At 69.2% G+C, this 219,373-nt stretch carries 213 protein-coding genes, 2 tRNA genes, 1 other RNA gene and 2 pseudogenes (2 of these 218 running past the window's edge); 116 read left to right on the top strand and 102 right to left on the bottom strand.

Annotation, left to right across the window (positions count from 1 at the left end):
* A protein-coding gene (locus tag ABAZ39_RS02610) for a hypothetical protein (RefSeq protein WP_038526449.1) crosses the window boundary here: on the bottom strand, positions 1–518 show its 5' portion. It extends 43 nt beyond the left edge of the window; the window shows 518 of its 561 coding nt (coding positions 1–518); it begins with the start codon at positions 516–518; its stop codon lies off the left edge, out of view.
* Positions 519–750: 232 nt separating this feature from the next.
* Between ABAZ39_RS02610 and ABAZ39_RS02605 the strand changes: the two genes are divergently transcribed.
* Entirely contained in the window at positions 751–1,200 is a 450-nt protein-coding gene (locus ABAZ39_RS02605) for a YccF domain-containing protein (RefSeq protein WP_038526447.1), read from the top strand.
* Here ABAZ39_RS02605 and ABAZ39_RS02600 read toward each other — a convergent pair.
* The gene (locus tag ABAZ39_RS02600) at positions 1,194–2,351 is read right to left on the bottom strand and encodes a DUF3095 family protein (RefSeq protein WP_051657762.1); all 1,158 of its coding nucleotides are present in this window, start codon (positions 2,349–2,351) and stop codon (positions 1,194–1,196) included. The genes ABAZ39_RS02605 and ABAZ39_RS02600 overlap by 7 nt on opposite strands.
* A 178-nt stretch (positions 2,352–2,529) precedes the next feature.
* Here ABAZ39_RS02600 and ABAZ39_RS36025 point away from each other — a divergent pair, with 178 nt between their 5' ends.
* Entirely contained in the window at positions 2,530–3,804 is a 1,275-nt protein-coding gene (locus tag ABAZ39_RS36025; protein WP_038526444.1) for a hypothetical protein, read from the top strand.
* 60 nt (positions 3,805–3,864) lie between these two features.
* Here ABAZ39_RS36025 and ABAZ39_RS02590 read toward each other — a convergent pair whose 3' ends face one another.
* Positions 3,865–4,305: a CBS domain-containing protein gene (locus ABAZ39_RS02590; RefSeq protein ID WP_038526440.1), complete on the bottom strand. Its 441-nt coding sequence runs from the start codon at positions 4,303–4,305 to the stop codon at positions 3,865–3,867.
* Between the two features lie 455 nt (positions 4,306–4,760).
* Between ABAZ39_RS02590 and ABAZ39_RS02585 the strand changes: the two genes are divergently transcribed.
* A complete protein-coding gene (locus ABAZ39_RS02585) occupies positions 4,761–5,099 on the top strand; it encodes a hypothetical protein (RefSeq protein WP_247874613.1) in 339 nt (112 codons plus the stop codon).
* Positions 5,100–5,196: 97 nt separating this feature from the next.
* Here ABAZ39_RS02585 and ABAZ39_RS02580 read toward each other — a convergent pair whose 3' ends face one another.
* From ABAZ39_RS02580 to ABAZ39_RS02565, 4 genes are all read right to left on the bottom strand, one after another.
* Positions 5,197–6,405 carry an acetate/propionate family kinase gene (locus ABAZ39_RS02580; protein WP_038526434.1) on the bottom strand — a complete coding sequence of 403 codons (1,209 nt, stop codon included), beginning with the start codon at positions 6,403–6,405 and terminating at the stop codon, positions 5,197–5,199.
* Between the two features lie 14 nt (positions 6,406–6,419).
* Complete coding sequence (locus ABAZ39_RS02575; protein WP_081863017.1) at positions 6,420–7,817, bottom strand: bifunctional enoyl-CoA hydratase/phosphate acetyltransferase; 1,398 nt, start codon at positions 7,815–7,817, stop codon at positions 6,420–6,422.
* Between the two features lie 656 nt (positions 7,818–8,473).
* Positions 8,474–10,714, bottom strand: coding sequence for a CHASE domain-containing sensor histidine kinase (locus ABAZ39_RS02570; protein WP_051657761.1), 2,241 nt, complete (start codon positions 10,712–10,714; stop codon positions 8,474–8,476).
* A gap of 244 nt (positions 10,715–10,958) precedes the next feature.
* Positions 10,959–12,410, bottom strand: a complete 1,452-nt coding sequence (locus ABAZ39_RS02565; RefSeq protein WP_247881612.1) for a hybrid sensor histidine kinase/response regulator — start codon at positions 12,408–12,410, stop codon at positions 10,959–10,961.
* A gap of 453 nt (positions 12,411–12,863) precedes the next feature.
* Here ABAZ39_RS02565 and ABAZ39_RS32785 point away from each other — a divergent pair, with 453 nt between their 5' ends.
* From ABAZ39_RS32785 to ABAZ39_RS35385, 3 genes are all read left to right on the top strand, one after another.
* A complete protein-coding gene (locus ABAZ39_RS32785; RefSeq protein WP_247881611.1) occupies positions 12,864–13,997 on the top strand; it encodes a sensor histidine kinase in 1,134 nt (377 codons plus the stop codon).
* A 120-nt stretch (positions 13,998–14,117) separates the two neighbouring features.
* On the top strand, positions 14,118–14,600 hold the full coding sequence (locus tag ABAZ39_RS02555) for an MmcB family DNA repair protein (protein ID WP_038526426.1): 483 nt from the start codon (positions 14,118–14,120) through the stop codon (positions 14,598–14,600).
* 84 nt (positions 14,601–14,684) lie between these two features.
* Complete coding sequence (locus ABAZ39_RS35385) at positions 14,685–16,598, top strand: response regulator (RefSeq protein WP_144243450.1); 1,914 nt, start codon at positions 14,685–14,687, stop codon at positions 16,596–16,598.
* Here the strand turns inward: ABAZ39_RS35385 and ABAZ39_RS02545 are convergent.
* A complete protein-coding gene (locus ABAZ39_RS02545) occupies positions 16,595–17,158 on the bottom strand; it encodes a GNAT family N-acetyltransferase (protein ID WP_038530555.1) in 564 nt (187 codons plus the stop codon). The two genes, ABAZ39_RS35385 and ABAZ39_RS02545, sit on opposite strands and share 4 nt — an antisense overlap.
* A 127-nt stretch (positions 17,159–17,285) precedes the next feature.
* On the opposite strand from ABAZ39_RS02545, the gene ABAZ39_RS02540 reads away from it, so the two are divergent.
* The 3 genes from ABAZ39_RS02540 to ABAZ39_RS02530 all read left to right on the top strand — a co-directional run bounded on the left by ABAZ39_RS02540 (position 17,286) and on the right by ABAZ39_RS02530 (position 21,662).
* On the top strand, positions 17,286–19,409 hold the full coding sequence (locus tag ABAZ39_RS02540) for a 4Fe-4S binding protein (protein ID WP_247874615.1): 2,124 nt from the start codon (positions 17,286–17,288) through the stop codon (positions 19,407–19,409).
* Between the two features lie 198 nt (positions 19,410–19,607).
* On the top strand, positions 19,608–20,633 hold the full coding sequence (moaA, locus tag ABAZ39_RS02535) for a GTP 3',8-cyclase MoaA (RefSeq protein ID WP_038526423.1): 1,026 nt from the start codon (positions 19,608–19,610) through the stop codon (positions 20,631–20,633).
* A 174-nt stretch (positions 20,634–20,807) separates the two neighbouring features.
* Positions 20,808–21,662: an NAD kinase gene (locus ABAZ39_RS02530; RefSeq protein ID WP_081862859.1), complete on the top strand. Its 855-nt coding sequence runs from the start codon at positions 20,808–20,810 to the stop codon at positions 21,660–21,662.
* 30 nt (positions 21,663–21,692) lie between these two features.
* Here ABAZ39_RS02530 and ABAZ39_RS02525 read toward each other — a convergent pair whose 3' ends face one another.
* Positions 21,693–22,559, bottom strand: coding sequence for an N-formylglutamate amidohydrolase (locus ABAZ39_RS02525; protein ID WP_038526419.1), 867 nt, complete (start codon positions 22,557–22,559; stop codon positions 21,693–21,695).
* A gap of 256 nt (positions 22,560–22,815) precedes the next feature.
* Here ABAZ39_RS02525 and ABAZ39_RS02520 point away from each other — a divergent pair, with 256 nt between their 5' ends.
* Both ABAZ39_RS02520 and ABAZ39_RS02515 read left to right on the top strand, forming a co-directional pair.
* Positions 22,816–23,766 (top strand): M14 family metallopeptidase, encoded by a 951-nt coding sequence (locus ABAZ39_RS02520; protein WP_038530549.1) that lies wholly within the window; start codon positions 22,816–22,818, stop codon positions 23,764–23,766.
* 19 nt (positions 23,767–23,785) lie between these two features.
* Complete coding sequence (locus ABAZ39_RS02515; protein WP_038526417.1) at positions 23,786–24,847, top strand: AbrB family transcriptional regulator; 1,062 nt, start codon at positions 23,786–23,788, stop codon at positions 24,845–24,847.
* Between the two features lie 320 nt (positions 24,848–25,167).
* On the opposite strand, the gene ABAZ39_RS02505 is transcribed toward ABAZ39_RS02515, so the two are convergent.
* Positions 25,168–25,701, bottom strand: coding sequence for a CreA family protein (locus tag ABAZ39_RS02505; RefSeq protein ID WP_038526412.1), 534 nt, complete (start codon positions 25,699–25,701; stop codon positions 25,168–25,170).
* Positions 25,702–25,828: 127 nt separating this feature from the next.
* On the opposite strand from ABAZ39_RS02505, the gene ABAZ39_RS02500 reads away from it, so the two are divergent.
* From ABAZ39_RS02500 to ABAZ39_RS02490, 3 genes are all read left to right on the top strand, one after another.
* Entirely contained in the window at positions 25,829–26,941 is a 1,113-nt protein-coding gene (locus ABAZ39_RS02500; protein WP_038526409.1) for an AI-2E family transporter, read from the top strand.
* 69 nt (positions 26,942–27,010) lie between these two features.
* Positions 27,011–28,048, top strand: a complete 1,038-nt coding sequence (locus ABAZ39_RS02495) for an SPFH domain-containing protein (RefSeq protein ID WP_038526406.1) — start codon at positions 27,011–27,013, stop codon at positions 28,046–28,048.
* A 31-nt stretch (positions 28,049–28,079) separates the two neighbouring features.
* On the top strand, positions 28,080–28,508 hold the full coding sequence (locus ABAZ39_RS02490; protein WP_038526403.1) for an NfeD family protein: 429 nt from the start codon (positions 28,080–28,082) through the stop codon (positions 28,506–28,508).
* Between the two features lie 363 nt (positions 28,509–28,871).
* Here the strand turns inward: ABAZ39_RS02490 and ABAZ39_RS02485 are convergent, their stop codons facing one another.
* Complete coding sequence (locus ABAZ39_RS02485; protein WP_038526400.1) at positions 28,872–29,288, bottom strand: HRDC domain-containing protein; 417 nt, start codon at positions 29,286–29,288, stop codon at positions 28,872–28,874.
* A gap of 202 nt (positions 29,289–29,490) precedes the next feature.
* Between ABAZ39_RS02485 and ABAZ39_RS02480 the strand changes: the two genes are divergently transcribed.
* From ABAZ39_RS02480 to ABAZ39_RS02465, 4 genes are all read left to right on the top strand, one after another.
* Entirely contained in the window at positions 29,491–30,477 is a 987-nt protein-coding gene (locus tag ABAZ39_RS02480; RefSeq protein WP_144243449.1) for a hypothetical protein, read from the top strand.
* A gap of 145 nt (positions 30,478–30,622) precedes the next feature.
* Positions 30,623–30,940: an STAS domain-containing protein gene (locus ABAZ39_RS02475; protein WP_236778167.1), complete on the top strand. Its 318-nt coding sequence runs from the start codon at positions 30,623–30,625 to the stop codon at positions 30,938–30,940.
* Positions 30,941–30,959: 19 nt separating this feature from the next.
* A complete protein-coding gene (locus ABAZ39_RS02470; RefSeq protein WP_038526395.1) occupies positions 30,960–32,213 on the top strand; it encodes a PP2C family protein-serine/threonine phosphatase in 1,254 nt (417 codons plus the stop codon).
* A gap of 93 nt (positions 32,214–32,306) precedes the next feature.
* A complete protein-coding gene (locus ABAZ39_RS02465; protein WP_038526393.1) occupies positions 32,307–32,519 on the top strand; it encodes a hypothetical protein in 213 nt (70 codons plus the stop codon).
* Between the two features lie 58 nt (positions 32,520–32,577).
* Here ABAZ39_RS02465 and ABAZ39_RS02460 read toward each other — a convergent pair whose 3' ends face one another.
* Positions 32,578–33,048, bottom strand: a complete 471-nt coding sequence (locus ABAZ39_RS02460) for a ferritin-like domain-containing protein (RefSeq protein ID WP_035675565.1) — start codon at positions 33,046–33,048, stop codon at positions 32,578–32,580.
* A 646-nt stretch (positions 33,049–33,694) separates the two neighbouring features.
* On the opposite strand from ABAZ39_RS02460, the gene ABAZ39_RS02455 reads away from it, so the two are divergent.
* From ABAZ39_RS02455 to ABAZ39_RS02430, 6 genes are all read left to right on the top strand, one after another.
* Positions 33,695–35,434 (top strand): ABC transporter permease, encoded by a 1,740-nt coding sequence (locus ABAZ39_RS02455; protein ID WP_443983709.1) that lies wholly within the window; start codon positions 33,695–33,697, stop codon positions 35,432–35,434.
* 13 nt (positions 35,435–35,447) lie between these two features.
* Entirely contained in the window at positions 35,448–36,812 is a 1,365-nt protein-coding gene (locus tag ABAZ39_RS02450; RefSeq protein WP_443983708.1) for an ABC transporter ATP-binding protein, read from the top strand.
* Between the two features lie 88 nt (positions 36,813–36,900).
* The gene (gene hrpB, locus ABAZ39_RS02445; RefSeq protein ID WP_038526387.1) at positions 36,901–39,441 is read left to right on the top strand and encodes an ATP-dependent helicase HrpB; all 2,541 of its coding nucleotides are present in this window, start codon (positions 36,901–36,903) and stop codon (positions 39,439–39,441) included.
* Positions 39,442–39,458: 17 nt separating this feature from the next.
* Positions 39,459–39,986: an SLOG cluster 4 domain-containing protein gene (locus ABAZ39_RS02440; protein ID WP_038526384.1), complete on the top strand. Its 528-nt coding sequence runs from the start codon at positions 39,459–39,461 to the stop codon at positions 39,984–39,986.
* Between the two features lie 43 nt (positions 39,987–40,029).
* A complete protein-coding gene (locus ABAZ39_RS02435) occupies positions 40,030–41,265 on the top strand; it encodes an adenylate/guanylate cyclase domain-containing protein (protein WP_038530544.1) in 1,236 nt (411 codons plus the stop codon).
* Positions 41,266–41,343: 78 nt separating this feature from the next.
* Positions 41,344–42,825: a DUF2142 domain-containing protein gene (locus ABAZ39_RS02430; protein WP_038526381.1), complete on the top strand. Its 1,482-nt coding sequence runs from the start codon at positions 41,344–41,346 to the stop codon at positions 42,823–42,825.
* Between the two features lie 25 nt (positions 42,826–42,850).
* Here ABAZ39_RS02430 and ABAZ39_RS02425 read toward each other — a convergent pair whose 3' ends face one another.
* The 3 genes from ABAZ39_RS02425 to ABAZ39_RS02415 form a co-directional block, all read right to left on the bottom strand.
* The gene (locus ABAZ39_RS02425; protein WP_038526379.1) at positions 42,851–44,407 is read right to left on the bottom strand and encodes a SpoVR family protein; all 1,557 of its coding nucleotides are present in this window, start codon (positions 44,405–44,407) and stop codon (positions 42,851–42,853) included.
* A gap of 162 nt (positions 44,408–44,569) precedes the next feature.
* The gene (locus tag ABAZ39_RS02420; protein ID WP_035682340.1) at positions 44,570–45,862 is read right to left on the bottom strand and encodes a YeaH/YhbH family protein; all 1,293 of its coding nucleotides are present in this window, start codon (positions 45,860–45,862) and stop codon (positions 44,570–44,572) included.
* A 50-nt stretch (positions 45,863–45,912) separates the two neighbouring features.
* Positions 45,913–47,859 (bottom strand): PrkA family serine protein kinase, encoded by a 1,947-nt coding sequence (locus ABAZ39_RS02415; RefSeq protein WP_038526373.1) that lies wholly within the window; start codon positions 47,857–47,859, stop codon positions 45,913–45,915.
* Between the two features lie 553 nt (positions 47,860–48,412).
* Here ABAZ39_RS02415 and ABAZ39_RS35380 point away from each other — a divergent pair.
* The gene (locus ABAZ39_RS35380) at positions 48,413–48,643 is read left to right on the top strand and encodes a hypothetical protein (protein ID WP_137103416.1); all 231 of its coding nucleotides are present in this window, start codon (positions 48,413–48,415) and stop codon (positions 48,641–48,643) included.
* 34 nt (positions 48,644–48,677) lie between these two features.
* On the opposite strand, the gene ABAZ39_RS02410 is transcribed toward ABAZ39_RS35380, so the two are convergent.
* Positions 48,678–49,067: a response regulator gene (locus ABAZ39_RS02410; RefSeq protein ID WP_038526370.1), complete on the bottom strand. Its 390-nt coding sequence runs from the start codon at positions 49,065–49,067 to the stop codon at positions 48,678–48,680.
* Positions 49,068–49,260: 193 nt separating this feature from the next.
* Between ABAZ39_RS02410 and ABAZ39_RS02405 the strand changes: the two genes are divergently transcribed.
* Positions 49,261–50,109 (top strand): DUF4743 domain-containing protein, encoded by an 849-nt coding sequence (locus tag ABAZ39_RS02405; RefSeq protein ID WP_038526366.1) that lies wholly within the window; start codon positions 49,261–49,263, stop codon positions 50,107–50,109.
* 30 nt (positions 50,110–50,139) lie between these two features.
* Here the strand turns inward: ABAZ39_RS02405 and ABAZ39_RS02400 are convergent, their stop codons facing one another.
* From ABAZ39_RS02400 to ABAZ39_RS36465, 3 genes are all read right to left on the bottom strand, one after another.
* On the bottom strand, positions 50,140–51,699 hold the full coding sequence (locus ABAZ39_RS02400; protein WP_051657757.1) for a hybrid sensor histidine kinase/response regulator: 1,560 nt from the start codon (positions 51,697–51,699) through the stop codon (positions 50,140–50,142).
* Positions 51,700–51,867: 168 nt separating this feature from the next.
* Positions 51,868–52,719: a tRNA glutamyl-Q(34) synthetase GluQRS gene (gene gluQRS / locus ABAZ39_RS02395; protein ID WP_038526364.1), complete on the bottom strand. Its 852-nt coding sequence runs from the start codon at positions 52,717–52,719 to the stop codon at positions 51,868–51,870.
* 75 nt (positions 52,720–52,794) lie between these two features.
* A complete protein-coding gene (locus ABAZ39_RS36465) occupies positions 52,795–52,962 on the bottom strand; it encodes a hypothetical protein (protein ID WP_014241314.1) in 168 nt (55 codons plus the stop codon).
* 332 nt (positions 52,963–53,294) lie between these two features.
* Between ABAZ39_RS36465 and ABAZ39_RS02390 the strand changes: the two genes are divergently transcribed.
* Together ABAZ39_RS02390 and ABAZ39_RS33835 are read left to right on the top strand one after the other, a co-directional pair.
* On the top strand, positions 53,295–53,858 hold the full coding sequence (locus tag ABAZ39_RS02390) for an HNH endonuclease (protein ID WP_038526361.1): 564 nt from the start codon (positions 53,295–53,297) through the stop codon (positions 53,856–53,858).
* Between the two features lie 41 nt (positions 53,859–53,899).
* Positions 53,900–54,052, top strand: coding sequence for a DUF1289 domain-containing protein (locus tag ABAZ39_RS33835; RefSeq protein ID WP_079285116.1), 153 nt, complete (start codon positions 53,900–53,902; stop codon positions 54,050–54,052).
* 39 nt (positions 54,053–54,091) lie between these two features.
* Here the strand turns inward: ABAZ39_RS33835 and ABAZ39_RS02385 are convergent, their stop codons facing one another.
* Positions 54,092–54,706 (bottom strand): demethoxyubiquinone hydroxylase family protein, encoded by a 615-nt coding sequence (locus tag ABAZ39_RS02385; protein ID WP_144243448.1) that lies wholly within the window; start codon positions 54,704–54,706, stop codon positions 54,092–54,094.
* Positions 54,703–55,230, bottom strand: coding sequence for a disulfide bond formation protein B (locus ABAZ39_RS02380; RefSeq protein ID WP_081862857.1), 528 nt, complete (start codon positions 55,228–55,230; stop codon positions 54,703–54,705). The genes ABAZ39_RS02385 and ABAZ39_RS02380 overlap by 4 nt, the downstream gene beginning before the upstream one ends.
* 137 nt (positions 55,231–55,367) lie before the next feature.
* Here ABAZ39_RS02380 and ABAZ39_RS02375 point away from each other — a divergent pair.
* The 3 genes from ABAZ39_RS02375 (at position 55,368) to ABAZ39_RS02365 (ending at position 56,552) form a co-directional block, all read left to right on the top strand.
* A tRNA-Leu gene (locus ABAZ39_RS02375) sits at positions 55,368–55,454 on the top strand.
* Positions 55,455–55,616: 162 nt separating this feature from the next.
* Positions 55,617–56,012 (top strand): (R)-mandelonitrile lyase, encoded by a 396-nt coding sequence (locus ABAZ39_RS02370; RefSeq protein WP_038526358.1) that lies wholly within the window; start codon positions 55,617–55,619, stop codon positions 56,010–56,012.
* A gap of 147 nt (positions 56,013–56,159) precedes the next feature.
* Positions 56,160–56,552, top strand: a complete 393-nt coding sequence (locus tag ABAZ39_RS02365; protein WP_038526356.1) for a c-type cytochrome — start codon at positions 56,160–56,162, stop codon at positions 56,550–56,552.
* Between the two features lie 15 nt (positions 56,553–56,567).
* Here the strand turns inward: ABAZ39_RS02365 and ABAZ39_RS02360 are convergent, their stop codons facing one another.
* Entirely contained in the window at positions 56,568–57,155 is a 588-nt protein-coding gene (locus tag ABAZ39_RS02360; RefSeq protein WP_051657756.1) for a PQQ-dependent catabolism-associated CXXCW motif protein, read from the bottom strand.
* Between the two features lie 412 nt (positions 57,156–57,567).
* On the opposite strand from ABAZ39_RS02360, the gene ABAZ39_RS02355 reads away from it, so the two are divergent.
* From ABAZ39_RS02355 to ABAZ39_RS02340, 4 genes are all read left to right on the top strand, one after another.
* The gene (locus ABAZ39_RS02355; protein ID WP_200885625.1) at positions 57,568–58,554 is read left to right on the top strand and encodes an ABC transporter substrate-binding protein; all 987 of its coding nucleotides are present in this window, start codon (positions 57,568–57,570) and stop codon (positions 58,552–58,554) included.
* Positions 58,554–59,312 carry an ABC transporter permease gene (locus ABAZ39_RS02350; protein ID WP_038526353.1) on the top strand — a complete coding sequence of 253 codons (759 nt, stop codon included), beginning with the start codon at positions 58,554–58,556 and terminating at the stop codon, positions 59,310–59,312. Before ABAZ39_RS02355 ends, ABAZ39_RS02350 begins: the two co-directional genes overlap by 1 nt.
* A complete protein-coding gene (locus ABAZ39_RS02345; RefSeq protein WP_081862856.1) occupies positions 59,203–60,012 on the top strand; it encodes an ABC transporter ATP-binding protein in 810 nt (269 codons plus the stop codon). Before ABAZ39_RS02350 ends, ABAZ39_RS02345 begins: the two co-directional genes overlap by 110 nt.
* 90 nt (positions 60,013–60,102) lie before the next feature.
* Positions 60,103–60,537: a hypothetical protein gene (locus ABAZ39_RS02340; RefSeq protein ID WP_038526350.1), complete on the top strand. Its 435-nt coding sequence runs from the start codon at positions 60,103–60,105 to the stop codon at positions 60,535–60,537.
* Between the two features lie 20 nt (positions 60,538–60,557).
* Here the strand turns inward: ABAZ39_RS02340 and ABAZ39_RS02335 are convergent, their stop codons facing one another.
* From ABAZ39_RS02335 to pedF, 6 genes are all read right to left on the bottom strand, one after another.
* A complete protein-coding gene (locus ABAZ39_RS02335; protein ID WP_014241328.1) occupies positions 60,558–61,223 on the bottom strand; it encodes a response regulator in 666 nt (221 codons plus the stop codon).
* A gap of 226 nt (positions 61,224–61,449) precedes the next feature.
* Positions 61,450–63,201: a methanol/ethanol family PQQ-dependent dehydrogenase gene (locus ABAZ39_RS02330; protein WP_038526346.1), complete on the bottom strand. Its 1,752-nt coding sequence runs from the start codon at positions 63,199–63,201 to the stop codon at positions 61,450–61,452.
* Positions 63,202–63,473: 272 nt separating this feature from the next.
* Positions 63,474–64,406, bottom strand: a complete 933-nt coding sequence (locus ABAZ39_RS02325) for a quinoprotein relay system zinc metallohydrolase 1 (protein WP_038526343.1) — start codon at positions 64,404–64,406, stop codon at positions 63,474–63,476.
* A complete protein-coding gene (locus ABAZ39_RS02320) occupies positions 64,403–65,203 on the bottom strand; it encodes a quinoprotein dehydrogenase-associated SoxYZ-like carrier (RefSeq protein ID WP_038526340.1) in 801 nt (266 codons plus the stop codon). The genes ABAZ39_RS02325 and ABAZ39_RS02320 overlap by 4 nt, the downstream gene beginning before the upstream one ends.
* Positions 65,204–65,364: 161 nt before the next feature.
* Positions 65,365–66,225 carry a substrate-binding periplasmic protein gene (locus tag ABAZ39_RS02315; RefSeq protein WP_038526337.1) on the bottom strand — a complete coding sequence of 287 codons (861 nt, stop codon included), beginning with the start codon at positions 66,223–66,225 and terminating at the stop codon, positions 65,365–65,367.
* Positions 66,222–66,665, bottom strand: coding sequence for a cytochrome c-550 PedF (pedF, locus tag ABAZ39_RS02310; protein WP_038526334.1), 444 nt, complete (start codon positions 66,663–66,665; stop codon positions 66,222–66,224). Before pedF ends, ABAZ39_RS02315 begins: the two co-directional genes overlap by 4 nt.
* A 264-nt stretch (positions 66,666–66,929) precedes the next feature.
* Here pedF and pedA1 point away from each other — a divergent pair, with 264 nt between their 5' ends.
* From pedA1 to pedC, 4 genes are read left to right on the top strand one after another with little or no spacing between them, the layout of a single operon-like run.
* On the top strand, positions 66,930–68,102 hold the full coding sequence (gene pedA1 / locus ABAZ39_RS02305; protein ID WP_081862855.1) for a lanthanide ABC transporter ABC transporter substrate-binding protein PedA1: 1,173 nt from the start codon (positions 66,930–66,932) through the stop codon (positions 68,100–68,102).
* Between the two features lie 39 nt (positions 68,103–68,141).
* On the top strand, positions 68,142–69,110 hold the full coding sequence (locus ABAZ39_RS02300) for a YVTN family beta-propeller repeat protein (RefSeq protein ID WP_038526328.1): 969 nt from the start codon (positions 68,142–68,144) through the stop codon (positions 69,108–69,110).
* Positions 69,111–69,130: 20 nt separating this feature from the next.
* Positions 69,131–69,871 carry a lanthanide ABC transporter ATP-binding protein PedB/LutE gene (pedB, locus tag ABAZ39_RS02295; protein ID WP_038526325.1) on the top strand — a complete coding sequence of 247 codons (741 nt, stop codon included), beginning with the start codon at positions 69,131–69,133 and terminating at the stop codon, positions 69,869–69,871.
* The gene (gene pedC / locus ABAZ39_RS02290) at positions 69,868–70,692 is read left to right on the top strand and encodes a lanthanide ABC transporter permease protein PedC (RefSeq protein ID WP_038526322.1); all 825 of its coding nucleotides are present in this window, start codon (positions 69,868–69,870) and stop codon (positions 70,690–70,692) included. The genes pedB and pedC overlap by 4 nt, the downstream gene beginning before the upstream one ends.
* 13 nt (positions 70,693–70,705) lie before the next feature.
* On the opposite strand, the gene ABAZ39_RS02285 is transcribed toward pedC, so the two are convergent.
* Positions 70,706–72,370, bottom strand: a complete 1,665-nt coding sequence (locus ABAZ39_RS02285) for an NAD+ synthase (RefSeq protein WP_038526319.1) — start codon at positions 72,368–72,370, stop codon at positions 70,706–70,708.
* Positions 72,371–72,516: 146 nt separating this feature from the next.
* On the opposite strand from ABAZ39_RS02285, the gene ABAZ39_RS02280 reads away from it, so the two are divergent.
* The 3 genes from ABAZ39_RS02280 to ABAZ39_RS02270 all read left to right on the top strand — a co-directional run bounded on the left by ABAZ39_RS02280 (position 72,517) and on the right by ABAZ39_RS02270 (position 75,777).
* The gene (locus ABAZ39_RS02280) at positions 72,517–74,085 is read left to right on the top strand and encodes an FAD-dependent oxidoreductase (protein ID WP_038526316.1); all 1,569 of its coding nucleotides are present in this window, start codon (positions 72,517–72,519) and stop codon (positions 74,083–74,085) included.
* Positions 74,086–74,212: 127 nt separating this feature from the next.
* Positions 74,213–75,208 (top strand): hypothetical protein, encoded by a 996-nt coding sequence (locus ABAZ39_RS02275; protein WP_038526313.1) that lies wholly within the window; start codon positions 74,213–74,215, stop codon positions 75,206–75,208.
* Between the two features lie 134 nt (positions 75,209–75,342).
* The gene (locus tag ABAZ39_RS02270) at positions 75,343–75,777 is read left to right on the top strand and encodes a nuclear transport factor 2 family protein (RefSeq protein WP_038526310.1); all 435 of its coding nucleotides are present in this window, start codon (positions 75,343–75,345) and stop codon (positions 75,775–75,777) included.
* A gap of 27 nt (positions 75,778–75,804) precedes the next feature.
* Here ABAZ39_RS02270 and ABAZ39_RS02265 read toward each other — a convergent pair whose 3' ends face one another.
* The 3 genes from ABAZ39_RS02265 to ABAZ39_RS02255 all read right to left on the bottom strand — a co-directional run bounded on the left by ABAZ39_RS02265 (position 75,805) and on the right by ABAZ39_RS02255 (position 79,982).
* Entirely contained in the window at positions 75,805–76,959 is a 1,155-nt protein-coding gene (locus ABAZ39_RS02265) for a serine hydrolase domain-containing protein (RefSeq protein WP_247881610.1), read from the bottom strand.
* Between the two features lie 180 nt (positions 76,960–77,139).
* On the bottom strand, positions 77,140–78,831 hold the full coding sequence (locus ABAZ39_RS02260) for a glycosyltransferase family 39 protein (protein ID WP_051657755.1): 1,692 nt from the start codon (positions 78,829–78,831) through the stop codon (positions 77,140–77,142).
* Complete coding sequence (locus tag ABAZ39_RS02255; protein WP_038526304.1) at positions 78,828–79,982, bottom strand: glycosyltransferase family 2 protein; 1,155 nt, start codon at positions 79,980–79,982, stop codon at positions 78,828–78,830. The genes ABAZ39_RS02260 and ABAZ39_RS02255 overlap by 4 nt, the downstream gene beginning before the upstream one ends.
* Before the next feature lie 402 nt (positions 79,983–80,384).
* Between ABAZ39_RS02255 and ABAZ39_RS02250 the strand changes: the two genes are divergently transcribed.
* The 5 genes from ABAZ39_RS02250 (at position 80,385) to ABAZ39_RS02230 (ending at position 85,884) form a co-directional block, all read left to right on the top strand.
* Positions 80,385–82,394, top strand: a complete 2,010-nt coding sequence (locus tag ABAZ39_RS02250; protein WP_038526301.1) for a methyl-accepting chemotaxis protein — start codon at positions 80,385–80,387, stop codon at positions 82,392–82,394.
* 118 nt (positions 82,395–82,512) lie between these two features.
* On the top strand, positions 82,513–83,163 hold the full coding sequence (locus ABAZ39_RS02245; RefSeq protein ID WP_038526299.1) for an elongation factor P hydroxylase: 651 nt from the start codon (positions 82,513–82,515) through the stop codon (positions 83,161–83,163).
* A 51-nt stretch (positions 83,164–83,214) separates the two neighbouring features.
* On the top strand, positions 83,215–84,381 hold the full coding sequence (locus ABAZ39_RS02240; protein WP_038526296.1) for an ABC transporter substrate-binding protein: 1,167 nt from the start codon (positions 83,215–83,217) through the stop codon (positions 84,379–84,381).
* A gap of 22 nt (positions 84,382–84,403) precedes the next feature.
* The gene (locus ABAZ39_RS02235; RefSeq protein WP_038526293.1) at positions 84,404–85,318 is read left to right on the top strand and encodes a branched-chain amino acid ABC transporter permease; all 915 of its coding nucleotides are present in this window, start codon (positions 84,404–84,406) and stop codon (positions 85,316–85,318) included.
* Between the two features lie 20 nt (positions 85,319–85,338).
* Entirely contained in the window at positions 85,339–85,884 is a 546-nt protein-coding gene (locus ABAZ39_RS02230; RefSeq protein ID WP_038526290.1) for a 6-pyruvoyl trahydropterin synthase family protein, read from the top strand.
* 26 nt (positions 85,885–85,910) lie between these two features.
* On the opposite strand, the gene ABAZ39_RS02225 is transcribed toward ABAZ39_RS02230, so the two are convergent.
* Complete coding sequence (locus tag ABAZ39_RS02225; RefSeq protein ID WP_038526287.1) at positions 85,911–86,606, bottom strand: 7-carboxy-7-deazaguanine synthase QueE; 696 nt, start codon at positions 86,604–86,606, stop codon at positions 85,911–85,913.
* On the bottom strand, positions 86,606–87,304 hold the full coding sequence (gene queC, locus ABAZ39_RS02220) for a 7-cyano-7-deazaguanine synthase QueC (RefSeq protein ID WP_038526284.1): 699 nt from the start codon (positions 87,302–87,304) through the stop codon (positions 86,606–86,608). Before queC ends, ABAZ39_RS02225 begins: the two co-directional genes overlap by 1 nt.
* A 227-nt stretch (positions 87,305–87,531) precedes the next feature.
* On the opposite strand from queC, the gene ABAZ39_RS02215 reads away from it, so the two are divergent.
* From ABAZ39_RS02215 to ABAZ39_RS02190, 6 genes are all read left to right on the top strand, one after another.
* Positions 87,532–88,929 carry a hypothetical protein gene (locus ABAZ39_RS02215; RefSeq protein ID WP_051657754.1) on the top strand — a complete coding sequence of 466 codons (1,398 nt, stop codon included), beginning with the start codon at positions 87,532–87,534 and terminating at the stop codon, positions 88,927–88,929.
* A 258-nt stretch (positions 88,930–89,187) separates the two neighbouring features.
* Positions 89,188–90,513, top strand: a complete 1,326-nt coding sequence (locus tag ABAZ39_RS02210; RefSeq protein WP_247881609.1) for a nucleotidyl cyclase domain-containing protein — start codon at positions 89,188–89,190, stop codon at positions 90,511–90,513.
* 145 nt (positions 90,514–90,658) lie between these two features.
* Positions 90,659–91,678 (top strand): branched-chain amino acid ABC transporter permease, encoded by a 1,020-nt coding sequence (locus tag ABAZ39_RS02205; protein ID WP_051657752.1) that lies wholly within the window; start codon positions 90,659–90,661, stop codon positions 91,676–91,678.
* Positions 91,675–92,433: an ABC transporter ATP-binding protein gene (locus tag ABAZ39_RS02200; RefSeq protein WP_038526281.1), complete on the top strand. Its 759-nt coding sequence runs from the start codon at positions 91,675–91,677 to the stop codon at positions 92,431–92,433. Before ABAZ39_RS02205 ends, ABAZ39_RS02200 begins: the two co-directional genes overlap by 4 nt.
* Complete coding sequence (locus ABAZ39_RS02195) at positions 92,433–93,134, top strand: ABC transporter ATP-binding protein (RefSeq protein ID WP_038526278.1); 702 nt, start codon at positions 92,433–92,435, stop codon at positions 93,132–93,134. The genes ABAZ39_RS02200 and ABAZ39_RS02195 overlap by 1 nt, the downstream gene beginning before the upstream one ends.
* Complete coding sequence (locus ABAZ39_RS02190; RefSeq protein ID WP_144243447.1) at positions 93,124–93,966, top strand: alpha/beta hydrolase; 843 nt, start codon at positions 93,124–93,126, stop codon at positions 93,964–93,966. Before ABAZ39_RS02195 ends, ABAZ39_RS02190 begins: the two co-directional genes overlap by 11 nt.
* 63 nt (positions 93,967–94,029) lie before the next feature.
* Here the strand turns inward: ABAZ39_RS02190 and ABAZ39_RS02185 are convergent.
* Positions 94,030–94,119, bottom strand: a tRNA-Ser gene (locus ABAZ39_RS02185).
* 209 nt (positions 94,120–94,328) lie between these two features.
* Here ABAZ39_RS02185 and rplU point away from each other — a divergent pair.
* The 6 genes from rplU to ABAZ39_RS02155 all read left to right on the top strand — a co-directional run bounded on the left by rplU (position 94,329) and on the right by ABAZ39_RS02155 (position 98,776).
* Complete coding sequence (gene rplU, locus ABAZ39_RS02180; protein WP_014239459.1) at positions 94,329–94,646, top strand: 50S ribosomal protein L21; 318 nt, start codon at positions 94,329–94,331, stop codon at positions 94,644–94,646.
* A 33-nt stretch (positions 94,647–94,679) separates the two neighbouring features.
* Positions 94,680–94,958, top strand: a complete 279-nt coding sequence (gene rpmA, locus ABAZ39_RS02175) for a 50S ribosomal protein L27 (protein WP_038526273.1) — start codon at positions 94,680–94,682, stop codon at positions 94,956–94,958.
* Positions 94,959–95,104: 146 nt separating this feature from the next.
* A complete protein-coding gene (obgE, locus tag ABAZ39_RS02170; RefSeq protein ID WP_014239457.1) occupies positions 95,105–96,334 on the top strand; it encodes a GTPase ObgE in 1,230 nt (409 codons plus the stop codon).
* The gene (gene proB, locus ABAZ39_RS02165; protein ID WP_247881608.1) at positions 96,267–97,475 is read left to right on the top strand and encodes a glutamate 5-kinase; all 1,209 of its coding nucleotides are present in this window, start codon (positions 96,267–96,269) and stop codon (positions 97,473–97,475) included. Before obgE ends, proB begins: the two co-directional genes overlap by 68 nt.
* Positions 97,472–98,155, top strand: a complete 684-nt coding sequence (locus tag ABAZ39_RS02160; RefSeq protein WP_051657751.1) for an HAD family hydrolase — start codon at positions 97,472–97,474, stop codon at positions 98,153–98,155. Before proB ends, ABAZ39_RS02160 begins: the two co-directional genes overlap by 4 nt.
* Positions 98,156–98,206: 51 nt before the next feature.
* Positions 98,207–98,776, top strand: a complete 570-nt coding sequence (locus tag ABAZ39_RS02155; RefSeq protein WP_144243446.1) for a hypothetical protein — start codon at positions 98,207–98,209, stop codon at positions 98,774–98,776.
* 17 nt (positions 98,777–98,793) lie between these two features.
* Here the strand turns inward: ABAZ39_RS02155 and ABAZ39_RS02150 are convergent, their stop codons facing one another.
* From ABAZ39_RS02150 to ABAZ39_RS02140, 3 genes are all read right to left on the bottom strand, one after another.
* Positions 98,794–100,167, bottom strand: coding sequence for a lysozyme family protein (locus ABAZ39_RS02150; protein ID WP_038526268.1), 1,374 nt, complete (start codon positions 100,165–100,167; stop codon positions 98,794–98,796).
* A 168-nt stretch (positions 100,168–100,335) separates the two neighbouring features.
* Positions 100,336–101,079, bottom strand: coding sequence for a sulfite exporter TauE/SafE family protein (locus ABAZ39_RS02145; protein ID WP_038526266.1), 744 nt, complete (start codon positions 101,077–101,079; stop codon positions 100,336–100,338).
* Between the two features lie 108 nt (positions 101,080–101,187).
* Entirely contained in the window at positions 101,188–102,054 is an 867-nt protein-coding gene (locus tag ABAZ39_RS02140) for a c-type cytochrome (protein ID WP_038526263.1), read from the bottom strand.
* Positions 102,055–102,249: 195 nt separating this feature from the next.
* Between ABAZ39_RS02140 and ABAZ39_RS02135 the strand changes: the two genes are divergently transcribed.
* The 9 genes from ABAZ39_RS02135 to ABAZ39_RS02095 all read left to right on the top strand — a co-directional run bounded on the left by ABAZ39_RS02135 (position 102,250) and on the right by ABAZ39_RS02095 (position 111,541).
* Entirely contained in the window at positions 102,250–103,530 is a 1,281-nt protein-coding gene (locus tag ABAZ39_RS02135) for a glutamate-5-semialdehyde dehydrogenase (RefSeq protein ID WP_038526260.1), read from the top strand.
* A 117-nt stretch (positions 103,531–103,647) separates the two neighbouring features.
* Positions 103,648–104,265 carry a nicotinate-nucleotide adenylyltransferase gene (locus tag ABAZ39_RS02130; RefSeq protein WP_038526258.1) on the top strand — a complete coding sequence of 206 codons (618 nt, stop codon included), beginning with the start codon at positions 103,648–103,650 and terminating at the stop codon, positions 104,263–104,265.
* Entirely contained in the window at positions 104,262–104,702 is a 441-nt protein-coding gene (gene rsfS, locus ABAZ39_RS02125; protein WP_014239450.1) for a ribosome silencing factor, read from the top strand. Before ABAZ39_RS02130 ends, rsfS begins: the two co-directional genes overlap by 4 nt.
* Before the next feature lie 41 nt (positions 104,703–104,743).
* Positions 104,744–105,202, top strand: a complete 459-nt coding sequence (rlmH, locus tag ABAZ39_RS02120; RefSeq protein ID WP_014239449.1) for a 23S rRNA (pseudouridine(1915)-N(3))-methyltransferase RlmH — start codon at positions 104,744–104,746, stop codon at positions 105,200–105,202.
* A gap of 137 nt (positions 105,203–105,339) precedes the next feature.
* Positions 105,340–106,905: a 2,3-bisphosphoglycerate-independent phosphoglycerate mutase gene (gene gpmI, locus ABAZ39_RS02115; protein WP_038526255.1), complete on the top strand. Its 1,566-nt coding sequence runs from the start codon at positions 105,340–105,342 to the stop codon at positions 106,903–106,905.
* A 13-nt stretch (positions 106,906–106,918) separates the two neighbouring features.
* Positions 106,919–108,358, top strand: a complete 1,440-nt coding sequence (locus ABAZ39_RS02110) for a murein hydrolase activator EnvC family protein (protein ID WP_081862853.1) — start codon at positions 106,919–106,921, stop codon at positions 108,356–108,358.
* A complete protein-coding gene (locus tag ABAZ39_RS02105) occupies positions 108,359–109,771 on the top strand; it encodes a S41 family peptidase (protein WP_038526251.1) in 1,413 nt (470 codons plus the stop codon). It abuts the gene before it with no gap.
* A gap of 16 nt (positions 109,772–109,787) precedes the next feature.
* Positions 109,788–111,038: a divergent polysaccharide deacetylase family protein gene (locus ABAZ39_RS02100; RefSeq protein WP_038526249.1), complete on the top strand. Its 1,251-nt coding sequence runs from the start codon at positions 109,788–109,790 to the stop codon at positions 111,036–111,038.
* Between the two features lie 5 nt (positions 111,039–111,043).
* A complete protein-coding gene (locus tag ABAZ39_RS02095) occupies positions 111,044–111,541 on the top strand; it encodes an RNA pyrophosphohydrolase (protein WP_038526246.1) in 498 nt (165 codons plus the stop codon).
* Between the two features lie 19 nt (positions 111,542–111,560).
* Here the strand turns inward: ABAZ39_RS02095 and ABAZ39_RS02090 are convergent, their stop codons facing one another.
* From ABAZ39_RS02090 to ABAZ39_RS02065, 6 genes are all read right to left on the bottom strand, one after another.
* Positions 111,561–112,379, bottom strand: a complete 819-nt coding sequence (locus tag ABAZ39_RS02090) for an acyl-ACP desaturase (protein WP_038526243.1) — start codon at positions 112,377–112,379, stop codon at positions 111,561–111,563.
* A 200-nt stretch (positions 112,380–112,579) separates the two neighbouring features.
* Positions 112,580–112,993: a F0F1 ATP synthase subunit epsilon gene (locus ABAZ39_RS02085; RefSeq protein WP_014239442.1), complete on the bottom strand. Its 414-nt coding sequence runs from the start codon at positions 112,991–112,993 to the stop codon at positions 112,580–112,582.
* A 90-nt stretch (positions 112,994–113,083) separates the two neighbouring features.
* Positions 113,084–114,523 (bottom strand): F0F1 ATP synthase subunit beta, encoded by a 1,440-nt coding sequence (gene atpD / locus ABAZ39_RS02080; RefSeq protein ID WP_014239441.1) that lies wholly within the window; start codon positions 114,521–114,523, stop codon positions 113,084–113,086.
* A gap of 69 nt (positions 114,524–114,592) precedes the next feature.
* Complete coding sequence (locus tag ABAZ39_RS02075; RefSeq protein ID WP_038526240.1) at positions 114,593–115,483, bottom strand: F0F1 ATP synthase subunit gamma; 891 nt, start codon at positions 115,481–115,483, stop codon at positions 114,593–114,595.
* A 72-nt stretch (positions 115,484–115,555) separates the two neighbouring features.
* Positions 115,556–117,085, bottom strand: a complete 1,530-nt coding sequence (atpA, locus tag ABAZ39_RS02070; protein WP_035671446.1) for a F0F1 ATP synthase subunit alpha — start codon at positions 117,083–117,085, stop codon at positions 115,556–115,558.
* Positions 117,085–117,654: a F0F1 ATP synthase subunit delta gene (locus tag ABAZ39_RS02065; RefSeq protein WP_038526237.1), complete on the bottom strand. Its 570-nt coding sequence runs from the start codon at positions 117,652–117,654 to the stop codon at positions 117,085–117,087. Before ABAZ39_RS02065 ends, atpA begins: the two co-directional genes overlap by 1 nt.
* 425 nt (positions 117,655–118,079) lie before the next feature.
* Between ABAZ39_RS02065 and ABAZ39_RS02060 the strand changes: the two genes are divergently transcribed.
* Positions 118,080–118,403, top strand: coding sequence for a hypothetical protein (locus ABAZ39_RS02060; RefSeq protein WP_035671444.1), 324 nt, complete (start codon positions 118,080–118,082; stop codon positions 118,401–118,403).
* A gap of 74 nt (positions 118,404–118,477) precedes the next feature.
* Here ABAZ39_RS02060 and ABAZ39_RS02055 read toward each other — a convergent pair whose 3' ends face one another.
* A complete protein-coding gene (locus tag ABAZ39_RS02055) occupies positions 118,478–118,981 on the bottom strand; it encodes a cache domain-containing protein (RefSeq protein ID WP_038526233.1) in 504 nt (167 codons plus the stop codon).
* Between the two features lie 159 nt (positions 118,982–119,140).
* The gene (locus tag ABAZ39_RS02050; protein WP_081862852.1) at positions 119,141–121,399 is read right to left on the bottom strand and encodes a primosomal protein N'; all 2,259 of its coding nucleotides are present in this window, start codon (positions 121,397–121,399) and stop codon (positions 119,141–119,143) included.
* Between the two features lie 88 nt (positions 121,400–121,487).
* Here ABAZ39_RS02050 and fsa point away from each other — a divergent pair, with 88 nt between their 5' ends.
* The 3 genes from fsa to ABAZ39_RS02035 are packed head-to-tail and all read left to right on the top strand — an operon-like array spanning position 121,488 to position 123,841.
* Positions 121,488–122,144 carry a fructose-6-phosphate aldolase gene (fsa, locus tag ABAZ39_RS02045; RefSeq protein WP_014239434.1) on the top strand — a complete coding sequence of 219 codons (657 nt, stop codon included), beginning with the start codon at positions 121,488–121,490 and terminating at the stop codon, positions 122,142–122,144.
* Positions 122,145–122,154: 10 nt separating this feature from the next.
* On the top strand, positions 122,155–122,868 hold the full coding sequence (locus ABAZ39_RS02040) for a DUF484 family protein (protein WP_038526230.1): 714 nt from the start codon (positions 122,155–122,157) through the stop codon (positions 122,866–122,868).
* Positions 122,869–122,881: 13 nt separating this feature from the next.
* Positions 122,882–123,841, top strand: coding sequence for a tyrosine recombinase XerC (locus ABAZ39_RS02035; RefSeq protein ID WP_038526227.1), 960 nt, complete (start codon positions 122,882–122,884; stop codon positions 123,839–123,841).
* A 79-nt stretch (positions 123,842–123,920) separates the two neighbouring features.
* Here ABAZ39_RS02035 and lpdA read toward each other — a convergent pair whose 3' ends face one another.
* From lpdA to ABAZ39_RS02020, 3 genes are all read right to left on the bottom strand, one after another.
* Positions 123,921–125,321 (bottom strand): dihydrolipoyl dehydrogenase, encoded by a 1,401-nt coding sequence (gene lpdA, locus ABAZ39_RS02030; protein ID WP_038526224.1) that lies wholly within the window; start codon positions 125,319–125,321, stop codon positions 123,921–123,923.
* 207 nt (positions 125,322–125,528) lie between these two features.
* On the bottom strand, positions 125,529–126,173 hold the full coding sequence (locus ABAZ39_RS02025; RefSeq protein ID WP_038526222.1) for a hypothetical protein: 645 nt from the start codon (positions 126,171–126,173) through the stop codon (positions 125,529–125,531).
* Between the two features lie 84 nt (positions 126,174–126,257).
* Positions 126,258–127,139, bottom strand: a complete 882-nt coding sequence (locus ABAZ39_RS02020) for an alpha/beta fold hydrolase (protein WP_038526219.1) — start codon at positions 127,137–127,139, stop codon at positions 126,258–126,260.
* A gap of 124 nt (positions 127,140–127,263) precedes the next feature.
* Here ABAZ39_RS02020 and ABAZ39_RS02015 point away from each other — a divergent pair, with 124 nt between their 5' ends.
* On the top strand, positions 127,264–127,422 hold the full coding sequence (locus tag ABAZ39_RS02015; RefSeq protein ID WP_038526216.1) for an entericidin A/B family lipoprotein: 159 nt from the start codon (positions 127,264–127,266) through the stop codon (positions 127,420–127,422).
* A gap of 67 nt (positions 127,423–127,489) precedes the next feature.
* Here ABAZ39_RS02015 and rfaE1 read toward each other — a convergent pair whose 3' ends face one another.
* Positions 127,490–128,935 (bottom strand): D-glycero-beta-D-manno-heptose-7-phosphate kinase, encoded by a 1,446-nt coding sequence (gene rfaE1, locus ABAZ39_RS02010; protein WP_038526213.1) that lies wholly within the window; start codon positions 128,933–128,935, stop codon positions 127,490–127,492.
* Between the two features lie 82 nt (positions 128,936–129,017).
* Positions 129,018–129,350: a hypothetical protein gene (locus ABAZ39_RS02005; RefSeq protein ID WP_038526210.1), complete on the bottom strand. Its 333-nt coding sequence runs from the start codon at positions 129,348–129,350 to the stop codon at positions 129,018–129,020.
* A gap of 157 nt (positions 129,351–129,507) precedes the next feature.
* On the opposite strand from ABAZ39_RS02005, the gene ABAZ39_RS02000 reads away from it, so the two are divergent.
* The 3 genes from ABAZ39_RS02000 to ABAZ39_RS01990 all read left to right on the top strand — a co-directional run bounded on the left by ABAZ39_RS02000 (position 129,508) and on the right by ABAZ39_RS01990 (position 132,090).
* The gene (locus tag ABAZ39_RS02000) at positions 129,508–130,977 is read left to right on the top strand and encodes a sensor histidine kinase (RefSeq protein WP_038526207.1); all 1,470 of its coding nucleotides are present in this window, start codon (positions 129,508–129,510) and stop codon (positions 130,975–130,977) included.
* A gap of 150 nt (positions 130,978–131,127) precedes the next feature.
* Positions 131,128–131,292, top strand: a complete 165-nt coding sequence (locus ABAZ39_RS36020) for a hypothetical protein (protein ID WP_160174793.1) — start codon at positions 131,128–131,130, stop codon at positions 131,290–131,292.
* A gap of 33 nt (positions 131,293–131,325) precedes the next feature.
* On the top strand, positions 131,326–132,090 hold the full coding sequence (locus ABAZ39_RS01990; RefSeq protein WP_038526201.1) for a methyltransferase domain-containing protein: 765 nt from the start codon (positions 131,326–131,328) through the stop codon (positions 132,088–132,090).
* 22 nt (positions 132,091–132,112) lie between these two features.
* Here the strand turns inward: ABAZ39_RS01990 and ABAZ39_RS01985 are convergent, their stop codons facing one another.
* Positions 132,113–132,634, bottom strand: coding sequence for a DUF4405 domain-containing protein (locus tag ABAZ39_RS01985; protein WP_038526198.1), 522 nt, complete (start codon positions 132,632–132,634; stop codon positions 132,113–132,115).
* 204 nt (positions 132,635–132,838) lie between these two features.
* On the opposite strand from ABAZ39_RS01985, the gene ABAZ39_RS01980 reads away from it, so the two are divergent.
* Positions 132,839–134,227, top strand: a complete 1,389-nt coding sequence (locus ABAZ39_RS01980) for a sensor histidine kinase (protein ID WP_038526195.1) — start codon at positions 132,839–132,841, stop codon at positions 134,225–134,227.
* A 1-nt stretch (position 134,228) separates the two neighbouring features.
* On the opposite strand, the gene ABAZ39_RS01975 is transcribed toward ABAZ39_RS01980, so the two are convergent.
* The 3 genes from ABAZ39_RS01975 to ABAZ39_RS01965 form a co-directional block, all read right to left on the bottom strand.
* A complete protein-coding gene (locus ABAZ39_RS01975) occupies positions 134,229–134,852 on the bottom strand; it encodes a nucleotide-binding protein (protein ID WP_014239415.1) in 624 nt (207 codons plus the stop codon).
* An 11-nt stretch (positions 134,853–134,863) separates the two neighbouring features.
* Complete coding sequence (locus ABAZ39_RS01970; RefSeq protein ID WP_038526192.1) at positions 134,864–136,471, bottom strand: CYTH and CHAD domain-containing protein; 1,608 nt, start codon at positions 136,469–136,471, stop codon at positions 134,864–134,866.
* A gap of 95 nt (positions 136,472–136,566) precedes the next feature.
* Complete coding sequence (locus ABAZ39_RS01965) at positions 136,567–137,661, bottom strand: class I SAM-dependent methyltransferase (RefSeq protein ID WP_038526189.1); 1,095 nt, start codon at positions 137,659–137,661, stop codon at positions 136,567–136,569.
* Between the two features lie 149 nt (positions 137,662–137,810).
* Here ABAZ39_RS01965 and ABAZ39_RS01960 point away from each other — a divergent pair, with 149 nt between their 5' ends.
* Positions 137,811–139,004, top strand: coding sequence for a phosphoglycerate kinase (locus ABAZ39_RS01960; RefSeq protein ID WP_038526186.1), 1,194 nt, complete (start codon positions 137,811–137,813; stop codon positions 139,002–139,004).
* Positions 139,005–139,143: 139 nt separating this feature from the next.
* Here ABAZ39_RS01960 and recR read toward each other — a convergent pair whose 3' ends face one another.
* From recR to ABAZ39_RS01940, 5 genes are all read right to left on the bottom strand, one after another.
* Positions 139,144–139,737, bottom strand: a complete 594-nt coding sequence (gene recR, locus ABAZ39_RS01955; RefSeq protein WP_014239410.1) for a recombination mediator RecR — start codon at positions 139,735–139,737, stop codon at positions 139,144–139,146.
* A 78-nt stretch (positions 139,738–139,815) separates the two neighbouring features.
* Complete coding sequence (locus ABAZ39_RS01950; protein WP_014239409.1) at positions 139,816–140,139, bottom strand: YbaB/EbfC family nucleoid-associated protein; 324 nt, start codon at positions 140,137–140,139, stop codon at positions 139,816–139,818.
* Between the two features lie 3 nt (positions 140,140–140,142).
* Positions 140,143–141,981 (bottom strand): DNA polymerase III subunit gamma/tau, encoded by a 1,839-nt coding sequence (locus tag ABAZ39_RS01945; RefSeq protein ID WP_247881607.1) that lies wholly within the window; start codon positions 141,979–141,981, stop codon positions 140,143–140,145.
* Positions 141,982–142,104: 123 nt separating this feature from the next.
* An RNA gene (gene ffs, locus ABAZ39_RS33670) (signal recognition particle sRNA small type) lies at positions 142,105–142,202 on the bottom strand.
* A gap of 134 nt (positions 142,203–142,336) precedes the next feature.
* On the bottom strand, positions 142,337–142,876 hold the full coding sequence (locus ABAZ39_RS01940; protein ID WP_014239407.1) for a c-type cytochrome: 540 nt from the start codon (positions 142,874–142,876) through the stop codon (positions 142,337–142,339).
* Between the two features lie 250 nt (positions 142,877–143,126).
* Here ABAZ39_RS01940 and ABAZ39_RS01935 point away from each other — a divergent pair, with 250 nt between their 5' ends.
* Together ABAZ39_RS01935 and ABAZ39_RS01930 are read left to right on the top strand one after the other, a co-directional pair.
* Positions 143,127–143,915, top strand: coding sequence for a 3-deoxy-manno-octulosonate cytidylyltransferase (locus tag ABAZ39_RS01935; RefSeq protein ID WP_051658053.1), 789 nt, complete (start codon positions 143,127–143,129; stop codon positions 143,913–143,915).
* Positions 143,916–143,929: 14 nt separating this feature from the next.
* Positions 143,930–144,814, top strand: coding sequence for a prephenate dehydratase (locus ABAZ39_RS01930; protein ID WP_038526181.1), 885 nt, complete (start codon positions 143,930–143,932; stop codon positions 144,812–144,814).
* A gap of 165 nt (positions 144,815–144,979) precedes the next feature.
* Here ABAZ39_RS01930 and nudC read toward each other — a convergent pair whose 3' ends face one another.
* On the bottom strand, positions 144,980–145,921 hold the full coding sequence (nudC, locus tag ABAZ39_RS01925) for an NAD(+) diphosphatase (protein ID WP_038526178.1): 942 nt from the start codon (positions 145,919–145,921) through the stop codon (positions 144,980–144,982).
* Between the two features lie 142 nt (positions 145,922–146,063).
* Here nudC and hisN point away from each other — a divergent pair, with 142 nt between their 5' ends.
* Together hisN and ABAZ39_RS01915 are read left to right on the top strand one after the other, a co-directional pair.
* Positions 146,064–146,846 (top strand): histidinol-phosphatase, encoded by a 783-nt coding sequence (gene hisN, locus ABAZ39_RS01920; RefSeq protein ID WP_038526175.1) that lies wholly within the window; start codon positions 146,064–146,066, stop codon positions 146,844–146,846.
* A gap of 17 nt (positions 146,847–146,863) precedes the next feature.
* Positions 146,864–147,400, top strand: coding sequence for a hypothetical protein (locus ABAZ39_RS01915; RefSeq protein ID WP_038526172.1), 537 nt, complete (start codon positions 146,864–146,866; stop codon positions 147,398–147,400).
* 245 nt (positions 147,401–147,645) lie between these two features.
* On the opposite strand, the gene aqpZ is transcribed toward ABAZ39_RS01915, so the two are convergent.
* Positions 147,646–148,386: an aquaporin Z gene (gene aqpZ, locus ABAZ39_RS01910; RefSeq protein WP_014239399.1), complete on the bottom strand. Its 741-nt coding sequence runs from the start codon at positions 148,384–148,386 to the stop codon at positions 147,646–147,648.
* Positions 148,387–148,601: 215 nt separating this feature from the next.
* On the opposite strand from aqpZ, the gene ABAZ39_RS01905 reads away from it, so the two are divergent.
* The 5 genes from ABAZ39_RS01905 to ABAZ39_RS01885 all read left to right on the top strand — a co-directional run bounded on the left by ABAZ39_RS01905 (position 148,602) and on the right by ABAZ39_RS01885 (position 156,506).
* Positions 148,602–150,401, top strand: coding sequence for an extracellular solute-binding protein (locus tag ABAZ39_RS01905; RefSeq protein WP_247881606.1), 1,800 nt, complete (start codon positions 148,602–148,604; stop codon positions 150,399–150,401).
* Between the two features lie 93 nt (positions 150,402–150,494).
* Positions 150,495–152,381, top strand: coding sequence for an extracellular solute-binding protein (locus ABAZ39_RS01900; RefSeq protein ID WP_038526166.1), 1,887 nt, complete (start codon positions 150,495–150,497; stop codon positions 152,379–152,381).
* Between the two features lie 29 nt (positions 152,382–152,410).
* Positions 152,411–153,520: a microcin C ABC transporter permease YejB gene (locus tag ABAZ39_RS01895; protein WP_038526163.1), complete on the top strand. Its 1,110-nt coding sequence runs from the start codon at positions 152,411–152,413 to the stop codon at positions 153,518–153,520.
* Between the two features lie 186 nt (positions 153,521–153,706).
* Positions 153,707–154,819 (top strand): ABC transporter permease, encoded by a 1,113-nt coding sequence (locus tag ABAZ39_RS01890; protein WP_038526161.1) that lies wholly within the window; start codon positions 153,707–153,709, stop codon positions 154,817–154,819.
* Positions 154,820–154,868: 49 nt separating this feature from the next.
* A complete protein-coding gene (locus ABAZ39_RS01885) occupies positions 154,869–156,506 on the top strand; it encodes an ABC transporter ATP-binding protein (protein ID WP_038530505.1) in 1,638 nt (545 codons plus the stop codon).
* A 212-nt stretch (positions 156,507–156,718) separates the two neighbouring features.
* Here ABAZ39_RS01885 and ABAZ39_RS01880 read toward each other — a convergent pair whose 3' ends face one another.
* On the bottom strand, positions 156,719–157,357 hold the full coding sequence (locus ABAZ39_RS01880) for a pseudouridine synthase (RefSeq protein WP_038530502.1): 639 nt from the start codon (positions 157,355–157,357) through the stop codon (positions 156,719–156,721).
* Between the two features lie 55 nt (positions 157,358–157,412).
* On the opposite strand from ABAZ39_RS01880, the gene ABAZ39_RS01875 reads away from it, so the two are divergent.
* The gene (locus ABAZ39_RS01875; protein ID WP_038526158.1) at positions 157,413–158,339 is read left to right on the top strand and encodes a 2-hydroxyacid dehydrogenase; all 927 of its coding nucleotides are present in this window, start codon (positions 157,413–157,415) and stop codon (positions 158,337–158,339) included.
* A gap of 12 nt (positions 158,340–158,351) precedes the next feature.
* Here the strand turns inward: ABAZ39_RS01875 and ABAZ39_RS01870 are convergent, their stop codons facing one another.
* The 6 genes and pseudogenes from ABAZ39_RS01870 to ABAZ39_RS37635 all read right to left on the bottom strand — a co-directional run.
* Positions 158,352–158,792, bottom strand: a complete 441-nt coding sequence (locus ABAZ39_RS01870; RefSeq protein WP_038526155.1) for a MarR family transcriptional regulator — start codon at positions 158,790–158,792, stop codon at positions 158,352–158,354.
* 261 nt (positions 158,793–159,053) lie between these two features.
* A complete protein-coding gene (locus tag ABAZ39_RS35375) occupies positions 159,054–159,233 on the bottom strand; it encodes a type II toxin-antitoxin system RelE/ParE family toxin (RefSeq protein ID WP_144243445.1) in 180 nt (59 codons plus the stop codon).
* Positions 159,230–159,484 (bottom strand): CopG family ribbon-helix-helix protein, encoded by a 255-nt coding sequence (locus ABAZ39_RS36015; protein WP_038526152.1) that lies wholly within the window; start codon positions 159,482–159,484, stop codon positions 159,230–159,232. The genes ABAZ39_RS35375 and ABAZ39_RS36015 overlap by 4 nt, the downstream gene beginning before the upstream one ends.
* A 328-nt stretch (positions 159,485–159,812) precedes the next feature.
* The gene (fliG, locus tag ABAZ39_RS01860; protein ID WP_014239388.1) at positions 159,813–160,835 is read right to left on the bottom strand and encodes a flagellar motor switch protein FliG; all 1,023 of its coding nucleotides are present in this window, start codon (positions 160,833–160,835) and stop codon (positions 159,813–159,815) included.
* Between the two features lie 143 nt (positions 160,836–160,978).
* Positions 160,979–162,232: a leucyl aminopeptidase family protein gene (locus ABAZ39_RS01855; RefSeq protein WP_372684153.1), complete on the bottom strand. Its 1,254-nt coding sequence runs from the start codon at positions 162,230–162,232 to the stop codon at positions 160,979–160,981.
* A 49-nt stretch (positions 162,233–162,281) separates the two neighbouring features.
* Positions 162,282–162,344, bottom strand: a pseudogene (locus tag ABAZ39_RS37635) (hypothetical protein); the annotation flags it as partial.
* Positions 162,345–162,534: 190 nt separating this feature from the next.
* On the opposite strand from ABAZ39_RS37635, the gene ABAZ39_RS01850 reads away from it, so the two are divergent.
* A complete protein-coding gene (locus ABAZ39_RS01850) occupies positions 162,535–163,194 on the top strand; it encodes a glutathione S-transferase family protein (protein ID WP_038526151.1) in 660 nt (219 codons plus the stop codon).
* A 13-nt stretch (positions 163,195–163,207) separates the two neighbouring features.
* Here ABAZ39_RS01850 and ABAZ39_RS01845 read toward each other — a convergent pair whose 3' ends face one another.
* The 3 genes from ABAZ39_RS01845 to ABAZ39_RS01835 all read right to left on the bottom strand — a co-directional run bounded on the left by ABAZ39_RS01845 (position 163,208) and on the right by ABAZ39_RS01835 (position 165,623).
* The gene (locus ABAZ39_RS01845) at positions 163,208–164,314 is read right to left on the bottom strand and encodes a TAXI family TRAP transporter solute-binding subunit (protein WP_014239385.1); all 1,107 of its coding nucleotides are present in this window, start codon (positions 164,312–164,314) and stop codon (positions 163,208–163,210) included.
* 118 nt (positions 164,315–164,432) lie between these two features.
* Positions 164,433–164,996: a HupE/UreJ family protein gene (locus tag ABAZ39_RS01840; protein WP_014239383.1), complete on the bottom strand. Its 564-nt coding sequence runs from the start codon at positions 164,994–164,996 to the stop codon at positions 164,433–164,435.
* Between the two features lie 105 nt (positions 164,997–165,101).
* The gene (locus tag ABAZ39_RS01835; protein WP_038526149.1) at positions 165,102–165,623 is read right to left on the bottom strand and encodes a hypothetical protein; all 522 of its coding nucleotides are present in this window, start codon (positions 165,621–165,623) and stop codon (positions 165,102–165,104) included.
* A 167-nt stretch (positions 165,624–165,790) separates the two neighbouring features.
* Between ABAZ39_RS01835 and ABAZ39_RS01830 the strand changes: the two genes are divergently transcribed.
* Positions 165,791–167,320, top strand: a complete 1,530-nt coding sequence (locus ABAZ39_RS01830; RefSeq protein WP_038526146.1) for a Y-family DNA polymerase — start codon at positions 165,791–165,793, stop codon at positions 167,318–167,320.
* 10 nt (positions 167,321–167,330) lie between these two features.
* The gene (locus ABAZ39_RS01825) at positions 167,331–170,504 is read left to right on the top strand and encodes an error-prone DNA polymerase (protein WP_038526143.1); all 3,174 of its coding nucleotides are present in this window, start codon (positions 167,331–167,333) and stop codon (positions 170,502–170,504) included.
* Positions 170,505–170,525: 21 nt separating this feature from the next.
* Here ABAZ39_RS01825 and ABAZ39_RS01820 read toward each other — a convergent pair whose 3' ends face one another.
* Together ABAZ39_RS01820 and ABAZ39_RS01815 are read right to left on the bottom strand one after the other, a co-directional pair.
* Positions 170,526–171,104 carry a tyrosine phosphatase family protein gene (locus ABAZ39_RS01820; RefSeq protein ID WP_038526139.1) on the bottom strand — a complete coding sequence of 193 codons (579 nt, stop codon included), beginning with the start codon at positions 171,102–171,104 and terminating at the stop codon, positions 170,526–170,528.
* 296 nt (positions 171,105–171,400) lie between these two features.
* Positions 171,401–172,054 carry a DTW domain-containing protein gene (locus tag ABAZ39_RS01815; protein ID WP_247881605.1) on the bottom strand — a complete coding sequence of 218 codons (654 nt, stop codon included), beginning with the start codon at positions 172,052–172,054 and terminating at the stop codon, positions 171,401–171,403.
* A gap of 326 nt (positions 172,055–172,380) precedes the next feature.
* On the opposite strand from ABAZ39_RS01815, the gene ABAZ39_RS36010 reads away from it, so the two are divergent.
* Entirely contained in the window at positions 172,381–172,551 is a 171-nt protein-coding gene (locus tag ABAZ39_RS36010; protein WP_014239377.1) for a hypothetical protein, read from the top strand.
* A gap of 86 nt (positions 172,552–172,637) precedes the next feature.
* Here ABAZ39_RS36010 and ABAZ39_RS01810 read toward each other — a convergent pair whose 3' ends face one another.
* The 3 genes from ABAZ39_RS01810 to ABAZ39_RS33825 form a co-directional block, all read right to left on the bottom strand.
* The gene (locus ABAZ39_RS01810; RefSeq protein ID WP_051657747.1) at positions 172,638–173,447 is read right to left on the bottom strand and encodes an ImuA family protein; all 810 of its coding nucleotides are present in this window, start codon (positions 173,445–173,447) and stop codon (positions 172,638–172,640) included.
* Between the two features lie 137 nt (positions 173,448–173,584).
* Positions 173,585–174,661 (bottom strand): Tim44 domain-containing protein, encoded by a 1,077-nt coding sequence (locus tag ABAZ39_RS01805; RefSeq protein ID WP_038526134.1) that lies wholly within the window; start codon positions 174,659–174,661, stop codon positions 173,585–173,587.
* Between the two features lie 138 nt (positions 174,662–174,799).
* Positions 174,800–175,036: a hypothetical protein gene (locus ABAZ39_RS33825; protein ID WP_081862849.1), complete on the bottom strand. Its 237-nt coding sequence runs from the start codon at positions 175,034–175,036 to the stop codon at positions 174,800–174,802.
* On the opposite strand from ABAZ39_RS33825, the gene ABAZ39_RS35370 reads away from it, so the two are divergent.
* The 5 genes from ABAZ39_RS35370 to ABAZ39_RS01785 all read left to right on the top strand — a co-directional run bounded on the left by ABAZ39_RS35370 (position 175,029) and on the right by ABAZ39_RS01785 (position 178,685).
* Positions 175,029–175,343: a hypothetical protein gene (locus tag ABAZ39_RS35370; RefSeq protein ID WP_144243444.1), complete on the top strand. Its 315-nt coding sequence runs from the start codon at positions 175,029–175,031 to the stop codon at positions 175,341–175,343. The two genes, ABAZ39_RS33825 and ABAZ39_RS35370, sit on opposite strands and share 8 nt — an antisense overlap.
* A gap of 176 nt (positions 175,344–175,519) precedes the next feature.
* Positions 175,520–175,945, top strand: coding sequence for a DUF4112 domain-containing protein (locus ABAZ39_RS01800; RefSeq protein WP_051657746.1), 426 nt, complete (start codon positions 175,520–175,522; stop codon positions 175,943–175,945).
* A gap of 81 nt (positions 175,946–176,026) precedes the next feature.
* Positions 176,027–177,433 carry an oxygen-independent coproporphyrinogen III oxidase gene (hemN, locus tag ABAZ39_RS01795; RefSeq protein WP_198129045.1) on the top strand — a complete coding sequence of 469 codons (1,407 nt, stop codon included), beginning with the start codon at positions 176,027–176,029 and terminating at the stop codon, positions 177,431–177,433.
* 158 nt (positions 177,434–177,591) lie between these two features.
* Positions 177,592–178,212 (top strand): glutathione S-transferase family protein, encoded by a 621-nt coding sequence (locus ABAZ39_RS01790; protein ID WP_038526131.1) that lies wholly within the window; start codon positions 177,592–177,594, stop codon positions 178,210–178,212.
* Between the two features lie 8 nt (positions 178,213–178,220).
* On the top strand, positions 178,221–178,685 hold the full coding sequence (locus tag ABAZ39_RS01785) for a protease complex subunit PrcB family protein (RefSeq protein WP_038526128.1): 465 nt from the start codon (positions 178,221–178,223) through the stop codon (positions 178,683–178,685).
* 100 nt (positions 178,686–178,785) lie between these two features.
* On the opposite strand, the gene ABAZ39_RS01780 is transcribed toward ABAZ39_RS01785, so the two are convergent.
* The 3 genes from ABAZ39_RS01780 to ABAZ39_RS01770 form a co-directional block, all read right to left on the bottom strand.
* On the bottom strand, positions 178,786–179,694 hold the full coding sequence (locus ABAZ39_RS01780) for an ABC transporter permease (protein WP_038526125.1): 909 nt from the start codon (positions 179,692–179,694) through the stop codon (positions 178,786–178,788).
* Positions 179,691–180,656, bottom strand: a complete 966-nt coding sequence (locus ABAZ39_RS01775; RefSeq protein ID WP_038526122.1) for an ABC transporter permease — start codon at positions 180,654–180,656, stop codon at positions 179,691–179,693. Before ABAZ39_RS01775 ends, ABAZ39_RS01780 begins: the two co-directional genes overlap by 4 nt.
* 144 nt (positions 180,657–180,800) lie before the next feature.
* Positions 180,801–182,462 carry a peptide ABC transporter substrate-binding protein gene (locus ABAZ39_RS01770; RefSeq protein ID WP_308217001.1) on the bottom strand — a complete coding sequence of 554 codons (1,662 nt, stop codon included), beginning with the start codon at positions 182,460–182,462 and terminating at the stop codon, positions 180,801–180,803.
* Positions 182,463–182,655: 193 nt separating this feature from the next.
* Here ABAZ39_RS01770 and ABAZ39_RS01765 point away from each other — a divergent pair, with 193 nt between their 5' ends.
* The gene (locus tag ABAZ39_RS01765; RefSeq protein ID WP_038526117.1) at positions 182,656–183,435 is read left to right on the top strand and encodes an enoyl-CoA hydratase-related protein; all 780 of its coding nucleotides are present in this window, start codon (positions 182,656–182,658) and stop codon (positions 183,433–183,435) included.
* 114 nt (positions 183,436–183,549) lie between these two features.
* Positions 183,550–184,989, top strand: a complete 1,440-nt coding sequence (locus tag ABAZ39_RS01760) for a DHA2 family efflux MFS transporter permease subunit (protein WP_038530491.1) — start codon at positions 183,550–183,552, stop codon at positions 184,987–184,989.
* Between the two features lie 27 nt (positions 184,990–185,016).
* Here the strand turns inward: ABAZ39_RS01760 and ABAZ39_RS01755 are convergent, their stop codons facing one another.
* A complete protein-coding gene (locus tag ABAZ39_RS01755; RefSeq protein ID WP_014239362.1) occupies positions 185,017–185,262 on the bottom strand; it encodes a hypothetical protein in 246 nt (81 codons plus the stop codon).
* Positions 185,263–185,672: 410 nt separating this feature from the next.
* Between ABAZ39_RS01755 and ABAZ39_RS01750 the strand changes: the two genes are divergently transcribed.
* Positions 185,673–186,563: a LysR family transcriptional regulator gene (locus tag ABAZ39_RS01750; protein ID WP_035675533.1), complete on the top strand. Its 891-nt coding sequence runs from the start codon at positions 185,673–185,675 to the stop codon at positions 186,561–186,563.
* Between the two features lie 482 nt (positions 186,564–187,045).
* Here ABAZ39_RS01750 and ABAZ39_RS01745 read toward each other — a convergent pair whose 3' ends face one another.
* The 4 genes from ABAZ39_RS01745 to ABAZ39_RS01725 form a co-directional block, all read right to left on the bottom strand.
* Positions 187,046–187,381 (bottom strand): hypothetical protein, encoded by a 336-nt coding sequence (locus ABAZ39_RS01745; protein ID WP_038526114.1) that lies wholly within the window; start codon positions 187,379–187,381, stop codon positions 187,046–187,048.
* A 155-nt stretch (positions 187,382–187,536) separates the two neighbouring features.
* On the bottom strand, positions 187,537–188,091 hold the full coding sequence (locus ABAZ39_RS01740; RefSeq protein ID WP_247881604.1) for an outer membrane lipoprotein: 555 nt from the start codon (positions 188,089–188,091) through the stop codon (positions 187,537–187,539).
* 176 nt (positions 188,092–188,267) lie between these two features.
* Positions 188,268–188,675 (bottom strand): hypothetical protein, encoded by a 408-nt coding sequence (locus ABAZ39_RS01735; protein ID WP_051657744.1) that lies wholly within the window; start codon positions 188,673–188,675, stop codon positions 188,268–188,270.
* 136 nt (positions 188,676–188,811) lie between these two features.
* Positions 188,812–189,651, bottom strand: coding sequence for a universal stress protein (locus ABAZ39_RS01725; protein WP_038526106.1), 840 nt, complete (start codon positions 189,649–189,651; stop codon positions 188,812–188,814).
* Positions 189,652–190,109: 458 nt separating this feature from the next.
* Here ABAZ39_RS01725 and ABAZ39_RS01720 point away from each other — a divergent pair, with 458 nt between their 5' ends.
* Positions 190,110–191,858: a putative bifunctional diguanylate cyclase/phosphodiesterase gene (locus ABAZ39_RS01720; RefSeq protein WP_038526104.1), complete on the top strand. Its 1,749-nt coding sequence runs from the start codon at positions 190,110–190,112 to the stop codon at positions 191,856–191,858.
* Positions 191,859–191,908: 50 nt separating this feature from the next.
* On the opposite strand, the gene ABAZ39_RS01715 is transcribed toward ABAZ39_RS01720, so the two are convergent.
* The gene (locus ABAZ39_RS01715) at positions 191,909–192,544 is read right to left on the bottom strand and encodes a glutathione S-transferase family protein (RefSeq protein ID WP_038526101.1); all 636 of its coding nucleotides are present in this window, start codon (positions 192,542–192,544) and stop codon (positions 191,909–191,911) included.
* A gap of 208 nt (positions 192,545–192,752) precedes the next feature.
* On the opposite strand from ABAZ39_RS01715, the gene ABAZ39_RS01710 reads away from it, so the two are divergent.
* Positions 192,753–194,168, top strand: coding sequence for an aspartate aminotransferase family protein (locus tag ABAZ39_RS01710; RefSeq protein WP_038526098.1), 1,416 nt, complete (start codon positions 192,753–192,755; stop codon positions 194,166–194,168).
* 185 nt (positions 194,169–194,353) lie between these two features.
* On the opposite strand, the gene ABAZ39_RS01705 is transcribed toward ABAZ39_RS01710, so the two are convergent.
* Positions 194,354–194,767, bottom strand: a complete 414-nt coding sequence (locus tag ABAZ39_RS01705) for a hypothetical protein (RefSeq protein ID WP_038526095.1) — start codon at positions 194,765–194,767, stop codon at positions 194,354–194,356.
* Positions 194,768–195,223: 456 nt separating this feature from the next.
* Between ABAZ39_RS01705 and hemA the strand changes: the two genes are divergently transcribed.
* From hemA to ABAZ39_RS01690, 3 genes are all read left to right on the top strand, one after another.
* The gene (hemA, locus tag ABAZ39_RS01700; protein ID WP_038526093.1) at positions 195,224–196,438 is read left to right on the top strand and encodes a 5-aminolevulinate synthase; all 1,215 of its coding nucleotides are present in this window, start codon (positions 195,224–195,226) and stop codon (positions 196,436–196,438) included.
* A 192-nt stretch (positions 196,439–196,630) separates the two neighbouring features.
* Entirely contained in the window at positions 196,631–197,176 is a 546-nt protein-coding gene (locus tag ABAZ39_RS01695) for a transcriptional regulator (RefSeq protein ID WP_038526089.1), read from the top strand.
* 111 nt (positions 197,177–197,287) lie between these two features.
* On the top strand, positions 197,288–198,064 hold the full coding sequence (locus ABAZ39_RS01690; protein WP_038526086.1) for a response regulator: 777 nt from the start codon (positions 197,288–197,290) through the stop codon (positions 198,062–198,064).
* Between the two features lie 93 nt (positions 198,065–198,157).
* Here the strand turns inward: ABAZ39_RS01690 and ABAZ39_RS01685 are convergent, their stop codons facing one another.
* A complete protein-coding gene (locus ABAZ39_RS01685; RefSeq protein WP_014239345.1) occupies positions 198,158–198,895 on the bottom strand; it encodes an SDR family NAD(P)-dependent oxidoreductase in 738 nt (245 codons plus the stop codon).
* A gap of 142 nt (positions 198,896–199,037) precedes the next feature.
* On the opposite strand from ABAZ39_RS01685, the gene ABAZ39_RS01680 reads away from it, so the two are divergent.
* Positions 199,038–200,213: a ChaN family lipoprotein gene (locus ABAZ39_RS01680; RefSeq protein WP_051657743.1), complete on the top strand. Its 1,176-nt coding sequence runs from the start codon at positions 199,038–199,040 to the stop codon at positions 200,211–200,213.
* A gap of 20 nt (positions 200,214–200,233) precedes the next feature.
* Here the strand turns inward: ABAZ39_RS01680 and ABAZ39_RS01675 are convergent, their stop codons facing one another.
* On the bottom strand, positions 200,234–200,815 hold the full coding sequence (locus ABAZ39_RS01675; RefSeq protein ID WP_038526083.1) for an NUDIX hydrolase: 582 nt from the start codon (positions 200,813–200,815) through the stop codon (positions 200,234–200,236).
* Positions 200,816–200,979: 164 nt separating this feature from the next.
* On the opposite strand from ABAZ39_RS01675, the gene ABAZ39_RS01670 reads away from it, so the two are divergent.
* The 7 genes from ABAZ39_RS01670 (at position 200,980) to ABAZ39_RS01640 (ending at position 206,990) form a co-directional block, all read left to right on the top strand.
* Complete coding sequence (locus ABAZ39_RS01670) at positions 200,980–202,470, top strand: DNA recombination protein RmuC (protein WP_038526081.1); 1,491 nt, start codon at positions 200,980–200,982, stop codon at positions 202,468–202,470.
* Positions 202,471–202,671: 201 nt separating this feature from the next.
* The gene (locus ABAZ39_RS01665) at positions 202,672–202,881 is read left to right on the top strand and encodes a cold-shock protein (protein ID WP_014239340.1); all 210 of its coding nucleotides are present in this window, start codon (positions 202,672–202,674) and stop codon (positions 202,879–202,881) included.
* A gap of 108 nt (positions 202,882–202,989) precedes the next feature.
* Positions 202,990–203,220 carry a hypothetical protein gene (locus ABAZ39_RS01660; RefSeq protein WP_014239339.1) on the top strand — a complete coding sequence of 77 codons (231 nt, stop codon included), beginning with the start codon at positions 202,990–202,992 and terminating at the stop codon, positions 203,218–203,220.
* A 126-nt stretch (positions 203,221–203,346) separates the two neighbouring features.
* Positions 203,347–203,853 carry a peptide deformylase gene (gene def, locus ABAZ39_RS01655; protein ID WP_038526078.1) on the top strand — a complete coding sequence of 169 codons (507 nt, stop codon included), beginning with the start codon at positions 203,347–203,349 and terminating at the stop codon, positions 203,851–203,853.
* 24 nt (positions 203,854–203,877) lie between these two features.
* Positions 203,878–204,855: a methionyl-tRNA formyltransferase gene (fmt, locus tag ABAZ39_RS01650; protein WP_038526075.1), complete on the top strand. Its 978-nt coding sequence runs from the start codon at positions 203,878–203,880 to the stop codon at positions 204,853–204,855.
* On the top strand, positions 204,837–205,574 hold the full coding sequence (truA, locus tag ABAZ39_RS01645) for a tRNA pseudouridine(38-40) synthase TruA (RefSeq protein WP_038526072.1): 738 nt from the start codon (positions 204,837–204,839) through the stop codon (positions 205,572–205,574). The genes fmt and truA overlap by 19 nt, the downstream gene beginning before the upstream one ends.
* A gap of 84 nt (positions 205,575–205,658) precedes the next feature.
* Positions 205,659–206,990 carry a branched-chain amino acid ABC transporter permease gene (locus tag ABAZ39_RS01640; RefSeq protein WP_051657742.1) on the top strand — a complete coding sequence of 444 codons (1,332 nt, stop codon included), beginning with the start codon at positions 205,659–205,661 and terminating at the stop codon, positions 206,988–206,990.
* Between the two features lie 22 nt (positions 206,991–207,012).
* On the opposite strand, the gene ABAZ39_RS01635 is transcribed toward ABAZ39_RS01640, so the two are convergent.
* The 5 genes and pseudogenes from ABAZ39_RS01635 to leuC form a co-directional block, all read right to left on the bottom strand.
* Positions 207,013–207,453, bottom strand: a complete 441-nt coding sequence (locus ABAZ39_RS01635; RefSeq protein WP_038526069.1) for an EVE domain-containing protein — start codon at positions 207,451–207,453, stop codon at positions 207,013–207,015.
* Positions 207,454–207,461: 8 nt separating this feature from the next.
* The gene (locus ABAZ39_RS01630) at positions 207,462–207,839 is read right to left on the bottom strand and encodes a VOC family protein (protein ID WP_038526066.1); all 378 of its coding nucleotides are present in this window, start codon (positions 207,837–207,839) and stop codon (positions 207,462–207,464) included.
* A gap of 105 nt (positions 207,840–207,944) precedes the next feature.
* Entirely contained in the window at positions 207,945–208,424 is a 480-nt protein-coding gene (locus tag ABAZ39_RS01625; protein WP_247874856.1) for a helix-turn-helix transcriptional regulator, read from the bottom strand.
* A gap of 45 nt (positions 208,425–208,469) precedes the next feature.
* Positions 208,470–208,607 (bottom strand): annotated as a pseudogene (locus ABAZ39_RS37360) (helix-turn-helix domain-containing protein); the annotation flags it as partial.
* Positions 208,608–208,716: 109 nt separating this feature from the next.
* Complete coding sequence (leuC, locus tag ABAZ39_RS01620) at positions 208,717–210,120, bottom strand: 3-isopropylmalate dehydratase large subunit (RefSeq protein ID WP_038526060.1); 1,404 nt, start codon at positions 210,118–210,120, stop codon at positions 208,717–208,719.
* A gap of 248 nt (positions 210,121–210,368) precedes the next feature.
* On the opposite strand from leuC, the gene ABAZ39_RS01615 reads away from it, so the two are divergent.
* A complete protein-coding gene (locus tag ABAZ39_RS01615) occupies positions 210,369–210,566 on the top strand; it encodes a hypothetical protein (protein WP_014239330.1) in 198 nt (65 codons plus the stop codon).
* Positions 210,567–210,661: 95 nt separating this feature from the next.
* Entirely contained in the window at positions 210,662–211,591 is a 930-nt protein-coding gene (locus tag ABAZ39_RS01610) for a DMT family transporter (protein ID WP_051657741.1), read from the top strand.
* 206 nt (positions 211,592–211,797) lie between these two features.
* Here the strand turns inward: ABAZ39_RS01610 and rplS are convergent, their stop codons facing one another.
* The 5 genes from rplS to ffh form a co-directional block, all read right to left on the bottom strand.
* Positions 211,798–212,193 (bottom strand): 50S ribosomal protein L19, encoded by a 396-nt coding sequence (rplS, locus tag ABAZ39_RS01605; protein WP_014239328.1) that lies wholly within the window; start codon positions 212,191–212,193, stop codon positions 211,798–211,800.
* A gap of 40 nt (positions 212,194–212,233) precedes the next feature.
* Positions 212,234–213,034 (bottom strand): tRNA (guanosine(37)-N1)-methyltransferase TrmD, encoded by an 801-nt coding sequence (gene trmD / locus ABAZ39_RS01600; RefSeq protein WP_014239327.1) that lies wholly within the window; start codon positions 213,032–213,034, stop codon positions 212,234–212,236.
* Positions 213,031–213,627, bottom strand: a complete 597-nt coding sequence (gene rimM / locus ABAZ39_RS01595) for a ribosome maturation factor RimM (RefSeq protein WP_038526055.1) — start codon at positions 213,625–213,627, stop codon at positions 213,031–213,033. Before rimM ends, trmD begins: the two co-directional genes overlap by 4 nt.
* 110 nt (positions 213,628–213,737) lie before the next feature.
* On the bottom strand, positions 213,738–214,091 hold the full coding sequence (gene rpsP, locus ABAZ39_RS01590; RefSeq protein WP_014239325.1) for a 30S ribosomal protein S16: 354 nt from the start codon (positions 214,089–214,091) through the stop codon (positions 213,738–213,740).
* A gap of 82 nt (positions 214,092–214,173) precedes the next feature.
* Entirely contained in the window at positions 214,174–215,541 is a 1,368-nt protein-coding gene (gene ffh / locus ABAZ39_RS01585) for a signal recognition particle protein (protein WP_038526052.1), read from the bottom strand.
* Between the two features lie 394 nt (positions 215,542–215,935).
* Between ffh and ABAZ39_RS01580 the strand changes: the two genes are divergently transcribed.
* Complete coding sequence (locus ABAZ39_RS01580; protein ID WP_038526049.1) at positions 215,936–217,300, top strand: pentapeptide repeat-containing protein; 1,365 nt, start codon at positions 215,936–215,938, stop codon at positions 217,298–217,300.
* A 43-nt stretch (positions 217,301–217,343) separates the two neighbouring features.
* Here the strand turns inward: ABAZ39_RS01580 and ABAZ39_RS01575 are convergent, their stop codons facing one another.
* From ABAZ39_RS01575 to ABAZ39_RS01565, 3 genes are all read right to left on the bottom strand, one after another.
* On the bottom strand, positions 217,344–218,039 hold the full coding sequence (locus tag ABAZ39_RS01575) for a hypothetical protein (protein ID WP_038526046.1): 696 nt from the start codon (positions 218,037–218,039) through the stop codon (positions 217,344–217,346).
* 133 nt (positions 218,040–218,172) lie between these two features.
* Positions 218,173–218,814 carry a hypothetical protein gene (locus ABAZ39_RS01570; RefSeq protein WP_038526043.1) on the bottom strand — a complete coding sequence of 214 codons (642 nt, stop codon included), beginning with the start codon at positions 218,812–218,814 and terminating at the stop codon, positions 218,173–218,175.
* 26 nt (positions 218,815–218,840) lie between these two features.
* Positions 218,841–219,373 carry the final stretch of a DUF2336 domain-containing protein gene (locus tag ABAZ39_RS01565; RefSeq protein WP_038526041.1) on the bottom strand. It continues 811 nt past the right edge of the window, so the window shows 533 of its 1,344 coding nt (coding positions 812–1,344); its start codon lies beyond the right edge, outside the window; it ends in the stop codon at positions 218,841–218,843.

The raw sequence follows: 219,373 nt of genomic DNA, 5'->3' as shown, positions 1-219,373 counted from the left end.
TCGTCGCGCGGCTCGGACGGGCGGTGCAGCTCGCGCATCAGATCCCGCCAGTCCGGCGACCCGCCAAGCTGCTGGATCAACTGCGTGGAGAAGGCGAACACGGCCATCTCGAGCGGCCCGTTGTCCTCGGCATGGGCGTTGACGGTCAGGCAGGATTCCGCGGCGCTGACGAAGATGGCCGATGCGATGGCCACCCCCGGCCCCGGTTCGGGCAACGGCACCGGCGCCGGGGCGGACCCGGTGGTGCGCAGGGCCGACAGGTTCTCCACCAGCAGGCGGGTGCGGATGGCGGTGTCGATCGCCGCCCCCATGGTGTAGCCGGCCTCCGACTCCGCGGCGGAGCGCAGCAGGCGCAACCCCGCGATCACCCCGTGGGCGACGTCGGCGGTGCCGGCGCGCTTGGCCGCCGCCGCGATGGCGGTGCCAAGGATGGCGGTGACCACCGGCGCCATGCTTTCGGCGTCGTCGCCCATGACGGCGGCGTCGGTGGACTCTTCGTGGTTCTGGACCTCGTTCATGCGGCCTCCGATCCGGTGATACCCTGGATGGCGTGCGGCGCGGACCCCGGTTCCCTGCGGAACCGCTTTTTGCTCAAAGGCCCCTCGTTCGATCTGTGGCCTTTCCGGAGGGCATTCAAGCCACCGGAAGCCGGGAGGGGATGAATCTTTCGATGCGCCACTTTCGCCGATCCCTCCTCTGGGCGAAGCCGCCCGCCATCCCCACATGTGCGGGCAAAAGGAGAAACACCCGATGCCCTTCCTCAGCCTTCTTCTCAACATCCTGTGGGTGGTGACCGGCGGCATCTGGATGGCCGCGGGATGGCTCCTCGCGGCCGTCCTGATGGTCCTCACCATCGTCGGCATTCCGTGGGCGCGATCCGCCTTCACGATTGCCTGGTACACTCTGTTGCCCTTTGGACAAACCGCCGTCCGCCGGGATGAGTTCCGTGGCCGCGAGGACATCGGCACCGGCCTGCTCGGCACGCTGGGCAACATCCTGTGGTTCGCGCTGGCCGGTTGGTGGCTGGCGCTCGGCCATCTGGTGGCCGCGGTCGGCCTCGCCATCACCATCATCGGCCTGCCCTTCGCCTGGGCGCATCTGAAGCTCGCCCTGCTGGCCCTGTGGCCGGTCGGCACCGAGATCGTGACGGTGGACGAGGCGGAATCCCGCCGCCGCCTGCTCGGCCGTGGGGCCTACTGAGCGGACGGCTCCCGCTCGGCCATCCGCTTCAGCATGACCGAGGCCCGCCAGAAGCCGAGGTCCGCTCCATCCACGAAATGGACGTGCCGGTCGGCGGCGAGGTCGCCGACCAGGCAGGTTACCGTGGAGGCCGCCGCCCGCGCCGTGCCGTAGCGGATGCGCCCGGCCGCCGCGTGGCCGGCCAGCATGGTCTCGATGGCGGCGGCCTCCGTCTCCGTCACGTCGAGGACGAGGCGTGGCCCGCCGGCCGATTTGCGGAAGTCCGACCGCTCGGCCATGCCGCGGCGGTAGCGGTCCGGATCGAAGCCGGCCACCCGCCAGCCGCCGCCCAGAATCGCGGCGAGCAGTGCGGATTTCCCGAGAAGCGACAGGACGCAGGCCAGCCTCCGCCCGCGCGGGCGCGTGCGCGCCTCCAGCCACAGCGACCGCCAGGAAGGCGGCCAGCGCACAGCCAGCCGTTCCCCCATGCCGAGCGGCGCCGCCGTGGCGGTCGGCACGATCCGCTCGATGTCGGCCTGGACCCGGGCCAGCACCGACAGCCCCGGACCGCCACCGGGCAATGGATCGACGATTACGCACAGGATCACGCCGCGTCCGCTGTTGACCGGGTTCCAGCGGCAGGACACGCCCTCCAGCCCGGTCAGCGGGCCGGGCCGCGGCTCCAGCCGCCAGCGCGGATCGGCCTTCACCCAGGCGTCCGCCGCAGTGACCCCGCTCCCCAGGAACAGACCGAAAGCGTCGCCGTTGCCGAAATCCTGCAAGGCGACCAGCACCTCCAACCCCTCGTCGAGAAGCGCCCGCACCGGCACGAGGCCGACCCGCAGAGGCACGTCCATCTCCGTCGCCGCCCAATGGGCGAGCGCCGCCAGCGCCTGCTCGGCCGCCGTGCGGCGGCCCGGCGGAACCGCGGCGATGGCGCCGTCCCCGCCGAACTGGCAGGCGGCGGGCTGCTCCGGTTCCCGCACCGCCTCGGACAGGACGGCGACCACCGCGGCGGCGACGAAATTCACGTCACGGTGACGCCCCTCCCCGGCCAGACGGGTGCTCGCCACCACGTCGGCGACGGCCAGCGACCAGTCGCCGTCCAGCGCCGCGTAATGGGCGGGATCGGCGGCTTCGGCGGTGAAATCGTGGATGGACGGCAGAAACATCGCCTTCCTCGCGCCAGGAGGTTCCGGAGACGGACCACTCCAGTCTACGCCCCGGCCCGCGCCCTGTGAATCACCCCCGTGAAGCGTTCCCCGAACCCATCCGCAATGGACCCATCCCGGATTGTCGGTCCAGTTCGTCCGGCCCATCGTTCCGCCGTCCAATCCGGGGAGGAACGCCATGGGATTCGCAAGCGACTGGAAATCCGCCAAGACGGCTTTTGAAACCGCCACCGGCAAGAAGAAGCCGAGCGCCAAGTTCATGGGCGTCTTCCACAAGTCCGGGCTGGAGGACGTGACCAAGGCACTCGACACCGCCCTCGGCAAGAACGACGCCAAGGCTCTGGAGAAGGCGCTGCTCGACTATGTGAAGAGCGCCACCGCCTATCAGACGACGCTGGAGAAGTCGGCCAAGGCCGAGGGCGTCGCGACCATCGCGGCGGAGCTGAAGAAGCTCGGGCAGTCGCTGGACGACATCGGGCGCCGCGCCGGCGTGGCCGTCAACGAGCGCATCGCCGAGATGCGCGAGGACGCCGAGGCGGAAAAGGCCAAGGAGGCCGAGGAGCAGGGCAAGGCCGCCCGCGCCATCGCCGACAAGGTCGCGGTGCAGATCGACGGGCTGCTGAAGGCCACCAACGCCGACATCAAGCTGCTCGATCAGGCCGCCGCCAACGCCGACCTCGCGCTGCGCAACGTGCTGGAGGCGCAGGGGGCCGGCAACGCCAAGGAGGCGAAGGCCCAAGCCGCCGCGGTCCAGGCCGCCGCCAAGACGGTGGACGCCCAGGCCAAGAAGGTCGCCGCGACCGCCGCCCAGGCCGCCAAGCTGTTCTCGCAGGGCAAGGCGGCCGTCGCGAAGATGAAGCTCGACCCCAAGCAGTATGGGGGACGCGACCCGGCCCAGGGGGCCTTCGACCGCGCCGACGCCATCGTCATGAAGCTGGACCAGCTGAAGGACGACACCGCCGAGGCCGCCACCGAGGCCGCCGGGATCGTCAAGGAGGCCGCCCAGGCGCTGAAGGGCGCCCTGGACCTGCGCGCCACCTATCTGGCGAGCTGCCGCAAGCTGGCCAAACGGGCGCAGGACGCCGACTCCTTCTACGACAACATCGCCCGCGACGTCGGCGGGCAGGCCGACCGCGCACAGCAGGAGCAGATGGTCGCCGAAGAGGCGGAGGACGACAAGCGGGCGGCCTCGCTCAAGACGGCCACCTTCTACATCACCCAGGTGCGCCAGCAGGCCGCCCAGGCGAAGAAGGAGATCCTCGCCGCCGCCAACGAGATCACCGGCACCCGCAAGTCCTTCCCGGCCATGGTTTCCGACAAGGACCCCGACTTCGGCCCGCTGCTCGCCGAGGCGAAGGTGTCCCTGGACGGGCTGAAGGAATCGCACGCCGCCCTGACCAAGGCCGAGACCAAGATCGACAAGGTCGAGACCGCTCTCAAGAAGCTGGGGTAAGAGGCGAGACCGCCGAAGCCCTCCGCGCAGCCCGGAGTGCGCGGGGGGCTTCGGGCGCGTTCACATCATGACCTCGGTCAGGCTGTCCATCATCTCGCGCTCGTGCTCGATCAGCATCAGCTCCTCGCCCATGAAGTCGCGCATGGACACGACGCCGACGACGCGGCCGTCGCGGACGACCGGCAGGTGGCGCAGGCCATGGTCGGCCATCCGGCGCAACGCCTCGCCCACCGTGATGTCGTGGGCCGCGGTGATCGGGCACGGGGTCATCACCTCCGACAGCCGGGTCTGATCCGGGTCCAGCCCGTCGGCCACCACGCGGTCGGTCAGGTCGCGCTCGGTGAAGATGCCTTCGATCTGTTCGTCGATGGAGGCGGTGACCACGACGGACGCCACATGGGCGGCCTTCATCTGCCGCGCGGCATCCCGCACCGAGGCCCCCGCCGGCAGGCTGACCACGCGGCGGCGGTTCAAAAGATCTCCGATGTTGCGATGCATCATGGCTTTCCTCCTCCAAGTGCGGATGTTTTGGAAGGCTACGGCGGCTGTTTTCTTTGGTCTGACCGCCGCGCCCGCGCCCAGTCGTCGGCTCGCGCCTCCTTTCGCTGTTCATTTGCGGATGCGAAAAGAATGCCGCACCTGCGAAGTGCCGAAACGGGCGAAATCTGTCCACAGACCTATTTATCAAGTGTTGAAAAAGGTAATCACTTTCTCACCACTTGACGAGCAAAGCCACCGCAAAACAACGTCATGGTTGCCATGACGGTGCAACATGCGACAAAACCACTCACCATTGCCCGACGGCGGTGGTTCTGGCATGGAAAATCAGAGCATTTTCGCTGGCGGATCAAGCTTAACCATTATTAAAGGAAATAGGTCCGAAACTCCGGACAATTGCAGTTCTGTCACGATGTCGTCTGGAAAGGGCCTGGGCCGCCATGTCGTGGTTGTCGAAATTGAGCGGACGAGGCAAATCCACCGCGGCTTCCGCGTCCAACGCCAAGGAACGCCCCGCCGATCCCCCGACCATCCGGATCGACAGCCACGAATATGTGCCGGAGGAGTTCGTCCTCGGGTCTTTCCGCATCCGCCCCTATGACGGCGATTTGATCGCCAAGCAGCAGTTCGACTTCCGCATCCTCTTCCGGCTCGGCGAGGAAAGCTTGGATTTCGCCTGCCGGGGCGTCGTCGTGAAGATGGACGAGCAGGTCGGCCTCGTCGCCCGCTTCCACCAGCCGCCACCGGTTCACACGCGCAAGTTGATCGAGTATCTGAAGCTCTGGAAAGGTCTGTAAACGCGGACCGCTCTCCCCCGCAAAAGGAAGGCCCGCCGTCACGACGGCGGGCCTTCTTCATTCAGCCTTCATGCGGCGGCACCGGACGGACCGCCGGTCAAGCGGTCTCCAGCGCCTTGCGGCTGTGCAGGGCGATCATCTGCTCCTCGTCGGTCGGGATGACGTAGACGGGGATGCGGCTGGTGGGGGCGGAGATCAGCGGGCCGTTGGCCTCGTTGGCCGCCGGGTCGATGACCACGCCCAGCCAAGCCAGCTTGTCGCCCACCCGCGCCCGCACCGGGGCGGAGCGTTCGCCGATGCCGGCCGTGAAGACCAGCGCGTCGATGCCGCCCATGGACGCGGCAAGCGCGCCGGTCTCCTTGGCGATGCGGAAGCAGAACAGCTCCACCGCCTCCCCGGCATGCGGGTCCTCGCTGTCCAGCAGGGCGCGCATGTCGTTGGACAGGCCCGACACGCCGAGCAGGCCGGACTTGTTGTAGAGCAGCTTCTCGATGGCGTCGGCGCCCATGCCCTTCTGGCGCATCAGGTAGATCAGCACGCCGGGGTCGATGTTGCCGCAACGGGTGCCCATGGGCAGCCCGTCCAGCGCCGTGAAGCCCATGGTGCTGTCCACGCTGCGCCCGGCGTGGATGGCGCACATGCTGGCGCCGCTGCCGAGATGGGCGACCACCACCCGGCCATCCGCCAATTCCGGAGCCAGCTCCGGCAGGCGGCGGGCGATGTACTCGTAGGACAGGCCGTGGAAGCCGTAGCGGCGCACGCCTTCGTCGGTCAGTTCGCGCGGAATGGCGAACATCTGCGCCTGCCAGGGCTGGCCGCGGTGGAAGGCGGTGTCGAAGCAGGCGACCTGCGGCAGCTCCGGATGGGCCTCGGCCAGCGCGCGGATGGCGGCGAGGTTGTGCGGCTGGTGCAGCGGGGCCAGCGGGATGAAGCTCTCAAGCTCCTCCATCACCGCCGGGGTCAGCAGCACCGGGGCGGCGTGGCGGGTGCCGCCATGGACGACGCGGTGGCCGGCGGCCAGCAGCTTCGCCCCGTCCAGCCGCCCTTCGATCCACTCCAACAGGAAGGCCAGCAGGGCGGTGCGGTCGGACGGCTCGCCCGCCGTCCAGACCCGCTCGGCCAGCGGACACTTGGCGGCGTCCTTGGCCTCGAATTTCGGCTCGGTGCCGATCCCGGAGATCTGGCCGTTGATCGTCACCCGCAGCCCCCCCGCCCCGCTTTCCCGGAAGACCGAGAATTTCAGGCTGGAGGAACCGGCGTTGATGACCAGGATGGCGTTGCCGCCACCCGCGTTCTGGCTGGTCATGACGGTCGCCCCTCTCACTCGGCCGCAGCGGCGGCGCCACGGCGGCGGGCGGCGGCGGCCAGGACGGCCACGGCGCAGGACGCCAGACGGGTGCGGACGTTGTCGGCGCGGCTGGTCAGGATGATCGGCACGCGCGCGCCGAGCACGATGCCGGCGGCGTCGGAGTTCGCCAGGAAGGACAGCTGCTTGGCCAGCATGTTGCCGGCCTCCAGGTCCGGAACCAGCAGGATGTCGGCCTGACCGGCGACCTCGGACACGATGCCCTTGGTGCGGGCGGCCTCCAGGCTGATGGCGTTGTCAAAGGCCAGCGGGCCGTCGAGGATGCCGCCCTTGATCTGGCCGCGGTCGGCCATCTTGCAGAGTGCGGCGGCCTCCAGCGTCGAGGCGATCTTCGGGTTCACCGTCTCGACCGCCGACAGGATGGCGACGCGCGGCGTCTCGACGCCCAGCACCTTGGCGAGGTCGATGGCGTTCTGGACGATGTCGACCTTGTCTTCCAGCGTCGGGTAGATGTTGATCGCCGCGTCGGTGATCAGCAGCGTGCGCGGGTAGGTCGGCACGTTCATCACGAAGACGTGGCTGAGCCGCCGGCCGGTGCGCAGGCCGGTCTCCTTGCGGACGACCTCGGCCATCAGCTCGTCGGTGTGCAGGCTGCCCTTCATCACCGCCTCGCACTCGCCGGAGCGGGCCAGCCGGACGCCGGTCTCGGCCGACGCGTGGGAATGCGCCACGTCGACGATGCGGTAGCGGCTGATGTCCAGCCCATGGGCCTCGGCGACCGACTTGATCTTGGAGGCCGGGCCGATCAGCACCGGGTCGATCAGGTTGGCCTCGGCGGCCTCGACCGCGCCCTTCAGCGAGCTTTCGTCGCAGGGATGGACGACGGCGGTCGGCACCGGGGGCAGCGTTTCCGTCTTGCCCAGCAGCTCGTCATGGCCGTCGTGGCGGATGACCTGGACCTGCGGCAGTTCGTGCGCGGCGCGGCGGACCTTGCGGGTCGGCGCGATCACCTCGGCGAGGCCGGAGACGACCTCCTTGCCGTCCTGGTTGCGGGCGACGCAATCGAAGACGACGATGTTCTTCTCGGCGTGCTTCTCCTTGGCGGTGACCGTCACGGTGATGACGTCGCCCAGGCCCACCGGGCGCTTGAAGCGCAGGTCCTGGCCCATGTAGATCGTCCCCGGACCCGGCAGCAGCGTGCCCAGGACGGCCGAGATCAGCGAGCCCGACCACATGCCATGGCCGATCACCTTGTGGAACTGGCTGTCCGCCGCATACTCCTCGTCGAGGTGCGCGGGGTTGATGTCGCCGGACACCGTGGCGAACAGCTCGATGTCGGACATGGTCAGACGCCGCGACAGGCTCGCCTGCTGGCCGATCTGGATTTCCTCGAAGGTGACGTTCTCGATCATGGCTGAGCCGTTCTTGCCGAAGTCGGGGGTGGCGGGCGCAATAACACGGTCCATTGGAGAAGCTCCTCAATCGGATAGCGGCTCGGAATCGCATGATCCCCGGGCCGAATCCTCCCGGCCTGCGGATCGCCCTGTCGTCCGCGGCCTTTTTGTTGGACCCCTGGATCGGTTGGCCCGGGAAGGGCCGCCCGCCAGGGGCCGGTTCGGGGTGCCCTGAATAACGCGGCACCGTGAAAGAGATGTGACAGGGTGGCGCATTTCGCGGTTCCGTTGCGGTGCAACAATGTCGCACCCCCCGTCGCCGCGTCGGCACCGCCGCCCCACCGCATCCCACGCCGACCGTCTTCGACGACCGGCGGAAATGTCGTTCCGTCACGGTCTTACGACGGCCCAAGGTCTCACCCCATGACCTATGTCAAGCGGTTGGAAGACGGACATTGTTTACTTCCCGGCACCACAAACCGCTCGCGCAGCATTGTATCACTGAGCAGGCGCAGCATGGCAAGACCTTGCGTGCGGAGACGCAGGATTGACGGATCGTTGGGTTTTTCGTGAAAAGGCGAAGAAGGCACCCGACCATCCCTGCCGATTTTGCGGCGCACAGGCCCGCTGCGCGCATGGCAAAGCGGCGGCAAAGCCGGCTCCGCCGGACCGGCTCAGGCGCTGGCCACCGATGTGGTGGGTTCCTCGGGCAACGGATGGTGACGGTCGCCGACCATCAGCACGGCAATAGAGAAGACCGTGCCCTTGCCCACGCGCGATCGCACATCGACCTGATGACCGAGGATCTGCGCGGTGCGCCGGACGATCGACAGACCCAGCCCCAGCCCGCGCCCGCTGTCCCGCTGGTCGGTGCCGCAGCGGTAGAAATCGTCGAAGATCAGCTTGAGCTGGTCGGCGGGGATGCCCGGCCCGGTGTCCCACACCTCGACCAGCGCGTGGCCGTCGCGGTGCCGGCAGCCCAGCAGGATCGCCCCGGTCCCGGCGTAGCGCAGCGCGTTGACCAGCAGGTTGCGCACCATGCGCTCCAGCAGCACCGGATCGCTGAGCACATAGGCGGAGGTCGGGACCATCCGCAGGACCATGCCCCTGCTGGCCGCCTGCTCGGCGAACTCGCGGTTCAGCCGGTCGGCGATGTCCTGGAACGGGAAGACGGTGGGGCGCGGCTTGACGTTGCCGGCCTCCAGCGCGGAGGTGTCGAGCAGCGTGTTGAGCAGCGTGTTGCCGGCGGCGATCGCCTCCCCCAGCTTGTCGGCCACCTCAAGCTGCTTGGCGTCGGACAGGCGGGCGGAGAGGATGTGGTGGAACAGGCTCATCGCCTGGAAGGGCTGGCGCAAATCGTGGCTGGCCGCGGCGAGGAAGCGCGATTTGGCCCGGTTGGCCCGCTCCGCCTCGTCATGGGCCTCGGCCAGCGCTTCGCGGATGCGCACCCCGTCGGAGATGTCGATGGCGGCGCAGATCACGCCCGACACCGCTCCGGCTTCGTCCCGCAGCGGCTCGACGATCAGGTCGAACACCTGCTCGGGACCGGGCGCCGCCCCGATGCGGACCTCCTGCCGGGCGCCGGTGCCGGTGTCCAGAACGGCCCGCTTCACCGCGTCCAGCCGCGCCGCGTCGTCCGGGGCGTGGATGTCGGCGTTGGTCCGCCCGATGAAGGTTTCCGCGGCCCGCCCGGTCTGCGGGTTGTACATCCACATGTAGCGCAGGTTGCGGTCCAGACTGAAGACGGCGACCCGCGAATGGCGCAGCGCCATGCGGAAGCGCTCCTCGCTTTCGCGCAGCGCGCGGGCCATGGCGGCGCGGGCGCGGGCCTCGGTCACCAGGAAACGCTTGGCCTGCGCCTCGCGCCGGGTGTAGCCGGCCAGCGCGCCGGTCAGCAGAAGTCCCATCACCAGGACGATCCAGGCCGGATAATCCGCTGGCGCCAGCTCCGGTTCGGGCGGAATCGCCAGCACCAGCGTCCAGCGACGCCCACCGATCACCAGATCGCGTTCGAGCACCGTTTCGCCGTCCTTGCGGATGTCGCGGAAGGACACGCCCTCCCGGCTCGCCGACGGGGCGTCGAGGTCGCGGGACGCCAGGATGCGTCCGCCATCCTCCGCCGGCCCGTCGAGCAGATGCACGGCCCCGTGCAGACCATTCACACGGTTGCCCGCCTCCTCCAGCAGGCGGGCGATGCCGAAGACCGAGGCGACGTAACCGGCGATCTCGGCGCAGCGGTCGGCCCCGTCCATTTCGTCCACGGAGTAGCGGTAAACGGGAAGATACAGGCCGATGCTGCGACCAGTTTCCCCCTGATGGCGCGGCGGCAGGGCCTCCGTCGCCGTCAGGTCGCCGGATGCGCAGGCCCGCACCAGCACCTCCGCCCGGTTGGGCAGGGAAAGAATGTTGATCCCCTGCCCGAAGGCACCGCTCCGCTCCGGCTCCATCAACGTGTTGACGAACAGATCCCCATGGGAAGCCGCCAGGGCCGGGCCGCGGATGCCGTCGCCCGTCTCGTCCGCATCCCGGACGGCAAAGTCCCGGCGGCCGGCGGCGCGCATTTCCGCTTCCAGCGCGGGAACCTCAGCCGACGGAATGCGGCTCACCCAGGTAACCGACCATAAGCCGGAATAGAGCGGCATGATCGGCCGGACCGCGGCCGCGAATCCGTCGCGGTTGGCCGGACGGGGGTCCGAAAAGGCCGAGCGCAGCGTGCGCAGCAGCAGCGTGTGGCTTCCGATCCGCTCCGTCAGGGCGTCATGGAACTGAGCGAACTGCCGCTCGTGATGCGTGCGTTCGTCCTCCCGGTTGGCGGCGCGCATCTGGAAAAAGGCGCCGAAGGTCAGCGTCAGGCCCGCGGCGACCAGCACCGGAACCGCAAACGAGACCCGCCTCCTTCTATCCAGCAGCGCCATGCCACCCGTTCCCAACGGCGTTTTCACCAAAATCGTCGGATCGTTCGACTATAGCAAGCAGGACTGCGAGTCGATAATGGAAAAGCCCTTATCCTCCCAAATGGATAGTTGGTTTCAACGAGGACATGAGGCCCGCCGACTATTGATTGTCACTTGCAGCGGGATTGCGCTCACATTTCGATGTCAATTCTGCAATACAAGGCGCAGGGCAACGTTCCGCCTTTGAGAGCGACCCGAAACCTTCTCAGGACTTCAGCCGCTCGCGACCGAGAAGCCGCGCCACCGCCCCCCGCAGGGCCATCGGCGCCACCGGCTTGTGCAGCAGCGGATAGCCCGACAGCCGCGCCTCGCGCAGGCGCATCGGATCGGTGTCGCCGGTGAGGATCAACCCGGGCAGCGTGGCGTCGAGCGCCTTGCCGATCTGGCGGATGGCGACGATCCCGTTCATCGCCCCCTTCAGCCGCAGGTCGGAGATGACGAGGTCGGGCGGCTGCGGGTCCGGGCCCAGCCGCTCCAGCGCGGCGTCCACCGAATCCGCGGCGACCACCGCGCAGCCCCATTGGCCGAGCAGCGCGCCCAGCGCCTCCAGCACCATCGGGTCGTCCTCGATGACCAGCACGCGGGCGCGGCTGACGTCCGCGCCGGGAGCGGGGCCCGCATCGCCGGGGCCGGGCTCCACGGCGGGAGGCGACTCGTCCGCACCATCCGCCGCCTGCGGCACCAGCACCGCCAGCATCGTGCCGTGGCCCGGCGCCGAGTCGACCTCCAGCCGGTGCCCCAGCCGCCGCGCCAGCCCGCAGGCCAGCCGCAGGCCGAGGTCGATCACCGATGGATCGCCCGACCCGTCCGGACGCTGGAACTCCTGCCGCAGGGCGAGCAGTTGATCGGGCAGCAGCCCGCGACCGGTGGACCACAGCTCGATCCGCAGATCCGCCCCCTGACGGCGGCAGCCGAGCACGACCCGCCCCCGCTCGGTGTGGCGCAGGGTGCTGGCGACGAACCCCTGGAGGATGCGCTCCAGAAGCGAGGCGTCGGTGGCGACCCGCACCGAGCAGGGCAGCACCGAGAAGCGCAGCCCCCGCCCGTCGAAGCGCGGGGCCGCGTCCAGCGCGATCCGCGTCAGGATACCGTTGACCGCGGGCGTGCCGATGTCCGGCTGCACCAGACCGGCTTCCAGCCGCACGAGGTCGAAATGCCCGTCCACCATCCCGCGCAGCGACTGCACCGCGTTGCCCATGGCGTTCAGCAGGTCGCGCGCCGCCGGGTCGTTGAGGGCGCCGGACCGGACCGTTGCGCTCTTCCCGCCGCCCGTGGCCCCGTCGAGCCGCCCTTCCAGAGCCCCCAGCAACAGCGACAGGGCGGCCAGCGGCTGGCGCAGGTCGTGGCTGGCCGCGGCGAACAGGCGCCCCGACAGGTCGCCACCCGCCGCGGGTCCGCCGTCCACGGCGCCCTCTCCGGCGGTGCGGCGGACGAACCCGCCCCCGCTGAGCGGCCAGTCCGTGACGGTGTGACCGGGCGGCAGGCCGCGGAACAGCGGGGCCAGCGCTTCCGGCAAGGCACCCTGGACCAGAAGGCGCCCGGCATCGGCCAGCGCCTCCGCCGCCTCGTTCCAGGCGGTCAGCCGGTCGTCGGCGTCGAAGACCAGGACCGCGCCATGCCGTCCCACGCCAAACGGATAAGCTCCTTCGCTCGTCACGGGCGGCGTCTCCCACTGCGTGCACGCGATTTTCCGGCGACCGGAAGCGGTCGCCTGCGAACAGGCTACGAAAGCGGCGTCGCGGATCAAGCCCACCGTTCGTCCGACCCCCGACAGGACTATTCGGCATGCACCCGCATGGCAACCGCGAGGCCGCTGGCCACGCAAACAATTTCACGCACTTTTATATAAAAGTCAAGAAAAGGCCCTGAGCAACCCCAGAGCGCCGTAGTAACGACAGGAGTTGTCGCAATTTGTCGGTTGCATGTTCCTCAAAATTTTTCGATCATGCGACCAATGGATGCCGTGACCGAAACCCCTTTCCGCGACCGACAACCGGAGGCGGCAACGCCGGCTGGCGCAGACCCTGTTGCGCTTTTGAATGGTCACATTTCGGTCGGACATGGCTCCACCGGCCATGCACCGGCTGGCGACGCCCTGGTCGGCGCGGCGATGGCTGTGCTGGCCGACGGCGTCGGCGTGCTGGCTGCGATCATGGACGGCTCGGATATCAGGGGCACGGGCACCATCACCGATTTCGAGTGGCTGACGGCCAACCGCGCGGCGGAACGGCTGTTCGGGCATCCCCTGGCCGGGCGCCGTCTCCGCGCCGACGATCTTCAGGATGGCGACGGTGCCGGCCTGTTCGCCTGTCTGGCCGACTGCCTGATGGAGAAGCAGACGGTGCGCCGCCTGATGGTCGCCCCCGGCGGCGCGCGCTGGCGGATCGCCGCCACCCCGTTCGACATGCCTTCTCCTGGCGCCGGCCTCGCGGCGCCAACCGTCTGCGTATCCTTGGTGGAACTCGGCCCCGAGGTTCCCACCGTGCCGGAATCGGACCGCGCCCATCGGGCCAAGGCGGAATTCCTGGCGCACATGAGCCATGAGCTGCGCACCCCGCTGAACGCGGTTCTCGGCTTCTCCGAAGTGCTTCTGGCGGAGACCTTCGGCCCGCTCGGCTCCCCCCGATACCGCAGCTACGCCGCGGACATCCACGCCAGTGGCACGCATCTTCTTTCGCTGATCGACGGCATCCTCGACCTGTCACAGAGCGAGACCACGCGAACGGAAATGCAGGAGGAGGCCATCAACGTGGCCGACGCCGCCCGTCAGGCGCTGGCCCAGGTGGGCGACAAGGCGGCGGCCCGCGGCGTGGACATCGGCGAGGACCTGTCCGGCGACCTTCCCCTGCTCTACGGCGACGCCCGGGCGCTTCAGCGGATGCTGACCAACCTGCTGTCGAACGCGGTGAAGTTCACCCCGTCGGGCGGACAGGTGATGCTGTCGGCCAGCCCCATGCCGGACGGTGGAATCGGGCTGATGGTGGCCGACACCGGCGCCGGCATCGCCGAGGACGAGATGGCCCGCGTCCTGGAGCCTTTCGGCAGCGCCGACATGACCGTGCCCCGCGGCCCCACCGGGACGGGCATCGGCCTGCCCGTGGTCAAGCGGCTGATGGAGATGCACGGCGGACGGCTCGACCTGTACAGCGAACCCGGCGCCGGCACGACCGCCATCCTGATGTTCCCGCCGCGGCGCAGCCTGCCCCATGCCGCCTCCCATGGGATCCCTCACGGCGTGGCCTGAGCCGGCGCCCGCCCCTCTCGCCATACCCCTTTCTCGCGGCCCGGATTCGGCAAAAGTCCCTTGGCAAAGGTGCGAAGCCGGGTCATTGTGCCGCTTTGTTCCTGAACCGTTCCGTTTCAAATGGTCGATATCCTGTTGCACGGCGACGAGCCGCCGATGCCGGCGAGCGGCGCCGTTTCGATCTTCCGCGGGGTGCGCCGGGCGCTGGCCGCCCGCGGCTTCGTCAGCATGGCGGAGTTCCGGCTGGCCAGCGGGCGCCGCGCCGACGTCCTGGCGATGGACGGCGCCGGCACCGTCGTCATCGTGGAAGTGAAAAGCTGCGTGGCCGACTTCCGCTCCGACCAGAAATGGCCGGAATACCGGGATTGGTGCGATGCCTTCTACTTCGCGGTGGACGACGCCTTCCCCGCGGAACTGATCCCCGACGATTGCGGCCTGATGGTCGCCGACGCCTACGGCGCGGAGATCCTGCGCGAGGCGCCGGAGCACCGGCTGGCCCCGGCGCGGCGCAAGGCGCTGACCCTGCGGGCCGCGCTCACCGGGGCCGGGCGCCTGCACCGGATCGAGGACCCGTCCTGGACGCAGGACACATCGCCAGTGTGATCGAAGCCCTGTGATCGAAGCTCCATGGCAAAGCCTCGCCAAGCCGGTGTAATGTGCGCCACGAACGGGAACGGGCGGGCGGACATGCACGCAGAGGACGCCGGGCCAGCCGCCGCGGCGCAGACGCACCATCGGGACCGCGGCCCGCTGATGGGCGCCTTCAGGATCGGGGCCCCGTGGATTGGCGCGCTCGCCGTGGCCGCGCTGCTGGCCGGCGCCGGTGCCGGCGGCTCCGTTTGGCTCGCCCTGGCCGAGATGGACGCCCGCGCCCGCGGTCAGGCCGCCCGCAGCCTGGATGAAGCGCTCGGCCTCATGCGCGTCGCGGAGCTGGCCGCCGGGCTGTCCTCCAGCGCGGCCGAGCTGGAATCGGCGGGCACCGCCCAGCGCCGGCTGGCCGCCCACAACGCGTTGCGCCAGAGGACTCAGCAGCTCGGCGCCACGCTGGACGCCCTGCCGCCGGAATGGCACGCCGAGCTGCGGTTCGCCGCCTTGGCCATCCGCGCGGAGGCGGACGAGCTGAATGCCACGGTGGAGCGCCGTCTGACCGTCCAGGACCGCTTTCAGGATCTCACCGGGCAGGTGGCGGCGCGCAGCGAGGCTCTGGCGGCGGCGCTCGCCACGGCGCGCACGCCACCGCCGGACAGCGCCACGCTGCGCCGGATCGACGACTCGCGGCAGGCGGTGGCCCTCCGCCTCCTCGCCAGCGCGACGGCGGCGCCCTCGGCCACCACGGCCCTGAGCGATTTCCGCAAGGCCGCCGGGGCGCTGTTCGACGCCCTGAACGACCTGCCGATCGACGCCGCGAGCCCGCGCCGCGCCGACGCCGCGCGCCAGCTCGTCGCGCTGGGTATGGACGATCAGAACGTCTTCGACCTGCGGCAGGAGCAGGAGGCGCTGGCCGCCAAGGCGGCGGGGATCGCCGCGCTGCTGCGCGGCACCGCCATGGACCTCGCCCAACGGGCCGGGCGCGGCGCGTTGGCCCTGCGCGACGGGTTGCGGGATGGGGACACATCCATCCACCCGACGGGGGCGGAGCTGTCCGCCGCCGCACCGGCCGGGGTCGGGCTGGTCACCGGGTTGGCGGTCCTCGCGGTCGGTCTGGGCGTTGCGCGGACCCGGGTTCCACGGGCCGCCCAGCCTAATTTAGCTTATCCCAATTTAGCCCAGCCCGATCCAATACCGTCCAATTCGGCCGGGGCGGAGCGAACCGGCGCACCGCGCGAAACGCCCTCGCTGCGCGTCCTTCTGGCGGAGGACGAGCCGGTCAGCCAGCAGGCCGCGGCCATGCTGCTGCGCCGCGCCGGCCACGCGGTGACGGTGGTGGGCGACGGGCGGGCCGCCCTGGCGGCTGTGGAGCGGGAGCGCCACGACCTCGTCCTGATGGACGTGCAGATGCCGGGCATGGACGGGGTCGAGGCGACCCGCCGCATCCGCGCCCTTCCCGACGGCGCCGGAACCACGGCGGCCGGGCTGCGCATCGTTGCGCTGACCGCCTCCGCCCTTCCCGGAACGGAGGAGCTGTGCCGTGCGGCGGGGGCCGACGCCGTCCTGGAAAAGCCGCTCCGCCTGCCCGCGCTGGCCGCCCTGCTGGAGCGCCTGTCCACCGGCGCCGGCGCCGCTTCGGCTATTGCGGACCCGGAACCCAGCCCTCCCGTGTTCGAGCCCGTGTTCGATGAGGACGCCATCCGCCAGATGCGCGAGCATCTGCCGGCGGAACGGGTGACCACCCTGGTGACCAACACCCTCGTCACGCTGCGCGGCTACCACGCCGCCCTGGAGCAGGCCTGGAGCGCCGGGGACCGGGCGACCGCCGCGGCCATGGCCCACAAGATCGCCGGGGTGGCCGGCATTTACGGCTGCATGGCGCTGCGGCGCGCGGCGCAGGCGCTAGAACGCGCCCTGGACACCGGCGACGGCGATCCCGACGCCCTGTGCCGTGCGCTGGACGCCGCGGTTCCTCCGGCGCTCGCCGCCTTGGACCGGTGGAGCGGCGGCTAACGCACCGCCACCGGCTGGCTCGGCCCCTTGCCATGCGGAATGTCCGACCGCCCCGCCCCCAGGTCCTTCTGCATCATGACCACGTCCAGCCAGCGCCCGAACTTCAACCCCACGGCCTCGACGACGCCGCAGGTGCCGAAGCCCAGCGCGGCGTGCAGCCCGATGGACCCGGCGTTCTCCGACCCGCCGACCAGCGCCACCATCTGGCGGTAGCCCTGCGCCACGCAGCGGTCGATCAGCGCCTGGAGCAGCAGACGCCCGAGGCCCTGGCCGCGCGCCTCCTCGGCGATGTAGACGGAATCCTGGATGGTGAAGCGGTAGGCGGAGCGGACGTGGTAGGCGCTGCCGTAGGCGTAACCCAGGACTACGCCGTCGCGCTCGGCGACCAGCCAGGGCAGCCCCGCGCCGGTGATGGCGCGGAAGCGCCCTTCCAACTCCGCCACATCGGGCGGCTCCTCCTCGAAAGTGCCGACGCCGTGCCGGACATGATGCTCGTAAATCCGCTGGAAGGCGGCAACGTCCTCGATGCGGGCGTCGCGGACGGTGGGGGTTCTGGTCATGGCCGGATGAATCCGAAGGAGGGGCAGGTCCACCATCCTGCCGCACGCATTTTGCTGTCGCAACCGTGCCACCCAGCCGATATGTACAGAACTGGAACGCGCTGTGTGCAACAGGGCTTTTTAGAGCATGTCTTTTCAGGGCAAGGGGTTGGAAGCGATGAAGATCAACGGCCGGACGGTGCTCGTCTGCGATTGCGCCCACAGCATGGCGCTCGACGGCAAGGCGTTGGCCAGGGCCTGCGGGGCCGCGGCGGGGGCGGAGGGCGACCTGTCCGTCGCCACCCAGCTCTGCCGCACCCAGCTCGACCGGTTCGAGGCGCGCGTGGCGGAGGGCGCTCCCTTGCTCGTCGCCTGCACCCAGGAGGCCCCGCTGTTCGCGGAGATTGCCGCCCAGGACAATCCTAACGCCGACAACCCCGACGCCGCCCTGGCCTTCACCAACATCCGCGAGCGCGCCGGCTGGTCGGAGGAGGGCGCGCTGGCCGGGCCGAAGATCGCCGCGCTGCTGGCCGAAGCGGCCATGGACATCCCGCCAACCGGCACGATCACCCTGGCGTCGGAAGGCACCGCGCTGGTCTACGGCACCGACGAGCGCGCCATCGAGGTGGCCCGGCAGCTGTCCGGCAGCCTGGACGTCACCGTTCTGTTGAAGTCGCCGAAGGACGTCGCCCCGCCCCGCGTCATGGACGTGCCGGTCTTCAAGGGCACCATCCGCGCCGCCAAGGGCTGGCTCGGCAACTTCGAGATCGTGGTCGACGACTACGCCCCGGCCCTTCCGGCCTCGCGCGCCGTGCTGGGCTTCGAACAGCCGCGGCACGGCGCCGCCTCGCGCTGCGACGTCATCGTGGACCTGACCGGCGGGGCGCCATTGTTCCCGGCGCACGGCAAGCGCGACGGCTATCTGCGCCCCGACCCGGACAGCCCCGCCGCCGTCGCCAAGGCGGTGTTCGAGGCCGCCGACCTGATCGGCGAGTTCGAGAAGCCGCGCTACATCGACTTCAAGGCCGACCTCTGCGCCCATTCGCGCAGCCGCAAGACCGGCTGCACCCGCTGCCTGGAGGTCTGCCCGACCGGCGCCATCACGCCGAACGGCGACCATGTGGCGATCGACCCGCACATCTGCGCCGGCTGCGGTTCCTGCGCCTCGGTCTGCCCGACAGGGGCGAGCACCTACGCCCTGCCGCCGCTTCAGACGGTTTACGAGCGGCTGCGCACGCTGCTGTCCTCTTACGCCAAGGCGGGCGGGACGGAGCCGGTGCTGCTCGTCCACGACCCGCGGCACGGCGACGAGATGATCTCGCTGATCGCGCGCCACGGGCGCGGCCTGCCGGCGCGTGTGCTGCCCTTCGCGGTGAACGAGGTGACGCAGCTCGGCTTCGACGTGTTCGCGGCGGCGCTGGCCTATGGCGCGGCGCGGGTGCGCGTTCTGGTCGGGCCGGGCAACGCCGGCGAGACGGCGGGGCTGGCCAGCCAGATCGGCCTCGCCGAGACGGCGATGTCGGGTCTGGGCTACGGCTCGGGCCGGGTCTCGATCATCGACGCCCAGGACCCCGACGCGGTGGCCGCCGAGCTGTGGGACCTGCCGCGCCAGGGCGCGCCCGCACCCGGCACCTTCCTGCCGATGGGCGGCAAGCGCACCGTCACCATGCTGGCGCTGCGCCACCTGCACAAGGTCGCGCCGGAACCGGTGGAGGTCCTGCCGCTGCCGCCGGGCGCGCCCTTCGGGCGGGTGCAGGTGATGACGGAGGGCTGCACGCTCTGCCTGTCTTGCGTCGGCGCCTGCCCGACCGGGGCGCTGCTCGACAACGCCGACAAGCCGATGCTGTCCTTCTCGCAGGACGCCTGCGTGCAGTGCGGCCTGTGCAAGACGACCTGTCCGGAGAAGGTCATCGCGCTGGTCCCGGAGATCGATTTCCGCGACAGCGCCCGCGGCGCCAAGGTGCTGAAGGAGGAGGAGCCCTTCTGCTGCGTCAAGTGTGGCAAGCCCTTCGCCACCAAGTCCTCCATCGACAAGATCGTGGCGGTGCTGGCCGGGCGGCACGCCATGTTCGCCACGCCGGAGGCCGCCGAGCGCATGCGCATGTGCGGCGACTGTCGCGTCGTGGACCAGTTCGAGCGGGGCGACTCGCCCTTCGCGCTGGGCGCGCCGCGCACACCCCGCACGACCGAGGACTATCTGCGCGAGCGGGAGCTGGCCCAGAACGCCCAGAACGGCAAGGGCGGCGGCCCGGATGGCGGCAGCGTCCACTGACGGGCCGGACGCCTCACGAAGCGCCTCACCGGGACTTGATCCCCGTCAAGCTCCGGCGATGCGCTTCGTGGTCTCCTGCGCCTGAAATTCCAGGTGGCGAAAAAGCCGCAAGGCAAACCTATATATCAGAACCGGATTCAGCGTCATAATCGCGATCCGGACCGCATGACACGGACCCCCCTGGGGAGAAGCCTGACGATGACGACCGTTCCGCCGACCGCCGCCGCCCCGCTCGTCGATCCGTTCGGGCGCACCGTCAGCTATCTGCGCGTGTCCGTCACCGACCGCTGCGACCTCCGCTGCGTCTACTGCATGGCGGAGGACATGAGCTTCCTACCCAAGGCGGAGGTGCTGACGCTGGAGGAGATCGACCGCATCTGCTCCGCCTTCGTCAAGCTGGGAACCCGCAAGCTGCGCCTGACCGGCGGCGAGCCGCTGGTCCGCAAGGGCATCCACGAGCTGATCCACAGCCTGGGCCGCCATGTGAAGGCCGGCGACCTGGACGAGCTGACGCTGACCACCAACGGCAACATGCTGTTCAAGTACGCCGGGGATCTGGCGGAGGCCGGGGTGCGCCGGATCAACGTGTCGCTGGACACGCTCGACCCCCACAAGTTCCAGGCGATCACCCGCTGGGGCCGGCTGGACAAGGTTCTGGGCGGGCTCCAGGCCGCCAAGGAGGCGGGTCTCCAGGTCAAGATCAACACGGTCGCGCTGAAGGGCGTGAACGACGACGAGTTCCATCGGCTGGTCGGCTGGTGCGGCGAGCAGGGCTTCGACCTGACCTTCATCGAGGTCATGCCGATGGGCGAGATCGGCGACGAGGCGCGGCTCGACCAGTATCTGCCGCTCAGCCTCGTGCGGGCGGAGCTGGCCAAGCGCTGGACGCTGGACGAGATCGACTACCGCACCGGCGGCCCGGCCCGCTATGTGCGGGTGGCCGAAACCGGCGGGCGCATCGGCTTCATCACGCCGCTGACCCACAATTTCTGCGAAAGCTGCAACCGCGTCCGGCTGACCTGCACTGGCACCCTCTACATGTGCTTGGGCCAGGAGGACGCCGCCGACCTGCGCACCCCGCTGCGCCTCAGCGACGACGATGGGCTTCTGGTCCAGACGGTGCGCGACGCCATCGCCCGCAAGCCCAAGGGCCACGACTTCATCATCGACCGCCGCCACCAAGGCCCGGCGGTCCCCCGCCACATGAGCGTGACCGGCGGATGATCCCCCTTCCGCCGAACGCCCTCGCCCCTCTGGGGAGAGGGAGGGGACCCACGCCGCAGGCGTGGGGAGGGTGAGGGGGTTGCGCGTGGTGGTGCGTCCGGAAGAAGTGCATCTCCTCCCCTCGACCGAAGCGGCCTTCTGCAACCGGGCATCCTGCGCTATGGTCCCCGAGCCATGACCGAAACCGCCGCCAAGCTGCCCGCCGATCCGACCCTGGACCCGCTGGCGCCCGATCCCTCGGCCCGCAAGCCCGCCGATCTCCGCATCGCCTTCTGCGCGGCGAACACGGAAGAGGCGATGCGGGCGCGCACCCGGCTGGTCCACCGCTACGGCAACGCGCCGCTGGAGGACGCCGACGTCGTCGTGGCGCTGGGCGGCGATGGTTTCCTGCTGGAGACGCTGCACCGCGCGCTGAAGCGCGACGGGCAGAACCCGCCGCCGGTCTACGGCATGAACCGGGGATCGGTCGGCTTCCTGCTGAACGTCTTCCGCGAGGACGAACTGGCCGAACGGCTGGCCAGCGCCCAGAGCGTCAAGCTGCACCCCTTGCGCATGAGGGCTACCCGCTGCAACGGCGAGCAGATCGAAGCGCTGGGCATCAACGAGGTGTCGATGCTGCGCGAGACGCGACAGGCCTCGAAGCTGCGCATCACCGTGGACGGCGTCGTCCGCCTGCCGGAGCTGATCTGCGACGGCGTGCTGGTCGCCACCCCCGCCGGCAGCACCGCCTACAACCTGTCGGCCCACGGCCCGATCATCCCGCTGGGCGCCGGGGTGCTGGCGCTGACTCCCATCAGCTCCTTCCGGCCGCGGCGCTGGCGCGGCGCGCTGCTGCCTCACAGCTCCAAGATCACCGTGGACATCCTTGAGGAGGTCAAGCGCCCGGTCAGCGCCGTGGCCGATTCGACCGAGGTGCGCGAGGTCATCCGCGTCGATGTGGAAGAAGCGCGCGACGTCGCGCTGACCCTGCTGTTCGATCCGGAGCTGAATTTCGAGGAGCGGATCCTGAAGGAGCAGTTCTCCCCGTAACACCCCTGCTCCGCCTCTTTGGCCCGGCCGTTATTCGGCGGCGCGGCGCGCGGTGCCGGCCTGCGCATGGGCGCAGATGCGGCGGGTCAAGGTGGTCAGGTCGGCCTGGAGCCGGGCGAAGCCCTCGTTCCGCTCCAGCGTCTCCTCGTTCATGTAGAGCCGGCGGTTGATCTCGAGCTGCAGGGAATGGCGGCCCCGCGCCGGGTTGGAATGGCGGGACACCAGTTCCACCCCCTTGAAGGGATGGTTCCGCGTGACCTTGTAGCCGAGCCCGGTCAGCACCCGCTCGACCAGTGCCGTGAAGCCCGGCTCGCAGGTGGTGCCGTCGCGGTCGCCCAGCACGAAATCCATGCCCAGCTTGTGCGCCGCCCCCGGCCCGACCGCGGAGGGCATGGAATGGCAGTCGACGTGCCAGACGGCGCCGAACCGATCGGCCAGATCGTCCATCACGCTGGCGACCTGGAAATGATAGGGCCGGTAGTAGCGGTCGATGCGCTCCGCCACCTCGGCCACCGACAGCCGCCCGTCGTAGAGCGGCATCCCCGGGCGGCACAGCGTGCGGATCAGCCCCATGCCGGCGGCGCTCTTCTCCGTCGGGCGCAGCGGTTCGGGCCAGCGCCCGTCGAGAAGCGCCGGGTCGATGTCGTCGATGGCCCGGTTCGCGTCGATGTAGGTGCGCGGGAAGAGGGCGCAGAGCAGAGTCGCGCCATGCTCCGGCGCGTGGGCGAACAGCTCGTCCACATGGGTGTCCTCGGCCTGCCGCAGGGTGGACAGCGGACAGACGAAGGCGAAGTCGCGCGGGTAGACGGTGCCGCTGTGCGGTGAATCGAAGAACACCGGCAGGCGCGGGACGATCGGATCGTTGCGGACGAGCACGTCCTCGATCACGAAACTCATGGCTGACCCCGGTGTACCAACGGCTCCGACGCGCCAGGGTGCCTGCCCGGATGGCATAGCAGGGCGCTGCGGCGGATGGATTCGGGTATAGACGATGGCCGGGTGCCCGTCGACCAAAAACCGTCATACACCGGTAAGGCAAAGGACATGATTGGCCAGGGAAATGGCGGGACTGGCGCGCCGCCGGACTCTCCGCCATACTGACCGTTCGGCGAAAGCGCCCGGCACCGGCCAGACCCGCAAAGGCGAGATCCGCTTGACCGAATCCCTGCCACCGATCGAATTGACGCCGCCGGACATCGGCCCCTACCGTCGTGGAAACACCGGCATCGACCATGTCACGACGCTGGAGTCCGGGCGCCCCGGCCCGCACGCCGTCATTGTCTCGCTGATCCACGGCAACGAGATCAGTGGCGCGGTGGCGATGGACCGGCTGTTCCGGATGGGCGTCCGGCCCACCCGCGGGCGGCTGACCCTGGTCTTCGCCAACACCGCCGCCTATCAGAACTTCGATGCCGAACGTCCCTACGCCTCCCGCTTCGTCGACGAGGACATGAACCGCGTCTGGTCGCCGGAGGTGCTGGACGGCCCGCGTGACAGCGCGGAGCTGCGCCGCGCCCGGCAACTCCGTCCGGTGTTCGACGCCGCGGACGTCATCCTCGACCTGCATTCCATGACGGCGGACACCCCGCCCCTGACGCTGTGTGGACGGACGGACCGCGCCCGCACGCTGGCCCGCCGGCTCGGCTACCCGGCCTGGATCGTTGCCGACGAGGGGCACGCGGCGGGGCGGCGAGTGATCGACTACGCGGATTTCGCCGAAGCGGACGGGCGGCGCACCGCCATCCTGGTCGAATGCGGCCAGCACTGGCGGGATGAGACGGCGCTGGTCGCCCTGGAAAGCGCCATGCGCTTCCTGCTCGCCCAGGAGATGATCGACCCGTCGCTGGCCGATCGCCACATCCGCCGCCACCCCGATCCGCTGCGCACCGTCAAGGTGACCGAGGCGGTGACCGCGGAAACCGACGAATTCTACTTCGACCAGCCCTATGTGGGGATGGAGATCATTCCCCGCGCCGGAACGGTTCTGGGCCATGACGGCAGCCGCCCGATCGTGACGCCTTACGACGACTGCGTGCTGATCATGCCGGCGCGGCGCCCCAAATCCGGGCAGACCGCCGTCCGGCTGGGGCGGATCGTTCCTTGAACCGGACACAACGAACGGCATGACCATCGGACCGGGGCTCCGGCCCTTCGCGCTCGCCCTCGCGCTGGGGACAGCGGGGGGCGCGCTGTTCAGCTACTTCCACCTGCCGCTGGCCTGGATGATCGGCGCCATGACCGCCACCACGGTCGCCGCCATGGCCGGTGTCGCGCTGCATGTGCCGAAGCCGCTGCGCAACGCCATGATCATGATCCTCGGCGTGATGCTGGGCAGCGGCTTCACCCCGGACATCCTGGGGCGGCTCGGCGAATGGAGCCTGTCGCTGAGCGCGCTGGCCGTCTATCTGGTGCTGGCGACCACGCTGGGCGTGCAGTACCTGCGCCGCGCGGCCCGGCTGGACCCGCCCACATCCTTCTTCACCGCCACGCCCGGCGGGTTGAACGAGATGGTGATGGTCGGCACCCAGATGGGCGGCGACAGCCGGACCATGGCGCTGTCCCACGCGCTGCGGGTGATGCTGGTGGTGCTGGTCATCCCCTTCGCCTTCCAGGCGCTGGGGCTGTACGACCCGGCGCGGCGCGGCACGCTCGGCCCACCCCTGCTGTCGCTCGCCCCGCTGGACGTGGCGCTGCTGTCCGCCTGCGCGCTGGGCTACCCCCTGGCGAAGCTGCTGCGCATCCCCGCCGCCCAGATCGTCGGACCGATGCTGCTGTCCGCCGCGATCCACCTCGCCGGCCTGACCGAGGGCAAGCCGCCGGGCGTGCTGGTTGCCGCGGCCCAGGTGGTGATCGGGGCGTCGCTGGGCTGCCGCTTCACCGGTCTGAACATCCGCCGCATCGGACGCGACGGGCTGACCGCACTGGGCCTCACCGGGCTGATGCTGCTGGTCACCACGGCGGCGGCCTGGATGGTGGACGAAGCGACGGGGCTGGGGCTGGCCGCGCTGATCCTCGCCTTCGCGCCGGGCGGGCTGGCCGAGATGACGCTGGTCGCGCTGGCGCTGAACATCGACGTGGCGCTGGTCGCCACCCACCACATGGTGCGCATCATCCTGATCGTGACACTGGCGCCCGGTGTCTACCTGCTGTGGCGCAAGTGGCGGTCCCGCTGCGGCAAGACCTGACGAATCGCCACGGGTTCGACCAGCCAATCAGTCGCACACGCATGCGTGGAGTTTCCGTTGCGCCCATCCCGCGCCCCGTGCGAGGTGGAGGCGCGGACGGGTGGTGGAGCGCCACCACCCCGCCGCTCAACAAGGAGGCTCGGAGGATGAAGGAAATCCTCGGTCTCCTGATCCTGCTGCTCCAGATCGTCAAGGCAATCCTTGATCTTCTGAACCGGCAGTGATCGGGCCGGGAGGCGGGGGATTAGGGCCCCTGCCTCCCAAGCCTGATGATGGCTCCGCACCCGCCCGATTGCAAGCCATCCGATCATTTCCCCCGATCACTTCACAGGGGGTTTGCCCTTTTCCCACTGGGGGTTCGTGTCGATCAGCGGCACGCTGGAGATGGCCATCTTCGCCGAGGCATCCTTCACCTGCCGGCTGTAGACGACGTAGATCAGCGTGTCGTTCACCCGGTCGTAGATGCGGCGGATGGCGATGGACTTGAAGACCAGACTCTTGCGCTCGGAAAAGACCTCCTCACCCTTCTGCGACAGCTCGATGTCGCCGATCACCAGCGGCCCGGTGCGCCGGCAGGCGATGGAGGCGTTGGACGGGTCCTCGAACCAGTTCCCCTTGGTCAACCGGTCGAGCACGCTGCGGTCGAAATCCACCAGATGGCAGGTGATGCCCTTCACCTTCGGGTCCTCGATCGCCTGCACCTGAAGCCCGTTGCCGGTCCAGTCGTTGGAGAAGCGCCCGACGATGGCATCCTCGGCCAAAGCAGCGGTGGAGGCGGCCATCGGTGGCAGCACGGATAGCGCCAGGACCATCAGGCCGCGGCGGATGTTTATCGAAGGGAACGGGCTGCGCATCTCGTGGAACTCCGGTCATCGCGAAGCGGGGCCGCGTGGGCGCGGTCCTGGAATACCCCTAAATCGGGCGGGGGTCCGGCGCCGTCAAGCGCCCCCCGACCCGCTACTCCCGGAGTGCCTGCCCCCGATGAGCGACCGCACGATCGACCCGCCCCTGAGCCCGCCGCCGGAGCCGGTGACCGAGCCCCTGCCCCCGGCCCGGAACCCCCGCGACCCGGTGCGGGTGGCGGTGGTGGGGCTGTTCGTCATCGCGCTGCTGTTCACGCTCTATTTCGGGCGCGACGTGCTGCTGCCGATCATGCTGGCGCTGATCCTCAGCCTTCTGCTGCGCCCCTGCGTGCGCGGCCTCTACCGGCTCGGCCTGCCGGAGGCGCTGGGTGCGGCGGTGGTGGTGATCGTGGTGTTCGGCGCCGGGCTGGGGGCCATCTTCACGCTGGCGACCCCGGCCACCGAATGGGTCAACCGGATGCCCCGCGTGGTCCATGAGCTGGAGTTCAAGCTGGGCGATATCCGCGAGGGGATCGACCGTGCCCGCGAGGCCTCCCGCCAGATCGAGCAGATGGCCTCCGACCGTAACGGTGCGGCGCGGGAAGTGGTGGTGCGCGGCCCGTCGCTGGCCGAGCAGGTGCTGCATCAGGCGGAGGCGGTGATCGCCAACGTGGTGATCCTCCAAGTGCTGCTCTATTTCTTCCTGGCCCGCGGCCGGCAGAGCCTGGAGGCGCTGATCGGCACGATGCGCGACGTGGACGACCGCGTGCATTACGCCATGGTCGCCGCCACGGTGCAGCAGAACATCGCCGCCTATCTGGCGACCATCACGGTCATCAACATCGGGCTCGGCCTCGCGACGACGCTGGCGATGTGGCTGTGGGGGGTGCCCAACGCGGCGCTGTGGGGGACGCTGGCCGGGCTCATCAACTATGTCCCCTTCATCGGGCCGGCGGTGATGACGGCGGTGCTGTTCCTGGTCTCGGCGCTCACCTTCGACGGGGGGCTGCACATCTTCGGCCCGCCGCTGACCTTCGTGGCGCTGACGATGATGGAGGGCAACTTCCTGACCCCGATGATCGTCGGGCGGCGGCTGGCGCTGAACCCCATCGCGGTGTTCGTGTCCATCCTGTTCTGGGGCTGGATGTGGGGCATCCCCGGCGCGCTGCTGGCGGTGCCGATCCTGGCCATCCTGAAGATCCTGTTCGACGCGCACGAGCCGCTGAAGCCCATCGGCGCCCTGCTGGGCTGACGTTCCGGCCGCTGAAGCTCTGGCCGGGGCGGCCCTGCCGTGGCATGGTCCGAGAGAGGAAACGACCGGATGGGAGGTGGGGTGATGGTGGTCAGCGGCCTGACACTCTTCGTCATCGCGCTTCTGATCTTCGCGCTGGCGCTGGTTCTGCTGGGCGTGCGGACCGTGCCCCAGGGCCAGGAATGGACGGTGGAGCGGTTCGGCCGCTACACCCGCACGCTCCAGCCCGGCCTGCATCTGCTGCTGCCGCTGATCGACCGCATCGGGCGCAAGCAGAGCATGATGGAAACGGTGCTCGACGTGCCCTCGCAGGAGGTCATCACCCGCGACAACGCCATGGTCACGGCGGACGGCGTCGTCTTCTTCCAGGTGATCGACGCCGCCAAAGCCTCCTACGAGGTCAACAACCTGGAGCTGGCGATCCTCAACCTGACCATGACCAACACCCGCACGGTGATGGGCTCGATGGACCTGGACGAACTGCTGTCCCAGCGCGACCAGATCAACGCCCGCCTGCTCGGCGTGGTGGACGAAGCGACCAGCCCCTGGGGGGTCAAGGTGACGCGCATCGAGATCCGCGACATCCAGCCGCCGCGCGACCTCGTGGACAGCATGGCCCGCCAGATGAAGGCGGAGCGCGACCGCCGCGCCTCCATCCTGGAAGCGGAGGGCCAGCGCCAAGCGGCCATTCTGCGGGCGGAGGGCGCCAAGCAGGCCGCCATCCTCCAGGCCGAGGGCCGGCGCGAGGCCGCCTTCCGCGACGCCGAGGCGCGCGAGCGCTCCGCCCAGGCCGAAGCCGAGGCCACCCGGCTGGTCTCCGACGCCATCGCCGGGGGCAACGTCCAGGCCATCAACTACTTCGTCGCCCAGCGCTATGTGGACGCCCTGACCGCGGTGGCCGCCGCCCCGAACCAGAAGGTGCTGTTCATGCCGCTGGAGGCCGCCAACGTGATCGGCGCCATCGGCGGCATTGCGGAGATCGCCCGCGAAGCCTTCCCGAACCGCCCCCCGAATCCGCCGGCCGCCGCCCCGCCGCCGCAGCAGCGCGGCCCCTGGAATCGTGGCGAGCCGAACAGGCGCGATGCGCCGGTGCCGCCGGAGTCGTAGGATTGGGCGAAACCCCGAAAGCGGACCCGCGATGATCGAATTCTGGCACTGGTGGGTTCTGGCCGTGCTGCTGGGCGCGCTGGAAACGGTGGCGCCGGGAGCGGCCTTCCTCTGGCTGGGTGGCGCCGCCGCGTTGGTCGGCTTCGTGCTTCTGGCCTGGCCGTCCCTGCCGTGGGAGCATCAGGGGCTTCTGTTCGCCCTGCTCGCCATCGCCGCGCTGGTGGGAACCCGCTTCCTGTCCCGCGCGTCAGCGCATACGACGCACACGCCGCATCTGAACCGCCGGACGGCGCAATACATCGGGACGCTGCACACGCTGGACGGCCCCATCGTCAACGGGCGGGGCCGGGCGCAGATCGGCGACGGGCTTTGGACCGTCGAGGGGCCCGACCTCCCCGCCGGAACCCGTGTCCGCATCGTCGGCGCCGAGGGCACTCTGCTGAAGGTGGAGAAGGCCTAGGCGCCAGCCGAAGCGGCGCGTCGGGGCTTGGGCCAGATCATGTTGGATTTGTTCGGCGTGGCGCTCCAGACGCCGCGCCAGGGCGTCCAAGCTGCCGTCGCCGGTGGCCGCCGCGCGCTCCGCCGCCTGTCGGCTGAAGGCCTCCAGTTCCCGCGCCATCGCGCGGTAATCGGGAGCGCCGCCTCTCGATCCGGAAGTGCCGTCCATGGCCCCGCCATGCTGCATTGCCACAAATTACGAGGGTATGCTGGCACAGCGTGGACGCGTCTGGAATCGGGCTTACGGCGGGTCCGGCTTCTCTTTCGGCACAGCGGAATCGGCCGCCCGGCCCTTCAGCCTATGCTTTTCCGCAGAGCGGATTCGTCAGTCGATCAGCTCGTCCAGGGTCGCCCGGACGACCTGCACGATCTCCCCGCCATAGTGGCTGACATCCAAGTCACGCGCGCCGACGATGATGGACAGTTCGCGCTCCGTCGTGGGGGCGAAGCGGGCGATTTCCGGCACCAGTTCGTCTGCCAGGATGGCGTCGCGCGACACCCCTTCCCCGGCCGCCTTGCGGTCCCGCCAACCGGTGAGGGCGGCGTTGATCGCAGCCTCGATCTGGAGGGATTCCTCCTTGCGCTTCAGGTCCTTGTAAAGGACGAGGACACGCCAGCCGCCATCGGCGTAGGCGGTGTCGATGCGCTGCACCTCGACCGTGCGCAGGAAGGAGGAGAGGTGCCCCTGGGCCTCGTCCGCGCTCGCGTCGGGGATCGTGAAGGTGCGGATTTCGGTGCTCATCCTGTGCCTCGATGCGTGCCTCGCCTTTCGCGCGAGACTACACGAAAGCGCCCGTATCCGGCTACTCCGGCACGATCCGGACGGATGCCCCCTTCGTCATAGGAAAACATGGCGGCATACGGGACCCTGCTCCCTCCCGGACTGTTTGTGTCATCGGACACCGCGCGTCGCCGGGCGCAACGCTGGGAGGAGCAGAGGGACCATGACCGGGCCTGTTGAACCGCAAAGAAACCGGACGGACCAAACCGGCCCGCAAGCGAAGCCGCGGCGGTTGTGGATCACCCTTCTGGCGGTGATCCCCGCCCTGTTCGCGGCCGGGACGGCGGGGGCCTTCTGGACCGGCTACAGCCTCCACGACCGGCCCTTCGCCTGGTACAACAGCAACCGCATCGCCGCGACGGCGGAGCGGGCGGCGCGGAACCTGTCCCCGACCGTGGTGGTGGCGCTCGGCGACTCGGCGCTGCGCCACGCCACCCTGGACGAACCCGGCATGGCCGCGCTGGCGGCGAAGCACGGGATGGAAAGCCTGCATTTCCTGCGCATCGTTCATGACCACGCCCGGATCGAGGACTTCGAACCGCTGCTGGGCGACGTGCTGAAGCTCAAGCCGGCTCTGGTCCTTCTGGACGTGGACCTGCTGTTCGCCGAACGCGGCGACTTCGCCGGCCTGCGCCGCTACGGCTCGCACCTGACCGAGGTGGCGATGCTCGGTCGCTCCTACCTGCCCGACCAGAGCGCCCTGCAATACGCCAAGCCGTGCCACGCCGTCGGCCCGCAGGGCTGGACCGCCACCGCCGCCAGCCGTTGGGTTGAGGCCCGCGACGCCGCCGTCCAGATGAACGAGGGCTCGCCCGCTTTCGAACGGGTGCGCCGCTTCGCCGATCAGGCGCGTGCCGCCGGCGTCGGGATCGCCCTGTTGCTTCCACCCCGCCCGGCGGCGGTGGAGGAAAGGCTGTACGGCGCGGGCAACGGCTACCGGCCGGCCGCGCTCGACCGGCTGAGCGGGCAAGCCGACCTGCCGCTCTGGCGTTTCCCCGACTCGGCGCTTCCCAAGCCGGCCAAGGCGTCGGCCTTCTGCCGCAACGGCATGCTGGGGCCTGAGGGCCGCGATGCCTATTCGGCATGGCTCGTCGGCGGAATCGCCGAACGTCTGTCGCATCCACGGGTGGAGGAGGCCGCGCTGCAATGAAGTCCGCCCATTTCAGCCGGATAACGCCGCGCTGACACGGCAGCGTCATCAAAGTGCAATTCCCGAGGCCCTAGAATGCGCCCGCATCCTCGCCGGTCCGACCGACGGGGGATTGCGCCTCTCTTCGGCCACGGGTGAACCACAGATGAGCGCCGCCATGGATTTCTCCGTCCGCGAGGCCCCGGCCAGCACCGAAATCGTGCTGAGCGGGCGCATGACCTTTGCCGACCACGACACCTTCCGCGACGTCATCGCCACCTTCGAACGGCCGGCGGGGCACCGGGTGGTCTTCGACCTGTCGCGGCTCGACTTCGTCGACTCCTCCGGCCTCGGCATGTTCATCATCGCCCGCGACACCGCGCAGCGGCGCAATCTGGACTTCGCGATCCGCGGCGCCCGCGACGAGGTGCGGCGCCTGATCACGATCGCCAAGTTCCACACCATGTTCAACATCGCCGACTGACGCGGCGGGAACGGACGCGATGGGGCACGCCCGCACCATGACGGTACCGCCCGGCACGGACGACGCCGCTCCGCCGCGCCCCGCCCGCCCCGGCGCGTCGGTCTACGGGATGGAACTGGGCATCCCGCTCGGCGGCTGCCGGGTGCTGATCGCCGACGACAGCGCCTTCAACCGCCGGACGTTGACCCGCTTCCTGCAATGGGCCGGCATCACCCAGGTCGCCTTCGCCTCCTCCGCGGACGAGGTGATGGAGCGGCTGGAGAGCTTCGCGCCCGACCTGCTGCTGCTCGACGCGGCCATGCCGCGGATGGACGGCATCGGCGTCTGCCGCAGCCTGCGCGGCGACCCGCGCTGGCGCGACCTGCCGATCCTCATGCAGAGCGCGCTGCACTCCGACCAGATGAGGACGGTCTGCTTCAGCGCCGGGGCGACCGACCTGATCGCCAAGCCGATCAACCCCGGCGAGTGCATCGCCCGCGTGCGCTATCACCTGGAGCGCCGGTCCATGGTGCAGGAGCTGCGCGCCTTCCACGAGCGGGTGGAGCGCGACCTGCGGCAAGCCCGCGCCATGCAGCTCGCCCTGGTCCCGGAGCCGGCGGAGTTGGCCACCCTCGCCGAGCGGAACGGGCTGACGGTGGATTCGGTCTTCCGCGCGTCGGACGAGATCGGCGGCGACTTCTGGACGGCCTTCGCGTTCGACGGGACCCGCGTCGGGATCTTCGCCGCCGACCTGTCGGGCCACGGCATCGCCGCGGCGATCAACGCCTTCCGCCTGCACACGCTGCTCACCCGCACCCCGCCGGAGGAGTTGCGCGACCCCGCCGGCCTGCTGCGCCAACTGAACGGGCGGCTGTGCGAGATCCTGCCACTGGGCCAGTTCGCCACCGCCTTCTACGGGGTGATCGACCGCGCCGACGACACGCTGCTCTACGCCGCCGCCGCGTCGCCCAGCCCCCTCCTGGCGACCAACTTCGGCGTCCAGCCGCTGGACGCGTCCGGCCCGCTCCTCGGCGCCTTCCCGGACTCGGCCTACACGAACCGGCGCGTTCCACTGCGGCGCGGCGACAGCCTGTTCCTCTATTCCGACGGGCTGAGCGAAGCCCGGAACGCCGAGGGCGCCATGCTGGGCGAGGACGGCCTGCTCCGTCTGGCCGAGCGCGCGGCGGCGGACGCCCCCGAGCGCCCCCTGCCCGCCCTGATGGCCCACCACGCCGCACTTCATGGCGAACGGTTGAACGACGACGTGACCGCGCTCTGGATCACCCGCCGCTGACGCGCTGCAGCAATTTATCCATTGGCCCCATACCCTTATTCGAGTTATGGATATTGCTGCGTCGGGCGACGTGTAACAGGAGACGGAACGGATATGGCTTCGATCATGATCAAGAAGGCCGGCGAGGGCCTGATTTCCCAGGCTCACCGCAACGCCGACGTTGGCCCGACCAGCGGCAGCTCGGTCGTGTACGAGATTCTCAACGTGCCGGCGGGCGTGTCGGTGGACGACATCATCGCCGCCTTCAAGACCTTCAAGCCGGCGGACAAGAAGTACGAGTACGACTACGCCGACCTGTCCAAGTAAGGCGCTCGTTCGCCCTTCCCGCGGTTCCCGCAAGGGCGGAAACCGCGGGAAACGGCCTTTACCCCTTCTTGGGGAAGCGCTCGATCCAGCGCTCCAGTTCCGCCACATGCTCCGCCTCCTCCGAGGCGAACTCCTCGGCCATCATGCGGACCTCCGGGTCCGTGGTGGAGGCCGCCACGTCGGCGTAGAAGGCGTGCCCGCGCTTTTCGCTGTCGAGCGCCAGCTCCAGCGCGTACTCCACCGTCATCAGATAATGCGAGCCTTCCATGGAGGCCGCTTCCGGGCTCTCGTCGTCCGGCCACTGGAAGTCCTCGGGGGCGAGCACCGGCACGTCGCGGAAGGCGGAGCGCTTGCGGGCGTCCGCCAGATGCAGGCGCGAGAACTCGGCCATCTTGGCGAAGAAGGCCGCGACGTCCGCGTTGCCGTAGGTCTTCATGGCCTCCGACAGGTCGGCGAAACGGTTGGCGGCGTCCTCCTCCAGCGCGCAGGCGTGGGCGAGGAACAGGGCGGGGTCGTGAATGTTGGCCATAGGGTCCCGAGATCGTTAAGTCACAAATGGATTGTGGTTATTTGAACCATAACGCCTTGTTGCGAAAGGTTCTCGGATCGCTGGCCGGTTGCGGGCTTCTGCGACACTTTGACACGCCCTCGACGATCTGCATCCGGAGGCGCAGCCCTCGCTCCGACGGCGAAGGGCGGGCAACATGAAACCTCTGCAATGATCGCCAAGAAACGCCGCCGCGCGCTTGACCGGCTTCAATTCCAGGAATAGATCAGCACCAACGTCACCGCATGATTGGCGGGCGTCCGGACGCGCGGTCCGGTCCCGCGCCGAGAAAGCAAGAGATGGACAGCCACAGTCGTCGACCCCGACCAATCTTCGGTACTCTGCCGATCCTGGGCTGACCTTTTCGCAGGTTCGCCACGGCCGGCCGCGATGCCGACAGCCGCACAGGTGAACCATGGTGACGTCTTCCATCACCATTCCGATGCCGTTCCGCGCGCCTTTACCGCCGCCAGCGCCGGGCTGACCGCCATCCTCCCCCTTTGACGCCCGCCAGACGCCGCACGGCGTCGGGTGCCTGCACACGCCGATTGCGCATGCCCAACGCGACCGGACTCCGATCCGGCCGCAGGATGGAGGGGCCATGGTCTGGACCCAGACAAGCGTTTCCGTGAAAACGGCGACCGCCACGCCCAACCGCTGGGACCTCGTAGCCCTGCCGCTGGTCGTCGGCCTGCTCGCCCTGGCCGCCGTCGGCGGTCACCAGATGGCGGCACCGCTGGCGAGCCTCGACGCGCCGGCCGTCTCGCTCGACCCCTGGAACCTGCCGGACTATGCGCTGCGCTCGACGCTGCGCATGCTGGCGGCGATGGCGGCCTCGCTGCTCTTCACCTTCACCTACGCCACGCTGGCGGCGAAGAGCCACCGGGCCGGCATGGTGCTGATCCCGGTGCTGGACGTGCTCCAATCGGTGCCGGTGCTCGGCTACATTTCCTTCACCGTGGTCTTCTTCCTGTCGCTGTTCCCTGGCAGCGTGCTGGGCGCCGAATGCGCGGCGATCTTCGCCATCTTCACCAGCCAGGCCTGGAACATGACCTTCAGCGTCTACCAGTCGCTGCGCTCGGTGCCGCGCGACCTGGACGAGGCGGCGACCAGCTTCCGCTTCTCCGGCTGGCAGCGCTTCTGGCGGTTGGAGGCACCCTTCGCCATGCCGGGGCTGGTCTGGAACATGATGATGTCGATGTCCGGCGGCTGGTTCTTCGTCGTCGCGTCGGAGGCGATCACCGTCGGCGACCACACCGTCACGCTGCCCGGCATTGGCTCCTATTTGGCCGAGGCCATCGCGCAGAAGGACCTCGGCGCCGTCGGCTGGGCGGTGCTGGCGATGCTGGCGGTCATCCTGCTCTACGACCAGTTCCTGTTCCGCCCGCTGGTCGCCTGGGCCGACAAGTTCCGCTTCGAGCAGACCGGCGCGCAGGAGGCGCCCGAGTCCTGGGTGCTTCGGCTGTTCCAGCGCACCCGCGTCTGCCGCTCGCTGCTGGCGCCGGTCGAATCTCTGCTTGGCCGGGTAGGGTGGCTGCGCCTGTCACCCCTCTCCGCCCTGACTGACGCCCTGCCTCCGGCGCTGCGCCGCCGGGTCGCCGGCCCGCCCTCCCCCGCGCTCGAACGCACGCTCGACCGGGTGTGGTACGCGGTCGTCGCGGTGGCGGCGCTCGCCCTGGGCTGGACCATGTTGCGGTTCATCACCAGCGGCGCCGGCTGGGGCGACGTCGGGACCGTGCTGCTGCTCGGGGCGGCGACGCTGCTGCGCGTCATGGTGCTGATCGCCATCGCCTCGCTCGTCTGGGTGCCGCTCGGCGTGCTGATCGGGCTGCGCCCGCGCCTCGCCGAGGCGGTGCAGCCGCTGGCGCAGTTCCTGGCCGCCTTTCCGGCCAACCTGCTGTTCCCGGTCGCCGTCGTCACCATCCTGCGCTTCGACCTGAACCCGGACGTCTGGCTCAGCCCGCTGATGATCCTGGGCACGCAGTGGTACATCCTGTTCAACGTCGTCGCCGGGACCGCCGCCTTCCCCAGCGACCTCAAGGAGGCGGCCTCCAGCTTCCGCATCCGCGGCTGGCAGTGGTGGCGCGACGTCATGCTGCCCGGCGTCTTCCCCTACTACCTGACCGGCGCCGTGACCGCGGCGGGAGGCTCGTGGAACGCCAGCATCGTCGCCGAGGCGGTGCGCTGGGGCGACGCCGAGGTCACCGCGCACGGGCTGGGCAGCTACATCGCCCAGGCAACCGCCGCCGGGGACTACCCGCGCATCGTGCTCGGCATCGCCGTGATGTCCCTGTTCGTCACCCTGCTCAACCGGCTGCTCTGGCGTCCGCTCTACGGCTACGCCGAACGCCGCCTGCGCCTTGCCTGACAGAGGCCGTACCATGATGACGCAGACCATGATGACGCAAATCACGATGACCCAGCCCACGGCGACGCAAACCACCGCCCTCTTCGAACTCCACGGCGTCCGGCAGGCCTACCGCAAGCCGTCCGGCCAGCAGTATGTCGTGCTCGACGGTGTGGACCTGACGCTGCGCGACGGCGAGATCGTCGGGCTGCTCGGCCGCTCCGGCTCGGGCAAGTCCACGCTGCTGCGCATCGTCGCCGGGCTGGCCCAGCCGACCTCCGGGCAAGTCCTGCACCACGGCGCGCCGGTGGCCGGGCCGACCGACGGGGTGGCGATGGTGTTCCAGTCCTTCGCGCTGTTCCCCTGGCTGACCGTCGAGGAGAATGTGCTGGCCGGGCTGAAGGCGCTGCGCGTTCCCGCGAACGAGGCGGCGGCGCGCGCCGAGGAGGCCATCGACCTGATCGGCCTGTCGGGCTTCGAGAGCGCCTATCCCAAGGAGCTGTCCGGCGGGATGCGCCAGCGCGTCGGCTTCGCCCGCGCGCTGGTGGTTCATCCGGAAATCCTGCTGATGGACGAGCCTTTCTCGGCGCTCGACGTGCTGACAGCGGAGACGCTGCGCACCGACCTGCTCGACCTGTGGATGGAGCGCAAGCTGCCGACCCGGTCGATCCTGATGGTCACCCACAACATCGAGGAGGCGGTGCTGATGTGCGACCGCATCCTCGTCTTTGCCTCCAACCCGGGCCGCGTCGCGGCGGAGATCCGGGTGGACATCCCGCACCCGCGCAACCGGCTGGCCCCGGACTTCCGCGATCTGGTCGACGACATCTACGGCCGGATGACCGCGCGCAAGCCGCTGAGCGCCCCGGCGGCGGCACCGGGGACAACGGCCGGGCGCCCGCGGCCGGTCTATGCCGAGCCGCTCCAGCACGTCTCGACGAACCTGCTGTCCGGCCTGATGGAGACGCTGGCCGCCCCGCCCTACCAGGGCAAGGCGGACCTGCCGCACCTCGCGGCGGCGCTGCGGCACGAGATCGACGACCTCTTCCCCATCGCCGAGACGCTCCAGATGCTCGGATTCGCCGAGGTGGCGGAGGGCGACATCCGGCTGACCGAACCGGGCCACCTGTTCGCCGAGGCCGGGATGGACGACCGCAAGGCGCTGTTCGCCGAGCATCTGGTCCATTTCGTGCCGCTCGCCGCGCACATCGACGCCGCCCTGGCGGAGCGCCCCGACCACCGCGTTCCCTACGCCCCGTTCGCCCGCGAGCTGGAAGCCTTCATGAGCGAGGACTACGCCGAGGAGACACTGAACGCCGTCACCGGCTGGGCCCGCTACGCCGAGCTGTTCACCCACGACACCGAGGCCGGGGTCTTCTGCCGGGAGGAGACCGAATAGCCGCCAACGCCCGGCGGAAGGCTTGACCGGGGCGCCCGCCGCTGCCAGGAACACGGGCGGCGCCCCTCTCCACCGGTTCACAGAACTCATGAGCATCCCGCCCCTTCCCATCGATCCCGTGCTTCCCGAGCTGCTGGCCGCGCTGGACGGACGCGGCGTGGCGGTGCTCCAGGCGCCGCCGGGGGCGGGCAAGACCACCCGCGTGCCGCTGGCCCTGCTCGACCGGCCCTGGCTGGCCGGGCGCAAGGTGATCGTGCTGGAGCCGCGGCGCTTGGCCGCCCGCGCCGCCGCCCGCCGCATGGCCGCGATGCTGGGGGAAAGCGTCGGCGAGACGGTCGGCTACCGCGTGCGGCTGGACACCAAAGTTGGGCCGAAGACCCGGATCGAGGTGGTGACCGACGGCCTGTTCCTGCGCCAGCTGCAGGAGGATCCCGAACTGCCGACGGTGGGCGCCGTGCTGTTCGACGAGTTCCACGAGCGCGGCATCGACAGCGATCTGGCGCTGGCCCTGGTGCAGGAGGCGCGCGGCGCGCTGCGCGACGACCTGCGGCTGGTGGTGATGTCGGCGACGCTGGACGGCGCGCCCGTCGCCGCCCTGTTGGGCGACGCCCCGATGGTGACCAGCGAGGGCCGCGCCTTCCCGGTGGAGACCCGCCACCTCGACGCCCCCGGCACCAACACCCGTATTGAAGACGCCGTGGCCGCCGCCGTCCGCCGCGCCCTGCGCGAGGAGAGCGGCAACGCGCTGGTCTTCCTGCCCGGCGCCGGGGAGATCCGGCGGGTGCAGAGCCTTCTGGAGAGCGGGGACCTCGGCCCCGGCACGGTGATCGCCCCGCTCTACGGCGACCTGACGGCGGACGCCCAGGACCGCGCCATCGCCCCCAGCCCGCCGGGCACGCGCAAGATCGTGCTCGCCACCCCCATCGCCGAGACCAGCCTGACCATCGAGGGCATCCGCATCGTCGTGGACGGCGGGCTGATGCGCGTCCCCCGCTTCGACCCGCGCAGCGGCATGACGCGGCTGGTCACCGCCAAGGTCTCCCAGGCGTCGGCGGAGCAGCGGCGGGGCCGCGCCGGCCGGCTGGAGCCCGGCGTCTGCTACCGCCTTTGGCCGGAGCCGTCGCACAAGGCGCTGGCCCCCTTCACCCCGCCCGAGATCATGGACGCCGATCTCGCCCCGCTGGCGTTGGAGCTGGCGGTGTGGGGAGTCGCCGACCCGGCGTCGCTGGCGTGGCTCGACCCGCCGCCCGCCGCCGCCATGGCCCAGGCGCGGGAGCTGCTGCGCGAGCTGGGGGCGCTGGACGCCGGCGGCGGCATCACCGCCCACGGCCGCCGCATGGCCGGCTTCGGCGTGCATCCTCGGCTGGCCCACATGATGCTGAAGGGCAAGGCGATGGGGCTGGGCGCGCTCGCTTGCGAGGTCGCCGCCCTGCTCGGCGAGCGCGACATTGTCCGCGCCCAGCCGGGCTTCCGCGACGCCGATCTGCGGCTGCGCGTGGAGTTGCTGCGCGGGCTCGACGATGAGGGCCGGGTGCGCGGCGCCGGGCGTGGCCTGACCGTGGAGCGCGGCGGCGCCCAGCAGGCGTTGAAGCAGGCCCGGAACTGGAAGCGGCAGTTGGGCGTGAAGGGCAATGGTGGCGACCTGGGCGCCACCGGCCTGCTGGTCGCCCTGGCCTACCCCGACCGCATCGGCCAGCGCCGTCCCGGCGGAAACACAGGTGGAGCCGCCGCCCAGTACCGGCTGTCCAACGGGCGCGGCGCCTATTTCCAGGACGCCGAGCCGCTGAGCGCCGAGGACTGGCTGGCCGTTGCCGACCTGGACGGGGCCGCCCGCGAATCGCGCATCTTCCTGGCCGCCCCGCTCACCCTGGCCGAGCTGGAGGAGGCCTTCGCCGAGCACATCCGCAGCGAGACCCTAGTCGCCTGGGACGGGCGTGAGCAGACGGTGCTGGCACGCCGCCGCCGCATGCTGTTCGCCCTGGCGCTGGAGGACAAGCGCCTGCCCAACCCGCCCGCCGAGGCCATCGCCGCCGCCATGCTGGAGGGCATCCGGGAGATGGGGCTGACCGCCCTGCCCTGGACCGACGAGTTGCGCAAGTGGCAGACGCGCGTCCTGTTCCTGCGCCGCCGGGAGGGCGAGGAGTGGCCGGACGTCTCCGACGCCGCCCTGCTGGAGACGATGAAGGACTGGCTAGCGCCCTTCCTGAACGGCGCCGCGCGCCGCGCGCATCTCGACCGGGTGGAGCTGGGCAACGCGCTGCGTGGGTTGCTGCCCTGGGCGATGCAGCAGCGGCTGGACAAGGAGGCGCCGACCCATGTCGAGGTGCCCAGCGGTTCCCGCATCCCCATCGATTACAGCGGGGACGAGCCGGTGCTGGCCGTCCGGCTGCAGGAGATGTTCGGGCTGGCCGAGACGCCGCGCATCGCCGGCGGCCGGGTGCCGCTGCTGCTGCATCTGCTGTCCCCGGCCCGCCGCCCGGTGCAGGTGACCCGCGACCTCGCCAGCTTCTGGGCCAACGCCTACAAGGCGGTGAAGGCCGACCTCAAAGGGCAGTATCCCAAGCATTATTGGCCCGACAACCCGCTGGAGGCCGAACCCACGGCGCGGGCGAAACCACGCGGACGGTAACAGGGAGGCGGAAGAGCATGGCGATCATCGGGGTGATGGGGTCGGGGCAGGAGGAATGGGCGGACTACGCGGAGCCGCTCGGCGCGTGGATCGCCGAGGCCGGGCACGACCTGCTGACCGGCGGCGGCGGCGGGGTGATGCGGTCGGCCGCGCGGGCCTTCCACGGCACGCCGGGGCGCCGGGGCCGCTCCATCGGCATCCTGCCGTCCGAGCCCGACCCGGTCCGCGGCCATGCGCCCCTGCCCGGCTACCCCAACCCCTACATCGACCTGCCCATCCTGACGCCCTTCGCGCGCAAGCCGGCCGGCGCGCCGCCGACGGAGCTGAGCCGCAACCACATCAACATCCTGACCAGCGACGTGATCGTCGTCCTGCCGGGCCGCCACGGGACGCTCGACGAGGTCCGGCTGGCCCTGCGCTTCGGAAAGCCGATGATCGGTTTCGGACCGGAGCTTGACTTTCGGGCCATGCCCGCCGAATTGCGGACAACCGGCGACTTCGGAACGGTCACGGCCTTCATCGCGGACGCCCTGTCCCGCCGCTGACCCTCCGTTCCCGAAGGGCGCCACCTGTGGCAGGATGGCGGGCATGGATGCGCAAGGGATTCTCGACCTCAGCCGCTGGATCGCGGAGGCCGGGCTGCGGGGGGTGCCGGAGACGGACCTCATCGGCGGCTTCTGCGAACGGCTGGTCGCGGCGGGCGTGCCGCTGACCCGGACGGTGGTCGGGGCGGACACGCTGCACCCGACCATCGCCGGCCATGTCGTCACCTGGGACAGCAGCGGGCGCAACGCCGCCGAGGTGCGCCGGACCGAGTATGGCGGCGACGGCAGCGATCCCGACATCGACGAGAAATGGCTGCGCAGCCCCTTCCACCGGCTCTACACCTCCGGCGAGACGATGCTGCGCCTGCGGCTGACCGACGGCACGGAGGGCGGCGAGTTCCCGATCGTCGACGAGCTCCGGGCGCAGGGCGCCACCGACTACATGGCCATCGTCAACCGCCTGGGCCCCCGCGCCGCCATCGGCGAGCTGGACTGTATCTTCTCCTCCTGGGTGTCGCACCATCCCGACGGCTTCAGCGACGCCCAGCGCGACGCCCTGCTCACCCTCACCGGCAGTCTGGCGCTGGCGCTGCGCGGCCACGCCATGGCGCACATCGCCAACACGCTGGCCGAGACCTATCTGGGACGGGACGCCGGCCACCGGGTGCTGCGCGGCCACATCCGCCGCGGTGTCGCGGAGGAGCTGGACGCCGTGCTGTGGTTCAGCGACCTCCAGGGCTTCACCCGCATCACCGACACCGCGGCCCCGGAAACCATCCTGCCGCTGCTAAACGACTACGCGGAACTGGTGGTGACGGCCATCCACCGGCACCGCGGGCAGGTGCTGAAATTCATCGGTGACGGCATCCTGGCGGTCTTCGACCGTTCCAGCGCCGAGGACGCCTGCCGCGCCGCCCTCGACGCGGCGGAGGAAGCGCGGGAGCGCTGCAAGGAGCTGAACGCCCGCCGCTCCGCCGCCGGGCTGCCGGTGACGCGCTTCTATCTGGGGCTGCACCAGGGAAAGGTGTTCTACGGCAACATCGGCGGGGTGGACCGGCTGGACTTCACCGTGGTCGGCCCGGCGGTGAACGAGGCCAGCCGCATCGCCGCCATGTGCCGGTCGCTCGACCAGGACATCCTGCTGTCCTCCGCCTTCACCGAGTCCGCTCCGGAATGCCGGGAGCGGCTGATCTCGGTCGGGCGTTACCTACTGCGCGGGGTGGGGCGCCCGCAGGAGCTGTACACGCTGGACCCGGAGGCGGGGCAAGCGAACCGTTGAGCGTCAGACCCATCTTGAAGACCACGGGTCAGCTGTATATCCGTTCCGGGTTGTCGGTTCGCCCGGAAAGCCCACGCCATGAGTCTCGTCCACCGCGCCGGTCGGCACGTCGTGCCGCTGTTCGTCGGCCTCGCCCTGCTGTTCGGCGGCCTTCTCATCCTGACCGTGCCGCCCTTCGGTGGATCGGACGAGCTGTATCATTGGTTTCGCATCCAGCAGATCGCCGACGGGACGCTGCTGGCCGAGCGGCGCGGCGACAACGATTGGGGAGGGCCGGTCGACGCCGCTGCGGTCGCGTTCGACCTCGCCCTGTTCGGGGAAATCGCCATCGACAAGACTCCCCTGTCCGCCGCCGAAGTCGCCCGGCTGGCGGCGGAACTGGACCGGCAACCGGCCGCGACGGTCGATCTCGGCTTTGCCAGCACCGCCAGCTTTCCTCCGCTGGCCTATGCCCCGTCGAGCGCCGGGCTTTGGCTGGCTCGGGCACTCGGCGGCGATCCGCTCGCTCAGTTCCTGGCGGCCCGCGCGGGGAATCTGCTGGCTTACGGAATGACCATGGGCGCGGTGATTGGGCTGCTTCCCGCCGGGCGCCTCGCCCTGACCGCGCTGGCCCTGTCGCCGGTCGCGCTTCACCAAGCGGCGTCGCTGAGCGCGGATCCGCTCAATTTGACCATTCCGCTCCTGCTCGCCGCCGCGCTGTGGTCGACACGGCGCGCGGCCGGCCCGATCTCCATTGGCAGGAGGACGGGAATCGCCGTTCTGTGCATGGCTCTGGCTGGCCTGAAGCCGTTGTCCCCCATTTTTGCGCTGCTTCTGATCCTGCTGCCGGGCGACCACATGGGCGGAGCCCGGAACAAGGCGCTTTACGGTGGGCTTCTGGCGGCCGTGACGGTCGCTCTCAGCATCGCTTGGCAAGCGGCCCATCCCTTCCAGCCCGGCCTGTTCTGGGGGATCAGCACGGATCGTCCCACGGCGGTGCTCGCCGCCCTTGCCGCGGCTCCGGCGCACGCGCTCGGCGTGGCCTGGAGCAGCCTCGCCTCGCTGTCCGTCATCCTGCCGATGGACGGGTATTTCCGGATCGGTGGCCACGCGGCCCCCTACGTTTTCCCGCCGGGCCTGTCGCTGCCGCCAATGACGGTCGCCGATGCCGAAACGGCCATGGCCGGCGGACGGGCGTTGGTCCTGTTGATTCCGGCCCTCTCCGTCTGGAGCGCTCTCGTCATCCTGGCCGCCCTCGACGGGCGCGAGGCTCCCGACCGGCGCGGGGCCGGGGTGCTGGGGACGGTCGCCCTGCTGTTCAGCGCCCTGCTGTTCGCCGCCTTCTGGCTGGCTTACACGCCGATCGCCTCGCCGATGATCCTGGGATTGCAGGGACGCTACTTCCTGCTGCCGGCAGCCCTGGCGTTGATGGCCGTGTCCATCGCCTCACGCCCGCGAGCCGGATGGGCGGTCACGCTTCGCGGAGCGCTGTTCGGCGCTCTGCTGGCCGCGAACGCGGCGGTGATCCTCTGGTCGGCGGCCTATTACCACACGCTGTGGGATTGGACGGCGCTCCTCTAGGCGCACCGTCCAATCCTTTCCACCCTCACCCCCCGATGCCGCTCGGCGCGGTGACGGCGTGCTCCTTCAGGATGGCGTCGGACAGGGCCGACACCTCGACGAGCTGGACCTCGTAGCCCCACAGGTTGGCGATGTGGCGCAGCACCGCCTTGGCGTCGCTCTCGTCCAGCAGCACGCCGTTGGTCACGCGGTGGTGCAGGATCAGCTTGCGGTCGCCGGCCAGATCGACGTCGACGATCTGGATGTCCGGCTCCAGGAAGCCCAGGTCGTACTGCCGCGCCAGCAGCTTGCGGATGCCGCGGTAGCCGCGCTCGTTGTGGATGTTCTCGACCAGCAGATAGGGGTCCTCCGCGTCGTCGCGCACGCTGAACATCTTGAATTTCCGCATCAGGTGCGGGCTGAGATACTGGAGCACGAAGCTCTCGTCGCGGAAGTTGGCCCAGGCGTCGCGCAGCGCGCCCATGCCGTCGCCCCGCCCGGCGAGGTCGGGGAACCAGTAGCGGTCCTCGTCCGTCGGGGTCTCGGCGATGCGCTGGATGTCCTGCATCATCGCGAAGCCGAGCGCGTAGGGGTTGATGCCCGAGAAGCGCTGGTCGTCGAACTCCGGCTGGAACACCACCGAGGTGTGCGAATGCAGGAATTCCAGCATCGCGCCTTCGCTGATCATCCCCCGCCGGTGCATCTCGTTCAGGATGGTGTAGTGGGTGTAGGTCGCACACCCCTCGTTCATCAGCTTGGTCTGCTTCTGCGGGTAGAAATACTGCGCCATGTGGCGGACGATGCGAAGAATCTCGCGCTGCCAATGCTCGAGCCGCGGCGCCTTCTTCTCCAGGAAATAGAGCAGGTTTTCTTCGGGCAGGCCGAGCAGCTTCTTGCGCTCCGACACCGACTTGGACGGGCGGTTGCCGCCGATGGCGACCTTCGGCACGGTGCGCCACAGGTCGTTGAAGGTCTGCTCCTGGTACTCCTGCCGCTCCCGCTCGCGCTTCTGCTCCAGCCGCAGGTCGAGGCTGCGCTTCTTCGGGTACTTGTGCACGCCCTGGTTCATCAGCGCGTGGGCGGCGTCGAGCACCCGCTCCACCGCGTGGTGGCCGTAACGGTCCTCGCACTGGGCGATGTAGGACTTGGCGAATTCCAGATAGTCGAGGATGCCCTCGGCGTCCGTCCACTGCTGGAAGAGCTGGTTGTTCTTGAAGAAGTGGTTGTGGCCGAAGGCGGCGTGGGCGATCACCAGCGTCTGCATCGTCATGGTGTTCTCTTCCATGATGTAGCTGATGCAGGGGCTGGAGTTGATGACGATCTCGTAGGCGAGGCCGCGGTAGCCCTTGCGGTAGAGCATCTCGTCGCGAGCGAAATGCTTGCCGAAGGACCAGTGCTTGTACATCAGCGGCATGCCGATGGACGAATAGGCGTCGAGCATCTGCTCGGCGGTGATGACCTCGATCTGGTTGGGATAGACGTTGAGGCCCATGTCCTTCAGGGCGATGTCCTCGATGGCGTCGTAGACGCGCTTGATCTGGTCGTAATCCCAGTCCGCCCCGTCGTAGAGCAGGCTGTCGGGCTTGTCGATCACAGCGCTCATGCCTCACATCCTCTCAAACTCTGCGGGGTGTTGGCCCCGATTCTTGGTGCGGCGTCTCGGTGGCGGGCATTGCCCCCTCCCTAGCCCTCCCCCGCTACGCGGTGGAGGGAACCGGCCCCCTCTCCCGCGCCAGCGGGGGAGGGTTGGGGAGGGGGCCGGAAATCAGGCTCCCGCCTTTTCGCGGGCAAACAAATCGCGGAAGACCGGGAAAATCTCCCGACGGGAGCGGACGCGGCGCATGGCGATCGGCAAATCCGGCCCCTGGACCGTCTTGTAGGTCCGCCACAGCTCCGTCTCGCGGCCCAGCGCCGACAGGCCCATGTTGTGCTCCGCCGCCACCTCGATGTAGGCGAAGTACTGGCACAGCGGCAGGATACCGTCCCGCAGCAGACCCGCCGACCGCGCGTTGTCCGACGACATGTTGTCGCCGTCCGACGCCTGGGCGGCGTAGATGTTCCACTCGTTCTCCGGATAGCGCTCCTTGACGATGCGCTGCATCTCCTCCAGCGCCGTGGACACCACGGTGCCGCCGGTCTCGGTGGAGTAGAAGAACGTGTCCTCATCCACCTCCTTGGCCTCGTGGGTGTGGCGGATGAAGACGATGTCCACCGAGCGGTAGCGCCGCTTCAGGAACAGGAACAGCAGCATGAAGAAGCGCTTGGCGAGATCCTTCATGTGCTCGGTCATCGAGCCGGAGACGTCCATCAGGCAGAACATAACCGCCTGCGCGATGGGCTTCGGCACCGTCTCGAACCGGTTGTAGCGGACGTCGATCGGGTCGATGAAGGGGATGCGCTTGGAGCGGAGATAGTGCCGCTCCAATTGATCGCGCATCTCCCGCAGCTTCTCAGGATCCTCGCCGCGGTCCTCCGCTTCGCGCAGAAGAGCCTCAAGCTCCAGCATGTCCGCCGGCTTGGGGCGCTTCAGCGCGATGCGCCGGCTGAGGCTGTTGCGCATGGTGCGGACGAGGTTCAGGTTGGCCGGCGAACCGGTCACCGAATAGCCCGCCCGCGTCAGCGAGTGGGACTCCGTCTGCTTGACCTTCTGCTTGACGAGATCGGGAAGCTCCAGGTCCTCCAGGAAGATGTCCAGGAACTCCTCGCGGGACAGGACGAAGCGGAAATCGTCGTCGCCCTCCCCGTCCGGACTGCCTTCGTTGCCGCCGCGACCGCCGCCGCTCTCGGGCCGCGCGATGGTGTCTCCCTCCACATACTCCTTGTTGCCCGGCACGACGTAGTCGCGCACGCCGCCGGCGCCGGAGCGGTGGAAGGAGGGCTCCCGCACGCCGCCGGTCGAGATGGTCACCTTCTCGCCGTTTTCGATGTCCTGGATGCCACGCTTGCCGGAGGCATCCCGCACCGCCTTCACCACCTGCTCCTTGGCACGGCGCAGGAAACGCTGGCGGTTGGCCAGGCTCTTGCCTTGCGGATTCAGGCGACGGTCGATGATGTTCATCAAGGGGGAGCCCCTCCTACCCGTTCACGCTCGTGTGGCGAAGCGGGCCGTCAGCCGGCCTGCTTCACGCGCATGTACCACTCGACCAACCGGCGGACCTGCCGCTCGGTGTAGCCGCGCGACATCATGCGCGACACGAACTCGTTGTGCTTCTTCTCGGTCTCGCCGTCCTTCTTGGACCCGAAGCTGATGACCGGAAGCAGATCCTCCACCTGGGAGAACATGCGTTTCTCGATCACCTCACGGATTTTCTCGTAGGACGTCCAGGAGGGGTTGCGCCCGGCGTTCGCCGCCCGCGCGCGCAGCGCGAACTTGACGACCTCGTTGCGGAAGTCCTTCGGGTTGGCGATCCCGGCAGGCTTCTCGATCTTGGTCAGCTCCTGGTTCAGAAGCTCGCGGTTCATCAGCTGGCCGGTGTCCGGGTCCTTGAAGTCCTGGTCCTCGATCCACGCGTCGGCGTAATCCACATAGCGGTCGAACAGGTTCTGCCCGTAGTCGCTGTAGGATTCCAGATACGCCTTCTGGATCTCGTTCCCGATGAACTCCGCGTAGCGCGGCGCCATCTCGGCCTTGATGAACTCGATGTATTTCTTCTCGGTGTCGTCGGGGAACTGCTCCCGCTTGATCGACTGCTCCAGGATGTACATCAGGTGGACGGGATCGGCCGAGATCTCGTTGGAGTCGTAGTTGAAGGTCGCGGCCAGCACCTTGAAGGCGAAGCGGGTGGAGATGCCGTCCATGCCCTCGTCCACGCCCGCCTGGTCGCGGTATTCCTGCATGGACTTGGCCTTGGGGTCGGTCTCCTTCATGCTCTCGCCGTCATAGACGCGCATCTTGGAGTAGAGGCTGGAGTTCGGATGGTCGCGCATGCGCGACAGCACCGAGAACTTCGCCAGCATCTCCAGCGTCGACGGCGCGCAGGGCGCGGTCGCGAGATCGGAGCCCTTGACCAGCTTGTCGTAGATCCGCTGCTCCTCCTGCACGCGCAGGCAGTAGGGGACCTTGATGACACAGATGCGGTCGATGAAGGCTTCGTTGTTCTTGTTGTTCTTGAAGGACTGCCACTCCGCCTCGTTCGAGTGGGCGAGGATGATGCCCTGGAACGGGATGGCGCCGATGTTCTCCGAGCCGACGTAGTTGCCCTCCTGGGTCGCCGTCAGCAGCGGGTGGAGCATCTTGATGGGGGCCTTGAACATCTCGACGAATTCGAGCAGGCCCTGGCTGGCCCGGTTCAGGCCGCCGGAGAAGCTGTAGGCGTCGGGATCGTTCTGGCTGTAGACCTCCAGCTTGCGGATGTCGACCTTGCCGACCAGCGAGGAGATGTCCTGGTTGTTCTCGTCGCCCGGCTCCGTCTTGGTGACGCAGATCTGGCGCAGCTTGCTGGGATGCAGCTTGACGACGCGGAAGCGGGAGATGTCGCCGCCGAACTCGTCCAGCCGCTTCACCGCCCACGGGCTCATCAGCCCGGTCAGGCGGCGGCGCGGGATGCCGTAGCGGTCCTCCAGCAGGTCGCCCATCTCGTCCGGGTTGAAGAGGCCGAGCGGGCTTTCGAAGACCGGGCTGACCTCCTTGCCGGCCTTCAGGACATAGACCGGGCATTTCTCCATCAGCGACTTCAGCCGCTCGGCCAGCGACGACTTGCCGCCGCCCACCGGGCCCAGCAGGTAGAGGATCTGCTTGCGCTCCTCCAGACCCTGCGCGGCGTGGCGGAAGAAGCCGACGATCCGCTCGATCGTCTCCTCCATGCCGTAGAAGTCGGCGAAGGCCGGATAGATCTTGATCGTCCGGTTCATGAAGATTCGGCCAAGGCGCGGGTCCTTGGCGGTGTCGACGATTTCCGGTTCGCCGATGGCGGCGAGGATGCGCTCCGGCGCGGAGGCATACATCATCGGGTCGTCGCGGCATTCCTGGAGGTATTCCGTGAGGCTCATCTCGACCTCACGGCGCCCCTCGTAGGACTGTGTGTAGCGCGTGAACAGTTCGTCGGCCGGGAACATTCCGCTCTCCGTGTCTCTTAGTCCGATGCGTCGGGGCTGCCGCCGGGGGACCCGGGCGGCGGGGGCGGCACCTGCCGCAGGTGCGAACTCTGGGGCGTCACGGACACAACGGTCCCGCGGCACCCCCGCTCACCGTCGAAAGCCAGACCTTTTATCCAGTTGCCCTTCAAATGAAGCGCCCCCTTCGGAGTGCTAAACTCGAATGCTTCAAAACTGAATGTAATGCTCGACCTAGAGCTTTCCAGGAGGAAAGCCTTGATAGCCTGAAAAGACGGGCGGTCGGACACACCGGTCGTCAGTAATAGACCACGCGGCCGGGTTGTCCGGGAGAACCGGCGTGCAAGCACCGGCGGAAAAGACGGCAAAAGCAACGAAGTTCGATGGGGTTGAAACTTCCAGCCGGCTTCCGGAACGCGGCCCGGATGCCGTTCGTCGGGGACTCGCTGGACTTCGCCGATCACCCATCGACCTCCAGTGCATCCACGCGCCTTAACCCACTAAGGCGCTACGGTTAACGTTAAGTGTGCCGTCTATTTCTTAACAACACACTTCCATGCCTGTGACCACCGCCGTGCCTCCGGATATTAACGCATGGGCGATCGGCGCGGTCCACACCTTCCAAAGAAGGATGGTGAGCCTCATCACAGCAGATCAACAAGGCAGAATTTGGGTGAGCCGCCTTTGCCGTTGCGGCGCACAATCTCAAGTGAATCCGGAAGCCGGCTGGAATCAAGCACTTGGCCGCGTTTTTGCAGTCCTGCCACAGGTCGGGGAAAAAGTGTGACCGGCGCGGGCGCCCCCGGCCGGCCCGAGGCCCCTCAACCGAGCTTGGCGCCCAGCGTTTCCTTGAGCGACGCCGGGGTGGCCGGCTTGACGATGAAGGTGTCGGCGCCGAAGGCCGCGGCTTCGTCCATCCGGCTCTGGTCGGCGCGGTTCGTCATGAAGACCACCGGCAGCGCACGGTGGCGGGCGTCGGGGCTGGTCCGCAGCGCCTTCAGGAAACCCAGCCCGTCCATCGGCTGCATCTCCACGTCGCAGACGACCAGATCGGGGTCGTGCGCCTGCACGGCGGCCAGCCCGGCCTCGCCGTCGGCGGCCTGAAGGACGGAGCGGAAGCCCAGCGTGGCCAGCATCTTCGCCAGCACCATGCGGGTGAAGCTCTCGTCTTCGATCACCAGAACCGAAAAATCCCCGAACGCCGCCGGCATCGACCTGTCCCCCGAGTCCGATAGGCCGTGTGTGTACGCCGCAAGCCTGTCCTTTGCAACGGGCTGGCATCGCCCCCGTCCGGCATCGCCCCCCGGTTGGCGTCGCCCCGAATAACGACGGAACGGCCGGCGCGGAGCCGGTTCACGGAAGAACGGTTGCACGGCGGGGGGCGCTGCGGCTACACGGAGTCGCATGAGCTTCCTCGACCACATCCGCGCGTGCAACGCGCACGACCTGTCCGGCTTCCGTCCGTTCGAGCTGGAGGGGCATCGTCTCGGCTGGGTCCGCCACGCGCTGGCCGAGCAGCTTCCCGGCGTCGATCCGGGCTTCGTCGTCACCGCCGACCGGGTGACGCTGGCCCCGGAGGTCCGCGACTTCGAGGCGCGGTCCTCCGTGCTGGCGCACGCCGCCCAGTTCCTCGTCGAGACGGAAGCGGTTTCCGCCCTGCGCGGCGAGTTCTACCCGGTCACGCCCGCCTGGGGAGCCGAGCCGCTGATGCGCATCGACCGAGCGGTGGTGGCGCAGTTCGGCACCCCCGCCTACGGGCTGCACGTCAACGGTTTCGTCCGCCAGCCAGACGGCGGCCTGTCGCTGTGGATCGGGCGCCGCGCCCGCGACCGCGAGGTGGCGCCGGGCAAGCTGGACAACATGATCGCCGGCGGCCAGCCGATCGGCCTGACGCTGGCGGAGAACCTCGTCAAGGAGGCGCAGGAGGAGGCGGGGATCGACGCCGCCCTGGCGTCCCGCGCCGTCCCCGTCGGGGCCGTCACCTACCGCATGGAGACGGAGGCCGGGCTGAAGCAGGACACGCTGTTCCTCTACGACCTGGAACTCGACACGGATTTCGTCCCGCAAAACACCGACGGCGAGGTCGAGCGGTTCGAGCTGTGGCCGCTGGACCGCGTCGCGGAGTCGGTGCGCACGACGAAGGACTGGAAGTTCAACGTGAATCTCGTCGTCATCGACTTCATGGTCCGTCACGGCTGGCTGACGCCGGATGAGCCGGACTATCTGGAGATCGTGAAGGGCCTGCGACGGTAGACGTCGCGGCGGCGGCGGCCATTTCGCCGGTCATTCCGCCGCGGCGCGCCCCCGCGCCTCCTCCAGGTGGGACGACAGCTCCGACAGGGTGACGGGCTTGTGCAGGACGGTGAAGCCGCTGCGCCGGGCCTCGCGGATGCGGTCGGGGCTGGTGTCGCCGGTCAGCAGGATCGCCGGGATGATGTCGCCGGCGAAGGCGTGGATGTCGCGGATGGCGTCCACCCCCGTCCGGCCGTAACGCAGGCGGTAATCGGCGATGATGACGTCGGGAAGCCGCTCCGCCCCGTCGAGCTGGCGCAACGCCTCCTCCCCCGATGCGGCGGCCAGCACATCCCATCCCCACTGCTCCAGCACCAGCCGCAGGCTTTGCAGGATCAGCTCCTCGTCGTCGATGATCAGGGCCAGCGCGCCGGGACGGTCCAGGGACGGCATGGCGCGTTCCGTCCCGTTGGGATTCCAGGAAGCGTGCAAGGGAACCTCCACCGTAAAGCATGTGCCCCGCCCCGGACGCGACCGCACGCGAACCGGCAGGCCGAGCAGATGCGACAGCCGCCTTACCACCGCCAGCCCGAGACCGAGACCGCGGCTGCGGTCGCGTTCGGCGTTGCCGAGCTGGACGAACTCCTCGAAAATCTCATCGAGCTTGTCGGTGGGGATGCCGACGCCCGTGTCCGCCACCTCGATGCACAGCATCATGCCCCGCCGCCGGCACCCCAGAAGCACGCCGCCCGACGCCGTGTAGCGCACCGCGTTGTCGAGCAGGTGGCGCAGCAGCCGCTCCAGTAGGGCGGCGTCGCTGCGGACCTGCGCCTTGAGCGGACGCACCCGCAGCTTCAGCCCCTTGGCGGTGGCGCGTGGGCCATAGTCGGCCTCCAGCCGTTCCAGCATGTCGGTCACCGCGAAGGGCGCCATGTCGGGCGACACGATCCCGGAGTCGAGCCGGGCCACGTCCAGCAACGCGTCAAGCAGGCCGCGCATCGCCTCGACCGCCCGGTTCATCGTCTGGACCAGCGGCAATTGCGGGTGATCGGACAGGCGCTCCGCCAGGACCGCACCGAACAGGGTCAGCGACTGGGCGGGCTGGCGCAGGTCATGGCTGGCCGCGGCCAGGAAGCGCACCTTGGCCTGACCGGCGCGCACCACCTCGTCCCGCGCGGCGCGCAGCCGTTCCTCCTGCCCACGCAGCTGCGCCTCCGCGGCCATGCGGCGGCCGGCGTCCGCCGCGGTCATCACGATGCCCGCCGGCTCTCCGCCGGACTCCGCCGGAAGCGGCGTCAGCGTGATGTCGAACCATGTTCCGTCGCCCGTCAGGGTCAGTTCCTGAACCGTCCCCCGGCCCGCGCCAGCCACCGCTTGGGCGAAGCGATCCGCCGCGTCCTCCCGGCCGCCCCAGACGAAGGCGCCGGCCATGGGCTGTCCAATCAGAAGGTCCGGTCGGCACCCGATGGCGCGCAGCATCGCCGCGTTGAGATCGGCAATGCGCCCCTGTCGATCGAGCAAGGCGGTCGCCACGCCGATCGTGTCGAAGACCCGCCGCAGTCCGGCAGGGTCGGCGGGACAAGGATTGTCCTCCGCCTCCTCCTCTCGCATCGCTTGCCTCCTCCGGATTGCAAGCCGGCCGACCGTTCAGCGCCACCCATTGGGCAGTGCAAACAATCGGTCGCGATTCAAAAGATACGTGCAAGAGGAAGAAGATTCCAGGCGACTCGCCTCAAACGGATAGCTTGCTCATTGTTGTAATACACAGTTGGTGGTAGATCATAACTCTTCCGGGAAGCCGGCCAGGGCGCGCACCGCCGCCGCCGTATGCCCTGATTCCCGAAGAGATCGCAAGGTCTTGGCATTGTCGCGCTTGGCAAGACGCTCGCCCCGCTCGTTCACCAGCAAAGAGTGATGCTCGTAATCGGGAGGGACGGCTCGAAGAAGTTCTTGAAGAAGACGATGCGCGTGAGTCGCGAAAAAGAGATCGTCTCCACGCGTCACCAGCGTCACACCCTGCAGGTGGTCATCCAGGGTGACCGCCAGATGATAGCTCGTCGGAACGTCCTTGCGGGCCAGGACGATGTCGCCGAGAAGGCCCGGTAGGGCGTCCTGCCAGCCGCGCCGCCGGTCGTGCCAGCGCAGCGGCCCAGTCATCGCCATGGCCTTTCCCACATCCAATCGCACGGCATAGGCCGCCCCCGCGGCGATGCGGTCCTGCCGCTCCGGCTCCGACAGGCTGCGGCAGGTGCCGGGATAGAGCGGACCGTCCGGCCCATGCGGCGCATGGCCGGCGCGGGCGATCTCCGCGGCGATGTCCTTGCGGGTGCAGAAGCAGGGATAGACGGCGCCCAGACCGGCGAGCCGCGCCAGCGCGGCACGGTAATCCTCCAGATGCTCCGACTGGCGGCGCACCGGCTCTTCCCAGGTCAGGCCCAGCCAAGCCAGATCCTCGCGCAGGTCGCGGTCGAACTCCGGACGGCAGCGCTGGGGATCGATGTCCTCGATGCGCAGCAGGAAACGCCCTCCGGCCTTGCGGGCGGTGGTCCAGCCGAACAGAGCGGAATGGGCGTGCCCGAGATGGAGATGGCCGGTCGGGCTCGGCGCGAAGCGGGTGACGACGTCGGTCATTCCCGCCTTATACCCCAACCGCGCCCGGCCTGCATGCGGGACCGCCGGCGCAACGGGTGGGGGTGCAAAGGGCGGTCAGATGTAAGGGTTGTCCTTGATCGGCTCGACCGGGATGTCCTCACCCTCCAGATACATGGCGAGGCGACGGCGCAGTTCGCGGTCGAAGGCGTCGATGCGGCGCTGGCGGTCGCGCTCCTCGCGCTCGGCGCGTTTCTCGGCAAGGTCGATGATCGTGGCGCTCATGGATGTTCCCTTTGAAAGCGTCCCCCTAGGGCACCGTCACCATCCCAGATCATGGTTAACGCTCAGTAACCACGATGTCGGAAAATGCATGTTCAAGGCACCACAACCAAATGTCACAGGCATCCTGTCGGCCCGCCGGAAACGCCGGAACCCGGTCCATCGAAAGGGTTACAGGATCGTGAAGAAATGACGCAGTGCGGCGCGACATATTGAGTTCGAAGCACAAATCAACTATGTATCTGGTGTTCCGGTCACCCGGCGGCGTGGCATCCCGCAAGGGGGAGCGGAACACCAGAAAGGTTCCAGACACGTCTCAGATAAGGGAGTGGCCATTGGCTCCACCACCCGATCACTGTCCGGCCCTGGTGCTGAACGCCGACTTCCGGCCGCTCAGCTACTTCCCTCTGTCGCTCTGGTCCTGGCAGGAGGCGGTCAAGGCCGTCTTTCTGGACCGGGTGAACATCATCTCCGAATATGATCGCGTCGTCCGCTCCCCCACCTTCGAGGTCAAGCTGCCGAGCGTCATTTCGTTGAAGGAGTTCATCCCGGCGACGCGGCGGCCGGCCTTCACCCGATTCAACGTTTTCCTGCGCGACCGCTTCACCTGCCAGTATTGCGGCCATCACTTCCCCACGCAGGAACTGACCTTCGACCACGTCATTCCACGGTCGCGCGGCGGGCGCACCACCTGGGACAACGTCGTCACCTCCTGCTCGGCCTGCAATCTGGCGAAGGGAAACAGGCTGCCGCACAGTTGCGGCATGATCCCCCTCAGTCCCCCGTTCCAGCCGAGTGCCTACCAGCTTCAAGAGAACGGACGTGCATTCCCGCCAAACTTCCTTCACGAAAGTTGGCGGGATTTTCTTTATTGGGACACCGAACTCGATCCGATGTAGAAACGCCGCGATCGGGAAGGCTGAGCCGGGAAAGATTGGGTATGGACGACGAGAATCCCTGCGTGGGCATCTGCATCATCGGCGAGGACGGCTATTGCGAAGGCTGCGGGCGGAGCGAGGATGAGATCTACGGCACGCCGCCCGCCCCGGCACCCATCCCAGCGGAAACCGGAGCGGACGGCAAAGCCGCCTGAGTCCGCCGCTCCACCCGCCCCCGGTCACACCCGCGCCCGTCACACCCGTTCTGCCACCCAGATGACCGCCTTGGTGCCGGCCTTGATGGCGGCGGACAGCACCGGATAGGCCGGGGCCTGCTCCGCGCCGTTGAGCAGGCCGATGTCGCGATGCTCCACCTCCTCCGCCTGGAACTTGAGGATGGAGGTCTTCAGCTCCTCCTCTTCCGGGCCGAGGTGCTTCAGCTGCGCCTCGTAATGGCCGTCGATGACCTGCTCCACGGCGACGGTGCAGGCCATGGCCGCCCGCTCGCCCATCACCGCGGTCCCGGCGCCCAGCAGGAAGCCGGCGACGTGCCACAGCGGCTGCAGCACGGTCGGGCGAACCTGACGGGCGACGAGCTGCTTCTCGAAATACTGGAGATGCTCCAGCTCCTGGTCGGCCATGTGGCGCAGGGTCTTGGCGTGCCGGCCCCGGCCCATGACGGAGAGCTGGCCTTCGTAGATGCGCTTGGCCCCATACTCGCCGGCATGATCCACGCGCACGATCCGCGCCAGCCGCTGTTCCGGAGTCGGGTCGCCGGGCAGGCGTCCGCGCGGGCGGGGCCGGGGAGCGGACGACTCGCCGGCGGACGGGGTGGAAGCGGTGGCGGCAGTGGCGTCGAGCGGGGTCATGCGAAGGTCCTGGAAACCGAGGTCCGGATGTAGGCGGCGCGGGCCGCCGCGAAGGCGAAGGCGGACAGCGCCAGCGAAATCACGACGTTGTAGCCCGCCATCGAAATCCCGAACAGCGACCACGCCACTTCGTCGCAGCGGGTGACCGGAGCGGCGAGCACCTGGGCGCGCAATTCCTCCAGCGTCTGGGGCGCGCGTCCGCTGGCCCCGCAGGCCGAGGTGCCGGCCCACCAATGCTGCTCCACCCCCACATGATAGGCGGCGATTCCCGCACCGGCCAGCAGGGCCAGCCCACTCGCCACCAGCAGCGCGTCGCCCAGCCCGCGCCACTGGCGGAACAGCAGCGTGACGATGCCGAAGGCCATCACCGCGCCGTAAGGCACGCGCTGCCACAGGCACAGGACGCAGGGCTGGTAGCCCAGCACGAACTGGAAAAACAGCGCGGCGGCCAGCACGCCGGCGCTGGCGATGGCCAGAAGCCCGGCGGTGTAGCGCGGATCGTCGATGGGGAGGCGGTTCATCATGCGGGTGAGATTAGCGCGCCCCACAGGCTTAGGCCAGACACGCCGACGCATCCGCACAAAACACTTTGTCCCAGGGCCATTTCCCCTCTATATAGCGGGCACCGGTCGCCGCGAGCGCCGGGTCCGGCAGGCACCGTGCGGGCGTGGCGGAATTGGTAGACGCAGCGGACTCAAAATCCGCCGTCCTCACGGATATGTCGGTTCGAGTCCGACCGCCCGCACCACCCCTTCCCATGGGCCTCTGCCCTACGCTCCGTGCCTTTCATTCATGAACGCGGTTCATGACGGCATGTGACGCCGCCGGTCTAATCCGAATCGACGGTCCCCGATAGAGTGGCGGCACGACGACCGCGCCCCCGCAGGGGCGATCACCGGAGGATTCGACCATGCAGATCACCCGGGTTGGCGCGCAGCCATCCGTCACCGGACCGGCCGACTGGTTCACCGGCACGGTCCGCATCGACCCCATCGTTCAGACCGAAGCCCCGGCCCGCACCGCGGCGGCGAGCGTCACCTTCGAACCCGGCGCCCGCACGGCGTGGCACACCCATCCCCTGGGGCAGACCCTGATCGTCACCGCCGGCTTCGGCCGGGTCCAGCGCGAGGGCGGCCCCATCGAGGAGATCCGCCCCGGCGACGTCGTCTGGTTCCCGCCCGGCGAGAAGCACTGGCACGGCGCTTCGCCGACCATGTTCATGACCCACATCGCCATCCAGGAGCAGTTGGACGGCAAGGCCGTCGACTGGATGGAAAAGGTCACCGACGAACAGTACGGGGCGTGAGGCAACAGGACCGGCCCCAAAACCTCATTGCGTATGCGGGCTTGTTCCAAAGTCCAATTCGGCGGCCCGGCCCAGCCTCTTAAAATGCGCGGCATCGACCGCCGCCGCGACCGGCGCCGCGGAGTTTTGGCTGGGGAGCCATCTCACATGACCGTTTCCAGATTCGTCATCGCCGCCGCCCTTCTGCTTGCCGCCGGGACGGCCAACGCCGAAAGCGGGCCGCAGCCCAAGACGGCCGAGGAGGCCGCCGGCAAGCAGATCTTCCATCAGTGCGCGGCCTGCCACTCGCTGGATTCCAGCAAGAACGCCTTCGGCCCGAGCCTGTACAACGTCGTCGGGCGCAAGGCCGGCTCGATCCCGCGTTTCGACTATTCCAACGCGCTGAAGACGTCCAACATCACCTGGACCGAAGACAACCTGCGCCACTGGATCGCCGGCAACGACAATTTCGTGCCCGGCACCCGCATGCGCCACGTCGCCATCACCGACCAGGCGGAGCAGGACTATCTGATCGCCTTCCTGAAATCGCTGAAGCAGTAAGCATCGAAAAGCCGGTTACGGTGCGGCGACCGGAACCGGCTTCCCATCCTCGGTCGGCAGGCCGGCCTCGGCCCAGCCGTCCGCCCCGTCGCGGTACCAGAGGACGCGGCGGTAGCCCATCTCCAGAGCGCGCTTGCCCGCGTTCCATGACATCCAGCAATCCGCCAAACAGTAGAACAGCAGGCCGCGCCCGCGGTCGCCACCGGTCAGCCGCTCCAGGTTGGACCGGAAGTAGCCGTCCAGCTCCGGCGTCAGCGCGCCGAGCCCGACGTTGGGAAGCCAGACGCTGCCGGGGATTTGCGGAAAGGGCTTCGGCACCAGCCAGGGACCGCCGGGCAGCGTGCTGCGGTCCAGCTTCATCACGTTGATGGGAAGAGCCGCCCCCGACTCCACCAGAGCGCGGGCCCGCACCGTGTCCACCGTCTCGGCCCCGGGCAGCGAGGCCGGGGTCGGCGACCGGTATTCGGTCATCCGGTAGCCGTCCGGCACCGGAACCGCGTCCGCCGCGGCGTCTCCCGCCGGCCCGGCCAGCAGCAGCGCCAGCCCGGCGGCGCCCAGCCATCCTGCGCGCACCACGTTCCCTCCCCCATTGTTCTGCGGCATCCACGAAATCCCCCCGTGCCCGACAGGGTCAAGTTGCCCGATAGTCGAATACCGGGGACCGGCGGACGAGGCCTAAGCTCACCGTTCGCCATCGTGGAATTCCCGCGTTCCGCTGCGCCACCGCACCGCAGAGGCCTGCCTTGCAAACGACCGCAGGACGCATCATCATCAGGCTAGGGAGACAAGGGTGGCTAGACCCCTGCCTCCCGGCCCGATCCTTAGCGGTTCAGGAGATCAAGGATGCCCTTGATCACCCGAAGCAGCAGGATCAGGAGAGTGAGGATTTTCTCCATCCTCGACGCCTCCTTGTGATGGGACACGGGCGGTGGCCAATCCGCCGCCCGGTCCACCGCGCAACCATGACGCGACCCATCCTCCACACAAATGCAATTTTTGACGCAGGGGCAGTGCCATGCGCCTGATGCCCGTCGTTCGCCTGCTGCTGCTCCTGGCACTGGTCTGCGTCGCCACGGTGGCGCGTGCGGCGGACCGGCCCGCGGTGACCATCGGGGTGCTGAAGTTCGGCACGGTCAGTTGGGAGCTGGACGTTATCCGCCACCACCGGCTGGACGAGGCCGCTGGCTTCGAGTTGAAGCTGATGGAGTTGGCGAGCGGCCAGGCGGCGCAGATCGCCCTACAGGGCCGGGCGGTGGACATGATCGCCAGCGACTGGCTGTGGGTGGCCCGCCAGCGCGCGGCAGGGGCCGACCTGACCTTCATTCCCCATTCCGCGGCGGTCGGCGCGCTGATGGTGCCGGCGGCCTCTCCCATCGCCTCCGTCGCCGACCTGAAGGGCAGGCGCATTGGCGTCGCCGGAACCCCCATCGACAAGAGCTGGCTGCTGCTGAAGGCGCTGGCCCGCGACCGCTACGCGCTCGACCTCGACGCCGCGGCGACGCCGGTCTTCGCCGCCCCACCCCTGCTGAACCAGAAAGCCGCGACGGGGGAGCTGGACGCCGTGCTGAATTTCTGGCCCTACGCCGCCCGTCTCCAGGCGGCGGGGATGCGGACGGTCATCGGGGTGGACGGGATGATGCGGGACCTCGGCCTGTCGGTCCAGGTGCCGGCGGTCGGCTTCGTCTTCCATGAGGGCTGGGCCAAGGCCAACCCGACGGCGCTCGACGCCTTCGTCGCCGCCTCGCGCAAGGCCAAGACGATCATGGCGCAATCGGACGCGGAGTGGGACCGGCTGCGCCCGCTGATGAAGGCGGAGGACGAGGCCACCTGGGCGGCGCTGCGCGACCAGTTCCGCGCCGGCATCCCAAACCGCTGGACGGAGGAGGAGCGGGAGGCCGCGGCCAAACTCTACGGGCTGATGGCCAAGCTCGGCGGACGGGAGCTGGTGGGCAACGCCATGGCCCTGCCGGACGGCACCTTCTGGCCGGGGGTCCAATTCTGATGCCGTGGCGGCGGCTGGCCCCGGTCCTGTCGCTGGCTCTGCTGGTCGGGCTGTGGGCCGTCGCTGCCGATCTGGCGGCCAGCCGCAGCCTGCCCGGCCCCGTCGCTGTGCTGTCCGTGCTGGTCCGCGAGGCGGCGGACGGCGCGCTGTTCCATCACCTGGGGATCACGCTGGCGCGCATGGCCGCGGCCTTCGTCATCGCCATGTCCATCGGGTCGGCGCTGGGCATCCTGCTCGGCCGCTCCGCCACCGCCGACCGGCTGTTCGGGCTGTGGCTGACCGTGTTCCTGAACATCCCGGCGCTGGTCGTGATCGTGCTCGCCTATGTCTGGTTCGGCCTGACCGAGGCGGCGGCGGTCGGCGCGGTCGCCGTCAACAAGATCCCCAACGTCGTGGTCGTCCTGCGCGAAGGGACGCGCGCCATCGACGAGCAGTATGTCGAGATGGCGCGGACCTTCCGCATGGCGCGGTCCGACGTGCTGCGCCATGTGCTGCTGCCCCAGCTCACCCCCTACTTCGCCGCGGCGGCGCGGTCCGGCCTTGCGCTGATCTGGAAGATCGTGCTGGTGGTCGAGCTTCTGGGCCGCAGCGACGGGGTGGGATTCCAGATCCACCTTTACTTCCAGATGTTCGATGTGGCCGGCATTCTTGCGTACACCGTCGCCTTCGTGGCCGTCGTCCAACTTCTCGAGCTCTGCGTCCTGCAACCCGTCGAGCACCGGCTCACCCGGTGGCGGCCGGTGCGCGCTGAGGCTTGAGATCCGCTCCAAGCGCTTCGCCGGGCGGGAGGTCATCCGTGGCCTGTCGCTGACGGCCGCGCCAAGCGAATTCCTGGCGCTGGTCGGCCCGTCCGGCTGCGGCAAGACCACCGCGCTGACCATCGCCGCCGGGCTGGACCGGGATTTCGACGGAACGCTGGATTTCGGCGGGCCGGAGCCGGTGCTCGGCTGCGTCTTCCAGACGCCCCGCCTGCTGCCCTGGCGCACGGTGCGGCAGAACGTGGCGCTGGTGCTGCCCAAGGCGCGGCGGAGCGACGGCACGGCGGAGCGCTGGCTGGCCGCCATGGGGCTGGAGGCGGTGGCTGACGAATACCCGGCCCGCCTGTCCGGCGGCATGGCGCGGCGGGTGGCCCTGGCCCGCGCCTTCGCGGTGGAGCCGGGCCTGCTGCTGATGGACGAGCCCTTCGTCTCGCTGGACGAACCGACGGCGCAGCGGATGCGCGCCCTTCTCGCGACGATGCTGGAGCGGTCCCCGGCCACGGTGCTGTTCGTCACCCACAATCTGCGCGAGGCGATCCAACTGGCCGACCGCATCCTGGTGATGGCCCCCGGCCCGACGCGGGTGGCGGCGGAGGTGCCGCTTGAAACGCCGCGCGCCTTGCGCGACGACGCGCTGGTCGAGCGCGTGCGGGCGGACCTGCTGGCCCGGCCCGATCCGGCTTTCCGGCTGCTCGCCTGACTCTTTCGCCGAAACTGTGAAGCGGCTCACACCCGCCGCCGTCCGCCGGGCGCAGTCTGTCCCGCTGCGACGAAACCGGCGGAGACGACGATGCGCACCCTGTTCCTGCCCCTGTTCCTGCTGGGCGCCGGCCTGGCGCTCCTGTCCGGCGCGGCGCGCGCCGGGGAGATCGTGATCCTCGACTCGCACGGTCCCAGCCCCAACCACGCCGACCGGTCGCGCGATCTGGCGATCATTGGCGATTCCGCCACCGGGTCCTCCATCGTCATCATCGAGCGGACGACGCGCGACGAGCAACTCGGTCGACGCGACCCCGGCCTGGAGGCCCGGCGCGCCGTGCGCAAGGCGGAGGCGAAGCGGCGCAGCAAGGACAAGGACTGGTCGGATTGGGCGGAGTTCGACGGCCATGCCCTGGACGGCTTCGGCTGGCTCGACGGCCCGGTGCCGCTCGGCTTCGGGCGGGGCGATCCGGGACAGGAGGCGGCGCGCGCCGCCGCGGACGCGCGGCGGATGCGGAACCGCTGAGCCGAAAAAGGCCCGCCGGCTCAAATGCCGAAGCGGGCCTTTTCCAGTTGCAGGCGGTTGGCGAAGACCACGGCCTGGGTGCGGCTGTAGACCTTCAGCTTTTGCAGGATCGCCGAGACGTGGGCCTTCACGGTGGTTTCCGTGATGCTCAGCTCATAGGCGATTTCCTTGTTCAGCTTGCCGGTGCCCAGCATCTCCAGCACGCGGAGTTGCTGCGCCGTCAGGGTGGACAGGCGGCGGGCGATCTCCGCCGTTTCCTCGTCCTCCGCCGCGGCCCCCTCCTCGACCGAGGCCGGCAGATAGACCTCCCCGGCCAGGATTTGGCGCAGCGCGCCGGCGATGGCGTCCCGCGGCGTTGATTTCGGGATGAAGCCGGCGGCGCCGCAGCGCACCGCCTCCAGCATCACCTTGCGGTCCTCGTGCGCCGAGACGACGGCGACGGGGATGGCCGGGAAGCGGCGGCGCAGGGCGATCAGCCCGGTCAGCCCGTTCATGCCCGGCATGTTGAGGTCGAGCAGGACGAGGTCCGGCTCCCCCTTGCCGCCGTGCATGGAGTCGAGGATGGAGATGGTTTCGTCCAGGCAACCGGCCTCGTGGATCTCCTGCGCCTGGCAGGAATAGAGGACGGCGCTGCGCAGGGCGTCGCGCACCAGCGGATGATCGTCCGCAATCAGAATTCGGCTCATGGCGTGGTTCCCACGCTCATCGTTTCGGGGCGTTTCCGGGTCCGATCATGCCGGACTGTTCAAGAATGCGCAAGGACGGGAACGGGTATTCCCCAAAACAGACGATCGTAGGCAATTCCGTTTTAAATCCATGCCCAAATCCTCTTGCAAGCGGTTCGCAAGAAAAGACGGCCCGAAGTTTTCGGGCCGCCCTTTCCTGGTCCGGTCACGGCATGGGGTTTCCCCCTCAGGCCTTCGGCAGCTTGAAGACCCAGAGCGACCCGCCCTGGTTGATGTCCTTGACCAGCTTGGCAACGTCGCCGCCCCACAGCGGCACCGCACCGCCCCAGCCGGAGACCACGGCCACATACTGCTCGCCGTCCTGTTCCCAGGTGACCGGGGAGCCGACGACGCCGGAGCCGGTGTTGAACTTCCAGACCTCTTTGCCGGACTTCGCGTCGAAGGCCTTCAGGTAGCCCTCCGGCGTGCCGGTGAAGACGAGGTTGCCGCCGGTGGTCAGCACGCCGCCCCACAGCGGCGCCGGGTTCTTGTATTCCCAGACGATCTTGCCGGTCTTCGGGTCGATGGCGCGCAGCGCGCCGATGTAGTCGTCGTACAGCGGCTTGATGGTGAAGCCGGCGCCCAGATAGGCGGCACCCTTCTTATAGGTGATCGGCTCGTTCCAGATGTCCATGCCCCACTCGTTGGCCGGAACGTAGAACAGCTCGGTCGCCGGGCTGTAGGCCATCGGCATCCAGTTCTTGGCGCCGAGGAAGGCCGGGGCGGAGAAGACCGACGTGCCCTTCTCCGCACCGACCGGGGTGCCCGGACGGTTGTCGTCGTTGTAGACCGGCCGCCCGGTCTTCACGTCGATCTCCTTGGCCCAGGTGATCTTGGTGACGAAGGGCGAGGCGCTCAGCAGCTTCCCGTTGGTGCGGTCGAGCACGTAGAAGAAGCCGTTGCGGTCGGCCTTGGCGCCGGCCTTGATGGTCTGGCCGTCCTTCTTGAGGTCGAAGGAGACCAACTCGTTCACGCCGTCGAAGTCCCAGCCGTCGTGCGGCGTGGTCTGGTAGTGCCACTTGATGTCGCCGTTGGCCGGGTCGATGGCCAGCGTCGAGGAGGTGTAGAGATTGTCGCCCGGACGCAGGTGCGAGTTCCAGGGCGCCGGGTTGCCGGTGCCGAAGAACAGCGTCTTGGTTTCCGGGTCGTAGGTGCCGCCCAGCCAAGTGGCGCCGCCGCCGGTCTTGTAGAGATCGCCCGACCAGCTGGCGTTCATCACGCCGGTCATGGTCGATTCCTTGCCATTGAGGGTGCCCATGTTGCCCTCGATGGTCGGACGCTGCCAGACCAGCTCGCCCGTCTCGGCGTCGCGCGCCTCGACCATGCCGATGATGCCGAACTCGCCGCCGGAATTGCCGGTGATGACCTTGCCGTCGACGATCAGCGGGGCGGCGGTCGCCGAGTAGCCGGCCTTGTAGTCCTCGATCTTCTTCGACCAGACCACCTTGCCGGTGTCCTTGTTCAGCGCGACCAGACGGGCGTCCAGCGTCGCGAAGTAGATCTTGTCCTTGTAGAGCGCGGCGCCGCGGTTCACCACGTCGCAGCAGGGCATGATGCCTTCGGGCAGGCGGTGGTCGTACTGCCACTTCTTCTGCCCGGTCTTCACGTCCACGGCGTAGAGGCGCGAGTAGGAGCCGGTGACGTAGATCGTGCCGTCATGGATAAGCGGCTGCGACTCCTGCCCGCGCTGCTTCTCGCCACCGAAGGAGAAGGACCACACCGGCACCAGCCCCTTGACGGTGTCCGGGTTCAGCTTGTCGAGCGGGCTGAAGCGCTGCGCCTGAGGACCCATGCCGTAGGTCAGGACGTCGCCCGTCGACTTGGCGTCGTTCAGCAGGTCGTCGTTGCCCGGCCCATCAGCGGCCAATGCGGGGCCGCTCAGACCAAGGCCGGCGGCCATGGCGCTTGCAAGCAGGCAGGTGCGGAAGAGACGCTTCATGGTGCGGATACCTCCCAGGGGAATGGACAGCCGGAGGCGCGGGCAGAGATCATGCGCAGACGAATTGGCGGAATCCGTCTGCCTCGTCCGCCCGCCTCGGCTTCTTTTCGGAACAATCAGGGGTTCGACGCAGGGGCGACGCGGCATCGCGAGGCCCCTATCCTTCTGACAATAAAGCAGTTTACCGGCGCCCCAATTGGGGTCCATTGGCAAATAGTCGAATGGGCGGAGCGTTCTGCTGGACAGCGGGAACCGTTTCATTGCGAACGGCTTCAATTCACCCGCGGCAGCACGGCCTTCTCGATCCGCGGCCAGAGATGCGAGACGGAGCGCCGGTACTCCTCGCGCAGCACACCCATCCCGGCGAAGCGCTCGGGGATCGGCGCGTCGAGCAGTTCGGCCATGTCGGCCCCGGCCTCCGCCCGCTCGCGCAGGGTTCGGTCCAGCCACATCAGCCAGTCGCGGGTCTGGGCAATGGCGGCCTTGTCGGAGCGGATGCGCCCGTGGTTGGGCACCAGAACCGTCACCTCCAGCGCGTCCAAGGCGTCGAGCGCCGCCAGCCACTTTCCGATGTCGGCGTGGGGCGTCGTCGGCGTCCGGTCGCAGAAGACGACTCCGCCGGCGAACAGCACGCCCGTCGTCTCGTCCAGGATGGCGAGGTCGGCGGCGGTGTGGCCCTCCAGCGGGATCAGCCGCAGCCGGTGCGAACCGAAGACGACGGTGGAGCCGTAGACCGCCTCGGTCGGGACCAGCGGCTCGGTGCCGCGCATCCAGTCGCCGACGAGGCGGTACATGTTCTCGGTCATCCCCTGCCCCTCGGTCTTGATGCCCTCGATGGTGCCGGGGAGGGCGGCGATTGGCACGTCGGCGAAGGCGCGGTTGCCCAGCCAGTAGTCGGGGTGCAGGTTGCTGACGAAGACCTTGCGGATCGGCTTGTCGGTGACCGTGGCGATGGCCGCGCGCATCTCCTCGCCGAAGCGGCGCGACGGGCCGGTCTGGATCACGATCACCCCGTCGTCGGTCACGATGAAGCCGGGGTTGAGGATGTTGCCGCCGTTGGTGCGGGTGAAATGCTCCCGCGTTCCCTCGAAGACCCAGGTGTCCGGCGCGATGGCGACGGGCTTCAGAGTGTAGGTCAGCGGGCCGGCGGCCCAGCCCGGCGCGACGGAGACGACCAGCAGGAGAAAGGTGATGAGCGCTCTCATGGCAGCGCTCCCTGGACCCAGGGAAGCGGGATGGCCGCCTTCACCTCGCCGCCCTGGTTGTCGCGCCCGTCGAGCGTCAGGCTGCGCGCGCCCGTTCCGGGCTGCACCTCAAGCGTGAAGACGGGGTTCTCGGACAGCGGCTCCGCCGTTTGCAGCCGGGCCAGCGCCCGCCCGTCGGCGTCGCGCAGGGTCAGCGCCTCGATGAAATAGGCGGGGATGCCGGCGACCAGACCGGTGTCCATGGGATGGCGGACGAGGAAGCGGACGCGCGTCGCCTTGTCTTCCCCCGTCGGCGCCCAGGCGCGGCCCTGCACCTCGCCCACATGGTCGGCCCAGTCGGCGGCGGCGTAGGTCGCGGGCGGCGCGGTGCAGCCGCCGCCCGCCGCGTCGAGCAGCTTGCCGCCGATGTGCCAGACGCCGTCCGGCGTGCGGGCGGCGGCGCGCAACGGTGTGGCCTGCTGCACCTTGAAACGCGTGGCGATCACCGGCTTCGCCGCCAGCGGCTGGAAGCGCAGGATGACCGGGAAGGGGTTGAGGTCGGCGAACAGCACCATCTCCTCCACCGCGCCCAGCGCCGTGGCGTCGGCCATCACCGGGACGGCGGCGGCGTTCTCGGCGTTGTCGGGGGCGGTGACGGTCACGCGATCGTCGAACTGCACGGGGGCGGTGCCGAACAGCTCCGGCCGCAGCACGTCCCACATGACCGAGGCGAGCGGGTCGGCGGGGTCCGGCGGGCCAGCGTAAGCCGGGCTGGAGAGCGCGGCCAGGAGCGCAAGGGCATTCAGAACGGTCTTCACCTTGGGTCCCTCCCGATTCTTGACAGCCTTTTTGCCTCCACAGCCTTTGCCCCCTCCCTAACCCTCCCCCGCCTTTGGCGAGGGAGGAAATTTGGGCGGAAGCGGCGGCAGTCCCCTCTCCCGCGCAAGCGGGGGAGGGCTAGGGAGGGGCCGCAGCCGCATCACTCCAGCGGAATCGCGTTGTGCGTCACCCCATGTTTCCGGAAGATCGCTGGCAAACTCCCGTCCTCCAGCATCGCGGTCACCGCGTCGCCCACTGCGTAGGCGAGGTCGCGGGAGTTCTCCTTCACCGCCATGCCGATGTCCCAGTTCGACGCCATCATGCCGGGGAAGGTCACCGGGGTGATCGGGAAGCCGGCGGCGCGGTCGCCCAGCGCGGCCTCCACCTGGCTCTGCGTCGCGACGACGGCGGCGACGTCGCCCTTGACCAGAGCCTCGACCGCCTCGGGGATCGTCATGTAATGGACCAGCCGCTCGCGCAGCCGCCCGCCGAAGGCCCCCAGCAGGTAGAAGTCGGGGATGCTGTCGATCTCCACCCCCACCGGCTCGTCGGGCAGGGAGGCCAGCATCGGCTGGGTCATGCGCATCGGGTTGCGGGCCAGCGCGAAGCCCTCGCGCTGGTAGGGGCCGAACAGCACGGCCTCCGGGTTGCGCAGCCCGAACTCCTTCTGATAGGGCACATGCATCATCACGTCGGCCACGCCGCCCCCGACGACCGGGCCGCGCCACACCGCGTTGCGCAGGTCGTCCGACACGGCCTCCCCGGCGGTCAGCTCCATGAACTCGACGCCGACGCCCAGCCGCCCGGCGATGGCGCGTGCAATGTCCACGTCCACCCCGACCAGGGCGCCGCCCTTGCGGTAGGAGAAGGGCGGGTTGTCGCGATAGACCGCGACCATCAGCCGCCCGGCGGCCACCACGTCGTCCAACGGGCGCGCGCCGGCGCGCCGGGGGAGAACCCCGGCGGCCAGCGCGGCGGCGGCGAAGGACAGCAGGTGGCGCCGCGTCGGAGGCGCCGTCATTCCTCGTGCACCGTTTCCAGCCACGACCGGATGGCCCACAGCGCCTCCTGGCCCAGCGCCTCGCCAAAGCGCGGCATGTAGGTGACGCCGTTGCGGATCGAGCCGTTGATCACCCGCTCCTTGAACCACTCGTCGCCGGTGTCGCCCTTGTCCAGAAAGCGCAGGTCCGGGGCGATGCCGCCCGACACCGCGCCCAGCCCGTGGCAGCGCGCGCAGTTCTGGTTGAAGGCGGAGGACCCGATCTCGATCGCCCGCGGGTTGCCGCGGTAGGGGTTCGCGTCGCGCCAGTCCTCGCCCAGCTTGTCGAGGCCGGTGGTGTCCACCGCCTGGGGGGTCACGTCGCCGTGGGCGAAGGCCGCCGTGGGGACAACCATGGAGGCGACGGCGGCCGCGCCGGTCAGGAAACCGGCCATCGCAAGCCGGAGAAGCCGTGCGTTCATAAGGGGCGTCCTCATTCAGAGAAGATGCGAAGGGAGCGTTGTCCGTTGCCCCGGAGCATAGCGGGCGGTCCGTGCCGCCAATAATTGGACTTTGGTAGCAACCGTGCGTCGAGCCCGCCGTGATCGGACCGAACCGCAATTTTCCGCCCGCGCAATCGTACCAAAGTTGCATTCCGGGACGCCGCCAGGCGGGGATACCCTGATCTCCCGAAACCAGGCGAGTGCAAACCCGCGATGCGTTTCAGCCTTTGGTTACCCTCCTTGATGCAGATCGCCTTGCTGGCCGGCGGGCTTTGCGCCTCGCCGGCCGCCTTTTCGCAGGAGGCGACGCCCGCGGACAACTCCACCGTCCGCATCGCCTACCTGACGCAGGAGGTCGAGCATCCCCCCGCCCTGTCCAACCTCGATGAACCGCCCGCCGACGAAGGGTTGGCCGGCGCCCATCTCGCCGTGGCCGACAACAATTCCACCGGTCGCTTCCTCAAGCAGCGCTTCGAGTTGGAGGCGGTGACCGTCCCCATCGATGGCGACCCGGCGCAGGCGCTGCGCGACCTCGCCGCCGCCGGGCACCGCATCGTCGTGCTGGACCTGCCCGGCGAGACGCCCGGCGCGCTGGCCCGCCTGCCGGAGGCGGCGAATCTGCTGCTGTTCAACGCCGGCTCGACCGACGACAGCCTGCGCAACGCGCTGTGCGCGCCCAACCTGCTGCACACGGCACCCGACCGCGCCATGCTGGCCGACGCGCTGGCCCAGTATCTGGCGGTCAAGCGCTGGACGAAGTGGCTGCTGATCGTCGGCACCCGGCCCGAGGACCGGCTCTACGCCGCCGCGGTGAAGCGGGCGGCCAAGCGCTTCGGCGCCGAGGTGGTCGAGGAGAAGACCTGGAGCGAGGACCATGACGCCCGCCGCACCGCCCAGGCCGAAATGCCGGTCTTCACCCAGGGCAAGCGCCACGACGTGGTGATCGTCGCCGACGAGATCGGCGACTTCGGCGATTATGTCCTGTACCGCACCTGGGAGCCGCGCCCGGTCGCCGGCACGCAGGGCCTCGTCCCCACCAACTGGCACCGCGCCCACGAGGCGTGGGGGGCCGCACAGCTCCAGTCCCGCTTCAAGGCCGCCGTCCAGCGCACCATGCTGCCCCGCGACCACGCCGTCTGGGCCGCCATCCGCGCGGTGGGCGAGGCGGCGACCCGCACCCGCTCCACCGATCCGGCGGCGCTGGCCGCCTACATCCGCGGGCCGGATTTCACGCTGGCCGCCTTCAAGGGCGTGCCGCTGTCCTTCCGCAGCTGGGACGGGCAGCTCCGCCAGCCGATGCTTCTCGCCGCCGACCGCTCGCTGGTGTCCGTCTCGCCGCAGGACGGCTTCCTGCACCCCAGGACCGAACTCGACACGCTGGGCCACGACCAGCCCGAAACGGGTTGCCGTCGCTGACCTTCCCCAACCGCTTCCGCCGATAAGGACGCCGCCCCGATGACCACCGCCCGCTCCCTTCTCCTCGCCGCCCTGCTGGCCGGCTGCGCCGTTCCTGCTTTGGCGGAGACCGTCTATGTGTCGAACGAGAAGGACAACACCCTGTCCATCATCGACGGCGCGACCCTGACGGTGACGGAGACGGTGAAGGTCGGGCGGCGCCCCCGCGGCATCACGCTGAGCGCGGACGGCAAGCATCTCTACATCTGCGCCAGCGACGACGACACGGTGCAGGTGATGGACCTCGCGACCAAGAAGATCCTGCACAACCTGCCCTCGGGCGAGGACCCGGAGCTGTTCGCCCTGCACCCCGACGGCAAGCACCTGTTCATCGCCAACGAGGAGAGCAACGTCGTCACCATCGTCGACGTGCCCAGCCGCAAGGTCGCCTATCAGGTGGATGTCGGCGTTGAGCCGGAGGGTATGGCGGTCAGCCCCGACGGCAAATGGGCGGTGAACACGTCGGAGACGACGAACATGGTCCATTGGATCGACACCGAGAAGCGCGCCGTCGTTGACAACACGCTGGTCGACGCCCGCCCGCGCTACGCCCAGTTCAGCAAGGACGGCAGCCGCCTGTGGGTGTCGGCGGAGATCGGCGGCACCCTGTCGGTGATCGACACGGCCAGCCGCAAGGTGGCTCAGACCATCCGCTTCAAGATCAAGGGCGTGCCCCAGGACCGCATCCAGCCGGTGGGCATCAAGCTGACCGACGACGGGCGCTACGCCTTCGTTGCGCTCGGCCCGGCAAACCATGTCGCGGTGGTGGACGCCCAGACCTTCGCGGTGAAGGACTATCTGCTGGTCGGCCGCCGCGTCTGGCAGCTCGACCTGTCGCCCGACCAGAAGCGGCTCTACGCCACCAACGGCGTGTCGGGCGACGTGTCGGTGATCGACGTGGACAGCCTGAAGGTCGTCAAGTCGATCAAGGTCGGCCGCTACCCCTGGGGCGTCGCGGTGAAGGGCTAAGCGGGTGGAAGGGTAAGGGCATGGCGGAACCGGCGCTGTTGATCGAAGGGCTGAGCTACGCCTACGGGCGCGGAACCTTCGCGCTGAAGGACGTGTCGCTGGCGGTCGGGGCGGGGTCCTTCACCGCCCTGCTCGGCCCCAACGGGGCGGGCAAGACGACGCTGTTCGCCCTGGTCACCCGCCTGTTCGAATCGCCGGGCGGCACCATCCGCATCGGCGGCATCGACCTGCGGCGGGAGCCGGCCCAGGCGCTCGGCCGCATGGGGGTGGTGTTCCAGCAACCCACGCTCGACCTCGACCTGACGGTGCGGCAGAACCTGCTCTATTTCGCGGCCCTGCACGGCATCCCCCGCCGCACCGCCGAGGCCCGCGCGCGGGAATCGCTGGAGCGGCTGGGCATGGCGGAGCGCATCGGTGAGACGGTGCGGGCGCTGAACGGCGGCCACCGCCGCCGGGTGGAGCTGGCCCGCGCCCTGCTGCACGAGCCGGCCCTGCTGGTGCTGGACGAGCCGACCGTCGGGCTGGACGTCCCGGCGCGGCGCGCCATCGTCGAGCATGTCCACGCGCTGTGCCGGGAGCGCGGCATCGCCGTGCTTTGGGCCACCCACCTGATCGACGAGATCGGCGACGGCGACCGCGTCGTGGTGATCCATCGCGGCCGGGTCCGCGCCGCCGGGCCGGTGACGGAGGTGAACCGCGCGACCGGGGCGGACACGCTGACCGAGAGCTTCACCCGGCTCACCGCAAAGGAGGCGGCGTGACGGCCCCCGTCCACAATGGCCCCGCCCATTACGCGCGCGCGCTCGGCGGAATCGTCGGGCGCGAGGTGCTGCGCTTCGTCCACCAGCGGGAGCGCTTCCTGTCGGCCCTGGTCCGGCCCCTGCTCTGGCTGTTCGTCTTCGCGGCGGGCTTCCGCGCGGCGCTGGGCATCGCCATCACCCCGCCCTACGAAACCTACATCCCCTACGAGGTCTACATCGTTCCCGGCCTTGCCGGGATGGTGCAGCTGTTCAACGGGATGCAAAGCTCGCTGTCGATGGTCTACGACCGCGAGATGGGCAGCATGCGGATGCTGCTGGTCAGCCCCCTGCCCCGCTGGTTCCTGCTGACGGCGAAGCTGCTGGCCGGAACGGCGGTGTCGATCCTCCAGGTCTACGCCTTCCTCGCCGTCGCCTGGGTCTACGGGGTGCAGGCGCCGCCGCTCGGCTACCTCACGGTGCTGCCGGCCCTGGTGGTCAGCGGGCTGATGCTGGGGGCGCTGGGGATGCTGCTGTCCTCGGCCATCCGCCAGCTGGAGAATTTCGCGGGCGTGATGAACTTCGTCATCTTCCCGATCTTCTTCCTGTCCACCGCGCTCTATCCGCTATGGAAGATGCAGGAGGCCGGGGAGCTTCTGTATTTTCTGTGCACCGTCAACCCGTTCAGCCAAGCGGTCGAGCTGATCCGCTTCGCGCTGTATCTGGACGCGAACCTGCCGGCGCTGGGCTGGACGGTGCTGGCGCTGGCCCTGTTCCTGGGCGGCGCGGTCTACGGCTACAACCCGGCGCAGGGCTTCCTGGCGCGGAAGACCGGCGGGGAGTAGGAAGAGCCCACCCTCACAGGAGGCTGCCGAACCCGTTGGTGATCGGGTAGCGGCGCTCGCGGCCGAACTGCCGCCGGGTGATCTTCGGGCCGGGAGGCGCCTGACGGCGCTTGTATTCGGCCACATGCAGCATGCCCCAGACCGCGTTGACCACTTCCGGCGCGTGGCCACGGGCGACGATCTCCGCGACGCCCAGGTCCTCCTCGATCAGGCAGCGCAGGATGTCGTCCAGCGCCTCGTAAGGCGGCAGCGTGTCCTGGTCGGTCTGGCCGGGACTCAGCTCGGCGGTCGGAGCCTTGACCAGCACCCGCTCCGGCACGACGCGGCCGGCCGGGCCGAGCGCGCCCTGCGGCACATGCGCGTTGCGCCAGCGCGCCAGGGCGTAGACCGTCGTCTTGTAGACGTCCTTCAGCACGGCGAAGCCGCCGCACAGATCGCCGTAGAGCGTGGCGTAGCCGACCGACATCTCCGACTTGTTGCCGGTGGACAGCACCATCGGGCCGAACTTGTTGGACAGCGCCATCAACGTGACGCCGCGGGAGCGCGCCTGGATGTTCTCCTCGGTCACGTCCGGGTCGCGCCCGGCGAAGGCCGGCCGCAGCATCCGCTCGAACGCCTCCATCGCCGGCAGGATGGAAACGGTGTCGAGCCGGCAGCCCAGCAGCTCCGCCGACTCCGCGGCGTCCTCCTGGCTCTCCGGCGCGGTGTGGGGCGACGGCATCATCACGCCATGCACCCGCTCGGCGCCCAGCGCGTCCACCGCGATGGCCGCCGCCAGCGCCGAATCGATGCCGCCCGACAGACCGAGGATCACGCCGGGGAAACGGTTCTTGGCCACATAGTCGCGCAAGGCCAGCACCAGCGCCGCGTAAACCGACTCCAGCTCGTCGGGCGGGGCGACGCACTCCGTGTCGGCGCAGCTCCACACATCGTCCTCGCCGCGTTCCCAGCGGGTGATCAGCAGATGCTCGGCGAAGGCGGGGGCCTGCGCGGCCAGCCGGCAATCGGCGCCCAGCGCGAAGCTGGAGCCGTCGAAGACCAGCTCGTCCTGCCCGCCCACCTGATTCACGTAGAGCAGCGGCAGGCCGGAGTCGGTGACCCGCCGGACGGCGAGCTGCACGCGCTGGTCGTGCTTGCCCAGCTCGAACGGGCTGCCGTTGGGAACCACCAGGATCTCCGCCCCGCTCTCCGCCAGCGTCTCGATCACGTCGGCGGACCACATGTCCTCGCAGATCGGTACGCCCAGCCGCACGCCGCGGACGTTGATCGGGCCGGGCAGCGGGCCGGGGTCGAAAAGGCGCTTCTCGTCGAAGACGCCGTAGTTCGGCAGGTCCACCTTGAAGCGGGTCGCCGCGATCCGCCCGCCGTCGAGCAGCAGGGCGGCGTTGTGGCGTTTGTCGCCGTCGCGCCAGGGCGCGCCGACCAGCAGGGCCGGACCGCCGTCCGCCGTCTCGGCGGCGAGTTCACGCACCGCCCGCTCCACCACGTCCAGGAAGAAGGGCTTCAGCACCAGATCCTCCGGCGGGTAGCCGGTCACCGCCAGCTCCGGGCAGACCATCAGGTCGGCGCCGCGCGCGGCGGCCTCCGCCCGCGCGTTGCGGATGCGGTCGATGTTGGCGGTGATGGCGCCGACGGTCGGGTTGATCTGGGCCAGCGCGATGGAAAGGCGGTCGGTCATGGCGGCGTCGTCCGGTGAAGCGGCGGATCGGCGACACCGTAACAGCCGGAGGCCGGGGGCGGAAGCGGCGCACGGCCGCAGCGGAACCGCGCCACCAAACGCTGTGTTGCCGGAAGGACAGGACGCCAACAGAAGGATGACCGGTCATGCAACAGTCCGGGCAGAGTTCCGGTGCCACGACCTCCGTCTGGATGGACCGCGGCGGGGCGGCGATGCCCGCCGGGACGGTCGCCCCCACCGCCGCGGGGCTGGGCGCCCTGCAACCCGATGTGATCGTCGTCGGGGCCGGCATCGCCGGGGTCACCGCGGCCTATCTGCTTCAGCGCTCCGGCAAGTCGGTGCTGCTGCTGGACGACGGGCCGCCGGGCGGCGGCGAGACCGGGCGCACCACGGCGCATCTCTCCAACGTCATCGACGACCGCTTCACCGAGATCGAACGGCTGCACAGCGAGTCCGGCGCCTGCATGGCCGCGGACAGCCACGGCGCCGCCATCGACACCATCGAGCGGATTGCCCGCGAGGAAGACATCGACTGCGGCTTCGCCCGGCTCGACGGCTATCTGATGCTGGCGCCGGGGCAGGACCCCGCCGGGCTGGACCGCGAGCGCGACGCCGCCCGCCGTGCCGGACTGGACGATGTGGAGTGGTTGGACGCCCCGCCCATCCGGCATCCCGGCCCCTGCCTGCGCTTCCCCCGGCAGGCGCGCATCCACGCGCTGGACTATCTGGCCGGGCTGACCCGCGCCTTCCTGGCGCGCGGCGGCGCGCTGGCCACCGGGGCGCATGTCTCCACGATCCGGCAGGACGGCGAGCGCGTGCGCGTCGAGGCCGGACCGGACCACGCGCTGGTCGAGGCCGATGCGGTGGTCGTCGCCACCAACTCCCCGATCAGCGACCGCTTCGCCATCCATTCCAAGCAGGCGCCCTACCGCACCTACGCCATCTCCCTGCGGGTGCCGAAGGGCAGCGTGCCCGACGCCCTCTATTGGGACACGCTCGACGCCTATCATTATGCGCGGCTCCAGCCGGAGGCCGACCACGACCGGCTGATCGTCGGCGGCGAGGACCACAAGACCGGCGAGGCCCGCGACATGGCCGAGCGCTGGGCCGCGCTGGAGGCCTGGACGCGCGCGCATTTCCCCCAGGCCGGGGCGGTCGAGCACCGCTGGTCCGGGCAGGTGATGGAGCCCTTCGACGGGCTGGCCTTCATCGGCCCCGACCCGGCCTATGGCGGGCGGGTCTTCGTCGCGACCGGCGACAGCGGCATGGGCATGACCCACGGCACCATCGCCGGGCTGGTCCTGTGCGAGCTGATCCACGGCAGCGGCAGCCCGTGGGCCGCGCTGTACGATCCCGGCCGCAAGATGACCAACAAGCTCGGCACCTATCTGCGGGAGAACCTGGACGTGGCCCGCCACTTCCTGCCCTACGTCCAGGGGCCGGAGTTGGAGGGCGAGGACCGCATCGAGCCCGGACAGGGCGCGGTCCTGAAATCGGGCGTCTGGCCCGTCGCCGTTTTCCGCGACGAGTCGGGGGTGCTGCACCGCCGCTCCGCCATCTGCCCTCATCTGAAATGCGTGGTGCGCTGGAATCCCGGCGAGCGGAGCTGGGACTGCCCCTGCCACGGCTCCCGCTTCGCGGTGGATGGGACGGTTCTGAACGGTCCGGCCACCCAGCCCCTCGCGCCCGTGGAGGACTCCGCAAGCAAAAACTGATAAAATCCTTCGAAACCGAAGAGTTTCGACCGGGCGTTGCAGGAGCCCTGCGACGAATTAACCTGTGGTAAAGGACTCCGGTACGATCATACCCTAACGGCGAAACGATCACGCGCGGGAGGCGGCGATGTATTACTCGGAAATGTCCGGACCGACAGGGACGACCAGTACGGTCCTGCAACAGGCGAACAACGCCAAGAAGGCAACCGAGAGCAAGGCCGCGGACGGCGCCAAGGCCGCAACCACCGCTGCCGCCACCACCGCCGACGCCGCGACTCCCGCGAAAAGCGCCAGCCCGGCCTACACGATCAGCCAGTCGATGGAAAACCTGCTCGACAACCTGTCGGGCAAGAAGCCCGCGGCGGGTGCCGATGGCGCGAACGCCGGTGCGGCGGGCGACGCGGCCAGCGGCGGCAAGACCGGCGCCCAGGCGATGGCCGACCGGGCCAAGCAGGCCGAGCAGATCATGCAGAAGGCGCTGGAGCAGTCCAAGGGCCTCTCCGGCCTGTTCGAGAAGGCCATCGACAACATGGCCGGCGACCTCGGCAGCCTGCTCGGCGGGCTGGGGATGTCGGACGACGACGTGAAGGGCGCCGTCGGCGATTTCGGCAGCGCCATGAAGGACAAGCTGAAGTCCATGGATTTCAGCCAGATGGGCATGAGCATGCAGGAAGCCCGCTCGCAGTGGTCCATCGAGTCCCGCGGCATGGAACTGACCATCCAGGACGGCGACAAGTCGGTCCGCATCTCCTTCGCCAAGTCCACCCTGGATTTCACCCGCGAGGACCGTGGGCTGGCGGCCACGCTGAACGCGGACGGCTCGGGCAGCGCCATGTTCTCCGCCGCCACGACCAAGGTGTCCGGCAAGGCCACCGGCATGATCGTCCGCGCCAACGGCTTCAGCGACGACGAGATCAAGGGCGTCCTGGAAAAGCTGAACGGCATGGCCGCGAAGGGCGGGATGAACGGCCTCGGCGCCCTGACCCCGACCAAGAGCGCCGATGGCGTGATGCACTTGAACCTCGACCTGTCGCAGCCCATCGCCGGCTTGACCGACGGCAGCAGCAGCGCCAAGAGCGGCGCTACGGCGGACACGGCCCAGAAGGTCGACATCACGGCGTGAGGAAGAGCGGGCCGTTTTCCCGGAAGGAGTGCCCGCAAAAGGGGTGCGATCTGTGATAATGGGGGCCGGCGCTTGCCGTCGAGCCGGCTCCCTGTATAGAAGCGGCTTTCGCTGTTTCGGAGATTCGCTTCCCCATGACCGACCGCCCCACGACCGACCGCAACGCCATTCTGGCCGCGAACCGGGCTTTCTACCAAGCCTTCACCGGGCGTGACTTTCCCGCCATGGACCGGCTGTGGGCCTCCCGCCTGCCCGTGTCCTGCATCCATCCCGGCTGGACCATTCTGTTCGGCCGGGAAGCGGTGGTGTCGAGCTGGCAGGACGTGCTGCGTTCCCCCCGCGGCCCGGCGGTGCAGGCGCGCAACGAACGCGTCAGCCTGTACGGCGACACCGCGGTCGTCCTTTGCGAAGAGATCGTGGGAGACGCCGTTCTGGTCGCGACCAACCTGTTCGCGCGCGAGGACGGCGAGTGGCGGCTGGCCCACCACCAGGCCGGACCGGTCGCCGAACCCGCCTCACAGATCCTGACGCCGCCCGACCGCCTGCCGCCCGGCGGCCTGCTGCACTGAGCCCGGCCCCTCTTTCCCCTCGCGCGTTCAGCGGCGCTCCGCCGCCCTCTCCAGCTGCCAGATCAGATCGCCCACCACCCGGTCGGCGGTGATCCGCTCGGGGTCGCTGTTGGTCAGGGCCACCGCGGCCCAGCGGTGGGCGCGTGAGAAGGCGATGTAGGCGTTGAAGCCGCCGGTGGAACCGGAATGCCAGAGGATCGGCGTGCCGTCCGCCGCCCAGGCGACGAACCAGCCCAGCGCCATCGCCCCCTGCCCCAGCGCCCCCGGATCGCGCAGCGCCCGCCCGTCCACCTGCACCGACTGGGCGAGCGCCAGCGTCGCGGCGGTCTCGTCGTCGCAGGCGGCCTTTCCCAGGCCGGTGCAGTCGCCCATGTTGGCGCGCAGCCAGCGCAGCAGGTCGTCGGCGGTGGAGTAGAGGCCGAAGGAGGGCTGCATGGCCGGCGCCTCCCAATCGGGGACCACCTGCCCGCGGGCGTGGCCCACCGCCTTGCGGGCACGCTGCCCGGCCGTGGGTGCCAGCGTGGTGTCGGTCATGCCGAAGCGGTCGGTGACCACCCGCTTCAACAGCGTCTCGTAGGGAATGCCCGACGCGGTGGACAGCGCCTCCCCCAGCACCGCCATGCCGACGTTGGAGTAGCGGAAGCGTGTGCCCGGCGGCACCGTCAGGCTGAAGCCGGACAGCCACGATCCCACCTCCTCCCGCGTCAGCGGCTTGTAGGGGTTGCGCGGGTCCTCCAGCCGGCTCCACGAGAAGCGCGGAGTCTCCGGCACGTTGGGCAGCCCCGCCGTGTGGGTGGCAAGGTCGAGCAGGCGGATCGGCGTGCCGTCGAAGTCCGGGGCGTGGACCGGTTTGGGCAGATGGCGGGCCAACGGGTCGGTCGGGGCGACCCGCCCGGCGCGGATCAGCTCCGCCAGAATGGTGCCGGTGAAGGGCTTGGTCAGGGAGGCGATCTGGAACAGGGTCCGCCCGTCCGGCGGGCCGCCGTCGGGCCGCCCGCTGTCGCCGCGCCCGACGACGAGGCTGCGCCCGTCGCGGATCACCCCGACGACGATGCTGCCCGCCCCCGCCTCCTCAAGACGGCGATCGGCCAACGCCGTCACCGCCTCCCGAAGACGGTCCGGGGGCACCGCGTCCGCCGGGGCCGGGGCCGTCGCCCAGACGGTGAGCGCAAGAAATGACACGACACCGAGCACCGGCCCCCGCATCCCCACCCTCCGTCATCGGCGCGCGGAATGGGCGCGCTGAAGGAAGAGTGGGAAGCGGTCCCGCCCGCCGGTACGCCCGCGGACGGACATCACGCCAACGGAGCAGGCCATGCCGGGCGGGTTAGACCGCTGAGAGGCAGGCTACTCGGCCGGATTTTATTCGGTCGGTATCTCCGCCAGCGGCGGGCGGCGGTCCTTCACGATGGTCAGCGGCACGTCATCGGCAGCGATCTCGATGATCGGCTGGCCGCCCAGCAGGCTGGGGCACTGCTTGACCTGGGTGAAGGCCATGAAGAAATCGGCCTTGCGCCAATCCAGACCGGTGCCGTTGACCAGCTTCAGCCAGGGCGGCAGCTCGAAGCGGACGGCCAGCGTGTTGCCACAGACCGACAGGGTGTACTGGCGCGGCGGGGCCTTGCCGCCGTTCTCACGCTCCACCAGGGCGACCAGCTCGGCCAGCGCCTCGTGCTGGGAGTTGCCCCAGTAATCCAGCTCGAACCGGCCCTCGGCGCCCTTCAGCCCGCCGGCGAACTGGTTGTAGTAGACGTACTGGTTCGGGTGCATGGCGCCGAGCTGCCACGCGTACAGCACGGCCACCGCGATGGCCGCCGCCCCGTACGCCTGCCCCGTACGCCGGCCCAGCGCCTCGGCCCCGCTCCACAGCCGGTCGAAGGCGATGCCGGCCAGCACCGCCATCGGCGGCGCCACGAACAGGAAATGGCGGATGCCGTTGTAGACGGACGGGCGCATCAGCATGAACAGGATCACCGGCAGGAACGCCGCCAGCGCCAGCGGCACCCAGCGCACCGCGCCGAAGGCGCCGTCCACGTTCCGCCAGCCGCCGCGCACCACCCACAGGGCGGCCAGCACCACCGCGGCCAGGGTGCCCAGCAGCACCGCCTCCGGCAGCTTCACCCCCAGATAAACCGGCAGATAGAGCGCCGGCGGGGCGGCGGAGCTGACCATCTGCCCCATGAACAGCGTCTGGATGTCGATGGGGAAGTGCGAGACGACGCGCAGCGCCTCCAGCGGGTTCAGCGGCTTCTGCACCGCCCAGGGCCAGAACAGCGCCATCACCCCGTAGGCCAACGGAATGGCCGGCAGCAGGGGCGGCACGGAGCGCCGGACGACGCCGAAGGCCGGCCGCAGCCCACCCTGCCACGCCACCAGCACCACATAGAGCGCCAGCGCCACCGCGAGGTAGAAGCCGGCCAGCACCCCGCCCACCCGGATCGACAGGGTCAGGCCCAGCGCCAGCCCGAACTTCAGCACGGCGCTGCGGCGCGGGGCCGGCATCTGGCCGATGATGCGGGTGGCGAAATAGAGCGTCCACACCATGCCCGCGGCGAAGGGAACGTCCTTGGTGTTGTTGAACATGGCGCCGTAATAGACGCCGGACAGCGCCAGCAGCGCCGCCGCCAGGAAGCCCGCCCGCGGCCCGGCCAGCAGCCGCGCGTAGCGCCAGCAGCCGGCGATGCCCAGCACCCCGACCAGCGCGCACAGCAGGTGGCGCGTCTCGTACTCCTCGAACGGCGAGATCGGGACCACCAGGGCGGTCACCAGATCGAACAGCCCGCCATACAGGTACAGATCCTTGAAATGGAAGGCCGACCGGTCGGTGAAGCCGGACAGGTAGAAGGACAGCAGCTTCTTGCCGTAGATGTGCTGCACCTCCTCGTCGGTGCTGATCCCGTAGTTCCGGAAGGTCAGCGCGGCGAGGATGATCAGGCACAGCAGAAGCGCGCGCGCCATGTCGTCCCACAGGGCACCGGCGCGGCGTTGCGACAGCGCGCCCGCCGGGGGCGCCGCCCCGAGGGGATTCAGGCCGAGCGGCGGCATCAGGCTCATGAAGGGCGGTCCTCGCTTCCGGGCCGGCGCCAAGCGCCTGCGTTGGCCCCCGGATTGGCCGCTGGATTGGATGCCGGAACCGCGGCCTCATCCTCGAAACCGTGCGCGGAGCGGACGATGTAAAGGGGGCGTCCCTTCACCTCGTTGAACACGCGGCCCAGATAGTCGCCGATGACCCCCAGCGTGACGAGCTGGATGCCACCCATGAACAGCACCGCGGCCAGCAGCGATTCATAGCCGGGCACGTCGATGCCGTAGATCAGGGTGCGCAGCAGGCGCAGCAGGATGTAGACGAAGGCGAAGCCGGAGATCGCCATGCCCACCAGACTCCACACCCGCAGCGGGAAGGTGGAGAAGGCGGTCAGCCCGTCGAAGGACAGGCTGAGCAGCTTCAGGAAGCCCCATTTGGTGTCGCCGCCGGCGCGCTCCCCCTGCTGATAGGGGATGCTGGCCTGACGGAAACCGACCCAGGCGAAGATGCCCTTCATGAAGCGCGTGCGTTCCGGCATGCGGTTGATGACGTCGACCACCCGGCGGTCCATCAGCCGGAAGTCGCCGACCTCGCGCGGCAGCTTGACCTCCGACAGGTTGTCGAAGATCCAGTAGAAGGCGCGGGCGAACACCCGGTGCTTCAGGCTCTGTCCCACCCGCGCGTGGCGCACGGCGACGACCACGTCGTAGCCCTCGCGCCATTTGGCGAGGAACTGCGGCAGCAATTCCGGCGGGTGCTGCAAGTCGGCGTCCATCGGCACCACGGCGTCGCCGGTGGTGTGGCGCAGGCCGGCCGACAGGGCCAGCTCCTTGCCGAAGTTGCGCGACAGGTCGACCACCTTGACCCGCGCGTCGGCGTCATGGACGTCCAGCAGGCGGTCGAGCGTGTCGTCGCGGCTGCCGTCGTTGACGCAGACCACCTCCCACTCGGCGTCCAGCCGGTCGAGCACGGGCACCAGCCGCTCGAACAGCGCCGCGATGTTGGGGCCTTCGTTGTAGAAGGGGATCACCACCGACAGGCGCCCCCGCTTCGTGCGGGCGGAGCGCGACGGCTTCGGGGCGGAAGCGGCGTCACCGGTGATGGGGGCGGGTGTGGGGGCGGTGTTGGCGGAAGCCGCCAGAGTGGGCGCGTCGGTCGTGGGCGCGTCGGTCAGGGACATGGCCGGCCGTTGGGTCAGATGATCACGAGCCGGGTCGGAAGGGTCCTGGCAGGCGTCCCCGGCGGGGCGCTTCGCCCTTTGGCATATAGCACGATACATGTGGATGAGCAAAACGCCTCTATTGTGACCATCCACGGCCTAAGCCGTGACCAGCACGCCGCTGGAACCGGCGCCGGAACGGTCCGTCGCTGGTGGGCTAACGCCACGGTCCCGACAAATATTCCAAGGCCCCGCGGAACCGCCAGAACCCGGAAGGATAAGGGCATCCCCAAGCGTGCGTGGAGGGGCCCCATGCCCGTTTTCGGGGACCGGAAACCAGTTGGCACACTTAATGAATTGGTAAGCGGACACTGCCATGTTTTGTATCTAAACCATTCAGCCTCATCCGGAGTTTTCCCGACCATGAGCCTGTTCAACCATCTTCGGGTCGGCACCAAGATCACGGCGGCGAACGCCGGGGTTCTCCTTTTCCTGGTCGCCATCGGCGGCATCGGGGTCTATGCCCTGATGGACGCCAAGCACGGCTTCGCGACCTACCAGACCCTGGCGCGCCAGACCACCGAGGTCGGCCGCATCCAGGCGACGATGCTGGAGGTCCAGCTTCAGGCCAAGACCTTCCTGCTGACCGGCAGCGAAGAGGCCGCCCACGCGGTGGACTCGCTGGCCGCCGACCTGGACGGGCGGATCGACGAGGCCAAGACCCTGTTCACCGAGCCGACGCTGAACCGCACGGTGACCCAGATGGACAACGAGCTGGGCCAGTACCGCGAGGCCTTCACCCGCATCATGGAGTTCCAGGCGACCCGCAACGAGGCGGCGGCGGAGCTTGTGGACCTCGGGGCCAAGATGGAGAAGGCGCTCAGCGGCGTCATGGACAGCGCCTACGCCGACGGCGACACCGAGGCCGCCTATCAGGCGGGCATGGCGTCCCGCCATTTCCTGGCCGCCCGCAACGCCGTCAACCGCTTTCTGACCGACGGCTCGGCGGAGAGCGCCGACAGCTTCCGCAAGGAATTGCAGAACGCCCGCGAGCGCGGCAACGCGATGCTCGCCAAGCTGACCGAGCTGGAGCGCCGCCGCGGCGCCTCGTCCTTCCTGGCCTACCAGCGCGTCTTCGCCACCCAGTTCGAGAAGGCGGTCGTCGCCACCACCAAGCGGGACGAGCTGGTCTCGCAGGTGCTGGAGACGCTCGGCCCGACCGTCAACGCGCGGGTCGAGCAGCTCCGCGACGCCAGCGCCCGCCAGCAGGCGGCGCTCGGCACCACCGCGGCGGAGAACATCGACCGCGCCCGCACCGTGACCACCGCCGCCGCCGTGGTCGCCGTGCTGCTCGGGCTGATCTCCGCCCTGCTGATCGGGCGCGGCCTGTCGCGGCCCATCGTCTCGATGACCGACACCATGACCCGTCTGGCCGGCGGCGACCGCCGGGTGGACGTGCCCGGCCTCGACCGCGGCGACGAGATCGGCGGCATGGCCAAGGCCGTCGAAGTCTTCAAGCACAGCCTGATCGAGGCCGACCGCATGGCCGCCGAGCAGGCCGCCGAGCATGCGACCCGCCGCGAACGGTCGGAGCGCATCGACTCCCTGACCCGCGAGTTCGACCGCATGGTGATGGAGGTGCTGTCCCGCGTCTCCTCCGCCGCCACCCAGCTCAACAGCACGGCCCAGGGCATGTCGGCCACCGCCGAGCAGACCACCCGGCAGGCCAGCGCCGTCGCCGCCGCCTCCACCCAGGCGACCGCCAACGTGGAGACCGTCGCCGCCGCCGCGGAGGAGCTGACCAGCTCGATCCAGGAGATCAGCCGGCAGGTCGCCCAGAGCAACAGCATCGCCGGGCAGGCGGTCAGCACCGCCGAGCGGACCGACGCCACCGTGCGCGGTCTGGTCGACGCCGCCCAGCGCATCGGCGAGGTGGTGCAGCTCATCAACGACATCGCCAGCCAGACCAACCTGCTGGCGCTGAACGCCACCATCGAGGCCGCCCGGGCCGGCGAGGCCGGCAAGGGCTTCGCCGTCGTCGCGTCGGAGGTCAAGAGCCTCGCCAACCAGACCGCCAAGGCGACTGAGGACATCTCCGGCCAGATCGCCGGCATCCAGCAGGTCAGCCGCGAGGCCGCCGGGGCCATCGCCGAGATCGGCCGCGTGATCGGCGAGATCAGCCACATCTCCACCACCATCGCCGCCGCGGTCGAGGAGCAGGGTGCGGCCACCCAGGAGATCAGCCGCAACGTCCAGCAGGCCGCCCGCGGCACGCAGGAGGTGTCGGGCAACATCGCCGGGGTGACCCAGGCGGCGGAAGCCACCGGCGACGCCTCCCGTCAGGTGCTCGACGCCGCCGACGGGCTGAGCGGCGAGGCGGAAGGGCTGCGCGGCTTCGTCTCCCGCTTCCTGACCGACATGCGGGCCGCCTGACGGTTTCGTCTTCACCCCTCCTCCATCCGATGGCGATGGAGGAGGGGTTTTTCTTGCGCCGCCCCGGCCCTGTTGGGCAAATAGGGGTCATTGCGCACCCCGGACTGCTTTTCCCATCATGATCCTGACCCCGATCCCGGCCGAGACGATGCCGGAGGCCCTGGCGACCTTCGAGCGCCTGCTGGCCGGCAAGCCCCTGCCCCTCGCCGCCTTCCGGCGCATCGCCGCCACATGGCCGGTGCCCGGCGGCGTTGACACGCCGGAGCAGCGCGCCGAAGCGGTGCGGCTGGCCCACGCCCATGGCATCGGCACGCTGGACGAGCCGCCGAACGCCTCCTTCATGTGGGACGGCGAGGTGATCCGCACCGATGTGGAATCGACGGTCATCGTTCATGAGGTCGCCCACTGGCTGGTCGCCGCGCCCGAGCGCCGTCCGCTCTACGACTTCGGCCTGGGGCCGGGGCCGGAGACGACGCTGCGCAAGGAGGCGCGCAGCCAGCAGAAGCTGACCTTCGAGGACTGCATGCACGAGGAGCAGCAGACCTCCCTGCTCGGCGTGCTGTGGGAGGCCGAACTGGGCCAGCCGGCGATCCTCGCCTTCCTGGAGCAGAACTGGATGGAGCGCTGGGAGCGGGAGAGCACCGCCGCCTTCTTCATCCGCCACGTCGAGGAACTCTTCACCCGCGGCCTGATCGACGCCGAGGGCCGCCCGTCCACGGCGCGCGCCTGGGCGGACAAGCGGGCGGACGAACGGATGCGGGCCGCCTGACATTCGCGCTGCCCATAAATCAATCATAATACCTCTGGAGGCTGGACCGTCATGACCCGCAACCTGCTTACGCTGGCCTCCGCGCTGGCCCTGCTCGCCACCCCGGCGGCGGCGGACACGCTGAAGATCGGCATGATCACCACCCTGTCCGGCCCCGGCGCGGGGCTGGGCATCGACATCCGCGACGGCTTCGCGCTGGCGGTCGAGCATGCGGGCGGCAAGCTGGGCGGGCAGGACACCCAGGTCATCGAGGCGGACGACCAGCAGAAGCCCGACGTCGCCGTCGGCCTCGCCAACCGCATGGTCGAGCGCGACCGCGTGCAGGTGGTGACCGGCGTGGTCTGGTCGAATCTCGCGCTGGCGATGCTGCCGACGCTGGCCGGCGGGCAGACCTTCTTCATCAGCCCGAACGCCGGCCCGTCGCAGCTGGCGGGCGCGCAGTGCAACCCGTACTTCTTCAACGCCGCCTACCAGAACGACCAGATCCACGAGGCCGTGGGCAAGCATGTCCAGGACGAGGGCTTCAAGAAGGTCTATCTGATGGCCCCCAACTACCCGGCGGGCAAGGACGGTCTGGCCGGCTTCAAGCGCTACTACAAGGGCGAGGTCGCCGGCGAGGTCTACACCCAGGTCGGGCAGCTCGACTACGCGGCGGAGCTGGCGCAGCTCAAGGCCGCGGCGCCGGACGCCGTCTACGTCTTCTACCCCGGCGGCATGGGCATCAACTTCATCAAGCAGTACGAGCAGGCCGGGCTGAAGGGCGCCGTCCCGCTGTTCGGCCCCGGCTTCTCCTTCGACCAGGACATCCTGGCGGCGGTCGGCGAGTCCGCGCTGGGCGTCAAGAACTCGGCGCAGTGGAGCCCGGACCTCGACAACGCCGCCAACAAGACGTTCGTCGCCGACTTCAAGGCCAAGTACGGGCGCATCCCATCCATGTACGCCGCCCAGGGCTACGACACGGCGCTGCTGATCGACAGCGCGGTGAAGGCGGTCGGCGGCAACCTGAAGGACAAGGACAAGCTGCGCGCCGCGCTGGCGTCGGCCAAGCTGCAGAGCCTGCGCGGCGAGGTGGCCTTCAACACCAACCACTACCCGATCCACAACATCTACCTGCGCGAGGTGGTGAAGGGGGCCGACGGTGCGGTGACCAACAAGACCGTCGCCACGGTCTTCACCAACCACGCCGACGCCTACGTCAAAGACTGCCCGATGAAGTGAGGCGCAGCCAGGACGCCGGAGAATGGACGCGCTCCTCCTCGTCGAACAGGGTCTGAACGGGCTTCAGCTCGGCGTGATGCTGTTCCTGATGGCCGCCGGGCTGACGCTCGTCTTCGGCATCATGGACCTCATCAACCTCGCCCACGGCACCTTCTACATGGTCGGCGCCTACCTGACGGCGGCGCTGGTGCCGGTGCTGGACAGCTTCCCGCTGGCGCTGGCGGCGGCGGTGCTGCTGACGGCGCTGCTCGGGCTGGTGGTGGAGGCGGTGGCGCTGCGCACGCTCTACCGCCGCGACCACCTGGATCAGGTGCTGGCGACCTTCGGGCTGATCCTGTTCTTCAACGAGCTGGTGAAGATCGTCTTCGGCCCGGTCCCCATCTTCCTGAACCCGCCGGCGGCGCTGGCCGGGACGGTGGACCTGTTCGGGCTGAAATACCCGGCCTTCCGGCTGGCGATCCTCGCCGTGGGCATCGCCGTGGCGGTGTTCCTGTGGCTGCTGATCGCCCGCACGCGGGTCGGCATGCTGATCCGTGCCGGCGCCACCAACCGCGAGATGGTGATGGCGCTGGGAGTGGACGTCCGGCTGCTGTTCGGGCTGGTCTTCGCGCTGGGCTGCGGGCTGGCCGGGCTGGCCGGCGCCATGGCCGGGCCGGTGCTGGCCGTTCAGGTCGGCATGGGCGAGCAGATCCTCATCCTGACCTTCGTGGTCATCGTCATCGGCGGTATCGGCTCGATCCGCGGGGCACTGGCCGGCGCCCTGCTGGTCGGCATGGTGGACACGCTGGGCCGCGCCCTGCTGCCCGCCGCCTTCCGTCTGGTGATGGACGCCGCCAACGCCAGCGCCGCCGGGGCCGCGCTTGCCTCCATGGCGATCTACGTGCTGATGGCGGTGGTTCTGGCGATCAGGCCCAAGGGCCTGTTCCCAGCGCATTGAGGAACGGCTAGGTTCAGTTTATGACCACGAACGAGTTCACGCTGCTGTTCCGGCGGCGCTTCAGCATGGCCCATCGCCTGATCGCCGGCGATTCCGTCAAATGCGCCGTGCCGCACGGCCACAACGAGACCGTTTCGGTGAAGCTGGAGGCCGTGGACCCCGCACCGCTCGACGGGGCGGCGAACATGGTGGAGTCCTTCGCGCGGGCCAAGGCGACCTGGCACCGCTGGATCGACGGGCATGTCGACCATGCGCTCCAGCTGTCCCACCGCGACCCGCTGATCGGCTATTTCCGGGAGCACGAGCCGGAAAAGCTGCCCATGCTGCTGATCACCCCCGGCGACCCGACGACGGAGGCGCTGGCCGCCTGCATGATGGCCAAGGCCAACGCGCTGTTCGCCACGGAGACCTCGCCCTTGCGCTGCGTCGAGGTGGAGATCGAGGAGACGCCGACCAACACGGTGATCTTCCGCGGCGTGCCGGAGCATCACCTGGACGCCGGCTACCTCGGCCTGCCGGGCGCGCCCTGGTGGCTGCGCGGGGATATGAGCATCAACGACCTGTAACGGGCACCGTCTTCAGGCTTCAGGCTTCAGGCAATCCCCAGCAGCTTGTGAAGCTGGACGCTCATCCGGTAACCGTGGGCCAGCGCCACGGCGGTGCAGGCCTGCCGGTTGGCGAGGTTCCGCTCCGCATCGCCGTCGTCGCGCGGCATCACCGTGACGGCGGCGCCGGGCGGCGGGCGGAACAGCCGGGCGCCCTGCCCCGGCAACTGGGTGGACAGGGTGGGCAGCCCGTCGCCAGGATCGCTCTCCCCCGCCGCCAGCACGTATTTGTAGACCGACACCCGCGGCACGAGGTCCGGGTGCAGGCCGGGCGTCTTCGGGCTGCACACGATGGTCAGCCGCGGGTCGTCCGGCATGCCGTCCAGCCACAGCGTGCCGTTCGTCTCGATCTGCACGCGCAGGCCCCGCTCCAGCAGGGCGCGGATCAGCGGGACGACATTCTGGCGCAGCGGCTCCCCGCCGGTCAGCACGATCAGGTCGCAGACCGCGGGGCGCAGTTCCCCGATGCGGGCCAGCAGCTCGTCCAGGGGCGGGCGCCAGGGCGAGCTTTCGAAGTCGGTGTCGCACCAGTGGCAGCGCAGGTTGCAGCCGCCGGTCCGCACGAAGACGCTGGGCTCCCCGACGAAGGGGCCTTCGCCCTGAAGGGTGTAGAAGACCTCCTGTATCCACAGGCTTTGGCCGTCGCCCCCCTCCTGCGGGCGGACCGGGTTGGCGCCGCGCATCAGGCCCCGCCCCCGTAGGCCACCGGATCGGCCAGCCCGGCCTCGGCAAAGCCCTTCAGCCGCAGCAGGCAGCTGTCGCAGGACCCGCAGGCCGCGCCGTCCGGCGCCGGGTCGTAGCAGGAGTGGGTCAGGCCGTAATCCACCCCGAGTTCCAGCCCGCGGCGGATGATGCCCGCCTTGTCGAGCGTCATCAGCGGGGCGTGGATCTTGAACCGGCTGGCGCCCTCCACCCCCGCCTTGGTGGCGAGGTTCGCCATGGTCTCGAAGGCGGCGATGTATTCGGGCCGGCAGTCCGGATAGCCGGAATAGTCCAGCGCGTTCACGCCGATGAAGATGTCCGATGCCTCCAGCGTTTCCGCCCAGGCCAGCGCGAAGGACAGGAACACCGTGTTGCGCGCCGGGACGTAGGTCACCGGGATGCCCGTCCCCAGGTCCGCCGCGCTGGCGTGCTTGGGCACGTCGATGGCGTCGGTCAGGGCGGAGCCGCCGAAGGCCCGCAGATCGATGTCGGCGATGACGTGGCGGTCCACCGCCATGGCCGCGGCAACCCGCTTGGCCGCTTCCAGCTCCACCGCATGGCGCTGCCCGTAGCGGAAGCTGAGCGCGTTCAGCCGGTAGCCCTGCTCCCGGGCGATCGCCAGCACCGTCGTGGAGTCCAGCCCGCCGCTGACCAGCACCACCGCGTTCCTTGCCGTCATGTCCCTGCCCTTTCCCATGCTCACCGGCCGCCCCGGCATAATCCCCTCCTCGCCATTGGTCAACGGCGGCGGCCAACCGGCGGCGATCTCCAGCCGGGCGGAAAAACGTCAGGCTGTTAACGCTTCGGAAATTCCCCTTGCAACACCCTTGTTAGCAAAACGAACATCCAGAAAGCAGGCATAGAGCCGGCACCGCGGCCTCCGCCGGTTGCGAGGGAGACATTGCCGTGAACGCAGTCCAACCGCCGCCCAGCGCCCAGGACGACCACGCGGACCGGACCGGCATCGACCCTCCTTGTCACTGCGACGGCGCCGCCAAGGCGGCGGATTGCCAATCCTCCTGCCATCTGAACGACGCGGCTTTCCGGGATCGCGCCAAGGAAATCCTGTTCAGCGGACGGCTCATCACCGCCGGGGCGGTGCATCTGATCGGTCTGGAGGACATCCGGAACCAGCTCGGCAATCGCTGGGAACGGGTGAAGGAGCGGGTCCACATCTACACCACCCGCCTGCTCGAAAAGATGCTTTCCCCTCACGACGTGTGGTTCCGGCATGGCGAGGCCCAATTCATCATCGTGTTCGCCCACGCGGACATCCAGGCGGCCCAGCTGATCTGCGGGAAGATCGTCGAAGACCTTCATCAGTCCTTGCTGGGGCACAGCGACACCAGCCAGATCATCGTCAAGACCGCGCTGGTGGAAATCGACGGCAGTGTCGCGGTCGGCAGCGCACGGCTGGACGACCTGCTGCTCCACGCGGCCAGCCCTTCGGAGCGACCATCCGCCAAGCCACAGCGCGCGGGGCGCCCCGAAGAACGGTCCGAAGAGCGGCAGCGGCCATCGCTGACGGATTTCGCGCTCGGCAACGGCGAGCCGCCGCCGCGGCCCAAGGTGCTCTTCCGCCCCGTCTACGACGTGCGCAACAAGGTGATCTCCACCTACACCTGCCGGCCGGATCTCCACACCTGCCGGCACATCAACCAGATCACCGCGGACGATGTCATGCAGGAGGAGGCCATCTTCGATTACGACATGGAAACCCTGTGCCATGCCGTCCGCACCTACAACGAGCTGTACCAGAACAAATTCCGTTACGCCCAGACCATCCCCGTCCATTTCGAGACCCTCGCCTCGGTGCGGCGGCGGCGGGAATATCTCCAGTCCTGCCGGATGATCCCCAATTGCCTGATCCCCTTCCTGGCCTTCGAGCTGGAAGGATTGCCGCAGGGCATTCCCAACGGCCGGCTGGCCGAGATGGTCACCATGCTGCGTCCCTTCGGCCGCGCCGCCATCGTCATCCTGCGGGAGGAGAACTCCGACATCGCGACCTACGCCAACGCCGGCGTCAAGGGCGTGGGACTGGCTATGGATTTCCGGGACGGCGATCAGCGCTGCATCGACAAGATCAACGCCTTCTGCCCCATCCCGCGCAAGCATGGCCTGTTCGCCTACCTGGACGGCATCCGGAACGTCGAGCAGTTCCAGGCCGCGATCGAGGCCGGAGCGGCCTATGTCGGCGGGGCCGTGGTCGGCAAGGATTCCGACGTTCCCGAACACATGCGGCGCTGCACCGAGCGGCAGATGCTCATGCGAGCCAGGGTCAAGGCACGGCGCGAATCCGCATAGACAGAGGTCCGGCCAAGGCACGTCCCTTTCCGCATAGGACGTCAGGAGGCGCCGCCTGGACGGCTTCGTTAACGCATTAGCAAGTGCGAAAGGACCATCCTATTCATACGGTCATTCCATTGATGCCCGTACCCGGTCCAGACGGCGGCCCTGCCGTTGGGCTCGCGCTCCCCCACAACCGGAAAGGGACGCTCGGCCATGGTCATGCATCACCCCTCCGGTCCGGACGGCACCATCCCGCAACAGGATGACGGTGCCATGTCGTCCTCGCCCCCCACCCCCGGACAATCGATCGACGAGTCCTTCAAGGAGCGCGCCCGACAGATCCTGACGCACAACCAGACGGTTACCGCGGGGTCGGTCCACCTGATCGGTCTCGACGAGATCCGGAATGAGCTGGGCGACCGCTGGGGAAGCGTGAACGAGCGGGTGCACGTCTACACCGAGCGCATGCTCAAGAAGGTTCTGTCGCCGCGCGACGTCTGGTTCCGCTATGGCGAGAACCACTACATCATCGTCTTCGCCCAGGCCGACCGGAAAGCGGCGCAGCTGACCTGCAGCAAGGTGATGGAAAGCCTGCACCAGGCGCTGCTGGGCCACGCCGACACGCGGCGCATCACCGTCAAGACCGCGGTGGTCGATGTCGGCGGCGGGGTCGCCCTGGACACCGCGCGGCTGGCCGACCTGCTCAAGGACGCCGTCCACAAGCCGGAAGGCGCCGCGGCGGCCTTCCCCCCGCCGGCGGACGGCGTCCTTCCGGCGGCCATTCCGGCGGCGGAGGCGCGGCACCCGCACTGGACCGAGATGCCGGCGGACACCATCACGCCGCAGAGCCGGCCCAAGGTGCTGTTCCGTCCGGTCTTCGACGTGAAGCACAAGGTGGTGTCGACCTACTGCTGCCGCACCGACGCGGACACGGCCCGCTATCTGAACCTGATGGACTCCTTCGACCCGGAGCGCGAGGAGGCGGTCTTCGACCTCGACATGGAGACGCTGAGCCTCGCGGTCAGCACCTACAACGAGCTGTACGCCAACAAATTCCGTTACGCCCAGACCATCCCCGTCCATTTCGGCACGCTCGCCTCCAGCCGGCGGCGGCGGGAATACATCCAGGCATGCCGGATGATCCCGCGCGTGCTGATGCCCTTCCTGGCCTTCGAGCTGGACGGGCTGCCGGCCGGCGTTCCCTATGGGCGGCTGGCGGAGATCGTGGCGATGCTGCGCCCCTTCGCCCGCGCCGCCATGGTCATCCTGCACGACGACGCGGGCGACCTGTCGGTCTACGCCACCGCCGGCGTCAAGGGGGTCGGTCTGCGGCTGGACGGGCGGGAGGACGAGCCGCACATCCTGGAGCGGGTCCAGACCTTCTGCCCCGGACCGCGCAAGTTCGGCATGTTCGCCTACGTAGATGGCGTCCGAAACCCGGTGCAGCTGGAGGCGGCGGAGGCCGCGGGCGCCGCCTATCTGAGCGGTCCCATCATCGGCGAGGCCTCGGAGGTGCCGGAACACATGAAGCGCTGCACCGAACGCCAGCTCCTCCAGCGGTCGCGGCGGCGGCGCCACCACGACACGCCCTGGGGATGAGTGGGCGGAGCCAAGCGGGCAAACACCCGCTGTCGGCGCGACCTTTTGTGTTCAAGCCCGCCCATCTGTGCGAAAAGACGGGCCTACCGATTGGCCTGCCGATTGGCTTGGCGATTGGTTGACCGCCCCTCTTTTCCGGCCTTCCATGCCCCCGACCGCGCCCCGAACCGCCCTGCTCTCCCGCCCCCGCATCGCCCTGCTGATCCTGCTGGCCGTCGCGCTGGCCCTGCCCACCATCGCCGACTGGATGGGGGAACCCTTCTACGTGCGGCTGGCGACGCGCATCCTGGTCTTCGCCCTGGCGGCGGTCAGCCTCGACCTGATCCTCGGCTTTGGGGGGATGGTCAGCTTCGGCCACGCCGCCTTCGTCGGGATCGGCGGCTACGCGGTCGGCATCCTGTTCGCCCACCAGTCGGACGGATCGACGCTGTTCGGCCTTCCCGGCACGGTGAACGGGCTGATCGTCTGGCCGCTGGCCATGCTGGCCGGGGCGCTGGCGGCGCTGCCGGTGGGGGCGATCTCGCTGCGCACCACCGGCGTGCCCTTCATCATGATCACGCTGGCCTTCGCCCAGATGCTTTTCTACCTGATGACCGGGCTGAAGGCCTATGGCGGGGACGACGGCATCGCGCTGTGGAGCCGCTCCACCCTGCCCGGCCCGCTGAACATCGCCGACCACACCACCTTCTATTATGTGGTGCTGGGGCTTCTGGTCGCGGCGCTGGCGCTGGGTTGGCGGCTGGTCAACTCCCGCTTCGGGCGGGTGATCCGCGGCGCCAAGGACAACGAGCGGCGGATGGCCGCGCTCGGCTACCCGGTCACCCGCTACAAGCTGGTCGCCTTCGTCATCGCCGGGGCGCTGGCCGGGCTGGCCGGGGCGCTGCTCGCCAACGCCACCATGTTCGTCGGGCCGCAATATCTGCATTGGAGCCGCTCGGGCGACCTGATCGTGATGGTCGTGCTGGGCGGCATCGGCACGCTGATCGGGCCGGTGCTGGGCGCCGCCGCGCTGCTGCTGCTGGAGGAGTTCGTGCCGGAGCTGATGGACCTCGCCCACGCCGGGCTGGGCGAGCATTGGAAGATCGTGCTGGGGCCGGTGCTGATCCTTCTGGTGCTGTACGCCCGCAAAGGATTGTGGGGCGTTGTCGCCGGGAGGCGCCCGTGAGCACCCCTCTGCTGAGCACCGACTCGCTGGTCAAGCGCTTCGGCGGTCTGGCCGCCACCGATGGCCTCTCGCTGTCCGTCGCGGAGGGGGAACTGCACGCTCTGATCGGCCCGAACGGGGCCGGCAAGACCACCCTGATCGGCCAGCTGTCGGGGGAGTTGACCCCCGATTCCGGGACCATCCTGTTCGATGGGCGCGACGTGACCCGCCTGCCCGTGCACAAGCGGGCACAGCGCGGCCTGGCCCGCAGCTTCCAGATCACCTCGATCTTCCCCAACTTCACGGCGCTCGACAACGTGGCGCTGGCGGTGCAGGCCCACGCCGGGCACAGCTTCCGCTTCTGGCGCGACGCCGGGCGCGACCGCCGGCTGGCCGACCCCGCCCGCGCCGTGCTGGAGCGGGTCGGCCTGGGCTCGCGGGCCGACACCCGCGCCGACGCGCTGGCCCATGGCGAGAAGCGGCAGCTCGAACTGGCGATGGCCCTGGCCACCGGGCCGCGGCTGCTCCTGCTCGACGAGCCGATGGCCGGCATGGGGCCGGAGGACTCCGCCCGCATGGTTGAACTGCTGCAAGAGCTGAAGGGCGGCGTGACGATCCTGCTGGTCGAACACGACATGGACGCCGTCTTCGCGCTGGCCGACCGCATCACCGTTCTCGTGCGCGGCAAGGACCTCGCCAGCGGCACCCCGGAGCAGATCCGCAACGACCCGGCGGTGCGCGAGGCCTATCTCGGCGACGAACTGGAGGTCGTCTGATGCTGCGCGTCGCCGACCTGACCGCCGCCTACGGCTCCAGCCAAGCGCTGTTCGGCATGGAGCTGTCCGTCGACGCCGGAGAGGCGGTGACCCTGATGGGCCGCAACGGCATGGGCAAGACCACAACCATCAAGGCGATCATGGGCCTCGTGGCACCGACCGGTGGCTCCATCGCCTTCGAGGGCACGGAGATTGCCGGGCGCCCGCCGCACCGCATCGCGCGGGCCGGCATCGCCCTGGTGCCGGAGGGGCGGCAGGTCTTCCCCACCCTGACCGTGCGCGAGAACCTGATCGCCACCGCCGCCAACCGCTTCGCGCGGCGCGATCCCTGGACGGTGGAGCGGGTCCACGCCCTGTTCCCCCGGCTGGCCGAGCGCGCCGGCAACCTCGCCCGCAACCTGTCGGGCGGGGAGCAGCAGATGCTCGCCGTCGGGCGCGCCCTGATGACCAACCCCAAGCTGCTGATCCTCGACGAGGCGACGGAGGGGCTGGCCCCGCTGGTCCGCCAGGAGATCTGGGACTGCCTCGCCCGCCTGAAGGACGAGGGGCAGGCGATCCTGGTGGTGGACAAGAACGTCCACGCCCTCGCCGCCCTGGCCGACCGCCATCACGTCATCGAGAAGGGGCGGCTGGTGTGGTCCGGCAGTTCCGCCGCCCTGCTCGCCGATCCCACCCTGAAGGAGCGCTATCTTGGCGTCTGAAGCCCTGTTTGGTGGCATGACCGCCGCCGAGATCGACCGCCAGTACAATTTCCGCAAGCTGGTGCCGGAGCACCCGGCCTATTTCGCCCGCTGGCAGGCGGAGAGCGAAGCGGTGCGCGCCCGGCTCGGCGGGCGCTATGACATTCCCACCGGCCCGCACCCCCGCCAGCGCGCCGACGTCTTCCCCGCCGGAGAGGGCACACCGGTGCTGGTCTTCATCCACGGCGGCTACTGGCGCGCCCTGTCGAAGGACCTGCACTCCTTCATCGCAGCACCCTATGTGGAGCGCAGGGTGGCGGTCGTCCTGCTCGGCTACGGCCTGTGCCCGGACGTGACGATGGACGAGCTGTGCGGCCACGCCCAGGCCGGGCTGGACTGGGTGTTCGCCAACGCGGCCAGCTTCGGCGGCGATCCGCGTCGGGTGGTGGTGTCCGGCCATTCGGCGGGCGGCCATCTGACGGCCAAGCTGGTCTCGGAGAATCGCGACCGCGTGGCCGGCGGCATCCCGATCAGCGGCCTCTACGACCTGGAGCCGATGCTCGGCTTCGAGGTGAACGAGCAGCTTCGGCTCGATCCCGACTCGGCGCGGCGGCTGAGCCCGATCCACGCCGTTCCCGCCCCTGCCCCGCTGCTGATGCCGGCGCTGGGTGGCCTTGAGACCGACGCGATGCACCGCCAGCAGGCCGACTACGCCCTGGCCTGGGCCGCGCAGGGCAACGCGGTGCGGGAGATCGTGGAGCCGGGCGCCGACCATTTCAGCGTGGTCGACCGCTTCGCCGAACCGGGCAGCGCCCTGTTCGAGGCCGCGCTGGCGATGATCAAGGATACGTGAGGCGGAAACGAAAAGGCCTTCCCGGTGGGGAAGGCCTTTTCTGAGCGTTCGCTCGAATGAGAGTGGCGGATGGGGGGAGATTCGAACTCCCGATACCCTTGCGGGTATGCCGCATTTCGAGTGCGGTGCATTCAACCGCTCTGCCACCCATCCGCTGCCCCGTTTCCGGGGTGGCGCGGAACCTACCCAAAAGCTTTTGGGGATGCAAGCCCTTGTTTGCAGGAAAATGAACGGGAAAATGCCACCATGCCTGTTGACTCCCGGTGGCCCATCGGTTAAATCCCCGCTCTCACGAACGGGCTTGCACCTCAAACGGTGGGCGAGCGGCCCTTCCGTTTGTTTTGAGATAGGCAGTGACGACGATGTTTGCAGTGATCCGCACCGGCGGCAAGCAGTACAAGGTCGCCAATGGCGACGTGATCCGCGTTGAGAAGCTCGAGGCCGAGGCCGGCGCTTCCATCACGCTCAACGACGTGCTGATGGTCAGCGACGGCGGCAGCACCACCCTTGGCACCCCGACGGTTGCCGGCGCTGCTGTGACCGCCGAGATCGTCGCCCAGGATCGCGGTCCGAAGATCATCGTCTTCAAGAAGAAGCGCCGCCAGAACTACCGCCGTAAGAACGGCCACCGCCAGGACCTGACCGTCCTGCGCATCACCGGGATCAACGGCGCCGCCTGAACGGCCGCCGACCAGTCACAGGAGTAACTCCCCATGGCCCATAAAAAAGCAGGCGGCTCTTCGCGCAACGGCCGCGATTCCGCCGGCCGCCGCCTCGGCGTGAAGCGTTTCGGTGGCGAGAACGTCGTCGCCGGCAACATCATCGTGCGCCAGCGCGGCACGAAGTTCCACCCCGGTGAGAACGTCGGCATCGGCAAGGACCACACCCTGTTCGCCAAGACGGACGGCGTGGTGGCCTTCAAGCACAGCGCCCAGGGGCGCACCTACGTCGCCATCGAGGCGGTCGAGGTCCCGGCGGTCGCGGCCGAGTAATCTCGTCCGGCCCGTACGGTGTGTTGGGATGATCGGGGGTTCGGGCAACCGGCCCCCGATTTTCTTTTTTTGATGGTGTGGTCACCGCCCCCTTCCCTCGGTTGGAGGACGGTGCGCAAACGGTAGATTGGCCGGCACGGTCCCCGATGAAGTTCCTCGATCAAGCCAAGGTGTATCTGAAAAGCGGCGACGGCGGCCCCGGCGCCATCGCTTTCCGCCGCGAGAAGTTCATCGAATATGGCGGACCGGACGGCGGCAACGGCGGCCGTGGTGGCGATGTCGTGATCGAGGTCGTGAACGGCCTCAACACGCTGATCGACTACCGCTACAAGCAGCATTTCAAGGCGCAGCGCGGCAACCACGGCATGGGCGCCAACCGCAACGGCGCCAGGGGCGAGGACGTGGTCCTGCGCGTGCCGGTCGGCACCCAGATCCTCGACGAGGATCAGGAGACCGTTCTGCTCGACCTGACGGAGCCCGGCCAGCGCGTCGTCATCCTGAAGGGCGGCGACGGCGGCTTCGGCAACGCCCATTACAAGACCCCGACCAACCGCGCCCCGCGCAAGTCGCACCCCGGCTGGCCGGGCGAGGAGCGCTGGGTCTGGCTGCGGCTGAAGCTGATCGCCGACACCGGCCTGCTCGGCCTGCCCAACGCCGGCAAGTCCACCTTCCTGGCCGCGACCACCGCGGCGCGCCCGAAGATCGCCGACTACCCCTTCACCACGCTGGCCCCCAACCTGGGCGTCGTCCGCGCGGGTGACGAGGAGTTCGTCATCGCCGACATCCCCGGCCTGATCGAAGGCGCGCACGAGGGGCACGGGCTGGGCGACCGCTTCCTCGGCCATGTGGAGCGCACCCGCGTGCTGCTCCACCTGATCGACGGCACGGCGGAGGACGTGGTCCAGTCCTACACCACCATCCGCAACGAGCTGGTTGCCTATGGCGGCAACCTCGCCGACAAGCTGGAGATCATCGGTCTGAACAAGGCCGACGCCCTGCTCGACGAGGAAGTCGCGGAGAAGAAGGCCGCGCTTGAGGCGGCGTCGGGTGCCGAGGTGATGGTTCTGTCCGGCGCCACCGGCCAGGGCGTCCAGGCGGTGCTTTACCGCTTGCTCACGCTCATCAAACAGTCCAAGGAAGAGGAGCCCGACGTCATCCAGGCTCCGGTCACGCGCTCCATCCCCCGGGCCCCGGTCGGCCGGAAGATGGACGACGAGTATGCGGGCTGGAACGAGGAGACGGGCGAGTACGACGATCTCCCCGAAGAGGCGGACGACGACTCCGACTCGGACGGGGATGACTGGGACGATGAAGGCGACGATGACGGTGACGACACCGAGCACAGCGGCAACGGCGACGACAACGCCAAAGGCTGAGACCCTCTTCCTGCTTCCCACCCTGCTCGACGCGCGGCGGCTGGTCGTCAAGATCGGCTCCGCCCTGCTCGTCGACAGCGCCACCGGCCGGATGCGCCGCGAGTGGCTGGACGCGCTGGCCGACGACGTGGCCGCCTGCCGCAAGCGCGGGCAGGAGGTGGTGATCGTCACCTCCGGCGCCGTCGCCTGCGGGCGCGAGCATCTCGGCCTCGTCGGGCGCGCCCTGCGGCTGGAGGAGAAGCAGGCCGCCGCCGCCACCGGCCAGATCCGGCTCGCCGCCGCCTATCAGGAGACGCTGGCCCGCCACGGGCTGACCGTCGCCCAGGTGCTGGTGACGCTGGAGGACACCGAGGAGCGCCGCCGCCACCTCAACGGCCGCGCCACCATCGACACGCTGCTGAAGCTGGGCGCCGTCCCGGTCATCAACGAGAACGACACGGTCGCCACCGCGGAGATCCGCTTCGGCGACAACGACCGTCTGGCCGCCCGCGTCGCCCAGATGATCAGCGCCGACACGCTGGTCCTGCTGTCGGACATCGACGGCCTCTACACCGCCGACCCGCGCAAGGACCCCGAGGCCCGGCACATCCCGGTCGTCCAGGAACTGACCTCCGACATCGAGAACATGGCGGGCGAGCCGCCGCCCGGCTACAGCTCCGGCGGCATGGTGACCAAGATCGTCGCGGCGCGCGTGGCGCTGGCCGCCGGCTGCCGCATGGTCATCGCCAAGGGCAAGCGCATGAACCCGCTGGCCGCGCTGGAACAGCGGCCCGAGCAGGGCGGCGCCCTGTGCACATGGTTCCTGCCCGCCGCCTCCCCCTCCTCCGCCCGCAAGGCGTGGATCGGCGGCAACCTGAACGCCCACGGCGCGCTGACGGTGGACGCCGGCGCCCTGTCGGCGCTTGCCCGCGGGGCCAGCCTGCTGCCCGCCGGGGTGCGCGCCGTCGAGGGCGACTTCGAGCGCGGCGACGTGGTGGTGGTCAAGGCGCCGGACGGGCGCGAGGTGGCGCGCGGCCTGACCGCCTACGCCGCCGAGGACGCCCGCCGCATCGCCGGCCGCAAGAGCCACGAGATCGAGGAGATCCTCGGCTACCACGGCCGCGACGAGATGATCCACCGCGACGATCTGGTGGTGCGGTGAGCGTTCCGATCGTGGCCCGCCCGCCCCTCCAGGCCATCCTGTGGGACATCGACGGCACGCTGCTCGACAGCGAGCCCTGGCACCAGCGCGCCACCATCGCGGTCTGCCGGCTGCACGGCCATGTTATGTCCGACACGGACTACGCGGCCACACTGGGCGTCGCCTTCCCCGAGCTGTACGCCCGGCTGCACGCCGCCCGGCCGATGGCCCTGACCTTCCGGGAATGGGCGGACGCCATCACCGACCTCTATCTGGAGCGCATCGCCGAGGTGGAGGCGCGGGCCGGCGCCCTGGCTCTGGTCGACGCCTTCGCGGAGCGGGGGCTGCGGCAGGCCTGCGTGTCGAACAGCGGGCGCCGCGTGGTCGAGGCCAACCTGCGCCACATGGGCAGCCCGCATTTTCTGTTCGGCCTCAGCCGCGACGACGTGGGCAAGGGCAAGCCGGACCCCGAGCCCTACCTGACCGCCGCCGCCCGCCTCGGCGTCTCGCCCGCGGCCTGCGCGGTGATCGAAGACAGCCCGACCGGCGCCCGCGCCGCCAGGGCCGCCGGCATGCTGACCATCGCCTGGCCCCAGCACGCCGACCTGCTGTTCGAGGCCGCCGACCATGTGGTGGAGGACCCGGCGGCGCTGGACTGGGACGGCCTCTGCGGCGTCGCGGAGCGCATGGCGGCGGATTGACGCGCTGCCGGTCGGCACGCGACGCCGCAACCACGGCATGACATGATCCGGATGCACGCCCTTGCATTCGATTGCCGAACCATGCCGCACCCCGCGACGCGCGCGTTTCTCACCGTCCTCATCGCCTTATGGGCGTTTCCGGCGGCGGGAAAGGACCCGGACCTGCCGCCTGTGGACCCGCCCAGCCGCTGGCACCGGATGGGACCCACCGACGCCGAGTCGAGCAGCCGCTGCATCGGCCAGTTGATCAGCCCCATCTGCACGTTGGAAACCCTGCTCGCGTGCTTCGACCACGGCATCAACGCCCTCTGCACACTTGCCACTGGAAGAGAACGGCGTTTCATACACATGGAAGGGCGGTTCAAAGGGACCACGCTCTACCGGGTGGTCGCAGTGCGCCGGCTCACGCCACGGGACATCCCGCGACGCTGCCTCAACGATGATCTGGAAGCGACGTGCAAGGCCGGCGATGTTCAGATCACCCTGAGCGAACGCTCGTGCTGGAGCTACGGCTGCCCGCCACCCTACAAGGACCCCATCAAGATGGGCACGACCTATAACTTGCGGAAGGACGGCGATGGTCGATGGATCGTCTACGAGTGGTATTCACCGCCTTACTGAAATTTAAACTCTCGGCGCTATTTTCTTGGAAAGGAGAAATAACCCGATCTGTCTTCTTCTTTATTCTTCTGGCCATCTAGCTGTTTCGCTCTTCTCCCTAAAAGCGAATAGGAAAGCTGTTCAGCCAATTTTTCATCCGTTGCAAGGTAAGAATAGGCGGCAAGGGTCCCCGGCCCCATTTGCCCGTCCTTCGGCATTTCAGGATAGCCATTCTCCCGAAACACCCGGTTCATCGCATCCTGGATGATCTCCGTTCCTCGGCTCCGGCCGAACCGGAACAGGGTGTCGGCGAAGGCCGCCGCCGCTTCGTCGTTTCCGATCTCGTCCAGCGCTTTCCGGCCACCGACGGTCCGCAGCACATCGTCGAAATAGTAAGGGTAAATCGCCGCGCGCTGCCCCACCGTCAGTTGATCGGGTTTCCGGACCTTTTCGAGACCCGGCAGATCCTCCTTCGCCCGATCCAGAATATCCTGCGTGATCCCGCTTGCCGCTCCCGACCCCGGATGCGTCGTCATTCCGCCTTCCATGGCGAAGATTTCCGCGTAGATCAGCCGTTGGTTCGGCGACAGGTTCGGCACCCGCGCGATGGCCTCGTTGAAATTCCTCCACGCTCCGGGCTGCTTCTTGAAATATTCGACTTTGAAATAGGGCAAGTCTGGAATGTCCGGATTCTTGCTTTCATTCACAGTCACGACATCTGTTGCCGTCTTCGGCTTGGAATTCTCCGCCACATCGATCCTGCGGTCGCGCAGCCAGTTCTCGATCTCGTCGGCATACTCGACCCGTGACGGCGCACCGGACCGCTCCACCGTGTCCCTCACCGAGGAACCGGATGCAGCGCCCACTCCATCGGCGTCGTCATCCGTAACCGAGGACCGGTCCGCAAACGGCTCGAACCGTGAGAAATCGCCATCGACGATCAGACGTCCGGTTGCGTCGGTTTCCCCGTCGGTCCCATAGACCCGCTCGAACTGGCGCGTGACGTAATCGGCATACTCCTGGTCCGACCGATAGCGTGGGTCCTCGATCAGGTGATTCAAGGCGTCCGCGGGATTTGGCAGTCCGTCGGCCTTGTCAACGGAAACGGACTCGGTGGCCGGCATCGACGCCGCGTCGAACTCTTCGTCGTTCGCAGCATTCTTCGTGTCGGTGGAAGGCCCGGCATCGTCGGACGGGTCCTCGCTGGACTTCGGAGACGGACCCTCCGACTCCGGGCTGCCGGTCGGCTGCGAAACCGGCCCCCGGTCGTCCGCAGGAGGCGCCGCCGCCTTTGGCGGATCACCGCCGCCGGCATCACCAACTCCGTCGGCTCCGGCATCCCGCGGCGGGAAATCGGCCTCATCGCCAAGTCCGATCATTTCCTCAATCTTCATCGGGTTGATCGCGCCCATTGCCAAAGCCCTCCATCCTTGTCGAATGCCATGCAAGCGGGACGGTGCGATCCGCCAAAGAAAAAGGGCCGGCCCGCTGGCCAGCCCCATTCGGTCGCACGTGTTCCGTGTCCGTCACCGAGCATACAAGGAATTTATTCCCTAATCAACCGCGCGATGAAAGGCGCCTCACCCCTTCGTGACGAAGAAATAGACCGTCATCGCCACGCCCACGACGATCACGAACTTGCGCAGGATCGGCGGCGGGATGTGGCGGGCGACCGCGGCCCCGGCATAGCCGCCGGCCACGGCAGCCGCCATCATGATCAGCGCTTCGTTCCAATAGACCGCGCCGCCGAAGGCGAAGGCCACCACCGCGACCGCGTTCAGGCAGCCGGACACCAGCGCCTTCAGCCCGTTCATCGCGTGCAAGTCGGTCAGGCCGAAGACGCCCAGCGTCGCCAGGATCAGGATGCCGATCCCCCCGCCGAAATAGCCGCCGTAGATGGCGATGAAGAACTGCACGATCAGCACGGTGTTGTGGCCGACCTTGAAGTTGCGGCGGATGTAGGCCGACACCTTCGGGCCGAAGGCGAACAGCACCGTCGCGAACAGCAGCAGCCAGGGGATGATCTCCTCGAACACGCGCTGCGGCGTCCACAGCAGGAGGAGCGCGCCCAGCAGACCGCCGATCAGGCTGACGCCGAGGAAGGCCGGCAGGCTGACCTCCTTGATCCGCCCCAGTTCCCGCCGGTAGCCGTAAGCACTGGCCAGCGCGCCCGGCGACACCGCCACCGTGCTGGTCGCGTTGGCGTTCAGCGGCGGCACGCCCGCCATGATCAGCGCCGGGAAGGTCAGGAAGCTGCCGCCACCGGCCACGGCGTTGAGCACGCCCGCGAAGAAGGCGGAGACGATCAGCAGCAGGGTCAGCATGGGGCCACGGTCCGGCGGGTGGAAAAAGCCCGCGGACTATGCCCTCTCGGCGACGCTTACGGTATTGCGTTTTCGGCGGTGCGGTATTTCACGCACGGCCGGTGGGGTCTAGCGGGTCGGAGGAAGCGTACGGAGGTAGGCGACCAGGGCCCCCAACTCGCCGTCACTCATGGACTTGTAATAGTGATAGCCCATGGGCGGGCTCAGCCGGTGGCCGTCGGGACGTACACCCTCGGTGATCGCCTTGCGGATCTCCGCGTCGGTCCAGCCGCCCAGCCCGTGCTCCTTGTCCTGCGTGATGTTGCGGGACACCGCGTTGCCCCACGGCCCGGTGAAGTTCCGCCCGCCGGCCCCCATGCGGGTCATGTCGAGCCGCCCGTCCGGCAGCATCGGCGTGTGGCATTCCATGCAGTGGCCGAGCGGACCGGCCATGTACGCGCCGTACGTCACCGGGTCCGTACGCGGCACCTCCGCCACCGACCCGACCGGCGGTCCGTAGGCGGCGGGCAACGCCATGCGGTACTCGGACTTCGGGACAGAATGCCGCACCGGCGGCACGCTGCGCAGATAGGCGACGATGGCGCGCAGGTCGCCGTCCGACAGGCCGCGGTAGAAGCCGAAGGGCATCGGCGGCCCGATCAGGCTGCCGTCGGGGCGCCTGCCTTCGCGGATGGCGGCGATCAACTGCTCGTCGGTCCAGCGCCCGATCCCCGTTTCCGGGTCCGGCGTGATGTTGGAGGCGTAGGCGGTGAAGGGCTCCTCGACGAAGGGCGTCCCGCCGGCCAGCTCCCGTCCCGCGACCGCACCGTTGGGCCCCTGCGGCGTGTGGCAGTTGCCGCAGGCGACGATGCCATTGACCAGGGCGCGCCCCCGCTCCACCGGCGATTCCGGCGGGCTCTCCGCCCCGGCGGTCGCGATCATGCCGGACAGCATCAGGCACGCGGCGACGCTGCCGCGGCGGACAAGCCGGACCATCGAGTTCTCCCTCACCGATGACGCAGAGGGCCACGCTACGCCCGCAATCAACCGCGGCCCAGGCGGATTGTTGAGTAGACCGATCAGCAATTCGGCTTAGCCGCCATGGCTTTCGCGGCGGCGCGGGATGGGCTATGGTTTCCGCCCTTTTCAACCGGCCGATGCCGCTTGGCGAACGCCACTGGAGTGAGACCGATGTCCGCCCTGCTTGAGACCACCGACGCCTTGCACGATCAGATGCTCGCCCTCGGCCGCGCCGCCCGCGCCGCCGCGGCGGAGCTGGCGACCGTGCCAAGCCCGTCGAAGGATCAGGCCTTGCGGGCGGCGGCCGCCGCGATCCGCGCCCGCAAGGCGGAGATCCAGGCGGCCAACGACGCGGACGTTGCCGCCGCCCGGGAGCGCGGCCTCGCCGGTCCCATGATCGAGCGTCTTGCCCTCAACGACGCCCGCATCGAGGCGATGGCCAAGGGGCTGGAGGACATCGCCGACTTCCCCGATCCCATCGGCGGCGTCATCGCCGAATGGACCCGCCCCAACGGGCTGGCCATCCAGCGTGTGCGCGTGCCGCTGGGGGTCATCGGCATCATCTACGAGAGCCGCCCCAACGTCACCGCCGACGCCGGCGGCCTCTGCCTGAAGTCGGGCAACGCGGCGATCCTGCGCGGCGGGTCGGAGAGCATCCGCTCGTCCCGTGCCATCGCCGCCTGCCTGGCCGATGGCTTGCGCGCCGCCGGGCTGCCGGAGGCGGCGATCCAGCTCGTCCCCACAACGGACCGGGCGGCGGTCGGCCACATGCTGACCATGCGCGACTACATCGACGTGATCGTCCCGCGCGGCGGCAAGTCGCTGATCCAGCGCATCGCCGAGGAGAGCCGCATCCCGGTCATCAAGCATCTCGACGGCAACAACACCGTCTATGTCGACGCTGGGGCCGACCCGGAGAAGGCGCGCAAGGTGGTGATGAACGCCAAGATGCGCCGCACCTCGATCTGCGGCGCCGCCGAGACGCTGCTGGTCGACCGCAGGATCGCCGACGCCGTCCTGCCGGTGCTGGTGAAGGACCTGCTCGACGCCGGCTGCGCCGTCCGCGGCGACGACGACGCCCGGGCTGCCGACCCGCGCGTGACGGCGGTGACGGCGGAGGACTGGGACACCGAGTATCTCGACGCCATCATCGCCTGCGGCGTGGTGGACGGGGTGGACGGGGCGATCGACCACATCAACCGTCACGGCTCCCACCACACCGACGCCATCGTGACCGAGGACCCGGCGGCGGCGGAGCGTTTCCTGCAGCGCATCGACAGCGGCATCGTGCTGTGGAACGCCAGCACCCAGTTCGCCGACGGCGGCGAGTTCGGCATGGGTGCCGAGATCGGCATCTCCACCGACAAGTTCCACGCCCGCGGCCCGGTCGGTGCGGAACAGCTGACCAGCTACAAGTATGTCGTGCGCGGCGATGGCCAGACGCGGCCGTGAGGTTTACGGCCCTGGAGCTTACGTCTGCCCCCTCCCCGACCCTCCCCCGCCTTCGGCGAGGGAGGGGGATTGATCCCCTCCCCTGCGAAGCGGGGGAGGGTTAGGGAGGGGGCAAGCATGGCGACACCCCCCCACCGCTACGGCGGCCCGCTCCACGCCGGCCTGCGCGTCGGGCTGCTCGGCGGCTCCTTCAACCCGGCCCACGCCGGGCACCGGCACATCAGCCTGTACGCGCTGAAGGCGCTGGGGCTCGATCAGGTGTGGTGGCTGGTCAGCCCGCAGAACCCGCTCAAGCCCGTCCGGGGCATGGCGCCGCTCGCCGAGCGGCTGGAGGAGGCCCGGCGCACCGCCCGCCATCCGGCCATCCGGGTCACCGCCATCGAGCAAGAGCTTGGCACCCGCTACACCGCCGACACGCTGGCCAAGCTGACGCTCCGCTTCCCCAAAACGCGCTTCGTCTGGCTGATGGGGGCGGACAATCTTCGGCAAATCCCCCGCTGGCGGCAGTGGACGCGAATCTTCCGGCTGGTGCCGGTTGCAGTTCTCGCCCGTCCAACTTATTCTATGGGGGCGCTTGGTGGCATAGCCGCTCAGCGCTATGCCCGTCGCCGGGTGAGCATGCACAAGGCCAAGGGGTTGGCCGGTTCGAAAACACCGGCCTGGATTTTCCTCCGCAACCCGCTGCATCCGGCTTCGGCGACGGCGATCCGCCGGGCACGCGCCAGCGGGTCGTGACCCTGTATCGCGAGGTAGGTACCATCAACACGTTCATCGAACCGGCCGCGCCCGTTGTGCGGCCCGCGCCCGTTCCCGTTCCCCAGCCGGACGAACTGAAGGCGCTCGTCGAGAAGTCCCTGGACGACGATCAGGCCGAAGACGTCGTCGTCATCGACCTTGCCGGCAAGACCAGCATCGCCGACTACATGATCGTGGCGTCGGGCCGCAACACCCGGCACATCGCCGCCATGGCCATGAAGCTGGCCGACCGCATGAAACAGGCCGGCCTGCGCGGCGTCGAGGTCGAGGGCCTGAACCAGTGCGACTGGGTTCTGGTCGACGCCGGGGACGTCATCATCCACCTGTTCCGCCCGGAAGTCCGGACCTTCTACAACATCGAGAAGATGTGGGGTCTGGAGACGCCGCGGCCCTCCGCCGAGCGCATGAGCGCCTGACGGACACCATTCGGGACGGGTGAGGAACGGGAGTCGGACCGATGCGTCTGTGGCTTGCCGCGGTTGGGCGGTCACGGACCGGTCCGGCGCGCGACCTGTATGACGAGTATGCCGGGCGCCTGTCCTGGCCGCTGACTCTGCGCGAGGTCGAGGTGAAGAAACGCCTCGCCTCCGACGAGTTGAAGCGGCAGGAGGCGGAGCTGCTTTTGGCCGCCATCCCCGCCGGGGCCATCGTCGTGGCCCTGGACGAGCGCGGCAAGACCATCACCAGCGAAGCCTTCGCCGCCAAGATCGGCGGCTGGCGGGACCAGGGGGCGGGTGACATCGCCTTTCTCATCGGCGGGGCGGACGGCCACGGCGACGCCGTGCGGGCGCGCGCCGATTTTCTTTTGGCCTTGGGCGCCATGACATGGCCACATATGCTGGTGCGAGGCATGTTGGCGGAGCAAATCTACCGTGCCCAGCAAATTCTGGCCGGACACCCCTATCACCGTGCATGACTCCCATTGTGCGCGTGCTCAGGCATGCCATTTTCTGATCCGGCCCAAGACAATAAAAATCCGGCCATAAGAAGACTGGCATCAGACCGTTCGACCGAGACCCGCAACCCGACCGTGACAGGCGTATGAGGAGCGTGATGACCGAGACCAATCGTCCCCGACCCGTAGTGCTGTGCATCCTGGATGGCTGGGGCTACCGCGAGGAGCGCGAGGACAACGCCATCGCGCAGGGCAACACGCCCAACTGGGACCGGCTGTGGTCGTCGGAGCCCCGCGCCTTCCTGGAGGCCAGCGAGGAGGAGGTCGGGCTGCCCAAGGGCCAGATGGGCAACTCCGAGGTCGGTCACATGAATCTGGGCGCCGGCCGCGTCGTCCGCCAGGATCTGGTGATGATCGACCACGCCATCGTCGAGGGCGAACTGGAGCGCAACGCCGCGCTGAACGACCTCGCCAAGACGCTGCTGGCCTCGGGCGGGCGCTGCCACATCCTGGGCCTGCTGTCGCCGGGCGGCGTCCATTCGCACCAGGACCACATCGCGGCGCTGGCCGGCGTGCTGGCCCATGAGGGCGTCCCGGTCGAGATCCACGCCTTCACCGACGGCCGCGACGTGCCGCCGCAGAGCGCCAAGGACCAGATGGCCGAGTTCATGGCCGACGTGCACGCCCTGCCCGGCGTCAACGTCGCCACGGTCAGCGGGCGCTACTACGCCATGGACCGCGACAAGCGCTGGGACCGCGTCGCCAAGGCCTACGCCACCCTGGTGAGCGCCCAGGGCGAGACGGCCGCCGACCCGATCCAGGCCATCGAGCAGAGCTATGCCGCCGGCACCCACGACGAGTTCATCCTGCCGACCGTCATCGACGGCTACACCGGCATGAAGGACGGCGACGCCATCCTGATGGCGAACTTCCGCGCCGACCGCGCCCGCGAGATCCTGGCCGCCTTCGTCGACCCGGCCTTCGACGGGTTCGAGCGCGCCTCGGTCCCGAAGCTGGCCGCCGCCGTCGGCATGGTCGAGTACTCGTCCACGCTCGCCAAGCTGATGACGACCATCTTTCCGCCGAAATCCTTGACCAAGGTGCTGGGCGAAGTGGTCAGCGAGGCCGGATTGACCCAGTTGCGCATCGCCGAAACGGAAAAGTACCCGCACGTCACCTTCTTCTTCAACGGTGGCGAGGAGCGCGTGTATCCCGGCGAGGATCGCATCCTGGTGCCGTCGCCGAAGGTCGCGACCTACGACCTCCAGCCGGAGATGTCCGCCGCCGAGGTGACCGACAAGGTCGTCGCCGCCGTGGACAGCGGGAAGTACGATTTGGTGGTCATCAACTACGCCAACCCCGACATGGTCGGCCACAGCGGCATCCTGTCCGCCGCCATCAAGGCGGTGGAGGCGGTGGACGTCAGCCTGGGCCGGCTGGAGGCCGCCGTGCGCGCCCAGGGCGGCGTGATGCTGGTCACCGCCGACCACGGCAACTGTGAGCTGATGAAGGACCCGCGGACCAACGGCCCGCACACCGCCCACACGCTGGACAAGGTGCCGCTGGTGCTGGTGAACGGCCCCGCCGGGGTGTCGGCGATCCGCAGCGGGCGTCTGGCCGACATCGCCCCGACGCTGCTCGACCTGATGAAGCTGCCGCAGCCGGCGGAGATGACCGGCAAGAGCCTGATCGACCGCGCCAGCGCGCGGGCCGCCGCGGAATAAGGCGGAACCGGGCATGGGCGCAGGGCGCGATCATCCGGCGGGTGTTGCTCTGCTCCCCCTCCCCGTCTCCGTTCCGCAAGGCGCCGGGCGGAGACGGGCGTTTTTCTGGCGGCCGGCCCTGCTGACCGCCACCCTTCTCGTTGTCTCCACCGCCGCCACGGCGCAGACCGAGTCCCCCGGCCAGACGCTGAAGCGGGTGGAGCAGGATCTCCAGACCGACAAGGCCCTGCAACGGCAGCTCGACCGCCAGTCGCAGACGCTCCAGAAGGAATTGGACGAGCTGCGCGACCGGCTGGTCGGTCTGGCCGATCAGGAGCGGGCGCAGGAGGACGAACTCGCCCATCTTGAGGAGTCCCTGACCGCGCTGGAGACGCAGGAGCGCAACCAGGCCGAAAAGCTGGAGGGCGAGCGGCAGCAGATCGCCGCCCTGCTCGCCGCCCTGCAGCGCGTCGCCCGCATCCCCCCGGAAGCGGCGCTGGCCCGCCCGGACGGGCCGGTGGACACGCTGCGCTCGGCCCTGCTGCTGCGCGACACGGTGCCGGCCCTGCGCGCCCGCGCCGACGCGCTGGCCCAAGCGCTGACGCGGCTGGCCGAGACGCGCGAGACGCTGCAAGCCCAGCGCAGCCGCACCTACGCCGCCCGCCTCACCCTGATCGACCGCCAGAAGGAGATCGGCCAGCTCGTCGCCCGGCGCGAGGAGCTGTCGCGCCAGACCGAGGAGGAGCGGCAGCAGGTCGCCCAGCGCACCGCCCGCCTGACCGGTCAGGCCGCCGACCTGCGCCAGTTGATGGACCGCATCGAGGCCGAACGCCGTGCCGCTGCCGCCATGGCGGCCAAGCGCGAGGCCGAACGGCTGGAGGCGGAGCGCCGCGAAGCCGAGCGCCGGCTCGCCGAGCAACGGGCCGCGGAGCAGAGACAAGCCGAGCAGAAGCTGGCGGAACAGAAAGCGGCGGAGCAACGGCAGGCTGAACAGAAACTCGCCGAACAGCGGGCCGCAGACCAGCGGGCTAGCGAACAGCGGGCCAGGGCCGAGACGGAAACCGCCCGCGCCGCGCCCAGCCCGCCCGCCGGGGAACGCCTGCCGGTGGGCGGCCGGGTGACCGTCCGCTACGGCGAGGCCGACCGCTACGGCGCGACCAGCCGGGGCGTCACCATCCAGGCCCGCGCCGGCTCGACGGTGGTGTCACCGCAGGCCGGAACGATCGTCTTCGCCGGGCCGTTCCGCGGCTATGGCCAAATCTTGATCGTGGAACACAGCCACGGATATCATAGTCTCATCGCTGGATTTGGCCGCATCGACACGGCCGTCGGACGGCGCGTGGCCACGGGGGAACCCATCGGCCTGATGCCCGCCGACGGGTCACCCGATCTTTACTTCGAGCTTCGACGTCACGGACAGCCGATCAATCCACAGCGCGGTTTCGGCGCCCCGGAGGGGAAAGGACAAGGGTAGATGAGGATAGTCAAGCGTGCCGCCACCGCCGCGGCCCTGGTGTTTCTGGGGGCCGGCGTCGCCACCGTCACCGCGCAGGTGAACAGCACCGGCAACAGTTCCGAGACCTACCGCCAGCTCAACCTGTTCGGCGACGTGTTCGAGCGCGTGCGCGCCGAGTATGTCGAGTCGACGACGGACGAGCAGTTGATCGAGTCCGCCATCAACGGAATGCTCACCTCGCTCGACCCGCATTCCAGCTATCTGAACCGCAAGAGCTTCCAGGACATGCAGGTTCAGACCCGCGGCGAGTTCGGCGGGCTGGGCATCGAGGTGACGATGGAGAACGGCCTGATCAAGGTCGTGTCGCCCATCGACGAGACTCCGGCCTTCCGCGCCGGCCTGCAGCCGGGCGACCTGATCATCCAGCTCAACGGCGAGGCCGTGATGGGCCTGTCGCTGAACGAGGCGGTGGAGAAGATGCGCGGCCCGGTGGGCAGCGACATCAAGGTCACCGTGCGCCGCGGCGAGGCCGGCGAGCCGTTCGAGGTCACGCTGACCCGCGCCGTCATCAAGGTGCAGTCGGTCCGCTACCGCACCGAGGGCGACATCGGCTACGTCCGCATCACCAGCTTCAACGAGCAGACGCAGCAGGGTCTGGAGAAGGCCATCGCCTCGATCCAGCAGCAGTTGGGCGACAAGCTGAAGGGCTACGTCCTCGACCTGCGCAACAACCCCGGCGGCCTGCTCGACCAGGCGGTCTCGGTCTCCGACACCTTCCTGGAGAAGGGGGAGATCGTCTCCACCCGCGGCCGCAAGGCCGAGGAGGGCACGCGCTACAACGCCAAGCCCGGCGACCTTGCCAAGGGCCTGCCGATCGTGGTGCTGGTCAACGGCGGCTCGGCCTCGGCCTCGGAGATCGTTGCCGGCGCGCTGCAGGACCACAAGCGGGCGCTCGTCCTCGGCACCCAGTCCTTCGGCAAGGGCTCGGTCCAGACGATCATCCCGCTGCCCGGCCACGGCGCCATGCGTCTGACCACGGCGCGCTACTACACGCCGTCGGGCAAGTCGATCCAGGCGCTGGGCATCACCCCGGACATCGAGGTGCACCCGGCCCGCGTCGAGGAGACCGACCAGGGTCTGATCCGCCGCCGCGAGAGCGACCTGCGCGGCGCGCTGCGCAACCCGGACGCCCCCCGCCCGGCCACCACCCAGCCGGCCCCGGCACCGGGCGCCAGCAACGCACCGGCTCCCGGGGCGGCTCCGGCCCCCGCGCCGGGTGCGACGCCGGCCCCCGCCAACGGCAACGCCCCGGCGGCGCCGTCCGCGGAGAACGGCGAAGGCGCGCCCAACCAGCCGCCCTTCGACTACCAGCTGGCCCGCGCGCTCGACCTGCTGCGGGGCGTCGCCCTGTTCCAGGCCCGCGCGCACTGAGGGGAGTGACGGGTCCGTGAACGCTGCCGCCCTGCTGGGCCGCCTGAAGCCCGCGAAACGGGAACGTTCCGGACCCGGCCTGCTGGCCCGCCTCCGGCGCCGAAAAGGCGGCGGCGATTCGGACGACGCTCCCCGCGCGCGCAAGGAGCGCCGCCCGCTGTCACCCCTCGCCAAGAGGCTGCTCGGCGCCTACGCCGTGCTGGCCCTCGGGCTGGGCGGGCTGGCCGGCTGGCTGGCGATGAACGGAGAGCACACCACCGAGGCGTGGCAGGCCGCCATCCCCCGCGTCGAGGTGGCGGTGAAGGGAGCGCAGCCTCCGGCACCGCCGGCGGCACCGCCCGCCACGACTGCGGCTGTTCCCGTCCAACCGGCTCCGCCTGCGGCCTCGCCTCCGGCGGCTCCCCCGCCACCCGTCGTCGCGGCTCCCCCGCCGCCGCTCGCCGTGGTCGTGAATGAGCCGGTCACCCTGGCGCCGGCGCCGGTCCCCGGCTTGGTGGAGGACTCACGCAACGGGCCGCTGCCGCGCATCGCCGAAGACGGGCGCAAGCCCTGGCAGGTCTACGCCCGCCCCTTCCCCGCCGCCGACCGCCGGCCGCGCATCGCCATTGTGCTGGCCGAGATGGGCATCTCCGGCGTGACCACCGGCAATGCCCTGCAGAAGCTGCCGCCGACGATCACGCTGGCCTTCGTGCCCTACGCCGAGCGGCTGGACAACTGGGTCGAGCGTGCCCGCGGCAAGGGGCACGAGGTGATGCTCTCCATCCCCATGGAGCCGCAGGACTACCCGCGCAACGATCCCGGCCCCAACGCCCTTCTCACCATGCTGCCGCCTGAGCGCAACATGGAGCGGCTGGAATGGTCGCTGGGCAAGGCGGCCGGCTATGTCGGCATCACCAGCACCACGGGCAGCAAATTCACCACCAACCCCGACGCGGTGAACCCGGTCGTCGCGGCGATGAAGGCGCGCGGCCTGATGGTGCTGGACGCCCGCGCCAACCCGCGCAGCGTCGCCGGAACACTGGCGGGTCAGGCGGGCGTGCCGCGGGCCTTCGCCGACCGGGTGATCGACCGCGACCTGTCGCGCGGCGCCATCGACGACCAGCTCGCCGAGTTGGAGACCATCGCCAAGGCCAACGGCGCCGCGGTGGGCATCGGCGCCCCCTACCCCAGCACCATCGAACGGATCAACCTGTGGCTCACCGGGCTGGCCGACCGTGGCATCGCCATCGTGCCGGTCTCCGCCGTGGCCAACATGCAGAAGCAATAAGGCGCATGAGCAAGAAGCCTATCGACCGCGAGTCCCTCCCCTACCGCCCCTGCGTGGGCGTGATGCTGCTGAACGACCGCGGGCAGGTCTTCGTGGCCCGGCGCTGCGACAGCAAGGACGCCTGGCAGATGCCCCAGGGCGGCATCGACGAGGGCGAGGGCGTGCATGAGGCCGCCCTGCGCGAGCTGAAGGAGGAGATCGGCACCGACAAGGCCGAGATCCTCGGCGAGACGGCGGAGAAGCTGCGCTACGACCTACCCGATCATCTGCTGGGCAAGGTCTGGAAGGGCCGCTGGCGTGGTCAGGAGCAGGTCTGGCTGGCCGCCCGCTTCACCGGCCTGGACGCCGACATCGACCTCGCCACCGAGCATCCCGAGTTCGACGCCTGGAAATGGGTCGATGCTGATGATCTGCCCGGCCTGATCGTGCCCTTCAAGCGCCCGGTCTACGAGTCGGTGCTGGCGGAATTCGCCCCGGTGATCGCGGCGCTGCGGCGGGGCTGACCCCGCCGCGTTCTTCCTGTTAGGCGACCTTCGCCAGCCGCTTGGCGCGGCTTTCGATCAGCCACCAGGCGCCACGGGCGGCGACGCTGTAGAAGCGGGTGTGCGGCTTCAGCCCGCAAGCCTTGAAGACCATCGCCACCGCGCGGTCGACGTGCTTGGGCCGGTAACGGCCGTAAGCGCGGCGCATGTAGGCCTGATTGTAGGTCTTGTGCGCGTAGGGCTCGCCCTCCGGCGCGTTGGCCGCGTAGTAGGCGTAGGCCAGCTCGTCGTCCTCCGACTCGCCGATGCGCGACAGCGCGACCTTCAGGCGCTGGAACTTGTTGAGCTGCTCCAGCTCCAGATACTTCTTCGTGTAGGTGTAGAAGAGTTTGAAGTGACGCAGCTCGTCGGCGGCGATGTTCTTGCAGATCAGCTTGAGCACCGGTTCGTCCGTCGAGTCGCCGATGGCCGCGTAGTAGCTGCTGGTGCCCGTCTCGACCATGCAGCGGGCGATCATCTCGCCGGTGCGCGAGCCGCGGACCGAGGCGTCGAGGTCGATCGGCACCTTGTAGCCGGCGCGGAAGCGCTCGACGGCCCGGTCGAAGTCGAAGCTCGGATCGACCAGCTCCGCCCATTTGCCGAGCGCGCGGCCGTGCTGGACCTCCTCGACCGCCCAGCCGTGCGCGACCTCCTGGAACTCGGGATCGTCGTGGAAGACGTTGCAGAGATAGGCCGTGTAGTCGTCGGCGTTGAACTCCACCAGGGCCGCCGCCTTGATGAGCGGGACGAGATCGGGATCGACCTTGCTGTGGTCCAATTGATCCCAGGGAAGCTCTTCGTATTTCCAGTGCAACGCCACACTCCACTCCCGCTGCTGGCCGCCGTTCCGGGCCGGTTGTTCCACGCTCTGACGGAGAACAGGACCATAAAAACAAAAACGCCTCGACGGACGGGCCGGGAGGCGTTCGATCCCTTGCGGGATACTATGTATGGCTGCGATGGCGCAATGCAACGGAAACGGCCCAGCCGGCGGTCGCCGCCGCCGGGCCGTGCCCGGTGTCAGTGCGTGGTCGCGCCGGTCGCGTCGAGCTTGGCGCGGGCGATGGCGATCTTCGCCTCCACGCGGGCCTTCTCGTCGTCGGACTTGGCGTCTTCCAGATCCTCGCCCAGGTCGCGGATCTGCTGCTCGACCTTGGCGCGGTCGATCTCGGCGACCGCGATGGCCTCCTCGGCCAGGACGGTGCAGCGGGTCTCGGTCACCTCGGCGAAGCCGCCGGCGACGAACACCCGGTCGACCACGCGGTCGGCCTCGTAGACGTCGATCACGCCCGGACGGACGGTCGAAATCATCGGCGAGTGGCCGGCGAGGACGCCGAAGTCACCTTCCGAACCCGGCACCACGACCATGTCGACGGGCTGCGAGGTCAGCAGCTTCTCCGGAGAGACCAGCTCGAATTCGACTTTATCGGCCATGGGTTTCCTGGTGCCTCTTCATAAGAACCCCCTCCCCCGCGCGGGCGGAGGAGAGGGTTAGCCTCGTTACCGAACGTCAGCCGACCCTGATCAGGCGGCTTCGGCGGCCAGCTTCTTCGCCTTGGCGATGGCTTCGTCGATGGTGCCGACCATGTAGAAGGCCGCTTCCGGCAGATGGTCGTAGTCGCCGTTCACGATGCCCTTGAAGCCCTTGATGGTGTCTTCCAGGCTGACGAGCACGCCCGGGGTGCCGGTGAACACCTCGGCGACATGGAACGGCTGCGACAGGAAGCGCTGGATCTTGCGGGCGCGGGCCACGACCAGCTTGTCCTCTTCCGACAGCTCGTCCATGCCCAGGATCGCGATGATGTCCTGCAGCGACTTGTAGGTCTGCAGAACGCGCTGCACCGAACGGGCGACGGTGTAGTGCTCCTCACCGACGACGCGCGGGTCCAGGATGCGGCTGGTCGAGTCCAGCGGGTCCACCGCCGGGAAGATCGCCATTTCGGCGATCGAACGCGACAGCACCGTGGTGGCGTCCAGGTGGGCGAAGGAGGTGGCCGGGGCCGGGTCGGTCAGATCGTCGGCGGGCACGTAAATGGCCTGCACCGAGGTGATCGACCCCTTCTTCGTGGAGGTGATGCGCTCCTGCAGGGCGCCCATGTCGGTGGCCAGCGTCGGCTGGTAACCCACCGCCGACGGGATGCGGCCCAGCAGAGCCGACACTTCCGAACCGGCCTGGGTGAAGCGGAAGATGTTGTCCACGAAGAACAGCACGTCCTGGCCTTCCTCGTCGCGGAAGTATTCCGCGAGGGTCAGACCGGACAGGGCGACGCGGGCGCGGGCACCCGGCGGCTCGTTCATCTGGCCGTACACCAGGGCCACCTTGGAGCCCGGGCCGTCGAGCTTGATGACGCCCGACTCGATCATCTCGTGGTAGAGGTCGTTGCCCTCACGGGTGCGCTCGCCCACGCCCGCGAACACCGACACGCCGCCGTGCGCCTTCGCGACGTTGTTGATCAGCTCCATGATGGTCACGGTCTTGCCCACGCCGGCGCCGCCGAACAGGCCGATCTTGCCGCCCTTGGCGTAGGGGGCCAGCAGATCGATGACCTTGATGCCCGTGATCAGCACTTCGGCGTCCGTCGACTGCTCGACGAAGTCCGGGGCCGCACGGTGGATCGGCAGGGTGCGCTCGGCGCCGACGTCGCCGCGCTCGTCGATCGGCTCACCGATCACGTTGATGATGCGGCCGAGGGTGGCCGGGCCGACCGGCACGGCGATCGGGGCGCCGGTGTCGGTCACTTCGGCGCCGCGGACCAGGCCGTCGGTGCTGTCCATGGCGATGGCGCGGACGGTGCTCTCGCCGAGGTGCTGGGCGACCTCGAGCACGAGGACCTTGCCGTCGTTCTGGGTGTGCAGAGCGTTCAGAATGGCCGGCAGCTCGCCGTCGAACTGGACGTCGACAACGGCGCCCGTGACCTGCGTGATCTTGCCGACGGCGTTCGTCGCCTGGGTGGTGGTGGCCATGGAGTAAAGCTCCCTCGGAACTCGATAATTGTCGGATGTGCCGTCGTATCGACCGCGAACGCTGCGCCGTTAAACCGCCTCGGCGCCGGAGATGATCTCGATCAGCTCCTTGGTGATGTAGGCCTGGCGCGTGCGGTTGTAGGTGATCGTCAGCTTGTTGATCATGTCGCCGGCGTTGCGCGTCGCGTTGTCCATCGCGGTCATGCGGGCGCCCTGTTCGGACGCGGCGCTTTCCAGGAGGGCGCGATAAACCTGGATCGACAGGTTGCGCGGCAGCAGCTCGGCGAGGATCTGCTCCTCGTCGGGCTCGAACTCGTAGATCGCCTTGACCTCGGCGCCCGCGGCGTCCTCGTCCGCCTGCGCCTCGACGGCGAAGGGAACGAGCTGCTGGACGGTCACGATCTGGGAGATCGCCGACTTGAACTTGTTGAAGATCACCGAGCAGACGTCGAACTCGCCCGCGTCGTACATCGCCAGAACCTTCTGCGCGACGACATCGGCGTCGGCGAAGGACAGCTTGCGGCGGCCCACATCCTCGTAGGTCTCGACGATCAGCGAGCCGAACTCGCGGCGCAGCTGGTCGCGGGCCTTGCGGCCGACGGTGAGCAGCTTGACCGTCTTGCCTTCCGACTGGAGGCGCAGGATCTGGCGGCGGGACTCACGGACGATGGCGCCGTTGAAGGCGCCGCACAGGCCGCGGTCGGAGCTGATGATGACGAGGAGATGCACCTGATCGGAACCGGTGCCGGTCATCAGCTTCGGGCCGTTGCCCGAGTCCTGCACGTTGGCCGCGAGAGAGGCCAGCATGCGGCCCATGCGCTCGGCGTAGGGACGACCGGCTTCCGCCTGCTCCTGCGCACGGCGGAGCTTGGAGGCGGCGACCATCTTCATCGCCGAGGTGATCTTCCGCGTCGATTGGACGCTGGCGATCCGGTTCTTTAGGTCCTTGAGGTTAGGCATGCCGGCCCTTCATTCCGCTCGGGGTCGTTCGGGTTGACGGACGGGGCGCAGGGACTGCGCCCCCGCCGTCGATCAGACGAACACCTTGGAGAAGTTGTCGAGGAAGGCCTTCAGGCGCTCCTCGGTCGCAGAGGTGATCTGCTTCTCGTTGCGGATCGTCGCCAGGATGTCGGCCCCCTTGGAGCGGACCTCGGCGAGGAACTTCTGCTCGAAGCGGTTGACGTCCTCGACCTTGATCTTGTCGAGGTAGCCCTTCACGCCCGAGAAGATCGACACGACCTGCTCTTCGACCGGCAGCGGCTGGAACTGCGGCTGCTTCAGCAGCTCGGTCAGACGGGCGCCGCGGGCCAGCAGGCGCTGGGTGGCGGCGTCGAGGTCCGAGGCGAACTGCGCGAAGGCGGCCATCTCGCGGTACTGGGCCAGCTCCATCTTGATGGTGCCGGCGACCTGCTTCATCGCCTTGATCTGGGCGGCGGAGCCGACGCGCGACACCGACAGGCCGACGTTGATGGCCGGACGGATGCCCTTATAGAACAGGCCCGTCTCGAGGAAGATCTGGCCGTCGGTGATCGAGATCACGTTCGTCGGGATGTAGGCCGACACGTCGCCGGCCTGCGTCTCGATGACCGGCAGGGCGGTCAGCGAGCCGTTGCCGTGGGCGTCGCCCATCTTGGCGGCGCGCTCGAGCAGGCGGCTGTGGAGGTAGAACACGTCGCCCGGGTAGGCTTCGCGGCCCGGCGGACGGCGGAGCAGCAGCGACATCTGACGGTAGGCGACGGCCTGCTTGGACAGGTCATCGTACACGATCAGGGCGTGCATGCCGTTGTCGCGGAAGTACTCGCCCATCGTGCAGCCGGTGTAGGGCGCCAGGAACTGCAGCGGGGCCGGCTCCGACGCGGTGGCCGCGACGACGATGGAGTATTCCAGGGCGCCGGCGTCTTCCAGGGTCTTGACGATCTGGGCGACGGTGGAGCGCTTCTGACCGACGGCGACGTAGATGCAGTAGAGCTTCTTGCTCTCGTCGTCGCCCTGGTTGATCGGCTTCTGGTTCAGGAAAGTGTCGATGACGACGGCGGTCTTGCCGGTCTGGCGGTCACCGATGATCAGCTCGCGCTGGCCGCGGCCGATCGGAACCAGGCTGTCGACGGCCTTCAGGCCGGTCTGCATCGGCTCGTGCACCGACTTGCGCGGGATGATGCCGGGGGCCTTGACCTCGACGCGGGTGCGGGTGACGTCCACCAGCGGGCCCTTGCCGTCGATCGGGTTGCCCAGGCCGTCCACGACGCGGCCCAGCAGACCCTTGCCGACCGGCACGTCCACGATGGTGCCCGTGCGCTTGACGGTGTCGCCTTCCTTGATCTCGCTGTCGGTGCCGAAGATCACGACGCCGACGTTGTCGGTCTCGAGGTTCAGCGCCATGCCCTTGATGCCACCGGGGAACTCGACCATCTCGCCGGCGCGCACGTTGTCCAGGCCGTGCACGCGGGCGACGCCGTCACCCACGGAGAGGACCTGACCGACCTCGGCGACGTCCGCCTCGGTCCCGAAATTCGCGATCTGCTGCTTGAGGATCGCAGAGATTTCTGCGGCGCGGATATCCATCAGACTGATCCCCCTGAGGCCTTCATGGCGAGTTGCAATTTGTTCAGCTTCGTGCGCACCGAGGTGTCGACCATGCGCGAGCCGAACTTAACGATCATGCCCCCGATCAGCGCGGGATCGACCGTGGTGTTGATCAACACCTTGGAGCCGATCGACGCCTTCAGCGCGTCGGTGACCGCGGCCAGCTGAGCGTCGCTCAGCGGCTGGGCCGAGGTGACCTGGGCGGTCACTTCGCCACGACGGCGGGCCAGTTCGGCGAGATAGCCTTCGATCATGCCTTCCAGCGCGAACAGGCGGCGGTTCTTGGCCACCAGCCCGATGAAGCGCTTGGTCAGATCGGACACTTCGGCGCGGTCCAGAACCGCGGCCATCGCCCGGCCTTGGTCGGCGCGGCTGATCACGGGACTGCGGACGAGGCGGCGAAGGTCGGCGCTCTCAGCCAGGATTTGCTTCAGCGCAACCAGATCGCTCGCGACCTGATCCAACGCTTTGTTCTCGTCCGCAAGCTCGAACAGCGCGATGGAGTAGCGCGTAGCGAGTTCGGAAACGCCTGTACCTTCGATTGCCACCTGATCCCTCGAATTGAGTTCGGTAGACGGTGAATTTTCAGGGCCTTAAATAGGGCAACACCCACATCGCGGCGGCCCAGCCCGCGAAAGCGAGCGGTCCAATATCACAGGATTAGGCCCTGCGCAACGGGGTCTGGACAATTTGCGCGCGGGGTGAGTGCGGCGTTTTGCGCCCCTGCGGCGTGGGGTCCGTTCTTGGCGGCGGGCGCTGGAAATGGGCATACCACTTCACAACCGCAACGGATCACCTTGCCATCTGAAGGACCTGCCCTCTCCGCGGCCCTTCCCGAGGCCGGATTTCCAAAGCCCGTTCCGCGGCGGTCCAGAGACCAGACTGTGACCTAACGCCCTGTTTAACACCCGTTTAACCATTCACGCGCACGGTCGCCTCACAGCCCGTCTGACAGGACAAACCCAGGCCAATCATGACCGTCGTCGCCTTCTCCTGCGCCCGCTTCACCCCCGCCGACCTCAACGAGTTCGAGGCGGTGGCCGATCCGAAGCTGCGCCTTGGCCATTGGGCCGGGGTCATCCGCGAAACGGGCCGGGAGCATGACCGGCTCCTCGTCCTCCTGCCCGGCGTGGACCGTCCCGTCTTCCGGTTCGAGCGCGACGGGCGCGGGCGTTACAGCCTGTCCTTCAACGACCGCTCCGGCTGGTACGGCATCGGGTCGGGAAGCAGCGCCGCCGAATGCCTGTCGATCTGGCGCCCCCGCCCGCGGGCCGACCGCTCCGTTTCGGTGCTCTGAGCCTCTTTTTCACCCTTCGGAAAAGTCCGATTCGGTCGTCGCCGACCCGCCGGATCGCCCACCGGGGAACCCGGTCAGCGATAGACGCCGACCGACAGCAGATAGGGCTCGCCGCCCAGGACGATGCGGCGCACGATCATCGTCTTCGGCGCGATCTGGCCCGACAGCGGGTCCGTCCATTTGTAGCTGACGGCGCCCGAATCCCGCTCCGCCACGATGTCCAGCGCCTCCTGGATGAAGGGCTTGCCGTCGACGTCCTTCAGGTCCTTGAGGTTCACGCCGTTCAGCGACGGCGTCCAGCCGTGGGCCACCATCACGCCGTCGCGGTCGATCAGCATCGGGTAGAGGTCGCGGTCGATCAGCGCGCCGTCCCGCTGGGCGAAGGCGTCCGCCGCGCCCTCCGCGCCGTGCTGGCGCAGATAGCCGCTGGTCTTGTCGAGCAGCGCCTTGGCGTCCGATTCCGTCCCCCGGGTCTGGGCGGGCACGCCCGCCGCCAGGGCGATGATCGCCAGCAGCGCGAGAACCGGGAGAACCGTCAGCAAGGTAGGGAGGTGGAAACGACCGCGCAGCCTGGACATGAGATCGCTCGGCGAAAGATGACTTCCATACTCTGGTAATACCATGACCCGCCGGCCGCAACGGACCAAACGTCACAGGTGCCTTGCGGAGCGCGCAGGGACAATCGGTCGCAGCCCCCCTTTACAGGAGTCCGACGTTTCTTAACGGGCGCCGCAGCTTTACAGGAAGCTGTAGGGATCAACGTCCACTTGCACGCGCACGTTGGGCGGAATGTCCACCTGCTCCAGCCACTGGGCGATCAGGGGTTGCACCTGGACAGTGCGTGGCGCCTTCAGCAGCAGACGCCGCCGGTGCCGCCCGCGCAGCAGGGCCAGCGGCGCCGGGGCCGGCCCCAGCACGGCGACGGTGTCGCTGCGCGGCGCGGCGCGCCCCAGGGCGATGGACAGCTTCTCCACCGCTACCGCGTCCTCCCCCGACACGATCAGGGCGGCCAGCCGTCCGAAGGGCGGCATTCCGGCCTCCAGCCGCATCTCCGCCTCCAGCTGGTAGAAGCCGTCGCGGTCGCCTGCGGCCAGCGCCTGCATCACCGGATGCTCGGGCATGTAGGTCTGCAGCATGACCCGCCCCGGCCGCTCGCCGCGCCCGGCGCGCCCGGCCACCTGGTGAAGGAGCTGGTAGGTCCGCTCCCCCGCCCGCAGATCGCCGCCGGCCAGCCCGAGGTCCGCGTCCACCACCCCGACCAGGGTCAGCATGGGGAAATGGTGGCCCTTCGCCATCACCTGGGTGCCGATCAGGATGTCCAGCTCATGGTCGGCGATCCGCCGGACCATCTCCTGGATGGCGCGGGGGCCGAACAGCGTGTCCGACGCCATGATGGCGGCGCGGGCGTCGGGAAACAGCTCCGCCACCTCCTCGGCGATCCGCTCCACGCCGGGACCGCAGGCCGCCAACGTGCCTTCCTCGCCGCATTCCGGGCAGGTCGGGGAGAGCGGCTGCGACAGGCCGCAATGGTGGCACTGGAGCTTGCGGGCCAGCCGGTGCTCGACCAGCCACGCCGTGCAGTTGGGGCATTGCAGCCGGTGCCCGCAGGCCCGGCACAGAGTCAGCGGGGCGTAGCCGCGGCGGTTGAGGAACAGCATCACCTGCTCCTTCTCCGCCAGCGTCTGCTCGATGGCCTTCTTCAGCGACGGGGCCAGCCAGTGGCGCGCCGGCGGCCGGTCCTTGCGCAGGTCCACCAGCTCGACATCGGGCAGCACGGCGCCGCCGTGGCGGCCCGGCAGTTCGATGCGGGCGTAGCGGTTGCTGTCGGCGTTGACCTTGGTCTCCAGCGACGGCGTGGCGGAGACCAGCACGGTGGGAATGCCGCCGATGTGCGCCCGCGCGACGGCCATGTCGCGGGCGTGGTAGATCGACCCTTCCTCCTGCTTGTAGGCGGAGTCGTGCTCCTCGTCGATGATGATGACGCCGAGGTTCTTGTAGGGCAGGAACAAGGCGGAGCGGGCGCCGACCACCACCGGCACCTCGCCGTTGGCCACGGCCCTCCAAGTGTCGCGGCGCTGCGCCCCGGTCAGTTCGGAATGCCATTCCGCCGGCGGCGCGCCAAAGCGGCGGGCGAAGCGCTCCAGCCACTGCGCCGACAGGGCGATTTCCGGAAGCAGCACCAGCGCCTGCTTGCCGGCCTTCAGGGCGGCGGCGATGGCTTCGTAATAGACTTCGGTCTTGCCGGAGCCGGTCACCCCGTCGAGCAGCACAGTGGAATAGACGCCGGACTCCACGCGGGCGCGCAGGTCCGCCGCCGCGGCCTCCTGGTCGGCGGACAGGGTGGGGCCGGGACGGTGGCAGTCGGGCCGCCCGAGCTTGGTCGGCTGGAGCAGCACCGGCTCCAGCAGCCCGGCCTCGGCCAGCCCGCGCACCACGGTGACGCCGCAGCCGGCCTCCTCGGCCAGCTCCGCCGGGGTGCGCGGCGGGCCGTCGTCCAGCAGGGCCAGCACGCGCCGCCGCGGATCGGTCATCTTGAAGCCGGGGGGCGGTTCCGCGTCCGGCTTGCGCAGGTAGGCGAGCGTGGCCTTCGCCGGCTCCAGCGCCGAGGGCACGCTGATCGCCATGCGCAGCACATGGCCCGGCGGCGTCATGGTGTAGGCGGCCACCCACTCCACGAACTTGCGCTCGACCTCCGGCATCGGCGGCACGTCGAAGCGGCGGACCACCGGCTTCAGCCGGGCAGCCGCCACGACTCCGGCACCGTCGCCCCACACCACCCCGAGCACGCGGCGCGGTCCCAGCGGAACCTCCACATAGTCGCCGGGGACGAGGGTCATCCCGGCGGGCACGCGGTAGTCGTAGGCCTCGCGCAGCGGCAGGGGCAGAAGCACGCGGACGCGCGGGTCCGCGTCCACCGGCACCGTGCCCGGCAGAAGCGCCTGCGCTGAATCTCCGGAACCGGATTTGGCCCCGGATCTGGCGGAATTTTCACGCATCGGCTAGAGTGCCCCCTGGCCGCGACGCCGGGCAGCGAATCCCGGGAAACAGGGCACGGTCTTCCTCAGCAAGCATGGATTCCAGGTCATGAAGTTCTTCGTTGACACCGCCGACATCGCCGAGATCCGCGATCTGGCCGACACCGGCCTGCTGGACGGTGTTACCACCAACCCCTCCCTCGTCGCCAAGACCGGTCGCAGCTTCCTCGACCTCGTGGCCGAAATTTGTGATGTGGTGGACGGCCCGGTCAGCGCCGAGGTGGCCTCCACCGACTTCGAGACCATGCTGGCGGAAGGGAAGAAGCTTGCCAAGATCGCCGACAACGTCACGGTCAAGGTTCCGCTCACCCCGGCCGGCCTGAAGACCTGCAAGGCGCTGTCCTCCGAAGGCACGATGGTCAACGTCACGCTGTGCTTCTCCCCGGCCCAGGCGATCCTGGCCGCCAAGGCCGGCGCCAGCTTCGTGTCGCCCTTCGTCGGCCGCCTGGACGACATCGGGCAGGACGGCATGGGCCTGATCGCCGACATCGTGGAGATTTACAGCAACTACGACTACTTCAAGACCGAGGTGCTGGTCGCCTCGATCCGCAACCCGATCCACATCGTCGACTCCGCCCGCCTGGGCGCCCACGTCGTCACCGCCCCGCCGTCGGTGCTGAAACAGCTCTTCAACCATCCGCTGACCGACAAGGGCCTCGCCCAGTTCGTCGCCGACTGGCAGAAGACCGGCCAGTCCATCCTCTGAGGACGGCAGCATGGGCCGGGAGCCGGGACACACCCCCCACGGGAAGGACGCGCCGACCGCCGAGGAGGTGCACGCCTACCTGCGGGACCATCCCGACTTCCTGGTCCATCACGGCGATCTGGTCCACCACCTGACCCCGCCGTCCCAGGACCGCGGTCGCGGGGTGGTGGATTTGCAGGCCTACATGGTCGAGCGGCTGCGCGGCGAGGTCCGCCTGCTGAAGGACCAGCAGCGCGAGCTGATCGGCACCTCGCGCGCCAACATGAACAGCCAGAACCGCATCCACGCGGCGGTGCTGTTCCTCCTCGACGCGCAGAGTTTCGAGCAGCTCATCCAGACCATCACCACCGATCTGGCGGTGCTGCTCGACCTGGACGTCGCCTGCCTGATCGTCGAGTCGAACGGCCACGACACCCCGCATGTCCAGACCTCCGGCGTGCGGGTGGTCGAGCCGGGGACCGTCGATCGCTGGCTGGGCAAGGCCGACGTGGCGCTGAACGCCGACATCCAGGGCGACCCGGAGCTGTATGGCCCCGGCGCCGGGCTGGTCCGGTCGGAGGTTCTGATCCGCCTCCAGGTGTCCAGCGAGACGCCGGACGGCATGCTGGCCTTCGGCAGCCGCGAGCCGGACAGCTTCCACAGCGGCCAGGGCACCGAACTGGTCGGCTTCCTCGCCCGCGTGGTCGAGCGGGTGATCCGCGGCTGGCTCGAACTGCCGGCCTGAACCGCAAGAGCGCATGACCGGAAAACAGAACCCCGTCCTCGGCTTCGCCGCCCAGCCCGACGTGCAGGACACGCTGGTCCATTGGCGCCGCTGGATGGAGAGCGAGCGCAACGTCTCGCCCCACACGCTGACCGCCTACATCGGCGACGTCGCGACCTTCCTGGAGTTCATCACCGGTTATCAGGCCAAGCCGCCGTCGATGAACGACCTTGCCGCGCTGACCGTCACCGACTTCCGCTCCTGGCTGTCCCACCTCGCCATGAAGGGGATCGGCTCCAACAGCCGGTCGCGCGCCCTGTCGTCGGTGCGCAACCTGTTCCGCTGGCTGGACCGCGACGGGCGGCTGCACAACCCGGCGATCAACACCTTCTCCGGCCCGCGCATCAAGCGCCCGGCGCCGAAGCCGCTGACCGTGCTGGACGCCGACCGGCTGTTGGAGGAATCGGAGAAGGAGCCGGACGAGCCGTGGGTCGGCAAGCGCGACCGGGCGCTGTTCACGCTGCTCTACGGCTGCGGCCTGCGCATCTCGGAGGCGCTGAACCTGACGCGCCGCGAGGCGCCGCTGGGTGAGACGCTGCGCGTCACCGGCAAAGGCAACAAGGAGCGGATCGTGCCGGTGCTGCCGGCGGTGACGGAGGCGGTGCGGGCCTACATGGGCGCCTGCCCCTACAAACAGGGTCCGGAGGCGCCGCTGTTCGTCGGGGTGCGTGGTGGGCAGCTCGCCCCGGCCATCGCGCAGCGGCGGATGCGCGACCTGCGCCGGCTGATGGGGCTTCCGGAGACCGCGACGCCGCACGCGCTGCGGCACAGCTTCGCCACGCATCTGCTGGCGGACGGCGGCGATCTGCGGGCGATCCAGGATTTGCTGGGCCACGCCTCGCTGTCGACGACGCAGCGCTACACCGACGTGGAGAGCGAGCAGCTGATGCAGGTGTACCGCTCGGCACACCCGCGGGCGAAGAAGACACCGTAGGGTCGAAGGGAGGGAGGTGCATTGCCCCCTCCCCGGCCCTCCCCCGCTTCGCAGGGGAGGGAGAGGAGAGAGACGCGCCTTAGATGTGCAGGGCGCGGCCGTCCACGGCGAGGGCGGCTTCCTTGGTCACTTCCGACAGGGTCGGGTGGGCGTGGCAGGTGCGGGCGATGTCCTCGGCGGACGCGCTGAACTCCATCGCCACGGCCAGCTCGGCCACCATCTCCGACACGTTCGGGCCGACCATGTGGACGCCCAGCACCTTGTCGGTGCGCGCGTCGGCCAGGATCTTCACGAAGCCGTCGGTCGTGCCGCTGGCGCGGGCGCGGCCGTTGGCGGTGAAGGGGAACTTGCCCGCCTTGAAGGCGACGCCGGCGGCCTTCAGCTCTTCCTCGGTCTTGCCGACCGCGGCCACTTCCGGCCACGTGTAGACGACGCCGGGGACGAGGTCGTGGTTGACGTGGCCCGCCTGGCCGGCCAGCAGCTCGGCGAGCGCGACGCCCTCCTCCTCGGCCTTGTGGGCCAGCATCGGGCCTTCGACCACGTCGCCGATGGCGTAGATGCCCGGCACGTTGGTCTCGAAATGCTTGCCGATCTTCACGCGGCCGCGGTTGTCCATCTCCACGCCGACGGTGTCGAGGCCCAGGCCGTTGGTGTAGGCGCGGCGGCCGATGGCGACCAGCACGACGTCGGCCTCGATCTCCTCGGCGGTGCCGCCGGCGGCGGGCTCGACCGACAGGGTGACGCCGGTGTTGGTGACCTTGGCGCCGGTGACCTTGGAGCCGAGCTTGAAGGTCATGCCCTGCTTGCCGAGGATGCGCTGCATCTGCTTGGACACTTCACCGTCCATGGTCGGCAGGATGCGGTCCAGGAACTCGACCACGGTGACCTGCGCGCCGAGGCGGCCCCAGACCGAGCCCAGCTCAAGACCGATCACGCCGCCGCCGATGACGACGAGGCGCTTCGGCACCTCCGGCAGCTCCAGGGCGCCGGTGGAGGAGACGATCTTCTGCTCGTCGATCTCGATGCCCGGCAGCGGGGTGACTTCCGAGCCGGTGGCGATGACGATGGCCTTCGACGCCGTGATGGTGCCGATGCCCTCGACCTCGACAGTGTTCGGGGCGGTGATGCGGCCGGCACCCTTCAGCCAGGCGATCTTGTTCTTCTTGAACAGGAACTCGATGCCGCCGGTGTTCTCTTTGACGACCTTGTCCTTGTGGGACAGCATGCCCGGCAGGTCCAGCTCGACGCCGCCGACCTTGATGCCGAACTTGGCGAGGCCGTGCTTGGCCTCCTCGTACTTCTCCGACGCGGCGAGCAGCGCCTTGGAGGGGATGCAGCCCACATTCAGGCAGGTGCCGCCCAGCGCGCTGCGCTTCTCGACGCAGGCGACCTTGAAACCGAGCTGCGCCGCACGGATCGCGCAGACATACCCGCCGGGACCGCCGCCAACCACGACGACGTCGAAAGTGCTTTCAGCCATTGGGGGCTTTCCTTCCGCCATTTTTGTGTTTGCCAAAAGCCTTCCCGTCCAGCGGGGAGGGCCGCGCGCCGATTTATGCCGCCGCTCACGCCAACTGGCAACGGGACAGTTCGTCCGGGGGGAGGGATGCCGGGTTGAACGACCGGCATGGGAACTGCCGGAACCCGTGCTGAAAAGGACGGAACCGGGGCTCGCGCCCCGGTCGCATCACACCGAAACGGCGACCAGGAACAGGCGCGGGGCGCCGCCCTGGGCCACGTTCGCCAGGGTGGTGACCTGATTGTTCGCCACATCGTACACATAGGCGGTGCGCCCGCCCGCCCAGTACCAGCCGAGGTTCGGGTTGGGTCCCGCCACGTCCGCGGCCTGGAAAGTGCCGAAGGTCGCCAGGAGCGAGACGTAGTTCAGGCCGGCGTTGCCGCCGCGCAGGGTCAGCTGCTTCACGACGTCGGCGTTGAAGCGGTTCCAGGCGTCCTGGAGGGGCGTGGCGTGAGCCGGCAGGATGCACTTCAGTTCGATGTAGACGTCGTCGGCCACTCCGGCGTTGCGGCGCAGGTAGAAGTCGGCGCGGGCGGCGGCGTTGGCATTGTTGGAGACTCCCCAGGCCGGGCCGCCGACCGTCGTGTAGGTCAGGTAGGGATTCGCGGCGTTGGTGGACGGATAGGCCCATTCCCGGTCGCAGGTCCAATTGCCCGCGACGTTCAGGAAACCATGTGCGATCTCGGCCTGGAGCCAGCCCTCCCAGCCGCCGCGGATGTTGGCGTTCTGGGCCAGCACCGTGGCCCGCGGGCCATTGATGGTGCCGTTGGCGACGCAGCCCTGGATGGTGGTCAAAAACTGCTGGCAGCGCATGGTGGTGTCTCCTTCCTCGATGCCGGGCCGGACGAAGGTCCGGGCCTCGGCACAGGGACGGTTCCGCGATGCGCGGCGTGAGGATCAGCCGGAGAAGAAATCCAGCAGCGCCCGTGCCGTCTCCTCCGGCGCCTCCTCGGGGATGAAATGGCCGGCGGGCATCACATGGCCCCCGATGGCCGGGGCGTAGCCGCGCCAGATGCCCAGCGGATCGTCGTAGAGACGCCCGACCGCGCTGTTGCGGCCCCACAGGAACAGGGCCGGTCCTTCCACCTTGCGCCCCGCCGCCCGGTCCTCGCGGTCGTGCTCCAGGTCGATGCTCGCCGCGGCGCGGTAGTCCTCGCACATGGCGTGGACGGTGGCGGGGTCGCGGAAGGCGGCGCGGTAGGCCTCCATCGCCTCCGGCTCGAAGATGTCGGCGCTGCTGCCGATGGAGCCGAGCACCTGCCCCAGGTAGAAGTCGGGGTCCGACCCGATCAGCCGTTCCGCCAGATTGTTCGGCTGGATCAGGAAGAACCAGTGGTAATAGGCGGTCGCCATGCGCTGGTCGATGCGGGCGAACACCTCCAGCGTCGGCACCACGTCCAGGAAAGCGACGCGCTCGACCCGGTCGGGATGGTCAAGGACGAGCCGGTGGGCCACCCGCGCGCCGCGGTCGTGCCCGGCCAGCCGGAAGCGGTCGAAGCCCAGCGCGGCCATCACCGCCACCTGATCGCGCGCGTTGGCGCGTTTGCAGTAGGTCTCGTGCGCGGAATCGCCCGGCGGCTTCGACGATTGGCCGTACCCCCGCAGGTCGGTCAGCACCACGGTGAAGCGCTCGGCCAGCCGCGGCGCGACCCGGTTCCACAGAGCGTAGCACTGCGGAAACCCATGAAGCAGAAGGAGCGGCGGCCCCTCCCCGCCGACCAGCGTGTGGATCTCGGCGCCGTCGGTGGCGATGCGGTGGCGGGTGAACCCTTCGAACATGCGCGCCCTCCCCTATCCGTTTGAGTGTGGAGAACTGTCCTTCCGCACGGCGAGGCTTCGGAAACCTTTGGCGGGTTTCTCGCGTTTTTCAGCCGATTGTTTTCGACCTCAAGAGGAAAATGCCATGCGTAGCCTGAAGAAGCTCGTCCTTTTCGCCGCCCTGGGTGCCGCCCTGACCACCAGCCTCGCCGCCTGCAACACCGTCGAAGGCATGGGCCAGGACGTGCAGGCGGGCGGCCGCGCCGTGGAGCGCTCGTCGGACAGCGTCCAGAAGAAGATGTGATCGCGTGGCGTGGACGCCCCGGCCGCAAGCCGGGGCGGTCGGCGCCCCGATTTCCGCATCCCAGCGTTCAGCGCTGCATGCGCTTGATGGTGTTGGTCGTGCTCTGGCCGTCCACGAGGTCGGCCAGCACGACCTTTCCGCCGTAGCTCTGCACGAAGCCGGCGCCGACCACCGTGGCGACCGTGTAGTCCGCCCCCTTCACCAGCACGTCGGGGCGCAGGGCGCGGATCAGCTCCTCCGGCGTGTCCTCGCCGAAGATCACCACCAGATCGACGCAGGCCAGCGAGGCGAGCACCGTCGCCCGCGCCGTTTCGGTCTGCACCGGGCGCGTCTCGCCCTTCAGCCGCTTCACCGAGGCGTCGCTGTTCAGCCCGACCACCAGCACGTCGCAGGCGGCCTTCGCCTGGTTCAGCAGCGAAATATGGCCGGGGTGCAGCAGGTCGAAGCAGCCGTTGGTGAAGCCCACCCGCTTGCCGCGGGCGCGCCAGCGCGCCGCCCGCTCCACCGCCTGCTCCAGCGTGTCGACCTTCTCCTCGCCGCTGCGCCATTCCTGCTCGTGCAGGGCGGACAGCAGCTCCGGCGCGCGGACCACCGCGGTGCCGACCTTCCCCACCACGATCCCGGCGGCCAGATTGGCCAGTCGCGCCGCGTCGGTCAGCTCCACCCCAACCGACAGGGCGGAGGTCAGCGTCGCCACCACCGTGTCGCCGGCGCCCGACACGTCGAACACCTCGCGCGCGTTGGCCGGCAAATGGGTGGCCCCATTACGGGTGACCACGGACATGCCGCGCTCGCTGCGCGTGGCGACCACCGCGTCGATGCCGCAGGTCTCCAGCAGGAAGCGGCAGGCGGCCTCGACCTCGGCGTCGCTGTCGGCGGGCATCCCCGTCGCCTGGATCAGCTCCTTGCGGTTGGGCGTGATGACGCTGGCCCCGCGGTAGCGCCCGAAATCGTCGCCCTTGGGATCGACCACCACCGGCACCCCGGCCTCCCGCGCCGCCTGGATGAGCTGCGCCACCAAAGCGTCGGTCAGCACGCCCTTGCCGTAGTCGGACAGGATCACCGCACCCACCGTCAGCAGGCCGGTGCGGGCGGCGACCATCACCTCCTCCTCCGACGCGATGGCGGCGATGGTTTCGGCGTCGGCGCGCAGGAGCTGCTGGCGGCCGCCAATGAAGCGCGTCTTGACCGTGGTCTGGCGCCCCGGCTCGGCGACCAGCCCGCCGCCGTCGCCCGTCTCCTTCGCCACGAGGCGGACCAGCTCCAGCCCCGCCGCGTCCTCGCCCACCACCGACACGAAGCGGCAGCCGGCGCCCAGCGCCATGACGTTGGCGGCCACGTTGCCGGCGCCGCCGAGCATGGCCGTCTCGCGCTCGATCCGCAGAACGGGGATCGGCGCTTCGGGGGACACGCGGTCGACCGACCCGTAGATGAATCGGTCGAGCATGACGTCGCCGACGCACAGCACGCTGGCGCGGGACAGGGAGTCGATGTGACGGGCAAGGTCGCTCATGCCGGTTCTACTACCAATCTTGGAAGTGGCGCGCCAGAGGAGAGCGCAGCCCCGGACGGAGCGCGGCGGTCATTCGAAGGCGTCATTCGAAGGCCGGGACCTCGTGCCGCAGATCGCCGGTGCCCTTGGCGAAGGTCAGGGTCAACTGCCCCTGCAACTCCCGCTCCGCCGCCTCGCCGGTCCCCGGAAGGGAGGGCGGCAGCGGCGGGCTGACCAGGATGCCGGCGGCGGCCAGCGCCTCGCCCAGCGCCGTCGTGCGGTTGGCGGGAACGCAGAAGGCGATGACCGCCATCACGTCGGAGAACAGCGTGTGGTCGACGATCCAGCCGCCGTTGCCGGTGATGCCGTCGGTCGTCGCCATCAGCGCGGCGGTCCGGTCGGTCTGCAAAACCGCTTCGAATCTCAGGATGGACATGGCCTGCCCTCCATTTCGGGCTGCTCGGAGGTTCCAGTATGGACCGGCGGCACCGCCCCCTCAACCGGACAAAACCCCGCACCGGCCCGGCACCGGCTGGGCAATCACGGCGGCCTGCCCTATCTTCCGGCATCCCCTGCATCCGGACATCCCGCCCATGCCCCTGCCCTCCGTGACGCGCAGCCTGTCGGCCAAGCTGCTGGTGCTGACCGTGCTGTTCGTCCTGCTGGCCGAGGTGCTGATCTACACGCCGTCCATCGCCCGCTACCGCCTGACCTATCTGGAGGAGCGGCTGGCCGCCGCCCATCTCGCCGCCCTGTCGGTGGAGGCGACGCCGGACATGATGGTGGCGATGGAGCTTCAGAACGAGCTGCTGGCCCATGTCGGCGCCCACGCGGTGGAGCTGATCCGGCCGGACAGCCGCGTCTACATGCTGTCCCGCTCCATGCCGCCGACGGTGGACGCCGTCTTCGACCTGCGCGCCGCCATGGCGCCGCGGCTGACCGCCGACGCCTTCATGGCGCTGGCCCAGCGGCGGGACCGGGTGATCCGGGTGATCGGGCCGTCGCCCAAGGACCCCGCCTTCCAGGTCGACATGGTGATGGACGAACGGCCGATGATCCAGGCGATGATCGACTTCTCGGGCCGCATCCTGGCGCTGTCGGTGGCGATCTCGCTGATCGCGGCGGTTCTGGTCTTCGTCTCGCTGACCCGGCTGCTGGTGCGGCCGATGCGCCGCCTGACCGAGGGGCTGGTCGCCATCCGCCGCGACCCGGACGGCACCCCGCCCTTCCAGCCGAGCGCCCGCACCGACGAGATCGGCGTGGCGGAGCGCGAACTGGCCGACATGCAGGCCACCATCCGCAACGCGCTGCGCCAGCGGGAACGGCTGGCCGCGCTGGGCACCGCGGTCGCCAAGATCAACCACGACCTGCGCGCCATCCTGTCGACCGCCGCCCTGCTGTCGGAGCGGCTGGCCGAGAGCGCCGATCCGGAGGTGCGGCGGGTCACGCCGCGGCTGATGGCCTCCATCGACCGGGCGGTGGAGCTGTGCGGCCAGACGATGACCTACACCCGCGACGGCCTGCTGCCCCTGGCGCGGACCGCGGTGCCGCTGCGCCCGCTGGTCGAGGAGGCCGGGACCACCGCGCTGGCCGCCCTGCGCCCGGATGTCGTGCGCCCGGACGGGGAACGGGTGGAGCTGCGCTGGAACAACCGGGTGCCGGAGGGGCTGACCGTCCGCGCCGACGCCGCCCAGCTCTCCCGCGCGCTGGTCAATCTGGGGCGCAATGCGGCGCAGGCGGGGGCCGGAGCGGTGACGGTGATGGTGGAGACGCGGCCCGGCGGCGGGCTGTTCCTGCTGGTGGCCGACGACGGGCCGGGCCTGCCGCCGCGGGCGCGGGACAACCTGTTCCAGCCCTTCGCCGGCTCCGCGCGGGCGGGCGGCGTCGGGCTGGGCCTCGCCATCGCACGGGAGGTGCTGCGCGCCCATGGCGGCGACCTGCGGCTGGTGGAGAGCACCGCGGCGGGCACCGTCTTCGCGCTGGAGCTTCCCCCGGGGATCGTCGTGGAGGAAGCCGGCCGGGTGGGCGAAATGCCCACATCGGATTCGCCCATCCCGGATTGATTTCCGGCGCCCGCTCCACCAGAATTCGCGGCACGGTCAACCCGTCGGCTTCCCGCCGGGCGCACGCCCCGCGCGGGACCGGCAGCGAAGGAAGGGAACGGGACTTTGGAAGGCACGGGCAAGTGGATCACCGGGGGGATCCTGGGCTTCATGGCGTTCATCGGCCTGCTGGCGGCGTCGCGCGCGGCGGACACGGCGTTCTATTACGGCGGCTGGCTGCTGGCCATCGGCTGCATCGGGACGATCTTCATGATGGTCACGAAGCACTACAACCACATGGACGAGCAGATCGCCCGCCAGCGCGAGCAGGAATAACCCACAACCCCCTTCAACCGGTGGAGGCCGGGCATGCCGTGGGACCCCGAACAATACGCACGGTTCGAGTCCTGGCGCCGCCGCCCGGCCCACGACCTCGTGGCGGCCCTGCCCTCCCTGACACCGCGGACGGTGGTCGATCTCGGCTGCGGGGCCGGGCAGCTCGCCCGCCTGCTGGCCGAACGCTGGCCGGAGGCCGAGGTGCTGGGGGTGGACAATTCCCCCGCCATGCTGGAACGCGCGCGGACCACGCCGTCCCGCGTGCGCTGGCTCCGGGCCGACCTGCGCGTCTGGCGCCCCGACCGGCCGGTCGACTTGCTGATCTCCAACGCCGCCCTGCAATGGCTGGACGGGCACGAGCGGCTGTTCCCGGACCTGCTGCGGGCGCTGGCTCCCGGCGGGGTGCTGGCCGTGCAGATGCCCCGCAACTTCGACGCGCCCTCGCACCGCCTGTTGTACGAGACGGCGGCGGACGGCCCCTGGGCCGAGCGGCTGGCCCCGGTCCTGCGCACCGCCCCGGTGCACGCGCCCGACGTCTATTACGGCTGGCTCGCCGCGCTCACCCGTCGCCTGGACCTCTGGGAGACGGAGTATCTCCAGGTTCTGGAGGGTGAGGACCCGGTTCTGGAATGGACGCGCGGCACGACGCTGCTGCCCGTCCTGGACACGCTGGCGGGCGCGGAGCTGGACGCCTTCCTGGCGGCCTACCGCACACGGCTCGCCGCCGCCTATCCCCGGCGCCCCGACGGCCGCACGCTGTTTCCCTTCAAGCGGCTGTTCCTGGTGGCGCGGATCTAGGCGGGCGGCCTTTTGCAAGGCGTCACGAGGCCGGTCGGGGTTGCTTCGCGGCGGTGAGGATGTTCGCCACGCCCACCGCGTTCATCCCGGCGCGGGCGCCGATGGCCGACAGCGATTCGCCGTGCTGCGCCTCGATGTTGGCGGCCTTGAGCGCCTGGATGGCCTTGTCGGCGTCCAGCCCGAAGACCGGCGCCACCGTCGCCAGCGGGGCGTTCGCCACCGCCCGCATCATCGCGCCGGGGCCGCCGGTGGAGGCCGGCGTCCCGGTCATCGCCGTAAAGACCAGCGAGCCGGCAACGCTGACCACGAAGGCCGACAGCGCCACGTTGCGCTTGAAGTACTGGAGGAAGGCCGCCCAGTTGCGCGCCAGATGCCACAGGCCGATGGCCGAAAAGCCGACGCTGAGCCATTCGTGGGAGAAGCGCACCAAGTTGCCGTTCCAGTGCAGCAGCAGCATGATTCCCGTCACCGTGGAGACGACGAACAGGACGATGGTCACCGGCGTGACGATCTGCCGGGTGATGGTGGAGGAAATGGAGGGCATGGGGGAGGACGGCTCGCGGGTTGAACGGAATGCGGCCAAAGTGAGGCCCGATTGTAACCGCTTGATGTCCCGCGCCACCCTCGAACGTAACAGACTGTAACGGCGCCCAGCGCCGCCCGCGCGCTTGACCGCCCCGCCCCACGCTCCAGATGAGTGCGTGATCCCAGTGCGTGATCGTGGTGCAACCATCGGGGCTTCCGGTTCATGGGCACGCAGGAACAGCCGGAAGCGTGGCGCGACGAGAGCGAGGAGCGCCTGCGCGCCTTCATCGAAAGCGCGCCGCGCAAGATGTGGATCGCCCGGCCCGACGGGACGGTCGAGTTTTTCAACCGTGAATGGCGCGACTACACCGGACAGGGCGGCGCCGAGGGCATGCTGAACTGGCGGGAGGCCGTCCACCCCGCCGACCGCCCACGCCTGGACGAGGTGCGCGGCCGGGCGGTTCCCCTGGGCCAGCCCTATGACGTCCAGGTCCGGCTGCGGCGTCGGAGCGACGGGCTGCACCGCTGGCACATCGGGCGCGTGTCCCCCGTCCATCTGCACGGCCGCCTGATCGCCTGGATCGGCGCCGCGACGGACATCGACAACCGCGTCCGCGCCGAGGCCGCCCTGCGCGAGAGCGAAACCAACTTCCGCACCATGGCCAACGCCATACCGCAGCTCGCCTGGATGCGCGACCCCGCCGACTACAGCATCTGGTACAACCAGCGCTGGTTCGACTTCACCGGCACCTCGATGGAGCAGATGCAGAACGACGGCTGGTGGACGGTGATCCATCCCGACCACGCCGACCTGATGCTGGAGGCCGTCACCGCCGCGCGGGCAGAGGGCCGGTCCTGGGAGTACACCGCCCCGCTGCGCCGCCGCGACGGCGTGTACCGCTGGCACCTGTTCCGCGCCGTGCCCATCCGCGACGAAGCCGCCGGCACCATCACCCGCTGGTTCGGCACCAGCACCGACATCAACGAGCAGCGCGAGGCGCAGGAGCGCCAGCGGCTGCTGACCCAGGAGGTCAGCCACCGGGTGAAAAACAGTCTGGCGCTGGTGGCGGCGCAGCTCTCACTCCAGGCCCGCGCGTCGGACAACGACGACGCCCGCAGCGTCCTGATGGACGCCTACAGCCGCGTTCTGACCATCGCCGGGGTGCACGACCATCTGTGGCGGCAGTACGACGCGAGCTTCATCGACATGTCCGGCTTCCTGCACGGCCTCTGCCGGAAGCTCCAGGAAACCGCACCGGGCCATGACCTGAGCTTCACCGGCGACCGGGTGATCGTGCCGACCGATCAGGCCGTCCCCATCGGTCTGGTGGTCAACGAGCTGGTGACCAACGCTTTGAAATACGCCTATCCCGGCGACCGCGGGGGGCCGATCCGCGTGACCCTGCGCCGGGACGGCGAGGACGCGATGATCCTGGAGGTGATGGACCAGGGCGTCGGGCTTCCCGCCGGCTTCGACCTGTCGGCGCCGACGAAGAGCCTCGGCATGCGGTTGCTGGTCAACACCGTCCGGCAGATCAACGCCACGGTGGACGCCGAACGCCTCGATCCGGGAACCCGCTTCGCCGTCGCCATTCCGGTCGGGCGGGGGTGACTTACGCCTTCTCGATGTAGGCCAGCAGCGGTTCCCAGTCGGCGCGGTGCTCGGCGGCGCGCTTGCCGGTCAGGTCGAACAGGCTGAGGCCGGAGGCCGCGGCGTCGGCGTAGATCTGGCTGTCGCGCAGGCGGGTCACCACGCTGTGCCCGACCCCGCCGAGGAACTGGTCCAACCGGTCCGCCGCCTTGGTGCGGGCGCGCAGGCGGTTGCCGACCACCGCCACCGACTTGCGGTTCTTGGCGATCGACTTCAGCTCCTCCAGCTTGCCGAGGAAGCGCTGCGTCGCCTGCTCGTCGAAGGCGCTGGGCAGCACCGGCAGCACGACGACGTCGGCCATCCGCACCAGATCCTCGATCTGCTTGGTCTTCAGCGCGGCCGGCGCGTCGATGACGAGGCGCTGGATGCCCTTCGGCGCGTCGGACAGGTCCTTGGCCCAGTCCAGACCGACCAGGGCGGAGGCCGTGGCCGGGCGGCGGGCCAGCCAGCCGAGCGAGGAGCGCTGGCGGTCCACATCGGCCAGCGCCGTGCTGTGACCCGCGGCGGCGCAGGCCGCGGCGAGGTGGGTGGCGATCGTGGTCTTGCCGCAACCGCCCTTGATGTTGGCGACGAGGATGGTCCGCATGGGCGGGAAGATTACCCCTCCCGGTCGGGCTTTGACCAGAAGGCTTTCGCGTCGGCGAACTCCTTCCACAGGTCGCGCAGTGCCGGTTCGGACTCCGCGACGCCGCGGGCGTGCCAGCCGATGACGATGCCGGCGGCGCGCGGCTCGCCCGGCTCGGGGCGGCTGCCGTCGTCGTGCAGCTCGTGCAGCAGGCGCGTCGCCGTCGCCACGTCGTTCAGGTGGCCCAGCGCGTCCTGGAAGGCCGACAGGTCCTGGATGTAGCGGCGGGCCGGCTTGTCGTCGTAGAGGCTGCGGAAGAACTCCGCCGCGTAGCGCAGCTTCTTCAGGGCGATGCGCAGCTCGTGCCGCTCGGTCACCGACAAGCTCGCGAAGCCGTGGCCAGCACGGCGGGCCTTCTTGGCACGGCGCGACAGCAGATGGTCGGCCAGATCCTCCACCGGGTCGAACAGCCGGGCGGAATGCTCGCTGACCGGCTGGTCGCGCCAGCCGCGCGATTCGACCCAGGCCCCGAACTTCAGCAGGAAGGTGGTGTAGCGCTCGGACCGGATGGCCGCGCGCACCCCTTCGTAGGCGCGGTCGCGGCGCGCGCGCGCCGCGGCGGCGAGCGCGTCGATGTCCTCCTGGAGCGGCTTGCCGTGGCCGTCGGCGCGGTGGAAGGAGTCCTTCACCGGCTCCAGCAACTCGGCCAGGAAGACGTCCCAGTCGCGCGCCGGTCCGAGGCTGCCGCCCAGCCACTTCACCTCGCCGACCAGCCAGGCGTAGGAGTCGGCGGGGATGAAGTGCTTGAACAAAGCGAGCGCCGAGCGCAGGCGGCGCAGCGCCACGCGCATCTGGTGGACGCCCTCCGCGTCCTCGCCGACCAGGGTGACCGCCTCGTTCGCCAGCATGTGGCCGATGCAGGAGCGCAGGATGCGGGCCAGCGCGCCTTCCACCGTGGTGTCGGGGTCAAGCTCCAGCTTGCCCGCCTTGACCACCTTGTCCACCGTGCCATCGGCAAGCGCATAACCACGCTCCGCCTTGGTGCGCGGGTCGAGCCGCAGCGGGGCGGCCTGGGCCAGCTCCAGCGCCAGATCGTAGAGGACGGCGGCGGAGCCTTCGAGAAGCTCCAACTCCACCTCCGACACCGGGATGGAGGCGCCATCGGGGCTGCGAATCTCGCCGCTGTCGAAGGCGACCTCGATGCGGCTGGCACTTTCGCCCTCGCCCATCGTCACCACGCGCACGGTGCGCTGGATGAGCGTGGTGAAGAGCGGCTGCAACTCCGCCACGCTGATCGAGCCCAGCAGGTCCAGCGCCTCTTGCGACTCGATGGCCGACAGGTCGGGGGCTGGTCCGGCGACCGGATGCTCCCACTCCGCCCGGCCAAGCTCGCCGCTCTCCGGCGCGCCCTTCACGGTCTGGAGATACTGGTTGCCGACCTTGCGCACGCGCAACGTCACCAGCCGCCCGGCCAGACGCCGGTCGGCGGTGTCGTAATAGGTGCTTTCCAGGGTCTTGGTGCCGGCTTTTCCCTTGGCGCGGGATGCGACCGCCGGGCAGGACCGGAGCTTCGCCATGTCTTCGGCCCTGACGGCCAGCTTCAGCTCGGTTTCCCGGTTGGACTCCGCTTCGACCACCATTCGTGCCCCGTCGTTTCCGGTGGGTCCCCGTTTTGCACAGGCCCCAGCCACGGTCAAGTTACAGAACCATGACGCTTTTGTTGCAGTCCCCGCAATCAGGGGTCCGTCTTTTCCAACACCAGGAGCTTGGACATGTAGGCCAGCGACGTCTCGCGCAGGCGCAACCCGGCGGCGGCGAACAGGGCGGGCAGGTCGTCGCGGGCGTAATGGGCGTAGAAGGGCTCGTGAAAGGACTGCGGGAAGCGGTCGATCAGCCCGTCCATCATCGGGTTGTCGCCGTACTGCACGCTGTCCATGAAGACCAGGATGCCGCCGGGCTTCAGCACGCGGGCCATCTCGGCGGCGGCCTGGACGCGGATCTTCGGCGGCAGTTCGTGGAACAGGTAGATGCAGGTCACGATGTCCTGCGACCCGGTGGCCAGCGGGATCGCCTCCGCCGCCGCCTGGACCAGCGCGCTGCTGCGCGCCCAGGGGGCGAGGTTGCGCCGCGCCTCGCGCAGATAGGCCGGGGAGAGGTCGAGCGCGGTGACCGGCAGGCGCGGGTGGTTGTCCTTCACGAAGGTCAGGAAGCGCCCCGTCCCGGCGGCCACGTCGAGCAGGCGGCAATCCGCGCTGCGGCGCGTTTTCAAGTGTTCGAAGATCGGCACCAGGACTTGGCGGCGCATGGCGTCGGCGCCGCCACCGAACAGCACCTCCACCTGATGGTCGTAGAGGCGGGCGCTCTCCTCCGTCAGGTAACCGCCGGTCTGGTAATGGAAGTTCTGGCGGTAATAGGCGGGCAGCCCCCCGCTGCCGGGCGGCGGATTGGCCCGCACCTCCACCGCCGCGTGGTCGCGGCGGCGGCGCGACACCTCCGGCACGTCGCGGAAGAAGGCGGCGGCGTCGGTCAGCAGCCGGCGCGGGTCGGGCATCAGGTCGTGCGGCAGACGGTAGTAGCCCGCCTCGATGTTGGCGAGGTCGCGGGCCAGCAGGGCGCGCAGCTCCTCAAGGATCGCGCGGGTGCCGGGCACCGGCCGCCCGCCGGGCGGGGTGGTCCGCGGCGGTCCGGTGATCCGCCGGCCGATCCGCGCGGCCATCATGTACTGGCCGAGGAACCAGGCGACGCGGGCGGACTGGCTGGCCGCGTAAGCCAGCCGGGGGGCCAACCGCGGGGCCAGCCGGGCGGAGGACGGCGGGGTGAGTCTGTTCATGGAGATAGAGATGGGATCGGCGATCCCGCCCGCCCAGAGCCCCGCCTTTTCGCCGCATGGGGCATCCGGTCGCCCACGCGGGCCGTTGCAAAGCGGGCGCCCCTGTGCTGGATTGCCCGACAAAAGTTCAACCCGTAGGGACAGCAGCCATGACCGAGTTCAACACCATCGACGACCTCGACGTGAACGGCAAGACGGTGCTGGTGCGTGCCGACCTCAACGTCCCGATGCAGGACGGCAAGGTCTCCGACACGACCCGCATCGACCGTCTGGCGCCGACTCTGACCGAGCTGGCGAAGAAGGGTGCGAAGGTCGTGGTTCTGTCGCACTTCGGCCGCCCGAAGAACGGTCCGGACACCAAGAACTCGCTGCGCAACGTGCTGGAGGCGCTGAGCGCCGCCGTCGGCCAGACCGTCGCCTTCGGCGAGGATTGCGTCGGCGACAAGGCCAAGGCCGCCATCGACGGCGTGCAGCCGGGCGCCATCGTGCTGCTGGAGAACACCCGCTTCCACGCGGAAGAGGAAAAGAACGACCCGGCCTTCGCCAAGCAGATCGCCGCTCTCGGCGACCTCTACGTCAACGACGCCTTCTCCGCCGCGCACCGCGCCCACGCCTCGACCGAGGGCGTCGCCCAGCATCTGCCCGCCGCCGCGGGCCGCCTGATGCAGGCCGAGCTTGAGGCGCTGACCAAGGCGCTGGAGAAGCCGGAGCGCCCGGTGGCCGCCGTCGTCGGCGGCGCCAAGATCTCCACCAAGCTGGACCTGCTCGGCAACCTCGTGAAGAAGGTCGACATGCTGGCGCTGGGCGGCGGCATGGCCAACACCTTCCTCTTCGCCCAGGGCGTGGATGTCGGGGCCTCGCTCTGCGAGAAGGACATGGCCGATCAGGCCCGCGCCATCATGGAGACCGCCAAGGCCGCCAACTGCGAGCTTCTGCTGCCCAAGGACTTCATCGTCGCCAAGGAATTCAAGGCCGGTGCGGCCAACCGCGCCGTCCCGGCGGACGGCATCGGCGCCGACGAGATGGCGCTCGACGTCGGCCCCAAGACGGTCGAGTTCCTCGGCCTGAAGCTCCAGGGGGCGAAGACGGTGGTGTGGAACGGCCCGCTGGGCGCCTTCGAGATCCAGCCCTTCGACGCCGGCACCAACGCCGTCGCCGGCCTCGTCGCCGAGCGCACGTCGGAAGGCGGCCTGCTGTCGGTGGCCGGCGGCGGCGACACCGTGTCGGCGCTGGCCCATGCCGGCGTGGAGGAGAAGTTCACCTACATCTCCGCCGCTGGCGGCGCCTTCCTGGAGTGGCTGGAAGGCAAGGACCTGCCGGGCGTCGCCGCGCTGAAGAAGTAAGGTTTGTGTGTCGGGTGGGTGGTCGAGACGGGCCCCCACCCTTCCCTCCCCCGCTTCGCAGGAGAGGGAGATTTAGTCCCCTCCCCTGCGAAGCGGGGGAGGGCTAGGGAGGGGGCAAGAACCTCCCCTCCCAAACACGTTACAAAGGCCGCCGCGCCTTCAGCGCCGCGGTCAGCGTCCCGTCGTCGAGATAGTCCAGTTCCCCGCCCACCGGCACGCCATGGGCCAGACGGGACACGGACACCCCGCTGCCGGACAGACGGTCGGTCACCACGTGGGCGGTGGTCTGCCCGTCCACCGTGGCGTTCAGCGCCAGGATGACCTCGGTCACCGCCGGGTCCTTCGCGCGCTCCACCAGGGACGGGATGTTCAGATCGTCCGGCCCCACCCCCTGCAAGGCCGACAGCGTGCCACCCAGGACATGGTAGGTGCCGTGAAAGGCGCGCGTGCGCTCCAGCGCCCAGAGGTCGCCGGCGTCCTCCACCACGCAGATGGTCGAGCGGTCGCGGCTGTGGTCGGAACAGACGGAGCAGGGGTCGCGGCTGTCCAGGTTGCCACAGACCGAGCAGTTGCGGATGGCCTCCGCGGCGAGCGCCATGGATTCGGACAGCGGCACCAGCAGGCTGTCGCGGCGCTTCATCAGGTGCAGCGCCGCCCGCCTCGCCGACCGCGGCCCCAGCCCCGGCAGCTTGGACAGGAGCTGGATCAGGCGCTCGATTTCAGGTCCGATCATTCAAGGCTTCGCTGGCACGGCTTCGTTGGTTTCAAAGAGCGGCCGGGCCGCGAGTGACACAGCCCGGCCATTCTACACTCAGAACGGCAACTTCATGCCCGGCGGCAGCTTCATCCCGCCCATCAGGTTCTGGGTCTCGTTGGCGACGTGCTGCTCCACCTTGGCCTTGGCGTCGTTGAAGGCGGCGATGATCAGGTCCTCCAGGACCTCGATGTCCTCCGGATCGACGATCGACTTGTCGAGCTTGATCTTCTTCATCTCGCCCTTGCCGTTGACCGTGACGTTGACCATGCCGGCGCCCGACTGGCCGGTCATCTCGACCTCGCCCAGGCGGGCCTGCATCTCCTGCATCTTGGCCTGCATCTGCTGGGCCTGCTTCATCATCTGGCCGAGGTTCTTCATGGGTCAGAAATCTCCTTCATCGTCGAGCGGGTAATAAACCCCGTCGTCCTGCTGCATGACCATAAGGTCGGGATTCTCCCCGTCATCCGCAACCTGGGGCTCGGCCTCGACCGCCGCCTTGAGGTCGCGGACATCGGTGATCTTCGCGCCGGGAAAGGCGTCCAGAACGGCGCGCACCACCGGATGCGCCTCCGCCTCCTCCAGAGCGCGCCTCTGGGCGGCCTGCTCCTGCTGGATCAGCGTCGGCTCGCCCGGCGCGTCCGAGACGATGACGACCCAGCGCTGGCCGGTCCATTCCGTCAACAGTTGGCCGACGCGATTCGGCAGGGTCGACGGGGCCAGAGTCGTCAGGCGCAGTTCCAGCCGCCCCGGCTCCAGGCGCACCAGATGGACGCTGCCGGTCAGATGGCCGTAGAGCGCGCCCTCGCGCTTCTCGGCAAAGACCTGGACCAGCGTGCGGAAGTCGCGCGGCATCGCCACGCGCTCCTCGTCCGCCACGGCGACGGCCGGCACGGGCTGGGGAGACGGCTGCGGGCTCGGCTGGGCCTGGGCGACGGCGCGCACGGCGGAGCCGCCAATCGCCACCGGCCCACCACCGGGACCGCGCGGGGCGCCACCGCCGCCTTGTCCACCACCTTGTTCACCCTGCCCACCGCCATTCTGCAAATTCTGGAACTGGCGGATCAGGTCGCCCGGAGTCGGCATATCGGCGGCGTAGGACAGCCGCACGATCACCATCTCCAGCGCCTGCTGCGGCACCGGGGCCGCCTGGACCTCGCCCAGCCCCTTCAGCAGGAGCTGCCACGCGCGGGTCAGCGCCGGCATGCCGAGCTTCGCCGACAGGGCGGCGCCGCGGGTGCGCTCCGCCTCCGGCAGGCCGGGATCGTTGGCGCTGTCCGGCACGACCTTCAGCCGCGTCAGATTGTGCACGAGGTCGAGAAGGTCCTGGAGGATCACCACCGGATCGGCGCCGACGCGGTGCAGGTCGGACAGCAGGTCCATCGCCTCCGCCGGCTTGGCCGAGACGGCGGCCTCGAACAGGTCGATCACCTTGCTGCGGTCGGCCAGACCCAGCATGTCGCGCACCTGCTGCGCGGTCACGGTCCCGGCGGCCAGCGCGATGGCCTGGTCGAGCAGCGACAATCCGTCGCGCACCGACCCGTCGGCGGCGCGCGCGATCAGCGCGGCGGCGTCCGGCTCGATCCCCGCCCCCTCCAGCCCGGTGACGCGGGTGAAGTGCTCCTTCAGCACCTGGGCGTCGACGCGCCGCAGGTCGAAGCGCTGGCAGCGCGAGAGCACCGTCACCGGCACCTTGCGGATCTCGGTGGTGGCGAAGACGAACTTCACATGGGCCGGCGGTTCCTCCAGCGTCTTCAAAAGCGCGTTGAACGCGCTCTTGGAGAGCATGTGGACCTCGTCGATGATGTAGAGCTTGTAGCGCGCCGAGACGGGGGCGTAGCGCACGCCGTCGATGATCTCGCGGATGTCGTCCACGCCGGTGTGGCTGGCGGCGTCCATCTCCATCACGTCGACGTGGCGGTCCTCGGCGATGGCGCGGCAGTTGTCGCAGACGCCGCAGGGCGTCACCGTCGGCCCGCCGGTGCCGTCCGGCCCGGTGCAGTTCAGCGCGCGGGCGATGATGCGGGCGGTGGTCGTCTTGCCCACGCCGCGCACGCCGGTCAGCATGAAGGCCTGGGCGATGCGGCCCGAATTGATGGCGTTGGTCAGGGTGCGGACGAGCGCGTCCTGCCCGATCAGTTCGGCAAAGCTCTTCGGACGGTATTTCCGCGCCAGCACCCGGTAGGCGAGGCCCCCGGACGTCCCGGAAACGGAAGAGGACATATCGGCAACGGTGGTATCGGTCACGCGGCTGGCCCGGTAATCGGCTTCACGACGGAGCGCAGAATAGCGTCACGGCACGGGGCTGTCGCCGTTTCAATTCGCTGCAGGAATTTATGGGGAAGGGTGGGAGGCTGGACGAACGACCCGAGCCGAAACTCGTTACGGCTGCTTCCTTCCGGACCTGACCGGGTTGGCGAGGGACTCGTCCGCCGCCAGCCTCCCGCGCCTTATATCGGCGATCACGCCGTCCCATGCAAGGCCAATCTGCCGGCTTTCCGTTTGAGGCGGAACGAAAAGCCCCGCGTCCGGCGGAACGCGGGGCTTTTGCCTTATTCCTAGATAAGGCCGCTGCGCGTTACTGCGGCAGCGGCGCCGGGCTGTCGGACAGGGAGCGCAAATAGGCAATGATGTTCGCCCGTTCCTGATCCTTCTTCACGCCGGCGAAGGTCATCTTGGTGCCCGGCGCGTAGGCCTTCGGGTCGTAGAGGAAGTGGTTCAGCTCGTCGTAGTTCCAGGGGCCGGCCTTGCCCTTGATCGCGTCGGAATAGGCGAAGCCGTCCAGATGGCCGTGCGGGGCGCCGACGATGCCGTAGAGGTTCGGGCCGACCTTGTTCGGGCCGCCCTTGTCGAAGCTGTGGCAGGCGGCGCAGGCCTTGGCCGCGGACTGGCCGGCGGCGGCGTCGGCCTTGGCGAGCAACGGGGCGATCTCGGCGGGGCCGGACGGGGCGGCGCCACCGCTGGGGGCCGGAGCGGCACCGTCCGGCATGGCCACCACATAGCCGGGTTTCTCAGGCGTCTTCGGGTGCACCAGAACTTCCGCGGCGAAGCCGGCCAGCATGGCGATCAGACCCGCCAGCAGCACGGCGCCGAAAATCTTGTTCCACTCCATGCTCATAACGTCTTGTTCCCCTTTTTTGTCGTGCCGCGGGCCCGTCGCCAGGGCTGGCTGGTTCTCCGCCGCACGATAGCGTGACCGCGGCGGCTTGTCACCGCTTCGGCCCCCTCCCTTGCCACAGGAATATCGGTTCTCCGACTGTTGGCTACCTGAATATTGGAGTGACGCCGCTTGACGCAAAGGGCGATCCATGGTTCACCCGCGCCACCTTTCCGACGCGACAGGGGGCCGTTCCATCATGAACGCCGACATGAACGCCAGCGCAGACACCCGGGGCACGGCGAACCCGCCGCCCTCGAATCCCATCGTGGTCATTCCCGCCCGCATGGCCTCCACCCGCCTGCCGGGGAAGCCGCTGGCCGACATCGGCGGAGCGCCGATGATCGTGCAGGTGTGGCGCCGCGCCATGGAGGCGGAGATCGGCCCGGTGGTGGTCGCCTGCGCCGAGCCTGAGATCGCCGCGGCGGTGGAGGCGGCGGGCGGCACCGCCGTGCTGACCCGGCCCGACCATCCCTCGGGCTCCGACCGCATCTTCGAGGCGGTCAGCCTGCTCGACCCGGAGGGAAAGTACGACGCGGTGGTGAACGTGCAGGGCGACCTGCCCACCATCGAGCCGGCGGTGGTCCGCGCCGCCTTCGCCCCGCTGTCCGACCCGCAGGTGGACATCGCCACCCTGGTGGTCGAGATCACGCGGGAGGAGGAGCGCACCGACCCCAACGTGGTGAAGGCCGTCCTGGAGCTGCCGCCCGGCGCCCGGCGGGGCCGCGCCCTCTATTTCAGCCGCGCCACCGCCCCGTGGGGCGACGGGCCGCTGTTCCACCACATCGGGCTCTACGCCTACCGCCGCGCCGCGCTGGAGCGCTACGTCCGGCTGCCGCCCTCGGCGCTGGAGCAGCGGGAGCGGCTGGAGCAGCTCCGCGCCCTGGCCTTCGGGATGCGCATCGACGCCGCCGTCGTTGACGCGGTTCCGCTCGGCGTCGATACTCCCGCCGACCTGGAGCGCGCCCGCGCGATCCTCGCCAAGCGCACCTCCCTTTAAAAGAAGACCTTCCGATGACGACCTCGAACGTGATCGCCTTCCAGGGCCTGCCCGGCGCCTATTCGGACCTGTCCTGCCGGACGGTCTTTCCGGAAATGACGACGCTGCCCTGCGCCACGTTCGAGGACGCCTTCGCCGCCGTGCGCGAGGGGCGTGCGGCGCTCGCCATGATCCCGGTGGAGAACTCCATCGCCGGGCGCGTGGCCGACAACCACCATCTGCTGCCCGAAGGCGGCCTGCACATCATCGGCGAGCATTTCCAGCGGGTGAACCACCAGCTCCTCGCCCCCAAGGGCGCGACGCTGGCCGGGCTGAAGACGGTGCGCAGCCACATCCAGGCGCTGTCCCAGTGCCGCAACATGACGCGGGAGCTGGGGCTGACGGCGATCTCCCACGCCGACACCGCGGGCGCCGCCGCGGAGATCGCCAAGCTGGGCGACCCGCAGCACGCCGCCATCGCTTCGTCGCTGGCTGCGGACATCTACGGTCTGGACATCCTGAAGGGCGGCATCGAGGACGCGGAGCACAACACCACCCGCTTCCTGATCCTGTCCCGCGACCCGAAGACCCCGCCGCTGCCCGCCGAGGGGACCGGGGCCAAGATCATCACCACCTTCGTCTTCCGCGTGCGCAGCGTGCCGGCGGCCCTCTACAAGGCGCTGGGCGGCTTCGCCACCAACGGCATCAACATGACGAAGCTGGAAAGCTACATGGTGGGCGGGCACTTCACCCAGACCCAGTTCTACGCCGACGTGGAGGGCCATCCGGAGGAGCGCTCCCTGCGTCTGGCGCTGGAGGAGTTGGCCTTCTTCGCCCGCGCCGGCGAGGTGAAGATCCTGGGCGTCTACCCCGCCAACCCCTTCCGCTATCAGGAGAGCCAGCGCATCGGCGAGGATTGAGGAAAGGGGCGAGCAGCGCTTGCCCCCACCCTTCCCACGGCTTCGCCGCGGGCCCCTTCCCTCCCCCGCTGCGCAGGAGAGGGAGCTTTATCCCCTCCCCTGCGCAGCGGGGGAGGGTTTAGGGAGGGGGCAATGACCGAGGGGGCACGCGACCCGCCGTCTCCCTCACTCCCCCTCGGCGATCCATTCGTCGATCAGGCGGCGGGCGATGCTGTCAGGGCGGGCGAGGCGGAATTCCTCGCTGGGCGTGAAGGTCCGCAGAAACTCGCGGTCGAACCAGTGGGCCGTCTCCAACTCCTCCATATCCGTCTGGATATCCAGCGTCACTGCCCGCGCGCTGAAGCCCAGCATCAGCGAGGATGGAAAGGGCCAGGGCTGGGACGAGTGGTAGCGGATGTCGGTGACCTCCAGCCCCACCTCCTCCAGCACCTCGCGCCGCACGCTGTCCTCCAGGCTTTCGCCCGGCTCGACGAAGCCGGCCAGCACCGAATGCATCCCCGGCGGGAAGCGGGAGTTGCGGCCCAGCACGACCCGCCCGGCCCCGTCATGGACCAGCATGATCACCGCCGGGTCGGTGCGCGGGAAATGGTGGGTGGCGCAGTCCGGGTTGGTGCAGACGCGCACATGCCCGCCCTCGGCACCCGCCGCGACGGAGCCACAGACGCCGCAGAAGCGGTGCCGGGCGTTCCACCAGGTGATGCCGCGGGCGTAGGCGCACAGCCCGGCCTCCGTCGCCTCCATCACCGGGCCGACGGCGCGCAGGTCCTCGAAACGGCCGAGCCCGGCCAGGGCCGGATGCTCCTCCGGCGCTTCCAGGCCGGTCAGGTCCACGGTGAAGTGTGGAACCCCGTCGAGCAGGCCGAGGAACACCGGCTCTACGCCCCAGTCGCCGCCACAGGCGACGGCGACCGCATGGGCCGAGTCGGCGTCGCCGGTCACGAAGTTGCGCGATTTCGCCACGGGCAGCAGGCGCGCGTCCGGCGAGGTCCAGGCGTCTTTCAGCCAGCCCTTGTCCTTGCGGCGCACGGCGGCGCGGTCGAGCGGAATGCCGGCATAGGCGTTCGGGCCGGCGTTCGGGCGGTCGGGTGGGGAGGAGCGGTCGTGCATGGCGAAGAGGCTGCCACAAGCCCGCGAAACGGGGAAGCGGCGTCCCGCGCAACCCTCCTCCTTCATTGATGGTTTGCGCCGACGGAACGCCCGACTAGGATGCGGCCCTCTTTCCCACCACGCGCGATTCGGCGGAGCGACCATGACCGAACCCTGCCCCACCCCCCTGGTGACCCTGGCGGAGCGTCTGGCCGACGCCTCCGGCCCGGTCATCCGGCAGTATTTCCGCACGCCGGTGGCGGTGGACGACAAGGCCGACGCCTCCCCCGTCACCATCGCCGACCGCGAGGCGGAACGGACCATCCGCGCCATCATCGAGGCCGAGCGCCCCGACGACGGTATCTATGGCGAGGAGTTCGGGACCAAGAACCTGGACGCCGAGTGGGTCTGGGTGATCGACCCCATCGACGGCACCAAGTCCTTCATCACCGGCCGCCCGATCTTCGGCACGCTGATCGCCCTGCTGCACCGCGGGCGCCCGGTGCTCGGCGTCATCGACCAGCCCATCGTCCAGGACCGCTGGCTGGGCGTCGAGGGCCGCCCGACCCTGTTCAACGGCCAGCCGGCCAGTGTGCGCGCCTGCGCCGGGGGGCTGGCCGCAGCGACGCTGGGCACCACCTCCCCCGACCTGTTCCCCGGAGCGGACCAGGACGCCTTCCGCCGGGTGGCGGGGACGGCCAAGGTGTCGGTCTATGGCGGCGACTGCTACAGCTACGGCCTGCTGGCGGCGGGCTATTACGACCTCGTCGTCGAATCGGGGCTGAAGCTCTACGACTTCGCGGCGCTGGTGCCGGTGGTGACCGGAGCCGGCGGGCTGATGACCGATTGGGACGGCCAGCCGCTCGACGCCACCTCCAACGGGCGCGTGGTCGCCGCGGGCGACGCCCGCACCCACCGCGAGACGCTGGCCGCCCTGGCCGGCTGAGAAGGAGAACCACGCCCATGGCAACCATCGCCACGCCCGCCCGCTCCGTCTTCGAAACCTCGCCGGAGAAGCTGCGTCCCTTCCTGCACTCGCTGGCCGGCCGGGTGTCGGGCGGGGCGAACTGGATGGTCCGCAAGAAGACGGTCTGCGACCTGCTGCTGGGGCTGGACGCCTTCTTCGCCCTGCCGGCGGAGGAGCGCCGCGCCCTGATGGGCGCCGGAGACGACGCCGCCTCCCACGGCAGCCAGGACGGCACCGGGCCGGAGGACTTCCGCAACGTCCTGCCGCTCTATGTCGGGGCGATCCTGGAGGGGCTGAAGGAGGAGGCCGTGACGCAGCCGGAGCAGGCGGCGATCTACATGCTGTCCATCCACCCGGAGCACCAGATGGCCGCGGAGGAATGGATGCTCGCCGACCCGCGCAACGGCAAGGCGGTGCGCCGGATGATGCGGTCCGACCGCCGCTACCGTCAGCTCATGGAGCGTATGGCCGACCACTGGAAGAAGACCCGCGCCGGTCAGGGCAGCAGCGAGACGGCCAGCAGCCCCAGGTAGATGCCGATGAACAGGCCGAGGACGATGCCGTAATCCTCGTCGGTCATCGGGTTGGAATCGGGGTCGAACTGCCGCATGATATACTCCCTGTGCGTCAACGGGTGTTCAGAATAACCGTTGACGCCCGCGAAGTTCCCGCGACAAGGCCGTGACTTCCGCCGGGAAGACGTGGATATCCCCATAAAAAACGGACCGCGCCGGAGGGGCACGGTCCGCTGAGTCGGGAGGGACCCGAAGGGAAAGGGTCAGGTAGACGGCCGGGCCTCGCCAGTGATGGCCGGTTTGGGCGGCATCTCCTCGGCCAGCGCGCGGTAGGCCAGCCCGCCGAGCAATCCGCCGACCAGCGGCGCCACCCAGAAGGCCCAGAGCTGTTGCAGCGCCCAGCCGCCGACGACCAGCGCCGGCCCCGTGCTGCGCGCCGGGTTCACCGACGTGTTGGTGACGGGGATGCTGATGAGATGGATCAGCGTCAGCGCCAGACCGATGGCCAGCGGCGCGAAGCCCGCGGGCGCCCGCCGGTCGGTGGAGCCCAGGATGACGATCAGGAACATGAAGGTCAGCACCACCTCGATCAGCAGGCCGGAGGTGAGGTTGTACGCGCCCGGCGAATGCTCCCCGTACCCGTTGGCGGCCAGGCCCTTGGCGGCCAGCGACCAGTCGGCCTTGCCGGTGGCGATGACGTACAGCACCATCGCCGCCAGGAAGGCGCCGACCACCTGCGCGATGACATAGGGCAGGATGTCCTTGGCCGGGAAGCGCCCGCCGGCCCACAGCCCCACCGTGACCGCCGGGTTCAGGTGGCAGCCGGAGATGTGGCCGACCGAGTAGGCCATGGTCAGCACGGTAAGCCCGAAGGCCAGGGAGACGCCGGTCAGCCCGATCCCGACCTCCGGGAAGGCGGCGGACAGCACGGCGCTGCCGCAGCCGCCGAAGACCAGCCAGAAGGTGCCGAGAAACTCCGCGCTCGTGCGCCGGACCATCGACATGTCACCACCTCGTCGGGCTTGCCGCATTTCCGCCTTCTTTGCGCCCCCGGACGGGCCGGCGCCAGCGGACGGGCGTAAGATACCGTTGCGTACGCGGACTTGACGCGCCGCTAGGCGCGTACATGCTAGGGCTGATCCGCCTTATCATCTCAGGCCCAACCACATCAGGACCGACGATGCGCCGAGTTCTCGCTGCCGCCCGGACGACTGCTTTCTTGGCTCTCCTTGCGCTGTCGGCGCCAATCCAGGCGAACGGGGTCCAAGCGGAAACGGTCACCGTCCCCGCCCTGAAGCAGTTCGGCGAGCCGGAATTCAAGCCGGGCTTCACCCATTTCCCACACGCCAACCCGGAGGCCCCCAAGGGCGGACAGATCACCCTGGCTGCGCAGGGCAGCTTCGACAGCCTGAACCCGATCATCCTGCGCGGCGTCACCCCGCGCACGCTGGGGCTGATCGCCGACTCGCTGATGGTCGGCTCCGGCTGGGAGATGGACGCTGCCTACGGGTCGCTGGCGGAAAGCGTGGAACTGCCCGACGACAAGAGCTGGGCCGTCTTCCACCTGCGCAAGGACGCGCGCTGGCATGACGGCGTGCCGGTGACCGCCGGCGACGTGGTCTTCGCCTGGGACTCCATCCAGGCGCACGGCAACCCCTTCCTGAAATCCTTCCTCGACCGCGTCGCCGCGGTGGAGGCGCTGGACGAGCACCAGCTGAAGATCACCCTGAGGACCACCGGGGAGATGAAGCCGATCATCGACTTCGCCACCAGCATCGCCCCCCAGCCCGAGCATTGGTGGACCGCCAACGGGCGCGACATCTCCAAGACGACGCTGGAGCCGGTGCTGGGCAGCGGCCCCTACCGCATCAGGACCGTCGATCCCGGCCGCTCGATCACCTACGAGCGGGTGGCCGACTGGTGGGGCCGCGACCTGCCGACGGCGCGGGGCTTCTACAACTTCGACAGCGTTAAGGTCGATTACTACCGCGACGACGACGTGATGTTCGAGGCCTTCAAGGCCGGCGCCTACGACTTCCGCACCGAGCACCGGGCGCAGCGCTGGACCACCGGCTACGACTTCCCCGCGGCAAAGGACGGCCGGGTGAACCGCGTCGAGGTGAAGAGCGACCTGCCGCTGGGCGCCCAGGGCTTCCGCCTGAACACCCGCCGCGCCAAGTTCGCCGACCCGCGGGTGCGCGAGGCGCTGGGCTATCTGTTCGACTTCGAATGGATTCAGAAGAACATCCTGTACGGCCAGTATCTCCGCACCACCTCCAACTTCCCCAACTCCGACTTCGGCGCCAAGGGGCCGCCGACGCCGGATGAGCTGGCCCTGCTGGAGCCCTTCCGCGCCCAGTTGCCGGAGCGCGTCTTCACCACCCCCTTCGAGCCGCCGAAGACCGACGGCAGCGGCAACAACCGCAACAACCTGCGCGAGGCCATGCGCCTGTTCCGCGAGGCCGGGTGGGAGCTGAAGAACGGCCGGATGACCAGCGCCAAGACCGGCGAGGTGCTGAGCATCGAGTTCCTCGACGGCACCGGCGCGCTGACCCGCGTGATCCAGCCCTATGTGGAGGCGCTGCGCAAGGCGGGCATCGACGCGGTGCTGCGGGTGGTCGACACCGCCCAGTTCCAGGCGCGCACCGACGAGTTCGACTTCGACGTGGTGGTGGCGAACTTCAATTTCTTCACCCCGCCGGGGACCGAGCTGCGCAGCTACTTCGGCTCCGCCGCCGCGGACGTCCGGGGATCGGCCAACTACGCCGGCATCAAGGAACCGGCGGCCGACGCGATGATCGAAAAGGCGCTGGCGGCGAAGGATCTGGCGTCCGTCCAGGCGGCGACCCGCGCGCTCGACCGCGTGCTTTTGTGGGGCTTCTACATGGTGCCGCACTGGTACAACCCGGACAACTGGATCGCCTACCGGACGACGCTGGGCTTCCCGGAGACGACGCCGAAATACGATCTGGGCTTCCGCAACAGCGGCTTCCCCGAGGCGTGGTGGGTGAAGCCCTGATCGCCTGTTCAGCCCCTTAAAGCCGAGGCTCCGCCTTGATTGTGCCACAAGGGAGACCCTACCTTACCGGAAACAATAAGGACCGAGAGGGGCATGAGGAAGACCGGTAAAGCGATCCTGGCCGCGGTCATGTGCCTGTATCTGGCGGAACCCTTCGCCACGGCCCGTGCCCAATCCGCCCAACCGGAGGCCGCCCTGAAAACGGGGGGGCACGCCGTCACGGCCCATGGGACGCCCAAATACGGGCCGGACTTCCAGCATTTCGACTACGTCAACCCCGACGCCCCCAAGGGCGGCGAGATCAAGCTGGCGACCTACGGCAGCTTCGACAGCCTGAACCCCTTCATCCTGCGCGGGTCGACCGCCGCGGGGGCCAGCCTGCCCTTCGACACGCTGACGGTGGAGAGCGGGGACGAGGTGCTGACCCGCTACGGGCTGCTCGCCGAGACCATCACCGTCGCCGAGGACCGGAGTTGGGTGCGCTTCACGCTGCGCCCGCAGGCGCGCTTCCACGACGGGGCGCCGGTGACCGCCGACGACGTGGTCTGGAGCTTCGAGACGCTGCGCGACAAGGGCCACCCGCTCTACCGCACCTACTACGCCGACGTGACGAAGGCGGAGAAGACGGGCGAGCGTACGGTCACCTTCACCTTCCGCGACGGCGGCAACCCCGAACTGCCGGTCATCATGGGCCAGCTGCCGGTGCTGCCGAAGCATGTGTTCGAAGGAAACGGCTCCGGGGTGCGCGACTTCGCCAGCACCACGCTCGACCCCATCGTCGGCAGCGGCCCCTACCGGATCGTCGAGGTGCAGCCCGGCCGCTCCCTCGTCTTCGAGCGGGTGCAGGACTGGTGGGCCAAGGACCTGCCGGTCAACCGCGGGCGCTACAACTTCGACCGCATCCGCTTCGACTATTACCGCGACCTCGACGTGGTGTTCGAAGCCTTCAAGGCCGGGGCCATCGATTTCCGGGTGGAGCATTCGTCGAAGAACTGGGTGACCGGCTACGACGTGCCCGCGGTCCGCGACGGCCACATCGTCCGCGAGGAGATCAAACACCAGGACCCGCAGGGCATGCAGGCCTTCGTCTTCAACAGCCGCCGCCCGGTCTTCGCCGACCGCAAGGTGCGCGAAGCGCTGAATCACCTGTTCGACTATGAATGGACGCGGGCGAACCTGTCCTACGGGCTGTTCCAACGCACCAAGAGCTTCTTCTCCAACTCCGAGCTGGCCTCCACCGGTCTGCCCTCGCCGGAGGAGTTGAAACTGCTGGAGCCGTTCCGCGGCAAGGTGCCGGAGGAGGTCTTCACCAAGCCCTTCGAACCGCCGCAGACCGACGGGTCCGGCAACATCCGCCCGAACCTGCGCACGGCGCTCTCCTTGCTCAAGGAGGCCGGGTGGGAGCTGAAGGGCAACAAGCTGCTGAACGCCAAGACCGGCGAGCCGATGCGCTTCGAGATCCTGCTGGTGCAGCCGGACATGGACCGCATCGTCCAGCCCTTCGTCCGCAACCTGGAGCGCGCCGGGATCGAGGCGGCCATCCGCGTGGTGGACACCGCCCAGTACCAGAACCGGATCGACCGCTACGACTTCGACATGGTCATCCAGCGCATCCTGCAATCGACCTCGCCCGGCAACGAGCAGCGCGACTACTGGCAGGCGGCCCGCGCCGACCAGCCGGGCAGCCGCAATCTGGCCGGCATCAAGGACCCGGTGGTCGACGCGCTGATCGACCGGGTGATCCAGGCCCCCGACCGCGAGAGCCTGATCACGGCGACCCGCGCGCTCGACCGCGTGCTGCTGTGGGGCTGGTACGTCATCCCGCAATGGCACGACGACGTGCGGCGCGTTGCCTATTGGAACCGTTTCTCCCATCCGGCGGTTGCGCCCAAATACGGCTTGGCCTTCACCGACACCTGGTGGGTCGATCCCGACAAGAACGCGAAGCTCGCCAACACGGCCCGCCGCGCGGCGCCCTGAGACGGCAAACAGAAAGGCGAACCCGCGCGATGCTGGCCTACATCATCCGCCGTCTGCTGCTGATCATCCCGACGCTGTTCGGGATCATGGTCATCAACTTCCTGATCGTGCAGATCGCCCCCGGCGGTCCCATCGAGCAGATGATCGCCCGCGTCCAGGGCACCGCCGTGGAGGCGACCGCCCGCATCGGCGGCACCGGCGGCGGCGAGACCGGCGGCCCGGCGGCGCAGCAGGCCCAGGGCGGCGACACCGGCAGCCGCTACCGCGGCGCCCAGGGGCTCGACCCGGAATTCATCAAGCAGCTTGAGAAGGAATTCGGTTTCGACAAGCCGCTGCACGAGCGCTTCATCCACATGATGTCGAACTATCTGATGTTCGATTTCGGCAAGAGCTATTTCCGCGACCGCAGCGTCGTCGATCTGGTGATCGAGAAGATGCCGGTGTCGATCTCGCTGGGCATCTGGACGACACTGATCGTCTATCTGGTGTCGATCCCGCTGGGCATCGCCAAGGCGGTGCGCGACGGCCAGCCCTTCGACGTCTGGACCTCCGGCGTGGTCATCGTCGGCTACGCCATCCCCAGCTTCCTGTTCGCCGTGCTGCTGATCGTCGTCTTCGCCGGCGGGCGCTATTTCGACCTGTTCCCGCTGAGGGGGCTGGTGTCGGACAACTGGGCGAGCCTGCCCTGGTGGCAACAGATCCTCGATTACATGTGGCACATGGTGCTGCCGGTGCTGTCCATGGTGATCGGCGGCTTCGCCGGGCTGACCATGCTGACCAAGAACTCCTTCCTGGAGGAGATCAACAAGCAGTATGTCGTCACCGCCCGCGCCAAGGGGCTGGCGGAGCGGCGGGTGCTCTACGGCCACATCTTCCGCAACGCCATGCTGATCGTCATCGCCGGCTTCCCCGGCGCCTTCATCGGCATCCTGTTCACCGGCGCCCTGCTGATCGAGGTGATCTTCTCGCTGGACGGGCTGGGGCTGCTGGGTTTCGAGGCGGCGATCAACCGCGACTATCCGGTGATGTTCGGCACGCTGTACTTCTTCACGCTGCTGGGGCTCATCATGAACCTCGTCGGCGATGTGACCTATGTCGCCGTCGATCCCCGCATCGACTTCGAAGCGCGGAGGGTGTGATGCACCTCGAAACATCCGCATTTTCCCCCTCTCCCCCCCGGGGAGAGGGTTGGGGTGAGGGGGTTGCGCATTTGCCGGACGCACCGCCACGCGCGCGCATTTGCCGGACGCACCGCCACGCGCAACCCCCTCACCCTCCCCTCTCCCCAGAGGGGAGAGGGCAAATGCCCGTCGGAGGGGGTGCCCATGAGCGGCGACCGCTTCCTCGGCCTGCGCGTCACGCCGCTCACCCGGCGGCGGCTGGCGAATTTCCGGGCGAACCGGCGGGGCTTCTGGTCCTTCTGGATCTTCCTGGTGCTGTTCACCCTGTCGCTGGGCGCGGAGTTCATCGCGAACGACCGCCCTCTGCTCATCAAATACGACAACGCGCTCTATTGGCCCGTCTTCACCGCCTACCCGGAGACCACCTTCGGCGGCGAGTTCGAGACGGAGACCGATTACCGCGACCCCTATGTGCGCCAGCTGATCGAGGAAAAGGGCTGGATCGTCTGGCCGCCGATCCCCTACGGCTACCGCACCATCAACTACAATCTGCCGGTCCCCGCCCCGGCCCCGCCGTCGGTCGACAACTGGCTGGGCACCGACGACCAGGGGCGCGACGTGGTGGCGCGGCTGATCTACGGCTTCCGCATCTCGGTGCTGTTCGGGCTGGTGCTGACCGCCTTCTCCTCGGTCGTCGGCATCATGGCGGGGGCGGTCCAGGGCTACTTCGGCGGCATCACCGACCTGCTGTTCCAGCGCTTCATCGAGATCTGGCAGGGCCTGCCCACCCTGTTCCTGCTCATCATCCTGTCCAGTGTGGTGACGCCGAACTTCTGGTGGCTTCTCGGCCTGCTGCTTCTGTTCTCCTGGACCTCGCTGGTCCATGTGGTGCGGGCGGAGTTCCTGCGGGCGCGCAACTTCGACTATGTGCGCGCCGCCCGCGCGCTGGGCGCCACCGACGCGACGATCATGGTGCGCCACGTGCTGCCCAACGCCATGGTGGCGACGCTGACCTTCCTGCCCTTCATCCTGAACGGCTCCATCACCACCCTGACGGCGCTCGACTTCCTGGGCTTCGGCCTGCCCCCCGGCTCCCCCTCGCTGGGCGAGCTGCTGGCCCAGGGCAAGGCGAACCTCCAGGCGCCCTGGCTGGGCCTGACCGCCTTCTTCGTGCTGGCGATCATGCTGAGCCTGCTGATCTTCATCGGCGAGGCGGTGCGCGACGCCTTCGACCCGCGCAAGACCATCGGCCAGCTCTCCACCGCCACCGGAACCGCCAACGAGGCGGGCGCGGTGGCGCAGAAGGCCGCGGAATGATGTCCCCGACGACCACCAGCCCAAGAAGGCGGAACCGCCCATGACCGACATGACGACCAATGGGACCGACGATCTCCTCCAGGTCCGCAACCTGCATGTCGAGTTCCGCTCGGGCGGCGGGGCGATGCACGCGGTGAAGGGCGTGTCCTTCGACATCGCCAAGGGGGAAACCCTGGCGCTGGTCGGCGAGTCCGGGTCGGGCAAGTCGGTCACCGCCCTGTCGATCCTGCAACTGCTGCCCTACCCCATGGCGCGCCACCCGCATGGCTCCATCCGCTTCCGCGGGACCGAGCTGGTGGGGGCGGAGGAGAAGGTGCTGCGCAACGTGCGCGGCGACCGCATCGCGATGATCTTCCAGGAGCCGATGACCTCGCTGAACCCGCTGCACAGCATCGAGCGGCAGATCAACGAGACGCTGTTCCTGCACAAGGGCCTGTCCCGCGCCGCCGCGCGCAAGCGCACGCTGGAGCTGCTGCGGCTGGTCGGGCTGCCCAGCCCGGAAAAGCGGCTGAATGCCTACCCGCACGAGCTGTCGGGCGGCCAGCGCCAGCGCGTGATGATCGCCATGGCGCTCGCCAACGAGCCCGATCTGCTGATCGCCGACGAACCGACCACCGCGCTGGACGTCACCATCCAGGCGCAGATCCTGGAGCTGCTGAAGGATCTCCAGCGCCGCTTCGGCATGGCGCTGCTGCTCATCACCCACGACCTGGGCGTGGTGCGCAAGATGGCCGACCGGGTCTGCGTGATGAACCAGGGCGAGATCGTCGAGCAGGCCGACGTCGCCGACATCTTCGCCCGCCCGCAGCACGCCTACACGCGCAAGCTCCTGGCCGCGGAGCCGAAGGGCGACCCGCTGACCCCGCCCGCCGACGCGCCGGAGGTCATGGCCGCCGACAACCTCAAGGTCTGGTTCCCCATCAAGAAGGGCCTGCTGCGCCGCACCGTCGATCACGTCCGCGCCGTGGACGGCGTGTCGGTCAACGTGCGGCAGGGGCACACGGTCGGGGTGGTCGGCGAGTCCGGTTCCGGCAAGACGACGCTGGGCCTCGCCCTGCTGCGCCTGCACGCCAGCGAGGGGGCGATCCGCTTCGACGGCAAGGACATCCAGGGCTGGCAGGCGAAGAAGCTGCGCGGGCTGCGGCGGGAGATGCAGGTGGTCTTCCAGGACCCCTACGGCAGCCTGTCGCCCCGCTTGTCGGTCGGCCAGATCATCGGCGAGGGGCTGACGATCCATGGCATCGGCTCCGGCGCCGAACGCGACGCCATGGTGGCAAAGGCGCTGGAGGAGGTGGGGCTCGACCCGTCCAGCCGCCACCGCTACCCGCACGAGTTCTCCGGCGGCCAGCGCCAGCGCATTGCCATTGCCCGCGCCCTGGTGCTGAAGCCGAAATTCGTCGTCCTGGACGAGCCGACCAGCGCGCTCGACATGTCGGTGCAGGCGCAGATCGTCGATCTGCTGCGCGACATCCAGGCGCGCAACAACCTCGCCTACCTCTTCATCAGCCACGACCTGCGGGTGGTGCGGGCGCTCAGCAGCCACGTCATTGTCATGAAAGACGGCAAGGTCGTCGAGCAGGGCCCCACCCGCCGCATCTTCGAGGAGCCGCGGGAGGAATACACCCGCGCCCTGCTCGCCGCCGCACTGAACCTGGAAGCCGTCAAGTCCGACGCCGTGCGGATGTAGCGCAATCGCATTCAATGTCCCCTCTCCCCTCTGGGGAGAGGGTTAGGGTGAGGGGGTTGCGCTTGTGCCGGACGTACCTGCCACGCCCATCCCCCTCACCGGCTCTCAGCGGATGCCAGAGGCATCCGCCTGCCGCCGTCAGCGCTGGCTTTCAGCCAGCGCGAGAGGCCCTGCGGGCCACCCTCTCCCCAGAGGGGAGAGGGCTATGAGGGTCAAGTGCGATTGCCTTGGCTCCGCGGGCGCTTCGCCTTCGTGTTGCCGGGCGGCGCCTTCGGCCGATGCGGCGGCGCCTTCGGGGATTCCCGCCCCGGCACCGTCACCTCGCGCCATTGGCCGGGCGCCAGACCGTCCAGCGTCCAATCGCCGATGGACCAGCGGATCAGCCGCAGGGTCGGGAAGCCGACCGCGGCGGTCATGCGGCGCACCTGACGGTTCCGCCCCTCCCGCAGGGTCAGGGCGATCCAGCTCGTCGGGATGGCGGCGCGGAAGCGCACGGGCGGGTCGCGCGGCCACAGGCCGCCCGGCTCCGCCATCCGGCGGGCCTCGGCGGGCAGGGTCGGCCCGTCGTTGAGCGTCACCCCATCGCGCAGGCGCTGCAACGCCTCCTCGGTCGGGACGCCCTCCACCTGCACCCAGTAGATCTTGGGCAGCTTGTGCTTGGGCGAGGCGATGCGGGCGATCAGCGCGCCGTCGTCGCTCAGCGCCAGCAGCCCCTCGCTGTCGCGGTCCAGCCGCCCGGCGGCGTAGACCCCCTTCACCGGCACATGGTCGGCCAGCGTCGGACGCCCCTGCTCATCGGTGAATTGCGGCAGCACGCCATAGGGCTTGTTCAGCAGGATCAGACGGGGCACGGTTGGCTCGAACGGGTTTGAGACGAACAACGACAACACTACAGGGGTTTGCACCGTGACGCTGCTTTTCTGCTCCACCACCGACCGCTCCGACCGCTGGCTGAGCGAGCTGGACGCCCGCCTGCCCGGCCTGGAGGTGCGGGTGTGGCCCGAGATGGGGAACCCGGCGGACATCGAGATGGCGCTGGTGTGGAAGCCGCCGCACGGGCTGCTCGCCACCCTGCCGAACCTGAAGCTGATCGTGTCGCTGGGCGCCGGGGTGGAATCGCTGCTGCTCGACCCCACCCTGCCCGAGGTGCCGCTGGTCCGCATGGTGTCGGAGGGGCTGACGGTGGACATGGCCGGCTATGTGGCGCTCCAGGTGCTGCGCTGGCACCGGCTCCTCGACGAGTACAAGGCGCTCCAGCAGGCCGGGCGGTGGGAGCCGCTGGACCCCTGCCCGGCGTCGGAGGTCAGCGTCGGCATCCTGGGCATGGGCGAGCTGGGCATGGCCTCGGCCAAGACGCTGCTGAGCATGGACTACCGCGTGCTGGGCTGGAGCCGCACGCCGAAGACGCTGCCGGGGGTGGAGAGCTTTTCCGGACCCGACGGGCTGGCGGCGATGCTCGGGCAGTGCAACCTGCTGGTCTGCCTGCTGCCGCTGACGGCGGAGACGCGCGGCCTGCTGAACCGCAAGCTGTTCGCCGCTCTGCCCAAGGGGGCGGTGGTCGTCAACGCCGCCCGCGGCGGGCATCTGGTGGAGGACGATCTGCTGGCGGCGCTGGAGAGCGGGCACATCGCCGGTGCCAGCTTGGACGTGTTCGCGGAGGAGCCGCTGCCCGCCGGCCATCCCTTCTGGACCCACCCGAAGGTGCATGTGACGCCGCACGTTGCCGCCATCACCCATCCCTCGCGCTCCGCCGCGGTGGTGGCCGAGGCGATCACCGCGTTCCGCGAGGGGCGCCCCCTGCCGAACCTCGTAGACCGCAGCCAGGGCTATTGAAAACGGCGGCGGTCAGGCAGGCACCACCACGGGTCCGGAGGCGCCCAACTGCGCCTCCAGCCGCGCCTTGGCGGAGGCAGCCACCTCCTCCTCGGCGCGGATGACCGCCATGTCCTCCGGCGCCACGGCGCCCGCGGCGACCACCAGCTCGGCGAAATCGGACAGGAATACGCTGCCCTTCACGGTGCGCTGGACGAGGACGCTGCGCTTGTCCTCGACGTCGCGCTTGCGCTTGATAAAGCCGAGTAGCGACAGCCGGTCGAGCGCGCGGGTCACCGCGGGCTTGGAGATGTTCAGCGTCGCCGCCAGACCGCGCACGGTGTGCGGCGGATCGGTCAGATAGACCTGGAGCATGATGGCCATCTGCCGCGCCGACAGGTCCGGCCCATCCTGCCGGACGCTGGCGATCAGAGCCGTCCGCCACAGGCCGAGCGCTTTCAGGTTCCGTGCCATGTTTTCCCCCCGTGCCGCGTCCCTTGCCCCGAAGGCCCCCGCATTCGGAACGCGCGGCGAAGGAGTGTCCCCCAACCCGGCCCGGACAGGCAAGCGTTTCGCAGCCGGATCGATCGGTCAGGGTGTCGCGGGAGGCTCACGCCCAGTCGGGCGGAGGCGGCTGGCGGCGGATGTGATGCACCCGCAGGATCTCCAGTTGGGCATCCATGTCATTGGACACCGTCACCCGATAGACGATCCGATAAGGAAGATCGGACAGCTTCAGTTCCCGCGTGCCTGGAAAAATGCCCGGCTTGCCAATGTTGGCCGCTCGGCGATCAGCGCCACAGACTGACGGATGCGCTGCGCGATGCGCACTGCGGCGGCGGGATTGTGCTCGCGGACGTAACGGGAAATGTCGTCGATGTTTCGAAGGGCACCGCGCAGATAGCGGACCTTCACTGCGCCCTCAAAGGCTGGCCGAAAGAGGCAAACGCGTTTTCGACCTCGTCGTCACTGGCGAAGTCACCCTCATCGGCATCGGCGACAGCCCGGCGGATGTCCTCGAACGCCTCACACTGGTCGGCAAGGTAACTCTCGACCGCGCGCTCGACATGCCAAGCCGGATCGTGCGCCGTCGCCCGCGCAAGTCGGTCGAGCGCTTCGGCTGTCTTTCCATCCACGCGAATGGTCACGGATACCGGTTCGGACATCGGTGCGCCCCGCTGGGGTGAATGCTGGAGAAAGGGTATGCGGCTCCAATAGGCTTTCAAGGGCCATGGAGATTCCTGTCGATCGGTCAGGGTGTCGCAGGTGGAGGAGTGTATCGCGGGGGCGGGCGCCCCCTCCCTCACCCTCCCCCGCTGACGCAGGGGAGGGAACTCCGCTGGCTTCGGACAACGCCCTCCCCTGCGCAGCTCTCGCGCAAACCTTTGGTTTGCGCTGACGCGGCAGGCGGACCTTTGGTCCGCTGAGAGCTGGGGAGGGAGGGAACCCATGCGCGAGTATGGGGAGGGTGGGGGCACCTCGTCGGGAACCCGCTCAGTAAATCAACTCGTTCTCGCCGCTGCCTTCGGAGATGACGATTTCGCCGCGGGCCGCCAAGTCCTTGGCGAGCTGGACCATGTACATCTGGGACTCGTCCACCTCGCGGACGCGGACAGGGCCCATGGCGGCCATGTCCTCGCGCAGGATCTTCGCCGCGCGTTCGGACATGTTGGAGAAGAACAGGTCCTTCAGCGTCTCCGACGCGCCCTTCAGGGCGGTGGCGAGCTTCTGCTTGTCGACGCTGCGCAGCAGGGCCTGGACGCCGGAGGGGTCGAGCTTGGACAGGTCCTCGAAGGTGAACATCAGCGACTTGATGCGCTCGGCGCTGTCGCGGTTGCGTTCCTCCAGGGCGGCCATGAAGCGGTGCTCGGTCGTGCGGTCCAGGCCGTTGAAGATTTCCGCCAGCATTTCGTGACTGTCGCGGCGGCTGGTGCGGGCGAGGTTGGTCATGAACTCGGTGCGCAGCGTGCGCTCCACGTCGTCCAGAACCTCCTTCTGCACGGCCTCCATGCGCAGCATGCGCATGATGACCTCCATCGCGAAGCTCTCCGGCAGCTGGGTCAGCACGCGGCCGGCGTGTTCCGGGCGGATCTTCGACAGCACCACCGCCACGGTCTGCGGGTATTCGTTCTTCAGGTAATTGGACAGGACCGATTCGTTGACGTTGGCCAGCTTGTCCCACATGGTGCGGCCGGCCGGACCGCGGATCTCCTCCATGATGGAGTCGACCTTGTCCTTGGGCAGCGTCTTCAGCAGCAGGCGTTCGGTGGAGTCGAAGGAACCAACCAGCGAGCCGGTGGCCGACATCTGCTCCGCGAATTCGACGAACAGGCGCTCGATCAGGTTGGCGGAGACGGTGCCGAGGTTCGCCATCACCTGCGACAGCTCCTTGATCTCCTCGTCGTCCATCATCGCGAACAGCTTGGACGAATGCTCCTCGCCCAGCGCCAGCATCAGGATGGCCGCCTTCTCCGGACCGGTGAGGGTGCGATAATCCTCACGAACCTTCAGCGCCATGTATCCGCCTCCAAAAACCCGGCCGGCACCCGAGTCCACCGGTCCTACCCGAAGGTTTTAGTCCTTTCCGAATCGGCACGCCACCCCCGCGACGCCCGCGGGGGTGACAATTTTAACCATATGCCGCTTGTTGAACCGCTCTGTCACCCGAACCGCTTGGCGATGACCGCATAGGCCGCGCGCAGGCCCAGCGCCTCGCCGCCCTCCGGGCGTCCGGGGCGGGCGCCGCTGTTCCAGGCGAAGGTGTCGAGATGCGCCCAGGGCGTGTCCTTCGACACGAACTCCTGAAGAAACAGACCGGCGGTGATCGCCCCCGCCATGCCGTTGCTGGTCACGTTGTTGAGGTCGGCCACCTTGCTGTCCAGCCCCTTGCGGTAGGGCGCCCACAGCGGCAGGCGCCACAGCGGGTCGCTCTGCTCCTCCCCGGCGGCCAGCAGGTCGTTGGCGAGGGCGTCGTCGTTGGCGAACAGCGCCGGCAGGTCCGGCCCCAGCGCGACGCGGGCGGCCCCGGTCAGGGTGGCGAAGTCGATCAGCAGGGCGGGCTTGTCGGAATCCGCCTCGGCCAGCGCGTCGCACAGGATCAGCCGGCCCTCGGCGTCGGTGTTGCCGACCTCCACGCTCAGCCCCTTGCGCGTCTTCAGCACGTCCATCGGCTTGAAGGCGTTGCCGGAGATCACGTTCTCCACCGCCGGGATCAGAACGCGCAGCCGCACCGGCAACCCCGCCATCATCACCATTCGGCCCAGCGCCAGGGCGTGCGCCGCCCCACCCATGTCCTTCTTCATCAGCAGCATGCCCGACGACGGCTTGATGTCCAGGCCGCCGCTGTCAAAACAGACGCCCTTGCCGACGATGGTCACCTTCGGGTGCGTCGGGTTGCCCCAGCGCAGGTCGATCAGCCGCGGCGCGCGCGGACTGGCCCGGCCCACCGCGTGAATGGCCGGATAGTCACGGTCGAGCAGGTCGTCGCCGACGATCACGTCCAGCCCGGCCTCGAATTCCTCCGCCACGGCATGGGCCACCTCGGCCAGTTCCGCCGGGCCGAGGTCGTTGGCCGGCGTGTTGACGAGGTCGCGCAGCAGATAGGTCGCGGTGGCGGTGCGCTGCACCTCGCCCTGGTCGGCGTGCTTGGGCCAGACGAGGTTGGCGAAGGACTTCTCCGACGCCTTGTAGCGTCCGAAGCGGTAGCTGCCCAGCGCCCAGCCCAGGGCCAGACGGGTGGCAGCGCGGCGGTCGAGCGCGGCGTCCACCGCCTCATCCAGCTGGTAGTTCCCCGGCGGCAGGCCGCTGGGAAGACCGGCGAGACCCCACAGGTCGTCCAGCGCCGACACGCCGGCCAGCACGCGGGCGACCGCCCCGCCCTCCCCCGGCAGGAAGGCCCCCGGCAAAAAAGGCAATGGTGCCGGCCTCCGCCGTGAAGTTCACGGCCTTCACCCAGGCCGCGGTGGCGGGCGGCTGGCCTTCCAGCCACGTGGCGAGGCCGGCCTTGTTCAGCGGGGTGATGGTCACAGTGCCGGGGCCGGCCGTGGCGAGCAGGGTGGCGAGCAAGGCGGGCGTCCTTCGTCAGGAAACGGAAACAATGAAGGAAAGCATGGCGCGCCGGGGCGCCCCTGAAAAGGGGGATTGCGTGCCGGCTTGCCGCAAGGTCGCGGGACAGGCATGCTCCGCCCCCCTCTCCTTTCGCTCCCGAGGCGCATCCATGGACGACCTGACGCTGGTCATCGGCAACAAGGCCTTCTCCTCCTGGTCCCTGCGGCCCTGGCTGGCGCTGAAGCGGACCGGCCGGCCCTTCCAGGAGATCATGATCCCGCTGCGCCAGCCCGACACCGCGGCCCGCATCGCCGAGCATTCGCCCTCCGGCCGGGTGCCCTGCCTGCGGCACGGCGATCGGGTGATCTGGGATTCGCTGGCGATCTGCGAGTATCTGGCGGAGTCCTTCCCCGAGGCCGCCCTCTGGCCAGCGGACGCCCACGCCCGCGCGGTGGCGCGGTCGGTCTCGGCGGAGATGCATTCGGGCTTCGTCGGCCTGCGCACCCACATGTCCATGGACCTGAAGGCCTTCCGCCCCGGCGTGGGCCGCAACGCCGAGAGCGAGGCCGACATCGCCCGCGTCTTCACCCTGTGGCGCGACACGCGCGCCCGCTTCGGGGCGGGCGGCCCCTTCCTGTTCGGCGACTTCTCCATCGCCGACGCCATGTACGCGCCGGTGGTGACGCGCCTTCTCACCTACGGGGTCGAGATGGACGGGCTGTGCGGCGACTACGCGCGGGCGGTGATGGAGCTGCCGGCCATGGTGGAATGGGTGGCCGCCGCCAAGGCCGAGCCGTGGGACATCTACGCCGACGAACGGACCATCTGACAGCCGAAAGCGGTCAGGGCGTCGCTCCGCCCGTCGGCTCGTTGGCGGCGTTGCCGATCAGCCCGACCTCGCGGTAGTAGCGCTCGGCGCCCGGATGCAGCGGAACGGAAACGTTGGCGACCGCCTTGGTGGCGTCGAAGCTGCGCCCCTTGGGGTGGCCCTCGATCAGCAGGCGGCGGGTGTTCTCGTGCCACAGCGCCTTGGTGACGCCGTGGATCAGGGCGGGGTCGCGGTCGGCGCGGACCAGCAACTCCGCCCCCACCCCCAGCGTGTGGATCTCCGGCACGCCGGGGTAGGTGTCGGCGGGGATGGTCTGGTCCATGTAGAAGCGCTGGCGGATGCGCAGCCGGTCGGCCATGTCACCGTCGAGCGGGATCAGGCGGATCGGCTCGCGGTTCGCCACATCGGTCACCGCCGCTACCGGAAAACCGCCGACCATGAAGAAGGCGTCCAGCTCCTTCTTGGCCAGCCGGTCCGCTGCGGTGCCGGGCTTCAGGTAGGCCGGGGGCCGCAGCTCCGCCTCCTTCACGCCGAAGGCGTCGAGGATCGCCCGCGCCTCCACCAGCACGCCGGAACCCTCCTCCCCCAGCGAGACGGCCTTTCCCTTCAGGTCGGCCACGCCGTGCAGGTCGCTGTCGGCGCGCACGACGAGCTGGATCGCCTCCGCGTAGAGCATACCGATGGAGCGCAGCCCTTCGAAGGGCGCCTTGCCGTGGAAGATGCCGGAGCCGGTGTAGGCCCAATAGGCGATGTCGGCCTGGGACATCCCGGCCTCGACCGCCCCCGAGCGCAACAGCTCGATGTTCTCCACCGAGCCGAGCGTGGCCTGGGCCACCGCGATCAGCCCCGGCACGCCGCAGCTTCCTCCGCGGTCGCAGGGGCGCGAGCCGGGCGGGTTGGAGATGGCGTTGGCGATCAGCCCGCCGATCGGGAAATAGGTGCCCGACGTGGTGCCCGTGCCGATCCGGAAATAGCGGATGTCCTGCGCCACGGCACCCCGCGGCAGCAGGCCCAGGAGAGCGCCCCCGGCGATGCCGGCCAACACATGGCGGCGGCTGGGAAGGCCCTGGGGGGAAAGGCGGGCGTCGGAAAGGCGGGGGTTGGCTCCTGCGCGCGGCACCGGCGGGTCCACCTTTCCTGCTGGCCAGCCGTTCCGGCGGCATGGGCCATCGGCGGCGTGTGTTGGACACGCTCTTACAAGAATACCCGCAGCCCGGCTTTTTCAAGGCGTCGGGGCCTTAAAAGACGCCCGCCAGATCAAGAACCCCGGCGAGTGCTACCGCGCCGCCACACATTTGCACGACCCGGCCCGACGCCGCCTGCCCCACCGCCACCGACAGGCCCAGCCCGGCGCCGATGACCAGCAGCACGCCAGACGACAGCCCGGCCCAGAACAGCGGCCCGCCCATATGCACATAGCCGTGGAAAGCCCCCGCCGCGGCGACCGTCAGCACCCCCAGCGCCAGCGGCACCTTCAGTCCGAAGGCGACCAGCCCGCCCATCAGGATCAACGACGCCGACAGCCCTTCCGCGGCGTAGGGCAGACGGATGCCGATCTGCGCGGCCAGCCCGGCGGCCAGCACCGCGGTCAGCGCCGCCACCGGAAGCTGCCAGACGGAAGGGCCGCCGTTCTGCCCGCTCCACAGCCCGATGGCGAGGAAGCCGAGCAGATGCTGCAACACCCACACGGGTTCGGTCAGGCCGGTGCCGAACGGCCCGGTCACCGTCATCCGCGCCAGCGCGGGCGCGGCACCGGCGCCGATCAATGCGAGCGCCAGAAGAACCGACCGGATCGCCACCATCCCCCACCCCTTTTCCCCAACGCCTCTGCCCAGCACCGGGCCGGTATGGCCGCTGCGCGGGGTGGGGTCAAGTGACCAGGGTGGCGGGCTTCAAGAACCGGGAGATCAGTAACCCAGGGGGCCAGGACCGTACTGGCGGAGGTCCTGCTGCTTGCGGAGCAGGTCGCGCTGCTGCAACGGGTCGAGCCGGCCCATGGCGTCCTCGGTGCGCAACCGGTCGACCTCCGGACTCATCAGGTCGCGCTTGGCGCGGTCGGTCAGCCCCTGGGTGGAGCCCGGCTCCGGCAGGGCGGGGGTGGCCGGCTGGTCGATGGGCGGCGGCGGCGGGGACGAACTGCCGCGGCGACGCACCGGCGGCGGCTGGTTGGGCGTTTGCGAGGCGTCGGAGAGCTTTTGCGGCGGAGCGGGTGCAGGCTCCGGCCGCGGTGCGGGAGTCGGGCGGGCATTCTCCTCCGCCTGAATCTGGCGCAGCGTCTTCAGCCCGCCGCCTTGCGCGGACACCGGCGGGGCCGCCTGGGCCCGTCCCGGCATCTCGTCGTGCACATCCGGCGCGCAGGCCCCCAGCGCAAGGGCGGCGAGCGCGACGGCGACGGGCAGGAACACGGCGGTGGGGCGGATCGGTGTCATACCAACCATGTCGTGTCCCGCGGAGACGGGACAAGGCCCTCCCGGCGACCTCCCCCTTCTTGGTGAGGCCGTAAGGGGACTCCCAACCGCCGGCTTTTGCCGCTAGAATGTTCTTGTTTTGTTCGAGTTGAAACGATTGACGAAACGAGCGGTGCAGGGAGGGTGGCATGGGGAAAGGGGGTGCTGAACGGACGGCGCGGCGCATCCTGTCCCTGTGGCTGCCGCGGCTGCCCACCGACGCCCACAGCCGCCGCCATCCGGAGCGGCGCGACCATCCCCTGGCCGCCATCCTGGCCGAGCGCGGGCGGCTGGGCGTGGCCGCCGTCAACCGCGCCGCGGCGGAGGCCGGGGTGCATCCCGGCATGAGTCTGGCCGACGCCCGCGCCATTGAGCCCGCCCTGGCCGTCTTCGACGCCGAGCCCGAGTCGGACGCCCACCTGCTGGAGCGGATCGCCGGCTGGTGCACGCGCTACACCCCCTGGACCACCCCGGACGGCCCCGACGGGGTGGCGCTGGACATCACCGGTTGCGCCCACCTGTTCGGCGGGGAGGAGGCCGTGGCCGCCGACCTGTCCGCCCGCCTGACCGCGGCGGGCTTCGAGTCGCGGATTTCCGTGGCCGACACGCCCGCGGCGGCCTGGGCGCTGGCGCGGTTCGGCGGGGGGGGCAAAGCGCTCCCCGATCTCTCCCCCCTCCCCGTCGCCGCGCTGCGTCTGCCCGCCGCCACGGTGGACGGTCTGGCCGCGGTGGGGTTGCGGCGGATCGGGGATCTGCATGCCCTCCCCCGCGCCACGCTGGCCGCCCGCTTCGGGCCGGAACTGCTGCGACGGCTCGATCAGGCCTACGGGCGGCTGGACGAGCCGCTGTCTCCCCGCCTGCCGGTGCCGCCGCACAGCGTCCGCCTCGCCCTGCCCGAGCCGATCACCACCGCCGAGGCCATCGCCGAGGCGCTGCGCCGCCTGCTGACCGCCCTCTGCGCCGGGCTGGAGAACACCGGCGAGGGCGCCCGCCGGCTACGGCTGGAGTTGCATCGGGTCGACCGACGGCTGGAGGACGCGCCCCAGACGCTGGTTATCGGCACCGGCCACCCGGTGCGCCGCCCGGACGCGCTGATGCGGCTGTTCGCCCAGAAACTCGACCGCGTGGAACCCGGCCCCGGTCTGGAGCTGATGGTGCTGTCGGCCACCGAGGCCGGCCCGCTCGCCGCCGCACAGGCCGCGCTGGACGGCACAACGGATGGGGGCATGGACGGGCAGCCGGAGCTGGGCGAGCTGATGGACCGGCTGGGCAACCGGCTGGGGGAGCGGGCGGTGCTGCGGCTGGTCCCGCGGCAAAGCTGGCTGCCGGAGCGCAGCGTGGCCCCCGCCTCGGCCTTCTCGGAGGCCTCCGGCGGTGCGCTGTGGCCGACCGACCGCCCCCGCCCGGTGCGGCTGCTCGCCCCGCCGGAGCCCATCGAAGCCATGGCCCTGGTTCCCGACGACCCGCCGGTGATGTTCCTCTGGCGCGGCGTCCAGCATCGCATCCGCCGTGCCGACGGGCCGGAGCGGATCGAGGCCGAATGGTGGCGACGCGACGGCGAGCCCCGCGACTATTACCGCGTCGAGGACGAGGCCGGCCGCCGCTTCTGGGTCTATCGGCAGGGGCTGTACCGGCCCGGCGTGGCGGCGCTGTGGTTCCTGCACGGCTTCTTCGGATGACGGGAGCGCCATGACCCCCTACGCCGAACTCCAGGTTTCGACCAGCTTCACCTTCCTGGAGGGCGCGTCCCACCCGGACGAGCTGGCGCTGACCGCCGCCGGCCTCGGCCACGCCGCCGTCGCGGTGACCGACCGCAACTCGCTGGCCGGGGTGGTGCAGGCGCACACCGCCGCCCGCAAGCACGGGCTGCGCCTGATCGTCGGCTGCCGGCTCGACCTGACCGACGCGGACAGCCTGCTCGCCTACCCCACCGACCGGGCGGCCTACGCGCGGCTGTCGCGGCTGCTGACGCTGGGCAAGCGGCGGGCGCCCAAGGGGGCCTGCTTCATCGCCCGCGCCGACGTGCTGGACCATGCGGAGGGGATGCTGTTCCTGCTGGTGCCGCCGGACCAGCGCGACCCCGCGTTCTTCCACGCGCTGCGCGGCTGGCGCAACGATCTGGGGAACCGCCTGCACCTCGCCGCCAGCCACCGCTACCGCGGCGACGACCAGCGGCGGCTGTCCTGGCTGGGCGGGCTGGCGGAGGCGGAGCGGGTGCCGCTGGTGGCGACCAACGACGTGCTCTACCACACGCCCGACCGCCGCCCGCTGGCCGACGTGATGACCTGCATCCGCAGCGGCACGACCATCGACGAGGCGGGCTGGCGCCTGTCGGCCAACGCCGAGCGGCACCTGAAGGCCGGGGTGGAGATGGCCCGCCTGTTCCAACGCCACCCCGACGCGGTCGCGCGCACGGTGGAGATCGCCGCCGCCTGCCTCTTCTCGCTGGAGGAGCTGCGCTACGAATACCCGGACGAGGTGGCGGAGGTCGGGCGGAGTCCGCAGGAGACGCTGACCGACCTGACCTGGGCCGGAGCGGTCCAGCGCTATCCGGACGGCGTGCCGGAGACGGTGGCGCAGACCCTGCACCGCGAATTGACGCTGATCGGTCAACTTGATTACGCGCCCTATTTCCTGACGGTGCACGACATCGTGCGCTACGCCCGCTCAAAGGGCATCCTGTGCCAGGGGCGCGGCTCGGCGGCCAATTCGGCCGTCTGCTATTGCCTTCATATCACGGAGATTGACCCGGCTCGTTTCAAGCTGCTGTTCGAGCGCTTCATCTCCTCGGCCCGCAACGAGCCGCCGGACATCGACGTGGATTTCGAGCATGAGAAGCGCGAGAAGGTCATCCAGTACATCTACGAAAAATACGGGCGCGAGCGGGCCGGGCTGACCGCCACCGTCATCCGCTACCGCGCCCGCGGCGCCATCCGCGAGGTCGGCAAGGCCATGGGCCTGTCCGCCGATCTGGTGGCGCGGCTGTCCTCCTCCGTCTGGGGCTGGAGCCGCCACGGCGTGGACGGGGAGCGCGCCCGGCAATACGGCTTCGACCCCGACGACCCGCGGCTCCGCCAGACGCTGGAACTGGCGCAGGAGCTGATCGGCTTTCCCCGCCACCTGTCGCAGCATGTCGGCGGCTTCGTCATCACCCGCGGCCCCCTGAGCGACCTGTGCCCCATCGCCAACGCCGCCATGAAGGACCGCACGACCATCGAATGGGACAAGGACGACATCGACGCGCTGGGCATCCTGAAGGTGGACGTGCTGGCGCTGGGGATGCTGACCTGCCTGCACCGTGGCTTCAATCTATTGAAGCGGCATTATGACCGCGACCTGACGCTGGCGACGGTGCCGCAGGGGGACCCGGCGACCTACGACATGCTGTGCCGGGCCGACAGCCTGGGCGTCTTCCAGGTGGAAAGCCGGGCGCAGATGTCCATGCTGCCCCGCCTGCGGCCCAAAAAGTTCTACGATCTGGTGATCCAGGTCGCCATCGTGCGCCCCGGTCCGATCCAGGGCGACATGGTCCATCCCTACCTGCGCCGCCGCAACAAGGAGGAATTGGTCACCTACCCATCTCCCGACCTGGAAGCGGTGCTGAAGAGGACGCTGGGCGTGCCGCTGTTCCAGGAACAGGCGATGCAGATCGCCATCGTCGGCGCCGGCTTCAGCGCGGAGGACGCCGACCGGCTGCGCCGCGCCATGGCGACCTTCCGCAAGACCGGAGAGGTCCAGCTTTTCCGCGACCGGTTCATCGAGGGCATGGTCGGGAAAGGCTACGACCGCGCCTTCGCCGAGCGCTGCTTCCAGCAGATCGAGGGGTTCGGCGAATACGGCTTCCCCGAGAGCCACGCGGCGAGCTTCGCCCTGCTGGCTTATGTGTCGGCCTGGATGAAGTGCCATCACCCGGACGTCTTTGCCGCGGCCCTGCTGAACAGCCAGCCCATGGGCTTCTACGCCCCCGCCCAGATCGTCCGCGACGCCCGCGAGCATGGGGTGACCGTTCTGCCCCCGGACGTGAACGCCTCCGACTGGGACTGCACGCTGGAACCGCTGTCACCCTCTCCCGGGGCGGGAGAGGGAATAAAGCATGCCCTGCGCCTCGGCCTGCGGCTCGTCCGCGGGATGGACGAAAAGGACGCGCATCAACTCGTGCTGTGCCGTGGGGCGGGCTACCGCGATCCCTACGATCTGTGGCGCCGGGCACAGATGCCGGTCGCCGGGCTGGAACGGCTGGCCAAGGCCGACGCCTTCCGCTCCGTCGGGCTGGACCGGCGCGCCGCGCTGTGGGCGGTGAAGGCGCTGGGGGCGCAGCCGCTGCCCCTGTTCGCCGGCCTCGCCGACTCCGCCCAGGACGAGCCCCAGGCCCTCCTGCCGGCCATGGCGCTGGGCGAGCATGTGGTGATGGACTACGGCAGCCTGTGCCTGTCGCTGAAGGCGCATCCCATGGCGCTGCTGCGCGACGGTTTTGCCGGCGTGGCCCCGACCGAACGGCTGGGCACGGTGCGGGCCGGCACGCGGCTGACCGTGGCGGGGCTGGCGCTGGTCCGGCAGCGGCCGGGCAGCGCCGAGGGCGTGGTCTTCATCACGCTGGAGGACGAGACCGGCATCGCCAACCTCGTCATCATGCCGGACGTCTTCGAGACATTCCGCAAGACGATCATCGGCGCCCGCCTGATCGCCGCCACCGGCCGGGTGGAGCGCAGCGGCAAGCCCAACGACGAGGGCGGCGAGGTCATCCACCTGCGCGTCGAGCGGCTGAGCGACCTGACGCATCGGCTGCGCGACCTGACCGACCCCGACGCGCTGCCCAACCGCTCCGCCGCCGCGGTCTTCCCGGAGGGGCGGAATTTCCGCTGAGGAACGGTTGGAAAGGAACGGTCAGTCGATCAGGTCCGCGACCTCGCGCACCCGGCCGTTGTCGATCATGAACTGGACCAGATCGGGACGCTCCAGGCCGTAGCTCCGATGGCGGGCGCGGACGGCGGCGACCAGTTCGCCCCGGCGCTCCAGGATCTCGTCGGCGAATTCGATCATGCGCAGGTTGGGCCACGCCTTGTGGCGGATGCCGACCACGGCGGCCATCGCCTCGGCGGCGGGGCGGTCGGGGCTGGCCTGGGCCAGGATCATGGTCAGGGCGGCGGTCGAGCGCGAGATGCCGGCGTGGCAATGGACCAGCAGCCCACCCACCCCGGTCGGCTCGGTCATCAGGTCGCGCCCGAAGGCCAGGATGCGCTCGACATCCGCGCGCTGCGGCAGGGACTGCCCCATGTAGGGGTCGATGATGTCGTGGAAGCGCAGTTCCAGCCGCTTGTGCTCACCGTAAGAGCCGAAGGCGGTCGGCTCCGGGTGGCCGGGGTCGAGGATCGACAGGACGTGGGTCACGCCGGCCTCGCAGAAGCCGTTCAGCTCCTCGATGCCGCAGACGGTCAGTCCGAAGGGAACGAAATCGCGGGCCATGGTCCTCGTCTCTTGCCGTGCGCGCGGAGGGCGGCGCGGTTCGCATGTGGCGCCGCCGGTCCGTGCCGTCAAGCCGATCAGAGGCCCGATCAGAGGACGTTGAACAGGTACAGCAGAAGAATGATCGGAATGGGAATACCGACAAGCCACAGCAAAACGCCCTTCATGGATCGCTCCCTTGGTTGAGGCCCGAGCGGCCGATGCAATCCCCAACAGCGCAACAGCGCATTGGTTGCCACGGCCGCCCTGCTCGAGGGGGGCTTACCCGGAAAGGGCGATCCCGGAAGAGGTGCGGATTATTCCGCCTCGTTCTGATCCTGGGCCTGATTTAGGGCCATCTCCGCAGCGGGCTCCGTCGTCCCCGCGCGGGGCGGCAGAACGGGACGCGGGCGCGGGGCGCGCAGCTTCTTCAGCAGCAGCGCGAAGGGCTTCAGCGCGCGGTCGAGGACCGCCGGTTCGGCCTCCAGCCGCGACAGCAGGAAAGCAGCGGCCTCCAGGGTCGACACGCTGTCGCGTCGCGGCTCCTTGCGGGCCTGCCCGTAGAGGGAGCGGAACTGCGGGTTCAGCACGATGCGGCGGCATTTCAGGAGCCACGGGTTGCGCCACCACAGCGTCTTGGCCTGGCTCCAGGTGCCGTCCAGGACGATGACGCCCTCCAGGTCGCCCAGCACCAGCTCGCTGTCCTTCTGCGGGACGCCGCCCTTGTCCACCACGGACACCTCTGGCAAGGGGCCGGCGCCCTGCTTGACCGGGCCGAGATAGAGCACGCCCCAGCGCTTGTAATCGACCTCGCGCCCCAGGATGCGCTTCAGGTTCGACCAGCTCAGCCCGACCTTAAGCGCGGAGTTCTTGAACTGGAGATGGGCGATCTGCGCGGTGCCCAGCGTCTCGCGCTTCTCCTGCGGGTGCTGGAGGATGAGCAGGAAGACGGCGTTGTCGATCGGCTCCACCGCCTCGCAAACGCACAAATGCATAGGTTTTAGGCAGGTGGGGCAGGGTTCGGCGTGCATGGTCGGTCTCGGCAGAAGGAACATCGGCGGAAAAAGCGGGAGGCGGGGACTATGAGCTTCCCATCCGAAAAAAGGAACGGGCCTCAAAAAAGAAACGGGGCCTGAAAAAGAAACCGGGCGCATTAAAGTTTGCATAACGCGTGATCTGCATCACTTAGAGGCCTGGACCTTGCATGATAGCGTCCAGACACACAGGACGGGTTGGGCCGAGGGCGGCCGACAGGACCGCTCCCCAGGCTCTCCCGACGCTCAGAAGGAGGCTTGCCATGCTGCCCGCTCATTTGGCCGCCCGCTTGCTGGAGCAACGCCGGGCTCAGGAATCGGCCGAATTCGCCCGGCAACTGCCGCTCTACGCGGACGACGCGCCCTTTCCGCCCGACGCCGATCCGGATACCGAGACCGGGCATCCCCTGCCCGACTGGGCCACCAACTACTGACCGGAAAACGACGGGTGGCTGTCGCATAAGCGACATCTCGAACGGCTGTCGTGTAAACGACATCACCGCCCGTCCTTCCGTCCGCATCACGCCACCTCGGCCCAGGACGGTCCGTGTCCGCCCGCCGGAGCCGGACGCCGAACCGGGGTGGACGTGGATGCCGGCGCGGGAACGGCCTGCTCCGGTGCTTGCGCCGGGACCAGGGCACCGTCACGCCATTCCAGAAGCCACGACCCCAGGCGACCGCCCCGGCAGCGCTCCAGCTCGGCGCGCCAGCGCGGATCGCCGACGCCCGGCTCCGCCGTCCAACTGTGTGCCGGCGCGATCCGCCAGCGGGTGACCGCCGCGCTCGCCGCCGAGCGGCGGGTGGCGCTCTGCAACAGGAATCCCGTCACACCCGACGACTCGGCGGCCAGTTGCAGCCGGCGGCTCGCCGTCAGGTCCAGCCCGCCGACCTCCCCCAACACGGCGGACAGCCGCTTGCAGCGCAGCGCCTCCTCCATCGCCCACAGGGCGTCGGTGTCGCGGGTCGCGCGCACGGCGATCAGCCGGTCGGGCGTCAGCCCATAGGCGGCCAGCCCGGCGGCGTGCAGATCGCGCCCGCGCACGACCCACAGCGCGGGCGCCGCCGCGCTGGCGAGGCGCGCCAGCAGATGCGCGGCGAAGGCCGTCCCGGCCCCCGGCTCCTCCCCCGCCACCTCGTGCAGACAGCCGAGCGGGAGACCGTCCGCCGGAAAGGCTCCGTCGAGATCCGGCAGGCCGAAGGGCAGCACCCGCGCCCCCTCCCCGCCCAGCCCTTCCAGGCCCCGGATGCGGGCGCGCAGATCGGCCAGAACCGCCGCCCGGTCCGGCGGGGGCGCTTCGGTGCAGGACCCAGGCACAGGAAGTTCGGGCATGACTTGCTTCCGCTGAGCAGGTATTTGTTCCTGATATGTTCTATCATGCCCCATCTGCCCAGGGGAGTCCGGAAATGCGAAAGGGGGCGCCCTTTCGGACGCCCCCCCGCGAGACCGGTTGAGGAGTGGAGAGTGGATCAGCCGGCCTGTTGGATCGCCGACAGGACCCAGCGCCCGCCGCGCGGACGGGTGAAGGTCCAGATTTCCGTGGCTTCGACCGGACGGTTCGGGTCGCCCTCGACCACGCGGTTGCTCGCGCGGTCCACCGTCACGTCGGTCAGCGAGAAGCGCATCGCCACGGTGGCGTATTCCGCGTTGCCCTCGCGCCACGCCTCGGCCAGGTCGCCCTGGAGCAGGCGGACGTCGGACAGACGGTTGACCACGCCACGGTTGTGGTTGGCCGCCAGTTCTTCGGTGAAGTAGGAGGCCATCTCCGGCGTCACGGCGCTGCGCAGGGCCGTTTGGTCCTCGTTGCCGTAGGCGGTCTGGACCGCGACCAGCGTCTGCTCGAACGCCTGATAGTCGGCCGGGCCGATGCCCAGGTCGTCACGGCGCACGCCCGGACGGCCGGAAGAAGCCGGACCCGCAGCGGCGCTGCCGCGAGCGCCACCACCCAGCGGGTTCGAGCGCGCGTCCACCGCCTCGCGGTTCATCGTGCCCGGATTCGGGCCGGCATAGGCGGCGTTGGAAGCGCCCATGCCCGCCGGCCGCGCCGCTCCCGCCGAACGGTTGCGGAAGAAGCGCATGGCCAGACGGACCAAGAAGACGACCAGCAGGATCTGGAGGATGAAGCCCAGGATGCCCGCGAAGCTGCCCAGCCCGTCGAGGAAGCCGCCGCCGAACAGCATGCCGGCGATGCCGGCGCCGATCAGGCCGCCCATCAGGGCCGGCATGAAGCCGCCGCGCGAGAAGAAGCCGCCGCGCTGCGCCGCTGCCGGGTTGGCCATGCCCGGCTGCTGCATGCCCGGCTGCTGGGCGCCCGGCGTCTGGGCGGGGGCGGCCGAGCGCTCCATCGGGGCGGCGCGCGGCGCGGTGTTGGTCTGGGCCGGCGCCTCGTAGGTGCGCGAGCCGCGGCTGCCCGCGGAGCTGCTCTTGCCGGCGCGGGCGTCGGCGGTACCGGCGGTCAGCGCCACGGCCAGCGCCAGAGCGACGGCGCCGAAGGCGCGGGCCGGAGTGCGGGAAACGGTGCGGGGGGATCGCGTTTTCTGGGTCATGGCCGTGTTCGGTAAAGCCCTCGGTTCGGGGGACGCTCACTCATGTAGCGTCCTCCTATATGGTATGGCTGCCCTGCTGTTTTAGAGGGACCACAACCAAACCGGCCAAAAAATACGCAAACCGCGTGCGGCGTCCGATCAGGCGGAGGCGCGCTCCCACACGATTTCCACCCTATGGAAAGACCCCGCACCGGCCGGAACCACCGGCGTCAGCGGTGCGGCGCCCGTCTGTTCCGCTGCCCGCAGCGACGCCCAGACGCGGCGGCGGACCTCGATCTGGCGGCGACAATCGCGCGAGCAGTAGAGCGGCGCCGGCCCGCGCGGCGAGCTGCGGCGGAACGGCTGTCCGCAGCAGGCGCAATAAAGCGTGGTCATGATGATCCTCCCTGTTTTTTCCGATGACTGGTGCCCCGCCCATCACCCTGTGGAGCGGGTGCCCGTTCGGTTCTTTTCGGTCTTAAGTCTCGACCTGCGCGCACCATTGTTGTGCCTTGGGACGCCCCAGACCAGAGATGCCTTCGGCATATGGCCGTCTGAAAATCCGGCGATTCTGGAAAAATCGTCGAAACAACAATTGCTTGGCTTCCGCAAATCCGGACTGCGCGTCCATTCGCCGCATCCGGTCGTCAACCCCCCTCTCCGTTCGGACGATGACCCTGCGTCCGCCCGATCATCCGTATGACGACGGCTCCACCCGGGCCGTGAGCGCGTCCGTGGTGCCGGACACCCGATGGAGATAGGCCGGGAACCGCCGGGGACAGCCGCGGGTTGCTCAACCCGACACGCCCGACCGGCACCGCCCACGGCTTCCTCCGCCGGCGGCTCCCCACGGCGGCTCTCCTGCTCCGGTGAAGCCCCATGAGCGACATCCGCACGCGTCCCGCGCCCGCCACCACCCTCTCGGGCGTCGCCACGGCGCCGCCGGTCATCTCCATCGATCTGGAACGGCTGGAGCGGCTGCGCCGGCTGACCCGGCTGATGGACACGCGCTGGCGCGTTCCCGGCACGCGCATCCCCGTCGGGCTGGACGGCATCGCCGCGCTGGTCCCGGTCGCCGGCAGCACGGCGACCACCGTGGTGGCCGCCTACATCATCATGGAGGCCGCCCGCTTCGACCTTCCGAAAAGCCTGATCGCCCGGATGATCGCCAACATGGCGGTGGATTGGGCCGGCGGTTCGGTTCCGGTGGTCGGCGCCCTCTTCGACATCGGCTTCAAGGCCAACCGCCGCAACCTGAACCTGCTGCTGGAGCATCTGGAGAACCGGCTGGCCGCACACCACTGACGGGCCGGCCGGACGGGCGGGCGTTCGAACGCTTGACTTGTGTCAAAGCGGCGGACGGCGGTCTGCACGATCCTCCCCGCCATGAACGCGATCTCCCCCGTGGCCTGCGCCACCGCCGCCCCGACCGCCCCGCTGAACGCCGCCCTGCTGGCCAAGTACGATGGGCTGCGGGTGCCCCGCTACACCAGCTACCCGACGGCGCCGCACTTCACCGCCGCCGTGGGGGCGGAGCGCTACGCGGACTGGCTGGCGGAGCTGGACACGGCGGCCCACACGGGGTCGCTGTACCTGCACGTGCCCTTCTGCGCGAAGATGTGCTGGTACTGCGGCTGCCACACCAAGATCGTCGCCCGCTACGCCCCCATCGCCGAGTATCTCGGCCATCTGCGGCGCGAAGTCGGCATGGTCGCCGACCGCATATCCGGACGGCTGCGGGTGCGGCACATCCATTTCGGCGGCGGCACCCCGACCATGATGGCGCCGGACGACTTCGAATCGCTGATCGCCCTGCTGCGCGAGCGTTACGACGTGACGCCGGACGCGGAGATCGCGGTGGAGATCGACCCGCGCACCCTGACCCGTGCGATGGCCGAGGCGCTGGGCCGCGCCGGGGTCAACCGCGCCTCGCTCGGCGTGCAGGACTTCGACGCTTCGGTGCAGGCGGCCATCAACCGCATCCAGCCGCGGGAGCAGACCGAGCAGACGCTGGAATGGCTGCGCGCCAACGGCATCCGCCACATCAACCTCGACCTGATGTACGGCCTGCCCGGCCAGTCGGTGGAGAGCGTCGCGCGGTCCGCCGAGATCGCCCTGACCATGGCGCCGGACCGGCTGTCGGTCTTCGGCTACGCCCATGTGCCGTGGATGAAGACGCACCAGAAGAAGATCGACGAGTCGGCGCTCGCCGGCACGCTCGGCCGTTGGGAGCAGTTCGCGGCCATCGCCGGGGTTCTGACCGACGCCGGCTTCCAGCCCATCGGCCTCGACCACTTCGCCCGGCCCGACGACGAGCTGGCCGTGCAGCAGAGCGAAGGGCGGCTCAGCCGCAACTTCCAGGGCTACACGACCGACGACGCGGAGGTGCTTCTGGGCTTCGGCGCCTCCTCCATCGGGGCGCTGCCGCAGGGCTATGTGCAGAACGCCGTTCCCTTCGACCAATACGCCCAGGCCGTCGAGGCCGGACGGTTCCCGACCGGTAAGGGGCTGACGCTGACCGCCGACGACCGGCTGCGCCGCGACCTGATCGTGCGGCTGATGTGCGACCTGTCGGTGGACGTCGGCGCGGTGGCCGAGGCCCATGGGCTGGCCGCCGGGACCTTCGACGCCGACCTGGAGGCCATGGCCGATCTGGTGGCCGACGGGGTCGCCGTGGTGGAGGGCCGCCGCGTCCATGTGCCGGAGCCCGCCCGCCCGCTGATGCGCATCGTCGCCGCGCGCTTCGACACCTACCTGTCCACCGGCGCCGGGAAGCACAGCCGCGCGGTGTGAGCGTGATGCTCTTGTGACCGGCAGGAAAAGGATGTGATCGGCAGGAAAAAGGACGCTTTTTCCTGCCTCTGGCCTTCCGCGCGCAAATCGGCGAAACTGGCGCCTGTTGAACATCTTTGCGGACGCGGCAAAGGAACAGGCTCCAGGGACGGGCACCGATGATCACGCTCTACACCTTCGCCTCGCCGAACGGGCAAAAGGCTTCGATCCTGCTGGAAGAGCTGGGTCTCACCTACAAGGTCCACAAGGTCGACCTCGTGGCCGGCGAAGGCCGTCAGCCCGACTATCTGGCGGTCAGCCCGATCGGCAAGATTCCGGCCGTCGTCGAGGAACTTCCCGGCGGCAAGAGGCGGCGCCTGTTCGGCTCGGGGGCCATCCTGCTGCACTACGCGGAGCGCACCGGCCGCCTGCTGCCCGAGGACGAGGATGAGCGGGCGGAGGCGCTGAGCTGGCTGATGCTGGGCGTCAGCGACCTCGGCCCCTCGGGCTTGAGCAAGTTCCGCTTCGCCGTCATGGCGCCGGAGAAGATCCCCTACGCCATCGACTATTTCAAAGGCGAGCTGCAGCGCATCCACGCCGCAATGGAGGAGCGTCTGGGCGGGTCGGATTATCTGGCCGGCGGCGCCTACTCCATCGCCGACATCGCCTGCTTCCCCTTCGTCGCCGTGGCCGCCAAGGCGGAGGGCAACGTGCTGGACCGCTACCCCAACCTGAAGCGCTGGCACGCCGCGGTCGCGGAACGCCCGGCGGTCAAGCGCGGCATGGCGGTGCCGGAGTGAGCCGCCGCATGCCCCGCCCCACCGCCGCGCTTCTCGCCCTCGCCGTCACGCTTCCCCTTCTCGGCGCCTGCCAGACCGCACCGGACGGGGCGGAGCCGCAGGCCCTGCTCCCCGCCGACGCCGATCCCGGCACCTATTGGCAGGGCGACCGCAGCCAGGCCTACGAGCGCGCCTATGTGGTCGCGCGCAACCCGCAGGAGTGGAACGATCTCTGGGCCCGCGTCGGCGAGGCAGCGCCGGGTCCCCTGCCCGGCGACCGCATGGCCGCGGCGGTCTTCCTCGGCCCGCGCGACACCGGCGGCTACGGCGTGTCCATCGTCAGCGCGCGGGCGGCGGGCGGCGATGTGGTCGTTGGGTACCGCGAGCGCGTTCCGGGTCCGGCCCAGGCGGTGGCGCAGATGCAGACGTCGCCTTATGCGGTGCGGCTGATCCCGATGGCGGCCGGGGCGGCGAAGTTTCAAAGGGAGAAGTGAGGGGGCGCTTGCCGTTGCCCCCACCCTTCCCACGGCTTCGCCGCGGGCCCCTTCCCTCCCCTGCGTCAGCGGGGGAGGGTTAGGGAGGGGGCACCAACGACTACCGCTTCCCCACCACCCGCGGGTCCAGCGCGTCCTGCAGCCCGTCGCCCAGCAGGTTGACGGCGATGACCGTCAGGAAGATCAACAGCCCCGGCCACACCGCCAGCAGCGGCGCCGTCCCCACCAGCTCCTGCGCGTTGGTCAGCATGTTGCCCCAGGAGGGCAGCGGCGGCTGGATGCCAAGACCCAGGAAGCTCAGCACCGACTCCAGCAGGATCACGTTGCCGACCGTTAGCGTCGTCGCCACCACGGCGGGGGCGGCGACGTTCGGCAGAATGTGGGTCAGCATGATGCGGCGGCTGCCCGCCCCCATCGCCACTGCCGCCCGCACATAGTCGCGCCGCCGCGCCGACAGGGTGGCCCCGCGCACCAGCCGCGCCACCGTCGTCCAGCCAAACAGCGCCACCAGAACAACGATGCGCAGCAGGCTGGCGTCCTCCGATCCCGCCACCTCCGGCGGAATGCCCAGCCGCGTCAGGTCGATGGCGCCCAGCACGATCAGCAGCGGCAGCAGCGGCAGCGCGATCAGCCCGTCGGTAACGCGCATCAGCAGATCGTCGAGCCGCCCGCCGAAATAGCCGGCCAGCAGCCCGATCCCCGTGCCGATGACGGCGGAGGCCAGCGCCGCCGCCACGCCGACGAACAGCGACACCCGCCCGCCGTAGAGCAGCCGCACCAGCACGTCGCGCCCAAGCTCGTCGGTGCCCAGCGGGTGCAGGGCCGAGGGCGGGCCGAAGCGGTCGAGCAGGCTGATGCCCGTGGATTCCACCCCCAGCCAGTGCTCCACCCAGGGTGCGGCCGCCGCGGCGACGGCCAGCACCAGCAGAAGCAAGGCACTGACCACCGCCAGCCGGTGGCGGGCGAAGCGCCGCAGGAAGCGCCCGGCCTTCAAGCGCCCGGCCCTCACGCCCCGTCCCCCTTGAAGGAGATGCGCGGGTCCAGTCCCGCGTAGGCGGCGTCGGCCAGCAGGTTGCCGGCCAGCGTCGTCAGCGTGGCGAAGAGCAGCGCCACCAGCGCCACGTTCAGGTCGTTGCCCATGATGCTGTCGTAGATCAGCTTGCCCATGCCCGGCCAGGCGAACATCGTCTCGGTCACCAGCGCGCCGGAGAAGAGGGCGCCGAACTCCAGCGCCACGATGGTCACGATGGGGATGGTCGCGTTGCGCAGCGCGTGGCGCCAGACCACCCGCCCCTCCCCCAGCCCCTTTGCGCGGGCGGTGCGGACGTAATCCTGGCGAAGCTCCCCCATCATCGCGGCGCGGACGTAGCGCGTGTAGCCGCCGATGCTCGCCAGCGTCAACGAGGCCACCGGCAGCACGAGATAAGGCAGCCGCTCCCACCAGCCCTCCCCGCCCACCGGGCCGAGGCCGGAGGCCGGCAGCCATTGCAGTTCCACCGCGAAGAGCAGGATCAGCAGCAGCGCCAGCCAGAAGGCCGGGACGGAAATGCCGGCGAAGCAGAACAGGTTGATGGCGTTGTCCGCCCAGCCGTAGGGCCGCCGCGCCGCGTAGACGCCGAGCGGCAGCGCCACCGCCAGGGTCAGCGCCATCGCCGCCCCGAGCAGCAGCAGCGTGTTGCCCAGCCGCGGCAGCAGGATCGTCAGCACCGGCTGCGCGTAGAGCCGGGAGAAGCCGAAATCCCCCATCAGCGCCGCCTGGAGCCAATGCCAGTAACGGTCCAGCAATGGCTTGTCGAGACCGTAGAGCGCCTTCAGCCGCGCCACGTCGGCGGGGGTGGCGCGCGGGTTGCCGGCCAGCATCATGTCCACCGGATCGCCCGGCATCAGCGTCATCAGGACGGTGATGACGAAGCTCATCAGCAGCAGGACGACCAGCGCCTGGAGCAGCCGGGAGGCGAGGAAGCGGGTCATGGGCGTGTCATGGTCACATTGCCCCCTCCCCAGCCCTCCCCCGCTTCGCGGGAGAGGGGGCCAACTTTCCCTCTCCCGCGAAGCGGGGGAGGGAGGGACCCACGCGCAAGCGTGGGAGGGTGGGGGCAACCACCCGCGACACCCTCACTCCTTCGCCTTCCACGTCTCGATCCACAGCGTGCTGGAATCCAGATGCCCGGTCGGCACCACGCCCTCCAGCCAGGGTGGCAGGATGAACGGGTCGGCGCGGAAGAACAGCGGCAGGTTCGGCAGGTCCTGGGCGTAGAGCGTCTGCAGCTTCGCCCACAGCGCGCGGTTGGCGTCGGGCTCGCAGACATGCTCCAGGTCTTCCAGAACCTTGTCCATCTCCGGGTTCCTGTAGCCGGTGTAGTTCTGGCCCGCCCAGTTGTTGGCCTCCGTCGGGATCATGCTGGAATGCAGGATGGTGCGCGGGATGTTCTCCGGCGCGCTGATCCAGGCGAACAGCGCCATCGACTTGAAGCGGCGCTTCTCCAGCGTGTCGCCGAACAGGACGCGGGCCGGCTCGTTGACGATGCGAACCTCCACCCCGGCCTGCCGCCACTGCGCCTGGAGCACCTGCTGCAGCACCTCGCGGGAGCGGTTGCCGGCGGTCGTCATGATCTCCAGCGACAGCCGCTCCCCCTTGGCGTTGTGGCGCACCCCGGCGCGTCGCTCGCTCCAGCCCGCCTCGTCCAGCAGCTTGCCGGCCAGCGCCGGGTCGAAGGCGTAGGTCGGGTAGCCCGGCGCGTGCACGCGGTCGAGCGGGCTGATCTCGTTGTGGGCGACCGGCTGGCGGCCGTCGTAGAGCTGCTTGGAGATCGCCTCGCGGTCGATGGCGTGGAGCAGCGCCCGGCGCACCCGCACATCGGCCAGCGCCGGGTTGTCGAGGTTCAGCTCGACATGCTCGAAAAACAGGCCCGGCTTGTAGAAGACGTTGTAGCGGCTGCCGTGCCGCTTCTCGAAGGCGAGCACCTGGTCGAGCGGCAGGCCGGTCTCCCCCGGCACCATGTCGACCTGCCCGGCCAGCAGGTTGGCCTCCAGCGCGGCGGTGTTCTCGATGGACTTCACGATCACCCGCTTGAAGGTCGGCTTCGCCCCCCACCAGGTCGGGTTGGGCTCCAGCACCACATGGCTGCCCGGCTCGACCTGGGCGATGCGGTAGGGGCCGAACCACAGGCCGGGATTTGTCGTGTCCGTCTCGTACTTGGAGCGGTTGCGGTAGGTCGCCGGGTCGGCCTCGAACACCGGGCGCTCCAGATGGGCGGGCAGGATCTCGAAGTCGTTGATCTCGGCGTAGCTGCACACCGCCTTGTCGCGGTGGATGGTGAAGGTGCGCTCGTCCTTGGCGTCGATCGCCACGATGTCGCGGGCGAACAGGTCGAAGTTGCTGTAACCGCTCTGCGGGTGCTTGCCCACCGTCCAGGTGAACAGCACGTCCTCGGTCGTCACCGGTGTGCCGTCGCCCCAGGTCGCCTTGGGGTTGATGGTGTAGGTGACCTTGATGCCCTTCTTGCCGTCGGCCCGCGTCTCGACCTCCGCGGTGCCCTTGTCCAGCGCCGGCAGCTCGGTGCAGAGCAGGCAGGTCAGCCGCCAGTCGGGATCGTAGGCGGTGAAGGGCCGGCGCGCCATGGACAGGACGTAGCTCTTCGCCATCATCGCTTCCATGGAGGGGTGCCAGTTGGACGGGAACTGGGTCATGCCGATCACCAGCTCGTCCTTCGCCGCCAGCGCCGGGGTGGCGATGGTGGGGGCGCCCAGAGCGGCGGCCAGGGTGAAAGCGGCCAATCCCGTTCGCGCCAATCCCGTTCGCATCGCGGCGTCATCTCCGTCCGGTGAAGTCCCGGCTACGAACTATGGGGACCCGCGGCCCCGTGGTCCAGCGCCGATGCGGCTTTAGGGAAGCCCTTGACGGATCGGGGCCGCCGGTGTTTGTGGTCTGCCCCATACGCAACCGAATGGATGGGGAGCCCGACAGGCCATGGCCGGCACCGTGACCCTGAGCCGCGACGGCGTCGTCGCCACGCTGACCCTCAGCAACCCCGACAAGCTGAACGCCTTCGACAAGCCGATGTGGCAGGCGCTGATCCCGCTGCTGCGCCGGCTCGGCGCCGACGACACGGTGCGCGCGGTGGTGTTGCGCGGGGCCGGCGGACGGGCCTTCAGCCCCGGCGCCGACATCTCCGAATTCGAGACGGAGCGCAACAGCCCCGAGCAGGGCGCCGATTACGGCGTGCTGATGGACGAGGGGCTGGCCCTGCTGCGCGAGTTGCCGCACCCGACGCTGGCGGCCATCCAGGGCGCCTGCTGCGGCATCGGGCTGGCCGTGGCGCTGGCCTGCGACCTGCGGGTCTGCACGGCGGGCAGCCGCTTCGGCGTGCCGGTCAGCCGGCTCGGCATCTCCATGGCGCTGCCCGAGCTGAAGCTGCTCCACGACATCGCGGGCGGCCCGGCGGCTCTGGAGATCCTGCTGGAGGGCCGAGTCTTCGGCGCGGAGGAGGCCAAGGACAAGCGGCTGGTCCACCGCCTCGTCGCCGACGACGCCTTCGAGGAGGAAATCGCCGCGACCTGCGAACGCATCGCCGGGGGCGCCCCACTGGCCGCCCGGCTGCACAAGCAGTTCGTCCGCCGCCTGTCCGACCCCGCCCCGCTGTCGGAGGCGGAGATCGCCGAATGCTACCACTGCTTCGGCACGGAGGATTTCCGCGAGGGCTACCGGGCGTTCCTGGAGAAACGCAAGCCGGTCTTCAAGGGGCGGTGAGCGCCCGCGCATGCCAGGGTTCACCCCATAGCGATGGTTTCCGGACGGGGGAAGTCCAGATTGGGAAGGTTGTACCCCCCGTCCCACCGCCCCATTCCCGCTATGCCTCCCGCCATGCCCCGCGCCACCCGCTTCATTCCCTTCATCATCGCCTGCGCCCTGTTCATGGAGAATCTGGACGCGACGGTGATCGCCACCGCGCTGCCGGAGATCGCACGGTCGATGGGCGAGGATCCGCTGCGCCTCAGCCTCGCCATGACCTCCTACATGCTGGCGCTGGCGGTGTTCCTGCCGGTCAGCGGCTGGATGGCCGACCGCTACGGCACGCGGACGGTCTTCGCGGCGGCCATCGGGGTGTTCACTGTCGGCTCGATCCTCTGCGGCCAGGCGGACGGGCTGTACGAGCTGGTGGGCGCGCGCATCGTCCAGGGGCTGGGCGGGGCGATGATGGTGCCGGTCGGACGGCTGATCCTGCTGAAGACGGTGCCCAAGGAGAAGCTGGTCGCCGCCATGGCCCAGATGACCCTGCCGGCGCTGATCGGCCCGGCGCTGGGGCCCCTGGTCGGCGGCTTCATCGCCACCTACGCCTCCTGGCGCTGGATCTTCTACATCAACGTGCCGATCGGGCTGATCGGGATCGCGCTGGTGCTGACCCTGATCCCCAACGTGCGCGAGACCGAGCGCGACCCCTTCGATGGCCGCGGCTTCATGCTGAGCGCGCTGGCCCTGGCCGCGCTGATGTTCGGGCTGGAGAATGTCGGCCGCGGCGTGCTGCCGCCCGTCGCGGTCGCCGGGGTGCTGGGGCTGGGCTTCGCCGCCGCGTGGCTCTACCTGCGCCATGCCCGCGGGATGGAACGGCCGGTGCTCGATCCCTCGCTGCTGCGGCTGCCGACCTACTTCGCCTCGGTCATGGGCGGCACGCTGTTCCGCATCGGCATCGGCGCCGTGCCCTTCCTGATGCCGCTGATGCTCCAAGTCGGCTTCGGGCGCACGCCCTTCGAGTCCGGCGCGCTGACCTTCGCCGGAGCCGCCGGGGCGCTGACCATGAAGGCGCTGGCCGGGCCGATCCTGCGCCGGCTGGGCTTCCGCCGGGTGCTGACCGCCAACGCGCTGCTCAGCGGCCTGATCCTGGCGAGCTACGCCGCCTTCCGGCCCGAGACGGCGCATTGGGTCATCCTGGGCGCGCTGCTGATGGGCGGCTTCTTCCGCTCGCTGCAGTTCACCGGCCTGAACAGCCTGGCCTACGCCGAGGTGCCCAAGGAGTGTCTGAGCCGCGCCAACACGCTGGCCAGCGTGATGCAGCAGGTCTCTCTCAGCCTGGGCGTCGCGGTCGGGGCGACGGTGCTGCACCTGACGCAGAGCGTCACCGGCGGCCCCGGCGCCGCGCTGACCCCCACCGACTTCGTGCCGGCCTTCCTGACGGTCGGGGGGATGGCCTGCGTGTCGGCCCTGTTCTTCCTGCGGCTGCCGCCCGACGCCGGTGCCGAGATCAGCGGCCACCGCGCCCGCGCGCGGGCCAAGGAGCCGCCGCGCGCGCTCGAAGCGGCCGACTGAAGCCCCGCCGGATCAAAGGCAGCCGGATCAGCGGTCTTCCCAGTCCGGCTCGTCGGCCTTGAGAAGCTCCAGGAGCCGGGCGACCCGGCCCGAGGGGGGATGCCGCGTCGCCTCCCCCATGTAATCGTCGGCGCCGGTCCAGCTGGTGGCCTCCATCAATTCGGCGGGCGTCGCGCCCGTGCCGATGATGCTGGCGATGCGCATGTCGTCCAGGCGCCCGCAGATGTCGATCACCTGATCGCGGGTAAGCGCCGGCTGATGCTGATCGGGCATTCGGAACCCCCTCCTTCCCAAATCCGCGTCAGACCCGATTAGCGGCCCGTCTGTCGGCCTGTGCAACGGCGCAAGGGGGGAAGCCCCGCCGCAACAAGGGGGATACGCCGACCCCGAGTCTCCGGCTGCCGCGCCGGTCCTCGATTGTCCTCCGAGCAAATCCAGCGCGGCGAAGTCGTCCTTCGGTTGCGGAAAAGGTAAAAATCCCACAATGCGGGATAAACAAATGTGCGCTCTTCGCAGCACAAAGGAAAATTCTTACCAAGCTTGGCTCTTTTTCGTGCGGTGGGCCTTTGGTTGGGGGTGCGTTCGCCGCGCGTTCCCGGTATAAATGAGCATGGCGGCTATGCGCCGTCTTCAAGAATGAACGGGAGGCTCCCCGCCAGGGCGCGGGCAGCAAGACAGGCATGATGGACTGGGACAAGCTTCGGGTCTTCCACGCCGTGGCCGAGGCTGGAAGTTTCACGCACGCCGGCGAGACGCTGAACCTCAGCCAGTCGGCGGTCAGCCGCCAGATCAGCGCGCTGGAGGAGAGCCTCGGCGTGCCGCTGTTTCACCGGCACGCGCGCGGCCTGATCCTGACCGAGCAGGGCGAGCTTCTGCACCGCACCGCCCGCGATGTCTTCGCCAAGCTGTCGATGACCGAAGCGATGCTGACCGAAAGCCGGGAGCATCCGAAGGGTCCGCTGCGCGTGACCACCACGGTGGCCTTCGGCTCGACCTGGCTGACCCCGCGCGTCAACGAGTTCCTGTCGATCTACCCGGACATCCAGCTCACCCTGCTGATCGACGACAACGAGCTGGATCTGGCAATGCGCGAGGCGGACATCGCCATCCGCATGAACACGCCGCGCCAGCCCGACCTGATCCAGCGCCACCTGATGTCGGTGCATTTCCACCTCTACGCCCATCAGGAGTATCTGAAGAAGCGCGGCGCCCCGAAGATCCCCGCCGACCTGGACGGGCACGATATCGTCGCCTACCCGCCGGACGTCCGTGCGCCCATCGCCAACGTCAACTGGATCAACGAGGTGGGCGATCCGGCGCCGGGCGTGCGCAAGCCGATCCTGCAGGTCAACAGCATCTACGCCATGTACCGCGCCGTGGAGAGCGGCCTGGGCATCGCCGCCCTGCCCGATTTCCTGGTGGACGGCAGCAAGGAGTTGACGCGCGTCCTGCCGGACGTGGACGGCCCCAAGGTCGACGCCTACTTCGTCTATGCCGAGGAGCTGCGCCATTCCAAGCGCATCGCGGTGTTCCGCGACTTCCTGGTGAAGAAGGTGGCGGAGTCGGCCTTCTGACCCAGCCCAGTCGTTGTGCAGGCAAGGTATTTGCCTGTTTTTGATGCAAAGGCGCCCGTGCAGCTATGCCGGGCGCCTTTCTTTTTGTACGGATTGTACCGAAACCCATCCCGCATCTTTGCAATACGGTTGCCGTTTTCCGTGCGAGGCAACCTGCCCTTCAGCACCATACGCACCCGCACGCCAATTTCTCGCGTTGCTTCAATCCCTTACAAGCTATGCGGTTCGCGCATGGCCGAATTGGATATTTGGGGATGGAATCCTTTGGGCAGAATGGTCAAATCTTGGGCGTTGGATGTTGCGCCGCAGCATCCGGCGTTTCGTCCCGGAAGCCCGCTTCCGGGGTTGGGTCCTCGGACCCAGCGTCTCCCAGACGTGAAGCCTCCCTGTTCAACTCGCCGCTAGCCCACTGGGTTAGCGGCAGTTTTTTTGTCCGGGGAGCTTATTGTCCGGGGAGCTTATTGTCCGGGAGCGCCGGCGCGTCATCGGGCGTCGGGAAGCCGGGCGCCCTCGCGCGCGTAGATCTGGCGCGGCGCGCAATATTCGTCGAGTTGCACCACCACGGCTCCGGGCTGGCTGTTCAAGCCCACCCAGGCATCGTAACCGACAATGTCGCCCGGTATGTTGCGGTACAGGCCGTAGGCGAGATAGCGGACGTCGGACACCGGTATCCGCACCCCGGCGAGGGAGGAGGCGACGGCCCCGTTGCAGGGGTTCGCGCTCAGCCGGTCCAGGGCGCTCACCGCGCCGGGTTCGGGGGCGGCCTGCGGTGGCGGGCTCAGTCCGGCACAGGCGCCCATGAGGACTGCCGACGCCATGGCACCACCCCGCAAAATCGTCCGGAGGCACCCCGCCGTCCTGACCGTTCCGTCCCTCATCGAACCATCCTCCCGCACACCGTTTCCCTCGTCCCCTCGGGTCAACAGGCGGGAGGATATCCCGTGCCGGGGCATCAGCCCACGGCCGATCCGCCTCAATCCACCACGTTGATGCCCTTGGGGCGGTTGGTCTCGGTCGGCAGATGATCGGCGGACAGGACACGCTGGTAGGTGCCGTTCGTCTGCACCATCACGCGCTGGCCGGGACCGAAGATCGGCTCGTTGGTCGCCTGCTCCTGAACGATGGTGATCGTGCGGCCGGTGGCCAGAGTCACCACATACTCGATCCCGGTGCGGTCCGAGATCGCCTGTTCGGCCACGGCGCCGGCCACAGCGCCCACCAGCGCACCGCCCAGGATCGCCGCCACGTTGCCGGAGCCCTTGCCGACATTGGACATCGCCAGCCCGCCGGCAGCGCCGCCGACCAGCCCGCCGGCCCCCGTGTTCTGCCCCTGGATATCCACCGGACGGGTCGCCATCACGGTGCCGAACTCGACCGAGGTCGCGTGGCCGACGTCCCGGTAGCTGTAACGGTTCTGGCTCTGGCTGGCGCAGGCGCCGAGCGACAGGGCCACCACCCCCAGCATCGCCGCGGCAAAGCCGCGCCTCAGGGCGCGCCGAACGCCCGTTTCTCGATTGGAAAAAAGCATCACACCCTCATGCACGCACTGCGCGGCGCCTGGAACCAAGCGCCACCACGGCGAGCATGGCCGGGCAAAGGGATGATGTCCATGCGAGAATGAGTGGCTTCGGTGCCGATGACGGGAAGCCTGCCCTTTCCCGACGGACCCGCCCCAAGCAGACCGGCCTCAAACGGACCGGGCCGTCACCAGCCCCGGCCCGCGGACCAGCCGCCATAGAACTGCACGCTCGGCCCCGGATAGGGGCGCGGCCCCCAATCGTTCCGCCATCCGCGATGATGGTGATGATGGCGGGGCGGCGGTCCCCAGTAAGGCGGCGGGGCGACCACGATGGGCGGCGGCGGGCGATAGCCCGGTACGACGATCACCCGGCTTCCCGGCGGCGGCACGATCACAGAAGGCCCGCCGTAGGGAGGACCGCCATACCAGGACCCGCGGTCGCGCGGGCCGTGCGCGTCCGCGGCCGTTGGCAGGACGGCCAGCGCCAGCGCCCCGGCGATGCCCAGCACCGCGACGCGGGCCGCCGGACGAAACACCGCGGCAACGCCCGAAGGACGCATGCGGTGGAGGAACGTGGGAATCAGCGCGCTCATGCCGGCCTTCCTTCACAGGTCCGGCGGCGCCCGTCGACTGAAGTCCATCGACCGAACCCATCGGCCGAAGTCCGGCGCCGCCACACTGGGATGAACAGGCGCCCTCGCCGGACTATTCCCGGACGACCGAATGGCCTCAATGGCTCATCAGGACCGGCACCGTCATGTGCTCCAGCATGTAGCGGGTCATGCCGCCCAGCACCTGCTCGCGCAGCCGCGACCGCCCATAGGCCCCCATGACCAGCAGATCGCAGGATTCGTCGGCGACCGTGTTCAGCAGCGTGTCGCCCGGATCGATCTGGTCGGTCACGATGTGGGTGGCCTCCACCCGGCAACCGTGGCGCGACAGGTGCTTGGCGATGTCCGCGCCCGGTTCGTCGCCGATGCCGACGGGACCGGCCTTGGGGTTGACGGCCATCACCACCACGCGCTTGGCGGCGGTCAGGATGGGCATGGCGTCGGCCACCGCGCGGGCCGCCTCGCGGCTGCCGTTCCAGGCGACCAGAACGCGTTCCCCGATGTGGGGGAAGCTGCCGGCGTAGGGCACGACCAGCAGCGGGCGCCCGCATTCGAACACCAGATCCTGCGGCAGCGCGATCGGGCGGTCGCGGTCGCGGTGCGGGTCGGCCTGCCCGACCACCAGCACGTCGGCGTAGCGCCCGTGCAGCGCCGCGCTGTCCGTCGGATGCCCGTAGACCGCCCGCCATTCCGAGCGGTCGGTCAGGCCGTTGCGGCGCACCGCGTCGGCGAAGAGGGCTTCGGCCCTGGCGGTCTGGCTCTCGGTGTAGCCGCGCTGCATGGCCCGCACCTCGTCCGGCAACTCGGCCTCGACATAGCCCGGCAGGGTCAGCGGGACGACGGGGTAGAGGCCGGTGATGTGGCCGTCGGTGCGCGCGGCCAGTTGGGCGGCGGCATCGATTCGCGCCGCTGCGGCGTCGGTGTCGTCGACGACCACCAGCAGATCCTTGAGTGCCATGGCGATTCTCCCTCGCTCGCGCGGGTGGGCGATCGTGATGCACCACCTCTTCTCGCGCATTGGGCGAAATTATAGCCCGGCGCGGGCGGTTCTGACGACGGTCAGAATGGAGAACGCTGACATGCCGCATCTGCGCGCCCGTCCGGTCCGGTCGCGGGCCTACGATTCAACCGCCGATGGCCTGTGCGAGGCCAGCAACCTGCCGTGGTCCGGCGCGGATCGGCACGCGACCCGCCGGCCCCGAACCCCGCCGATGCTACAAATCCAATCAACATCCATCAAAACATCAACCGTGATTTGCACGAATACCCGAGTATGATGGTTGGCCCGGTCGTTCGGCAATTATAGTGGGGCGATGCTTTCCACCATCTTCGGCGGCTTTGGTTTTGACGGGCGGGCATTCTTTCGCGTAAGTGTTGATCGTGGTTTTCCCAACGGTGTCTCGACCATTCCCGCCCATGAAGCCGGACCCTCATCTCGCCTCGCTTGCCTCAGCCCTGTCCGGCACCGTTTCCGGGGCTCCGGCGCTCGACACCCTGCGGCAACTTCTCGACGTCATGCCGGCGATGGTCGGCCTGCTCGACACGCAGCGGCGGCACCTCTACGCCAACCAGGCGTATCTGGACTATATGGGCCGCACGCTGGACTCCCTCATCGGGACCACGGTGGGCGACATCCTCGGGCCGGAGACGCTGCGCAACAACAGCGCCGCGGTTGAACGCGCGCTCGATGGCGAGACGGTGCAGGTGGAGGGCTGGCTTCCCCGGTCCGGCGGCGGCAACGACTATGTGACGCGGGTGCACGCTCCCTACCGCGACCCGGACGGCTCCATCGCCGGCTATTTCGTCATCATGCAGAACATGACGGAGCGGCGGCGCACCCAGGACGACCTTTTCCGGCTGGCCTACTACGATCCGGTGACGGGGCTGGCGAACCGGCTCCTGCTGGTCAAGCACATGGCCGATTTCCACGCGATGGGGGAACCCTTCACGGTGGTGATCGTGGATTTCGACCGCTTCGTCGACGTGCGCACCAGCCTGGGCCAGGGGTTCGCCAACGAGATCCTGACCGACGTCGCCACGCGGCTGAGCGTGCGGGCCGGCTCGGTCGACCTGATCGCCCGCATCAGCGACCACGCCTTCGCGCTGCTGATCGGCGGCACGCAGGACCCGCTGGCGGTGGAGGAGCGGCTGTCCACCATCGCGTCGCTGGTCCGCTCGGCCAAGACGGCGTCGGGCGCCTCGGTCTTCCTGTCGGCCAGCATCGGCGTCGCCGCCTCCTGCGACACCCACACCCGACCCGAGGACGTGCTGCGCGATGCGGAGATCGCCACCGGCCGCGCCCGTGAGCAGGGCGGCGGGCGCCACGCCTGGTTCGACCCGGCCATGCACGCCCGCGTCGTCGAGCAGGTGCGGCTGGAGCACGACCTCCGCCGCGCTCTGGAGCGCGGCGAGGAGCTGTGGGTCGCCTACCAGCCGATCGTCGAGATGGTCACCGGCGGGCTGGCCGGGTTCGAGGCGCTGGTGCGCTGGAACCATCCGGAGCGCGGCAACATCCCCCCCGGCGTCTTCATCCCGATCGCCGAGAGCACCGGCCTGATCGTCACGCTGGGCGCCTGGGTGCTGCGCGAGGCGTGCCGGCAGATCGCCGAATGGCAGGACAAGCGCCTGCCCGGCTCCGCCAACCTGTTCATGAGCGTCAACCTGTCCACCCGCCAGCTGAACGACCCCGACATGGTCGCGCTGGTGCGCGAGGTGCTGCGCGAGACCGGGGCCGAGCCGTCCTGGATCAAGCTGGAGATCACCGAAAGCGCGGTCATGGAAAAGGCCGAGCAGTCGATCCGCCTGCTGCAGACCCTGCGCGGGCTGGGCATCAAGATGTCCATCGACGATTTCGGCACCGGCTATTCGTCGCTGTCCTACCTGCACAAGCTGCCCATCGACAGCCTGAAGGTGGACCGTTCCTTCGTCATGGCCATGCACCAGTCGGAGGAGAACCGCGCCATCGTCCGCATCATCATGGATCTGGCGCGGCTCCTCGGCTTCGACGTCATCGCCGAGGGCATCGAGACGAGCGCCGACGCCAACCTGCTGCGCGCGCTCGCCTGCGACTATGGGCAGGGCTACCATTTCGCCCGCCCGATGCCCGCCGCCGACGCCGACCGACTGGTCGGCGCGGAGCATCTGCCCTGGCAGGTGCCGCGCTGAGCGGCTGATGCCGCTCCGTTTTGGAAACGGAGCGGCATCCCCTTGTCCACTCAATAGTAAGGGTCGCCGAGCCCTTCGGCCTCGAACGTCGCCTTGACCGCGGGACGGTCCAGCACACGGGCGAGGTAGGGGCCGAGGTTGGGCAGGCTGCGCGCCGGCGTGCCCATGAAGTGGGTCCAGCGGGCCAGCATGAACAGGTAGGGATCGACGGCGCTGCAGCGGTCACCCAGGAACCACACCTTATCACCCAGTTGACGGTCCAGCAGCGTGAAGCGCTCCAGCAGCCGCGCCTCCGCCATCGCCTTGACCGAGGCCTGCGCCTCCGCCCCTTCGGCGTGACGCTCCGGGTAGAAATAGACCAGCATGTCGGCCTGGACAGTGTTGGTCAGGAAGATCAACCACTGGTAGAAATGCGCGCGCTCCGCCGTGCCGGGTGCGGGGGCCAGCCCGGCGGCCGGGTGCGAATCGACCAAATGCAGGCAGACCGCCGCCGCCTCGAACAGCACCAGATCGCCGTCGACCAGCGTCGGCACCCGCCCGTTGGGGTTCAGACGCAGATAATCCGGCGCCTTGTGCGCGGCGGTGGAGCGGTCCAGCAGGACCATTTCGAAGGGCAGCCCGATCTCGCGCAGCAGGATGTGCGGCGCCATCGACGCGCTGCTCGGCATTCCATACAAGGTGATCATCTTTCCCCTTCTCTTCCGAAACTCCGGAGCTTGTGCAACGGGTCTGGGCGCCATGCAGGATGGGAATGCCCGCCCCACCCCCTGATTCTCCGGCTTTGTCAGGAGGGCCAACCATGCCTATGATCGGGGGCGCCGTTTAACATTTTCAACAGCGGCGAACCAGCATCGGCAACGACCGACTCCGGCAGCGAACACAGGGATAGAGATCATGACCGAACAGGGCGTCGCGGCGACTGAAAGTTCTGGGCCTGATAATTTTGGGGCTGGAAACTCCGCCGCCAGCCGCGACAAGGCGTATTTCCTTCACCCCTACACGAACCTGCACGCGCACGAGACCCAGGGCCCGCTGATCATCGAGCGGGGCGAGGGCGTGCGCGTCTTCGATGACAGCGGCAAGGAATACATCGAGGGTCTGGCCAGCCTGTGGTGCGTGTCGCTGGGCTGGGGCGAGGAGCGCCTCGTCGAGGCCGCCACCCGCCAGATGCGCAAGCTGCCGACCTACCACGTCTTCGGCCACAAGAGCCACGAGCCGGGCATCGATCTGGCCGAACGGCTGATCAAGCTGGCCCCGGTGCCGATGTCCAAGGTGTTCTTCGCCAACTCCGGGTCGGAGGCGAACGACACCGCCGTCAAGCTGGTCTGGTACTACAACAACGCGCTGGGCCGCCCGGAGAAGAAGAAGATCCTGTCGCGCGTGAAGGCGTATCACGGCGTCACCGTGGCGACGGCCAGCCTGACCGGCCTGGTGAACAACCACCGCGATTTCGACCTGCCGATCGCGCGCATCCAGCACACCGACTGCCCGCACCACTACCGCTTCGCCGAGCCGGGCGAGAGCGAGGAGGATTTCGCGACCCGTCTGGCGGAAAGCCTGGAGGCGCTGATCCTGGCCGAGGGGCCGGACACCATCGCCGCCATGTTCGCGGAGCCGGTGATGGGCGCCGGCGGCGTCATCGTGCCGCCCGCGACCTACTTCGCGAAGATCCAGCCGATCCTGAAGAAGTACGACATCCTCCTGGTCGCCGACGAGGTGATCTGCGGCTTCGGGCGCACCGGGAATTTCTGGGGCAGCCAGACCATGGGCATGCAGCCGGACATCCTGACCTGCGCCAAGCAGTTGTCCTCCGGCTATCTGCCGATCTCCGCCGTGATGGTGTCGGACGCGGTCTACCGGGCCTGCGTCGAGGAGAGCAAGAAGATCGGCACCTTCGGCCACGGCTACACCTACTCCGCCCACCCGGTGGCGGCGGCGGTCGCGATCGAGACGCTGAAGATCTACGAGGAGCGGGACCTGGTCGGCCATGTCCGCGCCGTCGCCCCGCTGTTCCAGCGCCGGCTGAAGGCCCTGGCCGACCACCCGCTGGTCGGCGAGGCGCGCGGCGTCGGGCTGATCGGCGCCCTAGAACTGGTCGCCGACAAGGAGACCAAGACCCCGTTCGATCCGGTGGGACGGGCCGGCGCCGTCGTGAACGGGCTGAGCCAGGAGAACGGCCTGATCATCCGCGCCATGGGCGACAGCGTGGCGGTCTGCCCGCCGCTGGTCATCGGCGAGGAGGACATCAACCTGATGTTCGACCGCCTGACCACGGCGCTGGACGCCGCGATCCCCGTCCTGCGCGGCTAAAGCGAACATTCGTTCGCTTTAGACTCATATCGCCTCATTCGCCGGCGGGCTCCGGTCGCATGTGCGACCGGGACCGCCGTCGCGGTCCAAAGCGGATCGCAATCCGCTTTAACGGCCGGGCCCGCGACGAGACAGGGCCGCCCCGCCATCCGGCGCGGGCGGCCCCTTTCATTTGGTGGCAGGCATCAGGACCGGGCGGTGTTGATGACGTGCGACGAGACCGGGACGCCCGCCGCCGCCGCGTCGCGGATCAGCGCGTCGGCGGTCGGCCAGACCATGCGCCCGCCCAGTTCCACCAGCGAGTCCTCACGCACGGCCATGTAGCCGCCCACGCTCGCCATGTAGATCAGCCGCGCCAGACGCTCCGGCTGCGGCGCGGGCTCCGCCGGCTGGACCGCTTTATCGGCGCGGGCCGGAGACGGCACCGCGGGACGCCGCGGCAGGGGTGCCGCCGGGAGGACCGCCGGAGAAACCATCGCAGCGGGGGCCGGACGGAAGGGGATGACCTTGCTCCCGCCGGAACCGATGGCACCACGGCTCGGCTCCGTGCCGGACATTCGCCGGCCACGCGCGCTGTCGAACGTCAGAACGGCATTCATTGCACAACACTCCCCATCAACGGCTTGAGTGAACCCTCTCACTTCTCCCCTGTTAGCGTCCATACGACCTTGTTCGTAAAAGAACACGACAAAGGTATTCGGCGCAATCGGACAGCAAACGGCCGGCTTATTGCTGCCCGTTATACATTGCGAACATTCAAAAAGACTTGTAATCACCAACGGAACAGCGACGCGAAAGGGAGTTTCCCGGCCTCGGCAACGGCATGACGGGTCCCGGACATGAGACGCTTCGCCACAGCGATCATCCATAGGTCGAATGGTTCCGCGGCGGCGGATCGGCGAGAATTGACGTCTCACAGGGCAGACCTTTTGACCTCGGTCAATGCCGGGTGGCAACACGGCAACGATCATGCCATCTTCCTAACGTGCTAGGCCCGGTGGCTGGACCACCCGGACGGCACCCGCCCCTTCGGATGAATGCGAACGGAACGCGCGATGGATTACGAGAGCTTTTTCCGCACCCAGATCGCCAGCCTGAAACAGGATGGCCGCTACCGGGTCTTCGCCAACCTCGAACGGCACGCGGGGAACTTTCCGAAAGCCACCTTCCGCGACGCCGCCGGAAAGGAGCGGGAGGTCACCGTCTGGTGCTCCAACGACTATCTGGGCATGGGCCAGAACCCGGTCGTCCTGAAGGCGATGCACGACGCCGTCGACGGCGTGGGTGCGGGCGCCGGCGGCACGCGCAACATCTCCGGCACCAACATCTACCACGTGCTGCTGGAGCGCGAACTGGCCGACCTTCACCAGAAGGAGGCGGCGCTGCTCTTCACCTCCGGCTACGTGTCCAACGACGCGACGCTGGGGACGCTGGGCAAGCTGCTGCCGAACTGCGTGATCCTGTCGGACGCGCTGAACCACAATTCGATGATCACCGGCATCCGCAACAGCGGCGCCGAGAAGCACATCTTCCGCCACAACGACCCCAAGCACCTGGACGAACTGCTGTCGCAGATCGCCCCGGACCGCCCGAAGGTCGTGGCCTTCGAGAGCGTCTATTCCATGGACGGCGACGTCGCCCCGATCCATGACCTCTGCGACGTCGCCGACAAGCACGGCGCCATGACCTATCTGGACGAGGTGCACGCGGTCGGCATGTACGGCCCGCGCGGCGGCGGCGTGGCGGAGCGCGACGGCGCCATGGACCGGCTGACCATCATCGAGGGCACGCTGGGCAAGGCGTTCGGCGTCCAGGGCGGCTACATCACCGGCTCCACCGCGCTGGTCGACTGCATCCGCAGCTTCGCCGCCGGCTTCATCTTCTCCACATCCCTGTCGCCGGTCCTGGCCGCCGGGGCGCTGGCCAGCATCCGCTATCTCAAGGCCAGCCAGACGGAGCGCGACCAGCACCAGGAGCGCGCGGCGACCCTGAAGCGCCTGATGGCCGAGGCCGGCCTGCCGGTGATGCCGTCGGCCAGCCACATCGTCCCGGTGATGGTCGGCGACGCCCACCGCTGCAAGCGCGCCTCGGACGAGCTGATGGAACGGCACGACATCTACGTCCAGCCGATCAACTACCCGACCGTGCCGCGCGGCGGCGAGCGCCTGCGCTTCACCCCGACCCCGCTGCACAGCGACGCCGAGATGGCGCGGCTCGTCGACGCGCTGCTCGACGTGTGGAGCCGCCTGGACCTGCGCTTGGCGGCGTAACTCCTCCCCCCTCCTCCGCGCCCCGCCCGTGCGGAGGAGGGGATTCGGTGATCTCCCTGCGATGATGGCATCGGCGCTCTGGACTTGTGGGCCGGAGCGCCTTACCTTTAGACGTTGATGAGAACGTTTCGCAACGTTCGGTCCGCAACCGTCGACAGCCGCCGTCCAATTGCCACCGCCCAGGGGTTCGCCATGTACCGTGACAACTCGCTGATGCCGAAGGAGGCCGTGCGCCTCGCCGTCCTGGGCACGCTGATCCAGAACGGGCCGCAGCGTTACGCCGATCTGGCCGGCGCGCTCCGCCATTTCCTCGACCGCATCGTCGGCCCCTCGCTCGACCTCATGGGCACGTCGCTGGAGATGCTGCGCTACGAGGGGCTGATCGAAGCGCTGGATGGCACCGGCATGGAGGACAACGCCCTGCTCGGCGCGACCGAGGCCGGACGGGCGGAGTTCGACACGCTGATGCGCGCCAACGTCCGCGCCCCCTCGGCGGACGGGCTGAACAAGCTGGTCATCGCGCTGAAGCTGCGCTTCCTGCACCTGCTGGACGTCGAGTCGCAGCGCGACCAGATCGACCACCTCGCCTCCCTGTGCGAGACGGAGCTGGCCCGGCTGGGCGATCTGAAGCGGGCGAGTGCGGGGACCGACGGTCATTTCGCCGATTGGCTGGAGCACGACATCGCCCAGGCCGAGGAACGGCTGAACTGGTTCAACAATCTCCTGTCCCGGTTGTGATCGTCGCGGCGTTTTAGCCGCGTTTCATGCGGGAGTTTGTTTCGCGTTAGGGTTCTGGTGTAACTTTCGGGGCATAATGCCTAACCCGAAAGCATAGTCAGGACCCCCGCCATGGCCTCCAACCTGTCGCCCGACGATCTTGAAGACCGCCTGCGCGTCGAATTCATGGACGACGCCCGCGACCGGCTGGAGGTGATGAACGCCGCCCTGGAAGGCGTGGCCAAGGGCACGCGGGAGGAAACCGCGGTCATCGGCGTGCTCCGCCTGGAAGCCCACAATTTCAAGGGCATGGGCACCAGCTTCGGCTACCCCACCGTCAGCCTCGTCGCGCACCGCCTGGAGGATTACCTGTCCGGCCTGAAGCGGCTGGAGGCGCGCGAGCTGAACGACGCGCAGATTTTCGTGGACCGGATCGCCGAGCTGGTGGACCGCGCCGAGCAGCCGCAGGTTGCGGAAACGAACCGGATCATCCGCGCTCTGCCGGTGCGCTACCAGTTCGAGATCACCGACATCCAGATCAGCAACGTCGAGATCATGCTGGTCACCCCGTCCAAGGTCGTCGCCAAGAAGCTGGGCAGTGAACTGGCGGCCTGCGGCTTCCGCACCGTGACGGTCAGCGACCCCATCGAGTCGATCAGCCTCGCCGTGCGCGTCCCGCCGGACATGCTGATCGCGTCGATGGTGATGGACGGCCTGTCCGGCCTGGACCTGATCCGCGGCCTGCGCGCGATGAGCGTCACCCACAACGTGCCGATGGCGCTGCTGACCTCGATGAGCCTGGACAATCCGGCCCTCAAGGAAATCCCGCACGGCGTCTCGGTCATCCGCGTCGGCGAGCATTTCGGCGACGACTTCGCGGCGGTGGTGGCGAAGCACAACCTCGGCTGAGGTGGCTGAACACCGTTGCGGGCGACAGCGGCTTCACGGATTACACGGAGTTACCTAGAGAAATCCGCGCAATCCGTGGGTCGGCCATCCGCATCAATACAGGTGCTGCCCGCCGGTGATGAACATCTCCGTTCCGGTGACATAGCCCGAGTCGGGACCGCACAGGTAGAAGATCACCGCCGCCACGTCCTCCGGCGTGCCCATGCGCTTCAGCGGGATGCGCGGGATCAGCACATCGTATTCCGGCCCGGTCATGGCGGTTTCGATCTCGCCCGGCGCCACAGCGTTGACGCGCACGCCGATCTCGGCGAACTCCACGGCCATCTCGCGGGTCAGGCCGGACAGCGCCGCCTTGGACGTCGAATAGGCCGACCCCGCGAAGGGGTGCACCGAATGGCCGGCGATGGAGGTCACGTTGACGATCGCCCCCTTCGCCCGCGACAGCGGCGCCGCGAAGCCGCGAGCCAGCACCAGCGGGGCGAAGAAGTTCAGCTCGAACACCCGGTGCCAACCCTCGATGGCCCCGTTCAGGCAGCCGAGACGCTCCTTGATCGGCGTCTTGGGCGAGATGCCGGCGTTGTTGATCAACGCGTGCAGCGGCGCCCCGTCCAGCGCCCGGTTGGCTTCCTCCAGGAAGCGGGCGCGGCTGTCCGGATCGGACAGGTCCGTCGGGATGTGGTGGGTCCAGTTCGGATCGCGCCGGCAATGGTCCGGCACCTCCTCGCGGGAACAGGAAATGACCCGCCAGCCCTCGGCGCTGAAGCGCTGCACGGTGGCGTGGCCGATGCCCCGGCTCGCGCCGGTCAGAATGACGGTTTTACGGTGCGGCATGATGTCCAAGGATACCCCGCTTCGCCGCACCGCGCCAGCGCGGCCGTTGCCGGCCAGACCATGCACCGTTGACGGGCGCCCTCCACCGCCCAACCTTCAGCCTGAGTCCAACCGTTTCACCGAGTCCAGGAGGACCGCCGACGTGCTCCCCCGTTTGATGGCCGTCCTTCTGCTCTCCGGCAGCCTCTTGGCCGGCTTGGGTGACGCCACCGCGGCGAAGGCCGCCGCCCAGACCAGTGCCTGCGTGCCGCCCGGCGGCTGGTCCGACGCCACCGCCCGCCCGCTGAACGCCGCCGACCTGCTGCGCCGCGCCGCGGCGTCGCCCGCCGTGCTGCTGGGGGAGCGGCACGACAACGCCGACCACCACCGCTGGCAGCTTCATAGCTTGGCGGCGCTGCACGCGCTGAACCCCGATCTGGCGGTCGGCATGGAGATGTTCCCGCGCAGCGTCCAGCCGATCCTCGACCGCTGGAGCGCCGGGCAACTGAGCGAGGCGGAGCTGCTGCGCGAGACTAACTGGCCGAAGGTCTGGGGCTACGACGCGCGCTTCTATCTGCCGATCCTGCATTTCGCCCGGATGAACCGGCTGCCGGTGGTCGCGCTGAACGTCGACCGCGGGCTGGTCAGCCGCACCGCGCGCGAGGGCTGGGCCGCCGTCCCCGCCGGCGAACGCGAAGGCGTGGGCGACCCGGCCCCTCCCCCGGCCTCCTACACCGAGCGGCTGCGCCAGGTGATGGCCGCCCATGGCCCGGGTGAGCGCCGCTCCGGCAGTTTCGAACGCTTCGTCGAGGCGCAATCCGTCTGGGACCGCGCCATGGCCGAGCGCATCGCCGACACCCACCGCCAGACCAACCGCACCGTCGTCGCCATCCTGGGCCAGGGGCACATCGAAGGGCGCGACGGCGCGCCCCACCAGCTGGCCGATCTGGGCATCCGGAACAGCGTCGTCCTGCTGCCCTGGGACGAGGATCGCCCCTGCGCCGAGTTGGACGGGCGGATCGCCGACGCGGTCTACGGGCTGGGCGAGAGCGAGGCGCCGGCCGAGACGCCGCGCCCCCGGCTGGGCGTGATGCTGGAGCCGGGACCGGAGGGTGTGCGCGTGCGCTCCGTCACCGAGGGCAGCGTCGCCGCCGCCGCCGGCCTGACGGCGGGCGACCTCGTGGTCGCAGCGGCGGGGTCCCCGGTGCGCGAGGCCTCCGACCTGACGACGGTGGTGCAGCGCCAAGCCCCCGGCACATGGCTGCCGCTGACCGTGAAGCGCGAGCAGGGCACGGCGGAACTGGTGGCGAAGTTCCCCGCTTCGCCCACCGTGGAATAACGGGGTGGAGTGATCGGGAGCTAGAGCATGCGCTCCCACTGCGCCAGCACGTCCGGCGTGGGGTTCACCGCCGGGGCGAAGTCCTGGCGGCCCAGCCGCGACCGGTGCTCGCGCAAGGCCCACTGGACGGTCGGAAAAGCCAGATCGTCCCAGGGGATCTCCTCCCAGCGGAACAGCCCGACCTCCTGGCTTTCCGGCCCGGCGGACACGTCCGGCGACAGCAGCCGGGCGCGGAAGATCATCTGCACCTGGCTGATGCGCGGGATGTCGTAGACGGCCAGCAGCGAGTCGATGGCGATTTTCGCCCGCGCCTCCTCCCACGCCTCGCGGGCGGCACCCTCCATGGTGCTCTCCCGCTCCTCCATGAAGCCGGCGGGCAGCGTCCAGTAACCCTTGCGCGGTTCGATGGCGCGGCGGCACAGCAGGATGCGGTCCTCCCACGTCGCCACCGAGCCGACGACGATCAGCGGGTTCTGGTAGGCGATGTAGCCGCAGTCCGGACAGGTCAGCCGCTCGCGGTCCTCGCCGGGCGGGATGGTGCGGACGCGGGGGCCCTTGAGGGGGCCGGCGGGAAGACCGGAGGAGGACGGATCGTGGGGCATCCGTCGGATATGGCGCAGACGGGGACGGCGGGCAAGCCCGCTTCACCGACCCGCAGCGCAGGCGGAACGAAGCCGCGGAGGGGGTTCTTCTTTGTTCATTGCCCGTTCTCTTTCCTGATTCGTTCCTGTACTCTCGGCGTTCGCAGCGATCTCCGGGGAATTTCATGCAGTTCGCGTTCGACGCACAGTCGGTGCTTCTCGGCGGCCTTGCCGGCGCCCTTCTCGGGGCGATCCTCGTCGGCATGATCGTGCGCCTCTACGCCGCACGCGCCGAGGCGGAAGCCGCCGCCATCCACGCCGAACTGGCCACCCGGCTCGACGTCGCCGAGCGAATCGAAGGCGACCTGCGGGAGGAGGTGGAGGCCCGCGACCACCAGATCGCCCGGCTGAACGGCGAGTTGTCCGCCGCCCGCGAGCGGCAGGCCGAGCTGTCCACCACGCTGGCCCGCGAGCGCGCGTCGGCGGCGGAGAAGCTGGCCCTTCTGGAGCGCGCGCAGGCCACCCTGTCCGACAGCTTCAAGGCCCTGTCGGCGGAGGCCCTGCGCTCCAACAACCAGAGCTTCCTCGACCTCGCCAAGGAGACGCTGACGACCTTCCAGGAGCAGGCGCGCGGCGACCTGGAGAAGCGGCAGACCGCCATCGCCGACATCGTCGCCCCGGTGCGCCAGTCGCTGGAGCGCATGGACGGCCAGATCCAGGAGATGGAGCGCAGCCGCGCCGGCGCCTATGAGGGGCTGAAGCAGCAGGTGCTGTCGCTGGTGGAGACCCAGTCCCAGCTCCGCGCCGAGACCGGCAACCTCGTCCGCGCCCTGCGCAGCCCGGTGGCCCGCGGCCGCTGGGGCGAGATCCAGCTCCGCCGGGTCTGCGAGATGGCCGGCATGCTCGATCATTGTGACTTCGCGGAGCAGATGAGCGTGGAGGCCGCCGGCGGCCGGCTGCGCCCCGACCTCGTGGTCAAGCTGCCCGGCGGCAAGACCATCGTGGTGGACGCCAAGACGCCGCTGGAGGGCTATCTCGACGGGGTGCAGGCCGCCGACGACGGCGCCCGCCGCGACGGGTTGTCGCGCCACGCCCGCCATGTGCGCGAGCACATGAAGCAGCTCGGCACCAAGGCCTATTGGGACCAGTTCGCGGATTCCCCGGAATTCGTCGTGCTGTTCCTGCCCGGCGAGAACTTCTTCTCCGCGGCGCTGGAGCACGACCCGGCGCTGATCGAGGCGGGCATCGACCACCGGGTGATCCTCGCCACCCCGACGACGCTGATCGCGCTTCTGCGCGCCGTCGCCTATGGCTGGCGGCAGGAGCGGCTGACCGACAGCGCCCGCGAGATCAGCGCCTTGGGCGCCGAACTCTACAAGCGCCTGCACGACCTGGGCGGCCATATGGAGCGGCTGGGCGGGCAGCTCGAAAAGGCCGTGGGCAGCTACAACGGGGCGGTCGGCAGCCTGGAATCCCGCGTCCTGGTCACCGCCCGCCGCTTCCGCGACCTGCACGCCACCCCGGACAGCGCCGAGGAGATTCCCCTGCTGGAACCGCTGGACCACGCCCCGCGCCCGCTCCAGGCGCCGGAACTTCGCGCGGCCGACCCCCGGACAACAGAATTGAGGACGACAGAATTGAGGGCGGCGGAACTGCGGGCGGCGGCCAGGGCGTAGGGCCGAAGTCTGCAACCCAGATTTGCCCGTCTTGTTTCGCCTTGCAAAGGAGGGGAGCGGTCCCAATTTCCCTCCTGTCATTCTGCTTCGGACTGCCGGCCTGCTACGCCTTCGGGTGCCCAGATCGTCGCTATGCCTGGACACAGTCTGATGCGCCGCACCGGCCGATGCGGCGCCTTTCATACGAAACGGAGAGCAATCATGCCCGTCGGTACCGTCAAGTGGTTCAACAGCACCAAGGGTTATGGCTTCATTCAGCCGGACAACGGTGGCGCGGACGTCTTCGTCCACATCTCCGCGGTCGAGCGTGCGGGCCTGCGCAGCCTGAATGAAGGCCAGAAGGTGTCCTACGAGGAGCAGCGCGATCCGAAGCGCGGCAAGACCTCGGCGGAGAACCTGAAGGCCGTCTGAGCCACGTCTCACGGCACGGCATCGGAGGGGGCACCGGGAAACCGGTGCCCTTTTCCGTTGCGCGCTTTTCCTCTACAAGCACCCCCCTGACGTTCGGAGTTTCCCCCCATGGCCAAGACCAAGAAGAAGCAGCCGGTGGACAGCGCCTTCGTGCTGTTCGACGTGCTGTACGAAGACGGCGCCCGCACCTCCAACCGCAAGGTCCCCGGCACGCTGGTCGGTGGCCTGGACGGCGACGAGCCGGCCCGCGGCTTCATTGAGGAGCAGGACCGCAAGATCGCCGAGATGTCCGGCAATCCCCGCGGCCCCATCAAGTCGATCACCCGCTCGCCCCTCTGAGGTGCGGCCGTCCCGATGGGATCGGCGGGTCGCCGCGGGTTGTGCCTTGCGCCTTCCTTGACCTCGTGGCCCGCCCCCCATATTTTGACGGATTGTCGCACCTCCACGCACCGTTGCTGAGTTCCCATGGCCGTTCTCGATATCCTCGTCGCCCCGCACCCCGTCCTGAAGCAGAAGGCGAAGCCCGTCGACAAAGTCGACGCCCGCATCGCCAAGCTGATGGACGACATGGTCGAGACCATGTACGCCGCGAAGGGCATCGGCCTCGCCGCGCCCCAGATCGGCATCCTTGAGCGGGTGATCGTCGTGGACGTGCACGACAAGGACGAGAAGCCGAACCCCATCCGCCTCGCCAACCCGGAAATCGTCTGGAAGTCGGACGAGACCTCGGTCTGCGAGGAGGGCTGCCTGTCGGTGCCCGACCAGTATGCCGAGGTCACCCGCCCGTCCTCTGTCCGCGTCCGCTATCTGGACGAGAGCAACGAGACGCGCGAGATCGAGGCCGACGGCATACTGGCCACCTGCATCCAGCACGAGATCGACCATCTGAACGGCGTGCTGTTCGTCGACTACCTGTCGATGCTGAAGCGCAACATGATCCTGCGCAAAGTCCAGAAGATGCAGCGCGCCTAACCTTCTGACGTTGGACGACTCTTCATGACGCCGCTCCGCCTCGTTTTCATGGGCACGCCGGACTTCGCCGTGCCCAGCCTGCGCGCCCTGGCCGATGCCGGGCACGAGGTGGTCTGCGTCTACAGCCAGCCGCCCCGCCCGGCCGGGCGCGGGCAGCAGGTCCAGAAATCCCCCGTCAACCGCTTCGCCGAGGAACGCGGCATCCCCGTGCGCACGCCCAAGTCGCTGCGCAACGCCGAGGCCCAGGCGGAGTTCGCCGAGCTGAAGGCCGACGCCGCGGTGGTCGCCGCCTACGGGCTGATCCTGCCGCAGCCGATCCTCGACGCGCCGCGGCTGGGCTGCCTGAACGTGCACGGCTCGCTGCTGCCGCGCTGGCGCGGGGCCGCCCCGATCCAGCGCTCGATCCTGGCCGGCGACGCCGAGACCGGCATCACCATCATGCAGATGGACATCGGGCTGGACACCGGGGCCATGCTGCTCAAGGACGCGGTGCCGATCACCGCCGAGACCACCGCCAGCAGCCTGCACGACGCGCTGGCCGAGATGGGCGCCCGCCTGATCGTCGAGGCGCTCGACGGCCTCGCCGCCGGCCGCCTGACCGCCGAGCCGCAGCCCGAGGCGGGTGTGACCTACGCCGCCAAGCTGACGCGCGAGGACGGCCGGCTCGACTGGAGTAAAGGCGCTCCGTATATTGACAAGCAGGTGCGCGCACTGACGCCTTGGCCCGGTTGCTGGTTCGACGTGCCGATTGCGAACAGAGTCGAGCGCATCAAGGTGCTGGCGGCCGAAGTTGAGGATATTCCTCATGGAAGGCCGACCGGAACACTGCTGGATGATTACCTGACCATCGCCTGCGAAGATCACTTCGGGGCTATACGCCTTCTGATCGTCCAGCGACCGGGCAAGGCGCCCGTGAGCGGCGCGGACTTCCTGCGCGGCCTGCACGGCGCCCTGCCCGTCGGCACCCGTCTCGGCGACGCCGCATGCAGCGCTGGAAACTGACCCTCGAATATGACGGCCGGCCCTTCGTCGGCTGGCAGCGGCAGGACAACGGCCCCTCCGTCCAGCAGACACTGGAGGAGGCGATCGAGCGCCTGTCCGGCGAGACCGTGCGCGTCCACACCTCCGGGCGGACGGACGCCGGGGTGCACGCGCTGGGTCAGGTCTGCCATTTCGACCTGGAAAAGCCCTTCACCGGGCTGAAGCTGCGCGACGCGCTGAACTTCCACCTGAGGCCCGCCCCCGTCGCCGTCCTGCTGGCCGAGGCGGTGCCGGAGGACTTCCACGCGCGCATGACCTGCCTGGGGCGCAGCTACGTCTTCCGCATCGTCAACCGCCGCGCCCCGCTCGCCCTGGAGACGGGCCGCGCCTGGCACGTCATGCGCCCACTGGACGCCGAGGCGATGCACGCAGCCGCGCAGGTCCTGGTCGGCCAGCACGACTTCACCAGCTTCCGCGCCGCGCTCTGCCAAGCCAACTCCCCAGTCAAGACGCTGGAGCGGCTGGCCGTCGAGCGGGTCGGCGACGAGGTCCGGGTGCACGCCGCCGCCCGCTCCTTCCTGCACCATCAAGTGCGCAACATGGTGGGCACGCTGGAGCTGGTCGGGGCCGGCAAGTGGAGCGCCGACGACCTGCGCCGCGCGTTGGAGGCTCGCAACCGCTCCGCCGCCGGGCCGACCGCCCCGCCGGATGGCCTGTATTTCGTCGGCGCCCGCTACTGACTTCCATAAGGCGGCGTCTGGCGTTTCACATCGGGAACCGATAGATTCTCCGGCGAACGAACAACCGGCCGGGGTTCCTCCGCCGTGCACCGCCGTCCGCCGCGCCTGTTCCCGCCCTTTCTCCTGCTGGTCGTCGCGCTGTTGCTGACCGGCTGCGGCGTGGACGGCGATCAGGCCGCGCTGTGCGGCAAACTGATCCCCGCCTTCGACTCCGGCCCCGTCACCATCCTGGGCACGGAAGCGCTGGGCGGCGACGAGCCGGCGCTGCGCCTGACCTACCGCACCGACACCGGCACCCACTGGATCGCCTGCCGCTTCGGCGGACGCTTCTTCGATTCGCGCCGGCACGAGCTGGTGATGGTGGCGACCGACCGCATGGGGCGGTTGCGGCCCATGCAATTCACCATGCTGCGCATCTGGGCCGGCCTGCCCGCCGCCCGCCTCGGCCTGCCGCCGGACGCGGCCGGGCCGGAACGCGGGCCGCAAACGGACTGGGCGCCGCTGCTCTTCTTCCTGCAACAGGTCATCAACGCCGCCACGGTGGCCTGCGTCTACGGGCTGCTGGCGCTCGGCTACACGCTGGTCTACGGCATCCTCGGGCAGATCAACCTCGCCATGGGCGAGCTGACCATGATCGGCGCCATGCTGACCGCCATGGGGGCGGCGGCGCTGGGCATGGCCGGGCTGGGTAGCTTGCCCATGGCGGTGCTGGGCGTCTTCGCCACCGTGATGGCCTTCACCGCCGTCCAGGGCTGGACCATGGACCGGCTGGTGTTCCGCCGCCTGCGCCGGACCCACAACCACACGCCGCTGATCGCCGCCGTCGGCCTGTCCATCGCCTATCAGGAGGGGATGCGGCTTCTGCACGGCGCCCGCGACTGGTGGCCCGCCCCCTTCCTGGCCGACCGGCACGAGCTGCTCAGCGACGGCGCCTTCACCGTCACCGCGCTGACCTCGCAGGTCGTCATCCTGCTGATGACCGGCGGGCTCTACGCCCTGCTGTGGGCGATCATGCAGCGCACCGCCTACGGCCGCGCCCATCGCGCCTGCGCCGACGATGTGGGTGCGGCGGAGATGGTCGGGGTGGATGTCGACCGCACCGTCGCCACCACCTTCGCGGTGGGCGGGGCGCTGGCCGCCGCGGCGGGGGCGGTGATCGCGCTCTATTACGGCGGGGTCAATTTCTACACGGGCTATCTGATCGGCTTCAAGGCGCTGGCCGCCGCGGTGGTCGGCGGCATCGGGTCGGTCCCCGGCGCCATGCTGGGGGGCGCCCTGCTCGGCCTCGTCGAGACCTTCTGGTCGGCCTATTTCGCCATCGCCTATAAGGACATCGTGGCCTTTGGCCTGCTCACCCTCTTCCTGATCTACCGCCCGGACGGGCTGATGGGCCGCCGCCGCGGGCGGGGGGATTGAGGCCCCCCACGCCGGACGCCGATCAGCACAGGACCGCCCCCATGGCCGCGGCGATGGTGTCCAGGTCGCGGTCGGTCACCGTGAACAACCCGAAGCGCAGCGGATAGCCCCAGTTCCGCACGCCGGCGGAGAAGTCCAGCCGGTCGAGCAGGGGCAGGATCGGCGTCTCCCGCCCGTCCAGCCACCGCACGTCGCGGCGGAAGGGAACGAAGCCCCCGCCCATGTCGAACGGGTAAGGGGCGCCGTCCCGCACGATCCCCACGGCGGTGAAGGACTGCAGGCGGTCTTTTCCCTGGAAGCGCTCGGTCGGCGAATAGTAGGCGACGCGGTCCCTCGGGCGGATGCGGCGCAGCGGCGCCGCCTTGCCGTGGCAGACCTGCATGAAGCCCTCCGCCCGCCCCCGCCGGACATGCTCGGCGGAGGCGACGGCGATCCAGCTGCGGCTGGCGGCGGTCGGATCCATGACGGGCCTCACGCTTCCATCGGGGCGAAGACACGCAGGCGGTGACCATCTGGGTCCAGCGCGACGAAGGTGTGGCCGAAATCCATGGCGGTCGACGGCTGGGCGATGGTCAGGCCACGCCGCACCCAGTCGTCGTGAAGTTCCTGCACCGCCTCGGCGCCGGCCACCCGGAAGCCGATCTCGCCGCTGCCGCCGAGTTGCCCGGCGGAGACCGCCGGCTCCACCGTGTGGCGGGACCACAGCCCCAGCATGACGCCGGAGTCCAGGGCGAACATGGCGAAGGTCGGCGACGCCTCGACCGGCGGCTTGCCGGTCAGGTCGGCGTAGAAGGCGGCACTGGCGGTCGGGCTGTCCACATAGAGAAGGATGATGTTGGCGCTGAACATGAGCTGGTGTCCTCGCTGGTCTCCGGCACGGGCGATCCCGTCCGGCGAAGCCCAGGCTAGGCGAGGATACTGTCAGTTTCTGTCAGCAGTCCTGCGCGGGTGCGCTCACCGCGCCGGGATGCCCTCGGCCTCGCGCCATTCCTTGAGCAGCGCCTGCCGCCGGCGCGGGTAGCGGTCTTCCAGCGCCGTCACGGAGACGATGCGGTCGGCGCGGAAATGGCGGATCGCCCCGCGCAGTTCGCACCACGCGACCATGACGCGCAGCCGGTCGAAGAAGCCGAGCGCGAAGGGCCAGACGATGCGCTCGCTGGCGGCCCCGTCGCGGTCGCGGTAGGCGATGGACAGCTTGCGCTCGCCGCGGATGGCCCGCCGGACGACGGCGAGGTCGACGCCGTCCCCGACGATCGGCTCCCCCGGCCCGACGAGCAGCGCGGAGGCGTCCATCCGGTCGCGGAGATCCAGCGGCAGCACCGCCGCGATCTTGGCGAGCGCGTTCTGCGCCGCCGCCCCCAGCGCGCCGTCGGCGCGGTCGGCCACCCAGCGGATGCCGAGGGCGAGCGCCTCGATCTCCTCCTCCGCGAACATCAGCGGCGGCAGCAGGAAACCGGGCTGGAGGAGATAGCCGACGCCCGGCTCGCCGTCGATGCGGGCGCCCTGCGCCTGGAGGGTGGCGATGTCGCGGTAGATCGTGCGCAGGCTGACGCCGAGTTCGTCGGCGAGGACATGCCCGCTGACCGGCCGGCGATGGCGCCGCAGGCACTGGATCAGATCGATGAGGCGTTCGGCGCGCGACAGCGGAGGATGCCCCTAAAAACGACGAAGCGGGGACGGCTGGAAGGCCATCCCCGCTCCGGGCGTCACAGCGGACCGTGAGAGCTTACAGGCTGCGCACGTCGGTCAGGTGCCCGGTCACCGCCGCGGCGGCGGCCATGGCCGGGCTGAGCAAGTGGGTGCGCCCGCCGCGACCCTGGCGGCCCTCGAAGTTGCGGTTGGAGGTCGAGGCGCTGCGCTCGCCCGGCGACAAGCGGTCGGCGTTCATGGCGAGGCACATGGAACAGCCCGGCTCACGCCACTCGAAGCCGGCCTCGGTGAAGATCTTGTCCAGACCCTCTTCCTCCGCCTGCTCCTTGACGAGGCCCGAGCCGGGGACGACCAGGGCGCGCACGCCCTCGGCGACCTTGCGGCCCTGGGCGATCACCGCGGCGGCGCGCAGATCCTCGATGCGGCCATTGGTGCAGGAGCCGATGAAGACGGTGTCCACCTTCACGTCGGTCAGCTTCTGGCCGGGCTCCAGGCCCATGTAAGCCAGCGAGCGCTCGACGGCGGCGCGCTTGCCGGCGTCGGCCACGTCGGCCGGGTTCGGCACGGTCGCGGTGATCGGCAGCACGTCCTCCGGGCTGGTGCCCCAGGTGACCTGCGGAACGATGTCGGCGGCGTTCAGCACGACGGTGGTGTCGTAGACCGCGCCCTCGTCCGACGGCAGGGTCTTCCAGTATTCCACCGCCTGCTCCCAGGCGCCGGCCTTCGGGGCCAGGGCGCGGCCCTTCACATACGCGAAGGTCTTCTCGTCCGGGGCGATCAGGCCGGCGCGGGCGCCGCCCTCAATGGCCATGTTGCAGACGGTCATGCGGCCTTCCATCGACAGGCCGCGGATGGCCTCGCCGGCGAACTCGATGACGTGGCCGGTGCCGCCGGCGGTGCCGATCTTGCCGATGATCGCCAGCACGATGTCCTTGGCGGTCACGCCGGCCGGCAGTTCGCCGTCGACGCGCACCAGCATGTTCTTGGCCGGCTTCTGCAGCAGGGTCTGGGTGGCCAGCACATGCTCCACCTCCGACGTGCCGATGCCGAATGCGAGCGCACCGAAGGCGCCGTGAGTCGCCGTGTGGCTGTCGCCGCAGACGATGGTGGCGCCGGGCAGCGTGAAGCCCTGCTCCGGACCGACGATGTGCACGATGCCCTGGCGGACGTCGTCCATCGGGAAGTAGCGGACGCCGAAGTCGCGCGCGTTCTTGTCCAGCGTCTCGACCTGGATGCGGCTTTCCTCCTCGACGATGCCCTTGGAGCGGTCGGTGGTCGGCACGTTGTGGTCGGGAACGGCGAGGGTCGCTTCCGGACGGCGCACCGGACGGCCGGCAAGCCGCAGCCCCTCGAACGCCTGCGGGCTGGTCACTTCATGGACCAGATGGCGGTCGATGTAGAGGATGCAGGTGCCGTCGTCCTGACGGTGGACGACGTGGCTGTCCCAAATCTTGTCGAACAGGGTGCGCGGCTTGGACATAGCAACTCTCTCTCGCGGCAATTCTCTCTCGCAAACCACAGACCGGACGAACGAAGCGTGCGGTAAGAGGGCCGCACAATAGCCGTCTCTTTCAACCAGGACAAGGCCGAGCCTGTGGAAAACATCCCGCATCCCGCAGCGAAAAATCGCAGCCACCCTGCCCCGCCCATCGGCTGGCGGGGAAGGCGCTCCTTATGGTAGCGTCCGCCCACCGATCTCCATTGCCCCATTCGATGAAGGGTCATCCCGTGACGGACCCCACTGTCCGCTGTGAACGCTGCGAACGGCCTTATCCCGCCGAGCTTCCCGGCTGCCCGAACTGCCGGCGCATCCGCCAGACCAACATCGCCATCGCCACCACCATGATCCTTCTGGTGCTGTTCGCCATCGGCGGCTGGTTCGGCATCCAGGTCTTCACCGGCTTCTCCACCGGCGGCACGCCGTAACGCCGGCCCCTCGCGGGGCTGCCGCACCGGGAACGCAGACCTCCCGCCCCCACCCGCGCCGTAGGATGCGGCAAAATTCAGGGTTGGGAGGACTCATGGCGGATCAGGCCATGCCACGCGCCGCGGCCGGCCAGGGACCCGTGGGCGGTCCGGGCGCCGTGGTCTACGCGCAGCTTGCGGGAATCGTGCTGTTCTGGGGGGCCAACTGGCCCCTGATGAAGCTGGCCCTGTCCGACATTGGGCCGCTGACCTTCTGCTTTCTCCGTTTCGCCGGGGCGGCGGCGGTGCTGGCCCTGCTGTCGCGGGTGCTGCGCTTCCCCCTCCTGCCGCCGCCGGGGGAGCGCTGGCCGCTGGCCCTGGTCGGGCTGCTCCAGATCGCCGGCATGCTCGACCTCAGCTCCATCGCGCTGCGGGTGGTGCCGCCGGGGCGGGCCGCGGTGCTCGCCTACACCATGCAGATGTGGGCGCTGCCGCTGGGCGTGCTGCTGGCCGGGGAACGCTTCACGCGCGGGCGGGTGATCGGCGCTCTGCTCACCTTCGCCGGCGTCCTCGTCTTCTTCAACCCGGCGCTGATGGACTGGAGCGATCCGGCGGTGCTGCTCGGCAACGGGCTGCTGCTGGCCTGCGCGCTGAGCTGGGCGCTCGGCGCCACTCTCTACCGCCGCCGACACGGCGGCTGGCGCACGCCCTTCTGGACCCAGACCTTCTGGCAGATCGCCGTCAGCGCCGTGGCGACCGCGCCGCTGGCCCTTGCGGCGGAGCACGCCCGGCCGATCCATTGGACACCCGCGCTGGGCACCGTCCTGGCCTTCAACTGGGTGATCGCCACGGGCCTGTGCTTCTGGTGGTGGGCGAAGTCGCTGACCGCCATGCCGGCGGCCCAGGCCGGGCAGATCATCTGCCTCGTCCCCGTCACCGCCCTGCTGCTGAGCGCGGTCTTCATGGGCGAGCCACTGACGGCCGGCGTGCTGATCGCGGTGGCGCTGATCGGCGCGGGGATCCTGACGACGATGCGTGCGCGGTAGGGGGAGTTGCTTGGGAAGTAGTTTCGTTGAGCCCCCACCCAACCCTCCCCCCGCTTTCGCAGGGGGAGGGCTTTTCTCCTCCCCCTGCGAAAGCGGGGGGAGGTCGGGAGGGGGGCATCGGGCAACCATGTCCCCAACGCCAAACACCCGCCCGGATTGCTCCGGGCGGGTGCAGGTTCAGGCGTACCGAACGAAAGGGCGCCGGATTACTCCGCGGCGGCCTTCGTGTTGTTCATGCCGCGGCCGGTCGTGCGCTCGGCGATACGGGCCGACTTGCCGCGACGGTCGCGCAGATAGTACAGCTTGGCGCGGCGGACGGCGCCCTTGCGGACCAGCTCGATCGACTCCAGACGCGGGGAGTAGAGCGGGAACACGCGCTCCACACCCTCGCCGTAGCTGATCTTGCGGACGGTGAAGGACGAGTTCACGCCGGCGTTCCGGCGGGCGATCACGACGCCCTCGTAAGCCTGGACACGCTCGCGCGTGCCCTCGACCACCTTCACGTTCACGCGGACGGTGTCGCCCGGCGAGAACACAGGAATGGTCTTGCCGCCGAGGGCCTTCTCGATCTGCTCCTGCTCGAGCTGCTGCAACAGGTTCATGACACTACCCCTTTCCATCGGTGCGCCTCGCGGCGGACCGTCACTCTGGTTTCGGGCCGCGCCGGCGACCCCGTTTCCCAATCTGACCCTCGGCCTTCTTGCCCGCCTCGTAGCGGTCCCACAGGTCCGGTCGCCGGGCCTGGGTGATCCGCTCCGCCTCGGCGAGCCGCCAGGCGCGAACCTTCTCGTGGTGGCCGGACAACAGGATGTCCGGAACCGACCGTTCCACACCCTGCCCGTCGGTCCAGACCGCGGGCCGGGTGTAGTGGGGGTATTCGAGCAACCCCCGTTCGAAACTTTCCTCGCCCGCCGTCTCCACATTGCCCATGACACCGGGGAGCAAGCGCACCACGGCGTCGATCAGGCACAGGGCGGCGGTCTCGCCGCCGGACAGCACGAAATCCCCGAGGCTGACCTCCTCAAGGCCGTGCGCGTCCAGCACCCGCTCATCCACCCCTTCGTACCGGCCGCAGAGCAGAGTGACCACCGGGGTGGCCGCCAGCTCCTTGACCAGCTCCTGGTCGAGCACCCGTCCGCGAGGCGACAGGTAGATCGCCCGTCCGCGTCCAGGAGTGCCCGGAGGACCCGCCGTCGCGGTCAGAGCCGCGTCCAGCACGTCGGGCCGCATGACCATGCCGGCCCCTCCGCCGAAGGGGGTGTCGTCGACGGAGCGGTGTTTATCGCGCGCGAACGAGCGGATGTCCACTGATTCCAACGCCCAGACTCCATTTTCCAGCGCCTTTCCCGCGAGGCTGAGCCCCAGCGGACCCGGAAACATCTCCGGGAACAGCGTCAGAACCTTGGCCGTCCAGACAAGAGAACCGGAAGCGCCGTGATTCACGGGCGGGTTCCCTTGTTTTCAACGTCGTCCTCAGCGACATCCGCGCCCTCCGGCGCGTCCTCTCCGTCCTTTTCCGCCTCGCCTTCGCGCGCTTCGATGACCGCGGGAAGATCGACCACGACGCGGCCTCCCTTCACATCGACCACCGGAACGCAGGCGCGGGTGAAGGGCAGCATCTCCAGCGGCCCCGATTCCGTGCGGATCTCCAGCACGTCACCGGCTCCGAAGTCGTACAGCGCCTTCACCGTGCCCCAGACGGTGCCGTCGACGAGTTCCGCACGCAGCCCGATCAGGTCGGCGTGGTAGAACTCGTCCTCGTCCTCCGTCTCGGGCAGGGCGGAACGGTCCACATAGAGCCGGACACCGGTCAGTTCCTGCGCCTGTTCGCGCGTGGCGATGCCATCGACGCGGACCAGGAACAGGTCCTTCATGGTGCCCTGGAGCGTCAGCGCGAAGCGCCGGGCGCCCCGCTCGTCCGAGAGGGGGCCGTAGGACGCCACGGCCGCCGCATCCTCGGTGAAGCTTTTCACCTTCACGAGGCCGCGGACGCCGTGCGCCCCGGCGAATTGGCCGACGCAGACTTTTGTGGACATGGCTTGAGCGTGTGCGTTGCGGGCTCACTGCCCCCACCCTGACCCTCCCCCGCTTTCGCAGGGGAGGGACCCGCGAAGCGGGAGGGTGGGGGCGAGGAGCGTTCCCTTTATCAGCCCTCGGCAGCGGCCTTGGCGGCGGCCTCGGCCTTCAGACGCTCCTGCGCCTTGGCCTTCGGGGCGGACTTCTTCGGGGTCTCGCGGATTTCCGGCTTGGCGATCAGGCCGGCGTTCGCCAGGAACAGGGCGACGCGGTCCGTCGGCTGGCCGCCGACCGACAGCCAATGCTTGGCGCGCTCGGCGTCCAGGACGATGCGCTGCTCGTGCTCGCGCGGCAGCATCGGGTTGTAGGTGCCGATCTTCTCGATGAAGCGGCCGTCGCGCGGGCTGCGGGCGTCGGCAACGACGATCGAGTAGAACGGGCGCTTCTTGGCGCCGCCACGGGCGAGACGGATCTTCAGGGACATGGGACAGTCGCTTCCTTGGTGTAGTCGCTTGATAGGCGGTTGAACATGATCGCGCTCATCGCGCGGTTGCTTTCGCCGGGGATCAGTTCGGTCCCCGGAAATTCTTCGGCAGGAGGCTCTGCAGCCCGTGGCGCATCAGCCCCTTCTGCCCCAGCTTCTGCACCTGCTTCATCATGCCGCGCATGGTGTCGTACTGCTTGAGCAGCTTGTTCACCTCCTGCACGCTGGTGCCGGAGCCGGCGGCGATGCGCTTGCGGCGCGACGCCTTGATGAGCTCGGGGTGCTTTCGCTCCTTCTTCGTCATCGAGGAGATGATCGCCTCCTGGCGCTTGATCACCCCGTCGTCGATGTTCGCGTCCTTGAGCTGGTTCTTGATCTTGCCGATGCCCGGCAGCATGCCCATCAGGCCGGACATGCCGCCCATCTTGCGCAGCTGCTTGAGCTGGGAGGCCATGTCGTCGAGGTCGAAGCCCTGGCCCTTCTCCATCTTGCGGGCGAGCTTCTCGGCCTCTTCCTTGTCGATGGTCTCGGCGGCCTTCTCGACCAGCGACACGACGTCGCCCATGCCGAGGATGCGGCCGGCGATGCGGTCGGGGTGGAAGGCCTCCAGGGCGTCGATCTTCTCGCCCATGCCCAGCAGCTTGATCGGCTTGCCGGTGATCTGGCGCATCGACAGGGCGGCACCGCCGCGGGCATCGCCGTCCACGCGGGTCAGCAGGATGCCGGTGATGCCGACCTTGTCGTTGAAGTTGGTGGCGACCGTCACCGCGTCCTGGCCGGTCATGGCGTCGGCGACCAGCAGCGTTTCCGCCGGCTTGGTCGCGTCGCGCACGGCCGCGACCTCGGCCATCAGTTCCTCGTCGATGGACAGGCGGCCGGCGGTGTCGAGCATGACCACGTCGTAGCCTTCGCGCCGGCCGGTCTCGATGGCGCGGCGGGCGATGGCGACGGGGTCCTGGCCCGGAACGATCGGCAGGGTGGCGACGCCGGTCTGCTCACCAAGAACCTTCAACTGCTCCTGGGCCGCCGGACGGCGCACGTCCAGCGAGGCCATCAGGACCTTCTTGCGGTCCCGGTTCTTCAGGCGCAGCGCGATCTTGGCGGTGCTGGTGGTCTTGCCCGAGCCCTGCAGGCCGACCATCAGGATCGGCACGGGGGCGGCGGCGTTGAGGTTGATCTCCTCGCCCTGCCCCAGCATCTCCACGAGGTTGTCGTGGACGATCTTGATGACCTGCTGGCCGGGGGTGATCGAGCGCAGGACCTCCTGGCCGATCGCGCGTTCCTTGACCTGGTTGACGAACTGCTTGACCACCGGCAGGGCGACGTCGGCCTCCAGCAACGCCACGCGCACCTCGCGCAGCGCGGCGTTGACGTCCTCCTCGCTCAGCGCGCCGCGGCGGCGCAGCTTGTCGAAGATGTCGCCCAGGCGTCCGGTCAGGCCATCGAACATGGGTCAGCGGTCCTCAGTTTCGGTCTCCATCCGCTCGAACGCGATCGGCTCAAGCACAAACGAGCCAGTGCGCGAAACTCGCGGACTGGCGGAGGTCCCCGGCACGCAGGCCGATGGTACCCGGTCGATGGCTCGACGGATGCAGGTCGGCGGACCATACGCATCGCGGGGGGCGGAGTCAACAACCCAACAACCACGCCCCGCTTGACCCTCTTGCGCAAAGACGCGCGACGGGTCACTATTTCCATACACAACCAAGGGCTTTGCGGCCCGGGAACAGCGCCCGCGATGGAACGCATTCGAGGCGTACTTGAATAAAGCGTTACCGATTGTTAACTTTTTCTTCGCGGCTCCCCTTTAGAGTGTGCCGCGACTCCAACCCGGGATTTCCCTGATGCCCCCCGCGCAAGGCTTCGGAACGAACACACCGCGCACGAAGCTGACGCAGAGTCAGCTGAACACGATCCTGCTCCGCCATCAGGCTTTCCGGAAAAGCCAGCCGGGCGGTGTGCGCGCGAACCTGAAGATGCGCGACCTGTCGCATCTGGACCTGTCCGGCATCGACCTGTCCGACGCCGACCTGTCCGGGGCGAAGCTGTTCAGCGCCCGGCTGACCCGGGCCAACCTGACCAACGCGAACCTCTACGCCGCCGACCTGCGGCTGGCGAATCTGGAGAAGGCCGACCTGCGCCGCGCCGACCTGCGCGGCGCCTGCCTGCGTGGCGCCGTGCTGTCGGAAGCCATGCTGGTGGAGGTGGACCTGCGCGACGGCACGCTGCTGCATTACACCCCGTCGGGCGAGATGATGCCGCACAATTTCGAGGACTCCGTCCTGACCTCGGAGCTGACGGCGGCGGTCATCCGCGGCGCCGACCTGTCGCGGGCCAAGGTGGCGAACGCCTTCGTCATGCAGACCGACCTGACCGACGCGATCCTGCGCGGCACCAAGTTCATGCGCGCGAACCTGACGAACTCCAACCTGACGGGCTGCGACCTGACCGACGCCGACCTGTCGGAGGCCAACCTGTCCGGCGCCCGGCTGTCCGGCGCGGTGATGACCAACTGCGCCATCGGGCGCGCCAACTTCACCAACGCCAACCTGATCGGCGCCATCCTGGACGCGGCCCAGCTCCGCTCGCCCAACCTGTCCGCCGCGGTGATGGCGAAGGTTCTGGAGAATCCGGACGACGACCTGCGCAACATCCTGACCCTGCACCTCTCCTGGATCGACAGCGGCGGCAAGGACGGCAAGCGCGCCGACCTCTCCTCGCTCGACCTGTCGGGGCGCAAGCTGGACGGCATCAACCTGTCGGCCGGCATCCTGCAATGCGTCACGCTGCGCGGCGCGTCGATGATGGGCACCTCGCTCGCCATCGCCGACCTGTCGCTGTCGGACCTGCGCAAGGTCAACTTCACCAAGGCCGACCTGCGCGGCGTCAACTTCGAGCGGGCGACCCTGACCGGCGCCAACCTGACCGAGGCCCAGCTCGGCCCTGTGCACATCCAGGGGTCGAGCAGCCACGTCTGGCGGGCCAACCTGCAGCGCGCCCGCATGGGCATGGCCGTCCTGAAGGACGCCGATTTGCGCAAGGTGAACCTGTCCGGTGCCAACCTCGCCGGGGCAGACCTGCGCGGCGCCAACCTGAGCGAGGCCGACCTGACCGGCACCGACCTGACCGGCGCGGACCTCGACGGGACGGTTCTGGACGGCACCAGCCTGACCGACGCCATCGGGATCGAGGAGATGACCGGGACCTGATCCCGGCCTCAACCTAGTACCCAGCCTCGATCCGTTTTGGTCTTCAGGGACGCCGCTGCGTCCACGGGCCGGAGCGGTAGGCAGTCCGGACGTGGTTGATCAGCAGGTTGCGCGCGTCGATCAGCTGGGCCATGCGGTCGCGGCAGGCGACCACGCCGGTGTCCGGGTGATAGACCGGGGCCAGCTCGCGGAAGCGCTTCACCACCCGGTCCTCGTCGAAACACCATTCATTGACGAAGCCGAACATCTGCGCGGCGTCGCGCACCTGCGTCAGCTTACCGTCCAGCGGGCGGAAGGACACCCGCTCCAGCGCGTGGGCCAGCGCCTTGTTGCGGTAGGTCAGCGTTTCCACGGCGCCCTCCAGCCGCCCCGCCTCCTCGGCGGGCATCAGCCGGCAGCCGGGTTCGGCCAACGCCAGCGCCGCCGCCAGCGCCCGGCGGATCGCCGTGTCGCTGTGGCCGGGCGGCAACCGCAGGTCCAGCACCGCCCGCTCCGCATCCTCTTGCGGCGCCCCCGGGTCGGGCGTCCGGTCGGGCGCCAGCAGCAGCGCGGCGGCGGCGAGCGCGGACAGGTCGGTTCCGCGCGTGGCGGCCAGACGGACCGTCGCCGCTGCGAAAGCCGGGGCGCAGGGAACCCGGTAGGGGATGGCGGGCGGAGCGCCGACGCTCCTGGCCGACGGGAAGAACCCGGCGTCCGCTTCGGTCAGAGCGGCGAAGGGATAGCCATCCGGAGCGGTCATGAGGGACACCGACGCGTCGTGCGTGTGGCGCGACTCTAACGCAATCTCCGGATTCCGCGCAACGGCCCACCCCGTCGCAGGAGGTGTAACGCGGAACCGGCACTCCCCCGCCCGATGGCGGTCGCCCGGCCGGTCAGCGGTGCATCATCGCCGGCTTGGCGGGCAGCTTCTGCAGCATGTCCTCGATGTAGGCTTCGTCGCTCTTGCCCGACATGGCGGCGAAGCCCTTCAACATCTGGCTGCCGAAGCTGAAGACGCCGGTCAGGTCGATCTTCCACGCCCCGCCCTCGCGCACGAAGTCGGCGGGCACCAGCGCCGGGCGGTTGTCGACCATCAGCAGGGCGGAGGCGCGGTCGCCGCGCACCCGCACCGGGCCGAGCCCGCTGCTGCCGATGACGTTGGGGCCGAGCCAGCCGTTCTTCATGCCGTGATCGGCCAACTCGCCCAGCGACATGCGGCGCAGGTCGGCCGGGCTGACATAGCGGCGCAAGCCCATGGCGGCGAACTTCTCCGCCGGTTCCAGCTTGGCGAGGCCGACGTCGTTGCCGCTGCGGGCGACGCCGCGCACCTGCTCCAGCTTGTCGACCGACGCGCGGGAGAGCAGCGGCACGACCGCCGCGCCCCGCTTCTGCGCCAGGGCGGAGCGGGCGCTTTCGAAGACCGCCGTGACCTCCCGCTCCTCCGGAGAGGCGGGCGGCGGGGCGGCGGCAGCGGGAAGGGAGAAGACGGGAAGGGAAAGACCAAGGAACAACAGCAGCAGGGCCAGGGCGCGCATGAACGGGTCCGTGTGGTGGCGCGGCGTCAGACTTTCTCCTCGACCCCGAAGAAGGCGAGCTGCCAGCGCATCTCGTCGTCGGACATCGGGTAGAGGACGCCTTCCTTTGCCATAAGCGCGGTTTTTGGCGGAATCTGGGCGATGCGCAATTGCACCTGCCGGGCGAAGCGCATCGACAGGCCGCAGCGCCAGACCAGAGAGGTGACGGCGCGCGGGGCGTGGGTGCCGATGATGCGGTCGATGATCGGCATGGGAAGCTGCGCCAGTTCGCCCAGCCCGGCCAGGACGAAGGCACGGTCGCCCTCCGCCAGCGCGCCTTCCAGCAGCTTCTCCGTCAGCTTGCCTTCCTTGTTCAGCCGGGCCGCCTTGTCGGCCGGGCGTTCGGCCGCCTTGTCCTTGTCGCCCGGCAGATGGCCAAGCTCCTCCTCACCGAAATCGACGAGGCCGCGGGCCATGCCGGCTCCGCCACCGCCGTTGCCCCCGGCCCCGCGGTTGACGCGCGCCCGCACGCCCTCGGCCAGGGCGCGGGCGGCGGCGGGGTCGAGGTCGGTGCGCTCCC

This window comes from Azospirillum argentinense (genome assembly GCF_000632475.1).
Classification (GTDB): domain Bacteria; phylum Pseudomonadota; class Alphaproteobacteria; order Azospirillales; family Azospirillaceae; genus Azospirillum; species Azospirillum baldaniorum.
The sequence above is the reverse complement of the archived record's forward strand: the minus strand, read 5'-3'. Positions and strand labels throughout refer to the sequence as shown.

What these genes read in the sequence shown, in the direction of transcription:
- ABAZ39_RS02605 (WP_038526447.1), top strand. Translation starts at nt 751, where the DNA reads ATGCCCTTCCTCAGCCTTCTTCTCAACATCCTGTGGGTGGTGACCGGC.
- ABAZ39_RS02600 (WP_051657762.1), bottom strand. Translation starts at nt 2,351, where the DNA reads ATGTTTCTGCCGTCCATCCACGATTTCACCGCCGAAGCCGCCGATCCC.
- ABAZ39_RS36025 (WP_038526444.1), top strand. Translation starts at nt 2,530, where the DNA reads ATGGGATTCGCAAGCGACTGGAAATCCGCCAAGACGGCTTTTGAAACC.
- ABAZ39_RS02590 (WP_038526440.1), bottom strand. Translation starts at nt 4,305, where the DNA reads ATGATGCATCGCAACATCGGAGATCTTTTGAACCGCCGCCGCGTGGTC.
- ABAZ39_RS02580 (WP_038526434.1), bottom strand. Translation starts at nt 6,405, where the DNA reads ATGACCAGCCAGAACGCGGGTGGCGGCAACGCCATCCTGGTCATCAAC.
- ABAZ39_RS02575 (WP_081863017.1), bottom strand. Translation starts at nt 7,817, where the DNA reads ATGATCGAGAACGTCACCTTCGAGGAAATCCAGATCGGCCAGCAGGCG.
- ABAZ39_RS02570 (WP_051657761.1), bottom strand. Translation starts at nt 10,714, where the DNA reads ATGGCGCTGCTGGATAGAAGGAGGCGGGTCTCGTTTGCGGTTCCGGTG.
- ABAZ39_RS32785 (WP_247881611.1), top strand. Translation starts at nt 12,864, where the DNA reads ATGGCTGTGCTGGCCGACGGCGTCGGCGTGCTGGCTGCGATCATGGAC.
- ABAZ39_RS02555 (WP_038526426.1), top strand. Translation starts at nt 14,118, where the DNA reads ATGGTCGATATCCTGTTGCACGGCGACGAGCCGCCGATGCCGGCGAGC.
- ABAZ39_RS35385 (WP_144243450.1), top strand. Translation starts at nt 14,685, where the DNA reads ATGCACGCAGAGGACGCCGGGCCAGCCGCCGCGGCGCAGACGCACCAT.
- ABAZ39_RS02545 (WP_038530555.1), bottom strand. Translation starts at nt 17,158, where the DNA reads ATGACCAGAACCCCCACCGTCCGCGACGCCCGCATCGAGGACGTTGCC.
- ABAZ39_RS02540 (WP_247874615.1), top strand. Translation starts at nt 17,286, where the DNA reads ATGTCTTTTCAGGGCAAGGGGTTGGAAGCGATGAAGATCAACGGCCGG.
- moaA (WP_038526423.1), top strand. Translation starts at nt 19,608, where the DNA reads ATGACGACCGTTCCGCCGACCGCCGCCGCCCCGCTCGTCGATCCGTTC.
- ABAZ39_RS02530 (WP_081862859.1), top strand. Translation starts at nt 20,808, where the DNA reads ATGACCGAAACCGCCGCCAAGCTGCCCGCCGATCCGACCCTGGACCCG.
- ABAZ39_RS02525 (WP_038526419.1), bottom strand. Translation starts at nt 22,559, where the DNA reads ATGAGTTTCGTGATCGAGGACGTGCTCGTCCGCAACGATCCGATCGTC.
- ABAZ39_RS02515 (WP_038526417.1), top strand. Translation starts at nt 23,786, where the DNA reads ATGACCATCGGACCGGGGCTCCGGCCCTTCGCGCTCGCCCTCGCGCTG.
- ABAZ39_RS02505 (WP_038526412.1), bottom strand. Translation starts at nt 25,701, where the DNA reads ATGCGCAGCCCGTTCCCTTCGATAAACATCCGCCGCGGCCTGATGGTC.
- ABAZ39_RS02500 (WP_038526409.1), top strand. Translation starts at nt 25,829, where the DNA reads ATGAGCGACCGCACGATCGACCCGCCCCTGAGCCCGCCGCCGGAGCCG.
- ABAZ39_RS02495 (WP_038526406.1), top strand. Translation starts at nt 27,011, where the DNA reads ATGGGAGGTGGGGTGATGGTGGTCAGCGGCCTGACACTCTTCGTCATC.
- ABAZ39_RS02490 (WP_038526403.1), top strand. Translation starts at nt 28,080, where the DNA reads ATGATCGAATTCTGGCACTGGTGGGTTCTGGCCGTGCTGCTGGGCGCG.
- ABAZ39_RS02485 (WP_038526400.1), bottom strand. Translation starts at nt 29,288, where the DNA reads ATGAGCACCGAAATCCGCACCTTCACGATCCCCGACGCGAGCGCGGAC.
- ABAZ39_RS02480 (WP_144243449.1), top strand. Translation starts at nt 29,491, where the DNA reads ATGACCGGGCCTGTTGAACCGCAAAGAAACCGGACGGACCAAACCGGC.
- ABAZ39_RS02475 (WP_236778167.1), top strand. Translation starts at nt 30,623, where the DNA reads ATGAGCGCCGCCATGGATTTCTCCGTCCGCGAGGCCCCGGCCAGCACC.
- ABAZ39_RS02470 (WP_038526395.1), top strand. Translation starts at nt 30,960, where the DNA reads ATGGGGCACGCCCGCACCATGACGGTACCGCCCGGCACGGACGACGCC.
- ABAZ39_RS02465 (WP_038526393.1), top strand. Translation starts at nt 32,307, where the DNA reads ATGGCTTCGATCATGATCAAGAAGGCCGGCGAGGGCCTGATTTCCCAG.
- ABAZ39_RS02460 (WP_035675565.1), bottom strand. Translation starts at nt 33,048, where the DNA reads ATGGCCAACATTCACGACCCCGCCCTGTTCCTCGCCCACGCCTGCGCG.
- ABAZ39_RS02450 (WP_443983708.1), top strand. Translation starts at nt 35,448, where the DNA reads ATGATGACGCAGACCATGATGACGCAAATCACGATGACCCAGCCCACG.
- hrpB (WP_038526387.1), top strand. Translation starts at nt 36,901, where the DNA reads ATGAGCATCCCGCCCCTTCCCATCGATCCCGTGCTTCCCGAGCTGCTG.
- ABAZ39_RS02440 (WP_038526384.1), top strand. Translation starts at nt 39,459, where the DNA reads ATGGCGATCATCGGGGTGATGGGGTCGGGGCAGGAGGAATGGGCGGAC.
- ABAZ39_RS02435 (WP_038530544.1), top strand. Translation starts at nt 40,030, where the DNA reads ATGGATGCGCAAGGGATTCTCGACCTCAGCCGCTGGATCGCGGAGGCC.
- ABAZ39_RS02430 (WP_038526381.1), top strand. Translation starts at nt 41,344, where the DNA reads ATGAGTCTCGTCCACCGCGCCGGTCGGCACGTCGTGCCGCTGTTCGTC.
- ABAZ39_RS02425 (WP_038526379.1), bottom strand. Translation starts at nt 44,407, where the DNA reads ATGAGCGCTGTGATCGACAAGCCCGACAGCCTGCTCTACGACGGGGCG.
- ABAZ39_RS02420 (WP_035682340.1), bottom strand. Translation starts at nt 45,862, where the DNA reads ATGAACATCATCGACCGTCGCCTGAATCCGCAAGGCAAGAGCCTGGCC.
- ABAZ39_RS02415 (WP_038526373.1), bottom strand. Translation starts at nt 47,859, where the DNA reads ATGTTCCCGGCCGACGAACTGTTCACGCGCTACACACAGTCCTACGAG.
- ABAZ39_RS35380 (WP_137103416.1), top strand. Translation starts at nt 48,413, where the DNA reads ATGCCTGTGACCACCGCCGTGCCTCCGGATATTAACGCATGGGCGATC.
- ABAZ39_RS02410 (WP_038526370.1), bottom strand. Translation starts at nt 49,067, where the DNA reads ATGCCGGCGGCGTTCGGGGATTTTTCGGTTCTGGTGATCGAAGACGAG.
- ABAZ39_RS02405 (WP_038526366.1), top strand. Translation starts at nt 49,261, where the DNA reads ATGAGCTTCCTCGACCACATCCGCGCGTGCAACGCGCACGACCTGTCC.
- ABAZ39_RS02400 (WP_051657757.1), bottom strand. Translation starts at nt 51,699, where the DNA reads ATGCGAGAGGAGGAGGCGGAGGACAATCCTTGTCCCGCCGACCCTGCC.
- gluQRS (WP_038526364.1), bottom strand. Translation starts at nt 52,719, where the DNA reads ATGACCGACGTCGTCACCCGCTTCGCGCCGAGCCCGACCGGCCATCTC.
- ABAZ39_RS36465 (WP_014241314.1), bottom strand. Translation starts at nt 52,962, where the DNA reads ATGAGCGCCACGATCATCGACCTTGCCGAGAAACGCGCCGAGCGCGAG.
- ABAZ39_RS33835 (WP_079285116.1), top strand. Translation starts at nt 53,900, where the DNA reads ATGGACGACGAGAATCCCTGCGTGGGCATCTGCATCATCGGCGAGGAC.
- ABAZ39_RS02385 (WP_144243448.1), bottom strand. Translation starts at nt 54,706, where the DNA reads ATGACCCCGCTCGACGCCACTGCCGCCACCGCTTCCACCCCGTCCGCC.
- ABAZ39_RS02380 (WP_081862857.1), bottom strand. Translation starts at nt 55,230, where the DNA reads ATGATGAACCGCCTCCCCATCGACGATCCGCGCTACACCGCCGGGCTT.
- ABAZ39_RS02370 (WP_038526358.1), top strand. Translation starts at nt 55,617, where the DNA reads ATGCAGATCACCCGGGTTGGCGCGCAGCCATCCGTCACCGGACCGGCC.
- ABAZ39_RS02365 (WP_038526356.1), top strand. Translation starts at nt 56,160, where the DNA reads ATGACCGTTTCCAGATTCGTCATCGCCGCCGCCCTTCTGCTTGCCGCC.
- ABAZ39_RS02360 (WP_051657756.1), bottom strand. Translation starts at nt 57,155, where the DNA reads ATGCCGCAGAACAATGGGGGAGGGAACGTGGTGCGCGCAGGATGGCTG.
- ABAZ39_RS02355 (WP_200885625.1), top strand. Translation starts at nt 57,568, where the DNA reads ATGCGCCTGATGCCCGTCGTTCGCCTGCTGCTGCTCCTGGCACTGGTC.
- ABAZ39_RS02350 (WP_038526353.1), top strand. Translation starts at nt 58,554, where the DNA reads ATGCCGTGGCGGCGGCTGGCCCCGGTCCTGTCGCTGGCTCTGCTGGTC.
- ABAZ39_RS02340 (WP_038526350.1), top strand. Translation starts at nt 60,103, where the DNA reads ATGCGCACCCTGTTCCTGCCCCTGTTCCTGCTGGGCGCCGGCCTGGCG.
- ABAZ39_RS02335 (WP_014241328.1), bottom strand. Translation starts at nt 61,223, where the DNA reads ATGAGCCGAATTCTGATTGCGGACGATCATCCGCTGGTGCGCGACGCC.
- ABAZ39_RS02330 (WP_038526346.1), bottom strand. Translation starts at nt 63,201, where the DNA reads ATGAAGCGTCTCTTCCGCACCTGCCTGCTTGCAAGCGCCATGGCCGCC.
- ABAZ39_RS02325 (WP_038526343.1), bottom strand. Translation starts at nt 64,406, where the DNA reads ATGAGAGCGCTCATCACCTTTCTCCTGCTGGTCGTCTCCGTCGCGCCG.
- ABAZ39_RS02315 (WP_038526337.1), bottom strand. Translation starts at nt 66,225, where the DNA reads ATGACGGCGCCTCCGACGCGGCGCCACCTGCTGTCCTTCGCCGCCGCC.
- pedF (WP_038526334.1), bottom strand. Translation starts at nt 66,665, where the DNA reads ATGAACGCACGGCTTCTCCGGCTTGCGATGGCCGGTTTCCTGACCGGC.
- pedA1 (WP_081862855.1), top strand. Translation starts at nt 66,930, where the DNA reads ATGCAGATCGCCTTGCTGGCCGGCGGGCTTTGCGCCTCGCCGGCCGCC.
- ABAZ39_RS02300 (WP_038526328.1), top strand. Translation starts at nt 68,142, where the DNA reads ATGACCACCGCCCGCTCCCTTCTCCTCGCCGCCCTGCTGGCCGGCTGC.
- pedB (WP_038526325.1), top strand. Translation starts at nt 69,131, where the DNA reads ATGGCGGAACCGGCGCTGTTGATCGAAGGGCTGAGCTACGCCTACGGG.
- ABAZ39_RS02285 (WP_038526319.1), bottom strand. Translation starts at nt 72,370, where the DNA reads ATGACCGACCGCCTTTCCATCGCGCTGGCCCAGATCAACCCGACCGTC.
- ABAZ39_RS02280 (WP_038526316.1), top strand. Translation starts at nt 72,517, where the DNA reads ATGCAACAGTCCGGGCAGAGTTCCGGTGCCACGACCTCCGTCTGGATG.
- ABAZ39_RS02275 (WP_038526313.1), top strand. Translation starts at nt 74,213, where the DNA reads ATGTATTACTCGGAAATGTCCGGACCGACAGGGACGACCAGTACGGTC.
- ABAZ39_RS02270 (WP_038526310.1), top strand. Translation starts at nt 75,343, where the DNA reads ATGACCGACCGCCCCACGACCGACCGCAACGCCATTCTGGCCGCGAAC.
- ABAZ39_RS02260 (WP_051657755.1), bottom strand. Translation starts at nt 78,831, where the DNA reads ATGAGCCTGATGCCGCCGCTCGGCCTGAATCCCCTCGGGGCGGCGCCC.
- ABAZ39_RS02255 (WP_038526304.1), bottom strand. Translation starts at nt 79,982, where the DNA reads ATGTCCCTGACCGACGCGCCCACGACCGACGCGCCCACTCTGGCGGCT.
- ABAZ39_RS02250 (WP_038526301.1), top strand. Translation starts at nt 80,385, where the DNA reads ATGAGCCTGTTCAACCATCTTCGGGTCGGCACCAAGATCACGGCGGCG.
- ABAZ39_RS02245 (WP_038526299.1), top strand. Translation starts at nt 82,513, where the DNA reads ATGATCCTGACCCCGATCCCGGCCGAGACGATGCCGGAGGCCCTGGCG.
- ABAZ39_RS02240 (WP_038526296.1), top strand. Translation starts at nt 83,215, where the DNA reads ATGACCCGCAACCTGCTTACGCTGGCCTCCGCGCTGGCCCTGCTCGCC.
- ABAZ39_RS02235 (WP_038526293.1), top strand. Translation starts at nt 84,404, where the DNA reads ATGGACGCGCTCCTCCTCGTCGAACAGGGTCTGAACGGGCTTCAGCTC.
- ABAZ39_RS02230 (WP_038526290.1), top strand. Translation starts at nt 85,339, where the DNA reads ATGACCACGAACGAGTTCACGCTGCTGTTCCGGCGGCGCTTCAGCATG.
- ABAZ39_RS02225 (WP_038526287.1), bottom strand. Translation starts at nt 86,606, where the DNA reads ATGCGCGGCGCCAACCCGGTCCGCCCGCAGGAGGGGGGCGACGGCCAA.
- queC (WP_038526284.1), bottom strand. Translation starts at nt 87,304, where the DNA reads ATGACGGCAAGGAACGCGGTGGTGCTGGTCAGCGGCGGGCTGGACTCC.
- ABAZ39_RS02210 (WP_247881609.1), top strand. Translation starts at nt 89,188, where the DNA reads ATGTCGTCCTCGCCCCCCACCCCCGGACAATCGATCGACGAGTCCTTC.
- ABAZ39_RS02205 (WP_051657752.1), top strand. Translation starts at nt 90,659, where the DNA reads ATGCCCCCGACCGCGCCCCGAACCGCCCTGCTCTCCCGCCCCCGCATC.
- ABAZ39_RS02195 (WP_038526278.1), top strand. Translation starts at nt 92,433, where the DNA reads ATGCTGCGCGTCGCCGACCTGACCGCCGCCTACGGCTCCAGCCAAGCG.
- rplU (WP_014239459.1), top strand. Translation starts at nt 94,329, where the DNA reads ATGTTTGCAGTGATCCGCACCGGCGGCAAGCAGTACAAGGTCGCCAAT.
- rpmA (WP_038526273.1), top strand. Translation starts at nt 94,680, where the DNA reads ATGGCCCATAAAAAAGCAGGCGGCTCTTCGCGCAACGGCCGCGATTCC.
- obgE (WP_014239457.1), top strand. Translation starts at nt 95,105, where the DNA reads ATGAAGTTCCTCGATCAAGCCAAGGTGTATCTGAAAAGCGGCGACGGC.
- proB (WP_247881608.1), top strand. Translation starts at nt 96,267, where the DNA reads ATGAAGGCGACGATGACGGTGACGACACCGAGCACAGCGGCAACGGCG.
- ABAZ39_RS02155 (WP_144243446.1), top strand. Translation starts at nt 98,207, where the DNA reads ATGCACGCCCTTGCATTCGATTGCCGAACCATGCCGCACCCCGCGACG.
- ABAZ39_RS02150 (WP_038526268.1), bottom strand. Translation starts at nt 100,167, where the DNA reads ATGGGCGCGATCAACCCGATGAAGATTGAGGAAATGATCGGACTTGGC.
- ABAZ39_RS02145 (WP_038526266.1), bottom strand. Translation starts at nt 101,079, where the DNA reads ATGCTGACCCTGCTGCTGATCGTCTCCGCCTTCTTCGCGGGCGTGCTC.
- ABAZ39_RS02140 (WP_038526263.1), bottom strand. Translation starts at nt 102,054, where the DNA reads ATGGTCCGGCTTGTCCGCCGCGGCAGCGTCGCCGCGTGCCTGATGCTG.
- ABAZ39_RS02135 (WP_038526260.1), top strand. Translation starts at nt 102,250, where the DNA reads ATGTCCGCCCTGCTTGAGACCACCGACGCCTTGCACGATCAGATGCTC.
- ABAZ39_RS02130 (WP_038526258.1), top strand. Translation starts at nt 103,648, where the DNA reads ATGGCGACACCCCCCCACCGCTACGGCGGCCCGCTCCACGCCGGCCTG.
- rlmH (WP_014239449.1), top strand. Translation starts at nt 104,744, where the DNA reads ATGCGTCTGTGGCTTGCCGCGGTTGGGCGGTCACGGACCGGTCCGGCG.
- gpmI (WP_038526255.1), top strand. Translation starts at nt 105,340, where the DNA reads ATGACCGAGACCAATCGTCCCCGACCCGTAGTGCTGTGCATCCTGGAT.
- ABAZ39_RS02110 (WP_081862853.1), top strand. Translation starts at nt 106,919, where the DNA reads ATGGGCGCAGGGCGCGATCATCCGGCGGGTGTTGCTCTGCTCCCCCTC.
- ABAZ39_RS02105 (WP_038526251.1), top strand. Translation starts at nt 108,359, where the DNA reads ATGAGGATAGTCAAGCGTGCCGCCACCGCCGCGGCCCTGGTGTTTCTG.
- ABAZ39_RS02095 (WP_038526246.1), top strand. Translation starts at nt 111,044, where the DNA reads ATGAGCAAGAAGCCTATCGACCGCGAGTCCCTCCCCTACCGCCCCTGC.
- ABAZ39_RS02085 (WP_014239442.1), bottom strand. Translation starts at nt 112,993, where the DNA reads ATGGCCGATAAAGTCGAATTCGAGCTGGTCTCTCCGGAGAAGCTGCTG.
- atpD (WP_014239441.1), bottom strand. Translation starts at nt 114,523, where the DNA reads ATGGCCACCACCACCCAGGCGACGAACGCCGTCGGCAAGATCACGCAG.
- ABAZ39_RS02075 (WP_038526240.1), bottom strand. Translation starts at nt 115,483, where the DNA reads ATGCCTAACCTCAAGGACCTAAAGAACCGGATCGCCAGCGTCCAATCG.
- atpA (WP_035671446.1), bottom strand. Translation starts at nt 117,085, where the DNA reads ATGGATATCCGCGCCGCAGAAATCTCTGCGATCCTCAAGCAGCAGATC.
- ABAZ39_RS02060 (WP_035671444.1), top strand. Translation starts at nt 118,080, where the DNA reads ATGACCGTCGTCGCCTTCTCCTGCGCCCGCTTCACCCCCGCCGACCTC.
- ABAZ39_RS02055 (WP_038526233.1), bottom strand. Translation starts at nt 118,981, where the DNA reads ATGTCCAGGCTGCGCGGTCGTTTCCACCTCCCTACCTTGCTGACGGTT.
- ABAZ39_RS02050 (WP_081862852.1), bottom strand. Translation starts at nt 121,399, where the DNA reads ATGCGTGAAAATTCCGCCAGATCCGGGGCCAAATCCGGTTCCGGAGAT.
- fsa (WP_014239434.1), top strand. Translation starts at nt 121,488, where the DNA reads ATGAAGTTCTTCGTTGACACCGCCGACATCGCCGAGATCCGCGATCTG.
- ABAZ39_RS02040 (WP_038526230.1), top strand. Translation starts at nt 122,155, where the DNA reads ATGGGCCGGGAGCCGGGACACACCCCCCACGGGAAGGACGCGCCGACC.
- ABAZ39_RS02035 (WP_038526227.1), top strand. Translation starts at nt 122,882, where the DNA reads ATGACCGGAAAACAGAACCCCGTCCTCGGCTTCGCCGCCCAGCCCGAC.
- lpdA (WP_038526224.1), bottom strand. Translation starts at nt 125,321, where the DNA reads ATGGCTGAAAGCACTTTCGACGTCGTCGTGGTTGGCGGCGGTCCCGGC.
- ABAZ39_RS02025 (WP_038526222.1), bottom strand. Translation starts at nt 126,173, where the DNA reads ATGCGCTGCCAGCAGTTTTTGACCACCATCCAGGGCTGCGTCGCCAAC.
- ABAZ39_RS02020 (WP_038526219.1), bottom strand. Translation starts at nt 127,139, where the DNA reads ATGTTCGAAGGGTTCACCCGCCACCGCATCGCCACCGACGGCGCCGAG.
- ABAZ39_RS02015 (WP_038526216.1), top strand. Translation starts at nt 127,264, where the DNA reads ATGCGTAGCCTGAAGAAGCTCGTCCTTTTCGCCGCCCTGGGTGCCGCC.
- rfaE1 (WP_038526213.1), bottom strand. Translation starts at nt 128,935, where the DNA reads ATGAGCGACCTTGCCCGTCACATCGACTCCCTGTCCCGCGCCAGCGTG.
- ABAZ39_RS02005 (WP_038526210.1), bottom strand. Translation starts at nt 129,350, where the DNA reads ATGTCCATCCTGAGATTCGAAGCGGTTTTGCAGACCGACCGGACCGCC.
- ABAZ39_RS02000 (WP_038526207.1), top strand. Translation starts at nt 129,508, where the DNA reads ATGCCCCTGCCCTCCGTGACGCGCAGCCTGTCGGCCAAGCTGCTGGTG.
- ABAZ39_RS36020 (WP_160174793.1), top strand. Translation starts at nt 131,128, where the DNA reads ATGGCGTTCATCGGCCTGCTGGCGGCGTCGCGCGCGGCGGACACGGCG.
- ABAZ39_RS01990 (WP_038526201.1), top strand. Translation starts at nt 131,326, where the DNA reads ATGCCGTGGGACCCCGAACAATACGCACGGTTCGAGTCCTGGCGCCGC.
- ABAZ39_RS01985 (WP_038526198.1), bottom strand. Translation starts at nt 132,634, where the DNA reads ATGCCCTCCATTTCCTCCACCATCACCCGGCAGATCGTCACGCCGGTG.
- ABAZ39_RS01980 (WP_038526195.1), top strand. Translation starts at nt 132,839, where the DNA reads ATGGGCACGCAGGAACAGCCGGAAGCGTGGCGCGACGAGAGCGAGGAG.
- ABAZ39_RS01975 (WP_014239415.1), bottom strand. Translation starts at nt 134,852, where the DNA reads ATGCGGACCATCCTCGTCGCCAACATCAAGGGCGGTTGCGGCAAGACC.
- ABAZ39_RS01970 (WP_038526192.1), bottom strand. Translation starts at nt 136,471, where the DNA reads ATGGTGGTCGAAGCGGAGTCCAACCGGGAAACCGAGCTGAAGCTGGCC.
- ABAZ39_RS01965 (WP_038526189.1), bottom strand. Translation starts at nt 137,661, where the DNA reads ATGAACAGACTCACCCCGCCGTCCTCCGCCCGGCTGGCCCCGCGGTTG.
- ABAZ39_RS01960 (WP_038526186.1), top strand. Translation starts at nt 137,811, where the DNA reads ATGACCGAGTTCAACACCATCGACGACCTCGACGTGAACGGCAAGACG.
- recR (WP_014239410.1), bottom strand. Translation starts at nt 139,737, where the DNA reads ATGATCGGACCTGAAATCGAGCGCCTGATCCAGCTCCTGTCCAAGCTG.
- ABAZ39_RS01950 (WP_014239409.1), bottom strand. Translation starts at nt 140,139, where the DNA reads ATGAAGAACCTCGGCCAGATGATGAAGCAGGCCCAGCAGATGCAGGCC.
- ABAZ39_RS01945 (WP_247881607.1), bottom strand. Translation starts at nt 141,981, where the DNA reads ATGTCCTCTTCCGTTTCCGGGACGTCCGGGGGCCTCGCCTACCGGGTG.
- ABAZ39_RS01940 (WP_014239407.1), bottom strand. Translation starts at nt 142,876, where the DNA reads ATGAGCATGGAGTGGAACAAGATTTTCGGCGCCGTGCTGCTGGCGGGT.
- ABAZ39_RS01935 (WP_051658053.1), top strand. Translation starts at nt 143,127, where the DNA reads ATGAACGCCAGCGCAGACACCCGGGGCACGGCGAACCCGCCGCCCTCG.
- ABAZ39_RS01930 (WP_038526181.1), top strand. Translation starts at nt 143,930, where the DNA reads ATGACGACCTCGAACGTGATCGCCTTCCAGGGCCTGCCCGGCGCCTAT.
- nudC (WP_038526178.1), bottom strand. Translation starts at nt 145,921, where the DNA reads ATGCACGACCGCTCCTCCCCACCCGACCGCCCGAACGCCGGCCCGAAC.
- hisN (WP_038526175.1), top strand. Translation starts at nt 146,064, where the DNA reads ATGACCGAACCCTGCCCCACCCCCCTGGTGACCCTGGCGGAGCGTCTG.
- ABAZ39_RS01915 (WP_038526172.1), top strand. Translation starts at nt 146,864, where the DNA reads ATGGCAACCATCGCCACGCCCGCCCGCTCCGTCTTCGAAACCTCGCCG.
- aqpZ (WP_014239399.1), bottom strand. Translation starts at nt 148,386, where the DNA reads ATGTCGATGGTCCGGCGCACGAGCGCGGAGTTTCTCGGCACCTTCTGG.
- ABAZ39_RS01900 (WP_038526166.1), top strand. Translation starts at nt 150,495, where the DNA reads ATGAGGAAGACCGGTAAAGCGATCCTGGCCGCGGTCATGTGCCTGTAT.
- ABAZ39_RS01895 (WP_038526163.1), top strand. Translation starts at nt 152,411, where the DNA reads ATGCTGGCCTACATCATCCGCCGTCTGCTGCTGATCATCCCGACGCTG.
- ABAZ39_RS01890 (WP_038526161.1), top strand. Translation starts at nt 153,707, where the DNA reads ATGAGCGGCGACCGCTTCCTCGGCCTGCGCGTCACGCCGCTCACCCGG.
- ABAZ39_RS01885 (WP_038530505.1), top strand. Translation starts at nt 154,869, where the DNA reads ATGACGACCAATGGGACCGACGATCTCCTCCAGGTCCGCAACCTGCAT.
- ABAZ39_RS01870 (WP_038526155.1), bottom strand. Translation starts at nt 158,792, where the DNA reads ATGGCACGGAACCTGAAAGCGCTCGGCCTGTGGCGGACGGCTCTGATC.
- ABAZ39_RS36015 (WP_038526152.1), bottom strand. Translation starts at nt 159,484, where the DNA reads ATGTCCGAACCGGTATCCGTGACCATTCGCGTGGATGGAAAGACAGCC.
- fliG (WP_014239388.1), bottom strand. Translation starts at nt 160,835, where the DNA reads ATGGCGCTGAAGGTTCGTGAGGATTATCGCACCCTCACCGGTCCGGAG.
- ABAZ39_RS01850 (WP_038526151.1), top strand. Translation starts at nt 162,535, where the DNA reads ATGGACGACCTGACGCTGGTCATCGGCAACAAGGCCTTCTCCTCCTGG.
- ABAZ39_RS01840 (WP_014239383.1), bottom strand. Translation starts at nt 164,996, where the DNA reads ATGGTGGCGATCCGGTCGGTTCTTCTGGCGCTCGCATTGATCGGCGCC.
- ABAZ39_RS01835 (WP_038526149.1), bottom strand. Translation starts at nt 165,623, where the DNA reads ATGACACCGATCCGCCCCACCGCCGTGTTCCTGCCCGTCGCCGTCGCG.
- ABAZ39_RS01830 (WP_038526146.1), top strand. Translation starts at nt 165,791, where the DNA reads ATGGGGAAAGGGGGTGCTGAACGGACGGCGCGGCGCATCCTGTCCCTG.
- ABAZ39_RS01825 (WP_038526143.1), top strand. Translation starts at nt 167,331, where the DNA reads ATGACCCCCTACGCCGAACTCCAGGTTTCGACCAGCTTCACCTTCCTG.
- ABAZ39_RS01820 (WP_038526139.1), bottom strand. Translation starts at nt 171,104, where the DNA reads ATGGCCCGCGATTTCGTTCCCTTCGGACTGACCGTCTGCGGCATCGAG.
- ABAZ39_RS36010 (WP_014239377.1), top strand. Translation starts at nt 172,381, where the DNA reads ATGCTGCCCGCTCATTTGGCCGCCCGCTTGCTGGAGCAACGCCGGGCT.
- ABAZ39_RS01810 (WP_051657747.1), bottom strand. Translation starts at nt 173,447, where the DNA reads ATGCCCGAACTTCCTGTGCCTGGGTCCTGCACCGAAGCGCCCCCGCCG.
- ABAZ39_RS01805 (WP_038526134.1), bottom strand. Translation starts at nt 174,661, where the DNA reads ATGACCCAGAAAACGCGATCCCCCCGCACCGTTTCCCGCACTCCGGCC.
- ABAZ39_RS33825 (WP_081862849.1), bottom strand. Translation starts at nt 175,036, where the DNA reads ATGACCACGCTTTATTGCGCCTGCTGCGGACAGCCGTTCCGCCGCAGC.
- ABAZ39_RS01800 (WP_051657746.1), top strand. Translation starts at nt 175,520, where the DNA reads ATGAGCGACATCCGCACGCGTCCCGCGCCCGCCACCACCCTCTCGGGC.
- hemN (WP_198129045.1), top strand. Translation starts at nt 176,027, where the DNA reads ATGAACGCGATCTCCCCCGTGGCCTGCGCCACCGCCGCCCCGACCGCC.
- ABAZ39_RS01790 (WP_038526131.1), top strand. Translation starts at nt 177,592, where the DNA reads ATGATCACGCTCTACACCTTCGCCTCGCCGAACGGGCAAAAGGCTTCG.
- ABAZ39_RS01785 (WP_038526128.1), top strand. Translation starts at nt 178,221, where the DNA reads ATGCCCCGCCCCACCGCCGCGCTTCTCGCCCTCGCCGTCACGCTTCCC.
- ABAZ39_RS01775 (WP_038526122.1), bottom strand. Translation starts at nt 180,656, where the DNA reads ATGACCCGCTTCCTCGCCTCCCGGCTGCTCCAGGCGCTGGTCGTCCTG.
- ABAZ39_RS01765 (WP_038526117.1), top strand. Translation starts at nt 182,656, where the DNA reads ATGGCCGGCACCGTGACCCTGAGCCGCGACGGCGTCGTCGCCACGCTG.
- ABAZ39_RS01760 (WP_038530491.1), top strand. Translation starts at nt 183,550, where the DNA reads ATGCCCCGCGCCACCCGCTTCATTCCCTTCATCATCGCCTGCGCCCTG.
- ABAZ39_RS01755 (WP_014239362.1), bottom strand. Translation starts at nt 185,262, where the DNA reads ATGCCCGATCAGCATCAGCCGGCGCTTACCCGCGATCAGGTGATCGAC.
- ABAZ39_RS01750 (WP_035675533.1), top strand. Translation starts at nt 185,673, where the DNA reads ATGGACTGGGACAAGCTTCGGGTCTTCCACGCCGTGGCCGAGGCTGGA.
- ABAZ39_RS01745 (WP_038526114.1), bottom strand. Translation starts at nt 187,381, where the DNA reads ATGGCGTCGGCAGTCCTCATGGGCGCCTGTGCCGGACTGAGCCCGCCA.
- ABAZ39_RS01740 (WP_247881604.1), bottom strand. Translation starts at nt 188,091, where the DNA reads ATGCTTTTTTCCAATCGAGAAACGGGCGTTCGGCGCGCCCTGAGGCGC.
- ABAZ39_RS01735 (WP_051657744.1), bottom strand. Translation starts at nt 188,675, where the DNA reads ATGAGCGCGCTGATTCCCACGTTCCTCCACCGCATGCGTCCTTCGGGC.
- ABAZ39_RS01725 (WP_038526106.1), bottom strand. Translation starts at nt 189,651, where the DNA reads ATGGCACTCAAGGATCTGCTGGTGGTCGTCGACGACACCGACGCCGCA.
- ABAZ39_RS01720 (WP_038526104.1), top strand. Translation starts at nt 190,110, where the DNA reads ATGAAGCCGGACCCTCATCTCGCCTCGCTTGCCTCAGCCCTGTCCGGC.
- ABAZ39_RS01715 (WP_038526101.1), bottom strand. Translation starts at nt 192,544, where the DNA reads ATGATCACCTTGTATGGAATGCCGAGCAGCGCGTCGATGGCGCCGCAC.
- ABAZ39_RS01710 (WP_038526098.1), top strand. Translation starts at nt 192,753, where the DNA reads ATGACCGAACAGGGCGTCGCGGCGACTGAAAGTTCTGGGCCTGATAAT.
- ABAZ39_RS01705 (WP_038526095.1), bottom strand. Translation starts at nt 194,767, where the DNA reads ATGAATGCCGTTCTGACGTTCGACAGCGCGCGTGGCCGGCGAATGTCC.
- hemA (WP_038526093.1), top strand. Translation starts at nt 195,224, where the DNA reads ATGGATTACGAGAGCTTTTTCCGCACCCAGATCGCCAGCCTGAAACAG.
- ABAZ39_RS01695 (WP_038526089.1), top strand. Translation starts at nt 196,631, where the DNA reads ATGTACCGTGACAACTCGCTGATGCCGAAGGAGGCCGTGCGCCTCGCC.
- ABAZ39_RS01690 (WP_038526086.1), top strand. Translation starts at nt 197,288, where the DNA reads ATGGCCTCCAACCTGTCGCCCGACGATCTTGAAGACCGCCTGCGCGTC.
- ABAZ39_RS01685 (WP_014239345.1), bottom strand. Translation starts at nt 198,895, where the DNA reads ATGCCGCACCGTAAAACCGTCATTCTGACCGGCGCGAGCCGGGGCATC.
- ABAZ39_RS01675 (WP_038526083.1), bottom strand. Translation starts at nt 200,815, where the DNA reads ATGCCCCACGATCCGTCCTCCTCCGGTCTTCCCGCCGGCCCCCTCAAG.
- ABAZ39_RS01670 (WP_038526081.1), top strand. Translation starts at nt 200,980, where the DNA reads ATGCAGTTCGCGTTCGACGCACAGTCGGTGCTTCTCGGCGGCCTTGCC.
- ABAZ39_RS01665 (WP_014239340.1), top strand. Translation starts at nt 202,672, where the DNA reads ATGCCCGTCGGTACCGTCAAGTGGTTCAACAGCACCAAGGGTTATGGC.
- ABAZ39_RS01660 (WP_014239339.1), top strand. Translation starts at nt 202,990, where the DNA reads ATGGCCAAGACCAAGAAGAAGCAGCCGGTGGACAGCGCCTTCGTGCTG.
- def (WP_038526078.1), top strand. Translation starts at nt 203,347, where the DNA reads ATGGCCGTTCTCGATATCCTCGTCGCCCCGCACCCCGTCCTGAAGCAG.
- fmt (WP_038526075.1), top strand. Translation starts at nt 203,878, where the DNA reads ATGACGCCGCTCCGCCTCGTTTTCATGGGCACGCCGGACTTCGCCGTG.
- truA (WP_038526072.1), top strand. Translation starts at nt 204,837, where the DNA reads ATGCAGCGCTGGAAACTGACCCTCGAATATGACGGCCGGCCCTTCGTC.
- ABAZ39_RS01635 (WP_038526069.1), bottom strand. Translation starts at nt 207,453, where the DNA reads ATGGATCCGACCGCCGCCAGCCGCAGCTGGATCGCCGTCGCCTCCGCC.
- ABAZ39_RS01630 (WP_038526066.1), bottom strand. Translation starts at nt 207,839, where the DNA reads ATGTTCAGCGCCAACATCATCCTTCTCTATGTGGACAGCCCGACCGCC.
- ABAZ39_RS01625 (WP_247874856.1), bottom strand. Translation starts at nt 208,424, where the DNA reads ATGTTCGCGGAGGAGGAGATCGAGGCGCTCGCCCTCGGCATCCGCTGG.
- leuC (WP_038526060.1), bottom strand. Translation starts at nt 210,120, where the DNA reads ATGTCCAAGCCGCGCACCCTGTTCGACAAGATTTGGGACAGCCACGTC.
- ABAZ39_RS01610 (WP_051657741.1), top strand. Translation starts at nt 210,662, where the DNA reads ATGGCGGATCAGGCCATGCCACGCGCCGCGGCCGGCCAGGGACCCGTG.
- rplS (WP_014239328.1), bottom strand. Translation starts at nt 212,193, where the DNA reads ATGAACCTGTTGCAGCAGCTCGAGCAGGAGCAGATCGAGAAGGCCCTC.
- rimM (WP_038526055.1), bottom strand. Translation starts at nt 213,627, where the DNA reads ATGTCCACAAAAGTCTGCGTCGGCCAATTCGCCGGGGCGCACGGCGTC.
- rpsP (WP_014239325.1), bottom strand. Translation starts at nt 214,091, where the DNA reads ATGTCCCTGAAGATCCGTCTCGCCCGTGGCGGCGCCAAGAAGCGCCCG.
- ffh (WP_038526052.1), bottom strand. Translation starts at nt 215,541, where the DNA reads ATGTTCGATGGCCTGACCGGACGCCTGGGCGACATCTTCGACAAGCTG.
- ABAZ39_RS01580 (WP_038526049.1), top strand. Translation starts at nt 215,936, where the DNA reads ATGCCCCCCGCGCAAGGCTTCGGAACGAACACACCGCGCACGAAGCTG.
- ABAZ39_RS01575 (WP_038526046.1), bottom strand. Translation starts at nt 218,039, where the DNA reads ATGACCGCTCCGGATGGCTATCCCTTCGCCGCTCTGACCGAAGCGGAC.
- ABAZ39_RS01570 (WP_038526043.1), bottom strand. Translation starts at nt 218,814, where the DNA reads ATGCGCGCCCTGGCCCTGCTGCTGTTGTTCCTTGGTCTTTCCCTTCCC.